Genomic DNA, 223,844 nt, shown 5'->3' on the forward strand with positions numbered 1-223,844 from the left:
GGGCGGGGGGGGTTACCGGGTGGGGGGCCTGCCCGCCGGCCAGGAGGGTGGAGAGGCAGCCCAGCAGGACCCCGGTCGCCGTCCAGTGGACGGCGACCGGGGTCCTGCCCTTGTCGACGGCCCGGGCCAGTGCCTCCGGGAAGCGAGGGGCGAGGCCCAGGGCGAGGGCGCCGGCCAGCAGTACGGCGGGTACGGCGGTCATCGTGCCCGGGATCCGCCCGAGCCGGCCCTCGGTCTCGGGCTCCTCACCGGTCCCGGTGGTCTCGTACGCGTCGCCCCTGGGCGGCTGGTCCCCGAGGCCGAGGAAGACGCGGGCGGCGACCCGCAGCACCGCCCCCGCCGTCACCGCCGACACGACGACGTACAGCACGGTCAGTGGAGCGCCCACCGCCTCCTCGGCGACCGACTTGCCGAGCGCGGTGCCGAACGGCGGCAGTCCCGCGAGGGCCAGCGCCCCGAGGGTGAACAGGACTCCCACCGTGCGCAGTTCACGGGCCCGGCCGTGCAGCGCGCGTTCGTCGACGTTGCCGTAGCGGTCCAGGAGGATCCCCGCGCAGGCGAACAGGGCGGCCTTCACTCCGGCGTGCCCGAGCAGGTACAGGGCGGTTCCGGAGTCGCCCGCCGGGGTCAGGACGCCGAGGCCGACGAGGAACAGCCCGGTGTGGGCGATCGTGGAGTTGGCCAGCAGCCGCTTGATGTGCCGCTGGTGCCAGCACATGAACGCGCCCAGCACGGCCGTGAGCGCGCCGAGCACGACCAGCGCCCGCTCCAGATCGGCGGCCGGGATGCCGCCGGGTCCGGCGAAGACCGTGCCGTAGACCCGCCACACACCGTAGGCGCCGAGTTCGACCATGACTCCGGAGAGGAGCATGCAGACCGGGGTGGGGGCGACGGCGTGGGCGTCCGGGAGCCAGAAGTGGAAGGGCACGGCTGCGGCCTTGACCAGCAGTGCGGTGAGCACCAGGACGAAGGCGGCGAGGACCAGTGCGTCGGGCCCGCCGTGTGCGTCCAGGCCGTGGCCGATCTTCGCCATGCCGAGTTCGCCGGTGCGGGCGTACAGCAGGGCGATGCCCGTCAGCATGGCGTATGCGCCGAGGGAGTTGACCACGCCGAAGGTCAGCGCCCCCTGCACCGCCTTCGCCTCGTCGATGCGGTAGCCGGTCAGCGCGTAGGCGACGACGCTCATCAGCTCGAAGAAGACGAACGCGTTGAACAGGTCGCCCGCGAGGGCGAAGCCGCACATCCCGGCCTGGAAGACCAGCATCAGGGCCGGGAAGGATCCCGCGTGCCGGTGCGGCGGCTCCGCGAAGTAGTGCCAGGAGTAGACTAGTGCGGCCAGGGTCAGCAGCGAGGCGAGGGCGGCCATGCCGAGCGCGGGACCGTCCCCGACCAGTACGATCCCGACGCTCTCCCCGCCGACCGGCCGCCAGCCGCCGACCCACTCGACCAGCGGGGGCGAGGAGTTGAGCAGCAGGATCAGCGCGAGGGCGCAGGTGCCCGCGCACACCGCGCAGGCGAAGCTCTCGGCGAGGACCCGGTGCAGCCGGCGGCCGCCGGCCACCAGCAGGGTGGCGCCGAGCAGCGGGACGGCCACGAGCAGCGGCAGCAGGTGGTGCATCAGCCGCGCAGCTCCGTCAGTTCGTCCGGGTCGACCGTGCCGTGCCGCTTGGCGATCTGCAGGACCAGCGCGAGCAGCAGCGCGGTGACGGTCGCGCCGACGACCACGTCGGTCAGGGCGAGGGCCTGCACCACCGGGTCGACCAGCGGCCGGGTGCCGGGCCTGAGATCGGAGAAGACCGGTGCGGTGCCGCCGTCGCGGTAGCCGACCGCGAGCAGCAGGACGTACGTCGACGACTGGACGACGGCCAGACAGCCGACGGCGTGGATCAGGTTCCGGCTGGTGGCAAGGCCGTAACAGCCCGTCAGGAAGATCCAGACGGCGACCAGATAGGGGAAGACGTGCATCATCGGCGGCTCAACTCCCGTTCTCGTCCTCGATCTCCACGGCCTGGTCGAGGAAGCGGGCGAGCAGGACGACGACCGCGCTCGCCACCTCCATGCCGATGGCCGCGTTCAGCAGGGGGACCAGGCCGCCGGAGGACAGCGTGTTGAACGTGCCGTACGGCAGCAGTGTGTTGGCGAGGAACGCGGTGCCGGCCAGCAGCCCGGACAGGCCCAGCACCAGGTAGGCGCAGGCGGCCAGGGAGTCGGCGACCTCGAAGACGCCGATCGGGCGCACCCGTTCCAGGGCGTCGTAGTCGGCACCGAGGTACAGCAGGTGCAGGGCGGTCGCGGCGACGACCCCGCCCTGGAAGCCGCCGCCGGGGCTGAGCTGGCCGTGCGCGATGATGTACAGGCCGGTGACCAGGGCGACCGGGAGCACCAGCAGGGCGTACCGGCGGACGGGCGGGGCGACTTCGAGGGACCGCGGGCGGGCCCGGTGCTCGTCGTGGGTCTGGCGCAGCAGCACCACACAGCCGAGGACGGCGGCGAAGAGGATGCTCATCTCGCCGAGGGTGTCGTAGGCGCGCTGGTCGAAGTTGACGGAGGAGATGACGTTGGCGGTGTGCCGGGCCAGGGAGGCCCGGACGGCGCGGTCGCCGTAGGGGTGGCTGCGGCCGCCGAAGGACGGCAGGTCGAGGCAGGCGGCGACCAGCAGCACGGCGAGCCCCGTGCCGCCGACGGCCAGCAGCCACAGCCGCAGGCGCCGGGTCACCTGTCGCCCTCCTTGCCGCGCCGTTTCACCTTGCGGACCGACAGCATGATCAGCAGCGGGGTGAGCGCGGAGCCGACGGCGAGTTGGGAGAGGCCGACGTCGGGGGCCTGGAGCACGGTGAACAGGGCGCCGAGGACCAGACCGAGCAGGGACAGGACCAGGGCCTGGCGGGCCGGGTCACGGGTCGCCACGGCCACGGTCGCCGAGGCGGCCGTCAGCAGCAGCGCGACGACGATCACCGCGTCAGCCACCGCGCACCCCCCGGAGCCCGCCGGACAGCGCGCGTGAGGCGACCACGTTCCCGCCGATCAGCAACGCCCCGATCACCAGCAGTTTCACCATCGCCCGTCCCGGTCCGGTCACCGCGCACAGCACCAGCACGACCACCGCGCCGACCCCGGCCGCCGTCCAGGTCAGGCCCCAGGCGCCGGGCCGCTCGCCCGCCAGGTCGTCCGCGAGCAGCCGGGCGAAGGCCAGGGTGCCGACCGGGCCCAGCAGCGCGAGCAGCAGCGCGAGATCGACGTAGGACGTACGGCCGTAGCCCTGGGAGAGCAGCAGCAGGCTGGGGCAGACCGCCGAGGTGGCGAGGTTCTGGGCGACCACCCGGCGGCCGAGCGGGCCGGTGGCGACCGCCCACAGGGCGGTGCCCACTCCCCCGGCCAGCAGCACGGTCGCGGCGAGGATCCAGCCGTTCACCGCCAGGTCACCGCCCGTCGGCCGGCCCGGGCCGCGAGGGCGCCGACGGCCGCCGCGCTCGCGCCGACGACGCGCTCCAGGGTGTCGACGCTGCCGATGAACACCAGCCAGAGCAGGGCCAGTCCGGCCCACCAGGAGAGCAGTTCTGCCGCGGCGACGAGCGCCGTACGTCCGGTCATACGTCGCCTCCTTGGGTCGCCTTGCGGCGCTATGCCCGTTTCGCCGCCTCCGGCATCCAAGCACCGCGTCCGTCGCGGGGAGCGACGGCACGCGGGAACGGGTCCGGAGTGCCCGGGGAGCGCGGACGAAAACCTCGGGTCCGCCCCGGCCGCCGCCCCGGCCGGGGCCGTGAGCGGGGCCGAGGGCGGGGCCGAGGGCGGGGCCGTGGGCGCGGGCATCTACGGACGGTTCCTGGGTAACTGGGCTAGCACGCGGGATAGTTCACAAGTGGAGGACCAAATGGCCAGTGCCGCCTCGCGCCTGCGCACGACCAGGGCCGAGAAGAACGAGGGGACGAACACGGACAAGGACACCGGCGAACAGACCGGGGTACTGACCAAGGTCGCCCGCGCCGTCGGCCTTCGCCGAACCGAGCCGGACGCCACCACGAAGGCCGGCACCGGAAAGGCGGCCGACACCGGGAAGAAAGGCCGCGTCGGCAAGGCAGGCCGTACCGAGAGGGCAAGCGGCGCGGGGAAGAGCAGCGGCACCGGCAGGACAGGCGGTGCGAAGAAGAGCAGCGGCTCCGGCAGGACGAGCCGCACCGCCAAGGCCACCGGCACCGAACGCCGTCCGCTCCCGCTGCCGTTGCGGGTGCTGGCCATGCTGTGCGCGTTCGCGGTGATGGTGGCGTTCGCCGTCGTACTGGCCCGGCTGACGCTGGATCCGTCGCCGGCGTCCGAGGCGATCGCGCACACCAATCTGCATCCCGGCCGCTCCCTCAAGATCTATCTGGACCAGCCCGCCTTGCGGGACGCGGTCAAGCAGATCGGCGGGAACATCGTGCTCGGCGTGCCGTTCGGGATCATCGTGCCGGTCCTCGTGCCGCGAGCCCGGGGCTTTTTCGGGGTGCTGCTGCTCACCGCGTTCGTGATGCTGATGGTCGAGACGGCTCAGGGCCTGCTGGTCGAAGGGCGCGCCTTCGACGTGGACGACGTCATCCTCAACACCTCGGGGGCGCTGATCGGCTGGGTGCTGCTGGGCCGCCGGCTCGGCCGGGCGGTCCACGCGCGCAAGCCGAAGAAGGCGAAGGCGTGACCCGCCCGCGGACGCACCGCGCGGGAGCCCGGGAGGGCCGTCACCCGGTTGTCCGACACTGGTCCGTACCAAAGTATTGACGCACCACTTATCTCATCTCTTAAATCAAGAAGCGACGCCTTCACCCCCCACCCCGGCCGGCTGCCTCCCCGCACCCGGCCGCCGTACGGAAGGACGAGCCGTGGCCTCCCCGCGCCTTATCCGCAGATGCCTGTTCGCCGCACTGTCCGCCGCCCTCGTCGGGTCGGTCGCTGTCGGTCCCGCACACCGGGCCGAGGCCGCCGACGCCGGCGCGGCCGCCGTGACCTTCTCCGACACCTTCGACGGCGCCGCCGGTTCGGCGGTCAACTCCTCGAAGTGGACCCTGGAGACCGGCGACAACGTCAACAACCACGAACGGGAGTACTACACCTCCGGCACCAACAACGCGGCCCTCGACGGCCAGGGCCACCTGGTCATCACGGCCAAGAAGGAGAACCCCGCCAACTACCAGTGCTGGTACGGCACCTGTCAGTACACCTCGGCCCGGATGAACACCTCCGGCAAGTTCAGCGCGCAGTACGGACATGTCGAGGCCCGGATGAAGATCCCGCGCGGGCAGGGCATGTGGCCGGCGTTCTGGATGCTCGGCACCGACATCGGGTCGGTCGGCTGGCCGAACTCCGGTGAGATCGACGTGATGGAGAACGTCGGTTTCGAGCCCTCGACCATCCACGGCACCATCCACGGCCCCGGCTACTCCGGCTCGGCCGGGATAGGCGCCGGCTACACGCTGCCGAACGGCCAGGCCTTCGCGGACGCCTTCCACACCTTCGCGGTCGACTGGGCGCCCAACTCGATCACCTGGTCGGTCGACGGGATCGCCTACCAGACCCGCACCCCCGCCGACGTGGGCGGCAACACCTGGGCGTTCAACAAGCCGTTCTTCCTGATCCTGAACCTGGCCGTCGGCGGCTACTGGCCGGGCGACCCCAACAGCTCCACGGCGTTCCCGGCGCAGCTGGTCGTGGACTCGGTGTCGGTGACGACGAGTGACACCGCGGCCGGCGTCGCGATCAAGGGGCTGGCCGGCAAGTGCGTGGACGTGGCCGGGGCGAACTCCGCCAACGGCACCGCCGTCCAGCTCTACGACTGCAACGGCAGCGCCGCCCAGCAGTGGACGGTCGGCAGCGACGGCACCATCCGCGCCCTCGGCAAGTGCCTGGACGTCACCAGTGGCGGCACGGCGGACGGCACGCCGGTCCAGCTCTACGACTGCAACGGCAGCGCCGCCCAGAAGTGGGCCGTCTCCTCGGCGCAGGACATCGTGAACCCGCAGGCGAACAAGTGCCTGGACGTCACCGGCAACAACTCGGCCAACGGCACCCGGCTGCAGATCTGGACCTGCTCCGGCGGCGCCAACCAGAAGTGGACCGTCGGCTGAGGGCAGGGCTCGCTGTCCAGCGCTCGCTGTCTAGTGGCGGGGAATCCAGGTGAACTTGTCCCCGCCCACCCAGCAGACCACGGCCGGGTCGTCCAGGTCGTGGACCGTGATCCCGTGGGTCGCGGCGACCGCCAGCACCTCGGTGATGTCCCTCGCCTCACCGACCACCTCGCCGTCGATCTCCACGATGCGGAAGGGCGGGGTGCCCGGCTTGCCGGTCATGACCCCGAGCACCAGGATCCGCGGCTGGGAGATGAACGGGCTCGCTATCTCGGTCATGCAATCGAGGGTAGATCTCCCCGGGCGGAAGTGACTTGCCCGAGTCACCCTGACGGCGGAGGTGGCCACGGAACCCGTCGAGGCGCCGGAACGGATCGCCTTCCTGCGGAAACGGCCCCTGGCGCCGGCCTACCGGGCGGGCGCCTTCCGTACCGCCGCACGAGTCCTGGCCGCCCTGCCCGCCGGTGAGATCGCCGAGTGGGCCCGGGCCGGCGCCCACGCGGCACCGCCGGGCGCGGGCCCGAAGACGGCCCAGGTGGTCCGGGAATCGCTCACCGGAGATTTGCCCGGATATTTGCGCACGCTTGAGGGAGATACGGGCGAATCCACGACGGAGGCCGGCTCCCGGCTGCGGGACCAGTGCGCGGGGACCGCCCTCTGCGCTCGGACCGGCCCGACGGCGGCCGGTCCGATCGAGGAGACGGGCCGCACCGCGGCCACGCTCGGCCACGCGTGGGCGGCGCTCAGGCACGACTCGCCCGGCCCTCAGGGGCCCGCGCCCTGTCCCCGGAACGGCTGCGCGAACCGCCGGGCCCGTGCGGCGGCCACCGGCCTGGACCAGGGCCGGTGACGCGCCTCACTTGCGCGATCGGAACAGTCCGGGGTGGTTGTCCGTTGAAGCAACCGTGGGTGCGGATGGGACAGTGTCCCCGGGCCTCACCTTTTGCCCACAGGGACGATCGTTCGGCTGAAGCCCTGTGGAGCCCTTCGCCGAGAGGCGACCGCCATCCGTGCCCACCACTTGGCCGCCCCGGCCGCGAATCCCCCGTCGCGGCCGGGGCTTTCCGCTGTTCGGGGGCTGTTCACGGGCCCCGGGATCTCGGCTTGACTTCGAGCGCACTCCAATTCGTAGCGTTCGGGTCATGAGCACTACGACTCCTCAGCACAAGATCGGTTCCGGATTCGGTGCGGACAGCACGGCCGACGACGTCCTGGCGGGCCTCGACCTCGACGGCCGGCTCGCGATCGTCACCGGCGGCTACTCCGGACTCGGCCTGGAGACGACCAGGGCGCTGACCAAGGCGGGCGCCCACGTCGTCGTCCCCGCGCGGCGCGCCGAGGCCGCCCGGGAGGCGCTGGCCGGCCTGGACCGGGTCGAGGTGGACGAACTGGACCTCGGCGACCTGGACAGCGTGCGCGGCTTCGCCGAGCGGTTCCTGGCTTCCGGCCGGCCCGTCGACTTCGTGATCGACAACGCGGGCATCATGGCCTGCCCCGAGACCCGGGTCGGGCCCGGCTGGGAGGCCCAGTTCGCCACCAACCACCTCGGGCACTTCGCCCTGGTCAACCGGCTCTGGCCGGCCCTCGAACCGGGCGGCGCACGGGTCGTGTCGGTCTCCTCGCGCGCCCACCACTTCGCCGGGATGCGCTGGGACGACGTCCAGTGGCGGCACGACTACGACAAGTGGCAGGCATACGGCCAGGCCAAGACCGCGAACGTGCTGTTCGCCGTGCACCTCGACCGGCTCGGCCAGAACTCCGGCGTGCGCGCCTTCGCCCTGCACCCCGGCGGCATCATGACCCCGCTCCAGCGGCACATCCCCCGCGAGGAGATGATCGAGCGCGGCTGGGTCGACGAGCAGGGCACCGTGCTGAACCCGCAGGGCTTCAAGACGCCCCCGCAGGGCGCGGCCACCCAGACCTGGGCGGCCACCTCTGCGCAGCTCGCGGACATGGGCGGGGTGTACCTGGAGGACTGCGACATCGCCGAGCCCGCCGTGGAGGGCGAGCCGACCGGCGTCAAGGACTGGGCGATCGACCCGGACCAGGCCGCCCGCCTCTGGGACCTCTCGGCGGAACTGACGGGCGTGAACGCGTTCGCCTGAGCACGGCCGCGCTCAGGCCGACGGTTCGTCCGGCAGTGGCTCCTCGGGGTTCACCACCCCCGGGCGCGGTGCGCCCCGGGGCCCCGACCCGGCCTCGTCGGTGTCGGGGAGGTCGCCGTCGTCGTGGGCGTCGGGGCCGCTGCCCTCGGCCGCGTCCCACGGGTCACGGCCGTCGGACCGGGCCTGCTGGTCCGGCATGTCCCGGGGTACGGGCCCACTGTTCTGCTGGTTACCCACGGCTGCTCCCCTCGCACGTATCGGTCCGGGCACTACCCGGGTACCTCGCCCGGGCGCCGTGAAACCGGGGGCGGCTCAGCGCGGGGTCCGCTCCTCCAGTGCCGTGCGCCAGGCGGGCAGGCGGTCCTCGGTCGCCGGTTCCGCGCGGCGCCCGCCGCGGCTGAAGAAGTCGGCGAGGGGCAGGATCGCGGCACCGACGGTGACCGCGTCCGGCCCGAGCCGGCCGAGATCGATGGTGACCTGCTCGGCGGGGTGGCGCAGCGCGTACGTGGCCGCGTACCGGCGTACGGCGGGCAGGAAGCGGGCTCCGAGCTGGAGACCGGCCCAGCCGCCGATCAGGATCCGCTCCGGCTGGAAGAGGTTGATCAGGTCGGAGAGCCCGGCGCCCAGGTACTCGGCGGTCTCCTCCAGGACGGCGAGCGCGACCGGGTCGGGCTCGGTGCCCTCGGGCGGGTAGGCGGCGGCGAGCATCGCGGTGAGCGCGGTCTCCTCGTCGGTGCCCTCGGCCGGCCGGCCGCCCTCCTCCCGCCAGCGGGCCAGCAGCGACTCGGCGCCGGCATACGCCTCCAGGCAGCCGAGCGCACCGCAGCGGCAGCGGCGGCCCCGCACCCGTACCGTCAGATGGCCCCACTCGACGGCCCGGCCGTGCTCCACCTCGGCCGTGACCAGGCAGGCGCCGACGCCGGAGCCGAACAGCACCACGACCGCGTTGTCCGCGCCGCGCCCGGCGCCGAACCACATCTCGGCCTGCCCCAGGGTCTTGGCGCCATTGTCGATGAAGTACCGGACGGATTCGGGGAGTTGGCAGCCGGTGCGGAGCAGCTCCTCCAGCGGGACGGCGTCCCAGCCGATGGTCTGGCCGTGCACCAGGGCACCCCGGTCGGCGGTGTGCTCCACGATGCCGGGGACGCCGACACCGACGCCGAGCAGCAGCTCGGGCGAGGCCCCCTCGGTCGCGAGGACCTCCGCGATGCCGTCCCGGATGTGGCCGACGATCACCTCGACGTCGTAGCCCTGCTGCTCCAGCGGACGCTCGACGCGGGCGAGTTCGGTGAGCGTGAGGTCGAACAGCTCGACCCGGACCCGGGTCTCGCCGACGTCGACGCCGATCATGTGACCGCTGTGCGGGGCGACGCGCAGCAGGGTGCGGGGGCGGCCGCCGTCGGAGTCGACGCTGCCGGCCTCCTCGACCAGGCCGTCGGCGACCAGGTCGGCGACCACGTTGCTCACCGAGCCGGAGCTCAGGCCGGTGGCCGGGCCCAGCTCGAAGCGGCTGAGGGGGCCGTCGAAATAGAGCCGCTGGAGCACGGCCGTGCGGTTGGCCCTCCTGAGGTCGCGTACCGTGCGCCCGTTCCGCCCCGCCATGTGGCTCCCTTCACGAACCCTTCCCGACCTGCAACATACTCCTTCGGGCGATGGGAAGCGATATTTTCCCAACCCTTAGTTCACGCTGTGAGTGAAGGGTTCCGGGAGGGCGGGCGGGTACGGGGAGCGCCGTGGGGGTGCGGGTTGTGCGCGGGCTGTCGGTCCGCCCTGGTCTCTCGCGCAGTGCCCCGCACCCCCGAAGGGGCTTCAGGCCCAGGGTACCGATCAGGATGCCGCGTATACATCCTCCACGTAACGGCCCTCCGCCACCAGCGAGTTCAGCCACTCGTCGGCGTCACCACCGGGCGTGCGCTCTCGGTACAGGGTGCGGAACGCCTCCCGTACGCCCGGTGCCATCCTGCTGCCGTCCCCGCAGACGTACACCCGGGCGCCGGCGGCCAGCAGGGCCCAGACCTCGTCGGCCTCGGCGGCGATGCGGTGCTGGACGAAGGTGCCCGCCGTGCTGAAGGCCGGGCGCAGCGACACGGCTCCGGCGGTCTCGGCCCGGCGGAGCTCCTCGGCGTGCAGGAAGTCGGCGTCGGCGGCGTCGCAGCCGAAGTAGCAGAGGGCGGGCGGAAGTTCGGCACCCGCCGCGAGCGCGGCCGTACGGTCGGCGACGACGCCCCGGAAGGGGGCCAGGCCGGTGCCCGCGGCGATCATGACGACCGGTGCGCCGGCGTCGACCCGGAAGGCCTGCCGGCAGGGCTGGACGCGGGCGTACAGCGTGTCGCCGGGGCGGAGCGTCGCGAGGTGGCCGGAGCCGGTACCCCGGTAGGTGCCCTTGCCGGACCGAGCGGGAGCCTCCAGCAGGGAGATCATCAGGTCGGCGTGGCGGGGGTCGGTGGCGGGCGACGAGGAGATCGAGTAGTGGCGCGGCTTCAGCGGGGTCAGGAGGTCGAGCAGATGGGGCCAGTCGAGGGCGCCGCGCAGCGCCGGGTGGTCCTCGACGATCTCGACCAGGGTGCGCGGATCGTCGCTCAGCGCGGCGAGCGCGGCCTGCTCCGGCGGGCAGGGGTTGGCGTCGGCGAGGAGGGACAGCTGGTGGGCGTTCGGCCGCTCCTGCAACTCGACGTGGTGGGTGAGGAGTTCACGCACCGTCAGCGGACGGTCGACCGCGAGGCCGTCGCGGCGCGGGCGGGTGGCACGGATGTCGAGGACGGTGTCGAGATCGACGCCGAGGGCGGTGGCCGCGCGGGTGACGAGCTCCAGGGCGTTGGCGGGGAGCACGGTCAGGTGGTCGGCGGTGCGGTAGGTGACGCCGTCGGGCAGGGCGACGCGCAGGAACCGCTTGGTGCGCGGGTGGCCGGGGGCGGTTGGACGGCGAGCGCGAGGCGCCCGCGGCGGAGCCGGCCAAGGTCACCCCGGTGGAGGGGCGGGTCCTTGCCCTGCTGGCCAGGGGCGCCGGCACCGCCCAGGCCGCCCGCGACCTGGGCGTCACCAAGGACGGCGTCACCTGCCACCTGCGCCGCCTGTCGGCCCGCTGGTCCGCCGCCAAACGCACCGAACTGGTCGCCCGCGCCTACGCCTTGGGCGTACTGACCCCCGGTACCTGGCCACCCGAGCCGACGGAGTAGGCCGCACCGGCGCCTGCCGGGGCACCGAAGCGGGCGAGGGTGTGCCAGACCATTTTGAGGTCCTGGATCCCGTACCGGCCGGTGCGGGCCGCGTCGCCGATGATCCGGGGGTCCACGACACCTTTCTCGGCGATCAGGGCACCGAGTTCGGCGTACTGCGGGCCCCGGTAGCCGGCGTGGCGGCGCAGGTCGGGCACGGTGAGCCGGTAGCCGGGGTGCCATTCGACCGGGAAGGGCAGCCGGTGGGCCGCCGTTTCGACGGGGGTGCCCCGGTAGCAGGCGTCCAGGACGAGGGCCGCCACGTCCCGGTCGAGCCGTACACCGCCGTGCACCTGTGTCTCGATGTAGTCGTTGAGGGCGTCCTGCTCGTCGGCCTCGGCGAGGGCGAGCAGGTGCGTTCCGGCGGCGACGCCGAAGTCCGTCGGCTCGGCCGCACTGTCGGGGTGGCAGAAGGTCGCGCGGTGCAGTGCCGGTCCGGTCAGCCGCAGGTGCGAGGAACCGAACCGGGGGGCCGCGCCGACCACTTGGCGGCGGAAGTTCAGCGCCCCGTACACCGGCCGTTCTGCCGGGGCCGCGTCGTCGTAGGTCCCGCCGAAGATCCGGCTCTCCCAGCGCCAGCGGTCGCCGCCGGGGTGCGCGGTGAGCCCGCCGTTGCTCGTGCCGGTGACGAACTGTGAGTGGTAGGCCCCGTCCCGGGCCAGCGCCTCCAGGATCGGCAGCCCGGCCGACAGCCGGTCGGGGTGGAAGTTCAGAGTGATGGGCAGACCGGGGTCGAGGGCCGGTCCCGAGGACAGCGCGGCCACATGGCGCAGCGCTGCCGCGGCTCGTGCCGTTGCGATGTCGGTGAGTTCCATCGGCTCCCCCTGCGGCCTGTTCCCGCTCGCTCGGCGCCGGCCGACCTTATCCGATCACGGCCGGCCCGGTCGCGGTCGTTTCGTCGGGCCGGCGTCAGCTCGTCAGGGCGATGAGTACGGCGACGCCGAGGAAGACCGCTCCGCCGAAGATCAGGAACATCAGTGGGCCCACGACGTGGCGCCACATGCGGACGCGGGCGGTCTGGGGGTTCGTCGGCAGGTAGACCACCTCCACCTCGCGTCCCGTGGCCAGGCCCATGCCGGAGCCGTGCATGCGGGGTGAGAACTCCACCCGGTAGCCGGAGCGGTCCGTGAAGGCGATGACGGGGATCCACTTCGGCCCGTCGCTGTCGCGGGTGCGCACGTTGTCCACGACGACTCCCCAGGTGCGTAGCCCGTGCCGGCGCAACCGCCGCACCACCGCGCTCTCCCGCACCGCGAACCCGAGGAGCCCGAGGCCCACCACCGTGCACAGCACCGCGCCGAAGTCCAACGTCCCAACCCTTCCGTCCCGCCCGTCCGTTCGACACCTCGGGAGCAGGAGACGCATCGGCCTGGTGTTCGGTTGCGAGTGCCGGGGCGCGGTGCTCGGAAACCCTCCGTAGTCCACCCTGGTCACCCAGCCACCGGCGCGCGACTGATCCGCGGAAAATACGTTCGACGTGACGCGTGAGTGGGAACAGGGCAAGGGATGCAAGACGTACGGGAGTGGGCGAAGGGTCTGCCGCGACTGCTGCGGCGCCATCGGGACCCGGTGGTCGTCCAGACGCTGCGGTCGGCCGCCGCGGCCACGGTCGCCTACGTCGTCGCGCTCCGGCTGAGCCCGGAACCGGCACCGCTCACCGCTCCGCTGACCGCGCTCCTGGTCGTGCAGGTGACCCTGTACGCGACCCTCACCAACGGTTTCCGCAGGGTCAACGCGGTGGTGGCCGGCGTGCTGGTCGCCATCGCCTTCAGCCAGCTGGTGGGGCTGACCTGGTGGAGCCTGGCGCTGCTGATCGTGGCCTCGCTGGCGGTGGGGCACCTGGTCAGGGTCGACGAGTACATCCCCGAGGTGGCGATCAGCGCCATGCTGGTGCTCGGGGTCACCACCATCAGCAGTACGGCGTGGGCGCGGATCGTGGAGACACTGATCGGCGCGGTCGTCGGCATGGCCTGCAATCTGCTGCTGCCTCCCCCGGTGTGGGTGGACGAGGCCGGGGAGTCGATCGAGGGCCTGGCCCGCCGGCTGCGCCAGTTGATGCTGCGCATGGGCGAGGAGGCGTCGGGGCTGACGCCCTGGCAGCGGGCGGCCGAGCGGCTGCACGAGGCCCGCCGGCTCGACCACGCCATCGTCGAGGTGGACGCGGCGCTGCGGCAGGCCGAGGACAGCCTGCGGCTCAATCCGCGGGTGAAGGAGGGCCTGCTGCACCGGGTGGTGCTGCGCACCGGCCTGGACACCCTGGAGATCTGCACGGTCGTGCTGCGCGTACTGGCCCGTACCTTCACCGACCTGGCCAAGGCCCGCGAACCCGAGGCGCTGTTCGCCTCGGACGCGGGGGCGGCCGTGGAGCAGCTGCTGTCCCAGATCGCCGACGCCGTGGTGAGCTTCGCGGTGCTGGTGACGACCAGCATCAGCGAGAGCGCCGAGTCGGCCGAGGCCCGGCTCTCCGCCGAGCTGCACACCGCGACCGGCACCCGCGACAAGCTCGCCGAGCTGCTCCGGGACGAGATCCGCCACGACGACCGGAACTGGCAGCTGCTCGGTGCCGTCCTGACCGAGGTCAACCGGCTTCTCGACGAGATGGACACCGAGAACCGCACCCGCCGGCTGCTGGAGGAGCTGGACCGCGTCTCCGGCGAGCAGCGCGCCCGGCGTCCCCGGCTGACCTGGCTGCGGGAGCGGATCGGCGTCCCGGAGCGACTGCAGCGGAACCGGACGGATGGTGCGGGGCGTTCTCAGTCCGGGACGGAGAAGGGGGCACGCCGGTGACGGACACGGCGGTACGGATCGACGGGAACACGCTGCGGCTGCCGGGCGGGGCGGCGGTGCGCTTCGTGCGCACGCTGCGGCTGCCGGAGACGGGGACGCATCCGCTGCCACCGGGGCTCGGCGAGTTCCCGGTGCGGCGGGTGAGCGACTACCCGGACACGGTCCCGGCCGGGTGGCGGGCGCGTGGCGGGGTGATGCTGCCGGTGTATCTGCGCGAGGCGATGTGGCTGAGTTTCGCGGGCACCGTGGAGCCGGCCGCCCTCCAGGTCGGCGTCGGCAAGGTGTGCGCGGTCTCCGGCGAGCCGTGGAGCGACCGGCTGTCCCGGGATCCGCAGAACTACCTGGTGCTGCCCCGGCAGCCCTGGCTGGACGGCATCAATTCCGGGAAGGGAACGATCCGCCAGTTCGTGGCGGTGCCGCTCGGTCTCGGCGCCACGGTGGAGGGACAGGTCACCGGCGAGGAGGTGTGGGGCGGGGTGCAGCTCCAGTCCTTCGCTCTCAAGGAGGGGCCGCTCGCCCGGTGGCGGCGCGAGGAGCGGCTGCGGCGGGAGCGGAAGCCCGCGCCGGGGACGCTCGGCGGCTACGGCGCGGCACTGCCGATGATGGCCTCGGCGCCCGCCGCCCCCGCGCCCGCCGCCGCCCCGCGCTCCCGCTCGGCAGGGATGGGGCTCGGGGTCGGCGGCTCGATGCGCCAGGAGGTCTACCAGGACGCCCGGCCGCCGGAGGACTGGGCCGACAGCCCTGCCGGGCGGGTCTTCGTGCACCTGGTCACGCCCCCGGAGTGGCGCCGCATCACGGGCGAGGCGCCCCCGCCGTCGCCGGTGGACCGGGCGGCGTACACCCGCGCCGAGCTGCCCTGGTACGACTACTACGACCAGGACGCCGAGGATCTCGCCCCCACGGACGCCCTGGCGGCGGTCAAGCCGGTCGGCGACTGGCTCGGCGACGACCTGGAGCCCTGGCAGCAGCCGTCCCAGGGGCAGGTGACGCCCCTGAAGGACACACCGGGCACGCCCGTGGAGGACGGCGACTGGTGACATCCGTTGCAAGATGTGCAACGGCCGTTGTCCGTCTTGCCTTTGCCCAGGGGCCCACGCCAAGGTTGCTGTGACGACCGAGGCGACCGACGACCTGAGGTGCGGGCATGGGCAGTGGTACGGAAGCGACGCGTGGCGGCTGGAGCAGGCGCCGGTTCGTCGGTGCGCTGGCGGGCGCGGCGGCGGTGGTGGCGGTCCCGGCACCGGCGGCACCGCCCGAGGGGGCCCGCCCGGCACCGCGCCCGGCCCCCGGGTCCCCGACGAAGTCACCCGCCGACCCGCGCCCGCTCTACCTCGGCACCTACACCTCCGTGGACGGCGGCGGCACCGGCATCGGCCTGGCCACCTACGCCCCCGACAGTGGCCGGATCACCGGCACCGGCACGATCGCCGGCGTCGCCGACCCGTCGTATCTGGCGGTCCACCCGGACGGCCGGACGCTGTACGCGGTGAACGAACGCACGGACGGCGGGGTGACCGCCGTGCGCCTGGCGGACCGGAAGATCCTCGGCAGCCGGAGCACGGGCGGGGCAGGGCCCTGCCATCTCTCGGTGCACCCGAGCGGCCGCTGGCTGCTGAGCGCCAACTACACCTCGGGCAGTGTGGCCGTCCATCCGATCGACGCCACCGGCGCCCTCGGCGAGCGCACGGACCTGGTCACGCACTCCAGTCCGGCGCCCGGCCCCGGTCAGCAGGGCCCGCACGCCCACCAGTTCATCACCAGCCCGGACGGCGGCCATGTCCTCGCCGTCGACCTGGGCACCGACACGGTCTACAGCTACCGTCTGGACCTCGCCACGGGCAGGCTCACCGAGGCCGCCCAGGCGCACACCAGGCCGGGGGCCGGCCCGCGCCATCTGACCTTCCATCCGGGCGGGCGGTACGCGTACCTGGCCAACGAGGTGGACGACACGATCGCGGTGTGCGGCTACGACCCGGCCGGCGGCCGGCTCTCGATCGGCGCACCCCAGTCCACCGGCAGCAGATCGGGCACCACCAACTACCCGGCCCAGATCCTGGTCACCGCCGACGGCGCCTACGCCTACCTGGCCAACCGGGGCGACAACACGCTCGCGCGGTACGCGGTCGAGGCCGACGGGGCCCGGCTGCGGCTGCTGGACACGGTGCCGGTGGATGGGGACTTCCCCCGGCAGATCGCGTTCTCGCCGGACGGCCGGCTGCTGTTCGCCGCCGACCAGCGGTCCGGTACCGTGAGCGTCTTCACCCTCGATCCACAGGGCGGTGAACTCCGGCTCGCGGGCGAGCCGTTCGCGTCACCCGTCGCCGTCTGCGCGCTGCCGCTGTAGCGTCCGCGGGCAGGAGGCGGCGGCACTGGCCTGGCTCAGCAGGACGTGCATGCGCTCGGTGAGCTGGGCGACGTCGTCGGCGGGCGCGTGGAAGGCCAGCCGTACGTCGCCGTGGGCGCGGGTGCGTTCGATGCGCAGGGTCAGTCCGTGCCGGTCCACGGCGAGGGGCTGGACACGGGTCGCGGCGTGCAGGCTCTCGGGCTCGACGAGCCTGGTGAGCCGCTCGACGGCGTCCGGGTGGGCGTCGGCGAGGTGGGTGAGCAGGTGGGCCTCGGCTCCGGCCAGTGGGTCGGGGTGCGCGGCGGCGAACTCGTCGAGGTCGACGACGACCGCGCCGGAGGGCCGGCGCAGCACCACACGGGTGGGCTGGAGGACGAGGTGCTCGTCGGAGGGCGCGAACCAGCCGGCCATCCACAGCCGGGCCCGGATCCGGTTGCGCACCGGGACCGGTGCGACGTCGGCGAACTCCAGCACCGCGGACGGCTCGCCGCGCGGGGCGCAGATCGCGGCCGCGAGCAGGGCGCTGTCCTCCGGCACGTGCAGCAGCACCCGGCCGTCGTCGGCGACGGCGTGCGCGCCGACGAACTCCTCGCGTCCGCCGTCCGCGGTCACCCTGCACGACCATGCCGTGGCCAGCAGCGACCGGGCCTGTTCGGCCGCGCCGGGGCCGGCAGCCCAGGCTGCCTGTTCGTCACCCATCCCGAAACCTCCTTAGGTAAGCCTCACCTAACTTATCGAAGATCGGGGAGTACGCCAAGCACGGAGTGCGTGGCGTACGTGAAGAACGGCGTGAGGAACAGGGCGCCGGAAGGGGCCGCGACGCTCAGGAGATGACGCCCAGCAGCGCCCGCGCGCACAGGTCCCGCACCTGCTCCCGCGTCAGCTCCTCGGTGCGCAGCCACTCCAGGCAGACGTGCGTGGTGAAGGCGAGCCAGCCGCGCACCGCCAGCCGGGTGTCGGGACGCAGTTCCAGGGCGGGGCCGAACTCGGGGTCGGCGGCGAGGGCGGCCAGGATCTGGCGCTCCTGGGCGGCCTGCGCCTGCCGGTAGACACGGCGCACGGCCTGGTCGCCGGAGGCCTCGGCGCGATGGAAGGCGCGAAAGCCGTGTGCGTGGGTGTGGACGTAGTCGAGGTAGACGTCGAGGCCCGCGGTGAGCTGCTCCCGGGCGGGCACGCCGGGCTCGGCCGCCGTCATCCGCAGCATCCGTTCACTCTCCCGCTCCACCACCGCCGCGAAGAAATCACGCTTGGTCGGAAAATAGTGGTACAGCAGGCCCCGGGAGACGCCCGCGATCTCGGCGACCTGCTCGATCCACACCTCGTCGTACGGGCTCTCGGAGAAGAGCCCGGCCCCGACCGAGAGGAGCTGCTCACGTCGTTCCGCGGTACTGAGTCTGCGGCGGCTGCGCTCACCCTGGTTCGCGACCATGCCCGCACCTTACTTGACGTGGGTTCAACAACGGGATGAGACTGAGCCCGCCTATTGAACCCACGTACAACTAGCTCAACCTGCCGCAGCATCGAGGGAGATCGCGCCATGGCGGAGACGGCCACGCAGACGGCGACAGGGGCGGACGGCCCGCTGCCGAAGGGGTTCCGGGGTGCCGAGCAGGGCTGGCCCGAGCTGCACCGCATACCGCACCCGCCGCACCGGGTGCCCTTCCTCGGCGACGTCCTCGGCGTCGACCGGCGCAAGCCGCTCCAGGACTCGATGCGCTTCGCCGGGCAGCTGGGCCCGATCTTCCGGCGCCGCGCGTTCGGCAACGAGTTCGTGTTCGTGTGGGGCGCCGAACCGGCCGCCGACATGGCCGACGAGTCGCGGTTCGCCAAGCACGTGGGCCTGGGGGTCGCCAATCTGCGCCCGATCGCCGGGGACGGCCTGTTCACGGCGTACAACCACGAGCCGAACTGGCAGCTGGCGCACGACGTCCTGGCCCCGGGTTTCAGCCGGGAGGCCATGGAGGGCTATCACGCGATGATGCTGTCGGTGGCCGGCCGGCTCACCGGCCACTGGGACCGCGAGCTGGCGGCCGGCCGCTGGGTCGACGTGCCCGGGGACATGACCAAGCTGACCCTGGAGACGATCGCCCGCACCGGGTTCGGGCACGACTTCGGCTCGTTCGAGCGGGACCGGCCGCACCCCTTCGTGACCGCGATGATCGGCACCCTCACCTACGCCCAGCGCCTCAACAGCGTGCCCTCGCCGCTGGCCCCGCTGCTGCTGCGGCAGGCCGCGCGGCGCAACGCGGCCGACATCGACCACCTCAACCGCACGGTCGACGACCTGGTCGCCGAGCGCCGCAGGACCGGCCGCGGGGACGGCGACCTGCTGGACCGGATGCTGGAGACGGCCCACCCGGAGACCGGGGAGCGGCTCTCCGCCGAGAACGTACGGCGGCAGGTGATCACCTTCCTGGTGGCCGGCCACGAGACCACCTCGGGCGCGCTCTCCTTCGCCCTGCACTACCTCGCCCTGCACCCGGAGATCGCCGCCAGGGCCGCCGCCGAGGTCGACCGCGTCTGGGGCGACACGCCCGCGCCGGACTACGACCAGGTCGCCAAGCTCCGTTATGTCCGCCGGGTCCTCGACGAGTCGCTGCGGCTGTGGCCCACGGCCCCCGCCTTCGCCCGCGAGGCCCGCAAGGACACCGTGCTCGCCGGGGACCATCCGATGCGCCGGGGCGCCTGGGCCCTGGTCCTGACCCCGATGCTGCACCGCGACCCCGCGGTGTGGGGTCCGGACGCCGAGAGCTTCGACCCGGACCGCTTCGAGGCGAAGGCGGCACGCGGCCGGGCCCCGCACACCTTCAAGCCGTTCGGCACGGGCGCCCGGGCCTGCATCGGCCGCCAGTTCGCCCTGCACGAGGCGACCCTGGTCCTCGGTCTGCTGCTGCGCCGCTACGACCTGACGGCCGACCCCGGCTACCGGTTGCGGGTGACCGAGCGGCTGACGCTGATGCCGGACGGGCTGCGGCTGCGGCTGGAGCGGCGCCGGCCCGCCCCGGCGCCGGTGACCGTGCCGGACGACTCACCCGCCTCAGAAGGCGGCGGCTGTCCAGTGCACGGGGCGGGTGACTGACGCCGGCAGCCGGGTGCCGGCACTCCCCCGGGCGGCGTCGAGCTGCGGCTGGGTCAGGAAGAACGCGCCCGTGAGGTCCGCGCCGGTGAGATCGGCGTCGCGCAAGTCGGCGCCGATCAGGTCGGTGTCCCGCAGGTCGGCTCCGGTGAGGTCGGCGGCGATCAGGTAGGCCCCGCGCAGGCTCGCGCCGCGCAGGTCGGCGCCCCTGAGCCGGGCACCCATCAGGTCCGCGCCCCGACGGTCCTTCGCCCGGCCCCGCACTCCCGCGCGAGCCAGCTCGCTGGTGCGCAGCAGCAGCACGTTGACCCGCTGCCGGTGGGCGGCCACGTCCAGGGCGCCGAGTTCCTCGGGCGTCCCCAGCGTGAGTTCCTCGGTGTCCACCAGCAGCTGCCTCAACTCACCGTGGACCGGGCGGGCGGCGGGCAGGCCGAGCGCCTCGGTGAGGTACCAGAGCAGTTCGTGCAGCTGCCGTACGACCGGGAACGTGTCGAACATCCGGCGGGCGTGCTCCGCTGTCCCGGTCCGCCAGTCCTGCCCGCCGAAGGTGTCCTGCGAGACCCGCTGACCGGCGCCGAAGCAGTCGTAGACCGTGCAGCCGGTGAACCCCCGCTGCCGCAGCTCGGTGTGGATGCCGCAGCGGTGGTCGCCGCCGAGGTTCCGGCAGGGCTTCCCGGCGGGCTTGCTGACCGCGAAGTCGGCCGAGGCGGTGAACGGCAGAGCGACACAGCACAGGCCGAAGCAACGTGTGCAGTCCCCGCGCAGCCGCGACTGTTCGGATATCTGTTCTGGCATCCGCCCAGCGTACTGACCTGGGCACCGCGCCTAGGACGCTCTCCGGGCGCTCTCCGGGCGCTGGAGGACACCCTCGGCCGTACCCGCCGACGCCGAGCGGGCCGCGGTCATCGGGCGCCACGGTCGACGGGGGGGGCCGGGTTCGGTCTCTCCGCCCCTGCCGGAAGGCACCCCGCGCTACTGAACCGGGTCCTCGTCCGGTCGTACGTGGGTCAGCTTGGCCGGGTTGGTGACGACGTAGACGCCGGAGACCTGGTCGCCGTCCGGGGTGAGGTCCATGACCATCACGGCGTACGGGGAGTCGCCCGTGAACAGCACCGCCGCGTCGTCGCCGTTGACCCGACGGTAGTGCACGTCCAGGTCCCCGGCGCGCCGGGTGGCGTAACCGGCCAGCATGCGGGCGGCCTTCTCCCGGCCGTGGACCGGACGCAGCCCGGCCGCCTGCCGTACGCCTCCGCCGTCGATCCAGACCGTCACGTCCGGGGCGAGGATCTCCATGAGTGCGTGGAGGTCACCGCCGAGGGCGGCCGAGACGAACCGCTCGGTCGCCTCCCGCCGGACCCGGGGGTGGGCGCGGTAGCGGGGGCGGCGGGCGTGGACATGGGCGCGGGCCCGGTGGGCGAGTTGACGTACCGAGGCGGGGCTGCGGTCGAGCATGCCGGCGATCTCGGTGTGGGGATAGCCGAACACCTCGTGGAGGACGAACACCGCCCGCTCCAGCGGGGTGAGGGTCTCCAGGACCACCAGCAACGCCATGGAGACCGTGTCGGAGCGGACCGTGTGGTCGGCGGTGTCCGGGGCGAGGCCGGCGGTGGCGTCGGTGACCAGGGGCTCGGGCAGCCAGGGACCGACGTATGTCTCCCGCCGGGAGGCGATGGCCGCCCGCCGGGCGAGCGCGTGGTTCACCGCGATCCGGACCAGATAGGCGCGCGGATTGCCGATCTCCCGCAGCGGCGTCCGGACGGTCTTGCCGGACCAGGACAGCCAGGTCTCCTGGAGTACGTCCTCGGTGTCGGCGACGCTGCCGAGCATGTTGTAGACGACGGAGAACAACAGCTCGCGATGGTCGACGAAGAGCCGTGTCGCGGCGTCCGGAGGGACGTCCCGCCGGTCTCCCGGCCCCACCGGGACGTCCCGGGTCGGTCCCGCTCCGCCCGTCGCCGGGCTCTCGTCGGATTCGGCTGTCATCGGTCGCCCTCCTGTCTTCCTGTCTTCCTGTCCTCCGATCCGACGTGCTCAGCTCTGTTCCTCGTAGCCGATGTGGTACTTGGCAGCGATGGGGTTGACCTTGACGGGATCCAGCCGCCCCTCGGTGAGGACGGCGGGCCCCGCCTCGATCAGGTCCTCCAGGTACCGCTCCCAGCCGCCGGGCGAGGAGATCTGCAGGACCCGGGGCGGCGGGTCGGAGGCGCCGCGGAGGGCATGCGGGACGCCACGCGGGAGCAGTGCGAAGGTTCCCTCGGGCGCCTGGTGCCTGCGGTCGTCGAACTCGATCTCCAGGACGCCCTCCAGCACGTACACGCATTCGTCCGCGTGCCGGTGGACATGGCGCGGGATGTCCTGGGCCAGGGTCACCTCCAGCACCGACAAACGCCCCTCGGTGTCGTCGGTCGTCGCCTTGACGGCGAACGCGGGCGGCAGCGGGATCCGCCCCGGCCGGACGGCACCCGGCGCCAGCAGGACGAAACGGTCTTGGGACATGTGTGTGGCCTCCTTGGGCGGCTCGGTCGGATCCGAATTCACTTCCTGCCCCCGAACGCCTCTTTGCGGATGACGTCGAGGATGCTCGGAACACCTTCCGAGGTGCGGACGTCGACGAAGGCGTGCACATGACGGTCGTCGACCGCCTCACGCAGCAGCGCGTTTGCCAGATCCGCGCGCGAGGTGAACCGGCCGGGCAGGCGCGAAGTGGCGACCCGGTAGGGGCTGACGGCGTCCGTGTCGAAGAGACCGGCGGGCCGGACGACGGTCCACCGGTGATCGCCGTCCCGCACGATCTCCTCCATGCGCCGCATGTCCTCGTACACGGTGCGCCCTACGGTGCGCGCGATGGAGGGTTCGAGCACCTTCCGGAAGAGGAAGGTCTCACCGGGTGCCGCCACACCGAAGAGCACGGTCGAACTCACACAGACCAGGCGCCGGACGCCGTGCTTCGTCATGGCCTGCGTGACGCGGGTGATGCCCTGCGAATACACGGTGACGGGCTTTCGGCTGTAGGGCACCCCGAGCGTCGAGATCACCGCGTCCTGCCCGGCCACGGCGCGTTCCACCGCGTCGGGGTCGAGCACATCCGCGCCGGCCACCCGCAGCCGCGGGTCCCTGAGCGGGAACTCCTCGGGGTGGCGGGTGACGGCGGTGACCGTGTGGCCTTCGGCGACCGCCTGCGCGGTGACCTGCCGCCCGGTCGGTCCGTTCGCCCCGAATACGACGAGATTCACGTGTCTTCCCCTCTCCTGCAGTCTCCGCGAACGACCTTGCCGGTGGCCCGGGGGGGGCGTCCGGTGCAGTCGTTCGACTGGTCCTGCATCTGGGAGGGGCCCGGCGGCGGCGAGTGTGACATCCCGCCGCCGGGTGGGACGTGGATCACATCTCCTGGGCGGGCAGGTCCAGGTGTTCGAGCCGCGCCGGGTCGGCGAGGATGTACATCTCGGTGATGCGGCCGTCGGCGACCGTGACCGCCGTGACCGAGAGCGGGCGCCCCTCGGGCATGGTGACCACGCCGACCGTGCCGTTGACGAGCACGAGCCGCGACCAGACCGAGAACTGCCGGAAGGCGAACGCCCCTTCGGCCACCGACCGGGCCCCGCGCAGCACCTTGGAGGCTGCCGCTCCGCGCACCAGTGCGCCCGAGTCCACCCGCAGCACCACATCGGGGTGGAGCACCGCGACCAGTGCCTCGAAGTCACCGCCACGGGATGCGGCGAGGAAGGCGTCCAGTGCCTGGCGCTGCCGGCCGAGGTCGGGGTCCGCCGACGGGGTGGCACCCTGCACCCGGCGGCGGGCCCGGCTGGCCAGCTGCCGGGTCGCCGCCGCACCGCGTTCCACGATCGGCGCGATGTCGTCGAAGGGCACCGCGAACATGTCGTGCAGCACGAACGCCAGCCGCTCGGCGGGCTCCAGCGTCTCCAGGACGATCAGCAGGGCGATCCCCACGGAGTCGGCCTCCACCGCCTCCTTCTCGGGGTCCACCTCCGACAACGGCCTGACCACCGGGTCCGGGACGAACGTCTCGTCGATCGGTTGCTCGCGCCGGGCCGTGCGGGAGCGCAGCATGTCCAGGCAGACCCGGCCGACCACCGTGGTCAGCCAGCCGCCGAGGTTGCGGATCTCGGCCGCGTCGGTGCGGCCGAGCTTGAACCAGGCCTCCTGGACCGCGTCCTCGGCCTCGGCGAGCGAGCCCAGCATCCGGTAGGCCACCGCGCGCAGCCGGTCGCGGTGCTCCTCGAAGCGGCGGGCCAGCAGTTCCGTGTCGTTCATCCGTCTCCCCGTTCGTCGGCCGGGGCGCGCGGCGATGGCCGGGCGTCCTCCCCACGCACTGTCTTACCAGGAGGTGCGGACACACCCTGTCCGCATTCTCCGTCGCGGCCTCAGACCTCGTCGCGGACGAGCGCGAGGAGCCGGTCCAGGACCCGCGGGGCACCGGCGCGCAGTCCGTCGTGCTCGAACTCGTCGGTGACCCAGGTACGCAGGCCCCGGACGGCCCGGGCGGTCCGCAGCGAGTGCCCGGCGTCGACGTACATGTCGTCGTGGTAGACGGCGGCGGCGACCGGGACCTCGTTCGCGGCGAGCCGGGCCGGGTCGTACAGCGGCTGCCAGTCGGTGCGGGCGGCGAGCAGTGCGGCGGTCTCGCGCAGCGGGCGCAGGGAGGGGTCGGTCTCGAACATCCAGGGGTGGACCGTCTCGCCGGTGAACAGCACCGGGGCGTCGTCGGCGAGCGCCTTGGCCGCGTCGAACTGCGGGAACTCGGCGCGCACCCGCTCGGCCGCCCAGGCGGTGGGGCGGGTGTCCTGGCCGTAGGTCGGCTCGTGGACCAGGGCGTACAGCGGGTTGCTCGCGTACGACAGCAGTCCCTGGACCTGCTCCTGGAAGGCGTCGGCGAGTTCGGGGCCGGACGCGGTGCGGACGAAGGCGTCCTCCAGGAGGAAGTGCAGGCGGTGGCTGCCGTCGCTCGTGCCCAGCATCAGGCCGAGCGACTGGAACGCCTCGACGGTGAGCCGGTAGCCGTTCGGCAGGACCACCTGGTGGTCGAGGAGGTACTCGGCGATCCGCCGGGCCCGCTCGACGTCCATCGGGTAGCGGTCGTAGTGCGCGGTGACCTTGCGTTCGACGCGCGGGTAGGCGGCCCGGTAGACGTCGTCGGCGTGCGCGTCCAGGGACGGCAGGCCACCGGTGATGAGGGAGGTCCTGAGGCCTTCCGGGAAGAACGACAGGTACGTCACCGTGCAGAAGCCGCCGAAGCTCTGGCCGAGGGTGGTCCAGGGGGCGCCGCCGGTGACCTGTGGGCGGATCGCCTCGCAGTCCCGGACGATCGAGTCGGCGCGGAAGCGGGCCAGGTGGTCGGCCTGGGCGGCCGGGCCGCCGCGCAGCGGCAGCGTCTGCCGGTTGACCGGGGTGGAGCGGCCGGTGCCGCGCTGGTCGAGGAGGAGCACGCGGTACTCCCGCAGGGCGCGGTCGAGCCAGGCCTGCCGTCCGACGAAACGATTCGCCCCGAATCCCGGTCCGCCCTGCAGATAGAGCAGCCAGGGCAGTTCCTCGTCCGCCTTGTCGCTCGCGACCGCCTCCCGGGCGTACAGCTCGATGGTCTCGCCGTCCGGGTCCGCGTGGTCCAGAGGGACGGTGAAATGGCGGTCGGTGAGGACGACGCCGGGCTGGCGGTAGCTGAGGCTCAACGATTCTCCCGGGACGGACGGACGGTCGCGACCCAGTTCAGCACACGTCCGGGGCCCGTTCGCCCCCGGGATCATGAAATCGTTACTGAATAGCCGATCAGCGGGCGGCGAGGCTGGAGCGGCGCACCACCAGTTCCGGCTGGAGCACCACCCGGCGATGCTCGTGGGCCGTCTGCCCCTCGTGTTCCTCGGTCTCCTCCAGCAGCAGGTCGGCCGCCATGGCGCCCATGGTGACGGCCGGCTGACGGACGGAGGTCAGCGGTACGGCGGCCGCGGCGGCGAACTCGATGTCGTCGTAGCCGACGATCGCCAGATCGTCCGGGACGATCACCCCGGCCGCGTACATGGCCTGGAGGACGCCGAGGGCGAGCAGGTCGTTGGCGCAGAACACGGCGGTGGGCCGGTCGGCGAGGCCGAGCAGCCGGGCCCCCGCGTCCCGTCCGGCCGACACGTCGAGCCGCTCCGTCGGCAGCTCGCGCAGCGCGTCGGGTCCAAGGCCCGCCTCGGCGAGGGCGTTCAGGGCACCGGTGCGCCGGTCGCGGACCTGGTTGAGCCCGGGCGGCCCGCTGACGTAGGCGATGGACCGGTGCCCGGCGTCGACGAGATGGCGGACCGCGAGAGCCCCGCCCGCCACGTCGTCGACGCTCACCGAGCACTCGGTGGTGCCCTCCGCGACCCGGTCGACCAGCACGAAGGGGATGCCGTGCCGGCGGAAGGCCTCGATGTTGCGGCCGGTGGCGTCCGCCGGGGTGAGCAGGACGCCGCGCACCCGCTGTTCGGCGAAGAGCGCGAGGTAGTCGGCCTCCTCACCGGCGTTCTGGGCACTGTTGCAGACCATCACACCGACCCCGGCCTGCCGCGCCGCCCGCTCGGCGCCCCGGGCCACGTCCACGAAGAAGGGGTTGCCCATGTCGAGGACGAGCAGGCCCATGATCCGGCTGCGGCCCGCGCGCAGCTGACGCGCGGACTCACTGCGGACGTAACCGAGCCGGTCGATCGCCGACTGCACCCGCGCCCGGGTCTCGCCGGCGACGGTGTCCGGGCGGTTGATGACGTTGGAGACCGTGCCCACCGAGACTCCGGCGGCGCGGGCGACGTCCTTGATACCCACCGACTGGGCCATCGGGCGAGACCTCCAGGGAACAGTGGAAGGCACCTTCACAGCGAGGAAGGGCACATCCGGAAGGGCTTCACATTACGACATGCCTCGGGCACCGGCCCGGGTCAGCCGGGCAGGGCGAAGTCGACGACATGGAGCGCCGAGGGCGTCGTACCGCTCGACTTCTCCTGGTACATGAACGACAGCACGTGGTCCGCGCCGACCCGCATCTCGTCGATCACGACCTCGCCGAAGGCGTTCAGCTCACTGCCGTCGTACAGCAGTGTCCAGTCGGTGTACCCGGAGGCCTTGGACGCACCGGCGATCCGGCCGAACGGGAACACCGCGTAGGCGTTGTCGTACCTGTCCAGGACCAGCTTGGTGCGCTGGCTGGAGTTCAGGGCGACCGGGATCTCGGTCTTCTGCCAGGTGCCGGAGGAGTTCTTGCGGACGTGGAAGGCGCGGCCGTCGGCGGTGCGGTCGCCGACGTAGTCCGTGGTGCACTGGCCGAAGCGACCGGGCACGTAGCTGATGATCGCGTGCGGGAGGCCGGCGGAGTCGGTCCACTGGCTCTCCTGGTTCATCAGGGAGTGGTCCGGGTCGAGCGGGTCGACGACGAGACCCGGGTCGGTGACGGCGACCGTGTCCGAGGTGCCGGTGGTGGCGACCAGCGCGCCGGCGTCGTCGCGCCAGGTGCGGCCGCGGTCGGTGGAGTAGACGTAGCCGGTGTCGTGGTTGGTGATGCCGCCGCTGTTGCACATCACGGCGCCGCTCTGCTCCCGCCAGGTGAAGAAGGCGTGCAGCCGCCCGTTCACGTCGTAGTCGATGCCGTGCAGATACATGTTCCGGGCGGTCGACGAGCCGTGCTCGCTCGTGTACGTCCCGCCGGCCCCGGACCACTCCCCCAGCACGGTCCACCGCGAACCGTCGTACTCGGCGAGGGCGTTGCGGCCGTTCCCGGAGATCCCCACCCGGTAGCTCAGCTGAAGCCTCCCCTCGGGCGTGGAGATGAACTGCGGGTAGGTGAACTGCGGGGTCGGCGACACCCCGTCCAGCGATGTCTGTACGGCTCCGAAGACGGCCGACGTCCACGCCGTGGAACCGGGCTTGTCCAGCAGCCCGGCGGCCGACTTCACGTAGAACAAGCCGTCGCTGTGGGAGTCCATGGTGATGTGGAGGCGGCCGTCGACCCTGGAGACGCCCATGGAGATGACGTTGTGGGAGTCGTCGGCCTTGAGCCGGTGGGCGAGGGTGACGGTCGCCCATGACGACCCGCCCGGCGCCCGGCGCCCGATCACCGCGGCGCCGGTCGAGGTGTACCAGCCGGCGTACTGGTAGCCCCGGTAGGTGAACAGGCCGTTCTTCTGGAAGGAGTTGTTGTTGACCAGGCCGTCGTAGGAGACGAAGAAGACGGCCTGGGCGTCGAGTTGGCTGGTGCTCTTCTTGGTGACGGACGGGCCGGGGTCGGCGGCCCGTGCGATGCCCGGCGTTGCCACACCGGCCAGTATGGCGGTGGTGAGCACGGTACGGCGTCTCATGAGCGGCTCCTGGGCGAGGGGACGGGTCGTCAGGCGAGGTGGAACACTTCGGTCAGCGGCTTCATCGCCTCGTCGGGCCGGGTGCCGTCCAACGACTCGAAGAACGGCCCCATCTCGGTCTGCCAGCGGGCGTTGACCTCGGTGGCCTCCATCCCGGCCCGGGCGGCCTCGAAGTCCTCGGTCTCCAGATAGCCGACCAGCAGGCCGTCGTCGCGCAGGAAGAGCGAGTAGTTGTGCCAGCCGGTGGCGGAGAGCGCCTCGCGCATCTCGGGCCACACGGCGGCATGGCGTTCGCGGTACTCGGCGACGCGGTCCTGCCGGACCTTGAGGAGGAAACAGACCCGCTGCATCAACACCCCTTTGGATCCTAGAAGTTGAACTGGTCGATGTTCTTCGCGTCGAACACGGTCGGCTTGCCGAGGTTGATCACGCCGTCCTTGCCGATGGTGTACGTGGCGGAGCCGGCCTTGAAGGTCTCGCCCTCCTTGCCGGTGATCTGGCCGGAGGCCAGGGCGACGGCGGTGCGGGCGGCGAGGTCGCCGAGCTTGGCCGGGTCCCACAGCTCGAAGCCGTCGACGGTGCCGTTCTTGACGTACTGCCGCATGTCGTTGGGCGTGCCGAGCCCGGTCAGCTTGACCTTGCTCTTGTACTTGGAGCCGGACAGGTACTGGGCGGCCGCCTTGATGCCGACGGTGGTCGGGGAGATGATCCCCTTGAGGTTCGGGTACTGCTGGAGCAGGCCCTGGGTCTGCTGGAAGGACTGCTGGGCGTCGTCGTTGCCGTAGGCGACCTTGACCAGCTTGACGTTCTTGTACTTCGGGTCCTTCAGCTCCTCCTTCATGAACCCGATCCAGGTGTTCTGGTTGGTCGCGGTCTGCGCGGCGGACAAGATCGCGATCTCGCCCTTGTACCCGATCTGCTCGGCGAGCAGCTGCACCTCGGTACGGCCGAGGTCCTCGGCGCTGGCCTGGGAGACGAAGGCGTTGCGGCAGCCGGCGTTGGTGTCGGAGTCGTAGGTGACGACCTTGATCCCGTTGCTCATGGCCTGCTTGAGGGCGGTGCACAGGGCGCCGGGGTCCTGGGCGGACACGGCCATGGCGTTGACCTGCTGCTGGGTGAGGGTGTTGACGTAGGAGACCTGCCCGGAGGTGTCGGTGGCGCTGGAGGGCCCGACCTCCTTGTACTTGGAGCCCAGCTCGGTGAGCGCCTTCTCGCCGCCCTTGTCGGCGGAGGTGAAGTAGGGGTTGTTGACCTGCTTGGGCAGGAACCCGACGGTCAGCCCCTTCTTCAGTGCGGCGTTCGGATCGGCCTTGGCGGTCGAGGTGGCCGCCGCCGACTCGTCACCGCCGGAGTTGTTCTTGGTCGTACCGCCGCAGGCGGTGGCGGCGAGAGAGAGGGCGGAGACGGCCGCGAGGGTCACACAGGCACGCCGGAGGGATGACTTACGCATGAGGGTTCCTTTTGAAGTAGGGGCGGTGGAAGCGCCCCCTCCTGGGGGCGCGGGACTGTATTTCATTTGCGGCTTCGCCGCGTGGGCGCGATCAACCACACACAACCCGCAGTGTTCAGACGGCCTTGGCAGCCTTGTGCCGTGCGAGGGAGATCTGCTTGGCAACCCTCGGGCCGAGCACCGAGACGACGAGCAACACACCGGTCACGACGATCTGGGACTGCGCGGACACATTGAGCAGGCTCATGACGTTCTGCAACGCCCCGAGCAGAAACACCCCGGCAACGGCCCCGCCGAGCGTCCCCTTGCCCCCGTCGAAGTCGATGCCGCCGAGCAACACCGCGGCCACGACGCTCAGTTCGAGCCCCGTCGCGTTGTCGTACCGCGCACTCGCGTAGTGCAGGGCCCAGAAGATCCCGGTCAAGGACGCCATCAACCCGGTGGCGACGAACAGGATCAGTTTGTTTCGCTTCACTCGGATCCCCGCGAACCGCGCCGCCTCCTCGCTCGCCCCGACCGCGAACAGCGACCGCCCGAACGGCGTGGCGTGCAGCACCACCACGGCGATCACGAGCAGCACCAGGAACGGCAGGAAAGCCCGCGGCAGGAACGTGCTGCCGAGCCGCCCGGCCGCGAAGTCGAGGTACTGCGTGGGGAAGTCGGTGACCGCGTCCGAGCCGAGCACGATCTGCGCGATGCCCCGGTAGGCCGCGAGCGTGCCGATGGTGACGGCCAGCGACGGCAGGCCCAGCCGGGTCACCAACAGCCCGTTGACCAGCCCGCAGACCACCCCCAGCAGCAGGCACAGCGGGATGATCGTCTCGATCGCCATGCCCTCGTTCCAGAGCCTGCCCATGACCGCGCCCGACAGACCGGCGGTCGAGGCGACCGACAGGTCGATCTCGCCGGCCACGACCAGCAGCGTCATCGGCAGCGCGACCAGGGCGATCGGAAGCGTGTTGCCGATCAGGAACGACAGGTTGAGCGAGTTGCCGAAGCCGTCCACGAAGCCGAAGGAGAACAGCAGCAGAACGACCAGCAGGGCGCCGACGACGGTGTCCCAGCGAATCGCACGCGTCAAGGACTCAGGCATGGCTGGTGCTCTCCTTGCTGGTCGCGGTCCTCTTGAGGGCCGACTTCTTCTTCAGCGCGGCCGCCACCCGCAGCGCCACGACCCGGTCCACGGCGATGGCGAGCAGCAGCAGGAAGCCGTTGATGGCGAGGACCCACACGGAGCTGACCCCGAGGGCCGGCAGCACGCTGTTCACCGAGGTCAGCAGCAGCGCGCCCAGCGCGGCGCCGTACACGCTCCCGGAGCCGCCCGTGAAGACCACGCCGCCGACCACCACGGCGCTCACGACGGTGAGTTCGTAGCCGGTGCCGGTGCCGGAGTCGACGTTGCCGAAGCGGGCCAGATACATCGCCCCGGCCAGTCCGGCGAGTCCGCCGCAGAAGGTGTACGCGGTGAGGATCCGCTTGCGCACCGGGATACCGGCCAGCCGGGCGGCCTCCGGGTTGGACCCGAGGGCGTACAACTCCCGTCCGCTGCCGAAGTGCTTGAGGTAGTAGGCGGTGGCCACCAGGACCGCGAGAGCGATGAGCGCGAGCCAGGGGACGGCCGACAGCCCGCCCGAGCCGAAGTCGTTGAACCCGCCGGGCAGATCCGCGGCCGTGATCTGCCGGGAGCCGACCCAGATGGAGTCGACGCCGCGGATGATGTACAGCGTGCCGAGGGTGACGACGAGTGCGGGTACCTGGCCGAGGCTGACGAGAAGGCCGTTGAGCAGTCCGCAGCCGATGCCGAGCAGCACGGCCAGCACGATCGCGACGACCGTGCTGCCGCCGCCGTGCAGGTAGTCGCCGGCGGCGAAGGCGGTGATGCCGAGCGTGGATCCGACGGACAGGTCGACGTTCCTGGTGATCACCACCAGGGACTGGCCCGTGGCGACCAGCACCAGGATGGTGGCGTTGAGCAGCAGGTCCTTGATGCCCTGCTCGGAGAGGAACTCGCTGTTGCCGGCCTGGGTGACGGCGATCATCACCAGGAAGACGACCAGGATGGCGAGTTCGCGCATCTTGAAGACACGGTCGACGAGCCGGGTCCCGCTGGACTCGGGCGTCTCGGCGACGGAGGTCTGTTCGGAGGTGGTCACCGTCATGCGGCGGCCCTCCCCATGGGGGTGGTCGTCATGCGGCGGCCCTCCCGGTCGCTGCGGCCATCACGGTTTCCTCGGTGGCGTCGGTGCGCGGGATCTCGGCGGTGATCCGGCCCTCGTGCATCACCAGCACGCGGTCGGCCATGCCGAGGATCTCGGGCAGGTCGGAGGAGATCATCAGGACGGCGACCCCGTCGGCGGCCAACTCGCCGAGGAGGCGGTGGACTTCGGCTTTCGTACCGACGTCGATGCCCCGGGTCGGTTCGTCGACGATCAGCACCTTCGGTCCGGTCGCCAGCCACTTGGCGAGGACCACCTTCTGCTGGTTGCCGCCGGAGAGCGTGTTGACGGTGTCGGCGATCCGGGCGTACTTCACCTGGAGCTTCACCGCCCAGTCGAGGGAGCGGCTGCGCTCGGCGCCCCGGTCCATCAGGCCGGCCCTGACGGTCGTCCGCAGTCCGGTCAGGCCGATGTTGCGCTCGATGGACATGTCCATCACCAGGCCCTGGGCGCGCCGGTCCTCGGGGACGAGGGCGAGCCCGGCGGCCATCGCCGTGGAGGGGGCGCCGTTGGTGAGCTTGCGGCCCCGCACCTCCACCTCCCCCGCGTCCCAGCGGTCGACGCCGAACACGGCCCGCGCGACCTCGGTGCGGCCGGCGCCGACCAGTCCGGCGAGGCCGACGATCTCCCCGGAGCGCACCTCGAAGGAGACGTCGGTGAAGACGCCCTCCCGGGTCAACCGGCGTACGGAGAGAAGGACTTCACCCGTCGGTACGTCCTGTTTGGGGTACAGCTCGTCCAGGTCGCGGCCGACCATCCGGCGGACGAGGTCGTCTTCGGTCATGCCGTCGACGGGCTCGCTGGCGATCCAGGCGCCGTCCCGGAGCGTGGTGACCCGCCGGCAGATCTGGAAGATCTCCTCGAGCCGGTGCGAGATGAACAGCACGGCGGCGCCCTGGTCGCGCAGGGTGCGGACGACACCGAAGAGGCGGGCGACCTCGCTGCCGGTGAGGGCCGCCGTCGGCTCGTCCATGATCAGGACCCGGGCGTCGAAGGAGAGCGCCTTGGCGATCTCCACGATCTGCTGGTCCGCGATGGACAGGCCGCGGGCCGGGCGGTCGGGGTCGAGAGCGACGCCGAGCCGTTTCATCAGGGCGGCCGTGGCCGCGCGGGTGGCCTTGTGGTCGATCCGGCCCAGCGTCCGCCGGGGCTGCCGGCCCATGAAGATGTTCTCGGCGATCGACAGGTCGGGGAAGAGCGTGGGTTCCTGGTAGATCACGGCGATTCCGGCGTCGCGGGCGTCGCCGGGGCCGTGGAAGACGACGGGCTCGCCGTCGAGCAGCACCTGACCGGCGTCCGGTCGGTGCACCCCGGCGAGGGTCTTGATCAGCGTCGACTTGCCCGCGCCGTTCTCCCCGGCGAGGGCGTGCACCTCGCCGGGGAACAGCTCCAGGGAGACGTCCCGCAGGGCGCGGACGGCACCGAAGGACTTGGAGACGTCCTTCAGCGCCAGCACCGGGGCCGGTCCCGTGTCGGACGGGTGGGTCATGGGGGCTCCTCGACGACACCGGCGAGACGGTCGGCCCCGGCTCCACGGCGTCGTGAAAGGTTTCAACTGGATTGCCGGGACCGTAGGCACCACGGGCATGTCACGTCAATGGGTCCGTATCGAAAAAATTTCGATAGCCTAAGGTCACGACGGAGTCACGGAGAACCAGGTTGGCCGGAGTGCTTGACACCCCTTCGGGGGGCTCATACTTTGCCGTTCTGAATCGTTTCACCGTTCATACCCCAGGAGCCCCGAAGTGACCGACCTCGCCGCGGTGAAGGCCGCGCTGAAGACCCAGGCCGTCGAGACGCCGTCGTGGGCGTACGGAAACTCGGGGACCCGTTTCAAGGTGTTCGCCCAGCAGGGCGTGCCACGCTCGGCGAAGGAGAAGCTGGACGACGCGGCACAGGTCCACGCGGTGACCGGGGTCGCTCCGACGGTGGCGTTGCACATCCCCTGGGACAAGGTGGACGACTACGCGGACCTGGCCGGGCACGCCGAGAAGCAGGGGCTGAAGCTGGGGGCGATCAACTCCAACACCTTCCAGGACGACGACTACAAGCTGGGCAGCATCTGCCATCCGGACGCGGCGGTGCGCCGCAAGGCCGTCGGCCATCTGCTGGAGTGCGTCGACATCATGGACGCGACGGGCTCCCGCGACCTGAAGCTGTGGTTCGCGGACGGCACCAACTACCCCGGGCAGGACGACATCCGGGCCCGCCAGGACCGGCTCGCGGAAGGGCTGGCCGAGGTGTACGCGCGGCTGGGCGAAGGTCAGCGGATGCTGCTGGAGTACAAGCTGTTCGAGCCGTCCTTCTACACGACCGACGTACCGGACTGGGGCACGGCCTACGCCCACTGCCTGAAGCTGGGGCCGCAGGCGCAGGTCGTGGTCGACACCGGGCATCACGCGCCGGGTACCAACATCGAGTTCATCGTCGCCACACTGCTGCGCGAGGGGAAGCTCGGGGGCTTCGACTTCAACTCGCGGTTCTACGCGGACGACGACCTCATGGTGGGAGCCGCGGATCCGTTCCAGCTGTTCCGGATCATGTGCGAGGTCGTGGGCGGGGGCGGGTTCACCTCCGAGGTGGCCTTCATGCTCGATCAGTGTCACAACATCGAGGCGAAGATCCCGGCGATCATCCGGTCGGTGATGAACGTGCAGGAGGCCACGGCGAAGGCGTTGCTGGTGGACCGGGGGGCGTTGGCCGACGCGCAGGCCGCGGGGGACGTGCTCGGTGCGAATGCCGTGCTGATGGATGCATATGACACGGATGTGCGGCCGTTGCTGCGGGAGGTGCGGGCCGAGATGGGCTTGGACCCCGACCCTCTCGCGGCGTACCGCCGGTCCGGGTGGGCCGAGACGATCGTTGCCGAACGTGTTGGTGGGGAACAGGCGGGGTGGGGGGCGTGAGCGTCAAGCGGAATCTGTGAGTCGCGGACTGCGGGTCCGTCGTGGCTGGTCGCGCCTACGCGGCGGAGCCGCACATCGATACAGCCCCGCGCCCCTGGGGAAATGCAGTCACGCTCTTTCGAGAAGTAAGGAATCTCCCATGCCCGCCCATCCCTCCGCCGCCTCCCTCCTCGACCGTTCCCATCGGCTCGGCGCCGATGCCCGTAACACCAACTACGCCGGCGGGAACGCCTCCGCCAAGGGCGCTGCCACCGATCCCGTCACCGGGGGCGATGTCGAGCTGATGTGGGTGAAGGGGTCCGGTGGGGACCTTGGCACCCTCACCGAATCCGGGCTCGCCGTGCTGCGGCTCGACCGGCTCCGGGCGCTCGCCGGTGTCTATCGGGGCGTCGAGCGCGAGGACGAGATGGTCGGTGCCTTCGACTACTGCCTGCACGGCAGGGGCGGGGCCGCTCCCTCCATCGACACCGCCATGCACGGGCTGGTCGACGCCCCGCATGTCGATCATCTGCACCCGGACTCCGGGATCGCGCTGGCCTGTGCCGCCGACGGGGAGAAGCTGACCGCCGAATGTTTCGGGGACTCGGTGGTGTGGGTGCCGTGGCGGCGGCCCGGGTTCCAGCTGGGGCTGGACATCGCGGCCGTGCAGGCCGCCAACCCGCAGGCCGTCGGGTGCGTCCTCGGCGGGCACGGGATCACCGCCTGGGGCGACACCTCCGAGGAGTGTGAACGCAACTCGCTCCACATCATCCGCACCGCCGAGGCCTTCCTCGCCGAGCGCGGCAGGGCGGAGCCCTTCGGGCCCGTCGTCGCGGGGTACGGCACGCTGCCGGAGGCCGAGCGGCGGGAACGGGCCGCCTCGCTCGCGCCGTATGTACGGGCCCTCGCCTCCCAGGACAAGGCCCAGGTCGGGCACTTCACCGACACCGAGGTCGTCCTCGACTTCCTGGCCCGGGCCGAGCATCCGCGGCTAGCGGCGCTGGGGACGTCATGCCCGGACCACTTCCTGCGGACCAAGGTACGGCCGCTGGTCCTTGACCTGCCGCCGGCCGCGCCCCTCGACGACGTCATCGCCCGGCTCAAGGAGCTGCACGCCGCGTACCGCGAGGAGTACGCCGCCTACTACCGGCGGCACGCCCTGCCCGACTCCCCCGCCATGCGGGGCGCGGACCCGGCGATCGTACTGGTGCCCGGCGTCGGCATGTTCAGCTTCGGGAAGGACAAGCAGACGGCCCGGGTCGCGGGCGAGTTCTATGTCAACGCGATCAATGTGATGCGCGGCGCCGAGGCCGTGTCGGCGTACGCGCCGATCGAGGAGTCGGAGAAGTTCCGGATCGAGTACTGGGCGCTGGAGGAGGCCAAGCTCCAGCGGATGCCGAGGCCGAAGGCCCTGGCGACCCGGGTGGCGCTGGTGACGGGGGCCGGCAGCGGGATCGGGAAGGCGATCGCACACCGGCTCGCCGCCGAGGGGGCCTGTGTCGTCGTGGCCGACCTCAACGCCGAGGGTGCCGCCGCCGTCGCGGAGGAGCTCGGCGGGCCCGACAGGGCCGTGGCCGTCACCGTCGACGTGACGGACGAGGAGCAGATCGCCGCCGCCTTCCGGGCCGCCGTGCTGGCCTTCGGCGGGGTCGACCTCGTCGTCAACAACGCCGGGATCTCCATCTCCAAGCCCCTGCTGGAGACTTCGGCCAAGGACTGGGACCTCCAGCACGACATCATGGCCCGCGGCTCCTTCCTGGTGTCGCGGGAGGCGGCCCGGGTGATGATCGCCCAGGGGCTCGGCGGTGACATCGTCTATATCGCCTCCAAGAACGCCGTGTTCGCCGGGCCCAACAACATCGCCTACTCGGCCACCAAAGCCGACCAGGCTCACCAAGTGCGGCTGCTGGCAGCCGAGTTGGGTGAGCACGGGATCCGGGTCAACGGGGTGAACCCGGACGGTGTGGTGCGCGGGTCCGGGATCTTCGCCGGCGGGTGGGGGGCGCAGCGGGCCGCCGTGTACGGGGTGGAGGAGTCGAAGCTGGGCGAGTTCTACGCGCAGCGGACCATCCTCAAGCGCGAGGTGCTGCCCGAGCATGTGGCGAACGCCGTGTTCGCGCTGACGGGCGGGGAGCTCACCCACACCACCGGGCTGCATGTACCCGTGGACGCGGGTGTGGCGGCCGCGTTCCTGCGATGACCGGTTCCAGGTCCTATGCCGCGGTCGACCTCGGCGCGTCCAGTGGGCGCGTCATGGTCGGCCGCGTCGGGCCCGACTCGCTGGAGCTGACCGAGGCACACCGGTTCGCGAACCGGCCGGTGCGGGTGCCGGAGGGGCTGCGCTGGGACGTACTCGCCCTGTACACCGGGGTGTTGGAGGGACTGCGGGCAGCGGGCCGGGTGGACTCCGTCGGGCTCGACAGCTGGGCCGTGGACTACGGGCTGCTGGACGCCGACGGGGCACTGCTCGGCAACCCGGTGCACTACCGGGACGCCCGCACGGAGGGGATCGCCGAGAAGGTGTGGGCGACCCTGCCGGCGGCGGAGCTGTACGCCCGCACCGGGCTCCAGTACGCGCCCTTCAACACCCTCTACCAGCTGGTGGCGGCACGTTCGAGCGCCCAGTACGCCCATGCCGAGCGGCTGTTGCTCATCCCCGACCTGCTGTCGTACTGGCTGACCGGCGAGCAGGGCACCGAGCTGACCAATGCCTCCACCACCCAGCTGATCGATCCCCGGACGCGCGACTGGTCGTACGAGGTGGCGGACCGAGTGGGGATCGACCTCGGGTTGTTCGCGCCGCTGCGGCGGCCCGGGGACAAGGCCGGGGTGTTGCGGCCCGAGGTCCTTGAGGAGACCGGGCTGGCCGGGCCGGTGCCGGTGACCGCCGTCGGCTCGCACGACACCGCGTCGGCGGTGGCCGCCGTACCTGCGGTCGGTGAGCGGTTCGCCTACATCTGCACCGGCACCTGGTCGCTGGCCGGGCTCGAACTGGCCGCGCCCGTGCTGACCGAGGAGAGCCGGGCCGCCAACTTCACCAATGAGCTGGGGCTGGACGGCACGGTCCGGTATCTGCGCAACATCATGGGGTTGTGGCTGCTCCAGGAGTCCGTACGGGCCTGGGGCGACCCGGATCTGGACAGGCTGCTGCGGGAGGCGGCCACCGTGCCGGCGCTGCGCTCGGTGGTGGACGCGGGGGACCCGGAGTTCCTGGCCCCCGGCCGGATGCCGGAGCGGATCGCCGAGGCGTGCCGGGCGTCCGGGCAGCCGGTGCCGCGGACTCCCGGCGAGGTCACCCGGTGCATTCTCGACTCCCTGGCGCTCGCCCACCGGCGGGCCGTCACCGACGCGCAGCGACTCGCCGATCACCCGGTGGACTCGGTGCACGTGGTGGGCGGGGGCACCCGCAACGCGCTGCTCTGCCAGCTCACCGCCGACGCCTGCGGGCTGCCTGTGGTGGCGGGTCCGACGGAGGCGGCGGCCCTCGGGAACGTGCTGGTCCAGGCCCGTGCGCACGGTCTCGTCGGTGACCTCGCCGACATACGGCGGCTGGTCACCCGCACCCAGCCGCTCACCCGGTACGCGCCGCGCGGCGACACCGCCCGCTGGGCGGCGGCCGAGGCCCGACTCGCCACGCGGTGAACCGGGGCTCCCGCCGACCGCACCGGCCCATTACTCCCCCACTACGCTAACGCGTGCGAGGGTACCCCCAGCACTCATCCGATGATCGACCCCGAGGAGCCGCGATGCGTGTCGCCCTGTTCCTGACCTGTGTCAACGACACGCTCTATCCGGACACGGGCCGTGCCGTGGTGAAACTCCTGACCAGGCTGGGCGTCGAGGTCGACTTCCCGATGGCCCAGACCTGTTGCGGGCAGGCCCACTACAACACCGGGTACCGCCATGAGACGGAACCGCTGGCCCGGCATTTCTCCGATGTCTTCGGGGAGTACGAGGCGATCGTGACACCGTCCGGGTCGTGCGGGGCGATGGTGCGGGAGCTGTATCCGAGGATGGGTGAGCGGGCCAGGGCGGAGGGACGCGGGAGCGGTCTCGCGATCGCACTGGCACCGGTGGTGCCGAAGACGTACGAGCTGACCGAGTTCCTGGTGGACATGCTCGGGGTGACGGACGTGGGGGCCTACTACCCGCACAAGGTGACCTATCACCCGACCTGTCACGGGCTGCGCAGTCTGGGGCTCGGCGAGCGGCCGCGCCGACTGCTCCAGGCCGTGAAGGGACTGGAGTTGGTGGAGCTGCCGGGGGCGGAGGAGTGCTGCGGGTTCGGGGGGACGTTCGCGGTCAAGAACGCCGACGTCTCGGCGGCGATGGGGGCCGACAAGGTGCGCAACGCCGAGTCGACGGGCGCGGAGGTGCTGTGCGCGGCCGACAACTCCTGCCTCATGCACATCGGCGGCACCATGACCCGGCTCGGCACCGGCATGCGTCCGGTGCACATCGCGGAGATCCTGGCGAGCACGGAGGAGGAGCCGACCGTATGAGCGGTACCTATGTGGGGATGCCGGCCTTTCCGAAGGCCGCGCACGAGGCCGTCAACAACCCGACGCTGCGCGGGAATCTGCGCCACGCCACGCACACCATCCGCGCCAAGCGGGCCAAGGCGGTCGCCGAGGTGTCCGACTGGGCCGCGCTGCGCGAGGCCGGCAAACAGATCAAGGACCATACGCTCCGTCATCTCGACCGCTACCTCGTCCAGTTGGAGGAGGCGGTGACGAGGGCGGGCGGTACGGTCCACTGGGCCGCCGACGCCGACGAGGCGAACCGGATCGTCACCGAACTGGTCAAGGAGACCGGCGAGTCGGAGGTCGTCAAGGTCAAGTCGATGGCCACCCAGGAGATCGGGCTGAACGAGGCCCTGGAGGCCGAGGGCATCCGGGCCTACGAGACCGATCTCGCCGAGCTGATCGTGCAGTTGGGCAAGGACCGGCCCTCGCACATCCTGGTCCCGGCGATCCACCGGAACCGGGGGGAGATCCGGGACATCTTCCGGCGCGAGATGGGTGAGTGGGGGCGCCCCGCGCCCGAGGGCCTCACCGACACCCCGGCCGAACTCGCCGAGGCGGCCCGGCTCCACCTCCGCGAGAAGTTCCTGCGCGCCAAGGTCGGCATCTCCGGCGCCAACTTCATGGTCGCCGAGACCGGCACCCTGGTCGTGGTCGAGTCCGAGGGCAACGGGCGGATGTGCCTCACCCTGCCCGAGACGCTGATCTCGGTCGTCGGCATCGAGAAGATCGTGCCGACCTGGCGGGACCTGGAGGTCTTCCTGCAGACCCTGCCCCGCTCGTCGACCGCCGAGCGGATGAACCCGTACACCTCGATGTGGACCGGCACCACCGACGGGGACGGCCCCCGGACCTTCCACCTGGTGCTCCTCGACAACGGCCGCACCGACACCCTGGCCGACGAGGTCGGCCGCCAGGCGCTGCGCTGCATCCGCTGCTCGGCCTGCCTCAACGTCTGCCCGGTGTACGAGCGGGCGGGCGGGCACGCCTACGGCTCGGTCTACCCGGGCCCGATCGGCGCGATCCTCAGCCCGCAGCTGCGGGGGACGGCGAGCGAGATCGACGCCTCGCTGCCGTACGCCTCGTCACTGTGCGGGGCCTGTTACGAGGTGTGCCCGGTCGCCATCGACATCCCCGAGGTGCTGGTGCATCTGCGGGAGCGGGTCGTGGAGGGCGGCGAGGCGGTCCGGAACGGCAACAAGGTGCTGCTCAAGCCCGCCAAGGGGCATGCGGCCGAGCGGGCGGCGATGCGTGCGGCCCGCTGGGCGTTCTCCCACCCGGGCGCCCTGCGCACCGGCCAGCGGCTCGCCTCCCGCAGCCGCCGCTTCCATCCCCGTACGCTGCCGGGTCCGGGCAGGGCCTGGAGCGAGACCCGGGACCTGCCGGCCGTACCGGCGGAGCCGTTCCGGGACTGGTGGCAGCGGACCAACGGCGGAAAGGGCGGTGCGAAGTGAGCAGCAGGGAGCGGATCCTGGGCCGGGTGAGGCGCGCGCTGGCCGAGGTGCCGGGCGAGGACGCGCCGCTCGAGCGGGCGTATCTGCGCGAGCACGGTGAGCGGAGCGTCGCGGAGACGGTGGAGCTGCTCGCCGAGAACCTGGCGGACTACCGGGCGCTCGTACATCGGTGCGCGGAGAGCGAACTGGCCGCCCTGATCGGCCGGTTGGTCGCCGAGCGTGCGGCCGGGACGGTGCTCGTACCGGCGGGGCTGGACCCGGAGTGGCTCTCGGCGGCCGATGCCGAGGTGTTCCCGGATCGCGCCGAGAGCACGCCGCACCAGCTCGATGGGGTCGGCAGTGTGGCCACCGGGTGTGCGGTGGCGATCGCCGAGACCGGGACGATCGTGCTGGACGGCGGCCCGGACCAGGGCCGCCGCCGCATCACGCTCGTCCCGGACCATCACATCTGTGTCGTCCGGGTGCCGGACCAGGTCGTCTCCTCCGTGCCGCAGGCCCTCGAACGCCTCGACCCGGCGCGCCCGCTGACCTGGATCTCCGGGCCGTCCGCGACCAGCGACATCGAGCTGGACCGGGTCGAAGGGGTGCATGGTCCGCGCACCCTGGAGGTGGTGCTGGTCAGCGCCGACCGGCCGAGCGCCGAGGTCACCTCGTAGGTGTGCCGCCGCTTCGACGCGCGGGCCGTAAGGGGCGCGGCTAGCGTGAGGGAATGATCCGGTTCGAGCAGGTCACCAAGCGGTATCCGGACGGCACGACCGCCGTGGACGGCCTCTCCTTCGAGGTGGCGGAGGGTGAACTCGTCACGCTGGTGGGCCCGTCCGGATGCGGCAAGACGACGACGATGATGATGGTCAACCGGCTCATCGAACCGACCTCCGGCCGGATCCTCGTCGACGGCGAGGACATCGCCCAGGTCGACCCCGTGCACCTGCGCCGCCGGATCGGCTATGTCATCCAGCAGGTGGGCCTGTTCCCGCACCGCACGGTCCTCGACAACACCGCGACCGTCCCGGCCCTGCTCGGCTGGAAACGGGCCAGGGCCCGCAAACGCGCCGCCGAACTGCTCGACCTGGTGGGCCTGGACCCGAAGACGTTCGGTCCGCGCTACCCGGACCAGCTCTCGGGCGGCCAGCGGCAGCGGGTCGGCGTGGCCCGCGCGCTCGCCGCCGATCCCCCTGTGCTGCTGATGGACGAGCCGTTCGGCGCGGTCGACCCGGTGGTGCGGGAGCAGTTGCAGGACGAGTTCCTCCGGATGCAGGCCGCCGTGCGCAAGACGGTGCTGCTGGTCACCCACGACATCGAGGAGGCGGTGCGGCTCGGCGACCGGATCGCGGTGTACGGGCAGGGACGCATCGAGCAGTACGACACGCCGGGTGCGGTGCTGGGGACGCCCGCCACGTCGTATGTCGCCGAGTTCGTGGGCGCGGACCGCGGGCTGAAGCGGCTGTCGGTGACCGAGATCCAGCCCGACGACCTGGAACAGCCGCCGGTCGCCCGCCCGGCCGAGTCCGCCGAGAGCGCGGCCGCACGGCTGCGGGCGGAGGGCGCCCGCTGGGCGGTGGTCCTGGACCCGGACGGCGACCTGCACGGCTGGGTGGGCCGGGACGAGTTGGCGGCCGGCGGCACCGTCGGCGACCTGGCGCACCGGATGACCGCGTGGGTGCCGGTCGGCGCCCCGCTGAAGCAGGCGTTCGGGGTGATGCTCCAGCACGACGCGGGGTGGGTCGCGGTCCTCGACGGCTCGCGCTTCCTCGGCGTGCTCACCCCGGCCAAGCTGCACGAGGCACTGCGCCGCTCGGTGGACGCGGGACGCGCGCGGCGTCTCCCGAGGCCAGGTGCCGTTCGACTCGGTCTCCGACGCCTGACGGGCGGGGTGCCGGCCGGTGTTCGTCAGCTGTACGTCATCGGGCAGCCGCGGCGCAGTGAGTGCTGCGCGGCCCGCAGGTACAGCGCAACGTAGAAGGCCGCGTCCAGGTCCTTCCCCCACGGGCCGGGGCGGGCGGCGGCGGCTTCCTCGGCCGGGCCTTCCAGGAACCACATCGTCAGATCGAGGTTGTCGCAGGCCTCCGGTATCGCGTCCACGGGAAGCCGGATCGCCGCCGCCAGCCGCTCCGCGAGGGCGAGCACCTCGGGAGCGCCGGCGATCACCGTCTCGTCGGTGTAGGCGGACTCGAGGGGCAGCCGGATCTCCCCGTCGAGGGAGACCGGCACCAGCACCGACCAGTCCAGCAGCACCTCCACTTCTCCCGGGGCCAGTTGTTCCCGGCACAGCGCGCCGAACCCGTCCATGGAGGGCACCAGCTTCTCCTCGAACGACTGCCCCGAGCCGCGCACCAGACCTGCTGCCTCGGGCACGGACTCGTACGGCGCGAGCCCGCGCCGCCGCAACTCCTCGTTCAGGGCCGAGGCGACGGCGCCCTTGCCGCCCTCTTCCGCGTCCTCGAACCACTCCTGCGCGGCGACACTCACCAGATAGATCCCCATGCCCCGGAACGTACCGCCCGCCACTGACAACGGGCACCGAACCTCACTTCACCAGGCCCTTGTCCCGCAAGTACGTGCGCGCCACGTCCTGGGCCAGCCGTCGCCAGCTGTCGACCTGCTGGTTCATGGCGGCCAGGTCGGCCGTCGTCAGGACGTCGTTGAGCTCACCGAGCGACTTGGTGACCCGGTCGCTGCCCGCCCGTGCCCGGTTGACGACCGGGACGACGTAGTCGGCGTTCTGCAGATGCTTGTCGTCGGCGAGCAGGACCAGGCCGAACTGGTCGAGGGTCGCGTCCGTGGTGGTGGTCAGCACCATCTGGTCCTGCCCGCTCTGCACGGCCCGCTTGGCCTGGGTGGTACCGACCCCCTTGGGATCGACGCCGGTGATGTCGATGCCGTAGACCTTCTTCAACCCCGGTTCGCAGTAGGGCCGTTGCACGCACTCGTCACCCGCCGCGAGCCGCACCTTCAGCCCCGAGGCGCCCAGGTCGCTGAGCGTCCTGAGGTGGTGCTGCCGGGCGTAGGCGGCGGTGACCGCGAAGGCGTTCTGGTCCACCGCCCGCCCTGGATCCAGGACCGTGAGGCCGCGCGGTGTGGCCAGACGGCGCAGCGCCTTCATCGTGGTGGCGAGGTCGGGCGACCCCACGGGCGGTGCGTCGGGGCCGTTGGCCTTGGCGTTGAGCCAGTCGGCGAAGGTGGCCGCGTACTCGGGGACGGCGTCGATCTGCCCGGATTCCAGGGCGGGTTCGTAGATCTCCCGGTTGGCCACGGTGATGAGGGAGGTCCGGTAGCCGGCCTGGTTCAGCAGCTGCGCGTACATCTGGGCGAGCAGGTCGCTCTCGGTGAATCCGGCGGATCCGATGGTCAGCTGCCGGCTGTCGCCCGGGGGCGCGGTGACCTCGCCGCGGTTCTCCAGGGAGGGGCCGGTGGTGCAGGCGGTGAGGGTGACCAGCAGCGCGGCCGGTACCGCCGTACGGCACCTCACCGCGAGCCCCGCACCCAGAACGGGGCGAGCCGCTCGGCGACCTCGAAGACGCCCTCGACGATCAGCGCGAAGACGGCGACCAGGATCGCCCCGGCGACCACCTGGGGAGTGCTGGCCAGATTGAATCCGGCGGTGATGATCCGCCCCAGCCCTCCCCCGCCCGCCAGCGCGGCGATGGTGGCCGTGGCCACGAGCTGGACGGCGGCGATCCGCACCCCGTTGAGGACCAAGGGGAGCGAAAGGGGCAGTTCCACGTGAAACAGCATCTGTCGCCCGGTCATCCCCATGCCGCGCGCCGCCTGCACGATGCTCCGGTCGACCTCACGCATCCCGACGTAGGTGTTGGTGAGCAGCGGCGGTACCGCGAACAGCACCAGGGCCACCACCGTGGGGCCCTGGCCCCACCGGCCGATCGGGGTGAGGAGCAGCAGGACCAGGACGGCGAAGGTGGGGACTGCACGGCCCACGTTGGAGATGTTCACGGCGAGTGCACCTCCCCTGCCGAGGTGGCCGAGGATCAGCGCGACCGGCAGGGCGATGGCACAGCTGACGAGAAGGCAGACGACGGTGAGGACGAGGTGCTGGAGCAGCCGGTGCCCGATCCCGTCGTCGCCCGCCCAGTGCGCGGCGTCGGCGAGCCAGTCCCAGGCGTCGGCGAGCGTCGTCATGCGCGGGCCGCCCGGGTCCACGGGGTGAGCAACCGCTGGGCACCGAGCAGCAGCAGGTCGGCGGCCACGGCGATCAGCACGCACAGCACGGAGGCGGTGAGCACCTGGGCCTTGAAGTAGGTGTTCATCCCGGCGTAGATCAGGTTGCCGAGCCCGCCGAAGCCGACGATCGCGCCGACGGTGACCAGAGAGACCGCCGAGACGGTGGCGATGCGCAGTCCGGCCATCGCGGCGGGCAGGGCGAGCGGCAGTTCGACGGTGAGCAGGAGGCGGATCGGGCCGTACCCCATGCCGCGAGCGGCCTGCCGGGTCTCCTCAGGGACGGCACGCAGGCCCGCGAGGATGTTCCGGACGAGCAGGGTGAGCGAGTAGAGCACCAGGCCGGCGACGACGAGGGTGGCGGAGAGGCCGTAGACCGGCAGGAGCAGGGAGAACATCGCCAAGGAGGGGATGGTGTAGAGGATCGTCGTGACGCCGAGGACGGGCCCGGCCGACCAGCGCCAGCGGCGGGCCAGCACGGCCAGCGGAACGGCGATGACGAGCCCGATGAGCACGGAGACCGCGGTGAGCCGGAGGTGCTGGCCGACCGCGTCGAGGAGGATCTGGCGGCGGCTGCTCAGATAGGCGCCGCAGATCCACTCGTTGCGCGCGAGACAGTCGTTCGGGGGCGCGGTCACGCGTCCATTGCATCGGGCGGCCGAGACGCCCGGCGCGTTGGGCTGACCCGTCCGGGTCGGCCAGTGCGCGGCAGGCGACGTCCGCCCTTGCAGGAGCGGCGTCCGGCTCGTTCTCCCGGCGTGCCGGACGGAAGCCCTCGTACGGGATGTACTCGGGCTTTCGCCCGGTGCGGCGAGAGGGCGTGCCGGGCATCGCGACGGGGCGGACGTTGCTGGCGCGGCGCTAGCTCATCCCCGCCGCGTCCATGAGGGCGTCCGCCGTTCCGGTGGCCAGCCCGTCGTCCAGCCGTTCGATGTGGGCGCCGGCGCGGGCGCTGGCCCCGTCGAAGATCAGCATCAGGCGGCGGGCCAGGACGGCCGGATCCGTCGCGCCGCCCTGTCCGGCCTGCTCCCGGAAGAATCCCTCCATCCGGCCCTTGGCGTCGCGGGCCACCACGCTCGCCGGATGCTCGGGGTCCTTCAGCTCGACCAGGACGGCGAGGTACGGGCAACCGAGGTACTCGGGGTTCCCGGAGCTCTTCTCCAGCCGCTCGAAGACGTGCCGGATCCGCTCGCGGGGCGTGGCCGACGCGTCCTCGGCCGGCACGAGCTGGGCCTCGTACCAGGACCTGCGGCGCTCCAGGCTGGCGGCCAGCATCTCGTCCTTGCTGTCGAAGAGCTGGTACATCGACCGCTTCGACACCCCGGCCGACCTGCACAGCGCCTCGACGCCGACGGAGACGCCGTCGCGGTAGAAGAGCTCGCCGGCGGCTTCGAGCAGCCGGTCGCGGGGGGACGCCTTGTCGGTGGCGGGGTCGGTGGTGGCCATAGGGCCGAGGTTACCTCTCGGCAGCACATTCGGAAACCGATCGGTATACAGGGTGGCAGGCTCGCTGAACAAGCGCTTAGATAGGAAGGTCAGCTGCACACCGCTCAGCCGGAGGCCCCGTTGTTCACTTCCGTCGACGACGTCTCCGCCCGCCTCGCGGAGACCGGCTACCTCGCCTCCCCCGCCGTCGCCACCACCGTCTTCCTGGCCGACCGGCTCGGCAAACCCCTCCTCGTCGAGGGTCCCGCCGGGGTCGGCAAGACCGAGCTGGCGAAGGCCGTCGCCGAGGTCGCCGGCGCCCGGCTGGTACGGCTGCAGTGCTACGAGGGCGTGGACGAGTCCCGGGCGCTGTACGAGTGGAACCACGCCAAGCAGCTGCTGCGCATCAGCGCCGGCCGGGACGAGACCTGGGACGAGGCCCGTACCGACATCTTCAGCGAGGAGTTCCTGCTCCCCCGCCCACTGCTGACCGCGATCCGGGGCGACGACCCGAAGGTGCTGCTGATCGACGAGACCGACAAGGCCGACGTCGAGGTGGAGGGCCTGCTCCTGGAGGTGCTCAGCGACTTCCAGGTGACCGTCCCCGAGCTGGGCACGGTCACCGCGACCCGCCGCCCCTTCGTGGTGCTCACCTCGAACGCGAGCCGCGAGCTGTCCGAGGCACTGCGCCGCCGCTGTCTGTTCCTGCACATCGGGTTCCCGGACGAGGAACTGGAGCGCCGGATCGTACGGCTGAAGGTGCCGGGGCTCGGCGAGGCGCTCACCGAGTCCGTGGTCCGGGTGGTCGGGGCGCTGCGGGCGATGGACCTGCGCAAGGTGCCGTCGGTGGCCGAGACCATCGACTGGGCGCGCACCCTGCTGGCACTGGGCGCCGGCACTCTGGACGAGCAAGTCGTACGGGATTCCCTGGGCGTGATCCTCAAGCACCAGGACGACATCCAGAAGGCGGCCGCCAAGCTGGACCTGGACGCGCTGTGAGCGCAGCGGCACCCGCCCCGGGCGACCTCGCCGACCGGCTCACCGGTCTGGTGGGGGCGCTGCGGGCGCACGGGCTGCGGGTCGGCACCGGGGAGACCGTGGACGCGGGCCGGGCGGTGGCGGCGCTGGGCCTGGCGGACCGGGAGCTGCTGCGCGAGGGGCTGGCCGCGACCCTGCTGCACGGCAGTGGCCAACGGGCCGTGTTCGACCAGGTCTTCGACCTCTACTTCCCGCGCGGGGTGGGCGGGCCCGGCACCGAGTACGCCGACCGGGACGAGTTGCGGGAGCGGCTCGCGGCCGCACTGGCCGACGACGACGCCGTGCTGCTGCGGCAGTTGGCGGCGCAGGCGGTGGACGGCATGGGCGGGTACGGGAGTTCGCCGGGCTCGGACGGCTGGTCGTCGTACCAGACACTGGACCGGCTGCGGCCGCAGACGCTGCTGGCGCGGGTGCGGGCGGACGTCCGGGCGCGGGGCACGGACCCGGGGTTCACGGACAGGCTGCTGGACGACGAGATCCGGCGGCGGATCGAGGCGTTCCGGGGCATGGTCGCGGCGGAGGCCCGGCGCCGGGTGGCCGAGCGGCGCGGGCGGGACGAGATCGCCCGGCGGGCGGTGGCGCCGAGCGCCGACCGGGTGGACTTCCTGTTCGCCGGGCGGGATCAACTCACCGAACTGCGCAGGGCCGTTCAGCCGCTGGCCCGCAAGCTGGCGACGCGGCTGGCCGCGCGCCGCCGGCGGGCCGCGCGGGGCACCATCGATCTGCGCCGCACGCTGCGCGGTTCGCTGTCCACGGGCGGGGTGCCGATGCGGCCGGTGCTGCGCCGGCGCCGGCCGGTCCGGCCCGAACTGGTGCTGCTGTGCGATGTGTCGGGCTCGGTGTCGGGGTTCTCGGACTTCACGATGCTGCTGGTGCAGGCGTTGCACGACCAGTTCAGCAAGGTCCGGGTGTTCGCCTTCGTCAACCGGATCGACGAGGTGACCGGCCTGCTCGAACACGGCCGGGCCGACCCGGAGGGGCTCGGCGCCCGGATCCGCACCGAGGCGACGCTCACCGGCTGGCACGGCAGCAGCGACTACGGGGTGTCGCTGGGCGAGTTCGCGGAGCGGTACGGCGCGGCGGTGGGCCCGCGCAGCACGGTGTTCGTGCTCGGCGATGCCCGCACCAACAACCTCGACCCGAACCTCGCCGCCGTCCGCCGGATCGCCGGGCAGGCGCGCCGCGTCTACTGGTTGAACCCCGAGGCGCGGTCCCTGTGGGGCACGGGCGACTCGGCGGCTCCCGACTACGCGGAACTGGTGGAGATGCACGAGTGCCGTACGGCCCGCCAGCTGAGCGCCCTGATCGCGCGCCTGCTGCCGGTCTGACGCCGGGCCGGGTCACGGCAGCGGGCACCGTCAGGTCCGTTAGATCCCCTCCCCCCCTGTCGAACTAGGGAGTTCACCTGCGCCTTCGTGCGGCCGGCGGACGGGGCGCTGCGCTGGATCAACATGGTCCGGTTCGGCTTCGACCTCGCGATCGCCTGCACCGTCGTCCGCTACGGCGGCGCCGAATTCCCTTACCTGCCGAAGAAGTTGTTCCTGCCCTCGCTGGTGGCACTGCTCGTCCTCGCCTTCCTGGGCATGAACCACGTCTCTCTCGACCCGAACCTCGCCGCCGTCCGCCGGATCGCCGGGCAGGCGCGCCGCGTCTACCTGGTTGAACCCCGAGGCGCGGTCCCTGTGGGGCACGGGCGACTCGGCGGCTCCCGACTACGCGGAACTGGTGGCGGCTCATGTCGGTGGCGAACGAGACGATCGGCATGCCGACGGTGCGGTCCCGCAGCCCGGACCGGATCAGCTGCGCATAGGCGACCGTCCAGAAGACACCGGTGCCGAGCATGGACGCGGACCGCAGCACGTCATGGACAGCCCTCCGCAGCGGATCCGTGGTCCGTCGCCCGCCGTGTCCACTCCGGCACGGCGCCTGCTTCGGACGCAGGGCCGATCGTCAGGTTCGCCGTGGTACCGGCCGGCTCACCCGGCCGGTTCGGCCTCCTCCAGCACGCTCACGGCGGGCGCGGGGACCGGGCGGCCGCGGACGGTCAGGCCGGGCAGGGCCACCAGAAAGGCGACGGCGGCCAGCGCTGCGGCGCCGAGCAGACCGGCGCGGGCCGCGGCCGGGAAGTCACCTTGGGTGGCGAGGAGTTGGCTGAAGTAGAGGGAACTCGCCAAGGCGGTGCCCAGGGAGGTGCCGATCTTCATGCCGGTCTGGTAGACGCCGGCCGCCGTGCTGCCCTCGCGGCGCGGGACCAGTTGCAGGGCGAGGGTCTGGTTGGCCGCGATGACGCACCCGGCACCGCAGCCGGCCACCAGCAGCGGCAGGGCCACCAGCAGGAACATGTTGTCGCCGGGTGCCGACCCGCCCACCACCAGGGCGGTGGCCCCGAGTCCGAGCGCGGTGAGGGCGGTGCCGACGATCACCAACGGGCGCCCGACGCGGTGCACGATGCGGCCGCTGATGACGCCGCAGACCGCGGAACCGACGGTGAACAGCACCGTGCACAGGGATGCCTTGAACGGCGCGTAGTGCATGCCCTGTTGGAGGAACTGGGAGATGACGATGAAGATGCCGGTGAATCCGCCGTAGAGAGCGGCGGCGACCAACGTGCCGACCCAGTAGGCGCGTTCACGGAAGAGATTGATGTCGACCAGGGGCTGGCGGCCCCGGCGCGCTATCCCCATCTCCCACAGCACGAAGACCTCCAGCAGGACGAGTCCGGTCCAAGCCAGCCACCACCCACGGTCCGCCCATGCTCCGCCCCGCAGCAGCGGAAGCATGACCCCCGTGACCGCGAGCCCGAGGATCAGGGCGCCCACCAGGTCCAGGCCGTTGCGCCGTTCGGCACGCCGGCCCTCGGGCAGCAGCCGCACGGCGAACGGCAGGACGGCGAGGTCGAACGGAATGAAGAGGAAGAAGATCCAGCGCCAGCCGTCGGCCGTCCCGAAGCCCTGGAGGACCGCGCCGCCGAGGAGCGGGCCGATCGCGGTGGACAGACTGACGGTGGCACCGTAGTAGCCGAAGGCACGGCCGCGTTCGCGGGGCGGGTACATCTGGTGGAGCAGGCCCACCACTTGGGGCGCGACCAGACCGGCCGCCACGCCACGGGCGAGGCGGCTCGCCACCAGGAAGCCCGCGTCGGGGGCGACCCCGCACAGCACCCCGGTGAGGGTGAACAGCGCCATCCCCACCAGGAGAACCTTCTTGCGACCGAACTCGTCGCCGAGCCGGCCGCTCGGGATCAGCGCCAGTCCGAAGGTCAGGGTGTATCCGGCGATCGACCAGGTCTGCTGCGCCGAGGACATGTCCAGGTGACGCTCCATGGAGGGCAGCGCCACGGTCACGATGCTCACGTCGAGCAGGGTCAGGAAGGCGGCGGCGACGCACACGGCCAGGGCCCAGGCGCGGCGGCGGCCGGTCGGTTCGGCGGGTGCGGGTGCGGGTGCGGGTGCGGGTGCGGGTGTCGTGCTGAGGTCTTCCGGCGTCTTTGCCATGGCGTACCTCTGTTTCCCATCGGCTGTCCGTACAGGGAGTTCGATGCCGTGGGGGCCACCTGGGTGTCCCCCTGGGGAATGCGGCTCGTGGGAGGGGGGAGCTACATCCGATTCCGGTGCTGGCCGGGACCGTCCCTGGTCCCGGCCAGGTGGTGGTCGGTGGCCGTCAGCCGACGTCAGCGACGAGGCCGGCCTTCTGCACACCGTGGACCGCGACGGTCTCGTCGTTGTCGGGCCGGTCACCGCTCACGCCGACCGCGCCGAGCAGCGTGCCGTTCTCGTCCCGGACCAGCGCGCCGCCCTTGGAGGAGGCGATCCGGCCCTCGGAGATCGCCGCGAGGGCGGCGAAGAACGCGGGGTCGCGCTCGGCGTGCCGGGCGCCGGCGGCACCGCCGTGGCCGGTGCCGAGACAGCCCCAGGCTTTGGCGTGGGCGATCTGCGGGCGCAGGATGCCGGCGGTCTCCTCGCGCTTGACGACCAGGGGATGGCCGCCGGGGTCGAGGACGGTGACGGTCAGCGGGCGCAGGCCCAGTTCACGGGCGTGGCTCAGGGCCGCGTCCACGATCTCGGAGGCCTGCTGGAGCGTGAGTGCACTCATGGTTGTGACTCCTCTTGGCTTCTTTTACGGGGGTTGTTACCGGGGCTCTTGCCGCGGCTCTTGTCCGGGTTCTCGTCGGGGCTCTTTCGTGGAGGGGGGATCGTGCTCACCGCCTCGCGGTCGCTGACGCGGCCGGCCGCGTACAGGCCGAGCAGGTTGACGGCGGCGAGAGTGAGGAAGGCGGCCCGGTAGCCGCCGGTACCGGCCCCGGGGACTTTGGCTCCGGCGGTGACCAGGACGCTGGTGGCTACCGCGACCCCGACCGCGCCGCCGAGCCTGCGGCCGACGTTGAACAGGGTCGAGGCGCGCCCCGAGGACGAGTCGGAGACGGTGGCGAAGGACGCGGACTGGGTGCCCACGAAGACCTGGCCGACGGCGAGCCCCATGCCGAACAGCAGGATCACGACCAGCCAGAGGCCTGGGTCCGTCGGCAGCACCAGGCCCAGCACGGCGATGACGGCACTGGTCCCGCCCGCGCCGAGCATCAGATGCCGGCGTGGCCGGAGCCTGCGGTAGAGCACCCGGCCGGCCAGCTGGGAGCCGGTGACCACGCCGACGGCCTCGGGGAAGGTGGTGAGGCCGGCGCCGAGCGCGGTCATGCCCCGCGCGTCCTGGAGATAGAGGGTCAGGGTGAACAGGGTGCCGAGGAACGTCACCGACTCGACGGTCATCACGGTGGTACCGGAGGCGAACAGCCGGTTCCGCAGCAGCCGTACGTCGATCATCGGGGTACGGCTGCGGAGTTCCACGGCGGCCGTCGCCGCGACCAGTACGGAACCGCAGGCGAGGGCGGCGACCACCGCGGCGGTACGCCAGCCCCGCTCGGGCCCGGCCGAGAGACCGTACATCACCAGACCGAGCCCGCAGGCGGCGAGCAGAAACCCACCGAGGTCGAAGCGTTCGGCCGGCCGCGCGGGCCGATCGTGCAGGAACAACGCCCCGAAGGCCACGGCGAAGACCCCGACCGGCACATTGACGTAGAAGATCGCCCGCCAGGAGACCTGGGTGACCAGGATGCCCCCGAGCACCGGGCCCAGCGTCGGGGCGAGGCCGTTGGCGATGCTGAGCACCGCCGAGGTCCGCACCCTCTCCTGCGGCGCGAAGGCGCGCAGCAGCATGGCCATGCCGACGGAGGCGAGCATCCCGCCGCCCGCTCCCTGCACCACCCGGAACACGACGAGCTGGCCGAGGCTCGTCGCGGTACCGCACAGGGCCGAACCGACGGTGAAGACGGCGACGGCGGTGAGCAGGGTCCGCTTCCCGCCGAACCGGTCGCCGAGCCAGCCGGAGGCCGGCACCGAGACGGCGAGACTCACCAGGTACGAGATCGACACGGTGTCGACGGCCGTGGCGGGGACGTTGAAGGCGCGGCCGATGGTGGGCAGGGCGACATTGACGATCGTCATGTCGAGGGTGCTCAGGAACAGCCCGGCCACGTAGACGACACAGACGGCCACCTTGTGGCTGACGCCGCGCCCGCCGTGCCGTGCCGCGTCGGCGGGTTCCGTGGCCGGGGGCGCGCTCATGCGACCGGGGCGGTGCGGCGGAGCAGTTCGTCGAGGACGCCGGTGGCGCTCTCGTCCAGCCCCGGAGCGGGCTCGAACCCGCCCTCCACTGTGAACGACAGCCGTACGAACGGGATGTGCACGGAGCCGGCCACCGGCACCATGCCGAGCGCGGTGACGACCGGCAGCAGCGCCTGTACGGCCCGCGCTCCGGCCGCGACCCCGCCGTAGCCGACGAAGGCGACCGGCTTGCCGGCCCATTCCCTGGCCAGGTAGTCGAGGGCGTTCTTGGTGGCCGCGTTGAAGCTGTGGTTGTACTCCGGCACCACGAACACATAGGCGTCGGCGGCGCTCACGGTCTCACTCCAGCGCCGGGTGTGGTCGTGCTCGTACCGGCCGCGCTGCGGCGGACGCGGCTCGTCCAGCAGCGGCAGTCCGACCTCGGCGAGGTCGACGAGTTCGGTGTCGAAGCCGGGGTGCTTCAGCGCCAGGGCGTGGAACCACTCGGCGACGGCGGGGCCGCGCCGGCCGGGACGCGTGCTGCCGATGATGATCTGCAACCGGGGTCGGTGCATGTCTGACCTTTCGTCGCTCAGTCGTCCAGGACGACCGTGTTCTCGATGACTCCGAGCCCCTCGACCTCGCCCCGGACGACGTCACCGGGCCGTACGGCTCCCTGTCCGGCCGGTGCCCCGGTGGACAGCACATCGCCGGGCGCCAGGGTGAGCGCGGCGGTGAGCCAGGCCAGTTGCTCGGGAACGGGGTGGAACATCTCTGCGGTACTGCCGTCCCGGCGCACCTCGCCGTTGACCCACTGACGGATCCGCAGCGCGTGCGGGTCCGGGATCTCATCGGCGGTGACGAACCAGGGCCCGCAGATGCCGTAGGTGTCGAAGCCCTTGGCACGGTCCATGCGGTGGTTGTCCAGCTCCGCGACGTCGCGCGAGGTGACATCGCAGAAGCCGACGTAACCGGCCACCGCGGCCATGGCGTCGTCCGGGGTGAGGAGACGGGAGCGGGGGCCGATGACGACGGCCAGCTCCATCTCGGAGTCGACCCGCTCGCTGATCACGGGAGACCGCAGCTCGTCGTACGGCCCGGTGAGGGCCCCGCCGGCCTTGAGTCCGCCCCCGGGCCCGCGCCGGGGCGGCGGCTCCTCGCCGGGTGCGAGCCGCCGCCGCAGGTAGTTCCCTCCCATGCACCAGACGGTGCGCGGACGGCCGACGACGGCCCCGAGCCGCTCCGGCTCGTCGGACCACAGACAGTCCTCGTCGAGAACGCCGCTGTCGAGGCACGAGACGACCCAGTCGAACAGCCGTCGCACGATGGTGAGTTGCGGATCCAGCTGGAGCAGTGCGGGAAGGCCGCCGTCCGGTACGACGAGCCGGGACCGAGCGAGAGCGTCCTCCCGATGAACGCCGTCCACTTCCAGCTGCCGCACGAAGGCACCCTGGATGTCGACGAGTTGGCGCGGAACCAGACCGGCGAAACAGAGCCGGTCCCCGAAGGGGGACCGCCGCGAGGCGATTTTCACTGATGGGTGCTTTCTTCCTTGTCCGAGGGCGGTGGAACGCGCGCCCTTCAGGGGCGCGGGGAACTGCGCGACAGAGCCACCCGTAACCGGTCGGCAACCGGCGGCCAACCGATACCCGGACCACCCCGCCGCGGCCTACTTGCCGTCCGCGTCCTTGGGATCCTCGAACCGAATCCCCCCGTCCGTCACCACGGTCACGAACTTGTCCTCGTCCGGCTCCACCGGCAACTGGATCGGCGGCAGCCCGATGACGAACAGCACCAGCTCCTCGGCGGCCACGAACCTCGCCTTCTCGCCGGGGTCCGCCTCCACCGCCCCCAGCCGGCCGACCTCGGTGCCCTCGACCGTGCCCGTCCCGGACAGCACCACGCTCAGCCGCTTGGCGTCGGCGCTCTCGGAGAGCCACTCGGCGCCCGTCTCGACCTTGACGAACTCGACCCAGAACTGCCGCTCTGTGTACGTGCCGATGTGCTTCCGCTTCACCCCCGGCCAGGCCGGCACCGGCAGCCAGTTGAAGTGGTTCGGGTTGCTGATGACGACCCCGTTGTAGCGGGGCTTGGGGAACCGCTGCTCGCGTTGGGCGCGCCGCTCGGCCTGGGCCTCCTTGTTGGCCGGGCCGCGGCCGCGGCCGGCGCCCATGCCGAGCGCCGACGCCCCGCCGAACTGCAGCACCAGCTGGAGTTGCTTGGGATCGGTGAGCTTGTCGTCCTGAGGACCATAGGTCTGGCCCTCGGGGAAGTAGCCGACCTCGCCCTCGCGCAGGATGCCCTGCTCGCCGAGGTTCATGTCGCCGACGAGGGGCAGCCGGATCTGCTCGAAGGTGTGGCAGTGCCGGGGCATGACGAAGTCGCCTTCCTGGCGGCCCAGGATGTAGCGGTAGTTCTCCAGCGGCTTGTCCCGGTCGCCCATGAGCAGGTAGTTGAACGCGACCGTCCCCTTGGGGTGGTCCATCTTGTACGCGTTCGGGTCGAACGGCGCGATCTTCATCGCTGTCCTCCGTTGTGGGGTGTGGTGTGCGCCCGCGGAATGCCGCACGGCCTGGGGGCTCGCGCGGACGGGCGGTGTGTCCGAAGGCGGGCGACCGGTCGACGGGCGGGTCGGCTCAGCCGTGCCGCGCCTCTTCGATGACCTCCGGTCGTCGCTGCCCTCCACGAAACCTTCCTAGTAGGTTTGTGTCAAGGTAGGTGGCGAGCTCTCATTGAGCTCTCATGCACAGCAGCAGTAGGGCGATGAACAATCGCCAAGCGTGGACATTGATCCCGACCTACTAGGTAGGTTAGCCTGGGTACAGAAATCACAGGAGCCCGGGCGCCCTACGTCCGGATCACGCCCGGGAGTGACATGTCCGTGCCCCAGAAGCCCGCGAAGATCTTCCGCGGCCGGGTGGCCGACCAGATCGTCGAGGACCTGCGCACACAGATCCTCAGCGGCACCCTGCCCGACGGCTCACGCCTGCCGTCCGAGCGGGAGCTGGCCGCCTACTACGACGTGAGCGGCCCCACCGTCCGTGAGGCGATCCGGGTACTGACCGCGATGGGCCTGGTCAACACCCGCAACGGCAGCCGGGCGACGGTCACCGCGCAGGGCGACACCATGCTCGCGGTGTCCATCGCCTCCGTGGTGCAGGTCGAGAAGGTCGGCGGCCGAGAGGTCCTCGGCCTGCTCGGCGCCCTCAACGCCTACGCCGCGGAACTCGCCGCCGAGCACGCCACCGACGAGGAGATCGACCGGCTACGGACCGCGGCACAGGCCGTCCCGGCCGCCGAGGGCGTGGAGCGGACCGCTGCGGCCCTGCGCGGCTTCTTCGACACGCTCGCCGGGATCTCGCACAACCCGTTGCTCGCCGCCCTGTGTCGGTTCATCACCGAAATGCAGATCGGCCTCGCCGTACGGCTGTCCGCCGGCGAGGGCCGCGACTTCGGCCGGGTCGCCGGCGCGCTGCACACGGAGCGGATGCGGATCGTGGCCGCGGTCGCCTCCCGGGACCCCCGGCACGCGGCGGCCGTGGTCCGCGACTACCACCGGACGGCCGTCGAGCGGATCGTCGAGGCCCGGGAGACCGACGGGGACTCCGCGCTCTCCGAGGCCGGTCTCACCGAGGCGCTCACCGCCTGGCTGCGGTCGAACGTCACCCTGGGCGGCCAGGTCGCGAGCCCGCGGAGCACCCTGTCGTGACGGCACGGTCCGCTGCGCTCCGCACCGTCCGCGAGGCCGCCTTCGACGTGCTCCGCCGGCACGGCCTGACGACCCTTTTCTCCAACCCCGGCTCGACCGAGGTCTCGGTACTCGCCGACCTCCCCGAGGACCTGGAGTTCGTACTCGCCCTGCACGAGGGGTCGGTGGTCGGCGCGGCCACCGGCTGGGCGCTGGCCCGCGACGAACCCGCGCTGGTCCTGCTGCACACCACCGCCGGGCTCGGAAACGCGGTGGGCGCGCTGGCCACCGCCCGTGTCAACCGGGCGCCCCTGGTCGTCCTGGTCGGCCAGCAGGACCGCCGGCATCTCGCCCAACAACCTTTCCTGACTGGCCGGTTGGAGGGGTTGGCAGGGGACTACCCGGTGCGGGTGGAGTCGCCGGCCCGCGCCCAGGACGTGCCGGGGGCGATCGGCCGGGCCGTGCACGCGGCCCGCGAGTCCCGGGGCCCCGCGCTGGTGCTGGTCCCGATGGACGACTGGGCACAGCCGGCCGAGGATCTGCCGGTGCCCGCCCCGGACGCGGTACGGCGGTCGGCCGCCGCCGATCCGCAGGACGTGGCCGCCGTCGCCCACCTGCTCGCCCGGGCCGCCGACCCCGTCCTGGTCGTGGGTGCGGGCGCGGACAGCGCGGCCACCTGGACCGCGCTCGCGGCTCTGGCCGAACGGCTCGACTGCCCTGTCTGGCAGGAGCCGTTCGGCGCCCGCGCCGGGTTCCCGCAGGACCACCGGCTGTTCGCCGGGCATCTGCCCGCGGACCGTCCCCGGCTGCGCACCACGCTCGCCCCACACGACCTGGTGCTGTGCGTGGGTGCCCCTTTCCTGCGGCAATACCCCTACGAGCCAGGCAAGTTGACCGAGGCCCGGGTGGTCGTGGTCACCGACGACCCGGCGGAGGCCCACCACTCCCCCGCCGAACTGGCCGTCGTCACACCTCTCCCCGACTTCTGCGACCGGCTCGCCCGCCGCACCCCACCGCGCGAGTCCCAGCGGACCGCCTCCCCCCGTCGGCCCGCGCCGACTCCCGACGGCTCGTTGACCCCGGCGCACGTCCTGGCGGCGCTCGCCGACCGGCTGCCCGCGGACACCGTGGTGGTGGAGGAGACCCCGTCCTCACGTCCCGACCTGCACGCCCTGCTCCCCGCCCGCGCCCCGCTCGGCTTCCTCAGCGCCGCGATGGGCGGCCTCGGCTTCGCGCTGCCCGCCGCCGTCGGCATCCGGATGGCCCGCCCCCGGCGCCCTGTCGTCGCCGTCGTCGGCGACGGCTCCTCCCTCTACCAGATCCAGGCGGTGTGGACGGCCGCCCACTACGGCGTCGGAGCGCTCTTCGTGGTGCTCGCCAACGGCCGCTACGCCGTCATGGACAAGCTCGCCGAGCAGCACGGCGGCAAGCCGCCGTGGCCCGCGTTCGATGAAGTCAGCGTCGCCGGACTCGCCGAGTCCCTCGGCTGCCCGGCCCGCCGGATCGGCACCCACGACGACCTGCGCGCGACGCTCGACGAACTCTGCCCCGAACTGGCCCACAGGACCCAGCCATTGGTCCTCGAAGTCGCCGTCACGGCCGACGGCGACTTCCGGACCTGACCGCACCCGCACCCCCCTTCTACGGAGGCCGCCATGTCCCTGCTCGATCCCGCGCTCTGGTCCGGAAAGGCCTCCATAGGCACCTGGACGCCCCCCACAGGCGGCACGGCCCCGGTCGTCGAGCCCGCCACCGGTGACGTCCTCGACGTCATCGGCGTGGCCACCGCCGAGGACGTCCCGGTCGCCGCCGGGCGGGCGGCGCGCGCCCAACCCGCCTGGGCCCGGCTGCCGTACACCGAACGCGCCGCCGTGCTGCGGCGTGCGGGCGACCTGTTCACCGAGCACGCCGAGGAGATCCAGCGGTGGCTCATCCGCGAGGCCGGCAGCATCCCGGGCAAGGCGGCCTTCGAGACGGTGACCGCCGCCCAGGAGTGCTACGAGGCGGCGGCGCTCGTCTCCCGCCCGCTCGGGGAGGTGCTGCCCTCGGCCGAACCGCGGCTGAGTCTCGCGCGCCGGGTACCGGCGGGCGTGGTCGGCGTCATCGCACCGTTCAACGTGCCGCTCGTGCTGGGCATCCGCTCGGTCGCCCCGGCCCTGGCGCTCGGCAACGCCGTGCTGCTCAAGCCGGATCTGCGTACCGCCGTCTCCGGTGGGGTCACGATCATGCGGGTGTTCGAGGAGGCCGGGCTGCCCGAGGACGTGCTGCACCTGCTCCCCGGCGGCGCGGACACGGGCGCTGCGCTGGTGTCGGCCCCGCAGGTGCGGGTGATCTCCTTCACCGGCTCCACCGCCGCAGGCCGCAAGGTCGGCGCGGCCGCCGCCGAGCACCTCAAGCGCGCCCACCTCGAACTGGGCGGCAACTCGGCGCTGATCGTCCTGCCGGACGCGGACCTCGACCGTGCCGCCGCCACCGCCGCCTGGGGTTCGTTCTTCCACCAGGGCCAGGTCTGCATGACCACCGGCCGCCACCTGGTGCACACCTCGATCGCCGACGAATACGTCGAGCGGCTCACGCACAAGGCCGAGCACCTGCCGGTCGGCAACCCGGACAAGGAGGAGGTCGCGCTCGGCCCGGTCATCGACGCGGGCCAGCGGGACAAGATCCATGCCCTGGTCACCGCCAGCGTCGACGGCGGCGCCCGGCTGGCGGCCGGGGGCACCTACCGGGACCTCTTCTACCGGCCCACCGTCCTCACCGATGTCACCGACACCTCACCGGCCTACGCGGAGGAGGTCTTCGGACCGGTGGCCCCGGTACGCACCTTCACCGACCTCGACGAGGCGGTCGCCCTGGCCACCGCCACCCCCTACGGGCTGTCCCTCGGCATTCTCACGTCGGACGTGATGCGCGGCCTCGACCTCGCCGAGCGCATCCCCACCGGCCTGGTCCACATCAACGACCAGACCGTCAACGACGAGGCCGTTGCCCCCTTCGGGGGAGTCGCCTCCTCCGGCACCGGCGCCCGCTTCGGCGGCGCCGCCAACATCGAGGCGTTCACGGAGACCCGCTGGATCACGGCCCGGTCAGCTCAGGCGGCCTACCCGTTCTGACCCGTCTGGACCGTTCTGGACAGATCGGACCGGTTCCGGCGGAACGGCGAGCGCGTCAGCGGGCACCCCGGCGGCCGCCTTCGCACCGGCCGAACCGGCGGACGGGAGCAAGTCGCTCCCGATACCGCCCGCCGGACGGTATCGGCCCGGCGCCGCCCGTCGGTCTCGGGTGGACCGTGGACTACGCCCCGGGATGGGCGAGTTCGATGTCGTGGTCGTGGATGTCGCCGCCGGAGACCAGCACCCCGGCGGCGTGCGGCGGGTAGCCGGTCGCGATGACGGTGTACGGGCCGGTGTCGAGGTCGGAGAAGGCGTACGCGCCGTCGTCCCCGGTGGTGGTCGTGGCGACGACGTTGCCGGCCACGTCCACCAGCGTGACCCGGGCGTCGCCCAGCGGGCCCCCGACGCCGCGTACCGTGCCGCGCACATGGGCGCCCGGTCGCAGCTCGACCTCGATGCGGGAGATGCCGGTGCCGGCGATCTCGACGGGCAGGGCGAGCGGCCGGTGCTTGGGCGAGCTGACGGCGAGGGTCACGGTGCCGGGCACCAGGTCGCCGACCGCGAACTCGCCGAACCCGTCGGTCTGCTGGGTGGCGAGCACGTCCCCGCGCACATCGGTGACGACCACCACGGCCCCGGCGACCGGCGCTCCGCTGTCGGCGGCACGCACCAGTCCGGCCAGACCGCTGGTACCGCTGAGCAGCACGTCGTAGGCGACCGGTTCGGTGCTGACGACCAGGGTGGTGGCCTGCGGCCGGCGGCCGTCGGCGGAGGCTATGAGGACGTACGTCCCCTCGCCGGGCGCCGCCACGGAGTAGCGGCCCTCGGCGTCCGCGACCGCGCGGCCGAGCTGGCGGCCGCCGAGGGAGATCAGGGTGACGGCCGCCCAGCCGACACCGGTTCCGTCGGCGCCGCGCACCCGTCCGTGCACCTGGACGCCGTCGTCGGCGAGGGAGACGGTCACCGGAGCTCCTTGCGCACCCACCGGTGACTCGGGCGCCGGTTCAGGCGTCGCACCGGCCGCCGGGGCCGGCTTGCGGCGCGGGATGAACGCGGCCACCAGCAGTGCGAGGACCGCCGCGCCGGAGCCGACCGCCATGACCACCTTGAAGCCGTTCTCGGAGGGCACGGTGACCCCGCCGAAGACATTCGTCATCTGGGCCAGGATCACCCCGGCGACCGCGCTCGCGGTCGACGTACCGATGGACCGCATCAGGGTGTTGAGGCTGTTCGCGGCGGCCGTCTCGTGCGGGTCGACGGCGCCCATGATGAGCGCGGGCATCGCACCGTAGGCGAAGCCGATACCGGCGCCGACGACGCAGGAGGCCAGCACGAGCTGCCAGACGGCGTCCATCAGCACGATGTTGAGCCCGTACCCGGCGGCCACGATCACCGCGCCGCACATCAGGGTGGTCTTCGGGCCGAAGGTCTTGGAGACGAGGGCCGACACGGGCGCCGTCGCCATCATCACCAGGCCGGTCGGGGCCATCACCAGGCCCGCGTCCAGCAGCGACTTGCCCAGCCCGTAGCCGGTCGCCTGAGGCAACTGCAGGAGCTGCGGAAGCACCAGGGACATCGCGAACATGGAGAACCCGAAGGCGATCGAGGCGAGGTTCGTCACCAGGACCTGACGGCGGGCGGTGGTGCGCAGGTCGACCAGCGGTTCACGGGTGCGCAGCTCGTAGAAGCCCCAGGCGAGCAGGACCACCACGGCCGCCCCGAACAGACCGAGCGTGGTGCGACTGCCCCAACCCCAGTCGGCACCCTTGGAGATGCCGAGCAGCAGACAGACCAGGCCGGCCGCCATCCCGAGGGCGCCGAGCAGGTCGAAACGGCCGCCGGTACGCACCTTGGACTCCGGCACCAGCAGCATGACCAGCGCGGCGGCGACGACGCCGAGCGCGGCCGAGGTCCAGAACAGCACATGCCAGTCGAAGTGGTCGGCGATCAGCGCGGCGGCGGGCAGGCCGAGCGCGCCGCCCACGCCGAGGGAGGCGCTCATCAGGGCGGTGGCTGAGCCGAGCCGTTCGGCGGGGAGTTCGTCGCGCATGATGCTGATGCCGAGCGGGATCACACCCGAGGCCAGACCTTGCAGCGCGCGGCCGACGATCATCGGCACGAGGGTGTCGCTGAGCGCGGCGGTGACCGAGCCGACGACCAGCATGCCCAGGCTGGTCAGCAGCATCAGCCGCTTGCCGTACATGTCGCCGAGCCGACCCATGACGGGCGTGGCGACTGCTGCCGCGAGCAGGGTGGCGGTGACGGCCCAGACCGCGTCGGACGCCGACGCGTCGAGCAGCTTCGGCAGCTCGGGCACGATGGGGATCACGAGGGTCTGCATCAGCGAGACCACGATCCCGCCGAAGGCCAGCACCGCGACGACTCCGTTGGTCCGCGGGGCGGACTCCCCTGCCTCTACCGGCCGGGGCTGTGCATAGGACATGGTCGAGCCTCCGTAGGGCCACTCGAGTCTGCACGACCCTCCCGAATGTAAGTCACTTGATTTACTTAAGCAAGGACAGTCGGGTTCGGTGCGACGGACGTGAAGGTCGCTCAGCTGGACTCGCGCACCACCAGCCGGCACGGCACCGTGTGCACCCCTGGCACCGGTTCGGCGTCGATCGCCTGGAGCAGCCGCAGCGCGGCGATGCGCCCGATCTCGGCCAGGTTCATGTCGACGGTGGTGAGCGGCGGGCGGCAGGCGAGGGCCATCGTGTCCCAGTTGTCGTAGCCGACGACGGCGATGTCCCCCGGCACGTCCTTGCCGCGCTCGCGCAGTGCGTCCGCCATCCCGCGGGCGATCTGGTCGTTGCCGCAGAAGACGGCGTCCGTGTCGGGCGCCGTCCGCAGTACCGCGTCGGCGGCCCGCCGCCCCCAGGCCTCGCTCCACTCCCCGAAGTGCACCCGGCCGGCGGCGAGTCGGAGGTCGGACCCGGCCAGGTGCCGGACGGCGTGCGCGGCGCGGTCCCGGGCGGCCTGGTGGTGCTCGGGCCCGGTGACATGGGCGATCCGGGTACGACCGGTGGCCAGCAGGTGTTCCACGGCGAGCCGGGCGCCGCCCCGGTCGTCGGTGACGACGGAGGTGTCGGCGGGATCGGTCGACGGCGAGAGGGCGTAGACGACCGGGATCGCCGGGTCGATGCCGGACAGGGGCGGGCGAGGGTCGGTGCGGCGGCCGGTGACGATGACGCCGTCGACCCTCCGGTCGGTGAGGTTGCGCAGATGGTGCCGTTCACGGATGGCGTCGCCGCGGGTGTCGCAGAGCAGCACGGAGATCTTCCCGGCGCCGAGCGCGTCCTCGGCGCCGAGCAGCACCGGCGTGCTGAAGCGGCCGATGCCGTCCGTCGTCATCAGGCCGACCGTCCAGCTGCGGCCGCTGTGCAGGCTCTGCGCCTGCTGGTTGGGCCGGAACCCGAGCGCCTGCACCGCGTCCAGCACCCGTTGCCGGGTCTCCGGGCGCATCCGGCCGGCGCCGTTCAGCGCCTTGGAGGCCGTGCCCACGCTGACGCCGGCGAGCGCGGCGACATCGGCGAGCCTGGCCCGGCCGACGGGCGGGGAGTCTGGAGCAGAGGTCACGGGCAAACCTTTTCCTGGACGATTACTCGGCGATGCCGTCGGCCTTCCGGCGACATAGCCGCCCCACATCGTCGCAGGCACCGACAGGAAGGGACAGACCCGCAGGGCAACTTGAAAAAACTGCGCCGGGCGGCTTGACCCCTCTCCTCGACTGCCCTGTACTTCTCGGCGAGAAAACGGTTGCGCACAGTGGTTCCGAACCACACCGCGCCTCAAGTCCCGGACGGCGTTCGGCATTTCGAATCCGCATCCGTCAGCGCCCGGGCACCCAGCCCCTCCCCACCCTCGGAGAGCCATGCCCCGCACCCGCTCCGCCCCGATCGGCCCCGTCCGTCTCACGCCCGATGCCCGCACCGCGCTGCACCCGGCGACCGTCGCCATCGAAAGCGGCTTCTGGCACGACCGCCGCACCACCAACGCCCGGGTCTCCCTCCCCCAGGGCCCGGACCTGCTGGAGTCCGCCGGCAACCTGCACAACCTGCGGCTGGCGGCCGCCGCGCGGGAGGCGGCTTCGGACACCGTGACCGAGGGCGAGTTCCAGGGCGCGTATCCGTTCGTCGACACGGACGTCTACAAGTGGCTGGAGGCGGCGTCCTGGCAACTCGCCGAGGGGGAGGACACATCACTGGCCGCCGACGTGGCGCGGATCGTCGCCCTGGTGGCCGCCGCGCAGCAGCCCGACGGCTATCTCAACACGTGGTTCCAGCTGGTCAAGGGCGGCGAGCGGTACCAGGACCTGCGCTGGGGCCATGAGTTGTACTGCGCGGGCCATCTGATCCAGGCGGCCGTGGCCCACCACCGCGCCACCGGCCGCCTCGAACTCCTCGACGTGGCACGGAAGTTCGCCGACCACATCGACTCGGTCTTCGGCCTCCCGGGCAGCGGCAGGCCCATCGACGGCATCGACGGTCACCCGGAGGTCGAGACCGCCCTGGTGGAGCTGTACCGGGAGACCGGCGAGCGCCGCTATCTGGACCTGGCCGGCTACTTCGTGGACCGGCACGGCCATGGCCTGCTCGGCGGCGAGGCCTACTGCCAGGACCGGGTCCCGCTGCGCGAGGCCACGAACGTCGAGGGCCATGCCGTACGGCAGTTGTATCTGCTGGCGGCCGCCGCGGACCTGGCGGCGGAGACCGGGGACGCCGAACTACGCGCGGCGGGCGAGCGGTTGTGGCACGCCATGACGACCACCAAGACGCATCTCACCGGCGGTCTCGGCGCCCACCACGACGAGGAGGACTTCGGCGACCCCTACGAGCTCCCCACCGAGCGGGCCTACTGCGAGACCTGTGCCGCGATCGCCTCGGTGCAGTGGAGCTGGCGGCTGGCCCTCCTCACCGGCGAGGCCCGCTACTCCGACCTGATCGAGCGCACCCTCTTCAACGGCTTCCTGGCCGGGGTCTCGCTGGACGGCGAGCGGTGGCTGTACGTCAACCCGCTCCAGGTCCGCGACGGCCACACCGACACCGGTGGCGACCAGTCGGCCCGCCGCACCCGCTGGTTCCGCTGCGCCTGCTGCCCGCCCAACGTGATGCGGCTACTGGCCGGACTGACGCACTATCTGGCGTCGGGCGACGAACAGGGCCTGCAGATCCACCAGTTCGTGACCGGGACGTACGAGACCGACCGGATCCGGGTGCGCGCCGAGACGGACTATCCCTGGCACGGCACGATCGGGTTCACCGTCGAGCAGACCCCGGCCGACGCCCCCTGGACGCTGTCCCTGCGCATCCCGCAGTGGTGCCGGGACTTCCGGGTGCGGTGCGGCACGGAGACCTACGACCGGTCCGACGCCCCGGTGGAACGGGGCTGGCTGCGGCTGACGCGCACCTGGGAGCCGGGCGACCGGGTGCACCTAGAACTCGGCCTCGAACCCCGGCTCACCGCGGCCGACCCGCGGGTGGACGCCGTACGCGGCTGTGTGGCGATCGAGCGCGGGCCGCTCGTGTACTGCCTGGAGCAGGCCGACCATCCGGGCGGCGGGCTGGACGACATCGTCCTCGACCCGTCCCGTCCGCCGGCCGTGAAGCACCGCCCGGACCTGCTCGGCGGTGTCACCACCGTGGTGGCCGCCGGACACCGGCGGCGCATCCCCGACCGGGGCTGGTGGCCGTACCCCGCCGCGGACGACACCGGTCCCGAACCCGACGGCGAGCCGGTCGAGTTGACCGCGATCCCGTACCACGTCTGGGCCAACCGCGAGGACGGCAGCATGCGCGTCTGGCTCCCCACCTCCTAAAGACACCCCGTCCTACGACAACGAGGTCACCCCGTGATACCCACCCGCCGTACCCTCATGGTCACCGCCGTCGCCCTCGGCACCCTCGCCTCCCTCACCGCCTGCGGTGGCGGTTCCGGCTCCTCGGGATCGTCGTCCTCGGCCGGCGGCACGTACACCTTCTGGGACCCGTATCCGCAGTTCGACGCCTCCTCGGACTGGGGCAGGCGGATCACCGCGTGCGGCACCGCGGCCGGGGTGAAGCTCAAGCGAACGGCGTACGACACCACCGACCTGGGCAACAAGGCGCTGCTGGCCGCCCAGCAGGGCAACGCGCCGGACGTGATGCTGGTCGACAACCCGGTCGTCTCCACGCTGGTGGAGGCGGGGATCCTCAACAAGACCGGCGACCTGGGTCTGGACACCTCGTCGATCCAGAAGAACATCATGGGGGCCGGCACGATCGACAACGCCTCCTACGGCGTGCCGATCGGCGCCAACACCCTCGCGCTCTACTACAACAAGAAGATCCTCTCCGCCGCCGGTGTCGACCCGGCCTCGGTCAAGGACTGGTCGTCGCTCACGGCCGCGCTGAAGAAGGTGAAGGCGGCCGGGAAGAAGGGGATCACCTTCTCGGCGATCAACACGGAGGAGGGCAGCTTCCAGTTCCTGCCGTGGTTCTGGGGAGCGGGCGGCGACCTCACCCGGCTCGACTCGGCCAAGGGAGTCGCGGCGCTGGCGCTGTGGAAGCAGTGGGTGGACGCGGGGTACGCACCGAAGGACGTACTGCAGAACACCCAGACCACCAGCTGGCAGGAGTTCGCGACCGGGGAGTACGCGTTCAGCGAGAACGGTACCTGGCAGCTCGGCAACGCCGACAAGGCCGGATTCCCGTACGGGGTCGTCAACATCCCCGGCCAGAACGGTGGTTCGGCGCCGGTGCCGACCGGGGGCGAGTTCGTGACCGTGCCCGTGCAGCAGGACACCTCCCGCTACGACGTGAGCAAGAAGATCGTCACCTGCCTGACCAGCGACTCCAGTCTGCTGGCCACCGACACCACGCTCATGTACGTGGCGCCCACCTCCGCCGTACAGGCCGAACAGGTCAAGAAGAATGCGGAGTTGAAGCCCTGGGTGGCGGCGGTCGCGGCGGCCCGGGGCCGCACCAGCGGCGGTCTCGGCACCAAGTACCCGACCATCTCCCAGCCCCTGTGGACGGCCGTCCAGGCGGCGCTCTCGGGCGGCAGGAGTCCACAGGACGCGCTGAACACGGCCCAGTCCAGCGCGCAGAAGGGCTAGGCCCCATATGACCGTCGCCCGGATCGACCAGCGGCGGCGCGCACCGGCCGCCACGGCGGAGGCGAGCGAGGCCGGTGCCCGGTCCCTGCGCCGCAGGCGGCGGCTGACCGCGCTCGCCTTCGTGACCCCGCTGCTCGCCTACCTCTGCGCCTTCTACGTCTATCCGCTCTACCGCAACCTCGACCTGAGTCTGCGCGACTACACCGTCCGGTCCTTCGTGGCGGGCGACGCACCCTTCTCCGGCTGGGACAACTTCCGCAAGGTGCTGGACGATCCGACGTTCGGACCGGCGATGCGGCACACGATGGTCTTCACCCTGGTGTCGATCGTCTTCCAGTACGCGATCGGGCTCGCCCTCGCGGGCTTCTTCAACCGGCACTTCAGGCTGTCGACCGTGCTGCGGGCACTGTTCCTGGTCCCCTGGCTGCTGCCGCTGATCGTGTCGGCGTCGACATGGTCGTGGATGTTCAACAGCGAGTCGGGAGTGGTGAACTACTTCCTGCACCTCTTCGGCGTGGCCCCCGTCGGCTGGCTGACCTCGCCGGACTGGGCGCTGACGTCGGTGATCGTCGCCAACATCTGGATCGGCATCCCCTTCAACCTGGTCATCCTGCACAGCGGCCTGCAGAACATCCCCGGCGAGCTGTACGAGGCGGCGGCGCTGGACGGGGCGGGCGCCTGGCAGCAGTTCCGCCGGATCACCTTCCCGCTCCTGCGTCCGGTGTCGGCGATCACGCTGCTGCTCGGGCTCGTCTACACGCTCAAGGTGTTCGACCTGATCTGGATCATGACCAAGGGCGGTCCGGGAGACGCCTCCTCCACCCTGGCCACCTGGTCGTACCAGCTCGGCTTCGGCACGCTGCTGCCCAGGTTCGGTCCCGGCGCGGCCGTCGGCGACATCCTGATCCTCATCGCCCTGGCCTTCGGCCTGCTGTACATCCGCGTACAGAGGAGGCAGGAGGCATGAAGTCCCGTACCAAGAAGCGCCGTTACACCGTCCTCGGGCTGCTCCTCACCGCGCTGATGCTGTTCCCGGTGTACTGGATGGTCAACGTCTCCCTCACCCCGCAGCGGGACATGCGCAAGAGCCCGCCGGATCTGCTTCCGCTGCACCCCACCTTCGAGGGCTACCGGGCCGTCCTGGACGACCAGTTGCCCTACCTCGGCACCAGCCTGCTCATCGGCCTCGGCACGGTCGCCCTCACCCTCGTCCTCGCCGCCCCGGCCGGCTACGCACTGGCGAAGCTGCGCCCGCGCGGGGCCGGCGCCCTGGGCCTGGCCCTCCTCATCGCGCAGATGGTCCCCGGGATCGTCATGGCGATGGGCTTCTACGGCATCTTCCTGGACCTCGGTCTGCTCAACTCCTGGTGGGGCCTGATCGTGGCGGACTCCACCATCGCCGTCCCGTTCGGCGTCATGATCTTCACCGCGTTCATGTCGGGCATCCCCGGCGAGCTGATCTCGGCCGCCCGGATCGACGGCGCCGGCACCTGGCGCACCTTCCGGTCGGTCGTTCTCCCGTTGAGCCGCAACGCGATCGTCACCGTCTCGCTGTTCGGCTTCCTGTGGGCCTGGTCCGACTTCGTCTTCGCCAACACCCTCGACGGCGGAGGCAGTTGGAAGCCGATCACGCTCGGCATCTACAAGTACATCGGCAACAACAACCAGGAGTGGAACGCGATCATGGCCACCGCCGTGGTCGCGTCGGTCCCCACGGCCGTCCTCCTGGTCCTCGCCCAGCGCTATGTGGCCGCGGGCGTGACCGCGGGCGCGGTGAAGGACTGAACCCTCCGACTCCCTTACTCCTCGAGGAGATCCATGCCATGAGCCGCATCCCCCTCAGAGCCGCCCTCGGCGCCGTGGTGCTGGCCGCCGCCCTCGGCACCGCGGCCCCCGTCCAGGCTGCCCCCACCTCCGCCACCACCCTCGTGGTGAGTGCCGACCAGACCCTTCGCCCGGTCACGCACGTGGCCTCGGGCAGCCTGTACGGCCTGGACACCGCGAGCGTCCCGGCCGACGGCCTGGTCTCGCCGCTCAAGCCCAACACCTTCGTGCAGATGGCCCCCGGCGGCAGCCAGCTGCCCAACGGCGAGCCCAGCCCCGGCGGTGACGCCCTGGTGGTCGCCCCCGAGGCGGCCAGGGCCGGTGCCGAGGTCGTCGTACGCATGCCGGACTGGTATCCGAACTTTCCCTACAAGTGGGTGAGTTGGAGCGACTGGCTGTCCGCCGTGGACAAACAGGTCGCCTCGGTGAAGTCCTCCGGCGCCACCAACATCGCCGCCTACGAGCTGTGGAACGAGCCGGACTGGACCTGGAGCACCTCGTCGGCCGGCAGTTTCGACTCCGGGTGGGCCACGACGTACCGGGAGGTTCGGGCCAAGGACGCCAACACGCCGATCCAGGGACCGAGTTACTCGGCGTGGAACCAGAGCTGGATGAGCACGTTCCTCACCGACGCGAAGTCGAGCGGCACCGTCCCCGACATCATCGCCTGGCACGAGCTGCAGGGCTCGCAGAACATCGCCGCCCATGTCGCCGCCTACCGCGCCCTGGAGACCAGCCTCGGCATCAGCCCCCGCCCGATCGCCATCGAGGAGTACGGCACCACGAGCGAGGTCGGTGTCCCCGGACCGCTCGCCAGCTATGTCGCCAAGTTCGAGCGGGCCGGTGTGCACGACGCCGAACTCGCCTTCTGGAACCACTACGGCACCCTCGGCGACACCCTCACCGACACCGGCGGCTCACCGAACGGGGCGTACTGGCTGTACAAGTGGTACGGCGACATGTCCGGGACCATGCTCGTCACCACACCCCCGGCGCAGACGGGCATCGACGGCTTCGCCTCCCGCAACGGCGCGGGCAACCAGATCAGCGTGGTCACCGGCGGCTGCACCGGTTCGTGTGCCGTCACCGTCAACGGACTCTCGTCGCTCTCCGCCTTCGGCAGCACCGTGCACGTCAAGCTGGAGTACACGCCCTCCAAGGGCCGTACGACCGCGGTCTCCGGCCCGGTCACGATCTCGGACACGGACTATCCGGTCAGCGGCGGCTCGATCACCGTGCCGGTGACCATGAACGCCTCCGACGGCTACCACCTGACCGTCACCCCGAGCGGCACCGCCACCTCGCTGGCCGGGCGCTACCAGATCACCAACCGGAACAGCGGCCTCGCCCTGGACACCAGCGGCGCGGGCACCGCCCAGGGCACCGCGGTCGTCCAGGCCACCGCCACCACGGGCACCGACCAGAACTGGACCCTGGTGGCCGCCGGCAACGGCCTCTACAAGATCCGGCAGCAGGCGAGCGGGCTCCTGCTCGGCATCACCAACGCGGGCACCAGCGCCGGCGGCACCGCCCTGATCTGGGGTGACAACGGCACCGCCGACCACCTCTGGCAGCTGATCCCGTCGGGCGACGGCTACTACAAGATCGCCAACTACAACAGCGGACTGCTGCTCGGCGTCACCGGCATGAGCACCTCGTCCGGCGCGCAGGTCCTCCAGTGGGACGACAACGGCACCGCCGACCATCTGTGGAGGCTGACAGCGCGCTGACGTACGCGCCAGTGAACCACCGCGCACCCGGGAGAGGCCGGTGCCTGGAATCGTCACCGCGCAACGGCCTCCCCTGCCCATTCGCAGCAGAAACGGCCCAGCCAGCCATGCCTTCGCAGGCCGGCCGTCCGGGCCGCCGGAACATCCCCACAGGTGATCAGGAACGGGCGGTTGTCGTGACGGGGCCGATCGAGTACGCCCCCGCGACCACCCTCGCCGACCTCCTCGACGACCTCCTCGACGACGGCCGGACGCTCGCGCCCGAGGAGGCCGCCCGGATCGGGCTCGGCATGGTCGCCGCTGCGGGCCGCGCACACCGTCGGCGTTCTGCACCGGGACGTAATACCCGGCCACGTGCTGCTCGGCCCGGGCGACCGGGCCGTCCTCACCGACTTCGGTATCGCCCTGACCGCCGGGTCGTCGACGCTCGCCCAGACCGGGCAGCTGGTCGGTTCGATCCCCTGTATGGCCCCGGAGCGGCTGCCCGGGCTGACGCCCCGGCCCGCCTCGGACCTGTGGTCGCCGGGGACCACGCTGTACCAAGCGGTTGAGGGCCGGCCGCCGTTCAGGCGCGAGACCGCGTGGAGACGGCGTACGCCATCGTCGCCGACGCCGTCGAGCCGATGAAGCAGGCGGCCCTGCTGGAGCCGCTCGTCCGGCTCCCGCTGTCCAAGGACCCGGCGGACCGGCCCTCGGCCGAGCAGACGAAACGGGCGCCGTCGGCCACCTGGCCGGGAGCGGTGACGGAGGTGGTGCCACCCCCGGCCTCCGCGGCCTGGACGACCTCCGCACCCCCGACGCCCCCCGTACCCCAGACCACCTCCGCTCCCCTACCGGCCTCCGCTCCCCCAGCTGCTCCCGGCGCCCGGCACGGACGGCGCGCCCGGTGCGGATGGCGCGCCCCTGCGCGGACAGCGCGCCCTGGTCGCCGGTGCCGTCGCCCTGGCGGCGACGGCGGCCGGGAACGCGTCTTCCGCACCGTCGGCCTGGGCTACGGCAGGGAGGGCAGCCGGGAGTACGACATCCGCCTCTCCGCGCCGGATGCCAGTGGGCGACGTACCGCCCGGTCTTCGACAACGTGAGGGACGGGTTCCGCACGACCCGCTGACCGCTCGGCAACCGGAACGTTCGACCGCTAAGTTGGGCAGCATGAGCAACCTTGACCGTGCGCCCGTACCCAGCGTGTGCGGTGGCCGCGGATTCGTCGTCGCCGAACCCGTCCGCGAGCTGCTGAGTCCCCGCCACGTGCAACTCGGCGAGTCGACCGAGGTGCGCCGACTGCTGCCGAACCTCGGCCGCCGCATGATCGGCGCCTGGGCGTTCGTCGACCACTACGGCCCCGACGACATCGCCGACGAGCCCGGGATGCAGGTCCCGCCACACCCGCACATGGGGCTGCAGACGGTCAGCTGGCTGCACCAGGGCGAGGTACTGCACCGCGACTCGACCGGCAGTCTGCAGACGATCCGCCCGCGCGAGCTCGGGCTGATGACCTCGGGCCGGGCGATCAGCCACTCCGAGGAGAGCCCCAAGTCGCACGCCCGGTATCTGCACGGCGCCCAGCTGTGGGTCGCGCTGCCGGACTCCGACCGGCACGTCGAACCGAAGTTCGAGCACCATCCCGACCTGCCGAAGGTCACCGCGCCCGGCCTCACCGCGACCGTGATCCTCGGCTCCCTCGACGGCGCGGTCTCGCCCGGTACGACGTTCACCCCGATCGTCGGGGCCGACCTGGCGCTGACGCAGGGTTCGGATCTGCGCCTGCCCCTGGAACCGGACTTCGAGTACGGCGTGCTGGCGATGTCCGGCGAGGTGCGTGTCGACGGCGTACCGGTGCTCCCGGGCTCGATGCTCTACCTCGGCTGCGGCCGCACCGAACTGCCGCTGCGCGCCGAGTCTGACGCGGCGATCATGCTCCTGGGCGGCGAGCCGTTCGAGGAGGAGCTCATCATGTGGTGGAACTTTGTCGGGCGCACTCAGGACGACATCAAGCAGGCCCGCGAGGACTGGATGAGTGGGACGAGATTCGGGGAAGTGAAGGGTTACGACGGATCGCCTCTCCCTGCCCCCGAACTGCCGCCGACGCCACTGAAACCACGGGGTCGAGTGCGCTGACCTGGCTCCTTTCAACACGGCAGCCATATCACCGGGCGCGGCGAAACAAACCACGCCCGGTTCACTCGGACCGCCCGAGCAAACCACCTTCACACCCCTCGTTCCACTCCACCCCGAGGTGCGGGTCTCGCCAGCCGCAGTCAGCTTTGCTCGGACTGATGCTGACCCAGTGCTGACTTCACTGACAGGTGGTCAGGTCTCCGGGGAGGGCTCCGCTCGCACTTCTCGCGCCACACTCACCTCCGCGTCCTTGGACCCGCACCGCGAGTCGTCGGCGGACTGCTCCCCCTACGGAGAGCGAGAGTTCTCACCCCCTCCAGAACCATGCTGACCGCAGCCCCGGTGATGAGGTCTCCACAAACGGAGCGCGTGACACATCCTGCCCCCGTGACACCGTGCAACCTGTGCAATTCCGTCGCGGCCGGTGCCGACACCGCGCGCAGCGTCCGCGCACGCCCTGAGTAACGCTCGCCACCCCGAAGGCCCAGCTGCGCCCCAGAGCCAGCATGAGCCAGCACGGCACGCCACGCAGCCCCGAAACTCTGCCGTCTCATCTGACAACAAGCCCAGCAAGCTGCTCGCCTCAGACGTCGACATGTACGTCAAGTACAAGGAGACGGCCCGGGGCGGGCTGGCGGTGACCATCATCGAGCGCTAGGGAATGGCCCCCGTTTTCCCTGATCGCCGGTTTGCCCACTGGAGCCGGGACCGGGTGTGGGCCCGGTTGCACCGAGTCATCCTTGACGAGCTTGGTGCTCAGGGCGGGCTGGACTGGTCCCCGTGCGCCATTGACTCGGTGAGCGTCCGCGCCGTCAAGGGGGGCCACTGACGGGACCGAATCCGACCGACAGGGGTAAAAACGGGTCGAAGATTCATCTGATCTGCGACCGCAACGGCCTGCCGATCTCGGTCGCAGTCTCGGGCGCCAACCTGCACGACAGCCAGACCCTGGAGCCCTTGGTGATGGGCATCCCGCCCATTCGATCCCGCCGGGGACCGCGCCGTCTGCGGCCAGCCAAACTGCATGGGGACAAGAGCTATGACTACGACCACCTGCGGAAATGGCTGCGGAAACGCGGCATCGTCCCGCGAATCGCGCGACGCGGGGTCGAGATCTCAGCCCACCTCGGCCGTCATCGCCGGGTGGTCGAGCGGACCATGTCTTGGCTGTCCGGATGCCGTCGGCTCCATCGGCGCTACGAGCGCCAGCCCGAACACTTCATCGGCTTCACTGCGATCGCGGTCATGCTCATCTGCCTGCGGCGTCTGGGCGTCAGCGCCGGCCGGTAGCGTCTACCAGGTGACCGACGACGCCGTCATCTGGAACCGGCTCGCCGCCTTGCTACCGGAGGCCGAAGCCCAGGAAGTCAAAGACCGCTGGGACATCGGAGAACAGGAGGCGGGACTTGGCCTGCTCATCTCCGGCATCCTCAGCCACCAGCTGCCGATCAGCGAGACCATCAGGGCCCAGATCTCCGTACTCGCGGAGACCTGGGGCGAGCGGGTGGCCCTCACACCCCAGATCCTTCAGTGCCGCGACGAAGGAACACCTGGTCCTCTGAAGCTGATCGAAAGCGACGGAAGCACCGTCCCCGAGGCAATAGGCGTGGCCGAACAGGACCTGGCCGGTCTCGTCCTCGTTCCCTGGATCGCCTGCACGAGATGCGGCCAGGTCCTGATGCGCGCCCATGCCCGAGAAAGCTGGGGAGATCTCTCCTACCTGGCGCGGCACTACGTCATCACGACGCCGAACCGGGCCACCGCCCTGCGACTGTTCCCTGCCGACTCCGCCGGCGCGGCCTTCGCCGGCCTCCAGCGCGCGTGTTCAGACACACCATAAGAAACGGTGTCTTTAGATAAGAGCTCGTAACACGATCATGTGGCTCAGTCCCAGGTGTCGTGGTGGAGCGTGGGAGCGTGGCCCTGGATCGTGGGCGATGACCTGTGCGGGGAAGGGGAGTTGGACGAGTGTGGTCTGGGCGGCGACGTCGCCGGAATCGGGACTGGTCCATCCGGTTGAAAGACGCTCAGAGGTGAAGGGTCTGTCGGACCGTTTCAACGACCTGCGTTCCCGTGGTCAGGGGTACGTCGAGGTTCGGTCGCCGGACAGGGAGTTCCCGGTGCTGACGCTGGCGTTCCGAGATGATCACGCGGTCGTCCATCTGATGAGTGACACCGAGCGGGTGTCTCTGCTCGTAGGAGACGGCACTGTGTCCTCAGGTACCGAGGTCGACGTCCCGATCATGGACGACCTCGCTGCGTTCACGGGCGACTTTGTCCTGGATGTCGATCGGGCGTGGGACCTGGTGCACGACTTCACCCAGACGCGGGCGGCCGGCCCTCTGGGTGAGTGGTGCGAGATGTAGCGAAAAGCTGGTGACACGATCATGATCGATGCTTCTTCAGTCGCCTCCAGCAGATGAGGCCGCAGGCCAATGCGACGAAGGCGTTGTGGAGTTCGGTGCGGTGTTCCCAGCGGACGGCGAGGCCTTTGAACTGATGGAGCAGGGCGAAGGTCTGCTCGACGACGTAGCGGAGTTTGCCCAGGCCCTTGATGTTCGGGGCGCCTTTGCGGGAGATGACCGGTAGGAAACTGCGTCTGCGCAGCTCACGCCGGTTGGGGTTGGAGTCGTAGCCCTTGTCACCGAGAAGAGAGGCGGGGCGGCGGCGCGGGCACCCAGGACGTCCGGCCACCGGCGGGATGCCGTCGACGAGGGCGAGGGTCTGAGTGACGTCATTGACGTTCGCCGCGGTGGTGATGACCTTGAGCGGGGTACCGCGTCCGTCGCAGATCAAATGGTGCTTGCTGCCCGTCTTCCGCCGGTCGACCGGCGACGGACCGGTGTCGGCTCCCCCCCCTTTTTCGCACGGATGTGGGAGCCGTCCACACACGCCCTGGACCAGTCGAGTTCGCCGGCCGCATACAGCTCGGTGAGCAGAATGCGGTGCAACTGGTCGTAGACGTCGGCCTGCTGCCAGCGATCCAGACGCCGCCAGCAAGTCTGTCCCGAGCCGAATCCCAGCTCCAGGGGCGGGAGTTGCCAGGCTATGTCGTTGTGGAGGACGTACAGGATGCCCTGCAGACACAGCCGGTCCGCTACCGGCTGTGGGCCCGGCGACTTCTCCGGCCAGGGCGGCAGCAGCGGTTCGATCAGCGCCCACAAGTCGTCGTCCACGATCCACGGCCGAGTATTCTCACATCACGAACGGCCGAATCATCACACCAGTCACGCCCCACCAGGACGCTTCAACAAGATCGTGTTGCGAGCTCTAAGCCTCGCAATCGAACTTCGCGATGACTCTCGGCGACTGCTCCCCAAGGTCTGTGCCAGAACCAGTTTTGAAGGCAGCAGCCGGTTGCTGTGTCTGTCACCTCCGGGCGTTGTCAGTGCCTGCTGGCAGGATCACCGGTATGACACCGTTGCTTCTCACCGACATCGAACGAGCCGTTCGCAGCAGTTGGAGTGCCGAGACGTGCACGCCTGCATTCCGATCGCGCTGGACCAAGGACAATCCGGCCCGGGACCAGTGCGGGGTGACCGCCATGGTCCTCAATGACTTGCTGGGAGGCGAGTTGATCCGGGGCGAGGTCCACGTCAACGGAGAGCGTGTGGACTACCACTGGTGGAACCGCCTGGGCATGGGCATCGAGATCGACCTCACCCGCGAGCAGTTCATGCCGGAGGAGATCGTCACTGGCGGCATCGTGATTCCCCGCCCGCCCGTGACCGAATGGCGCAGGCTCCGCGAGGAGTACGAGCTTCTCCGCGACCGCGTCTTGGAGAAGCTCAACGGGCAGCAGCGGGCGGCCTCTGCGGCCGTGTCTCCTCAGCTGGCTTGAACCTGTTCGGCTCGTGCGCGGGTGGAAACGGGGAGGTGTAGGAGTCGGTGCCGGTCTCGATCGTGCCGTTGGAGGTGAGGCGGTCGACGATGGCCGCGCAGAGGAGGGGGGGCGGTGAAGGTCTTCGTCCAGCCGTCGAAGGACTCGTTCAAGGACCGGTGCGTCTGGGCGTCACCCCGGCGCTGTGAGCCAGCACCTCGACGTCCTGCACCGCGCCGGACTGGTCACCCGGGCCGGCACGGACACCTCGTGCTCTCCCTACGCAGCCCTCTCGGCGACCAACTACTGACGTGACGTGGCAAGCCCCACGGGACCACGGGACAGCGGGACAGTCTGCGGGCCCTGGCTTCCCGGGATCACCTACGGCGACGGGCGGCGGGGCGCCCTCGGTGACGTGCTGGGCGACAGCATCGACGCCGGGCCGGGCGTACCGCTCCAGGGCCTTTACATGGCGTCGGTCAGCGGATTTTGTGGGGCAACCGGTGCGAGTTTCAAGGTTCCCGCGGCGGCCTGCTCCGCCAGCTGGGCAAGCTGCGCGGCGCTGGGCTCGACGTAGAGGTCCCAACTCGTGATGCCTCGTTCCTCCGCAGGCGCGTCCGAGGTCAGGGAGCACAGTCGGCCGCCGTCCCGCACCAAAGGCAGGGCGGCGTCCGCCGTGCCGGTGGCGATGATGAGGGCGGCGTCGAACCCGCCGCGTACCTTGGCCGGCCAGTTCGGGCCGTGGTAGTCGACGACCTCCATCGCTCCCAGACCGAGCAGGCGCTCCGCGGCGGCAGCAGACGCGGTCGCGGTCACCTCGATGCCCTTGGCCGCGGCGAGCTGGATGGCCAGGGCTCCGGTGGCCCCGCCTCCGTTGGTGATCAGGAGCCGCTGTCCTCGGCTGAGGTCCAGCCTCTCCAGGGCCTGCAACGCGGTGAGTCCGTTGACCGGCAGCGCCGCCGCGTGCACGGCGTCCAGTCCGGGTGGGCAGGCTGCCGCGTGATCCGCGTTGATCAGAACGCGTTCGGCCCAGAAGCCGCTTCCCCCCGGGCAGCGGGGCCTCGTGTGCAAGCACCCGGTCGCCTGGGGCGAACCCGGAGACACCCGCGCCGACGGCCAGCACCTTGCCCGCGCCCTCCACTCCCAGCGCCGCCGGGGGGCGCAGCCCCACGTCCCAGCCGGCGCCGTTCAGCAGTTCGACGCGAAATCTGTGTGGTCGCACCGGTCCGGCCGAACAGCACCCCGCAACAGATCAGGTCCGCCGGGTTCGGCAAGTCCGCCTTCACCATCAACTGGCAGGAAAGGACTGCCACTTGTCCGTCCGGCCGGACCAGCCGCTACTGGACAGTCGGCCTCGACAACAACGGCCGCGACGCGATCAGAATCCGCTTCGCGACCACGACCTGCTCTCCCTGCCCCGTCCGGGACCAGTGCACCCGCTCCACCCAGTACGGCCGACAGCTCACCGTCCGGCCTCAAGGGCAAGACGCCCTGCTCGAACGCGTCCGCGCCGAGCAGACCACCAAGGCGTGGAAGGAACGCCACGCCGCCAGGGCCGGTGTTGAGGGATCCATCCACCAAGCCGTCGCCGTCGGCGGTATGCGTCGCACCCGCTGTCGCGGCCTAGCCAAAACACACCTCGGCCATGTTCTGACAGCCACTGCAGTCAACTTGATCCGGCTCGACGCCTGGTGGACCGGCACCCCGCTCGCCCAGACCAGAACCTCCCGGCTCGCGGCCCTCGAACTCGCCACATGAACCAATTGGGCAACAGGGTCCTCGAAATCTTCTACAACCGCAAGCGGCTGCGGAGGCATCCAGTCTGGGGCTACCTCACCCCGCTGGAGACCCGGCAGCGACACGAGCAAGAACACGCCCTCGCAGCGTAAGCATCGAGTGTCCAGCATCACGGGGAAACTTCAGGGCGCCAGGACCTGGCCCACCGCATCGCCCAAGAGGCCCTCAAGGGGACACAGATCCGCACGCTCGCAAAGCGCCACAACCTCCGCTGCTGGGACGTCCGCTTCGCCCTGGAGGTTCCACGCCTGATCACCGCAGAGACGAGTCCGCTGACCGACCCCATCACAGGGGAACTCGCCGACCTGGTCGAGGGCATGATCGGCAGAAAGCTCAACGGAAGGCAGATCTGGACAGAACTCATGGACCACCACGACTACTTGGTCACATACGACAGCATCCGCCACTACATCCGATGCACACGATCCCCAACAGCGCCAGCACGAGCAGAACCGTGTCCCGGGTGCGGGTAAGCCGGTGCTCGTTGCCGTACGCGGCCCGGTTGGGGTTCCCGCCGCAGCGGGTCAGGCCGCGAAGCCGCCGTCGATGTCGATGCTGGCTCCCGTCACGAAGGCGGCCTCGGGCCCGGCGAGGTAGGAGGCCAGGGCTGCGATCTCGTCGGTGGTGCCGAAGCGGCCCAGGGCGGTCCAGCGGAGCATGTTCCCCGCGTTCGGGCCGTCGGCCGAGTTGCTGTCGGTGTCGGTGGGGCCGGGCTGGATGTTGTTGACCGTGATGCCGCGGGGGCCGAGCTCGCGAGCCAGGCCGCGGGTCAGGCCGGCGACGGCGGCCTTGGTCATGCCGTAGACGGATCCGCCGGGGAAGGGGAGGCGATCGGCGTTGATACTGCCGATGTTGATGATCCGGCCGTTGTCGGCCAGGTGCCTGAGGGCTTCGCGGGTGCCTGCCACCACACCACGGATGTTGACGTCGATCATCCGGTCGATGTCCTCCAGGGGCAGCTGGTCCAGGGGGCCGAACGCGCCGGTGCCCGCGTTGTTCACCAGGATGTCGAGTCGGCCGAAGGCGCGGACCGTCTCCTCGACGGCCGAGCCGATCTGCGCCGGGTCGGCGCTGTCGGCCTGCAAGGCCAGGGCGCGGCCGCCCGCGGCCTCGATGGCGGCGACGACGCCGTCCGCGCGGTCCTTGGAGTGGGCATAGGTGAGGGCGACGTGGGCGCCATCGGCGGTCAGCCGCTGGGCGACGGCTGCGCCGATACCGCGGGAACCTCCGGTGACGAGGGCGACCTTGTGGGTGAGGGTGCTCATGGGGTGTGGTCCTTGATCTCGGGTGGTCCGGTGCGATGCGTGTACGTGTGCCGAGCGTCTTGAGGTATCGGCGCTGGGGTTTCAGGCGCGGGGCTGCATGTACTCGAAGACAGAGCCGTCCGGGTGGCGGGCGACGATCCTGGTGCCGTTGGGCACCTCGTTGGGTGCTTCGAGGATCTCGGCGCCGGCCTCGTTGAGGGTGTCGAGTACGGAGTCCACGGACTCGACGATGACGGTCGCGGTCTGGGAGACGTACTTCTCCAGCGGGCCGGCGTACAGCAGGAACGGCCCTACCAGCGCCAACTCCAGTTCGCGGTACGGGAAGCGCCTGACGTCGACGTCTCCGGCCAGTTCGCGGTAGAGGGGGATCGCGTCATCAAGGCTCTCGACCTCGACGTTCGCGATCATTGCTCGGATGTTGCTGCTCACGGGAATCTCCGTTGTCTGGTGCGAGGCGCGGTCAGTTGTGGTCGGCCGCGGTGAAGGCGGGGTAGTCGGTGTAGCCCTCGGCCTGGCCGGCGTAGTAGGTGTCCCGGTCACTCTCGGCCAGCGGGTGGCCCTGGGCGAAGCGCTCGACGAGGTCGGGGTTGGCGATGAAGGGGGCACCGAAGGAGACCGCGTTGACAATTCCGGCGTCGAGGATCTCGTTGCCGAGGGCTAGGGTGAAGCCGAGGTTGGCGACGACGTTGCCCTGGTAGTGGGCGCGGTAGCGGGAGAAGAGGGCGGTGCGCTCCTCGATGGTGCCGGGGGTGCCCAGGAGGTGGAGGTAGGCCAGGTTGGTGTCGCCCAGCTTCTTGAGCAGCTGGTCGTAGTCGGCGAGTGTCTCCTCGTCCGCGGTGAACGCGGTTCCGCTGGTCCAGCCCGGGGACATCTTCACGGCTATGCGGTCGCTGCCCCACACGTCGCTGACGGCGTCGAGGATGTCGAGGAGGAACTGCGCCCGCTTCTCGCTGCTGCCTCCGTAGGCGTCGGTGCGCTGGTTGAGGCGGGGGTTGAGGAACTGCGGGATCAGGTGGGATCCCTGGGCGTGGAGTTCCACGCCGTCGAAGCCGGCGCGGCGGGCGTTCTCGGCCGCACGGCGGTAGTCGGCGATCGTGTCGGCGATCTCAGCGGCGGTGTAGGCGCGCGGGGTGAGGGTGTCCTTCGGGCCGGTCGGGGTGAAGGACTTCTCGCCGGGGTTGATGGCCGAGGGCCCGGCGGGCAGGCGACCGCCGAGGTGGTCGGGGTGGGAGGCCGCGCCGACGTGGCCGAACTGGGAGACGATCCGTCCGCCCGCCTCGTGGACGGCTTCGGTGACCTTCGCCCAGCCGGCGGTCTGCGTGTCGGTGTAGATGCCGGGGACGTTGATGAAGCCGATCGCGTCGGCGCTGATCCAGGTGCCTTCGGTGACGATCAGGCCGGCGCCGGCGCGCTGCGCGTAGTAGGTCGCCATCAGGTCGGTGGGGGCCAGTTCAGGGTTCCGGGCGCGGGCCCGGGTCATGGGGGCCATGACGACGCTGTTGGGGAGCTGAAGTGCGCCGAGGCGGACGGGCTGCAGCAGAGGCTGAGTGGTGGCGGTTCGGGTCTGGCTGGGCATGAGGATCCTTCTTCTCTGCGGGTCTGGTAGGTCTGGGCGAGAGCGGCGCATGGCCGGAGGGGGCCTGGCTCAGTCCTGTTTGAGGGCATGGAGGCCGGAGAGAGGGCCGCCGAGCTGCATGAGGCGTCCGCCCTGGCGCAAGGAGCCGAGGTCGACGGGAGCGAACCCGAACTCGGCGGTCAGGTCCTTGACGGTGGTCTTGGCGTCGGCATCGTCGCCTGCGAGGAACAGCACCTGGCGTCCGGCCTGGTGGCGGGGGTCGGCGGCGATGTACTGGCCGTAGAGGGTGTTGAACGCCTTGACAACGCGGGCTCCGGGCAGCAGTGAGGCGACGTATTCGCTGCCGGTCAGCTCCCCCAGATCGGCGATCTTCGTGTGCGGGGGCGGGGAGGCGAACTGGTTGGTGGCGTCGATGACGATGCGCCCGTCGAAGGGCGGCAGGCCGGCTACCGCGTCCGGGATCTGGGGCCAGCCGATGGCGAGCACGACGAGCTCCGCCGCGGCGGCTTCCTTCGGGGTGCCGGCGTGGGCGAGCGGTCCGAGTTCGTCGGCGAGGCCGGCCAGGGAGGCGGGGCCGCGGCTGTTGCTCAGTACGACCTGGTGGCCGTGAGCCACGGCGTGGCGGGCGATGGCCTGGGCGACGGTTCCGGCGCCGAGGGTTCCGATCTTCATGGCAATGCCCTTCGTAAGGTTCAGGAGGCGGGGCTGGTGAGCAGGACGGTTCCGCTCTTGCCGGGGCGGCGGACATGGTCGATGGCCTTCGCGAAGTCGGCGAGGTCGTAGCCAGCTGCGACCTCGAAGAGGTCCGGGGCGCTCTCGGCCAGACGGGCGGCGAAGGAGACGTCCTCGGCCCGTTCCTCAGGCGTGCGGGTCATCCACCGGCCGATGGACGCGCCCCGCACAGTCAGGGCCCGCGGGGTCAGCGCCAGGGACTCCAGCGGCGTGCTGCCGGAACCGAGCTGTCCGTAGGTGATCAGCGTGCCGCCATCGGCGAGCAGCCCGGCCAGCTCACCGGTCAGGGATCCGCCCACCGCGTCCAGTACGACCTGGGCGCCCCGGCCGCCGGTCGCGTCCTGGACCTGAGTGCGCCAGTCCGCGTCGGCCGTCGAGATGGTCGGCAGTCCGGGGAAGCGCTGCCGCAAGGTCTGCGCCCCCGTGGCGCTGCGTACCAGGTTGACCAGCGGGATGCCGTGCTTGAGTGCGGCGACGCTGACCAGCTTGCCGATCGACGAACCGGCGGCCGTCTGCACCACCGGACCTGCCTGGCTGTGCTGGGCGTCCTCGACCGCCCGCAGCAAGGTGAGCAGGGTGAGTGGGTTGACCAGCATCAGCGCGGCACTCTTGTCGCTGACGCCGTCGGGAACCGGCACCGCAAGATCGGCCGGTACCGTGACGAACTCACTCCACGCGCCCGGTACCGGGAAGAACGCCACCCGCTGACCGGGCCGCAGGTCCGGCACGCCCCCGCCGACGGCCTTGATGACGCCCATCCCCTCCACGCCGGGAATCCGCGGGGTGGCGAACCGCTGCCGTGGCCCGCCCGGGACGCCCTCCACTCCCGCGAGATCGCCCGGGTGGATGGGCCGGGCCAGCACCCGCACGACCAGCTGCCCGGCAGCCGGCGCGGGTGGCTCCGGCTGCTCATGCATGCGTAGTACCCGGGCGGCATCGCCCTGCTGGTGGTAGGTGATGGTGCGCATGACGCTCTCCTTCACGAGCTATTAATGACGGCCATCATCAGAACTACTGCTATGATGAGAGGCATCATTAAAAAGGTCAAGTCGAGAGAGTTGTGAGAGGACGGTCATGCCGCGGATCACCAAGGAGGACAAGGCCCGCAACCGGCAGAACATCGTCGAGGCGGCAGGCCGCATGTTCCGCTCTCAGGGCATCGACGCGGTCGGTATCGCCGAGCTGATGAAGGAAGTCGGGCTCACCCACGGCGGCTTCTACAACCACTTCGCGTCCAAGGACGCCCTGGCGGTGGAGGTGTGCGGTGCTTCCTTCGCCGCTTCGCTCGGGGGCCTGGCCCATGCCATCGAGGACGGCGCGGGCGAGGCCGGCACGCCGCTTGAGCGGGTGGTCGCCGGGTATCTGTCACCTGCGCACCGTGACGCCGGCGACGGTGGCTGCCCGTCCGCCTCCTTGGTCGTGGACGCCGGACGGCACAGCGAAGCCGTGCAGCGCGCGTACGCCGACGGAGTCGAGGGCTACCTCACCGGCTTCACCGCCGAGTTCCAGCGCGAAGCCGAAGAGAGCGGGCAGGAACTCGCCCCAGAGAAGGCCCGTCAACGCGCCATCCGGCTGCTCAGCGAACTGGTCGGCGCGGTAGTGATCTCACGCGCCGTTCGCAACGTCGAGCCCGAGCTCTCCGACGAGATCCTCCAGGCCGGACGCAGCCACGGCCTCGACTGACGCCACACCCAGGCCGGCGCACCACCCGCAGGCCAACGTGGAAGCGGTCTGTTAGGGAGCTGCGGCGTTCGAAACGTCCCTGGTCAGACAGTCTGAGGGCAACATCCCGCGCTCCTGGGCACGGCGGATGATGCGGGCCGCGATACCGACGGTGTGGCCGCGGCTTCGATCCGGTGACCGGTGGAGCCCTGCGCAGGTCGTCACGTTGTCGAGGGCCACCACCTTGGTGATGCGGACGCGCACGAGGAACACCACCTCAACCGCGTTGCGCTGTCCGAACTCCTCACCGCGTTTGGCACCCACTCCCAGCCGGGTCGACCACGGCAACGTCTCCTCCAGGTCCGCCGACAGCATGGCCTCGCCCTCGCCGATCACGAACGCGTACGGCGAGAACGCCCCACCGACCCTACTCGGAGCCATTCCCTGGGGAGAATCTGGGGAGTATGAACGGCGCTGGGGAGCGCGTGGGGAGAATCGACTGCGTAACCGGGCACGAGCGTGAAAGGTCCCGAAAGAGGTATCAGCCCAGGCCAGAGACGCTCCCAGCAACATCACCGCAGGTCAGCGCCACCAGGTAGACGACTTCAAGAAGATCTCCTCGCTCACCAACGCCGCTCATCAAGGGCCCGGCCAGCCCAGACACTACATCTGACACCCCATCAGGGCGAGCGTCAGATGAACGTCACGAGCGTCGTTTCAGCATCAAGATACCGCCTGTAAGGCCCACACCGTACATAACGCACACCACCCGAACCTGCAGGTCAGGCGGCATTTGCGGCCAGGTGGCCGTTCCCGGCGGGGCCGACGCCGCCCGGGACACTCTGGCCCGAGCCGACTGCTGTGCCGTGTGTCGCGTTCCGCGCCGGCGCGGTCGTGGCCGTGGTCTCGGCGGTCGTGGGGTGGTTCGTGGTGCTGCGGCGGCAGACGTTCGCCGCGCACACCGTCTCCGCCGTCGCCTTCCCCGGCGCCGCCGGGGCGCTCCTGCTCGGGTTCAGCGCGGTCTACGGCTACTTCGCCCTGTGCGTGGCCTCTGCACTGGTCATCGCTGCCCTGCGGGGCGGCGGTGAGCACGAGGAGTCGGCGCTGACCGGGACCGTGCAGGCGTTCCTGCTCGCGTCCGGGTTCCTGTTCACCGCCCTGTACAGAGGGCTGCTGGAGGGGCCGCAGACCATCCTCTTCGGCACCTTCCTGGGGATCACCTCCTCCCAGGTGACCGTGCTGACGGTGGTCGGTGCGGTGGTGCTCGCGATGCTGGCGCTGATCGGGCGGCCACTGCTGTTCGCCTCCGTCGACCCGCAGGTCGCCGCCGGGCGCGGGGTGCCGGTGCGCGCCCTGTCGGTGGTCTTCCTCGTCCTGCTCGGTGCGGCCACCGCCGAGGCGAGCCAGATCACCGGGACCCTCCTGGTCTTCGCCCTCATGGTGATCCCGGCCGCCACCGCTCAAGTCCTCACCGCCCGCCCGGCGTTGAGCCTGGCCCTGGCCGTCCTGCTGGCCTTCGCCGCGACCTGGCTGGGGCTGACCGCCGCCTACTACTCGCCCTACCCCCTGGGCTTCTTCGTAACGACCATCGCCTTCGCCGGCTACCTGCTCGCCCTGGGCCGGCGCTCACTGCGCGAGGCACTCGCCCGCACCCGGGCCGGCGCCGCGCCCACTGCCAAGGAGGTGGTCGCATGACCACCCTGCTCGCCGCCTCCCCGTTGTCCCACCCGTTCTTCCTTCACGCCTTCCTCGCCGGTACCGCCATCGCCGCGGCCTGCGGACTGGTCGGCTACTTCCTGGTGCTGCGGGCCCAGGTCTTCACCGCCGACGCGCTCAGCCACGTCGCCTTCACCGGTGCGATGGCGGCTCTCGCCTTCGGTGCCGACCTTCGCCTCGGGCTGTTCGCCGCCACCATCGCCATGGCGCTGCTCTTCGGCACCCTCGGCCGCAAGGCCCGGCCCGACGACGTGGTCATCGGGAGCGTCTTCTCCTGGGTCCTTGGCCTGGGCGCCTTCTTCATCACCCTCTACACGACCTCGCGCAGCACCACCAACGGCACCGCCGGCGTCAGCGTCCTGTTCGGCTCCGTCTTCGGCATCTCCGCCGGCAGCGCCGTCGTCGCCGCCCTGGTGGCCGCCGCGGTCGGCCTGCTGGTGGTCCTCATCGCCCGGCCGCTGCTGTTCGCCACGCTCGACGAGGCCGTGGCCGCCGCCCGCGGGGTACCGGTACGGCCGCTCGGGTACGGCTTCCTCGCCCTGGCCGGGATCAGCGCCGGCGAGGCCACCCAAGCGGTCGGCTCCCTCCTCCTGCTCGGCCTGCTCGCCGCCCCCGCCGGTGCCGCGATCAGGCTCACCGACCGCCCCTACCGTGCCCTCGCCCTCTCCGCCGGCCTGGCGGTGCTGGAGATGTGGGCGGGGCTGTTCGCCTCGTACTCGGTGCCGAAGATGCCGCCGAGCTTCGCCATCATGGCCGCCGCCACAGCTGTCTACGCCGCGACGTTCCTGATACGACGGCCCGCCTCCGATCCTCGTACGCCAACCGCCGTCCCCACCGGCACATGAGCGAAGGCACCCGATGGCACCCGACCGCCAGCGCACCCCCACCCCGTCGCACGACGTCACGCTGATCGGCCGCCTCACCCAGCAACGCACCATCGTGGTCGAGGCACTCATCCGGGCCGACGGCTTCGTCGGCGCCCAAGCCCTCCACAACCAGCTCGCCGCCGCCGGCTCACCGGTCGGCCTCTCCACGGTCTACCGCACGCTGACCGCCCTGGCCTCCGTCGGCCGGGCCGACATGGTGCGCGACACCAGCGGCGAACGCCTCTTCCGCTACCGCCCGGGACCCGAACACCGCCACTACCTCATCTGCACCGACTGCGGCCTGAGCCGGCCCGTCGACTCCGGCCCGGTGGAGGAATGGGCGGACACCATCGCGCAGACCTCCGGGTTCGCGAACGTCCGTCACACGGTGGAGTTGTCCGGGGTGTGCCCGGACTGCGGCCGACGGCAGGCTGCGGACGAGCGCCGGTGAATGCCGGTGCCCTCCCTTTCCCGGAGTCTGCGTCAGGGGCAGCAGTCGCACCCCGGAGCACAGCCGCAGGCATCCGCCTCCGTCCGGCCGGCGCCCGGCGTGACGGCCGACGGCGTTGCGCAGCACCCCTGCCCACGCCACGCGTCGCGCCCCTCCTTCACCGCGACCGCGGCGATGACCAGGGCAGCGAGCGGATCGGCCCACGACCAGCCGAACACGGCGTTGACGAGGAGGCCCACCAGCAGGACCGCCGACAAATAGGTGCACAGCAGGGTCTGCTTGGAGTCGGCCACGGCCGATGCGGAGCCGAGTTCCCGTCCAGCGCGGCGCTGGGCCGCCGACAGGACCGGCATGACCACGAGTGAGAGAGCAGCCAGCACGATCCCGGCCAGGGAGCGCGTGGCCTCACCTGTGCCGGTCAGGGCCCGTACGGCATCGACGGTGACATAGGCGGCGAGCGCCAAGAACGACAGCGCGATGATCCGCAACGCGGTCTTCTCGCGGGCCTCGCGCACCGCGTGCTCACGGGCGGAGAACTGCCAGGCGACGGTGGCGGCGGAGGAGACCTCGATGACGGAGTCGAGACCGAAACCGATCAGCGCGGTGGACGAAGCCAGGGTCCCGGCCGTGAGGGCGACGGCCGCCTCGACGACGTTATAGGTGATGGTCGCGGCGACCAGCAGCCGTATCCGCCGGGCAAGCACACCGCGCCTGGCCGGGTCGGGGCCGAGGGACAGGGACATCTCTGCGCTCACGGTCAGCAGCACCCTTCGTCGTCGGCGCACGTCCGGTCGCCCTCGACGGCGACCACGGCGGTGCGCAGGTCGTCGAGCGCGTGGCCGAGGCGTTCGTCGGCGAGTTCGTAGCGGGTGCGGCGGCCGTCGGGGACGGTGACGACCAGGCCGCAGTCGCGCAGGCAGGCGAGGTGGTTGGACAGCCTGGTGCGCGAGATGTCCAGCGCGTCGGCGAGGTCCGCGGGATAGGCGGGTGCTTCCCGCAGGGCGAGCAGGATGCGGCAGCGGATCGGATCGGCGAGCGCCCGGCCGAACCGGACCAGGACCTCGATGTCGGAGGCAACAGTCAGCACACCGTCAACGGTACACAGATTCCTGAATTCAAGGAACCATGAACTATAGCCATTTCGTAATGGTGTTCCTTTTCACGTAGCCTTTACTTGCCATCCCAACCAGGGCGACGTGCTGGGCACCCGGCTGTTCGACCTGGAACGCGCCCAACAGGCCCCCGGCTGGGTGAGGGCACTCAACGGCGACCACGTACCCGAGATGGAGGAGTACGGCATCCCCTCCTCCGTCTTCCGCTCCGAACTTCCCTTCCGTCCGGGCAGGTTGTGGACGTTCGTGACGGAGGAACTCGACAGCGGCGCATACGGACAGATCCTGCGCTCCAAGGGCTTCTTCACCCTCTCCAGCCGCCCGCACGTGACGGGCCTGTGGTCGCAGGCCGGCTCCGTCGCACGCTTCGAACCGTCCGCCGCACGCGACACCGAGAGCCCCGAGTGCCAGGAACTGGTCTTCATCGGCACGCATTCTGCACACGGATGCGCTGCACGCGACCCCTGACCGACTGCCTCATGGCCGACGGCGAGAGCCTGCCGCCCACGGACCCGTTTCCCACCTGGGACACCTACGGCATCGACGACACCTGTGAGGATGAGCATCCCGAACTCGTCGCGGGCCCCTGAGGACGCCGAGCCGGGCGGCGAACACAGCCACGCCGCCCGGCCCGGTATGGACACCAAGAGCTCCGGATAAATGCGTTGGGCTGACCGGCCCCCGCTGATAGCGTCTGGGCAGCCGTGAGAGAACGCGAGGAGCTGAGACCCATGAAGGCTGTATCCCTGTGGGTGCTCTCCCATGTCGTCACGGTGGGCGATTGACGTAGGTGTCGCCGGGAGCGCCTCCAACAAGGTACTCCTGAGAGGCATCACCTATGAACTTTGTGCATTCCGCTGCGGGCACGGACAACCATCCGGTTGTGGTCACGCGGGTCTCGGAAACGCAGTGGCACGCTGTGGAGGACGACTTGACGGTCGGCCGCGGCGTCGCTTCGCGTCGGCCCGACGGGCGGCTTTTCGTATGCATCGACGCGTGGCACGGCGCGGTCTTCGACCGCATCGCCGACGCGATGCTGGCGGACCTGCCGACACCGCTGTACACGGTCGTCGACGAGGCCGACCACGACTCGAGGTCCGCCTGGGAGCGGGCCGGCTTCGCCACCGCACGCCGCGAGTGGGGCTACCTCGTGCCCACCGATCCGCAGGTCACCGGGCTCGGCTCGGTGCGGCCGCCGACGGGCGTGGTGATCGTGCCCGCCGGTGAGGCAGAGGAGGGCCCGCTGCGCGCCCTGGACCGCCTCATCCGCAACGAGGTCGAGGCCACCGTCGGATGGCAGACGATGCCGGCCGAGGTGCTGCCACGCCCGGCGGGGACCACTGTGCTCGACCCGTCGAAATACGAGGTGGCCAGGCACGTGGACCAGTACGTGGGACTGGTCAGGGTGGCCCCGCTGACCCGGCAGCCACGGATCGGGCTGATCGCCGTCCGGACCGACAGGCACCGCCGCGGCATCGCCCGGGCGCTGCTGGCCCACGCCCTGGGGTCGCTGCACCACTCCGGGACCGCTTCGGCATGGGCCGAGGTGAACGAGTGCAACGCGGCGGCCGCCGCCCTGTTCGAGAGCATCGGTGCCCGGCGCGCGGCCAGCACCCTGGAACTCGTCAGCCACTGACGCGCCGCCACATCAAACGGAGCGACCGTTTCCTACCGAATTCGCCGTCACAGAACGGGAGAAGTGAGAGACCATGACAAAGGCAGCAGGGGGCGTAGAAGCCGAAGGCACCGTCGTCGAGTGCCTGCGCAAAGCCACCTTCAAGGTGGAGCTCCAGAACGGGCACACGGTGCTCGCCCACATCAGCGGGAAGATCCGGAAGAACCGCATCAAGATCCTCCCCTACGACCGAGTGCTCGTGGAACTCAGCCCCTACGACCTCACCCGCGGCCGGATCCGCTACCGGTACAGGGCGTAACGGAAGGTGCCGGCGCCTCCGAGACCACTCGGTAGGATAATCAGAAGCCGCGGTCGTTCTGCTGCCTCCCGCACGGGGCCATCGCCCTATCGGGAGCCGTAGGGCAGGAGCGCCATCTCGCGTGCGTTCTTGATGGCCTGCGCTATCTGCCGCTGCTGCTGACGCGTCACGTGGGTCACCCGACGGCTGCGGATCTTTCCGCGGTCGGAGATGAACTTCCGCAGCAAGTCGGTGTCCTTGTAGTCGATGTAGGTGATGCCGGCGGCGTCCAGCGGGTTGGTGCGCTGACGCTTGGCAGTCTGCCGCCGGATGCTTGTGCGTCGGGTCATGGGGAGGTCGGTCCTCTCTTTCAGGTCACGAGGTCGAGCAAGCCGTCAAAGGCGTGCGGGAGTTGCTTCCAGCGGTCCCTGCCCGCCGCGTACTCGTCGTCGGTGAGCAGGCATGAGTCGAGCAGGGCCGACAGGCCGTCGCAGTCCAGGCCGGGCGAGGTGAAGGTGAGGTACTGGCAGCGGTCACCGTGTTCGGGATGCCAGTCCACGGACGCGGCGAGGCGGCGCTCGGCGGGCACCATCTCCCAGGCGGCGTCGGGCAGGGCGGCCAGCCAGGGCCCGGCCGACTCCACGCACAGCGCGCCGCCGGCGGCGTCCCAGGACAGCAGGGTGTCGGGGCGGTCCGCCAGCCAGAACCGCCCCCGGCTGCGGGCGGCCGCACAGGTCCAGTCCTCCAGTGCCGCGTACAGGCGCTGCGGATGGAAGGGCCGTTCGCGCCGCCAGACGAAGGTGCTTACCCCGTGCTCGTCGCACGACTGCGGCAGCAGCGCGCACGCAGGATGCACACGGGCGGCGGCCGCTGCCACGTCGAAGCCCGCCAACAGCGCTGCCACCAGGGCGCCGTCGCTCTCCACCCGTACGCTTCGTGCGCCTGGTGTGAGCTGGGCGAGCAGCGCGTGGTCGGTGTCGTCGGCCGCCTCGTCGCAAGAATCGTCGTCGCCGCGGGCGATCACCGTGGGGTACTCCAGCTGCCGGGCGAAGGTGTCGGCGACCGTGCGCTGGTCGGTCGGCGCGGCGGCGAGGCCGACGTCGGCCAGGTCGTCGCCGTTGGACAGGTACGGCAGGACGAGTGCGGGGTCGACCGCGGTGGCGACCCCGGTCAGGACCAGCGGTGCGCCCGCGGCGGCGACGACTCCGGCCATGGCCTGGGGCTCGACGGAGTCCCACAGTTCCACGACGGCCAGCCGGCACGTTCCCTCCGCTGCGAGCCGCAGCAGTTCGGGGACGAGATCCTCGCGAAGGGCGCAGCACGCGCAGTCATTCACCAGGGGTGCGTCGCCACTGCCCAGCAGACCGTCGGCGTCGCGCACCGTCCGGCGCACCGCGCTGTCGACGGCGGACGTCAGGTCGTGGTGCAGCGCGACCGAGCCGGGGACCGAACGCAGGATCTCCTCGACGGCGGCCCGGCGGGCGTCGGCGTGCAATCCGCCGACGATCGCCACCGGCAGCCGCGCGTCGTCCCGGTTCACGGCTCGCTCCGTCCGCGTCCGTACCGCCGTTCGAAGCGCTCGACCCGCCCCGCGGTGTCCAGGAGAGGGCGGACGCCTTCGTCGCGCGGCTCGGCTCCGACGTACGGCGTCCGGGATTCACCGCCGCACTCGCCTTCGACGGACGGAACGTCGTGGGTTTCGCCACCGCCTGGGCCACGCCCACCCCCTTCCCGGTCGACCGTTGCTATCCGCAGGCGGCCGCCGGTCTCGGTGCGAGCCGTACCGAGGAGTGGTTATGCGGGGCCCGCGAGATCGACGAGCTCGCCGTCCGCGCCACCGCTCGCGGCACCGGGACCGCAGCCGCCTCCTGCGAGCGGTGACCGAGGACGCCCCCCACGGCCGCGCCTGGCTGCTCGCCTCGGTGATCTCGACCTGGGATGCCGCGCCGCCCCTGCACCTACGCAGGCTTCCTTCGACTGACAACCACCGCCGATCAGCCACGGTGGGGCCCGGCAGCCCTGATTGCCTCACCGCCCGAAAGAACACGAACTGGTCAGCGCTGCTCGCCGCGTCCCTCGAAGTCCCGTCGTACGGTCGCGCCTTGGTCTTCGACCAACCCTGTGTCTTCCGGAACGTCCAGGACGGTCGCGCAGTGCTCGCACAGTCTCCCGTCTCCGGCTGGTGTCCCGCACACCTTGCAGAACCGGTGGACCTGCATGTCTTCGGTCTTCTCCGTCATGACCTCTCCCGGACGGGCGAACAGCGTCCGCTGCCGGGTGCCCCCGAGCAGCAGCGAAGATCTACTGGTGTCGTGGCGGCGCCGGCGCGTCCACGTCGTGCGTCGTGGCGTCGGGCGCGCGGAAACATGCGCTGACCGACTTCCCGTGGGGACAGGGGTGCGACTCCCATGTGTCGGCCATGGCGTCCACCAGGAGCATGCCGCGCCCGCCGAGGCTTTCCGTGCCGGCCTCCCGCGGGACTGGCAGGTCACCGGACTTGTCGTGCACGGAGACATGCAGGCAGTGGTCGTCACAGGTCATCACCAATTGGGCGCTGCTGTGGGCGTGCCGGTGCGCATTGGTCACCAACTCGGAAACGGTGAGCAGTATCGCGTCCACCGTCTGCGGAGCAGCGGTGGTCCAGCCCAGCGCGTCCAAATGCTCACGTGCCCAGTCACGGGCGGTCTTCACTTCGCTGTTCAAGGGCAGGGTGCGCGCCCAGCCCACTGCCCGGAGCGACGAACCTTCCACGGCGATCCTTCCTGGTTGAGGCGAGTGCGGTCAGCGACGGCATCAAACTTCCCCAGCGGGCGCCGAACTTGGGCCCGGCGACGCGGGTCGGCAGCGGCTCTACATGCCTGTTCGGCCGGCCGTCGCCCCTGAGGGCTCCCGCCGAGCTGCCTGATGCGTTGCGTCGTGCCTGGCATGACACCCCTTCTCAGGACACCGTGCCTTGACCTGCTTCGAATACCCCCCAAATCGTGGCCTCAGCCCTGTCGCGCGGCTCCCCAGCGCACGCGCCCTCACATCGGGCACGCGGCAGCCCTGACGGGCGGTCCGCGCGCAGACCGATGACGGCGTTCAGGTACGTGTGGGCGGTGTCGACGGCGCTGCCGAAACCAGTCGCTGGTCGCGCGAGGGCGTCGTGCCAACGGAGGCGCACCCGAAACCGAACTCGGCCACGCGCAGCGCCCAGCCGCCGCCCTCGCGCTCCACGCAGTCCTTGCTTCGGTGCAGATCCCCCTTCCCCCGCCGGTCGATCACGCCCCGCGCGTCCGCGCCTTCTCGGCGGCACCGGTGGGTTCGACGTCCATGGTGAGCTCGACCGGGGTGTGCGTGTCGTCCAGCCGCTCGAACCGGACCGATCCGCTCTGCCAGGTGTCGCCTCCCACAGATCGCCAGGTGATCCGGTCGTCCAGCAGCTGGTCGACGATCTCGGTGTCGAACTCGCGCCGGACCCCGCTGACCTTGGTGGTCCAGTGGTTGTGCCGGCGGTTGTGCCGGCCGTCGAGTTTGCCTGACCTCCTCGACGCCTTCCATGAACTGCGGGAACTCCGCTGCGGCGGGTGCGAGGCACCGGGTACCCGGGGAAGCGGCCCGAGGAATCCCGACCCGGCCGCTGGGAGGCGTCGGTCGGCTCCTGCGGGGAACCCGTCCGGTCACCAGTACGCAGGACGCCCCTGCCGAACAGGCGGAGTGGTCCTGTGCCACAGGCCGGGACGAATGAGGCGCTCACCGTGGAAAACCGCAATGACCCCGATGGCATCGCACTGACGTCGCACGAACGCGTCGCCCTGTGGCGTATCGAAGCGGAGCTCAGTGAGGACCGCCGTCTCGTGCGGTGTATGCGCCACCCGGGCGGCCGACCGTGGCTGCCCCTGTCGGTGGCCGCCCTGACGTGTACCTCACTGCTCCTCCTCGTCATGGGAATCCTGACCTCCGACCTCGCCGTCCTGTGGTGCTTCGCCGCCCTGTGGCCCGTCACCCTCCTGTTGGCTTTCCGGCTGCTGCGCCGTCCGACCGGCACCGAGGACCGCGGCCGGCCATGATCGTGAACTCCGCGCCGTGGCCCGGCGGTTCACGGCGGCGGGTCCGGTTGCTCGACAGCGATATCTACCGGCCGGAGCACCCGGATCCGCTGCGGTCGAGGGTTCCGCTACGTCGATCTCAGCGGCCGGAGTCTCGTACAGGAAGCGGTGCTGCGGCTCCTGGCGTGGCTTCCCTTTCCGGCGCTCAAGGATTCGGGCCGTAGCGACCAGGTACGAAGAGCGGGCGTACGTCTCTCACGGCGCTGTCACCGTCGGCCGATACGCTGCGAGCGATCTACGACCACCGGACCGGAAAGCATGATGACCCGCACCCCCAGACCGACGCTCGAAGCGATACTCACCGTGCTTCCCGAACTTGCTCCCCACGCGCGCGACGCAGTCATACTCCATCCCGAGCGGGCGGAACCGGACTACCGGAACAGTTCGATCGGCGGGCCACTGCTGTGGCCGAGTGACGAACCGTGGCCCGAGTGCTCCCTGCCCGACGGGACCGACCCTGTCGGCGCGCCTGCCACGGCCATGGTGCCGGTCGCACAGATCTTCCGGCGCGACGCGCCGGGACCCTGGTGGCCCGTCGGCATCGACCTCTTGCAGATTCTTTGGTGCCCCAATGAGCACTGGGATCCTCCGGTCCAGCAGGCCGACGTCAGCCCCGTGCTTGAGGTGCGCTGGCGTCGGGCCGCTGACGTGACCAGCCCGTTGACGACTCCGCCGTCGCCCTCGCGGTATCACGAGGACGGCTACCTGCCCCGCGCGTGTGCCCTCACGACCGAGCCCGTGACCGACTTCCCTTTCCGTGAGGAACTGCCCGCGGAACTCCGGCCGCGACTCGAGGAACTGGTCCGCGAGACCGGCGACGGCGGTGATGCCATCACCCGCCTCGCGGGCTGGAAACTCGGCGGCTGGCCGACCTGGCACCTGGCGCACCCCACAGCCTTTCGCTGCGGTGACTGTGGCACGGCCATGACGCTCCTGTTCACCGTGGCCAGCGACGACGAGACAGGGGTCATCGTCGGCCGCTATGGAGACCTGCGCATCTTCACCTGCCCCGCCGACCACCGTCACGCGTTCCAGGTTGACCTGCACTGACCTGGGGCTCAGCGCCCGCACCACGACCCATCAGACAGGCTCTGCACGCCTCCCAGGGCACGTCTCCGTTTTCGTCCTGGGAAGTTCCTGTGGGGCCGTCCGCGTAGCTCTCATGTGAGCCGTTGTGGGGCTTCTCGAGGCCGTGCAGATCATCCGCGAAAGTGCGAACCAGCCCCGGGCATTACGACGCCGTCCGCTCCCCCTCGGGTCAGGAACCGGCATGAGCGACCCGGACGGGACGTTTGTTCGAGCCCGATCGGTGCACACGATGAGCTGACACAGCCTTTATCCGAGGAAGCGGAGACGCACCATGGGCATCATCGCGTGGATCATCATCGGCCTGCTCGCCGGCGCCATCGCCAAGGCCCTGATACCGGGCAAGGACCCCGGCGGCATCATCGTCACCATGCTCATCGGCATCGTCGGCGGTCTGCTCGGCGGCTGGCTCGGCAAGGTGATCTTCGGCGTCGACTCCATCGACGGGTTCTTCGACCTGTCCACCTGGATCGCCGCGATCGTCGGCTCCCTCATCCTGCTCCTCCTCTACCGCCTCGTCACCGGCAACCGGCACTCGCACCGCCACGCATGACCCGCTGAAGGCACAACGGCTACGCAGCCGCAGTGCGCGAGGGCTTCACGCTGGGATGACCTGCGCCCCCGTGCCCCAACGGACGCGAACGGCCACCTGCCGTACCGCGACCCCGCAGACTCCACTGATCCTGCGTAGCCACACCGGCGGCGGGTACCCGAGGTCGGAACCACACCTGGCCGCGAGAGGGAGAGCACCGTGAGCGACCGCCGTCCGAAGGATCCCGGGAACGACAGAGCGGGGCGGATCGGACCGGTGTTCACGAACATGCCCGACCAGCGGACGGGCGGCGGCGAGAAACCCTGGAAGTCCGGCTGTGACGCGCCGCGGAAGGCCGAGGACGAGCAGCCGGACCCCGGGAGGCCCCACGGGGACACATCCGGAACGGGCCGACCTGGATCCCCTGGCTGCGGAGATCCCGATCCGACCATCCCGTGTCCGAGGGACCGTCCGGCTGACACCCCGCGCGCCGTACCCGTCCCGGTGGGCCAGTCTGGGAGTGACACCCACCAACGCCGCCGGGCATCCCGGCCGCCGAAAGGACACACCATGGGTGTGCGTACGTGGATCAGCGACTGGCCCGCCTTCCGTCAGCTGACCGGATCCGACCCGCTGGGCCGGGGACGGGCCGCCATGTCGGCGCGCACCGAACACCTCAGGCCGCGCACGGACACCGCCGACAGGGTGGTGCGTTCTGTATGTCCCTACTGCGCGGTGGGCTGCGGCCAGCAGGTCTACGTCAAGGACGACAAGGTCGTCCAGATCGAGGGCGACCCGGACTCGCCCATCAGCCGGGGCCGCCTGTGTCCCAAGGGTTCGGCCACACTCCAGCTCACCACCGGCTCGGCCCGCCGCCACGAGGTGCTGTACCGGCGGCCGTACGCCACCGACTGGGAGCCCCTGGACCTGGAGACCGCCATGGACATGGTGGCCGACCGGGTGATCGAGACACGGCGCCGGACCTGGGAGTGGGAGTCCGAGGGACTGCGCACCGCGCGCACCCTCGGCATCGCCAGTCTCGGCGGCGCGACCCTCGACAACGAGGAGAACTACCTCATCAAGAAGCTGCTGACCGGCCTCGGCGTGGTCCAGGTGGAGAACCAGGCCCGGGTCTGCCACAGCTCCACGGTCGCCGGGCTCGGCACCTCCTTCGGGCGGGGCGGTGCCACCACCTTCATGCAGGACCTCCAGCACTCCGACTGCATCGTCATCCAGGGCTCCAACTTCGCCGAGGCCCACCCCGTCGGCTTCCAGTGGGTGATGGAGGCCAAGGCGCGCGGCGCCCGGGTCATCCACGTGGACCCGCGGTTCACCCGCACCAGCGCGCTGGCCGACCTGCATGTCCCGATCCGGGCCGGCAGCGACATCGCGTTCCTCGGCGCGATCATCAACCACGTCCTGACCGAGGAGAAGGACTTCCGCGAGTACGTCCTCGCCTACACCAACGCCGCCACCCTGGTGAGCGAGGACTTCCGCGACACCGAGGACCTCGACGGCGTCTTCTCCGGGCTGGACGAGGACAAGCACCACTACGACCCCTCCAGCTGGCAGTACGAGGGCGTCGAGGTGCAGCAGCCCACCGGCGAGGTCGACGAGCAGTACGAGGAGCGCGTTCACGGCTCCGGCGGTCCGGAGGCGCACGGCTCGGGCGGGGCCCGCACCGCCGGCCGGCCGCCCCGGGACGAGACGCTGCGACATCCGCGCTGCGTCTACCAGATCCTCAGGCGCCACTACGCCCGCTACACCCCGGAGTTGGTGGAGGAGGTCTGCGGAGTGCCGCGCGCGAAGTTCCTCCAGGTGTGCGAGGACCTGACCGCCAACTCGGGCCGCGAGCGGACGAGCGCGTTCGTGTACGCGGTCGGCTGGACCCAGCACTCGGTCGGCGCCCAGTACATCCGCGCCGCGAGCGTGCTCCAGCTGCTGCTCGGCAACATCGGCCGCCCCGGCGGCGGCATCCAGGCCCTGCGCGGCCACGCCTCCATCCAGGGCTCCAGCGACATCCCCACCCTGTTCAACCTGCTGCCCGGCTACCTGCCCATGCCGCACGCCCACGCCCACGAGGACCTGGACGCCTTCATCGAGGCCAGCCGCACCGACAAGGGCTTCTGGAGCACGATGCGGGCCTACTTCGTGAGCCTCCTGAAGGCGTACTACGGCGACGCGGCCACCGCCGCCAACGACTTCTGCTTCGACCACCTGCCCCGCCTGACCGGCTCCCACTCCACCTACGACACGGTGATGGCCCAGCTGGACGGAGTGTGCAAGGGCTACTTCCTGATGGGCGAGAACCCCGCGGTCGGCTCCGCCAACACACGACTCCAACGGCTCGGGATGGCCAACCTGGAATGGCTCGTCGTACGCGACTTCTCCCTCATCGAGTCGGCGACCTGGTGGCAGGACGGCCCGGAGATCGAGACCGGGGAACTGCGCGCCGAGGACATCGGCACCGAGGTGTTCTTCTTCCCCGCGGCCGCCCACACCGAGAAGAACGGCTCGTTCACCAACACCAACCGATGGCTGCAGTGGCACCACGCGGCCGTCGAGCCCGACGGCGACGCCCGCAGCGACCTGTGGTTCATGTACCACCTGGGGCGCCGCATCAAGGAACGGCTGGCCGCGTCGACCGACCCGATGGACCGGCCCGTACAGGATCTGACCTGGGACTACCCCGTCGAGGGCCCGCTGGCCGAACCGGATGCCGCCGCCGTGCTCGCCGAGATCAACGGCCACGGCCCGGGCGGGGCGCCGCTCTCGGCGTACACCGAACTCAAGGACGACGGCTCGACGAGGTGCGGTTGCTGGATCTACTGCGGGGTGTACGCGGACGGTGTCAACCAGGCCGCCCGCCGCCGGCCCGGAAGCGAGCAGGACTGGGTGGCCGCCGAATGGGCCTGGGCGTGGCCCGCCAACCGCCGCGTCCTCTACAACCGGGCGTCGGCCGCCCCGGACGGCACTCCGTGGAGCGAGCGCAAGGCGTACGTCTGGTGGGACGAGGCCGAGGGGAAGTGGACCGGGTACGACGTCCCGGACTTCGTACCCGACCGCGCCCCCGGCTTCGTACCGGACGAGGACGCGACCGGACCCGATGCGCTGCGCGGCGACGACCCGTTCATCATGCAGGCCGACGGCAAGGGCTGGCTGTACGCGCCCGCCGGCTTGGAGGACGGGCCGCTCCCGACCCACTACGAACCGCAGGACTCCCCCTTCGCCAACGCCCTCCATCCCTCCACACCGCGCTCCCCCGTACGCCAGTTGCTGCCCCGGGAGGGCAACCGCTATCACCCGAGCGGTGACGACAAAGGCGCCGAGGTCTTCCCTTACGTCATCACCACGCACCGCCTCACCGAGCACTTCACGGCGGGCGGTATGAGCCGCTGGTCGCCGTATCTCTCCGAACTCCAGCCGGAGTTCTTCTGCGAGGTCTCCCCCCAACTGGCCGCCGAGCGCGGCCTTGAGCACCTGGGATGGGCCACCATCGTCACGGCCCGCAACGCCGTCGAGGCCCGCGTCATGGTCACCGCCCGGATCACCCCCCTCACGGTGCACGGCCGGACGATCCACCAGATCGGGCTGCCGTTCCACTGGGGACCCAACGGCGTGGCCACCGGCGACGCGGCCAACGAACTCGTCGCGATCGCCCTCGACCCCAACGCCCATATCCAGGAGGACAAGGCGCTCACCGCCGACATCCGCCCGGGCCGCCGACCCCGCGGGCCCGACCTGCCGAAGCTGGTCGCCGAATACCGCAGCCGGGCGGGCATCACCGCCGACACAGGGACGGAGACCAGGAAATGACCGACCGTCACCTGCTCAGCGGCATCGAGCCCGACCCCGCACGCGATGCAGGACATCCCGAACCCCCGCCCCGTGTCGGCTTCTTCACCGACACCTCCGTCTGCATCGGCTGCAAGGCCTGCGAGGTCGCCTGCAAAGAGTGGAACGCCATCCCGGAGGACGGCCTTTCCCTCACCGGCATGAGCTACGACAACACCCAGGGACTCGGCGCCTCCAGCTGGCGCCATGTCGCCTTCATCGAACAGCAGGTCCCGGCGCCGGACGGACGTACCCGACTTCCCCTGGCCGAAGCCGAGTCCGAGCCTTCCGCCGAGCCCGGGGAAATGCGCTGGCTGATGTCGTCCGACGTGTGCAAACACTGCACCCACGCCGCCTGCCTCGACGTCTGCCCCACCGGCTCCCTCTTCCGGACCGAGTTCGGCACGGTCGTCGTCCAGGAAGACGTCTGCAACGGCTGCGGCTACTGCGTACCCGCCTGCCCGTACGGCGTCATCGAACAACGCCCCGAGGACGGGCGGGCGTTCAAGTGCACCATGTGCTACGACCGGCTCGGCGCCGGCCAGGAGCCCGCCTGCGCCAAAGCCTGTCCGACCGAGTCCATCCAGTTCGGCCCACTGGACGAACTGCGCGAACGAGCCGCGCTGCGCGTGGACCAACTGCACGCGGCGGGCGTGGACGGCGCACGGCTGTACGGGCACGAGCCCGATGACGGCGTCGGCGGCGACGGTGCGTTCTTCCTGCTCCTCGACGAGCCCGAGGTCTACGGGCTGCCCCCGAACCCGGTCGTCACCACCCGCGACCTCCCCACGATGTGGAAGCACGCCGGTGCGGCGGCCCTCTCCCTGGCCGGAGCCTTCGCCGTCTCCTTCGCGCTGCCCGAACTACTGCGCAGGAAGGCGACCCGATGAGCGACTCCGCGAACGGCTCCGGGCAGGACGTGCGCCGGGAGCCCCGAAAGCGCCGTGGGGAACAACTCATGGTCCCGCGCGCCGAGTTCGAGTCGTACTACGGACGTCCAGTCATCAAGGCACCGTCCTGGGGCGCCCGGGACATCGCCGGGTACTTCTTCCTGGGCGGGCTCGCCGGTGCAGGCTCCGTGATCGCGGCGGGCGCCCAGCTCACGGGACGTACGACCACCGCCACGGCGATGAAGGTGTCCTCGCTTGCCGCGGTCTCCTTGTCCGCCGCCGCGCTCGTGCACGACCTCGGGGTGCCGAGCCGGTTCCCGAACATGCTCCGCGTCTTCAAGCCGACCTCCCCCATGAGTGTGGGCTCCTGGTTCCTGGCCGGTTACGGACCGGCGGCCGGCACAGCCGCTGTCACCGCCGTCACCGGGCGGCTGCCCAGGGCCGGGGCGGCGGCGACCGCGGCGGCGGCGCTGCTCGGACCGGCCGTCGCCTCGTACACGGCCGTCCTGGCGGCGGACACCGCCGTCCCCGCCTGGCACGGCGCGCACCGCGAACTGCCCTACGTGTTCGCCGCCTCCGCGACGGCCGCCGCCTCCGGCATGGCCCTGCTCCTCGGTCCGGTGCACGAGTCGGCACCCGCGCGCTGCGCCGCGGTGCTCGCCGCCGGCGCCGAGGAGGTCGCGACCCGGGCGGCCGAGCGGCGCCTCGGCATGGTCGCGGAGACCTACCGCCAGGGCCAGGCCGGAACCCTGCTGCGCACCGCCCGTCTGCTCACCGCGACAGGAGCCGCCACCGGCCTGCTGCTCGGCCACCGCAGCCGCCCGGCGGCCGTCCTCGCGGGCCTCGCCCTCCTCGCGGGCTCGGCCTGCACCCGCTTCGGCATCTTCGCGGCAGGAGTGGCCTCGGCCGAGGACCCGAAGTACACGGTCGCACCCCAACTCGCCGCCGCGAAACCGTCCGACGAGGCTGAGAGCTGAGGGGGCTGGTGGCGTCACGCCGGGCGCGGGGAGCTGAGGGGCGGGTGGGACGCCACAGCCGCCGCCGGGGGCTCACCGTGAGTGGGGCGGCGTGGCCCTGCTCACCGGGTCGTGATCCGTGTGCGAGGCAGTGCCGTCAGCACTCGGGCTGAAATGTCATCGACAGCCGCCCCGGGCGCCCCTGGAGTGACTGTCATGCGAAGACGGACAGCAGGAGCGCCATGCCCAGGCCAAGGACACTGACCAGCGTCTGCACCACGGTCTGTGTCTTCGCGGCCTGGGCGAGGTCCATGCCGAAGGACTCCTTGACCAGCCAGAATCCGGCGTGGTTGACGTAGTTCAGTCCGAGGGAACCTGCCCCGATGGCCACCACGAGCAGCGACGCCTCAAGGCCTCCCCCGGCGATCAGAGGGGCGACAATGCCGGTGGCGGAGACGATGCCGACGGTGGCGGAGCCGGTGGTCAGCGACAGCAGCAGGGCGATCAGCCAGCCGAGCAGGATGACGTTGAGATGCGCCCCCTTGGCGGCGGAGGCGATCGCGTCGCCGATGCCGGAGTCCTGGAGAACCTGTTTGAACGCGCCTCCGCCACCGATGATGAGCAGGATCACGGCGACGGACTTGAGGCTGTCCGTCAGAGACTCACGGACCTCCTCGCCGGGCCGCCCGGTGCCGAGGGCGGTCAGGGCAAGGGCGAAGAGGAGTCCCGCGAGCATGGCGACGACGGGTTCGCCGCCGAAAGTCAGCACGGAGCGCGCCGGGTCGGTCTCGTCGAGCACCGTTTCGGCGAGGGTGCGCAGCAGCATGAGGGCGACGGGGACGAGCACCGCGGTGACGGCCAGGGTGGTCGGCACGTGGGGCCGCGCTTCGATGTCGTTACGCAGTTGTGCTCCAGGGCCGCCGGCCGTCGTGGTGGCCGCCGGCTCCTTCTCGGGACGCCGCCCGGTGCCGGTGAACTGCGCGACGAGCGCGGCGTCCGGGCGGACGTCGGGGAGACGGGGAGCGATCCACCGGGCGTAGACGGGACCGGCCAGGATCACGGTCGGGACGGCGCAGACGAAGCCGACGACCATGGTGAGGCCGAGGTCGGCGTGCAGACCCGTCACAGCGGTGAGCGGTCCGGGGTGCGGCGGCAGCATGCCGTGCAGCGTCGACAGGGCGGCGATGGCCGGCACGCCGAGCAGCACGTACGGGGAACCCTTCGTACCGCCCTGGGCCTCCAGCCTGCGCGCCACACTGAAGATCAGCGGCAACATCACGATCAGGCCGACCTCGAAGAACATCGGGACACCGATGACGAACGCGGCGGCCGCGACCAGCCAGGGCAACCTGCGGGTGCTGGAACGGTCGACCAGAGCACGGGCGATGGCGTCGGTGGCGCCGGAGTCGGACAGCAGACGGCCGAGCATGGCGCCCAGGGCGAGGGTGATCCCCACGTCGCCGAGGGTGCCGCCGGCGCCGTCCTCGATGGATCCGGTCAGTTTGTCGACAGGCTCACCGGCCGCCAGACCGGTACCCACGGTGACGACGATCAGCGCGACGAACGGGTGGACGCGCAGGCGGGAGTTGATGAGGTAGATCAAGGCAGCGATCGCTACGGTCAGGATGAGCAGCAGCCACCAGGTGTGCGAGGTCATGCGGATGCCTTTCGACGGGGAAGGTGAGGGGCACGGCGAGTTGAGGTGCGGGGCAGGGGTGATCGCGTGGCGGCGCGCCCTGCGGCCGGCGGTCAGGGACGACCGGTCAGTGGACCGGTCGGTTCAGTCCGAGATCCGTGACGAGACGACCGACCGACGTGTCCTGTTGGGACAGGAACGTTCCGAAGGCGCCGCCGACGGCGAACGCGTCGGTCCAGCCGTGCCGGCGGACGGCCGCTTTCCACTGCTTGGACGCGTGCATCGAGGTCAGCGCGTCGATCCAACGCTTCCTGTCGGCGGCGGTGATGCCGGGCGGGGCCACGATTCCGCGCCAGTTGCTGAAAACCACGTCGATGCCCTTGGCTTTCAGCGTCGGAACTCCGGGCAGGGCGTCGATCGGTTTCTCGCTCGTCACCGCGAGGACCCTGAGCTGGCCGGCGTCGATCTGGTCGAGGAACTCACCGATCCCAGTGGTGGCGAAGTCGACCTTCCCGTCGAGGAGAGCGGGCAGCAGGTCACCTCCGCCGCCTTGGTGGGCGACGTAGTCGACCCGCTGTGGGCTGACGCCGACGGCCCTCGCCAGCTCCAGGGACAGCAGGTCGTCCGGTCCTCCGGGCGAGGATCCGCCGCCGACGGTCAGCCGTGCCGGGCTCCTCTTCCAGGTGGTGACCAGGTCGTCGATCGACCGGTAGGGCGAGTCCCCGCGCACGACGACCGCACCGGGCTCGTCGACCAGCCGGGCGAGAGGCGTGGTCTGCGTGACGGTCACCCTCGCATGCGCCACGTGCGACGCGCCGACCACGCCCAGGCCCATCTGCAGGGCGAGCCGACCGTTGCCCCGCTCGTTCACGACGCGTTGCAGGCCGACCGTGCCGCCGGCCCCCGGCAGGTTGAAGACCTGCACGTCGGAGTCCACACCGATCTCCTGCATCACCTTGGCCGCCGTGCGAGCAGTGGTGTCGTATCCACCACCGGGAGTGTTCGGGACCATGATCCGCAGTCCGGTGTCGGTCGGCTCCCCGCCGCCGGGCAGCGCCTGGCACGCGGTGCTGAGGAACAGCGACAACGCGAGGAGGGTGCCTCGGTGGGCGTGCGAGCGACCTCTCATGGCACCTCTCTTTCGCAGCCGTCGGGATGGACGTCATGATTGTGCGGCCCGTGGTGCGAGCCGCACAGTTTGTGTCAGCAGTAGAGATTGAGTTCGTTGTGGTCACCAGTTTTCGTCGCCATACCCTCGCGGGCGAGATGCTTGTGCTGCAGCTCGCCATCGTCGTGGTGGTGCTGCTGGCGGTCGCGGCGGTCTCGCTCGCCCAGTCGGAGGCCACCTTCAACCGGGTCGAGGGCCGGCGTGTCGGCGCGCTGGCCGAGCAGCTGGCCGCCAATCCGCTGGTACGCAACGAGCTCCCCCGGCCGGCGTCGGGAGAAGCACTGGCTCCGTTGACGCATTCCACTCTGGTGCAGTCCGGGGTCACCTCCGTGACCGTCGCCGACGGCTCCGGGCGCATCGTCAGCTCCACCAATCCCACGGTCATAGGCGACCGGCTGGCCCAGGGACCGGGTGTGGCCCGTGGCCGCGGCTGGTCCGGTTCCCTCACCTGGGACGGCAGTCACGAGTTGGTGGCCCAGGTGCCGGTGCTCGGTGCGGCGAGCGGCGATCTGGGGCAGACACTGGGCACGGTCATGATCGGGGAGGCGTCTCCGACCGTGTGGCAGCGGCTCAGCGGGGCGTCCTCGTATCTTCTCGCCTACCTCGGCATCGCCAGCGGGCTCGGCCTGGCCGGCTCCTGGCTGCTGGCTCGCCGGGTCAAGCGGCAGACGCTGGGGCTGGAGCCGCGTGAGATCACCGGGCTCGCCGAACACCGCGAGGCCATGCTGTACGGGATCGCCGAAGGCGTCGTCGCTCTGGACCCGCAGCAGCGTCTCACCCTCGTGAACGAGGTGGGCAGACAACTGCTCGACCTGCCCGAGGAGTGCGTGGGCAGGACGCTGGACGAGCTGGGCATCGACGGCCGCCTGCGGGACGTGCTCTCCGGTGCAGGGTCCGCACCGGAGAACAGACCCGACGAAGTAGTCATACGACGCGAACGCGTGCTCGTGATGAACAGGATGACCGTCACGAAGAACGACCGCCTGCTCGGCTCGGTCACCACACTGCGGGACCGCACCGAGCTGGCCCGGCTGGAGCGCGAGATCGGCTCCTTCCGCAGCACGTCGGAGTCGCTGAGGGCCCAGGCCCACGAATTCGCGAACCAGCTGCACACCATCTCCGGCCTGATCCAGATCGGCGAGCAGGACGAAGTCGTGCATTACGTTCGCGCGCTCACCCGCCGCCGCCAGTCCCTGGACATGACGCTCAGCCGCCGCGTGCACGAACCCACGGTCGCCGCCCTCCTCATGGCGAAGTACTCCCTCGCAGCCGAACGGAAGATCACGCTCAGAATCTCGGACCACACGTCTCTCGGCCGGCTTGACCCCGAGGACTCCGCCGACGTGGCGACCGTGGTCGGCAACCTTCTCGACAACGCCATCGACGCGGCCGCCGGGAGCGACTCCGGCGCCCAGGAGCCCTGGGTCGAGGTCGAGCTCAGGCAGGACACGTCCAGCGTGGAGATCGTGGTGTGCGACTCCGGCCCCGGGATCGCCCCCGCTCTGGCCCAGGAGGTCTTCCGCCACGGCTTCACGACCAAAGCCGCCGCCGAAGGCGAGCGGGGCATCGGCCTCGCTCTCACCCAGCTCGTCTGCGAGCGGCGCGGCGGGGAGATCACCGTGACCAACACCGCCGACGGCGCCCGGTTCACGGCCCGCATGTCAGTGAGCCGACCCGCCGAAGCAATGCAGCAAGGAGCAACCCGATGACCGGCACGATCGACGTTCTCGTCGTCGACGACGACTTCATGGTGGCCAGGGTCCACCGGACCTTCGTCGAACGGGTGCCGCCTTTCAGAGTCGTCGGCACGGCAGGCACCGGCGAGCAGGCCGTCACCGCGGTCGACGAGTTGCGCCCGGACCTCGTCCTCCTCGACCTCTATCTGCCCGACCTCTTCGGCCTGGACGTCATCCCGAGGCTGCGCACCGCCGGCCACGACTGCGACGTCATCGTCATCAGCGCCGCCCGCGAGGCCGACACGGTGCGCGGCGCCCTCCGCCACGGCGTGGTCGACTACCTGCTCAAACCCTTCGACTACGAGGACCTGCAGCCCCGCCTGGAGCGGTACGCCGCCCGACGCGGCCGCCTGCTCACCACGGTGGTTCGCGGCCAGGCCGACATCGACCGCCTGTTGTCGGGCGGGCCTGCCCCCACGGCGGGCACCACGCTCCCTAAAGGCCTGAGTGTGGAGACCGCCGACCTAGTCAGAGGCGCCCTGCGCGACTCGGACGGCACCCTGTCGGCCGCCGAGTGCGCGACCGCCACCGGCATCTCCCGGGTCAGCGCCCGCCGCTACCTGGAGCACTTCCACACCACCGGCGCCGCCGACGTCTCCCTGCGCTACGGCACGGCCGGCCGGCCCGAGCGCCGCTACGGCTGGCAAGGAGAGTGAGAGAGCTGAATCCCCCGCGATCGCGCGGTCGGGTGACGGTTCTGGTGACGGCCCTGGTGACGGCTCTGGTCACGGCTCTGGTCACGGCTCTGGTCACGGCTCTGGTCACGGTAGACAAAGAGGTGCAAGACAACTGACGATGAGTGATCAGTTGGAAATCTCCTGTGGGAGGAACTCGCGTGACCCCGGCCCCGCCTCTGTCCCTTGCGGTTCCGCGGTGCGGGACCGGCTCCGTATCCGCGCGGACCAGGTAGGTTCCGGCTACGGCCGACTCACCGAGTCCACCGCCGCGGCTCTGAAACTCGTGGCCCGCACCGAAGGCATCGCACTCGATCCTGTCTACACAGGACGGGCCATGGCCGGACTCCTGGCCGCGGTCAAGGACGGCACCATCACACCCGGCCAGACGACCGTCTTCTGGCACACCGGCGGCCTCGCCGGACTCTTCGGCCATGCCGAGGCCGTCGAACGCTTCGACGGTGAGCTGTCGGTGTTCCCGGCATAGACGGGGTGACGGTGTTCGACGACGACAGCGAGGCCCACTCGATCGATCGGGACGAGCTCCGCCGAGTCCCGAGCGCAGCCGCCCCGGGAAGGAACGGGACCTGCCCCGCCGCTCCCGCCGCTCATCGCCCCGGACTCCGGTTCGCCCAAGTCCAAGCCAAAGCCTCGCCGGGCGGAGAACCCGCGTTCAGTGGTGGGTAAGCCACTCAAGGCTTCAAGATCACCCCGAGGCCCCTTGTGTGCATCACCGTCGGCATCGACGTCGTCACCGTCCCGGAACCCGGACGACAACAAAGAGCCGTACACACCTCGGTCTTGCTGCCACCTCTGCCGCCCATCAGGCGGAGCTGGCTCGCGCGCCTCCAGGCCCTCGGCGCGACGCCCGCCGACGCGGGCCAGGGCGACGTGCCGTGGACGGTCCGCGCCGACCCCGAGGACAACGAGTTCTGCGTCCCCGCCCGGTCCTGACACTCCGGCACATGAGCCCTGTCCGCTCATGTGCCGGTCCCCGGAGTGGCCTGTCCCCGCGCCTGGCCGGTGACGCCCCTGCGGCGCGGCCATTCTCCGTCCAGGTGAATGGCCGGCCGCAGCCGGGCGATCAACACCCGCGGGAATCGCCTGGCGGGGCAGGTCATCTTCCGACCCTGAACCACGAGGAGTTCGGAATGAGACGCTTTCGAACCACCGCACTGACGACCGGAGCGTTGCTCGCCGCCGCGCTGCCCGTCACCGCTCCGTCCGCCCGGGCAGACGGCGTGCCCTCAACCACCGCGCCACCGTCACCCAGTATCCGGGCCACCCCACCATCCTGAACCCCGGCCGGGAAGGAACGGCAGCGGCGTACTGCCCGCAGGGAACGGCGCCCACAGGAGGTGGCGCGACGGTCCAGTCCGACCCGGTCAGCGCCGTCTACCTCAGTGAATCGGCCCCGGTGGGGAACAGTTGGCGGGTGCGGGCCTACAACAGCGCGAACAAGGTGCAGACACTGCATCCCCGGGTGATCTGCACGACGGACATCACCATCACCCATCGCGCGGGACCGGATGTGGCCCTTCAGCCAGGAGAGAGCGCCGAGTACAGCACTGCGGGCTGCGGCTCTCAGTTCACGGTGGGTGGCGGTGGCCAGGCCGGCACCATGGCATTCCTCAGCATGCTGGATGTCCCCGCCTGGCCGATGGTCAGATAGTGGCAGGCACGGGCGAAGTACGCGGTGTACGACCCGGACGCCCCGCTGTCGTACGTGCGGGCGCTCGTCAGCTGCTCCGACACACAGCCCACCTACGGCTCCAGCAGCACCCTGAGGCCGGCAGCCGGAGCCGTGGCCACGGCTCACGCGGAGTGTCCCGCCGGTCAGGTACCCACCGGCGGCGGCGCGTCCGGCGGCCCCGCGGTCCTCTTCAACGAATCGAGCCCGACGGCGACCGGCTGGACCGTTCGGGCCACGAACACGGGGTATGCCGAAGGAGCGCTCTTCGCCACAGTGATGTGTACCGCGCTCTGATCGGCGACCATAACCACCGCCGGCGCCGACGGAACTCGGCTGCCGGCGGCGCGACTGCGCCGGGCTCGACCCGACGTGCCGAGGCCGGCATCACGCTCGTGCGGGCGCGGCCTGGCCTGACACTTCGAGAGACGCCCGACCGTCTCAACACCGGCTTCGCTCCCGATGCATCCCTGCGACAAGAGGAGCGGCATCATCACCGTCTTCTGCGAAGCCACCCCGGCACTCGGTGGCGATCCAAAGCGGGCGACGATCTGGTGCGCGTAGTGATCGTCCGGACCGAGGTGCTGGACGGCGCGATCGGCTTCTCGAGCCCGGCCCGTCCCGCCCAGCAGCCGAACCGGGACGTACAGGGCGTCCCAGTTCGTCCTGATGAACCTCGAAGGAGCCCGCTGACAGATGATCTACACCCGAGACATGCCCAACACCAGCATGACCACCCCGAACGACCCTCACGCCACCACCCTGACCAGCTACTTCAAGAGGGCGCGGCTACACAGAAGGTCGCAGCCACGGAGCGTCACGGAGTCCACGTAGTTTTCCGAAGCTCGATCGCCGATGACCGGAAAGTCATATTCGGCGCGGTACGGCTCCGTCCTGCCAGCGGTAGAGGTCGCGCAGCAGGGAAATCTCGGCGCCGTGATGGATCAGCTCCCTGTTGACGTGCAGGACCCTGTTCTCCATGGGAAACCGCTCGGGACCCACCGCGGGCGGATTCTCCAGGTCGGCGTCCGAGAGTTCGCGGACCCCCGCGTTCCATCTCCCATACATCTCATCGAGCTGTTTCAGCGCCTCGTCAGCGGTCCCCGCGTAGGCGAATGTCTGGGAGTCGACGTCCTGGCCGCCGAAGTGCCATCCGACCCGATAGCCCAGGCAGGAGACGATGATGTGCGCCAGCCGCCAGGCGATCGTGGTCACCGGCGCCGGCACCGGAGCAGGGGACGCGCAGTCCATCGTCCACTCTCCCGAACCTGCCGACATCGGTGCGGCCGACGTGCCACGTGGGCGGATGCTCCAGCAGCCGCGCACCGGCTCCCAGAAGTACTCCTCATCGGTAAGACCGTGCAGCCGCGGCCGCAGGTTCTTGTGCCAGTACCAGTCCAGCTGCTCCGCGAGCCGCTCGCTTCTTTTCATTTCCGCACACTACATACAACGGAGACCTGGCTGCGGCCCTCGCGGACGCCGTCGCCGACCACGAGCCACGAGCCACGAGAACGTACCGCACCGGAGATGACGCTGGGGGCTGATGTGCCCTTCGGGCCGCGCCGCCGCGAACGGCTGTTTGACATGAACAACCCGGCTGGCCGGGTTGGGTTCAATGACCCAGATGCGACAGCATCGACCGATGACATGACGGGTGATCAAGACCGCAGCCTCCCGCCCGAGATCAGGACCGTTCTCCGCCGCCGGGAAGCGTGTTGACCCATGCACCTGGCATGTAGATGCTTCATACCGATCAACCACCGAATACGGAGGCACATCCATGAGACCGACCCGCGCCGCGATGCTGGTCGCCGCGACCGTTCTGACGCCCGCCCTTCTCTTCACCGCACCGGCCTTCGCCGCCGACACGTCCACGCCGACCACGCCCGTCACCACCACGCCTGCCACGGCCTGCCCGGACGTCTCGACCGGCACCGGGACCCCGGTCGACGAGCTGACGGACGACCAAGTCAGGGCCGAGATCCAGGACATCCTCACGGACGACGACGCCGGGGCGGGCGTGCTGCGCGAGGCCAACAAGGCGCTGAGCGGTACGGCGGAGGACATGCGTGCCTTCCTGGAGACGGGATGCCGCCTCGCCCAGGCCGAGGACGACTCCGTCGCGGTCGCCCATGTCCTCGCCGTGGCGACCCAGAACGGTGACAAGCGAGTGATCAAGGCGGCCAACGCCGCCCTCGACGCCAACACCCCCGAAGCGCTGCGTGCCTTCCTGGAGACGGGGTACGCCCAGGCCCAGGTCGAGGACGACTCCGTGGCCGTGGCACACATCCTGTATGTGGCCACGCAGAGCGGTGACAAGAGGGTGATAGCGGAGGCCAACGCCGCCCTCGACGCCGGTACCGCCGAAGCCCTGAGCCACTTCCGGTGGACCGGATACCGGCTCGCGCAGGCCGAGGACGACCGCGTGTACATCACCCACATGCTCACGGACCCGAACATCAGCGACGCCATGTACGACGCGATCCAGGCGGTCCTCGACGACGGCAGCCCAGAAGCCCTCCGCTACTTCCGCACCGTCGGCCAGTACGAGATCGGCAGCTGAGCACAGCACAGCCGCGGAAACCCAACCGACCGGGCCAGGCCTGCGTCCGCACGCAGCCCGGCCCGGCAACGCGGCATACGCGGGTTCGCGCAGCCCCGCATCTGCGGCCTGGAAGTTCCCCGGATCTTCGTCGACTGGGACGCCGCCGCCAATGCCACCGTCGCGCTGCTGCGGGCAGAGGCCGGACGTGAGCCCCACGACCGGGCCCTGCGCGAACTCGTCGGGGAGCTGTCCACGCTCAGCCCCGAGTTCCGCACGATGTGGGCCGCGCACGACGTCCGCGTCCGGGTCGACGGGGTCAAGCGCCTGGAACACCCGGACGTCGGCCGCCTGGAACTGACCTCTCAGTCCCTGGACCTGCCCACACCGAACCGGACCGTGCACGACCTGCCCTCTGCACCGCCGAACCCGGCACCCCGTCCGAAGAGCGCCTCAAGCTCCTGGCAAGCCTGGCGGCCACCCGGTCCCAGGAGTCTGAGCCCACCGAGCAGCTGCGCTGACCGCCTGCCTCGTCTCCCAGGGCTGTGACCAACCGCTCGGCCCTCTCAGCCTGCGGACGGGACCGGCCCTGGGGCGTCTTGGCCGTCGGCGCGGTGTCCGCGAGGGGTCCGGTGGTCAGAACAGGGAGGGTCCGGCGTTGATGTACGGCTCCTTCACGCCATGCGGACGCCCCGGCCGCCGGCGACCTGCTGCACCGCCGACGCCCCGGCCGTCGGCGACCTGCTGGACCGCCTCGATGACCGGTTCGTCGTGCGGGCTGTCGAAGGACTGCACGACGTGATCGCTACGGGAACGGAGGCTCTGCTCGCCCGCGGGGCGCGCCAGGCGGCCCTTCCCGTTCGGCGAGTAGGGCACCAGTCCCGCGCCCATGTCGCCGCACGTGGCCATCAGCTCCAGCTCGTCCTGGCGGCGCAGGAGGTTGTACTGGTTCTGCATGACCCTGTTGCCCACTGCATGGTCACGAAGCGGTGCAGCCGGAGGGGTCGGCGGCGTGCTGGAGCTTGGCGAACTGCCAGGGGCTTGTCCCCCCGCCACTGTCCGCCTCGCTCTGCGTAACGCCGGTGTCCCCCTCCGCCCCGCCGGGTCCTGTCCCGGCCGCCCCCGGCGTTCGCTGAGATGAAGAACTCGGTTCCGGTCCGGCCGGGACTCACGGAACACCGGTGAACGACCACCTCCCCGCCAGGGGCGGAACCGGGTAATCCTCTGGGCTCTCAGGCCCCGACGACTACGTCGACCTGGTCGGTGTAGAAGGCGACGTGGCCGGCGATGTCCGCGACGGCGTCGTACGGCGCGGGGTAGAACCACACGGCGTCGGTCCGCGCGCCGTCGGCGAGGGCGAGGCCGTAGTAGGACGCGTCGCCCTTGTAGGGGCAGTACGTCTGGGTGTCGCTGGGGGTGAGCAGCGACTGGTCGACGTTGTCGAGCGGGATGTACTGGACGGGCGGGTAGCCGGCCTCGCGCAGGGTCAGGGCCCGGGTGGTGTCGGCGATGATCTGTCCGCCGATACGGGCCACGACGCGGGCGCCGGTGGGCTCGACGGTGATCGGATGGTCGGGGCCGGGGATCCTGGGCTGCCTTGTCGTCGTCATGGTCTTCTCCTCGATTCCTGGTGGCGGGTGCTCTAGCCGGCGATGAGGTCGAACTCGTTGCCCTCGACGTCGGCGAACGTGGTCCACCGGGCGCCGTCGCGCACGACTTCGTGGAGCCTGGTCGCCCCGAGCGCGAGCAGCCGTCCTCTCTCGCCCTCGTAGTCGCTGGTGATCAGATCCGGGTGGAAGCGGTTCTTGGTGGTTTTGGCCTCGGGGACCCGGTGGAACGCCAGCCGTGGCCCGCTGCCGGGATCGCCGGCCTCCACCACGGCGTCGTGTTCGTCGGCCCCGTCGGCGACCCGGCGGCCAAGGACGGCGGCCCAGAACGCCGCGGCACGTGCGGCGTCGGTGGCGTCGAACGAGGCGCCGAAGAAGGTGGTGCTCATGCGCTGTCTCCCGTTCCGAATACTGGCCAGACCAGTCTGTCTAAATTGTTCTTCAACCGTAGATCCCGCATCTAGGGCTGTCAAACACCAGGTAGAGCGCCTAATGTCGGCCTCCGTTTGACGAGACCAGGTCCCGGTGTTTAGCTGGATAGCAAGACCAGACAGACCAGTCTGGTCAATCGGAAGGAGGCGTGCCATGTCCGAGGCGCACACAGCCCTGGTGACAGGCGCGACGTCCGGGATCGGCCGGGCGACTGCGGAGAAGCTCGCCCGGGACGGGTTCAAGGTCCTGGTGCACGGGCGCGACGCCGGCCGCGGAGCCGCAGTGGTCAAGGGAATCGAGGGCCTCGGCGGCCGGGCGGAGTTCATCGCCGCCGACCTCACCGACATCACCGCCCTCAAGCAGCTCGCAGAAGCGGCCAAGAACGTCGACGTCCTCGTCAACAACGCCGGGTTCTCCTGGTTCGGCCCCACCGCCGACCTGGAGCCCGACACCTACGACGCACTGTTCGACGCCAACGTGCGCAGCGCCTACTACCTCACGGCCGTCATCGCGCCGGCGATGGCCGAGCGAGGCGAGGGCGTCGTCATCAACCTGGGCAGCATGGCCGGGCAGATCGGACTTGCGGGCGGCGCCGCCTACAGCGCCACCAAGGCCGCGCTCACCTCGCTGACCCGGTCCTGGGCCGCCGAGTACAGCCCGCGGGGCGTGCGAGTGAACACGATCGCCCCCGGACCGGTCTACACCGGCGGCTCCTCCAGGGAGCGCCTCACGGCCCTGGGCGAGACCACGCTCCTGGCCCGTGCGGCGGAGGCCGAGGAGATCGCCGACGTCGTCGCGTTCCTCGCCTCGCGCGCCGCCCGGTACATCACCGGCGCCGTCATCCCCGCCGACGGCGGACGCACCGCCGTCTGACCGCCACCACACCTACAGAAACCGAGCACAGCAATGGATACCCCCGTCGTACTGATCACCGGTGCGCTGACCGGCATCGGCCGCGCCGCCGCCGTCGCCTTCGCCAAGCAGGGCGCGAACGTGGTCGTCACCGGACGCCGTGACGAGGCCGGCAAGGCCCTGGTCGAGGAACTGCGCGGGCTCGGCTCGTGGGCCGAGTTCATCAACGCCGACGTCCGTAACGAGGACGAGGTGCGTGCCATGGTCGACGAGACCGTCACCCGCTTCGGCCGTCTCGATGTCGCGGTGAACAACGCCGGCACCGAGGGCCGTCCCAGTCCGATCACCGACCAGAGTGCGCAGACCTACAACGCGACGTTCGACACGAACGTCCTCGGTGTGCTCCTGAGCATGAAGCACCAGGTCCGCGTCATGCAGGAACAGGGCAGCGGCAGCATCGTCAACATCTCCTCGACCTACGGCCACGAGGGCGCCGCCGGAGCCTCCGTCTACGTCGGCAGCAAGCACGCCGTCGAAGGCATCACCAAGTCGGTGGCCCTGGAGGTCGCCGCCTCGGGTATCCGCGTGAACGGCGTGGCCCCCGGCCCCACGGACACCGGCATGCTGACCCGCTTCACCGGCACACCGCAGAACAAGGCGGCCCTGGTGAGCGAGGTTCCGCTGGCCCGCCTCGGCCTCTCGGAGGAGGTCGCCGACGCGATCGTGTTCATCGCATCGGACCAGGCGTCGTTCATCACCGGCCACATCCTCAACGCCGACGGCGGCCACAGCGCCAACTGACCTGCACCGGGCACGCAGCTCGCCCGGCCGGGCAGTCGACGTGCGGCTGCCCCACCATCTCAAGACGCTGATTCAAGGAGAAGCGCCACCGTGACCGACCACACCCACGACACCGCCCCGACCCGGTTCATCGAGGCCGACGGCATCCGCTTCGCCTACCGCCGCTTCGGCAACGCGGCCGCCGACCGGACGCCGGTCGTGTTCTTCCAGCACTTCATCGGCAACCTCGACGACCACGACCCGGCGATCAGCGACGGGCTCGCCGCCGACCGCGAGGTCATCCTGTTCAACAACACCGGGGTGGCCTCCACCAGCGGCGTCGTCCCGGACACCATCGAGCAGATGGCCACCGACGCGGGCAGCTTCATCGACGCCCTCGGGCTGACGAGCGTGGACCTGGTCGGCCATTCCATGGGCGGCCTCGTCGCCCAGCAGGTCGCCATCCAGCGCCCCGACCTGGCCCGCAAACTGGTCCTGGTGGGCACCGGCCCGCGCGGCGGCGTGGGCATCGGCGAGACACCGGCACAGACCGCCGCACTGTTCACCGTCAAGCTGCCCCGGCAGGAAGACATGTGGCTGCCGGTCCTCTTCGCCCCGACCGAGACCAGCCAGCAGGCGGGCCGCGCATACGTCGAGAGGATCGTGGCCCGCAAGGACCGCGACGACTCCGCGTTCGGCGAGCAGGTCTACGCCGGCCAGGGCACTGCCATCCACACCTACGGCGCCACGAAGGACCCCGCGTACGCGGTCCTGAAGAACATCAGGATCCCGGTCCTGGTGGTCAACGGCACCGACGACATCATCATCCCCACGATCAACTCCTACATCCTGCAGCAGTTCCTCCCCAACGCCGAGCTGATCCTCTACCCGGACGCCAACCACGGCGCCCACTTCCAGTACCCCGAGCGGTTCGTCACCCACACCACGTTCTTCCTCGACCGCTGAACCACGAGCGGCCGACGCCACCCGGCAGCCGACGCGCAGCAAAACGGAGGTGGTCACCGCATCGCGGTGCCCACCTCCGTTCGCAGATTGGGAAGACAGGTCGGTCTAACCTTGTCAGCCATGGACAGCAGCCGAAGAAGCCCTGAGCGGAGCTGTAAACTGAACCACTAGTCTGAAAGAAGGAAAGCGCCATGCCCAGCAAGGTCAACGCCTCGAAACCGACCGTACGTGAGCGTCTCCTGGCCGCCGCCGACGAGCTGTTCTACCAGGAAGGCGTACAGACCGTCGGCATCGAGCGCATCGTGCAGAAGGCAGGTGTTGCCAAGGCATCGCTCTACAACCTCTTCGGCAGCAAAGAACAACTGGTCGAGGCGTATCTCGACGCCCGCCACGCCGACACCCGTGAGCAGGTCGAACGCGCCCTGACCCGGTTCCGCACACCCCGCGAGCGACTGCTGGGCGTCTTCGACGCACAGGGCCAGCTGTTCACCGAACCCGACTTCAACGGCTGCGCACACATGACGGCCAGCGCAGAAGCACTACCAGGCAGCCCCGTCGAAGGCGCCACAGACCGGTACCGGCTCTGGGTAAGGGCGCTCTTCACAGAACTGGCCCGGCAGGCCGGCACCACCGACCCCGAAGAACTGGCACGCCAACTGCACCTCCTGTACGACGGCGCCGGAATATCGGCCCGCATGGACCGGGACCCCTCTGCAGCGACCACCGCCCGCACTGCAGCTGCAGCACTGTTCGATGCGGCACCCAAGGACGGAACAGCGGCCGACCCCGGGCAGTAAGAAGCAGCGGCGGTTCCCGAGCCGAGAGCTGGGACCGTCGGAGGGAGATCGCCCGTCTCGCGGCGTTCGGCGCGGGGTCTGACCGCCTTTGACGTCGTGCCCCGACCAACCCAAGCAGTACGCCGACCAGCGCCGATAGAAACAGGTCGCCAACAGCCACCTCGGCTGCTTCGCCCTCGCCGCCGCCCTGCACCGGGCTCTGGCCGCCGACCACGACGCCCGGCACACGGTCGAATCGCGTGACGGGCGCTCAGCGCCTCGTCTCGTACCTGGTCAGGATCACGCCGCAGGGAAGCGTGCGCGTCTCCACCAGGTTCAGGTTCACCCAGCTGTCCAGCGCGGTGAAGAACGGCGTGCCGCCGCCCACCAGGACCGGCGCGGTGGCCAGCACGTACTCGTCAATCAGCCCGGCCCGCATGGCCGCCCCGGCGAGCGTCGCGCCGCCGATGTCCATCGGGCCGTCGTCCTCGGCCTTGAGCCGGGTGATCTCGGCGACCGCGTCGCCGGTGACCAGGCGGGTGTTCCAGTCGACCTTGTCGATCGTCGAGGAGAACACCACCTTCGACATGTCCCGCCAGCGGCGCGCGAACTCGATCCCCGCCGGGGTGGCGCCCGGCTGCTGGTCGCCGGTCGGCCAGTGGGAGCTCATCGTCTCCCACAGCTTGCGCCCGTACAGCGACAGGTCGGTCGCCTGCAACTGGTCGGACCAGAACTGGAACAGCTCGTCGCTCGGCACGCTCCAGCCGATGTCGTCACCGGGCGCGGCGATGTAGCCGTCCAGGCTCAGGTTCATGCCGTAGATCAGTTTCCGCATGGCGCCAGCTTTCCGTGAGTCGGTCTCACGCGTACAGACCGGCGCGGCGCGGGAAACTCATCGGTGCGCGGTCTGAGCTCGCATGTAGTCCTCGTGCTCGGTGGCTCAGCCGCATACTCATCGTTCCGCCGAGGAAACGGCATCGATCTGAGACTGATCTCGGGTGACATCGCGGTGAGACAACAGAGAACCAGCAAGTCACAGAAGATCGACATGTCATCGGCGGCGACACTCCCCACGCATCCTGTGGGATCTCAGAAACCGCGCCATGTTCTCAGCACCAGCTGCATACCAGCACCATGATGACGTGGTCCTGAGACCTGCTGCACTTCAGTGGTTCACTCCTTCGTCTTCGTCCTTCTCCAGGGCCGTCAAGCGCGAACGTCTCGTCTTCCAGCATCCGCACGGCGCATCACGTCACGACAGGGGTAGAGGTTCTCGCGGCACTATGCGCTGGGGTCGCGGAGGCCGACTGCGTCGTGCCGCCAGAACGGCTCCGCGTAGACCAGTGTCCCCGTCATCCATGGCTCGTACTCCGGGAGTCTGAGGGCCTGGAAGGCGCCATCTGGAATGCGCAGGGATGGCTTTCGGAAGCCCTGGTCGTCACCGGGCGCGAAGCCGAAGCGGGAGTAGTAGCCCGGATCGCCCTCCAGGAAGACCAGGGGAACGGCCCGCTCAGCGAGAGTCTTCAGCCCGTGTCGGACCAGAGCCGAGCCGATACCGTGCTTGTGATGCTCGGGCATGACGGCCAACGGGCTGAGCACATGCACCTCAACCAGTCGCCGAGGGGCATCGAGCAGACTGCGGGTGAACATGATGTGCCCGACGATCTGCCTGTCGAGCTCAGCGACCAGTGAGAGACCGTCCGCGGGCGTGATCGTGCCCCGCAGCGTATCGACCAGGTCGGCCACGACAAGGCCGTGGTCACCGAACGCCCGCAGGTGGATTTCCCGCACAGACTCTCTGTCGCTCGGAAGTTCTTCGCGAAGATCCATGACCGGAGGGTAAGGACCAGTCCCGGTCGCTCGCACACGGTTTTGAAGCCCGAAGGATGCGCGGTGAGTGACACCGAGTTGTACACCACGTGCAGCGTCCGAACTGCACGTCACATGACCACAGGGCAAAGGTTCTCTGATGCGGCGCTAGTGCGGCCGCCGACTGGTACCGAATCCGGTATGGATGGGGGCACTTCGCCACCGCGACTGCGGATGTCCGCACTCCTTGAAGATCGACCCCATGCCCCTGGGCAACGAGCTCTGCGCCATGCCGAACGACTTCCCACGACCGATGCCGACCTTTTGCTGACCAGCAGGGGGCTCGATCCGCGCTGACCAGCAGGAAGAGCGATGGGGCTCGATATGTGGTGGGACCTCGGCGCCCGGTCTCAATGAGTGTCGTCGGCAGCGGAAGCTATCCAGCTGTGTGCCGCAGTCCGGCCAGGACGACGTCCGCGATCCTTTCCGCCTCGGCGCGGGTGAAGGGGTGCAGGCCGCGGCTGACGTACAGGTGAACCGGGCCGGTCAGCATCTCGGCGAGGAAGCAGCCGTCGACCGGGGGCAGTTCACCGCGTACCACGGCATGGTCCACGACCTGCTGGAGGGCGGCCACACGCTGCTCGAAGATCCGGTTGACGGGCAGCGCGACCTCGGGGTGCTCCCGTGCGGACTGGATGGCGCGCTGCATGGCACGGCCGGTCGTGGTGGACAGCAGGTCGGCCAGCGCCACCAGGTAGTTGACCAGATCGTGGCGCAGGTCTCCGGTGTCTTCCAGTTCCACCGTGCCGGAGTACCGGAGCAGTGCCGCGGTCACGAGCTCGTCGCGGTCGGGCCAGTTGCGGTAGACGCTCGTCTTGTGCACTCCGGCCAGCTCGGCGACTTCCTCGTAGCGCAGGGCGGCGATGCCGTCCCGCGCGACGAGGTGCAACGTGGCCTCCAGGATCCGGGCACGAGTGCGGGCCGTGCGGCCCCCTGGCCGCCGCGCGGTCACCGGCCGAGGTGCGCCTTCTGTGTCCTGCTGTTCGCGCCGTGCGTCAGTCGCGGCCCGAGTCCGGGGAACTGGGCACCGAAGGCGTTCGACCCCTGGCGGAGCAAACGGTTCGCTGGCCGAGGACCGGTCGCCGGCTCGTGAACAGGGCCTGTCCGCGGTCCGCGGATGGGCCCTCGCCTGCCCCGAGGCCTTCGACTCCCCGTTCTCCGTGACGGAAGGGTGACGGGCCGTTGGGCAAGCTGAGCCGGACCGACGACAGCTGAGGCGAACCGACTTGACGCGACTCGACGGAGGCGGACGTGGGCAGTGAGCATTCCCCTGAGCCCGGGTCGGAGAAGACCTGGGGCCGGACCGACGACGCCGGTTGCGGGCTTCGCGCCGCGCCACGGGCAGGCACGGCCCACAGCGGGGCAGACGGGGCAGACGGGGCAGGACGGACGATCCCGCTGTGGGCCGTGCCTGACGGCGCGGGCGACGCGGGCGATGCGCGGGGCGGTCGTACGGCCACGATCAAGGCCGTCGCGGACGTCGTCGCCCGGCAGCCGGGACAGCCGCTCGACCCTGTGGTCCGGACACGGCTGGAGGCCGACTTCGACCGGGGTCTGGGTGACGTACGCGTGCATACGGACGCCGAGGCGGCGGCGTCCGCCCGGTCCGTCGACGCGAGCGCGTGGACGGTGGGGAACCACATAGCCTTCGCCGCGGGCCACTACGCGCCGGGCACCGGAACGGGATTGCGGCTGCTCCGGCACGAGTTGAGCCATGTCGTCCAGCAGGGCGGCCGGACACCGACGGCGCCGACCAGGCTCAGCTCCCCCGGTGAGGCCGCCGAACGGGCCGCCGACGCCGTCGCGGCGGGGGCCGCGCCCGGGGCCGCGCTCGTGGAGACGGGGGAGGCGGGGGTTGTCCATCGGCAGGTCGTCGGGGTGGAGGACCGTGCGACGCACGGGGATTCGCGTGATCCGCAGAACCCGCACAACACACTGACCGCCCGCGAGATGTTCCGGATCTGGCAGCGCTACTGGAACACGCGGCTCACCAGAGCAGTCACACACGAGGACGAGGTCAGAACCAGGATCTGGAGCAAGGACAACGTCAAATACGCGGATGACATGGACAAGTTCACCCTTGGGCTCCGGTCCGCACTCGGACCGGAGTACCAGGCGGCAGCCGACGAGTTGGACGCGTGTCAAGCGATCACGTCTCAGATGGACAAGGTCCTCGACTGGCTCGAAGCCCGTCAGGTGATGCACGAGCCGGTGACCTTCGACCAGGTGAACGCCAAGGCGCTGGAATCGGCTCGTGCCCAAGCGTGGTTCCAGACGTGGATGGAGCCCCTCGTCATGGGGGTCCTGGCGATGGGGAGCGGCCCGCGAACAGGACCCGCTCGTGTCCCCGAAGTCCTCGCCGCCGAGCCGCTCACGGCCGGTGGTCCGCCTGCCGGTCCGCAAGGCGGAACAGGCTTCGCCGGGTTCATCCGGAACGTACTGACCGCCCAGATGATCGGAATGGCCAGGGCGGAACCCGTGACCCAGGGGCCGGCGGCCGGGGGTCCCCCGCGGGCCGCCGTCACCGAACCGCTGCGGCCGGCGGGGCTGAGCCCGTCGCCGGCGGGCGGACCGTCGGCCGTCGCCGAACGGCCGACCGCGACCGTACGCCCGCAGCAGAGCACCGTCGCACCGCCCACCGCCGTTGCGAGGCCCACCGCCGAAACGACCGCGCGCACCGCCCCGCCCGAGGCCCCCGCCAAAGCCTCCCCGACCACGTCGACGACGGCCCCGAAGGTGGCCGCAGCCGGTTTCGACGCCGCGGGCCGGCAGCGGGCCGCCGAGAAGCTGGAGGCCAGACAGCAGGCGGTCGCCGCCGCCGACGCGTCGGTCCCGTCACACCGGGCGGACCAGCGGAGCGCCCAGGGCAGACTGCTGAAACAGGCGGGAGAGCGACCGGCGAAGCCCGCCTCGCTGAAGGCCCGCCTCGATCGGATCAACCGGTTGCCGACCTACGACGACAAGGTCGAGGCGGTCCGGAAACTGCGCCGGGAGGCCGGGCGGACGGCCGAGGAGAGGGCGTACCTGGACTGGCTGAGCCGCAACTACGCCCTGCAGCACGAGGTCCAGGACGCCGGGGGCGCGGCCACGGCGGTCACGGACATCCAGTTGCCCGCCGTGACCCGGGAACGGGACGCCGCGCAGAAGGCTCTGAACCAGGCGAGCAAGAACCTGAACGACCTCATGCGGAGCAACGGCCCGAACTACACCGCCGCCGGCGAGATCCAGGTCGACCAGGTGATGTCCCTCGCCGCGTGGAACGCCCAGGCCACCAAGCCGGAGCTCGCCACGGATCACCTCGTGTCGCTGGACCGCATCACCAAACTGCCCGAACTCCACAGGCTGCTGGCGTTCTACGCGCAGGCGCCCGCGGAGGTGCAGGCGGTGCTCAGGAACGAGCTGGCCGCTCTCGGCGACCTGCCGGACAACCTCCTGCGCATGCGGGCGGACGCCAACGGCAGCAGCCTGAAGTCCAACAAGAGCTGGGCGGACATCCCCTACGCAAAGGCGCAGAAGTTCGGGTACAGCGCGTCCGACGTCGACGCCGTACGGGCACGCGAGGCGCGGGCGTATGCCGAGGTCCTCCGGAGGATCGAGGAGCTGACCGCCAAGTACACCAAGCAGGGAACGGGACGGCGGTGACGGCCGGGCCGTCCGTCCGGGGTGCCGGAGCGGACGGCCCGGCCGCTCAGGTCCACGGGGTGCGGTAGAAGTCGAGGTCCGGGCCGAGCAGCGCCCGGACCTCGTTCATCGTCGCGGGCGAGGCATGGACGTTGCGGCTCGACTTCGCGACCGTGTTGGCCGGGTGCACCAGGGCCACGAGGGCGTCGCCGGGGGTGGTCCGGGTGGGAGTCCGGTTGATCAGGCGGCGGACGAACACCGAGTCCTCCGCCACCGCCTGGTCCGGGAAGGGTGAGCGGACCCAGAGGTCGCGGCGGAAGCAGAGGCTCTGGCCCGCGAGCCAGCGGGGCAGCCGGGACGGCCGGGTGAAGCGCCAGGCTACGTCGGCGGCGGGATCGTAGTAGAGCACGCTTGTCATGCCGCACAGGTCGGCCCGTCCCGATGTCAGCTGCCGCACCTGCCGGCTCAGCCGGTCGGGGGCCTGCCAGTCGTCGTCGTCCCAGTGCGCGATGACGCTGCCCGTGGCCGCCTCGCAGGCGAGATTGCGCGCGGCGCCCAGTGTGACGCGCCGGGTGAGCCGGTGGTAGCGGATGCTCGGCAGTTCCGGCACCAGGTCTTCGACGGGGTCCGTTCCGTCGTCGACGATCACCAGTTCTTTGCGGGGGTGGTCCTGGCGCAGGAAGTAGGCGATCGCACGGGGTACGAATCGTCGCCGGTTGTGCGTCGGCATGACGCAGCTCACGAGCGGGAGCGTGTTCACACTCGGGAGCGTGCTCATGCGCGGGCCGGGGTGTGGTTCGGCAGCGGGCAGGAGGCCCCGGTGCGGCGGTACTCCCGCCGTACCGCCGCAATGAGGTCCTCGTCGCCGACGGGCGCGCCGCTCTCCAGGCCGCGGAGGACCGCGTGCAGCGCGGCGTTGCGGATCTGGCCGCCGGTCAGGTCGCACCGGCGGGCGGTGTCGGCCAGCACCTCGGGGCTGACCCGGTGGTCGTCGGGCAGGTGTGCGGACCACAGTCGGCGGCGCAGACCGGCGTCGGGCGGCACGAAGTCGACGGTCACGTCCATCCGGCGCAGGAAGGCCGGATCGATGCGGTTGCCCGCGTTCGTGGTGACCACGACGATGCCCTCGAAGGTCTCCAGCCGTTGCAGCAGGAAGTTGGTCTCCAGGTTCGCGTACCGGTCGTTGGCGTTCGCGACGTCGGTGCGCCGGGTCATCAGCGCGTCCCCCTCGTCGAGCAGCAGCATGACGTCCAACTCCTCGGCACGGCCCAGGAGTTGGTCGAGGTTGCGTTCGGTCTCCCCGATGTACTTGTTGACGACCGCGGCGAGGTCCACCCGGAACACGTCAAGACCGAGCGTCGCGGCGAGGTGCCGCGCCGCCAGGGTCTTGCCGGTGCCGCTCGGCCCGCCGAACAGGGCGCGTACGCCGCGGTTGAGACCACCGCGCCCGCCCCCGGTGGCCGTCGTCAGGCGCTCCCGGTGGCGGCACCGCATGGCCAGGGTGCGCAGTTCCGCCGCGGCGGCGGGGGTGAGCACCGGCGGGCCGCCGACCGGCAACGGGTCCAGGGGGCGGGCCAGCACCTCCAGGCTCTGCCGGTCGAGCGTCCGGGTGGCGGCGGCGACATCGGCCGGCGTGACCGCCGTACGACCCGCCGTGCGCGCTCCCGCGACGGCCAGCGGAGCCGCCCGGTGGATGCTGCCCGGGGTCAGCAGGAACCGCTCCACGATGGTGTCGAGGTCGGCCGCGTCACCCGTCACACCGAGGGCGGTCCACAGTCCGCGGCGGTCCGCCGGGCCGCACGCGCCGAGGGTCACGGTCAGCGCCGGATCCACGGCCTCGCCGGTCACCCCGCCGGTGCGGCCGATCACGACGCCGAGCGGCTGGTCGACGCCGGGCGGGCGGGGCAGCGTCAGGGTCTCGCCCGGCCCGAGTGCGCACCGAACGACAGGGAACACCTCGCCGATCGAGGCGAGGGCGCCGAACAGCCGCCAGGCGTCGCCGCCGGGCTGTCCCTCGTACACCAGCAGATCCCGGTCCAGCGTGGCGGCCAGCGAACCGAGCAGGGTGCTCCGGCCGGAGCCTGCCATTCCGCGGACGATCAGGGCGGAGACCCATCCGTCCCGCAGCAGCGCGGGCAGCCTCGGGACCACCGCGGCCGCGTCGGCGGAGAGCACGACCGCTTCCGGCCGCGGAAACTCCGCCCGCGGCCGGTGGGTCAGCCCGGCCGGCAGCGTGTCGGGACCGATCCGGCCGGTCCGCAGCAGATCCCACACCGGCACCGGCACCCGCACCACCCACTCCGAGCGCGGGTCGGCCGGATTGTCGACCTCCAGCAATCCACGGCGTACGAGGCTCTGCACCCGGCCGGTGAGGCCGTACGCGGTGTGGGAGGCGTCGGCGAGCAGCCAGCCGAGCAGGCCGACGCAGGGCCGGCGCGACGGGAGCGGAGCCTGGAGATGAGCGAAGAGCGCGCCGAACCTGACGTCTTCCTCGATCAGCCCGGCCGCCATGATGAGCAGCCGGTCGGGGGCGTCGAGTCGATGCGGCGACGGCGGCTGTACGGGGGGTGTCGTGAGGGCGTCGGAATGCGCCGCGGTCCGGTACTCGTCGAGCCACGGCGGGTTCGCCAGGGGGTCGGACGCCGTGTGCGGCGCCTCGGCCAGCCTGCGCAGGATCCGGTCGAGCAGATCACGGCCGGTAAGGTCGGTCGTCGCAGTGATGGTCGGCATCTCAGTTCCCGCCGTCGAAGCCGTCGTGGGCGAACCCGTCGTGGTCTAACCCGCCGTGGTCTAACCCGCCGTGGTCTAACCCGCCGTGGTCTAACCCGTGGTCGAAACCTTCGTGGTCGAAACCTTCGTAGTGGAAGGCGATGATCCGGCCGAGGGCCGGGACCCAGCCCGGATCCTGGTCCAGGCCGCTGGACCGGGCGGCGAGGTCGATCTGGTGCAGGCCGAGGACCACGTCGACATGGGTCCGGCCGATCACGAGGGTTCCGGGCCGCGCGAACACCTCCGGGGTGAGCCGGTGCCGGTCCAGGAGGTCCCGCAGCCGGTCGGTGATCCCGTCGAGCCGCAGCGGTGTGGGGGCGTGCGGGTCCCGGCCGTCGAGTTCGGCGAGGATCCGCCAGATCGGGTCCCGGCCCTCCCGGTCTCCGGTTCGAGGTCCGGTGGCGGACGCGTCGGGGAGCAGCCAGGCGCCGAGCGCTTCGAGGGTCGCCCAGCCGGAGACGGGCTCGTGGGCGTCGGTTCGCGGCAGGTCCAGCCAGGTCATGAGGTTGACCGCGTAGAAGAGGGTGGCGAAGCGGGTCTCGACGACCTCCCCGGCGGCCGGGCGGGCGGGAGTCGGCGTTCCCGTCGCATCGGGTGGGCCGGCAGCGCCGGCCGGGTACGAGTCCGGCCGGTCGTCGGCGGGCGTCTCCACCGGTCGCCGCGCGGTGCCGGTCGTGGGACGCGTTCCGGCCGGGTCCGGACGACGCACGGCATGGGCCGCCGACCGGGCGCTCGGCGGCCGGTCGGCCGCGGTGGGCCCGAAGTCGGCCGGCACGTCCGCCCGTTGACGGGCGCAGGGGCTCGTCGCACGGGCTCCGGCCCGGTCCGGCGTGGCGTACGCGTACGGTCCGGCGGGGTCCGGGGCCGCCGGGTCCACAGGCCGCAGCAGGTCGCCGATCTCCCCGGCGAGGCGGCCGTCGCGGGCCACCCACGGCGTGGCCGCGAGGGTCAGTCCGAGGGACAGCAGCGCCCGTCCGGCGGGCCGGAGCGCGGCGCCGGCCTCCGGCCGGTACGACGCCAGGGCGAGCGGCCGATCCGGTGCGGGGGCGGGCAGCCGATCCGCCGCGGTCATGACCCCGGCCGAGGCCGTCCCTGCCCTTGCCCCGGCCCCGGCCCCGGCCCCGGCCCCGGTCGACACCGCCCCCGCCCCTGCCTCGACCGGCTCCGCCGAGGCCCCGATTCGCCCCCGCGCAGGCCCAGTTCGCGCCTGGGTCGCGTGAAATGCCGTCAGGACCGCGCCGATCACAGCCCGCGCCTGGGCGTCCGACAACAGGCTGATCGCGCGTATGGCGCCCTCCGGTAAACCCGTGGAGGACCGCACCAGTCGGGCCAGCGTCGCGGGTACCCAGGCCGGCCGGTCCAGCCAGATCCGGGCCAGTGTCGTGCCCGTGCCCGCCGAGCGAACCTCCCTGCGGACCTCCGCCGGCCAGTACCAGCGGTCCGCGGCGCGGCCCGCGACCAGATCGGCCGTCAGGCAGGTCATGGCCTCGACCTCGTCGCTGAACACCACCGCCGTGCAGTCGGACGGCGTCGGGCCCAGCGCGGGCCGCGCCGCGCTCCCGCGCAGGGCGGCGACCCGGTCCCGTACCGTGCGGGGCTGTGCGGCGGGCACGCTCAGCCGCCGGATCACCAGCACGGACCGGTCCGGTGCGGGCGGGGCGAGGTCGAGCGCGCGGACGGCGGCGTACGCGTCGGACGTGCCGTGCCGGGGCCGGTGCAGGCGCATCCTGGCGATGCGTACGGCGTCGCTCACGTGGCGGTGTCCTTGGGCGTGTCCGCGGCCTCGGGGGCCTTGGTGACCGTCCCGCCGTAGCCCTGCCGCCAGGGCAGGTCGGTCATGAACACCACGTAGGTCGGGATGGTTTCGGGGGCGTCGAGGTTCTCCCGGACCCAGTAGAACGTCAGCCGGATGCCCCGCTCGTCGGAGTTGAACGAGGTGAGTTCCGGCGGCAGTTGCCAGGACTGACGGAGCGCGAAGTCGGCCACCGACCAGTCGATGACACCGCCGAAGGTCGCCGCACCGCCGAAGAAGGTCCACGGGTCGAACAAGGACCCGGTGAAAGAGGCCGACAGCTTCCTGCCCGCCGATGCGGCCGAGGCGACGTCCTTGCTCGCGGCGATGGTCCCGTTCTGGAAGGCGGCGGGCAGGAACCCCACCGGTGGCAGCAGCCCGAAGTGCTGCGTGGCCTCCGTGTGGCGGGCGTTCCCGCCGGCGGCGATCAGGTCGATCTGCTCCTGGAACTGCAGGAACCGCGCCTGACCGTCGGCGTCGCGCCGGTCGGCCACCGTCGCCGACCAGCCCGAGGTGACTGGATCGGGGGTGGTGATCCGGCGCCGGGCCGACCAGTTGTCGAGGTCGGCCACGCTCTGGCCGTCCCAGCGGAAGACCGCCAGGGGCAGATCCAGGTCGGTGAGGTCCGCGGGGGCCAGACGGTCGAATCCCGAGTACGCCGGATCGAAGGTGAAGGGGTAGCTGGGCAGGTTCACCAACTGCTCGGCTCCGAAGCACCAGTGGGCCGTCAGATTGCGCAGGTTGTCCGTGGTGGTGTCGACTCCGAAGACCGTGGTGAGGGCGGGTAGCGCGATCGCCCGGATCTCCACCCCTTCCGCGGTCCAGCGGGCCGCGCACCCCGGTGACAGGGTGCTGTCCGGCGACGTGGCCAGCGGCACCTGCCCCTGTCGCTGCTGGACCGGGCGGGCCGTGAGCAGGTACGCGCCCGCGGCGACGCCGGAGCCCGTGCCGCCGCCCGAGCAACGCGAGAAGACCGCGGTGTCGACGGTGGTGGTGGCCGACAGGGCCAGCGGCAGCGTGATCGTCCGCGCGGCGGCGACCGGCTGCCCGGACGGGGTGATGCCGGTGCCCGCGGCCACCGTGAGGGTGGTGGCGCCCGAGGTCACCCAGAGACCCTGGACGACCCCGGCACCGGCCGCCCGGCCGATGCGGGTGTCCCGGGCGAGCAGGCTCGCCTGGCCGGTCGCCAGGTCCTCGGCGGCGAGCAGCCGCCCGTTGACGTAGTTCGGCAGCAGCGCGCCGCCGGTGAAGTCCGACCCGATCGTCTGGCTGCTCATCGCTTCTGTCCCCGCCCGCTGGTCGTCTTCGGCGTGGCGGTCCTGGCCCGGGTGGTCCTGCCGACGGCCGGGGCGGGGTCCGGATTCTCGCCGCCAGGCGCCGAGACCCGGTGGAAGACCACGATGCTCGCCGCACCCCGGTCCCAGCCGGTGAACTCGACGGCACCGCTGTCGATCCAGCTCGCCAGCGCGGTGCTGCCGGAGGCGGCACCGGTGAGGGTGAAGTCCTCGGCGGGGAAGACGAAGCGCACGTAGGCCGGGAACGGGCTCTTGCCGGCAGGCGCGTTCGTCGTGACGTGCCAGACGTTGCCGTGCCGCGGGTCCTGGGTCGGGCCGGTGACCGTCAGCGGGTCGCCGGTGGTCTCGTCGTACGCCCGCACCTGCGGGGTCTGGACGACCATGTCGTGCCGGGTGCCCCAGGGTTCGGGGTGGAACCACAGCTCGAAGTCCAGCTGTTCCGCCGTCGCACCGGTGTCAGTGATCGTCACGAAGGGAGTGGGGGTGGCGTTGGTGGCGGCCGACGGGGCGACCTCGGCCGCGGCGGTCGGCGGGTCCTGTGCGGTCTGCTCGTTCTGTGCGTCGTCGGACAGCAGGGTGCTCGTCGTCCCGTTCGCCGTCGTGTAGGCCAGAACGGCTCCCCCGCTCGCGGCCGTGTTGAGGAAGCGGACGCCCCGCTGGTCGCGCCATTGGTTCAGCGTCCAACCGCCCCCGACGACCACCGCGTCGGACGCGAACCGGGCGCTCAGTTGCTGACCGGCGGTGGGCTTGAACCCGGTCGGAGGGGTCAGCGTCCATACGTTCGCGTAGGTCGAGGATTCCCCCTGGGCGAACGGCTTGCCGGTCGCCGTGAACGCGAAGGTGGCGCCGGCCTCCGTGGTGACCTGGATCGGACCGGTCAGGGTGACCGCGTAGTCCACCAGGTGGAACCAGGCGTCGATGGTGAAGGCACCGGCCGTGGGCGGAGAGGGGACCAGCGTCACCAGCTCGACCGGTTCCCTGTCGATCCGCTCCGGCGGGGGCAGCTCCTGGATCAGCTGGGTGTTCAGGACACTGGGCCGGCCGGGGTCTTCGGCATGCATGTCGTAGATGGTGTTGACGTCTGCGCTGAGCCCGTACATCTGGAGGGCCCCGAGGAGGATCGCGGGGTCCGAGGACCGCGACGGGGTGATCAGGTCCGGTTCGAGCCGGGGCCTGACCTCGCTGACCCAGATGGCGAAGATCTCGTCCCAGATGCGCGCCGCCCGCCATCTGGCGATCTCGTAGGCCACGAGCGGCGTACCGAACTCGTCCATGTCACCGGGACCGTTCGGCGCGATGTCGGCAAGGCCACGGACCGCGGCGAACAGCGCGTTCTCGTCCGGGAAGGTCCCCTGCGGCTGCTCGACGACCGCGACCGAGGCGAGGAGCCGTCCCAGCCGTCGGTCGCTGTCCCAGCGCGGCATCTCCGGGGGGTCCCAGCGCAGTTCGATGGTCCAGGAGTCGCGGATACGGGACGCCACCTGGGTCTGCTCGCCGGTGCCGCACGGCCGGCCGGGCAGCGGCACCAGGCCGTCCAGGCACTCGGCATAGCTCGCGACGACATAGATCGTCCCGGCCCCGGAGCCATCGCTGTGCTCCCCGACGATGCCCGGATATGCCTGTTCCTGCGCCGTCAGCCAGTCCTGGAGCCGCAGGCACTGGGACTCGGGGACGGTGAACTCCCGCCCCCACTGGTCGATGCCCGATCCGCGGCTGACGGCGATGACGTAGTCCCCGCCGCTGTCGGGGGCCGGGTCGACGGACACCTGCAAGCCGTAACTGGTGCCGTATCCGTGCAGCAGGCGCCGGTGCCGGTAGGTCTTCTCCTGCTGGTACAGCTGTTCCTGGACGAACTCGTCGAGGCCGAGCACCATCCCGTACGAATAGTTGACCCGCAGGTCGGGGCTCAGCGTTCCCATGGACAGGGAGACGCAGGGCCCGGTGGTGGGCTCCGTGGTGGTCATCGCGGACTTCTCCTGATCTCAAGAAGGCATCGTGCGGCGTCTACAGGGCGTGCAGGGCGCCGAGCCGGTCGCGGTCGCTCACGACGCGGTCGGTGATGTCGAAGGGGTGGGCGTAGCCGAGGTAGCCGGAGGCGAGCACGCCGCTGCCGGTCACGATCGGCGCGAACGCCGGGCCGGCCACGACCTGGGTGTCGATGCCGAGCCGGGCCCGGCCGATCACGAACAGGTCCTCGAAGCGGCTGACCTCGAACGCGGTGTGGCCCGGCTTCGCCGCATCCACGATGCGCGTCACCATGGCGGCGGCGTCCGCCGACAGGTCACCGGGTACCAGCACGTCGAACCGGTGGGCGAAGCGGCGGGCCCGGGTCCGCGGGTCGTCGTCGGCGGTGCCCGGTGCCGGGGCGGCGGCGTCCCGGGTCAGGAACCGCTCCACGACCCGGATCCCCGTCGTGGCCGCCGCCCAGCCGCACTCCCCCACCGGGTCGAAGACGCGTTCGTCCACGACCGGATCGAGGAACACCCGCAGCGTCGCGACGAGACCGGGGACCGTGCCCCGGCGGCGGTAGAACGTGTCGACGTGCCGGATCAGGAAGCGCCGCCGTTCGGTGTCCCACAGCGGGTCGAGGGCGAGCCCGAACCAGGCCGCCAGCCACGGCAGATCGGCGGTCGGCGCGGTACGCGCGTCGAGCAGCAGGTGCGTGTGCTCGATGCGTTCCTCGATCGCGGTGTAGAGGCCCTCGGGGTTGGCGAGGAACCGCTCCAGGAAGCGGTCGGGGCCCTGGGTGCCCGTGTAGACCTCGGGCAGGTAGTGCTCTGGGTAGGAGAACCGCGGGTACCAGGCGCGCAGCGAGCGCAGCAGCGGCGAGGACCGGCCGGTGCCGGTGAGGGTGATCTCCAGTTGGACGTAGCGACCGGTGACCCCCTGGAACAGCAGCTCCCAGGTGCCGGTGGCGTCGGGGAGGGCGCCGCCCTGCTGCCGGCGGTCGGCCCAGACGTCGGTCCACGGCAGTTCCGGGCCGTCGGAGCGCCGGTACGGGACCGGCTGGTCGAGCCATGGCCGCAGCGACAGCAGGGCGGGGTCGTCGTCGGCGCGCGCCCGGATCGTCACGCCGGTGCCGGTCGGCACCTGGGCGTCCAGGAAGAGCCGGTGCCATACGCATCCCGGCAGCCTGCTGTCGAAGGTGTCGCCCGGTACCGTGCCGGCGGTGTCGACGGCGGTGACGAGTGTCGCCGTGGTGGCGAACCGGCACTCGGTGAACACCTCCAGGGAGATCCAGCGTTCCCCGAAGTCGTACCAGGCGCCCGCTCCGGAGCGGACCAGCGCCCGCCCGGCCCACCGGCGCATCGGCAGGAAGTCGTCGTGCGCCCGCACCACGCCGGTGTCGGGGTCCAGGTCGAAGGCGATCACCTGGGCACCCTCGGCGTCGGCCACGTACAGGACCGGTGGTGTCAGCGGGCCCGTCGCGGGCGGCCCCGCCAGGTAGCAGAAGTCGTGGCCGAGCAGCGAGTACAGGGTCGGGGTGTTCGTCGGGTCGCGGGGGTCGACGACCTCGACGACGTCCTGGAGAGGCGTCGTCCAGCGCAGTTGCCTGCCGTCGAAGCGGTACAGCGTGGAGTGGCCGCGGCCGGGGTCGGCGTCCAGGACCAGCACGCTGCCGTCGGGCCCGGGTTCGATGGCGACGGCGTGCAGGGGGTTGCCCTCCGCGTCGGCCAGCGGCCAGGGCTCGGGCATGGCGGGACCGGTCGTCGGCGGTGCCGGGGTGCCGTCGGCGGGCCCGAACAGCGCGGCAGGGGCGGCCTGTTGAGCCTGTCGGCCGCGGAGCCGGAAGTGCTCGTCGAGCCGCCAGTACGCGGAGTGGGTGGCGTCGAGGACGAGAACGCCGCCGTCTGCGGTGTCGGCGAGGTCCCACGGGTCGAACGCGTCGCCGTCCGGCCACGGCAGCCGCAGGGGTGCGCCGCCGCCGCGCAGGTCGAACACGAGCAGCCCGGCCTCGCACGGCGTCTGCCGGCCGCGGTAGCCGACGAGCAGGTACTGGTGGGTGGTGACCGCGAGCCCCTGGAGCAGGATGTCCACCGGCGGGCAGGCCCCCGTGTGCGTGAACGTGCCCGGTTCGGCGCTCCGGCAGGCGCAGCTGTCCGCCAGGTCGCCGACGGTCCACCAGGTGGACGCCGCCCGGGCGGACCCGGCACGGCCGCCAATGGTGCGCCGGTCGGCGTCGATCCAGTACCAGTTGCCGTAGGCGTCGCGGCCGGAGCCGCGGCGGATGTCCGGGGCGAGGGGCGGCGTGCGGCCCGCCCGGCGGAACAGCGGTGTGTCCCGGCGCAGCCGGAGCACGCCGAGGTCCGGGTCGTACTCCCAGGCGGTGCCGTCGGTCGCGGGTGCGGTGTCGGACCACGCGTCGCTGAGGGTGCGTCCCGAGGCCGCGTCGGTGCAACGGCCCCAGTCGTCCATCCCGTTGACGACGTGGTACTGGGAACCCTGTACGTCCATCGTTCACAGCTCCTTGGCGTGGTGATCCCCGGGCGGCGGTCGCCGGTCAGCAGGTGTCGGGTACGACCGGGACCGGCACCTGGGTCGGCGGTGCGGGCTGGCTGCCTCCGGTCAGGGCGGCCGGGTCGGGCGCGGGCCCGGAGACGACGGTCACGGTCGCGGCCGGCAGGCGCAGGCCGCTGATCGGCACCGCGTCCACCGGTGAGACCACGCTTCCGTCGGCGTCTGTCATGGCGATCAGGACGGAGTCGACGTAGCGCACCCCCGGGACGCGGGTGGCGATCGCCTCGATGTCCTGCGGCCGGACGTCGACGCCCAGGGGCCAGCCGGTGCCGGTCGCCGCAGGTGCGATCAGGCCGTCGCCGTCGGCTGCCGTGGCCGGCAGTCCGCCGGTCAGCGGGGAGAGGTAGGTATCCACGGCCCGGGTGACGGCCTGTTCGACGATCGACGGCACCTGGCCGGGCAGCGCGACGATCCCGACGGAGACCCGGATCGGCTGGTACTCCGGTCCGCGCACGTGCAGTTCGGTGGTGATCAGCCGGCGCGGGTCCAGCCAGCCGCAGACCGCGCCCAGGAACTGCCGGTCCGGCAGCGGGGCCGTGGGGCGCAGCGGGTCGGAGCGGGGAATGACCAGGACGGTCACCATCCCGGCCCAGTCCCGCGGTTCGCCGGGCCGGTCGGGGTTGAACAGGGGCAGCGCCTCCACCCGGCCGAGGTCGACGCCCGGGGTGCGCCGGGTGAGGTCGCGGAAGTCGTCGGCGGTGACGAGCCGGTCGCGGTGGCGCAGCCAGCGGGTCACGGCGCTTTCGCCGTCGGCGGTGGACTCCCCGTCGCCCGCGCCCCATGTCGGCACCGGGTTGGTGAGGCCGAAGCCGCCGGGCAGGGCGGCGCTGCGGTTGATCCCGCCGATCGCGACCTGTCCCTGGAGTCCGCCGCCGGAGGAGTAGGAGGCGCGGATCGCCGCCCCGCGCGGGGGGCGGCGCCCGGACAGACCATTGCCGAACAGGAGCTTGCCGGTGGCGCGTTCGAGGGTGAAGACGGTGTCGTCGGGGCCCGCGGCGTAGATGTCGTCGATCTCGGACCAGGCGTGCCAGGTGTCGTCGGTGTCCTGGACCTCGACGGTGAGGCCGCCCGGCGCGTCGTCGCCCAGGACCGGGGTGCGGGCCAGGGTGAAGGCCTGGAAGGGGGTGCCGGTGCCGGTGCCGACGCGCTCGGCCGGGATGGTCACGGACTGCACCGCACGAGTGGCGTTGACTCCGGCCCAGGTGATCCGGCCGGTGGGCCCGCCGGTCGCGGCCGACAGTGCCGCCAGGGTCGTGGTGGAAGAGGTCGTGGTGGAGGCGCCGGTGGCCGAACTCCCGCAGCCGCACCCGCAGTCCGAGCCGGTGCCCGTGCCGGTACCGGTGCCGGTACCGGCCGCCGTGGGCTCGTACCGCAGTCGGACCCAGGTCACCAGGCGGGCGGCGACCGCCGCGTCGTCGACCCGGGGCGGGAAGTCGCCGGTGCCCTCCTCCTCGGGGTCGAAGTCCCACAGCAGCAGTTGTTCGTAGGGCGGCAGGGTGACCTGGACCAGGCCGGGCCGGTCGAGGACCGGCTCGGCGTAGGTCACCGGCAGCCGGGTGTAGCGGGCCGGGCCGACCCCGAAGCCGGGGCCGGACCGGCCGGACGGGTCGGGTTCCGGTGCGGCGATCTCGAACACCAGCCCGGGGTCGACGGCCTGGGTGCCGGTCTGTCGCGGCGGCAGCACCTGACCGGCGACCCGGGTCGCCGGGTAGACACCGATCGACAGGCTCTGGCCGGCGATCGCCCGCCGTACCGCGTCGAGGTCGGCGTTCTTCGGCGCGAGCAGCGCGACCCAGAGCGAGCGGTCGACGGTGCCGTTCACCGGGTCGCCGAGGTCGACGACCGGATCCGGCTTGCCGGTGGCCGGCGGGTCGAGCGCCACCGGCTTGTAGAAGGTGAGGACGTCGGAGTCGGTCTCCAGGAACGTCTGGTAGATGAGCTGGTAGCGGCTGCGGGTGGCGGCGTCCAGGGCGCTCTGCGGCTGCTTGTAGTACAGCGCCGACGTCACGGGCAGTACGGCCAGCGGGGTGCTCGTGGTGAACGGGACCTGCCCGGCCCGCAGTTCGGTGCCGGCCGGCAGTGGCAGCGGTGGGGCGAGCGGCCCCTTGTCGTTGCCGATCGTGACCAGGCCGGTACCGGGGCTGGGCGGCCGGAGGGCGATGCCCAGCATGCTGAGGAACTTGAGCCGGTTGGCCTCGGGGATCCGGTTGCTGCGGTAGAGCAGGTTCTCGGTGAGGAACGCGAACAGTTCGAGGAGAGTGACACCGGGGTCGGACTCGTTGAGGTTGGACCACTCCGGTGTGTGCACCGGTACGCGGGCCAGCGCCTCCTGGACGAGCTGGTCGAAGGAACGGTCGTCGAGGACCGGAATCGGCAGGGTCACGGCTGGTCCTGGCCTTCCGCGCCGAGGGTCATCCGCAGTCGTTCGCGGACTCCGGTGGCGATCAGGGAGTAGACGAGGGTGAGGTCCACGTCGCGCGGGTCGGTGCCGTTGACGTCGGCGCTGACGTCCTCCAGCCGGATGCGCGGCTCCCACCGGGTCACCGCGCGCTGGACGTCCTCGACGATCAGCCGGAGCGTGGCCACCGTGTTGGGTTCGAACAGGTACCGGTCCAGGCCACAGCCGAAGGCCGGGCGTTCGACGCGTTCCCCGGGGCGGGTGCGCAGGATCGTGACGACGGACTCGCGCACGTTGGTCTCGCCCGCGGACCGGACGATGCCGCCGTCGGGGCCGACGCGGGGCGGGAACGAGATGCCCTGTCCGTAGAGCACTGCCGGCGATGTCATGGTGTCGGTCCTTTCGGGGAGCCCGTTGGGAGGAGGCCGGGTCGCAGGCCGATGGGGGGCGGGAGCGGACCGGCGAAGGTGAAGGGGTGGCTCGGCGCGCCGAGCACCGGCGGGCAGGGGTCGCAGGCGAGCACGGTCCGGATGGCGTGGGCGGTGGGGTCGCGCACGTCGGGGTCCCCGTCGGACACCGGGACGAACCCGTAGAAGAGGGTGCGGGTCGACCGGCCGCCGGCCGCCATGCCGAGCGTGGCCGCCGTGGATCCGGGCGGTGCGAAGGCGGCGACCGGGGTGGCGTGCAGCGGCAGTCGGCGCTCGCCGGGCAGCAGCGCGTCGTCGGGTCCGGCCGCCGCGGCCGGGCGTATGACGAAGAACGGCCGTTCGCCGAGCGCCGGTTGTACGGCGTGGTCGGGGATGCCCGGCCGGCGGCAGACGAGGCTCGCCGCGACGAGGTAGTACCGGTGGGCCGTCGGCCAGTACAACGGATACGTGCCGTCGGGGGCCTGGTCCGGCGGGAGGCCGGTGAGGTCCGAGGGCGATCGGCCGCCGGTGCCGCCGACCATCGCCAGGAACACGTCGAGGAAGGCGTCGGTGTCCAGTTCGGCGATCAGCGGGCGCAGGAACGCCGGGCTCGCGGTGCCGACGGTGTCCGCGGTCCACAGTGGTGCGGGGGCGGTCCACTGGAGCCGCTCCGGTCCGGCGCTCACTGGAGGTTCCCGGGGCCGCCGGTGTAGATCTTGCCCAACACGTTGTTGGCGATGAGTGTGTCGCACTGGAGCGCTCCGTCGTGGGCCCACATCGCCGGGCTCGACCTGGCCGAACCCGCGTCGATCTGGAGGGCCTGGGCCTTGATCGTGAGGGTGCTCGCGGCCGTGAGGGTGATGCCGGCCGGTGCCATCTCCAGCGAGTTGCCGCCGGAGTCGGCGAGCCGGATCGTGCTGCCGCCGTCCTCCAGGGTCAGCTGCTGGCCGCCCGGGGTGCGCAGCGACAGCGTGACGGCTCCGTCGGTGTCGTCGAGGGTGATGCGGATCCCGGTCCGGGAGACGATCGACCTGAGGTTGTTGCCGTCGTCCATCGACTCCGGCGGCTCGTCCTGCCCGTTCCACAACGCGCCGATGACATAGGGCCAGTTGGGGTCGCCGCCGCCGAAGCCGATCAGCACCTCGTCGCCGGTCTCCGGCACGAACCAGGTGCCCCGGCCGCCGCCGGCCATCGTGGTCGCCAGGCGGGCCCATACGGCGTACTCGTCGCCGCCGGAGTCGGGCGACCAGGGCAGCCGCACCTTCACCCGGCCCTGCCGTTCGGGGTCCTGGTTGTCGCAGACCACCGCGGGATACATCCCGAAGTACGGTGCGCGCGGCGTGGTCGTCATCGGGCACTCTCCAGTCCGGGCCGCTCGACGTCGAACTCGGTGCGGTATCCCTGTGCGAGGTCGTAGCTGTGCCGGACCCGGCAGACGTAGTACTCGCCGTCGAAGACGGTGCCGAGGCCGGTCAGGCGCACCCGGGTGCCGACGCGCAGGGCGGGGTTGCCCGCGGTGAGGCCCGTACCGGACACGAAGCGGCGGGCCCGCTCCAGGTAGGCGGCCCTCGCCAGGGCCCGCGCGTCGTCACCGGCGAGCGGGGTGGACCGGACGATCCGTTCCCGGCGGTCGGCGAACGCGGCCGCCAGGAGCGACGATCCGCCGCGCTGGCCGGGTGCCAGCTCGGCGGCCAGGTCGGCGGCGTCCGCGGTCTCCAGGACGGCCGCCTTGTCCGCGACCGACCAGCCGGTCACCGCGATCTCCGTGACCTGGTGCGCCAGGTCCGCGCGGACGGAGAACGACAGCAGGTCGCCGCCGTAGTCCAGGCTCAGCGTGTCCCCGTCCCGGTCGGGGCGGCGCCGGACGCGCAGCGTGTCGCCGTCGAGCTGGACCTCGCCGTCGTCGCTGCGGGCGAGGCCGCGCAGGAAGGCGAGGTCGCTCTGGTTGAGCTGGGCGGTGACCTTGCGGGCCGGGCCGTCGAGGCTCACGTCCGCGGTCAGGCCGTGGTCCCGGGCGAGCCGGTCGGCGATGTCGGCGGTGGTGGCGTCGTCGAAGGTGCGGGTGCGCCGGGTGAGCCGGAGGTCCTGGAGCCGGTCCTCGGCGAACACCAGCGCCCGCGCCGGACGGTCGGCGGGGTAGTCGGCCTGGAGGGCGCTGATCTTTCCGTCGAAGACCGGGCTGTCCGTTCCGTCGGTCGCGAAGGACACGCCCAGCCGGGTGCCGAGGTCGATCGGGTCGCCGCTGAGGTAGCGGTAGCCGGGGACCGCGGCGCGGGCTCCCCAGTTGCTGAAGGTGGCCTCGCACCAGGACAGGCCGACAGTCGTCTCCTCGACCGTCAGCGCCATCAGGTCGCCGGCCGCGCCGCGGTCGACCGTCCCGTTCAGGGCGATGGCCGGAGTGGACACGTAGGCCGCGAGCAGGGGGCTCATGGCTCAGTCCGCCAGCAGCCGCTGTTCGCGGGTGCGGGTCTCGCGCTCCCAGCGGCGCAGTTGCTCGCCCAGGTCCGTGGCCGGCCGGCGCGACGGGCCCCCGTCCGCGGCGGTGTCCGCGTCCGGTCCCGCCGGGGTGTCCGGTTCGAGGATCTCCAGCTCGTTGATGTCGATGCGCACGGGTGATTCAGTCCTTCCGGGTCACGAGATGCGGGCACTGGGGTCCAGGACGGTGCCCGGTGGCAGCAGCCTCGGGTTGTCGATGCCGTTCGCGGCGGCGATGGTCTTCCACGAGACCCCGGCGCCGGACCGTGCCGCGATCGACTGCACGGTGTCCCCGGACTGGCTGAGCGTCAGCGGTGTGGTCCCGACCGGGGCGGCGAGGCCGGTGGCCGCGCCGGTTCCCGCGCCGAAGCTCACGGGCGGAGCGGGCGGCGGCGGGGCCGCGCTCTGGTCGGGCGGCCGCACCTCGGTGAGCGTCATCTCCACGGTGGCCCGCAGCGGGATCCCGGTGTCGGAGAAGAAGTCGATGGTCTGGCCGAGGCTCTGCACCACACCCTCGAACAGGAACGAGCCCCAGGCGAACCGCATCCCGCGCCGTGCCGGGGCGCTCGGGTTGGAGGTGTCCGGCTTGGTGAACTGGACGATCTGCTCGGTCTTGGCCTGGACCGTGGTGTTCTCCGCGCTGGTGTCGAAGAGCAGTTCGACGCTCAGCGTGGTCGACTGGCCGGTCTGCTGGGACGCGAACTTGCTCAGGGCGCCCGACTTGGTGGCCGCGTCGGCGCCGGTGACGCCCGTCGGGCTGTAGGTGAGCCGCAGACTCTTCGGATCGAAGTCGACGACGAGGAGGACGCCCGGGTCGACCTGGGTGTGCTTGACCAGGTCCCATTCGGTGATGGTCGCCGTGCCCATCAGAGGGACCCCCCGCCCAGTGAGGCCGTGGCCGGGGCGCCGGGCGCGGCGGAGGGCGTGGTGTCGTCGGGCAGGGCGATGTCGAGGTGCTCGTAGACGAGCCCGAGTTCCTCGACGGCGATCAGCCCGTCACGGGCGTGCAGGGCCGGTGCGCGCATGCGTACCGGCAGACAGCGGGTCAGGGTGAACCGCAGCGTGGGGGTGCCGTCGGCCGACCGCAGGGTGATCGTGCCGTGCGCCGTGCGGACACTGCCGGGCCGGGTCCCCCGGGTGAACCACTGCCAGAGCTGGAGGTTGCCGGTCATGCCGCGCCGCAGGGTGAGCTGTCCGTGGGTGACCGGTCCGACGAGGTGGACCTGGCCGTCGTTGAGCCCGCCGACCACGACGGTCCTGGGCTGCATCGTCATCTCCAGGCCCTCGCACTCGGCGAAGGCCGCGTCGCACAGCGGGCCGGTGAAACCGGGGGTGGCGATGTCCAGGTCGAGGGTCACGTCGAAGCGGAATGCGGTGAAGGGCGGATCGTTGGCCGGCATCGTCAGCCCTCCCGTACGTCGAGCAGGCCCTCGCCGGAGCGGACCAGGCTGATGGTGATGAACTCGACCGGACTGGTCGGGGCGACCTGAAGTGTGATGATCACAGTGCCGTCGTCCCCCTCGGCGGTGGTCACCCGGTAGTCCGCGAACGCGCCCTGGGCGGCCAGCGCGGCGAGGACCCGCTCGAACCGTGCCCGCACCAGCTGCCGGAAGCGGTCGTTGTCGGTCTCGAAGGTGTAGCGGGCGCCCTGTGCCAGCGCGGTCCTGCGCAGCAGGATCAGCAGCCGTCGTACGGAGAGCTGGAGCAGTACCGGATCGGCCGACAGGGTGTGCGCGCTGAGTGCGGTGATGGTGCCGGGGCGCCGGCACAGCAGGTTGGCGTGCGCGTCGAACAGCTTGGCGGTCTCGGCGTCGGTCAGTGCCGGGACCAGCTGTACGGGGCCGCGCAGCGGCAGGTTGGCCGGGGCGATCCAGGCCCCGCGGGCCCGTTCGCGGGCGGCGATCGTGCCGGCCACCATGCCGTCGGGCGGCACGGTGCGCAGCGGCGCCGTGGAACGGGGATCGTTCTCCAGGACCCGCAGCCACGGGTGCCAGTAGGCGGCGTAGCTCAGCGGCGACGTACCGGAGGTGCCGGCGTCGGACAGCGGCCCGCGGGCGGTGAGCCGTTGCTGCCAGCCGAGTACCAGCTCGGCGTCGTAGTGCGCCGGGACGCCGAGCAGCGCCACCAGGTCGCCGCGAGCCGCGCACATCGTCACCAGCGCGCTCTGCACGTCGATCAGCGCGGCCTCGTCGTAACCGGCCGGGTCGTCGAGGACCGGCGGCCCGGGAGCCGTGTCCGGGCCCGCGGGCGCCGGGAACCAGCCGAGGTGAGTGGCGTCGGGGACGGCCACCAGGGCGACCTCGTCGACGGCCAGCAGGCAGTGGACGCCGGTGAGCCGGCCGGGGGGCCGGGCCAGCCCGGTCAGTTGGGCCGCGTCCTCGGTCAGGGTGTACACGGTCGAAGTGGCCAGCGCCGGGTCGGTGAAGGACCGTACGGGGAAGGTGCCGAGGTCGTCGGAGCCGGTGACGTCGGGGTCGGCGGCGTCGGTGGCGGCGCCGGGCGGGCTCATGCCGACCGGCACCACGAGGCCGGCCGTGGCGGCCGACAGGGAGTCGGGGTCCGCGCGTAGCACCATCGACCGGCCGCCGTCGGGCACCTGGTCGTCGGCGGGTTGCAGGACCTCCGTCCAGACCGGCCGGACCGTCGGGACCGGCCGGGCCGTCGCCGAACCGGCCGGGGACACGGCGGCGTTGAAGGCGAGGTCCGTCTGCCGGTCGAGCAACCGGGAACCGTCGGGCCCGAGTTGCCGGATCACCAGGTCCATCCGCAGCAACTCCGCCGAGATCACCGGGAGTTCGGCGGGGAGCCCCGCCAGAGCGCCCGGATCGGGGCGGTCCTCGCCCACCGTGTCCGACGCGGCCGCGTACGGCATCTCGGCGTCCATGGCCACCGTGGCGGTGCCCGGCAGGAGGCCCCGCACCCGGGTGTACAGGGCGGGCCGGGCCGGGCCGAAGGTGAACCGCAGCAGGTCGCCCGGCTGGACCGGGACCGGGGCGCCCGTCGCGGGCAGGAACTGTCCCGGGGTTGTCGCGGTGGACCGTCGGTAGCTGCCCGCGAGGGCCAGCGGCCGGGGCAGCAGCTGGGTGGCCAGCTGGATGCCCGCGGACCAGGCGCCCGGCCAGGCCGCCTCGACGACGGCCCCGGTCACGGTGCCGTCCGGCTGCCAGATCCGCAGCCCCGGCACCGTCCACCGGGCCGGGCGGGCGCCGGGACCGGCCACCCGCACCACGTGGCAGCGCCGCCCGCCGTTGTCGAAGAACGCCCTGACCGCCCCGGCCAGGCGCGCGTACACCGGCACGCCGGCGTCGGTGGCCAGCACCAGTTCGCCCCCGAAGACGGCGGCGAACTGGTTGACGTCCTCGACCGCGACCGGCAGGTCGAGCGGACCGAGCGGGGCGAATCCCACGAAGGCCGCGACGTCCAGCCGTAGCGGCAGGTCGGCCGCGGGCGGTGCGGCGGCGACGTCGACGCCCGGCAGGCGTCCCGAGAACGTGAGGGTCGAGGCGGCCATGGGGGCTACTCCACGCTCATGTCTTCGACGGACAGGACGAGTTCCTCGATCGCGACCTCGGAGCCCGCCTTGGCGTTGAGCGACGGCGCGGTGTAGCGCAGCGGCCGTGCGTTCAGCAGGGTCCAGGTCATCACGGGGCCGCTGTGCGCCTCGTCCTGCAGCGACACGTGCACGGTGCGCAGCGCGGACTGGTCGCCGGTGCGGATCGCGTCCACCCACTGGAAGAGGTCGAGCGCGCCGATCAGCCCGCGTTTGAAGGTCACGTCGCCGATCTTGTAGACGCCGTTCACCTTGACCGGATGGTTGACCGGCGAGTTCCCGGCGCGGTAGTCCGCCGAGGTCACCTCGATGTTCATGCCGCTGACCTCCTGGAAACCGCCGCGCACCGTGCTCGCGTCGCCGGTCGCGAAGTCGACCAGGAAGTTGAAACCGCCGTAGGGGTTGTCACGTTGGGTTGCCATTGCCGCTCCTCATCGGTTGGCCGCTGTCAGCCGTAGGTGTCGCCGTCTCTCAGGCCGTCTGCGTGGCCGTCCACTGGCTGATCCGGAAGACGACGAACTCGGCGGGCTTGGCCGCCGCGACGCCGACGACGCAGATCAGCCGGCCGTTGTCGAGGTCGTCGGCGGTCATCGTGGAGGCGTCGCAGCGCACGAAGTACGCCTGCTCGGGCTTGGCGCCCAGCAGGGCACCGCTCTTCCACTCGTTGAACAGGAACCCCTCGACCGTGTGCCGTACGGCGTCCCACAGGGCGGGCCCGTTGACCTCGAAGACGACCCACTGGGTGCCCTGGTCGATCGACTTCTCCAGGAAGTTGAAGTACCGGCGGATGCTGAGGTACTTCCACTCCGGGTCGTCGGAGATCGTGCGGGCACCCCAGACGAGGAACCCGGGACCGGGGAAGAAGCGCAGGCAGTTGACGCCCTGCGGGTTGAGCAGTTCCTGCTGGGCCTTGTTCAGCCGGGTCTCGAAGTCGAGCGCGGAGCGGACGACCTCGTTGGCCGGTGCCTTGATCACGCCGCGGGCGGTGTCGCTGCGCGCCCAGATCCCGGCCATGTAGGCGGCGGGCGGAACGTCGACCCGGGTCCCGTCGAGCGGGCTGCTGACGGTGATCCACGGGTAGTACAGCGCGGCGTGTGTCGAGGACCGCTGGTTACGGTGGTCCAGCGCCTCGTCGGGCAGGAAGCCCGGCGGCGTGTCCAGCGCGGCCACCCGGTAGACCATCCGCTCGCTGTGGTTGATCACCGCGTTGGCGATCGCCCGCGCCTTGCCCTGGGCGGCGGGCGTACGGTTCCAGCCGGTGGAGGAGCCGGGCGCGGCGACGATCGAGATGTCGTCGACCGACTCGAAGGCCGGCAGCCCGTTGAACGGCAGCGCGGTGGGGTTGTTCTGGTAGTCGGCGAAGCCGGTCGGGTCGCCCTCGTACTCGGTGACGTCGGGGGCGTTGCCGTCCGAGCCGCCGGTGAGGGTGACCACGCGCTGCCGCAGTTGCAGTGGGGTCGTCGTCACGGGGCTGGTCCCCAGGATGGTGGTGTCGAAGAGCGCCGAGGCGATCACCCGGGGCAGGTCGTCGGGCAACACCTGGCCCAGCCCGGCCACGCCCTCCACCGCGATCGGAACACTGAGCGCGGCGCGGCGGGTGGGCGGATTCGCCGTGAGGACGGTGGTGATGCCGGTGCCGACCGCCCGGGGGTCGAACCCGAACTCGCCGACCGACTGGGGCGGGCCGAAGGCGGGCAGGCCCTGGGCGTCGACGGTCGGGTGCTGTACCTCGACCAGGGCGGTGAGCGGATAGACGCCACTGGCCTCGTCCAGCGCCAGCCCGAACGCGCCACCGGTCAGGGTCCAGGCCCCGGTGGTGGTGTCCCGGCGCACGGTGAACACCCCCTTGTCGTCGGACGCGGTCCTGGTGGCCCAGACGGTGTCGAACTCCCGTACCCGGGTCAGGTCCCCGGCGGCGGTGAGCGCGTTGGTGCCGGCGCGGAGCGTGAGGGTGACGCGCAGGTTCCCGGCCTGTCCGGGGAAGCGCGCCCGCAGGCTCAGCCGGACCGCGTCGGTGTCGCGGGGCACGGAACCGACACCGTGGTCGTCCTCGGGGGCGTCCGCGTCGGTGCGGGCGAACGTCCGCATCACGTACAGGCTGCTGCCGCCCTCGTCGAAGAAGCCCTTGACGCCGAGCCCGAGGTAGTTGGGGAAGCGGCCGGCGTCCTCGAACTCGAGATCGACCGCGTCGCCATAGACACGGGTGAAGTCGGCGTAGGAGGTGAGCAGTTCGGGCCGGCCGCTGGTGGGGCCGGAACGGGTGGGCCCGATGAAGGCCGCCGTGCTGGTGCTGACTCCCTGGATCGTTCGGGGGCCAGCGACCTCTTCGACATAGACACCGGGTGCTAGGTATTGGGGCATCGTCGGGTCGCCTCCGCGGCTCGTTCGACTGGGCTGGGGCTGGGCTTGGTCGGGGTGGGATTCGCTCGGGTGGGCTTCGCTCGGGTGGGCTTCGCCGGGCCGGGCCGGGGCTCGGGAAGTGAGCCGGGGTTCACGAGGGCACCACCGTGAGCGGCAGTACCAGGGGGGTACCGAAGGTGAGCGTCTCGGTGACGGCCGGCTGGGGTCCGCCGCCGAGGTCGATCGGCGCGGGCGCCTGCCCGAGGATCGAGTCCAGGTACGGCGGGTCCTGCGGGGCCGAACCCACCGGCCGGCGCAGGGCACCGGGCTGGCAGCGGGTCGCGACGGTGACCGGCCAGGTGAGGGAGGCAAGGCCCCCGAGTCCGGGTGCGGGGTCTGCCTCCGATACGCCGGGCAGCTCCGGCAGGGCCTCGGGGTAGGGAAGACAGAGCAGGAAGCGGCCGTCGGCGTCGCTCACGGTGGTGTAGCGGCCGGCGTCGGTCGTCACCTCGACCACCCCCCACCCGAGGGGGCCCCCGTCCGGGGCGCCGTGGAGTTCACCCCGGACGACCGCCCAGCCGGACGGCCCCTGCCGCCCGGGGGCCGGGTACAGCGGTACGGCGACGGGCCTGCCGACCGGTACCTCGGCCAGGAGCGTCGTCGGCAGATACCGGCGAGCGCGGTCGGTCACCCGGACCGCGAACGGCTCGGGAGCCACCGGGACCGGCCAGTTCAGCTGCTCGCCGTCGGTGGAACGGGCCCGCTGGTGGGCGCGTCGGCCCGGCAGGCTGCCGAAGCCCAGCAGGTCCGAGAACGGTGACGGGGTCGCGCGGACCGTCGTCGCCGGATCGCTCTCGGGCCAGGCGACGGCGCTCAGGCCGTCCCGGGCGAACGCGGCACCGGCCGCGTCGAAGCAGCGCACCGCCAGCGGGGCCCGGTACCCGATCCGCTCGCGCTCTCCGGGGACGCCCATCAGCCGGCCGCCGTTCCCACGGCCAGTTCGCGCACCTGGACCGGAGCACCCTGCGGCACGGTGAGGTCGGACTCGACGCGCACGACGCGGGCGATGTACGGCACCGACAGCTGGAGGCTGCCCGGGAGTACCTGCCAGAGCTGGAAGACGTCGTTGTCGCTCATTTCCATGGGTACCAGCTCGACGGTCTCCTCGGGCCGGAACACCCCCGGTACGGCGGCGTTGAGGAAGCCGGACGACAGCACCGGGGTGTCGGCGATCGTGCGCATCGCCCAGCCGAGCAGGTCGTGCTCGGTGGACGCGTCCTGCCCCCAGGCCGTGAGGAGGAACGAGATCCGCACCGGCAGCGGGCGACGGTGGTCGGACACCGCCGGTGGCAGAGTGCGCTGTACCTGGTCGACGTTCACCTGGTAGACGAAGACCGAGACGCCCTGGGCCATCGGGGTGGAGAAGTCCTTGCCCTGGTACACGTCGAACTGCGGCTCGATCCCGCCGAGCAGCGCCGGCTGCCACGCCTGCCGAAGCAGCCGGGCAACGGCCTCGGCCACCGATCCGATCGACTGGTAGTTCGCCACCGCGTCGTCCCTCCGTTCTCTCGTCCCACGGACCGTGACAGACCCCCCGTGACCACGCCGTCACGAGCGCGTCACCGTCAACTGGCATTCGCTTTCCGGGTGTGGTGCGTCGCTCAAGACACCGTCAGTCCTGCGCCGACCCGTCCCACGGGTTCTCCCCCTCGGCCGACGGCTCGGCAGCGGCGTCGTAGACCGCCTCGCCGAGCTGCCCGCCGCGCTTGCTGAACCACCAGGCGCCGATCAGACCGCCGAGAACCCCGAGGACGGTCGCCATCACCCATGCGACGGGGCCGCCGATGATTCCGAGGGCGAGCAGGAACGCGGAGAGGAACGTCGCGACCGCGACGCCGGCGCTCGTGCCCAGGGACGCGCCGATCGCTCCCCCGGCGAAGGCACCGACCTCCCGTGCGGCGACCCGGCCCCGCTGTCCCTCCGGCGCCTGGACAACGGCCCGGACCCCCAGCACCACACCCACGGCGATCATGATCGGGCCGATCACGCGGCCCACCTTGGCCAGTGTCTTGATCGTCGCCTGGGTCTCCCCCGCGCCGACCGCGATCCGTCGGGCGAGCTCGATCTCGGATTCCGGGGGAATCCTGGCTCCGCCTTCGGCCGAGGGCAGCCGGCCGCGGTACTTCTCGGCCGACTTCGCGAAGTCCTGTTTGGTGTCGACCGCTTCCGACAGGGCGCGACCCCCCGGGCTGAGCTTCTTCTGGGTCGCGGTACGCGCCCGGGCCCGCTCGGTGGAGACCTCCTCGGCGATCTTCATCGCCTTGGCCGCGTCCTTCTCCCCGGCCGCCTGCGCGATGGCCTCCACAGCCTGCTTGGACATGGCCTTGTTCTGCTCGACGTACCGGCCGCGGTGGCGGGAGTCCCACGTCGTGACGGCTCCCCCGCCCTCACTCCGGCTCGGGGCATCCGTGGACGCGCGGTCCCTCACGAGGACACGCCAGGAGCCGCCCTCGCCCTGGACTCCAGGGCCGGGCCGGTACCGACTTTGGTAGTTCTGCGGCGTGACGGCCGGGTCGAAGTGCCACCCGGGCGTCTCCCTGGCCTTCTTCACGAGAGTCTCGTAGCTCTCCCGGCCGGTGAAGTGCTCCTTCTTGACGAGGACGACTCGCGGATCCGGCCTGTCGGCGGCCACGCGGCCGCCGTTCGTCGTGTCGGCCGTCGCGTGGTCCTGCGCGTCGTCGGCCGCCGCGTGGCCCTCCGTGCTGTCGGCCGCCACGTGGTTCTCGGCCGAACGCGCCTGCCGGTGTACGACATGCGGGTCCGCCGTACCGGCGAGCGACGCGCCCGAGTGGGTACCCGCCGCGATCGCGTCCGCCACCCGCTCGGTGGGCTCGTAGGGCGCGCTGACCCTCGTCGGTGTGGCCGGCGGGCGGCCCCGCTGCTGCACGACATGGGTCAACTCGTGTCTGAGCAGCCGATTTCCCGCGTCCGAGCCGGGCGCGTACTGGCCGCGCGCGAACGAGATGTCGTCGCCGCTGGTCCAGGCGTTCGCGTCCAGGGCACGGGCGGAGTCGTCGGCCTGCGCGTCGGTGTGCACGCGCACGCCGCCGAGGTCGGTGGCGAAGAGGGACTCCATCTCCGTACGCGTCACAGGATCGAGTGGCCGGCCCGGTCGCCGGTCCGCGGGTTGACCGACGGCCGCGATCGGCGCGGCGCGGTCCTCCGCGTCCGCGGAACCGCCCGCAGACCGGCTCGCCTCGGTTCCGGCGAGGCTCCAGAGGGGGATCCGGTTCACCCACCCGGAATCCGGCGGTCGATCCGGCAGACGGTCCGGCACGTCCGCGGCCTGTGCCGGCCGAGTCGTGGGCGCAGGCTCGTGGGAACGTTCAGGTGTCATGGTCACCGCCCGGGTCGGTGCGCCCTCGTCCGCGTGGGGCGCGACACCGCGCAGCGTGGCGAACCGCCCGTCACGATCACGTCACACCGATGCTCGACGCAACGAGCCGGTCCCGTATCCGGCCGGCGATGCGCCGGTCCGCCGAGCGGAACGGGGCGAGACACGCGGTGGTCACGGACGCACCCTGTCAACCGGCAGTCGGCAGACCGCGGGATGCCGATGCCCATGGGGGTTCCGCCGGGTCAAGCTCCTCACGTGGCGCGGTCAGAGCGGGACGGGTCGTCCGTCCGAGCACCGGCACCGGCACCGGCACCGGCCCACCGCCCTGCCCGCGCAGAGGAGTTCAGGGCCAGGCGGGTTACCTTCTCGCCATGGTCCCGCCGGGTGCCCGATCGGTCGTCGGCGCAGGTCGGCGTCGGCGCCCGCGGGTACGTGCGTACTCCCCCGCGCGGTAAGGCGGCTGTCCGTCAGCCGACCGCCTCACCGGTGCGGAAGAGCCGGTTCAGATGGTGGTCCAGGACCGCTGCGGCGGACTCCGGGCTGCGTTGGCCGACCAGAACGCCGGTGCCGAGTCCCGCAGACATGGCGAGCAGGCCGGCTGCCTCCAACTGCGCATCCACGCCCGGCTCAAGCAGCCCCGCGTCCTGCGCCTGCCGGAGGAGTTCGGTGAGGGCCGCTTCGGCGGCATCAGGGTTCCTGATGAAGGGCTGGGCTGCGAGAGCCCGGTCACTCACGGCCAGAACGGCGTACGAAGTGTAGATGTAGTGGAAGGTGCGGCTCTCGTCGTCCGTCGGCAGCGCCGCCGTCAGCAGCGCCTCGACCATCGCCCGCGGCCCCGACCCGTCCCCGGCGGCTCGTACGCGGGCGGAGACCCGCTCCCCGAATCCCTTCGCCAGATACTCCAGCCCGAAGAGCAGCAACTTCTCCTTGGTCTGGAAGTAGTACTGCACCAGTCGCAGTGATACGCCCGCCTCCGCTGCCACGTCGCGCATCCCCACGGCATGCAGCCCACGTCGTCCAGCGACCCGGACCAGCGCCTCCGCGATCTCGGTGCGCCGTTCTGCGTGGTCCACGCGTCTGGGCATCGGCCGGTTCTCCGCTCGTCGTTGCCGCCCTGGTTCCCTCTGGACCTTTGATGATACGGCCGTACCAACATCGTGGTACGTTCGTATCACAAAAACCGAGATCGGAGGGGCCATGCCCGAGACCGTTGCCCGACCTCAGGCCGACGTCGGCCGCTATGTGAGCGAAGCCTGGCGGGCGCGCTACTTCGCTGCCTGCGATGCGGTCTACGCGCTGGGAGCGCCCGCGTGCGCCGAAGAGGACGTGGAGACGTCCTTCGGTACCACGCACGTCTTTCGCCACGGCCCCACGGACGAAGCCGCCCGGTCCCGCACTCCCGTGGTTCTGGTGCACGGGGCGGGCTCCTGCTCCGCCATGTGGTATCCGAACACCCCCGCCCTCAGCGCGGACCGCCCGGTCTACGCGATCGACACCCTGGGGGATCCCGGCCGCAGTGTGCAGGGCGAGCCGATCCACCAACCCGAACGCGCCGCGCAGTGGCTGGACGAGACTCTCGCCGGACTAGGCCTCGACCGCGTACATCTCGTGGGCACCTCGTACGGCGGATGGCTCGCCCTGAACCTGGTACACCGCAGGCCCGGTCGCCTCGCCTCGGTCACGCTGCTCGACCCCGGCGGCCTGGAGAAAGTGGGGTTGCGCTTCTTCGTCTGGATCTTCGCCAGCCTCTTCGCGACCTTCGCGCCCAAGGCACTCCGCCCGCGGCTGGCGGCCTGGCTGGAACAGCCGGTCCTCGTCGTGCCGGAACTGCGCACGATGATCAGAACGGCCACCCGCGCCTACCGCATACGCCGCCCCGTTCCGCTCCCCCTGTCCGAGGAGGAACTGTCCACCATCCGGACTCCGCTCTATCTGGTACTCGGCAAGCGAAGCCTCCTCGTGCACCCGCAGCGGCAGGCCGAGCGTGTACCGCGCCTGGTTCCCGGCGCCCGAGCCGACATCATCTCCGGCACGGGCCACGGGCCGCAGATCGACCACGCGGAGGAGATCAACCGCAGGATGCTGGACTTCATGGCCTCGATCGGCTGACCACCACCCACGCGGCGCGAACCGGCGCACGATTGTGCTGGTTGCCGCGCCGGCGTGCGCGGCTCTGCCGAGCGGCGTCGGCCTGCTGCTGACATGAGCCTCCCGGCGCGGCCCTCGGACGCTGCCGGTGCGGTGGCGTCCGAGGGACTGCCCGGGCGGGTGTCAGGTGTCAGGTGCTGCGACGGCGGGCCGGTGCACGTGACGCGGACTTGGGTTCCCTGGGTGGGGTGTTCGTCTGTACGGCGTCGTCGGTGACTTCGGTGACGTCGGTGACCTTGGTGACGTCGGTGTCGAGCACCTGATCGCCGTACAGATCCTGCAGCCAGTTGGTCTGGTAGATGGTGTCGAGGTAGCGCTCGCCCAGGTCCGGGGCGATGGCCACCGTGGTGAGGTCACGGGCGTCGTGCCGGGACAGCCAGTCCGTCGCACCGCTGACCACGGTGCCGGTGGAGCCGCCGAACAGGAAGCCGTTTCTGGCCATGCGGTGACACATCCGGATGGTGTCCGGCTCGTCCACCCGGATCACCTCGTCGACGAGGGACTCGTCGAGCAACGGCGGCCGCATGCTCATGCCGAGGCCCGGGATCATCCGGCGGCCCGGCTCGCCGCCGAACGCCACCGAGCCGGCCGCGTCCACGGCGACGATCCGCACCGGCCGGGGCCACTCGCGGAAGTAGCGCGCACAGCCCATCAGGGTTCCGGTGGTGCCGGCCCCGACGAAGAGCACGTCCAGCTCCGGGAACCGGCGGGCGATCTCCGGGGCCGTCGTACGGTAGTGGGCCAGCCAGTTGCCGGCGTTGGTGTACTGGCTGAGCCAGACGTATCGGTCGTCGGAGGCGCACAGCGAGCGGACGTAGTCGATCCGCTTGCCCAGGAACCCGCCGTTGGAGTCCTGGTCGGCCACGATGTGCACCTCGCTGCCGAGCGCCTCCATGAGGAGTCTGGTCGACAGGTTGCACCGGGAGTCCGTCACACACAGAAACCGGTAGCCCTTGCTTGCGGCGATCATGCTGAGCGCGACGCCGAGGTTTCCGGAGGAGGACTCCACGAGGACGGAATCCGCTGTCAGGATTCCGTCCCGCTCGGCACTCTCCACCATCTCGTTCGCGGCCTTCAACTTGATGGAACCAGCGAAGTTGAAGGCCTCGCACTTCAGGTAGAGCGGGTATCCGCAGATCGATGCGAGATCGACGAAGAGGTCGCCCTCGTTGAAGGCGTGGGGAGCGGATATGACGGGCACGGCGGGCCTCCTGGTGCCGGGCCGAGGACCACGGCCTCAGCCGTACCGACGCAGTTCGTGGAAGAAGTCATCGATGAGACGCAGGTCTCCCACCCGGGACACCTCGTCGTAGACGTGCTTGCCGACGGCGAGGTCGAGGACGCCGAGTCCGAAGGGCGAGAAGATCACCGGTCGGTCGGCCGGCGGCGCGGCCCGTCCGGCCATGACGTCGCCGAGGGTTCCGTTCAGGAAGTCACGGTTGCCGCTGAGCTGTTCGGCCAGGTGGGGCGACGTGTCGGCCTTGAGGCAGTGTTCGACGTCGTCGACGAAGTTGGCCGAACCCAGCAGGATCTCCGGGGCGAGGTCGCGCAGGGAGACGTGCAGGACCAGCGGGTTGTGGGCGAACAGGGCCTGGTCGGTCACGTGCGGCCGGCCGGCGATGGTGGCGAAGACCACGAGGTCGCTGGCGCGGACCAGGTCCTCGGCGGTGTCGTGGACGGTGATGTGCGCGGTGCTGCCGGTCTCCCGCAGGTAACCGCAGAACCCGGCGGAGCTGTCGGCGGACACGTCGTGCACGCCGATCTCGTCGAAGTCCCAGCCCGTGCCGGCCAGGAAGGTGTGGATGTAACGGGCGATCAGACCCGTACCGAAGAATCCGACCCGGGTGGGGCGGGTCCGGTTGCGGCTGAGCCAGTCGGCGGCCAACGCCGCGGAGGCCGCCGTCCTGGTGGCGCTGATGATCGAGCTCTCCAGGCAGGCGAACGGGTAGCCGGTGGCCGGGTCGTTGAGGATGAGCACCGCGGACGCCCGCGGCAGCCCGGCACTCACGTTCTCCGGGAAGCTGGAGACCCACTTCAGGCCGTCCACCTGGACCGGCCCGCCGAGGGAGGCCGGCAGCGCGATGATCCGCGAGGTGGGGCGGTCGGCGAAGCGCAGGAAGTACGACGGCGGGTTGACCGAGTCCCCTGCGTCGTGCAGCCGGTAGACGGTCTCGACCAGCTCCACGAGCTGTTTCTCGCGCCCGCTCAGCGCCTGCTGCACCTGCTCGCCGGTGATCACCGCGAAGGTCGGCACGGCGGGCCCGTCGGGCACGGCGGCCCGGGTGGCGGTCGACAGGGTGTCGGTCATCGCTCGCTCGCCTCCAGGGCCGGGCAGTCGTCGGTGGGCCGCAGCGGGTCGCTCAGGCCGACCAGCACCTGGCGCTCTCCGGTGAACGCCTCTCTGCTGTGCGCGGTGCTGATGTTGTCCACGAGCAGCAGGTCACCGGCCTGCCAGGGTTCGCGCCTGGTGTGCGCCTCGTAGGTGCTGTTGATGATCCGGACGACGTCCTCGTCGATCGGGGTGCCGTCGCCATGGCGGGTGTTGAACGGCAGTCCCTCCGGGCCGTAGACGTCGAGCAGGTACTCGCGTACCTCCGGGTCCAGCGTCCACTCGTTGAGGAAGGCGATCTGGTTGAACCAGCAGCGCCGGCCGGTGACCGGGTGCCGGACGATGGCGGGGCGGCGCTGCTCGGTGCGCAGGGTCCCGTCGGGCTGCCAGGTGCAACTGATGGCGTTCGTCCGGCAGTAGTGCTCGATCTCGGCGCGGTCGGCGGTGCCGAACGACTCCGCGAGGCTCGCCCCGATCTCGTCGTTGTAGCTGCGGGTCAGGATCCAGCCCTCCCGCTCGAACCGTTCGGTGAGCCCGGTGGGCAGCGCCCGCAGTACCTCTTCGGCGTCGGCCACCGCCGTCGCTCCGCCCTGCTGGGGCGCGGTGAGACAGGCGAACAACATGAGGCCGGGCACCTGCTGTTGGTAACTCAGCTCGTGGTGCATGCACATCGGTTGGTTGTCCGGCCAGGGCGTGGAGGAGTAGAGCCCCCGGCCGTGGGCCTCGCGGGGGGCGAAGGCCTCCCGCTCCGTCATGAGGTCACCGGCCAGCCGGGCGAAGACGGCACCGGTCTGGCCGGCGTCGCGCAGTCCGAGGCCTCGCACGACCAGTGCCCCGTGCTCGGTGACCTGTGCGCGCAGCGCCTCGCGGTGCTCGGCCGTCCACCTCGGGGCGTCGTCGGGGGGATCGACGCACAGCAGTGCCGGTTTGTCCGGCCGCAGCTCCACGTCGAGGGGTGATGCCAGGGATGAGAACGGCATCTCGGTTTCCTTTCGGTCGACCGCCTGGGGTGTGACGGGGGTCAGGAGGAGGCGAGGGGGAGGACGGTGTTCAGGACGGCCTGAGCCGTCTGAGCCGGACGGGTGCGCAGGAAGTGGTGGCCCCCGTCGGCGAGTTCGTGGAGATCGACATGGTCGGCCAGGAGCCGCCAGTCCCGGTGGCGCTGGGCGTGGCCGGCGGTGTGCGGGTCGTCGGCGGCGACGACCACCGAGACCGGCGCGGTCAGTTTGACCGGCGGCGGGGCCTCGAGGGCTTGGTGGAAGTAGCGGTGCGCGGCGACGCAGTCGTGCCGGTAGGCGGCGGCGATGTGTTCGGCGTGCGGCGCGTTGAGTTCCACGAGTTCCGCGTAGCCGCCGTCCGCGGTCAGCCGCTCGGCGATCTCGGCGTCGCCGGCGGCGGTCAGTTCGACGATGGCGGTGAACCGGTCGGCGGCGGTGCCGAGCAGTTGGGCGGCGAGGAAGACCCGGGCCACGTGCACGCCCCGCTGCTGGAGCCTTCGGGCGGTCTCGACGGCCGCCGCGGTCCCCGAGGAGTGGCCCCACAGTACGACCCGGGTCAGACCGCGGGCCGTGATCTCAGCGACGGTCCGCTCGGCCACCTGCTCGATCGACGCGAACGGCTCGGGGGGCGCGGCCAGGTTGTGGCCGGGCAGGTCCACGGCGAGGACCGGCAGGCCGCTGCCCGCCAGCGCGCTCGCCATCGGCTGGTAGTTGACGGCGTTGCCGCCCGCGTACGGGAAGCAGACCAGCGCACACTCCGAGGCGCGGCTCCCGCCCGTCAGGGGCAGCAGCAGCTCGGGGCGCTGCCGGGCGGTGCCGTCGAGGAGGGCGGCCAGGTCGGCCAGGACCGGGTGCCGGGTGATGTCCTTCAGGGACACCGCACGGTCGAGGGCGAGGCTGAGCTTGACCGCGGTGAGGGAGGTGCCGCCGGCGTCGAAGAAGTGGTCCGCGCGGCCGATCCGCCGCTCGGGCACCCCCAGCAGTTCGGCCCAGGCCGCGGCCAGCCGCCGTTCGGTCGGGCTGAGCGGGGCGGCGTCCGCGGTCTCCGTGTCCGGTGCCGACTGCTCGGCCAGGGCGGTCAGGGCCTTTCGGTCGATCTTGCCGTTGGCGGTCAGCGGCAGACCGGCCTGCCAGTGGAAGGCAGACGGCACCATGTAGCCGGGCAGGGCCGCGCCGAGTGCCTTGCGCAGGATCTCCGGTTCCTGCTCGGCGCCGGAGTAGTAGGCGATCAACTGCTTGCCGCCGCCGGTCCGTTCGGCGACGACCACCGCGCCGTCCCGTACCCCGTCCACCCGCAGCAGGGAGTTCTCGATCTCGCCGATCTCGATCCGGAAGCCGCGGATCTTGACCTGGTTGTCCCGGCGGCCGAGGAACTCCAGCTTGCCGCCGGGGTGCCAGCGGCCCCAGTCCCCGCCCAGGTAGAGCCGTTCACCGGCCCGGTACGGGTCGGTCCGGTACGCCTCCCGGGTGCGTTCGGGATCGTTGACGTACCCACGGCCCACGCAGACACCGGAGAACGCGATCAGTCCGGGGGCGCCCAGCGGTACCAACGCCAGGTGCTCGTCCACGACATGGACGCGTACGTTGTTGACGGGCCGCCCCAGCAGCACCCGTTCGGGTACCTCCCGGAGGACCTCGTGGTTGGTGTCGTCCGAAGTCTCGGTCAGGCCGTAGGCGTTGAGCAGCTCGATGCCGGGCTGGACCGCGAACCAGCGCTGGACCAGCTCCCGTTTGAGCGCCTCGCCGGTCACCGACACACAGCGCAGGTCCGGGAGCATCCGCGGGTGCCGCTCCAGACAGGAGACGACGACCTCCAGATACGACGGCACGAGCTGCGCCACCGCGACCCGGCCGCGCTCCAGGGTGCCGACGAACCGCTCCACGTCGGTGATCACGTCCTGCTCGACGAGCAGGGTCCGCCCGCCCACCAGCAGCGGGGCCAGCAGCTGCCACAGGGAGATGTCGAAGCACTGCGGGGCGGTCTGCGCGACCACCGATCCCTCGCCGATCGCCAGGTCGTCGATCTTGGCGTGGAGATGGTTGAGCATGCCCGCGTGCTCGCACATCGCGCCCTTGGGCTCGCCGGTGGAGCCGGACGTGAAGTAGATGTAGGCGAGTTGACCGGCGTCGACCCGGATGCCGAGGTCGTCGTCGGCGTGCGACTCGGCGTAGGCCGTCTCCACCAGGAGCTTCCCGACGCCCTCCAGGGTGGCCAGCGCCTCGTCGAGGGTGCGGGTGCTGCCGGACTCGGTCAGGACCAGCCGGCATTCCGCCCGGGAGAGCGTCGCGGCGATCCGGCCGGCCGGGAAGTGCGGTTCGATCGGCAGATACCCGCCGCCCGCCTTGAACACCGCCAGCACGGCCGCCAGCCAGTCGAGGTTGCGTTCGGTGACGACGGCGACGACGTCCTCCCGGCCCAGGCCCCTGGCCAGCAGGGCGCGCGCCAGCCGGTTGGCACGCCGGTCGAGTTCGCCGTACGTCCACTGCTGCTCGCCGTGTACGGCGGCCACCGCCTGTGGATGCGTCCGGGCGCGCTGCTCGAACAGTTCGTGTGCCCGCGCGTCCGGCAGCGGACGGTCGGGCCCGGCCAGGCCGTCCAGCTGCTCGCGTTCCTCCTCGGCGGACAGCAGGTTCTGCCGGGAGTGGTCGGCGTCCGGCTCCGCGGTCATCAGCCGCAGCGCGGTCAGGTGGTAGCCGCCGACACGGGCGGCAGCCCGGGCGTCGAGGACGTCCGTGCGGTACCGCAGGAGCAGCGTCAGCCGTCCGTCCCGGTCGGACCAGCGCACGTGCAGGACACCGTCGTCGGCATGGGTCCGGTCGGCTTCCGCCGGCCCGAAGACGACCTCGTACTGCGGCTCTGTCAGCCCGAGTTCCCGCCTAAGCTCGGCCACCGGGAAATCGCGGTGGGCGAGCACCTCCGCCTCGGCGTCGCGAGCGGCCGTGAACAGGGCCGGCCAGGGGCCGGAGGGGACGGACGCCCGGCACGGCAGCGGCTCGCCGTCCGCGCCGGTGGTGTAGCCCGTGACCACCTCGGGTTCGCCGGAGAGCGCGGCCAGCACCTTGAGGTGCGCGGCCAGCATCAGCACGCCGACCGGCAGGCGCCGTTGCCCAGCCAGTTCCCGCACCGCCTCCGTCGTGTCGTCCGGCACGGGTATCTCGTGCTCGGCCGCACCCTGGACCGGTTGCGGAGCCCACCGCGGCACGGCGGTGGCACCGCCGGCGGTCAGTACCCGGCTCCAGAACTCCCGGTCCGATTCCACGCGCGTTCCCATCGAATGGCCTTCCTCAACTCACGTTCGCCGTGGTGGCGTTGGCTGCTGACGTGGTCCGGCCGGTGGCACCGGGCCGGCTGCCGCTCTCCGGCATGTCGACCGCGGGATTGCCGCCCCACTGTGCGTTCGGAGGGACTTCCTCGCCCTTCATGAGGAAGGAGTCGGGCGCCAGCACCGAGCCGTCGCCCATGGTCACGCCGTAGTGCACGTGGGCGGCCACGCCGAGGGTGCAGCCGGTGCCGAGCGTGGTGACGTCGGACTTGAAGGTGCCGTCCTCCTGCGAGTGGCACTGGATCTTGCTGCCGGCGTTGAGGGTGCAGTCGTCGCCGATGGTGGTGAGCGTCCGCTCGGTCATGTAGACGCCGTCGTCGAACACCCTGCTGCCGATGCGGACCCCCAGCAGCCGCCAGACCAGGGTCTTGAACGGGGTGCCGTTGAAGAGGTTGAGGTAGTGGTCCGGAACCTTCCACAGCCGCTCGTGCCACCAGAAGTACGGGTCGTAGATCGAGCACAACCGGGGGCGCAGCGCTCGGAACGATGCGATGCAGCGCTCCACCAGGACGAAGTACGCGGTGGAGAAGACGAGCGTGAAGGCCAGGTATCCGCCGATCACCACGTGTCCGGCCGCGCCGTACAGGTCCACGGAGGCGAGTCCGAACAGGGTGAGCGCGAAGGTGTGCAGCCATCGCACGAGCAGCATGCCCGCCATGGAGCGGAGGTTGTAGCGGTTCTTCGCGGCGAGCCGGCGGCGCAGTGTGTCGCCCGTTCTGAGGTGGTCGAACCGGGTGTCGCGGTCCACCGTGCGGGGGATCTCGAAGCACGGTGAGCCGAGGAGGCCCACGCCTTGCCGGATCTCGCCGTCGAGGGGAACCATCACCTTCGTCGCCAGCAGGCAGTTTTCGCCCGTCCTGCCGCCCGCCGGATAGGCGATGTTGTTGCCCAGGAAGTTGTGCGGCCCGATCGCCACCCTGGACAGCCGGAAGGAGGTGCTGGAGAAGTCCGCGTTGAGGACGGAGAGGCCGTCGGCGACCATCGTGCCGCTGCCGACGGTGACCAGCAGGGGCGACTCATGCTGCACTTCGGTGCCGAAGTTCGAGCCGGTCTGCTCGACGCGTGACAGGTCGTATCCGATGCCGCGGAGATAGTGGACGATGTACGAGCTGTCGCCGAAGAGCCACGCGAAGAACTTGATGTTCGTCATCCGGGCCGTGGCCCGTTGCAGCACGTAGTGGAATCCGTAGAGCGGATAGACCTTGTCGGGCTTGAGGACCAGACCCACCAGGCGCGGAACGGTGCACAGGACCAGCAGTCCCAGGACGACGAACCCGAAGAACAGGACGAGGGAGAGCACAAGGGCGTCGGGGAGCAGTTCCGAGGGGCTGAGCGCGGCCGACTGCGGGTCGAGCCGCCTGCCGATCGCCGGTACCTCGGTGAAGAGCATGTACACACCGCCGACGGCCAGCGGGATGTACACGAGGAACATCTGCGTCAGCGTGCCGAGGCCGAACCAGGCCCGGCGCAGGGAGCCGCACCGGGCAGGAGCGACCCTGGCGTAGTCGACCCGGGTGGGTTCCGCCGGGGATCCGTGCCAGTGCTCGCCGTCCGGGACCGCCTGGCCGCGGTACAGGGCGGACGAGTGGCCGAGCTGGGCACCGTCGCCCATGGCGGTGTCGATGTCCACGACGGTCTTCTCGCCGACGAGGACGTCGTCGCCGAGGGTGATCCGGCCGGTCTGGATGTGTCCCGCGCTGGCCCGGTAGCAGAGGAGGAAGGCGTCCTTGCGGATCACCGTGCCCGCGCCGATCGTCAGGAGGTCGGTGCAGACCGGGACGGTGCGGGAGAAGATCGTGACCCCCTTGCCGATCCGGGCGCCGAGGGCCCGCAGGTACAGCACGTACAGCGGGGTCCCGGCGAGGAAGACCATCGGATTGGCGTGGATCAGCACCTTGACGAACCAGAAGCGCAGATACGCCAGGCCCCAGACGGGGAACTCGCCGGGCCGCCAGCGGCCGACGAGCAGCCATTTGGCGACGATCGGGAAGGCGCACAGCGCCACGAACGCGATGCCTCCGAACAGCACCGACCGCAGATAGATCTCGGCCAGGCCCGAACCGGCGGCGACCCACTCGTAACCCGCGGCGGTGACGAATCCGGAGACCAGTGAGTAGCCCAGGAAGACCAGCAGCTGGACGGTTCCGCAGAGCAGGTGAGTGCGCCGCTTTCCGCGCGTCACCGGGGCCGGCGGAGGCGGGGGCGCCGCCGGGGACGGTGCGTCCGCCGGACCGGCGGGGGCGGGCGTGGCATCCCCGAGCGCCGTGGCCAGACTCTGGATCGTGGGGTGCCGGTAGATGTCCTTCATGGACGGGGAGGGCAGATCCGCCGTCTTGCGTATTCGTGCGCAGAACTGGGCCATGACCAGGGAGTTGGCGCCGAGGTCGGTGAAGAAGTGGCCGTCGACCGGAACGCTCTCGGCGCCCAGGAGGTCGGCCAGTGCCCGCGCGAGCCGCCGCTCGGTCTCCGCCCCCCTGCGGCCGGTGTCGCTCAGCGCGACGACGGATTCATCCGGCTCCGAAACGACCTCGGAGGACTGTTCCACCATGCGATCTCCTGGAGAACGTGGATGTTCCTGATCACGAACCGGCGGATTCAGTTTGTCCAGAGAGATCTATGTCTGCCACTTTTGCCATGGATTTAACTGCTCGGAAAGAATGATTCGCCAGGCCGTATCACCGGGGATTCAGGCCGCGACGGGCCCTACGCGGTTCACCCACATGGCGGTCCCCCAACCGGCAGCGCACACCACTCGAACCGGGACCGCATCGGGAAACGGGTCACAGCGGCCGTGCGGCCACGTCGGCGCGCCGGGCCACGGCTGCGCGCACGCCACTTACCGGCACCGGGCCACTTCCCGGCACCGGGCCACGCCCCGGATCAGCCGGCGGCCGTCCAGGCCTTCGGCCCGATGCCGCGCCACTCGATCAGGTCCGGGTCGTCGACCGTCGTATTGGCCTCGGGCAGCCCGGCCCGGCGCAGGAACTCGACCACGTCGAGCAGGTGATACGCGGTACCGACGTACTCTCCGCGGATGGTCACCCGCCTGCCACCGTCGGGGCCCGGCGGCTGCACCACCACAGGCGCGTCTTTCATGATTGCCGAATGCCCCGTACCGGGCCGGGTCATGCGGGCGCGACTCTTGCGTGTACACATCGTTTCGGCATCGATCCGGCCGGTCGCGACGGCTGACGCGCCCCAGTCCGGCTCCCGCGCCGGACTTTCGGGCGGTGCACCACCGGCGCGAGGGCGGGCGGGGCCGGAAATCGGCGAATGGCCGAGATTCCCCAGGAGGCGGAGGGACGGGAGGGTCGTTCGGTGCGTCCGGTACACGCCAATAACAACCGCCCGGAGGGCACGGACGGTGCTCGGCGCCGGACCGGGCGGCAGCTCCGGCGCACGCCGGTCACGTGCCCGTTCGATCCGACGCCGACGCTTTCACGCACCGGGCACATGTTCTTCACGATGTGCACGCTTTCAGTCACCTAGCGTGCTTGTTCGATCGCCGGAAGGAGACGTCCCGCGTTCCGCCTGCCTAGCCTCCCGCCCATGCGATCACCACTGATGAGACGCTTCGGCCTCGGCGCCGTCCTCGCCCTCGCCCTCGCCGTCTTCGGGCTGGCCCCCAGCGCGAGCGCCGACCCGGCACCGGCCGAGCTCACCTTCGCCGCGAACGCCGCGACCACCACGCCCGGCGGCACGGTGAACCTGTCGATGACGATCACCAACAACAACACGTACGACATCTGGTTCGTGTACCAGACGATCGACCCGACCTATCTGACCACGCAGCGCCCCGACCTGAAGTACAGCTTCACCGGCTGCAGCCTTGCCGCGACCGACGGCACCAGCACCGCCTGCTCCGGCACCGGGCCCACCAACCTCGGCACCGACTACGGCGCCACCGTCCCGCCCGGGCAGAGCCGCACCGTCACGCTGACACTGAGCGTCGCCGCCGACTCCGGCTGCAACGGCAACATCGGCTTCTACTCGTACTTCTACGCCGAGTTCAGCGACTCCACGAACACGAGCGGCGGCCCGGTCTACACGCCCGAGACGCGCGTCCTGTGCGCCTGACGACCTGTCGCGGATGACCTGAAAAGCTCTGCGATCAGCCAAAGGTCCGTGGCCGGGCGCGCTCTCCCACACAGAGGTCCCGGCCTGCACCGCGGACGGAAAATCGGGCAACTCGGTTCCATCGGTGGCCTGTTGGTCGCCTGCTCTTTTCCGTCACGTTTCGCAACGCGACCACGAAAGCTACACACAGACACCACTATGTGACGCGACGGATGCGTCGACGAACTGGCCTCTCAGAAGGAGGCCGGCGTCGGCGCAGGGGGTGCGTCCGCTCTACGGAGCCGTACTCACCCCTGCCCGGGGAGGGGACATTCACCGCATGAAGCGGACCATACGCACGGCCGCGCTCACGGTCGGTGCGCTCATAGCCACGCTCGGCCTGCCGACCGGCGCGGCCCATGCCGACGACGCACCCAGAATCGACCTGCGGGTGTTGGTGGTCAGCGACGGCGGACCGTCGACCGCCGCCATCGCTGCCGAACTGACCGACGCCGGAACGCCGTTCACCGAAATCGACCTGACGCAGTCCGGACGGCAGGTCATCGACGCGGGCTTTCTCGCGGACACCGTCGACGGACAGGCGCGCGCGAAGTTCCAGGCCGTGGTGCTGCCCAACGACAACCCGTTCGCGACCGGTTCGAGCGAGATGGCGGCACTCACAGCGTACGAACAGGTTTATCAGATACCCCAGGTCGATGCCTATACTTACGCACGTCCAGAAGCCGGCTTGCAGTATCCGGTCGGCAGCACCGGCTACTCGGGCAGCATCGACGGCACCCAGGCCGACGTGACCGCCGCGGGCACGTCGGGCCCCTTCGGCTACCTCGACGGCACGGTCCCCTTCGAGGACAACGACCCCTCCGTCGCCGAGAGTTACGCCTACCTCGCGCCGCCGGCGGCCGGCGCCGACTTCACGCCCTACGTCGAGGCGACGATCCCGGGAACCTCCACCAAGGGCTCCCTGGTCGGCGAGTACCGGCACGACAACCGCCGTGAACTCGTCGTGACCTTCGTCTACAACGAGTACCAGGAGCAGTTCCGGCTGCTGGCCCGCGGCATCGTCGAGTGGATGACCGGCGGAGTGCACCTCGGCGCCTCCCGCAACTACTTCGCCGTGCACGTGGACGACGTGTTCGCCGCCGACGACCGCTGGAACAGCGAGCTCAACTGCACGCCCGGCGACGTCGACTGCACCGACTCGGACGCCACGCCCGATCCGATCCGGATGACCCCCGACGACGTCGACTACGCGGTGGCCTGGGAACAGAGCAGGAACTTCACCTTCGACCTCGCCTTCAACGGCTCCGGCAGCGTCGACCAGCGCGAGGACAACGACGGCGTCGACCAGCTCGCCGACAAACTGGTCGCGGACAGGAGCGACTTCCGCTGGATCAACCACACCTACACGCACGCCTTCCTCGGCTGCGTGCAGGACACCACCGTGGTGCCCTGGACGTGCGAGACCAACGCCGACGGCGGCACCCAGTGGGTGAGCGAGAGCGACATCTCCGACGAGATCGCCACCAACCGGGTCTGGGCCGAGACCAATGGACTTCCCCTGGAGAACGACGAGTTGGTCACCGGCGAGCACTCCGGGATGCGGATCCTGCCGCAGCAGCCCGACGACAACCCGAACCTGGCGGCCGCCCTCACCGCCAACGGCATCGACTGGCTCGGCTCCGACAACTCCCGTGACCCGCAGCAGCGTCAGGTCGGAGCGGCCGAGACCGTGCCCCGCTACCCGATGAACGTCTTCTACAACGCGGGCAAGGCCTCCGAGGAGGTCGACGAGTACAACTGGCTGTACACCAGCCGCGCCCAGGGCGGCAGCGGCATCTGCGAGGACAACCCGGCCACCACCAGCTGTCTGTCGGAGCCACTGGACACCAGCACCGGCTACACCGACCAGATCGTGCCGCTGGAGACCCGGATCGACCTCGGACATGTGCTGTCCAACGACCCCAGACCGCACTACATCCACCAGTCGAACCTGGCCGAGGACCGCATCGCCTACCCGGTGCTGAACGGCGTACTCGACGGCTACCAGGCCCTCTTCGCGGACAACACGCCCGTCGTGAACCTGCGGATGAAGGACATCGGGACCGAGCTGGAGCGCCGGGCCGACTGGCAGACCGCGCTCCAGGCCGGCCAGGTCACCGCCTACCGCATCGGCGACGCCGTGACCGTCCAGGCGCCCGCCGGCCTGGAGGTCACCGCGACCCTGCCCACCGGCACCACCGTCGCCGGCAGCGCGTTCGGTTCGGCGTACGCGGGCGCCGTCTCCGGCTGGACCCCCTCGGCGGGCGACCCGCTCAGCATCACCCTGCCCGCCACCACCGCCGCCGCGGCGGTGACGGCGGACGGCTCCCCCGCCCCGGCAACGGATCCCGCGCCCGACACCCGGGCCCCGGCAGGGGTGACAGATCCGGTCCCCGTCACCAACTGAACAGCGCTCCGCCGCACCGACGACCGAAGCAAGAACAGATCCGCGGTTCCGGCCGCCCGCCGGCGGCCGGAACCGGCACGACCACCCCACAACTCGGCCGTGGAGCACACGATGCCCCTTCCCCATGGCGCGCCCCCCACTCGAACTACGCGCGTCACCCTGCTCACCGAAGGCACCTACCCGCACAGTCACGGCGGCGTCAGCGTCTGGTGCGACCAACTCGTGCAGGGCATGACCGACATCGACTTCGACATCGTCGCCGTCACCGGCACCGGACGCGAACCCGTCGTGTGGGACCTGCCCGCGCATGTCTCCAACGTGCGGTCCGTGCCGATGTGGGGCGACCCGCCGGCGGGCCGCGCGCCCCGCGGCCGGGCCCGCCGTGAACTCGCCGACGCCTACGGCCGGTTCCTCACCGCACTCCTCGACCCAGGGGCGGAGGACGGCTTCCCGCCCGCCCTGTACGCCATGGCGGAGGCCGCGGCGGACGGCACGCTCAGCCCGTTCCTGCGCGCCGACACCGCGATCACCGTGCTGACCTCGCTGTGGAACCGGCCGGGGCTGGCCGTGCGCGAGGCCCGGCCCACCCTGCACGACGCGCTCACCGCGACCGCGCTCCTGGAACACGCCCTGCGCCCGCTGACCGCGCCCCTGCCCGAGAGTGGGGTCGCGCACGCGGTGAGCGGTGGCGTCGCCGCGCTGCCCGGCCTGGCCGCACTGGAACGGCACGGGGTGCCGCTGCTGCTGACCGAGCACGGCGTCTATCTGCGGGAACGCTATCTCGGGTATCGGACCGCGCCCTACCGCTGGCCGGTGAAGGCGGTCGTGCTCGGGTTCTTCCGGCTGCTGGCCCGCGAGTCCTACCGCAAGGCGGCCCTGATCACCCCGGGCAACCGCTACAACCGGCTCTGGGAGGAGGAGGGCGGCGCCGATCCGGAGGCCATCCGTACCGTCTACAACGGCGTGGACCCGGCGGCGTTCCCGGCGGCCGGACCGGAGCCGGAGGTGCCCACCCTCAGCTGGGCCGGACGGGTCGACCCCATCAAGGACCTGGAGACGCTGATCCGGGCCTTCGTCCTGGTCCGTGCCCAGGTCCCCGAGGTGCGGCTGCGGCTGTTCGGCGGGACACCACGGGGCGGCGAGGCCTACCGGGAGCGCTGCGAGGCCCTGGCCGCCGAACTGGGCCATGGCGAGGCCGTGACCTTCGAGGGCCGCGTCGACGACATCAAGGACGCGTACGCGGCAGGGAACGTGGTGATGCTCTCCAGCATCAGCGAGGGCTTCCCGTTCACCCTGATCGAGGCCATGTCCTGCGGGCGCGCCACGGTCTCCACGGACGTCGGCGGGGTCCGGGAGGCGGTCGGCGACACCGGGCTGGTCGTCGCGCCCCGCGACCCGGCGGCGATGGCCGCGGCCGCCCTCGAGCTGCTCGGCGACCCGGCGCGCCGCCGGGCGATGGGCGAGGCGGCCCGGCTGCGGGTGATCGAGCAGTTCACACTCCGGCAGACCATCGACACCTTCCGCGCCATCTACGTCGAACTCCCCGAGCGCGCACGACGGTCGGTGCCCGGGCCGGCGGCCCCGGCCGAGCTGCCGGCGGCGTCCGTCACCGAGGGCGTGGCCCTGTGAGCGGACCGATGTCCCTCGAACCCGGCGGCTCGGAACAGGACACCCTGGCCCTGCGGCTGGCCGAGCCCCGGCCGGCGCCCCGCCGCCGGCCGCGCTGGGCCCTCGACGACACCACGCTGACCATACGGCTGCCCCGGCGCGGCCCGGACGAGGACGCGGTCAGCGAACTCGCCGCCGAACTCGCCGACCGGATAGGCCCCGCCGTTCACCCCTACGAGGTGGCCGCGCTGCTGGAGTCGGAGGGCCTGTCCGCCGCCCTGATCAACGAGCGGTACGGCCACCCGAACCTGTTCTCGCTCGCCGCGGCGCTCTACGAACGGGTGCCCAGGACCTTCCCTGAACCCGCGCCCGCGGCCGACCCGTGGCGCCCGGACACCGTGCGCTGTCTGCTGCGGGGCGTGCTGTTCGCCCTGCCCGGACTGGCGTATCTGCTCACCGCTCCGCTGTGGAACGCGGCCGGGGAGGCGGCCGCGCTGATCGTGGCCGGACTGGTCTCCTGGGCGTGGGGGCAGGCCCTCGGCCACCGCGCCCATCTGCGATTGGCGACCGGACGGCACGAGACGGGCCGCACCCTGCTGCTGGGCGCGCCGGTCGGGGCGGTGCTGGCCACGGGTGCTGCCGCCCTGGTCTCCGGGGGCGGCCGGGTCGTCCTGGCCGCCGCGGCCCAGTCGCTGTACCTGGCGGCGGCGGGCGTACTGCTGGTGCTGGCCCGGGAACGGCTGCTGCTGGCCGCGCTCAGCCCGCTGATCGCGGGTGCGGCCGTGCTGCCCTGGTGGGAGCCGGGACGTCCGCTGCGGACCGGGCTGCCGCTGCTGGCCCTCACCGCGACGCTCGCGGTCACCGGGTGGGTCCTGTGGAGGACCCTTTCCGCCCCGGCCGTCACCGGCGGCCACCGGCCCAGGGCGCTGTGGTCCCTGCCGTACGGCCTGTTCGGGCTGGCCGCCGGGGTCCTGGTGCTCCTCGAGGGACGCCAGGAACCGAACGCGCCGTACGCGGTGATCGTGCTCACCGTGAGCATGGGGCCCGCGGAGTGGCTGCTGTACCGCTACCGGGGGCTGTCGGTCGGCGCGCTGCGCGCCACCGCCACGCCCGCCGCGTTCCTGCTGCGTTCCGCCGGCATCCTCGCCCTCTGTCTGCTGCTCTACCTGGCGCCGCTGCTGCCCGCCGCCCTGCTCACGGGCGCCGCTCCGGCCGCCCTGCTGCTGCTCGCGGCCACCCTGTGGACCGCGCTGCTGCTACAGGCGTTCGGCGCGGCCTGGCCGTCGGCCGCGCTCTGTCTCACCGCCGCCACCGTCGCCGGCGCGTTCTCCCTGTTCCACCTCCCCGGGGCCGGTCTCGCGCTGCCGCTGTGCTGTGGCGCCGCCGCGCTGTGTCTCGCGGCCGGCGCGCTGGTGCTGCTCGGCCGCCCCGCCCCGCACGGATGAGTCACCACTTCCCCCCATGCACAACCGACCGGAAGGACACCGCAGTTGACCTCCGTACCGCTCGCCGCCGTCACCGGGGCCGAGGGTTTCATCGGCTCGCACCTCACCGAGGCGCTGGTCGCCTCCGGGCACCGGGTGCGGGCCATGGCCCAGTACAACTCCTTCTCCTCCTACGGGTGGCTGGAGACCCTCTCCCCCGACGTCCTGGACCAGGTGGAGATCGTCCTCGGCGACGTCCGGGATCCCGGATCCGTCCGCGGCCTCCTCGAAGGCGCCGACACCGCCTACCACCTGGCCGCGCTGATCGCGATCCCGTACTCCTACCGGGCCCCGCACAGCTACGTGGACACCAACGTCACCGGCACGCTCAACGTGCTGGAGGCGGTCCGCGCGCTCGGCACGCCCCGGCTGGTGCACACCTCGACCAGTGAGACGTACGGCACCGCCCAGACCGTGCCGATCACCGAGGACCATCCGATCAACACCCAGTCCCCGTACGCCGCTTCGAAGGCCGGCGGGGACCGGCTCGCCGACAGCTACCACGCCAGCTTCGACACCCCGGTGGTGACGCTGCGGCCGTTCAACACCTTCGGGCCGCGCCAGTCGATGCGTGCGGTGATCCCCACCGTGATCGGTCAGCTGGCGGCCGGGGAGCGCACCATCACGCTCGGCGACCTGCGTCCCACCCGGGACTTCATGTTCGTCAAGGACACCGCCCAGGCGTTCCTGACGGTCGGCACCGCGCCCGCCGAGCAGGTGGTGGGCCGTACCTTCAACGCCGGCACCGGCGGGGAGATCTCGATCGGCGACCTGGTCGCGCTGATCGGCAAGGTCATGGACACCGCCGTCGACGTCCGCGAGGACGAGGCCCGGATCCGGCCCGCGGGCTCCGAGGTGATGCGGCTGGTCGCCGACGCGAGCCGGCTCACCGCGGCGACCGGCTGGCGGCCCGGCCACTCCCTGGAGGAAGGCCTCGCGCACACCGTGGAGTTCTTCCGCGAGCCGGCCAACCTCGCCCGGTACAAGACCGGCATCTACAACATCTGACCTCGTCCGGCACGTCTGCGCACGTACACGAAGGAGGAGCCCCATGCACGCAGTGATCCTGGCCGGAGGCAAGGGCGTCCGGCTGCGGCCCTACACGACCGCGCTGCCCAAGCCGCTCGTCCCCATCGGCGACCAGCACGCGATCCTGGAGATCGTGCTGCGCCAGCTCGCCACCGCCGGCTTCACCAGCGTCACCCTGGCCATCGGCCACCTCGGCGAGATCATCCGCGCCTATGTCGGCGACGGCTCCCAGTGGGGCGTGACCGTCGACTACGCCACCGAGGAGAGCCCGCTGGGCACCATGGGCCCACTGCTCAACCTGCGTCACCGGCTGCCCGAGACGTTCCTGGTGATGAACGGCGACATCCTCACCGACCTCGACTACGCCGACGTCCTGGAGCGGCACAGAGGCTCCGGCGCGCCGCTGACCATCGCCACCTACGCCCGCAAGGTGCACATCGACTTCGGGGTGCTGACCACCGATGACAGCAAGGTCGTGGCGTTCACCGAGAAACCGAGCATGGACTACCACGTCTCCATGGGCGTGTACGGGCTGTCCCGTGCGACGCTGGACGAGTACACGCCCGGACTCCCGCTCGGCTTCGACGAGTTGGTGCTGGATCTGCTCAGGGCGGAAACTCCCCCGCACGCCTACGAGTTCGAGGGGTACTGGCTGGACATCGGACGCCCGGACGACTACGACCGGGCCAACGCCGAGTTCACCACCCGCAAGTCGCTGCTGCTCAAGGGAGCCTGAGCTCGTCATGCGCATTCTCGTCCTGGGCCACTCCGGCTATCTGGGCACCCATGTCGCCGCGGGACTGCGGGCCGTGCCCGGCGCGCAGGTCCTCGGCGGCGGCCGCTCGGCCGGCGCGGACCACCGCGTCGACCTCGCCTCCGTCCGTCCGGAGCAGCTGGCCAAGACCCTGGCGGCCGTCGCGCCCGACACCGTGGTCAACTGCGCGGGCGCGACCGGCGGCGACGCGGTGGGGCTCGCCGAGGTCAACGCCCGCGGCCCGGCGGTGCTCTGTGCCGCGCTGCGCGACGCGGCCCCGGCGGCCCGTCTGGTGCACCTCGGTTCGGCCGCCGAGTACGGCCCCGGCACCCCGGACGCCCCGGTCACCGAGTCGGCGCCGACCAGCCCGGCGGCCCCGTACGGCGCGACCAAGCTGGCGGGCACGGTCGCGGTGACCGCGTCCGGCCTGGACGCGGTGGTGCTGCGGGTCGGCAATCCGGTGGGGCCCGGGGCGCCGGCCGCCTCGCTGCCCGGCCGGATCACCGCGCTGCTGTGCGAGGCGGGTCCGGACCCGGAGGCCGTGCTGCGGCTCGGCGACCTGTCGGCGTACCGCGACTTCGTGGACGTCCGGGACGTGGCCCGTGCGGTGGTCCTCGCGGCCACCGCTGCCGGTCCGCCGCCGCCCGTCCTCAACGTCGGCGGCGGCCGGGCCGTCCCGGTGCGTGAGCTGGTGCACGCGCTGGCCGCCCGGGCCGGCTTCCGTGGCCGGATCGAGGAGAGCGCGGGCGGCTCGGCGCGGTCGGCGCGGGTGTCGTGGCAGTGCTCCGACATCTCCGCCGCCGAGCGGGCCCTGGGCTGGCGCCCGGCGCACACGCTTCAGGACGCGCTGGCCGCGCTGTGGGAGAGCGACGGTACGCGGTGAGCCTGCTGATTCCGCTGTATGTGCACCCGGCCGAGGATCCGGGTGCCTGGCACCGCCTGATCACCGCCGCGAAGGGCACCTACGGTGTGGTCCTCAACCCGGCGAACGGCCCCGGCGCACGCCCCGACCCGGCGTTCGCCGCCGCGGCCGACGCCCTGCGGTCGGCCGGGGCGCTCCTGCTGGGGTACGTCGACACCGACTACGGGATGCGCGGACCGGCCGAGGTCACCGAGGACGTGCGCCGGCACGAGGAGTGGTATGCGGCCGACGGCTGCTTTCTCGACCGGGTGACGGCGACTGCGGAGGCGCTGCCGGCCTGCCGCCGGCTGGTGCGTGCCGTACGGAGGTCGGGCGCCGGGACGGTCGTGCTCAACCCGGGCGTCCATCCGGCGCCGGGCTATGTCCGTCTCGCCGACCTGACCGTCACCTTCGAGGGGCACTGGTCGACGTACGTCTCGGCGTTCAGCAGACCGGCGTGGGCCGCCCGGCAGCCGCCCGAGCGGCTCTGCCATCTCGTCTACGGTGTGCCCGAGGCCCTCGTCCCGCTCGCGGTACGCACCGCGCACGAGCGGGGCGCTGCGGTGTGCGGCCCGGTGACGGGCGCACCACCCAATCCCTGGGCCCAGTTGACTCCGGCTCTGACATGGGCGCAGTGATGAGGGCACGGGCGGTGCTGACCGCGGCCGTCATGGCGGGGCTCCTGGCGGCCTGCTCCGCACACCGGGACTCGCCCTCCGCGCACTCGCAGGACCCCTCCAGACCCGAGGACTCCCCGACCGCGCGCGGGAGCTTCCCCGCCACGCCGACCTGGTCCCCCACCCCCGCGCCGTCCGAGTCCGCCACCGCCCACCCGGCCTCGCCGACGAGCTCCTCCACGGCACTCCCCGCCAGGGCCCTGTGGAAACCCAAGCCCGGCCTGTCCTGGCAGTGGCAACTGGACGGAGAGGTCAAGCCGACGGTGGACGTGCCCGTCTACGACATCGACGGCTTCGAGAACTCCATGGCGGACGTGGCCCGGCTGCACGCCGCCGGCCGGAAGGTCATCTGTTACGTCAACGTCGGCGCCTGGGAGAACTTCCGGCCCGACAAGGACGACTTCCCGCGCTCGGTGCTCGGCAGTACCAACGGCTGGGCGGGCGAACGCTGGCTCGACATCCGCAAGCTGTCCGTGCTGCGCCCGATCATGGAGCGGCGCTTCGACATGTGCCGTGCCAAGGGCTTCGACGCGGTCGAGCCCGATCTGGTGGAGGGGTACGGCAACGACACCGGGTTCCGCCTCACCGCCGCCGACCAGCTCCGCTACAACCGCATGATCGCGGACATCGCCCATGAACGCGGCCTGTCCGTGGGCCTGAAGAACGACCTCCCGCAGATCCCGCACCTGCTCGCCGACTTCGACTTCGCGGTCAACGAGGAGTGCGCCCAGTACGACGAGTGCGCGCGGCTCACCCCGTTCGTCAAGGCGGGCAAGGCGGTCTTCCATGTGGAATACGAGGAACCGCCCAGCGCCTTCTGCGCCGAGTCCCGGCGGCTGGGCCTGTCGTCGATGCAGAAGAAGCTGGAGCTGGGGGTGTGGCGCAGGCCCTGCTGACAACGGCGGAGCCGGATCGCAGCCGGCCGCTTCCGTAGCCGGCGGATGTGGAAGTGCCCCGGTGAGCACGGTCGCCCTCCCCCTACAAGAGGCGAGCGTGCTCACCGGGGCCGGCGCCGGCTCTGCCGGTTCTCCGCAGAGTCGGATCGGGCGAGTCCCCCCTGGCCCACCCGGCACCCGCCCGTCCCCCCTGGGTGCCCGGCGCCTGTGTCAGGGCGTCAGTGTGGCCCACACGGCGTGGCCGCTGGTGAGCCGGGACCGGTCGACGCCCCAGGAGTCGGCGAGTTCCCCGACGAGCAGCAGTCCCCGGCCGCCCTCGTCGTCGGGCCCCGGCTCGCGCCGGAGCAGACCTCGCCGCGAGTAGTCGTGATCGTGCACCTCCAGCCGCACACATCCGTCGGTGATCATGCCCATGCCACACAGGATGCGGACGCTGAACGTGTGGCGGATGGCGTTGGTGACCAGCTCGGACACGAGCAGCACCGCGTCCTCGCACAGCTCGCCGGGCATCCCCCACGCGCTCAGGCGCTCTCTCATGGAGCGGCGGGCGACTCTGACGCTGGAGCGGTGCGCGGGCAGCTCGATCCAGTGCGCCTGGTCGGGGTCGACGACGTCTAACAGGTCGAGCGGGGAGGTCGTGTGGGGGGACACGTGGTTGCCTTCCGTGAGGCGACTGCGGCGGGAAGCAGGCAGAGCTGAGCAACGTCCGCACGGGAGCCGTACGTTGCCCGTGAGCGTGACCGCGATTTACCCAAGTAACTATGCGCGCAGTCGGGTTCACCCTGCAACCGACTCCCTGATAATTTCAGTATGTCGATGTCGGTGTGGTCGCCTCATCAAGTGCCTGTCAGACTCGTACCGGTGACGTTCCCTCAGGAGGTAGGGCGTGAGCGAAGGCCGGTCGAACGCGAGCAGCGCCAGTGCGCCCACCGTGCTGCGCATGATCCTGGGCCGCAGGCTCCAGGACCGGCGCCAGGAAGCGGGCGTGTCACTGGACGAAGCGGCGCGGGCGCTGCGGGTCGCTCCCCTGACCATCCGCCGCCTGGAGAAGGCGGAGGTGGCGCTGAAGCCTCTCTACGTCGAGAAACTCCTCGAGACCTACGGCGCCGACCGACAGGAGACCGACGAGTTCGTCGCCTTCGCCGAGCGGGCCAACGAGCCCGGCTGGTGGCACACCTACCGTGATGTGCTGCCCACCTGGTTCAGCGCCTACGTGAGCCTGGAGACGGGCGCGAAGACCCTGCGCACCTACGAGCCGCACTACGCCACGGGGCTGCTGCAGACTCCCGAGTACGCGCGTTCGGTGCTGAGCGGCGGCTTCCCGAACGACCGCGACGAGGACCTGGAACGGCGCGTGAACCTCCGGCTGCGCCGGCAGGGCCTGCTGGAGCGGGCCGACGCGCCCACCCTGTGGGTGGTCATGGAGGAGGCCGTCCTGCACCGGGTGGTCGGCAGTCCCCAGGTGATGCGGACGCAGATCGAACGGCTCCTGGAGGTCTCGGAGCTGGAGCACGTCAGCGTCGACGTCGTGCCGTTCACCGCCGGCGCCCATGTGGGCGCGTGCGCCCCGTTCACCTACTTCCGTTTCGAGGAGCCCGAGCTTCCCGACGTCGTCTACAGCGAGATCCTCTCCGGCGCGATGTACCTGGACCAGCGCTCCGACGTCGTCGCCCACCTGGAGGCGCACAACCGCATGTCCCTGCTGACCTCCGACGCGCAGAGCAGGGCGCTCCTGAACCGCATGCGCAAGGAGTACGCATGACCATCATCGACGGCAGTGCCCGCGACGTGTACAACGGCATGCCCGCCTCGGACCTCGGTGAGCAGGGCTGGGAGTCGCCCTGGAGCGGTCCCAACGGAGGCCAGTGCGTGCAGACGAAGCAACTCGCCGACGGCCGGGTGGCGCTGCGCCAGTCGACCGACCCCGCCGGCCCCGCGCTGATCTACACCCCCGAAGAGATCACGGCGTTCGTCGCCGGGGTCAAACGGGGCCTCGCCGACCATCTGACCACTGGCTGACCTCCCCCTCCCCCCAGGCACCCCCTCCGAAAGGTTCAGGATGACCAACTCGCAAGCGGCGCGGGACATCGACACCAGCAGGCCCCACTCCGCCCGTATGTACGACTACTACCTCGGCGGCAAGGACCACTTCGACGTCGACAAGCAGGCGGCCGAGACCGTGGCGTCCGCCTACCCCGGCATCTTCGTCTGCGCCCGTGAGAACCGCGCCTTCATGCACCGCGCCACCCGGGTGCTCGCCCGGGAGCACGGCATCCGGCAGTGGCTCGACATCGGCACCGGCATTCCCACCGAGCCGAATCTGCACCAGGTGGCCCAGTCCGTGGTCCCCGAGGCACGGGTGGTGTACGCGGACAACGACCCGCTCGTGCTCAAGTACGCCGAGCGCCTGATGCGCAGTACCGCGGAGGGCCGCACCACCTACATCGAGGCCGACGTCAACGACCCGCAGACGCTGCTCGACGCCCCCGAGTTGTCCAACGTCCTGGACCTGGGCCAGCCGGTGGCACTGTCCCTGAACGCCCTGATGCACTTCGTCACGGACGCCCAGGACCCGTACGGCATCGTCAGCCGCCTGCTGGACGTGGTCCCCTCGGGCAGCGCACTCGCCCTGAGTCACTGCACGCCCGACTTCGACCCGGCCACCTGGCAGAAGGTCACGGACATCTACAACGGTGCCGGCACGCCGGTGCAGTTCCGCTCACGCGAGGACGTGGCGCGCTTCTTCGACGGGCTCGAACTGCTCGACCCCGGGGTCACGGTCGGCCACCACTGGCGCCCGGACTCCGATTCGACCGCCACCGACGCGGAGGTCAGCCTGTGGACCGGGGTGGGCATCAAGCCGTAGCACGGACGGGCTGTCGTACCGCACGGTGACATGGCGGTACGACAGCCCGGAACAGCCCCGGGAACAGGTCAGCCGATGTGGTAGCTGTCCCCGTACACCTTCCAGTCCAGCGGGGTGTTCAGGCACAGGTTGCCGTTGCGCAGGAAGACCCGCTGCTCGGTGTCGACCCGGGTGGTGTCGCTGTGGGCCTCCTCCTGCTTCATGGCCCAGACCCGCGCGTCGAGGAAGGCGTTGAGGTACGTCACCTCGTTACCGCCCTGCGCCGGCGGCTTGGCGTTGCCGAGGGCGCGCTTGCGTATGTTGCGGAAGCTGGTGGAGTCGTCGCCGTCGCCGTGCATGACGATGGCGTCGTAGTAGGCGAACTGCCCCAGCGTGCCGAGCCCGTCCGTCTTGCCCTGCTGTACGGCGGGGTTGAAGTACACCCGGTCGCGCTCGTCGTTCTGCGCCTGCTGGAAGGCGGTGTCCTGGGCGGCCTTGCGCCAGTCCGCGGGGAAGTTCGGGTCGAGGCCGGAGTGCGAGTCGGTTCCGTTGACCCGGCGCAGCGCCGGGAGGTACTTGGCGAGGACGTTGCCGGGCTTGCGGTCGGTGTAGAGCTGCACGAGGTCGAGCATGTCGCCGGTGCCGGAGCAGAACCCGATGATCCCGGCGGTGTAGCCGCGGCCGTCGCCGATGTCCTCGATGTACTTGTACTGCGCCTTCCAGTCGAGCGAAGAGTTCTCCGCGCTCGACACCAGCTTCATGGCGATCTCCTTCTTCGCCGGGTCGTCGAGGCCCACACAGCTCGCGGCGGCGGAGGCGGCCGAGGCGTGTGCGGGACGCAGCAGTACGACGCCGGCCGCGGACGCGCCGAGCAGGGCGAGCAGGGTGCGCCGGGAGGTCGGGGCAGGGGTGGTCGTGGGGTTGTTCGGGTGCCTCACGTGGGCTCCAGAAGGTGGTGGGGGGTGGACTGGGATCCACTGATAGGAAGGTTTCCTATCAGAGCCAGTCGGTGATGTGTACCCGTCACGCAGAAAGTTCGTAGGGTCGAACAAGACAGGTACGGACCACGGCACGGGCGGCCGGATCCGATCGACCAAGTGGTGGAATATTCAACTACCAGGGTTCGTTGACGGCCTCGAAGGAGGTCACGAGTGGACACCACGTACTACGACCAGGGAACTCTCGCCGAACGCTGGGACCGCGCCCAGCTGTTCTTCGACGCCAAGGACTACGCGGGCGCCGCGCGGGTGCTCGCCGGGCTGGTCGAGGAGGTGCCGGAGCAGACCGGACCCCGGCTGCTGCTGGCACGCGCCTACTACCACTCGGCCCAACTGGGCCGCGCCGAGGCCGAGTTGCGCGAGATCGTGGACCGCGACCCGGTGGAGCACTACGCCCGGCTGATGCTGGGCCGCACGCTCCAGCGGCAGGCCCGGCACGACGAGGCGGAGCCGCATCTGCGCCTCGCGTCGGCGCTGGCGGGGGATTTCCCGCAGGAGTGAGGAACGGCGGTCGGGCCCTGGGTCTCCCCAGGGCCCTTCGCGTGGTCAGAGCGGGGTGGCCGCGTGCAGGATCAGGAACAGGCTGACCGCCGAGTTCGCGGAGGACATCGCCGACACGAGGGTGCCCGCGGCCGCGCCCCAGACGGCGAGACCGGCCCCGGTGAACGCCGATGGCCAGCCGCGGGCCGACGGGGCGGGACCGAGCAACGCGGCGACCCGGCGCGGCACCGGCCCGGTGGCGGCCAGCGCGGCCAGGGTGGGGGCCGGGGTGCCCCGCGACAGCAGTGCCGCCCTGCCGATGGCCCGGGCGACCGTCCGCCGGTCCCCCACCGAGCCGGCCGCCGTCTCGTCCGCCCAGCGCTCCGCGGTGTAGGCGACCGCGGTGCGCAGGGGCCGCAGGAAGGGGTTGGCCTGTGCCGCCAGGTGCACGGCGAGCAGGCAACGGTGGTACCGGGCGGCGACGTGGGCGCGTTCATGGGCGAACAGGGCCCGACGCTCACCAGCGGCGAGGCCGTCGAGGAGCGCGGTGGTGACGACGATCCGATCGGGCAGCGCGTAGGCGTAGGGGGTGCGGTCGGGCAGGACGGCCACCTCTCGGCCGGGCAGTCCGGTCAGCGCCCGCCGGGCCGGCCGGGTGACCCGGTGGTGCCGGTGGAGGGAGCGACCGCACAGCACGGCGACCACACCGAGCGCGGGGATGGCGGCGCGGCCCGCGATGTCGTCGTGCGGGACCGCGGCCCGTACCTCCGGGTCGGACCAGCCGTCCGGGTGGGGGTCCCCCCGGACGGAGTCTGGGGGAGGGTTGCCGGGGAGCTGGGCGGTGCCGACCACCATCAGCAGGGCCAGGCACAGCGTGCTGCACACGGCCGTCACCACGGCCACCGCGGTGAGCAGCCGGGTGGCGGTGCGCGGATGCAGCCGCCCCTCGGCCAGCCGGGCGACGGGCCAGGCGGTCAGCGGCAGAACCAGCGGCAGGAGGACGAAGACTCCCATGGGCGGTCAGTCTTCCGTACCGCCGTGGTCGGTGTGCGAGGTGTTCCGGCTGTTCACCCGGCCCGGCCCGGCGGCCTCCAGGAGCGTCCGCAGCACCTGCTCGTCGCCGGGCGGCAGCGCGGTGACGAAGCTCGCCAGGACCGCCTCGCGGTCCCGTTCCCCGTCGAGGAGCCGGCGCATCCGCAGGGCGGCGAGCCGGGCCACGTCGGCGGTCGGCGTCCACAGGAAGGCGCGGCCCTGCCGTTCACGGGCGACGACGTCCTTGGCGAGCAGCCGGGTCAGGATGGTCACCACGGTGGTGTAGGCGAGGTCGCCGCCGAGCCGCTCCTGCACCCAGGCGGCGGTGACGGGACCGCCGGCCTCACGCAGCGCACCGAGCACCTGGCCCTCCAGCTCCCCCTGCCCGCGCCGGGCCCGCGCCATAGTCCCGTCTCCCTCCGGCCTCGGCGTGTGGTGACACGCGCGTCGGCGTGTCTGACCACGCTACTTCACGCCGCCCCTGCTCCCGTACGTCCGCCGTCCGCGGCGGTGCGCGACCTCGCCGAGCGCGATGTCCACGGCGATGAACGCGGCGAGCGGGATCCCGAGCAGGGGCACGAAGTAGCCCACCACCGCGATCACCGCCATCGCCGGGACGAGCAGGTACGGCGGGACCTCCGCCCAGGCTCCGCGCGGGATCGGCCGGCCGAAGGAGGAGCCGCGGCCGCGCTGCCACCACATGCGGTAGCCCCACAGGATCAGCAGGATCAGGGAGAGCGCGAGCAGCGCCAGGGCGAGCTGGTTGACGATGCCGAAGAGGATGCCGGTGTGCAGGTCGATGCCCCAGCGGGTGAGTTTGGCGAGCACCGGATAGTCGGCGAACCGCAGGGCGTCCGTCACCTCGCCGGTGGCCGGGTCGACGGCGACGGAGTCCTGCTTCTCGGGCCAGCTGCGCTGGACCTGCCGGACGACGTAGGCGCTGTTCGCGTCCGCCGGCGGGACGATCTCGACGGGGTTGCCGAGGCCCTCGGCGCGGGCGGCCGCGAGCACCTTGTCCAGGCCCACCCCGTGGTCGGCGGCGCCGCCGGTCATGGACGCCATGCCGTGCCCGGCGTGTTCGCCGCCGCTCGCGGCCGCCGAGACGGACGGGGTGGCCTGGCCGAGCGAGGTGCGCAGCTCGTCGATGTTGGCACCGGCGTAGGTGGACCAGGTCAGGCCGGTCGCCGACAGGAAGACGAACCCGGCGGCGGCCCAGACGCCGACGCTGCCGTGCAGGCCGAGGGTGCGCCGCCGCCCGCTGGTGCCGCGCACCTTGCGCAGCGCCCGCCGCCGCGAGAACCACAGCACAAGGCCGCCGCCCGCGATCACCCACAGCCAGCTCGCCGCGAACTCGCTGTAGAGCCGCCCGGTGTCACCCAGGTGCAGATCGCGGTGGAGCTCGTCGATCCAGGTGCGCAGCGGCAGCGCGCCGGTCGAGCCGTACTGTTCGAGCGCGCCGCGCACCTTCCCGGTGTACGGGTCGACGAACACGGCGAGGGTGTGGTCCGCGCCGACGCCCTTCACCCCCGACAGCAGCACCCTGGTGGTCGCGTCCGCCTCGGGGGCGGGCCGTATCGCGGAGACGGTGCCCTCGGGGTGGGCCTTGCGGGCCGCGGCGACCTGCTCGGAGATCGGCAGCTCGGTGCTGCCCACCGGGACGGTCAGCTCATGGGCGTACACCAGCTTCTCGACCTGGAAGGAACAGGCGTACAGCAGGCCGGTGGTGGCGGCGACGAGCAGGAAGGGGGCGACCAGGACACCGGCGTAGAAGTGCAGGCGCAGGACGAGGGGGCGCAACGGGGCCCAGCGGCTCGGGGAGGCGGCCGGGACGGTCGGTTGCGGGGCCTCGTCCGATGGGGGTCCCCCCGATCGAGCGGAGCCGGGATTGGGGGAGGGCGAGGGGGCGATGGACATCGGGGGCTTCTCCGGGGACTCGTGCGAGAGCGGTGACGGTCCAGTAGTCGGGGGATGAAGAGGCCGAGTTCCCGGAGGGTAAAGTGACCCGCGTCACATTCCCTGTCATGGCATGCTGGCTCGATGGCATCTCCCAGTGATCGCGCACCTCTTGCCGAGCAGGTCGAGGAACTCCTCGCCGTCGGCGGCCCGTTGCCCATCGTCGCGGCCGGCGACCCGGTCCTGCGGCGCGCAACCGTGCCGTACGACGGCCAGTTGGGCCCCGAGCTGCTGGCCCGGTTCGTCGGGGCGCTGCGCGACACCATGCACGCCGCACCGGGCGTGGGCCTGGCCGCGCCGCAGGTCGGCGTCCCGCTGCGGCTCGCGGTGATCGAGGACCCGGCGCCGGTACCCGAGGAGGTCGCCGTCGCCCGCGGCCGGGTCCCGCAGCCGTTCCGCGTCCTGGTCAACCCGGTCTACGAGCCCGTCGGCGGCGCCCGCGCCGCCTTCTTCGAGGGCTGCCTGAGCGTGCCGGGCTACCAGGCGGTGGTGGCCCGGCACGCCGAGGTACGACTGCGCGGCCAGGACGAGCACGGCCGCGCGGTCGACGAGGTGTTCACGGGGTGGCCGGCCCGGATCGTCCAGCACGAGACCGACCACCTCGACGGCACGCTCTACCTGGACCGGGCTGAGCTGCGCTCACTGTCGTCGACGGAGGCGATGACGGAACGCTGGGCTCAGCCGGCCCCGACGACGGCAGCGGCGGAGCTGGACTTCAAGTTGCCCTGAGCTGTACGGGCCCCGTCCTTGTCCTCAGGGCGCGGGGCTGGATCCAGGTGCGGCTGCCGCCGCGCGGGCGGGACCGGCCCCCGGGCACCCGCGGACGGCCGCCGGCAGGACCCGACCTCTTCGGCCCTCACCCCCGGTAGGCCTCAAGCAACCGCAGCCACACCTCGCTCAACGTCGGGTACGACGGCACCGCATGCCACAGCCGGCTGATCGGCACCTGCCCGGCGACGGCGATCGTCGCCGAGTGGATCAGCTCGCCCACACCCGGCCCCACGAAGGTGACCCCGCGCAGGATCTCCGCCTCCAGGTCGACGACCATGCGGGCGCGGCCCTTGTAGTCGTCGGCGTACAGCCCCGCACCGGCCACCGAGGAGAACTCGACGTCGACGGCACGCACCCGGTATCCGGCCTGCTCCGCCTCCGCGAGGGAGAGGCCGACCGCCGCCGCCTCCGGGGCGGTGAAGACGACCTGCGGTACGGCCTCGTGGTCGGCGGTGGCCGCATGGGCACCCCAGGCGCCGTCCAGGAGGGGTGTGTCGGAGACGCGCGCGGCGATGGTGTCGCCCGCGATCCGGGCCTGGTACTTGCCCTGGTGGGTCAGGAGCGCCCGGTGGTTGACGTCCCCGACGGCGTAGAGCCAGTCGGTGCCCTCGACCAGGAGGGTGTCGTCGACGGTGAGCCAGGAGCCGGGTTCCAGGCCGACGGTGTCCAGGCCGATGTCGTCGGTGTGCGGGACACGCCCGGTGGCGAAGAGGATCTCGTCGCCTTCGATGCGGTCGCCGGCGTCGGTCACGGCCACGACCGTGCCGTTCTCGCGGGTCACCGACGTGACGGAGGTGCCGGTGCGGACATCGACGCCGGCTTCCTTGAGCGCCTCGGCGACGAGTTCGCCGGCGAACGGCTCCATGCGGTTGAGCAGCCCCTTGCCGCGGACCAGCAGGGTGACCCGGGAGCCGAGGGCCTGCCAGGCGGTGGCCATCTCGGTGGCGACGACACCGCCGCCGACGACGATCAGCCGGCCGGGCGCCTCCTGGGCGCTGGTGGCCTCGCGACTGGTCCAGGGCTTGACCTCGGCGAGTCCGGGCAGGTGGGGCAGCTGGGCGCGGGTGCCGGTGGCGACGGCGACCGCGTGCCGGGCGGTGAGGGTGGTGAGGGTGCCGTCCGGACCGGTCACGGTGACCGTGCGGGGTCCGGCCAGGCGGCCGTGGCCGCGGTACAGGTCGGCGCTGATGCCGTCGAGCCAGCCGACCTGGCCGTCGTCCTTCCAGTTCGAGGTGAAGTAGTTGCGGCGGGCCAGGACCGCGGCGGTGTCGAGGGGGCCCTGGACCGCCTGGGCGAGGCCGGGCAGGCGGCGGGCGTCGGCCTGGGCGATGACCGGGCGCAGGAGGGCCTTGCTGGGCATGCACGCCCAGTACGAGCATTCGCCGCCGACGAGCTCGCTCTCCACGACCGCGGTGGTGAGGCCGGCCGCACGGGTGCGGTCGGCGACGTTCTCCCCCACGGGCCCGGCACCGAGCACCACGACGTCGTAAGCGATGGATTCCGTTTCCGTCATGGGGTCAGTCTTGCGGGTGGTGTGCGCTGGGGCCACACGGGTACGTGGCCGGAATACCCACCCGGTCGGACGTGTTGTGCGGACGGTTCGTCCCGGAGCGGGGCGCCCCCCACATCAGGAAGAGGGAAACACGCATGAGCAGCACCGTGGAACTCACCAAGGAGAACTTCGACCAGATGGTCACCGAGAACGAGTTCGTTCTCATCGACTTCTGGGCGTCCTGGTGCGGCCCGTGCCGTATGTTCGCCCCGGTCTACGAGAAGGCCGCGCAGGACAACCCGGACCTGGTCTTCGCCAAGGTCGACACCGAGGCGCAGCCGGAGCTGGCCGCGGCCTTCGACATCCAGTCGATCCCGACGCTGATGATCGTCCGCGACCAGGTCGCCGTCTTCGCCCAGCCGGGTGCCCTCCCCGAGGCCGCCCTGACGGACGTCATCGGCCAGGCCCGCAAGCTGGACATGGACGACGTACGCAAGAGCATCGCCGCGCAGCAGGGCAGCGCACAGGGCGAGTGACGGCCTACCGTCCGGGTGACAAGCCACCGCCTGAGCAACACCGCATAGCCGCAGTTAGACCCCCTAACTGCGGCTATATCTTTGAGCGGCTTCCCTGCGCGACGGCCGGCCGCGGCGAGGTGAGGCGTGCCATCTCCTCCTCCGAGAGTCTCAGCGCGCCGGCCGCCATGTTCTGCGCGAGGTGGTCCGGATCACTGGTCCCCGGGATCGCCAGCACGTGCGGCCCCTGCTGCAAGGTCCAGGCCAGCCTGACCTGCGCTGTGGACACACCGTGCGCGCGGGCGACGGCGCACACCGCCTCGCTGTCGGCGGCGACCGGACCCGCCTCACGCCCGGCACCGGCGATCGCGAAGAACGGGACGAAGGCGATGCCGAGTTCACCGCAGAGCCGCAGAAGTGCCCGCTCCTCGCTCGCCGCACCGATCCCGTACGGGTTCTGCACGCAGACGACGGGGGCGATGGCCCGGGCCTCGGTCAGCTGCTCGGACGTGACGTTGGAGATGCCCAGGTGGCGGATCAGCCCGGCATCGCGCAGCTCGGCCAGCGCGCCGAAGTGCTCGCCGATCGAGCCGGTCCGCTCACTCGGTGGCACGCGCAGGTTCACCACGTCCAGGTGATCGCGGCCGAGTTGGCGCAGGTTCTCCTCGACCTGGCCGCGCAGTTGGGCCGGTGAGGCCCACCACCACGCGCCCGAGGGATCGCGGCCCGGCCACACCTTGGTGGTGATGACCAGTTCCTCCGGGTACGGCGCCAGCGCCCGGTTGATCAGCTCGTTGGCGGAGCGCGTCGCCGAGAAGTAGAACGCGGCGGTGTCGATGTGGTTCACGCCGAGCTCGACCGCCCGCCGGAGCACGCCGATCGACCGATCGCGGTCCCGCGGCACGCCGTCGCCGAAGGGCGTGGTCCCCGTCAGGCGCATCGCCCCGAACCCGACGCGGTTGACGGTCAGGTCGCCGAGTCGCCAAGTACCCGCGGGTGCCGGGGTGTTCGTGCGTGAGCCCATGACATGGATCTCCTCTTGCGGATGGGGAACGGGGACCCGGTGGGTGGGCCCGGCGCGTTCGGGTCGCTCGGCGGGGCGCGCACCTCGAAGCGGGTCGACCGGCGCCGGGGCGGCGGCATGGAAAAAGCCTCCCTGGGGGATCGGGATCGGCACCAGGAAGGCTCACGTGATGATCGGCAGTCTAGCAGCAGGGCGGCCCGAGGCCGGTCAGGCGGTCGTAGGCGGCGACAAGGAGCGGCCTCGTCGTCTCCTCGATCCGGCCTGGCTCAGAAGGGGTAAGGCGCCACGTCCCCGCGCACGGTCGTCCACCGCACGTCCGTGAACGCCTCCAGGTTGGACTCGCCGCCGAACCGTGCCCCGGTACCGGAGCCGGCGACTCCGCCGAAGGGGGCCACGGCCTCGTCGTTCACCGTCTGGTCGTTGATGTGGACGATGCCGGTCGGGATGCGTTCGGCGAGGTCCAGGCCGCGTGCCGCGTCCCGGGTGACAATGCCGAGGGAGAGGCCGTAGGAACTGTCGGCCGCGAGAGCGGCGGCCTCGTCGGCGTCGGCGAAGGCGCGGACGGGCGCGACCGGCCCGAAGACCTCCTCGGCGTAGGCGGGGGTGCGGTCGTCGACGCCGGTGATGACCGTGGGCCGGTAGAAGAGGTTCTCGTGGGTGCCGCCGGCCGCGATACTCGCGCCCCGGGCGGTGCTCGCCTCCACCAGGCCGTGGATCTTGGCGAGTTGACCGTCGTCGATGATCGGGCCGAGGTGGACCTGCTCGCGGTGCGGGTCGCCGACGGCGAGGGAGTCGGCCTTGACGGCGAGGCGTTCGACGTACTCCTCGACCAGGGAGCTGTGGACCAGGTGCCGTCCGGTGGTCATGCAGATCTGGCCCTGGTGGAAGAAGGATCCCCAGGCGGCGATGGAGATCACCGCGTCGAGGTCGGCGTCCTCCAGGACGATCAGGGCGGAGTTGCCGCCGAGTTCGAGGTGGGCGCGCTTCAGATGGCGGCCGGCGGCCTCGCCGACCGCGCGGCCGGCGGCCGTCGATCCGGTGAAGGAGATGACCGGCACCCGCGGGTCCTCGACCAACGCCGCGCCGACGTCGGCCCCGCCGGGCAGCACGTGCAGCAGCCCTTCCGGCAGCCCGGCCTCCGCGAACACCGCGGCGAGCGCGAGCCCGCCACAGACGGCGGTGCGCGGATCGGGCTTCAGGACGACCCCGTTGCCCAGCGCGAGGGCGGGCGCCACCGACCGGATGGACAGGATCAGCGGCGCGTTGAACGGCGCGATCACCCCGACCACACCGACCGGGACCCGGCGGGTGTACGACAGCCGGGGCGCCTCGCTGGGCAGCACCTGGCCCGCGGGGCGGGAGGTCAGGGCGGCGGCCTCGTAGCACTCCTGGGCGGCGACGTGCAGCTCGAAGTCCGCCTTGCCGGGTATGGAGCCGGACTCGCGGACGATCCACTCGCGCAGTTCGTCGGCGTGCTCCGTGAACAAGTCGCCTGCGCGGCGCAGGACTTGGGCCCGCACGAAGTGCGGTGCGCGGGCCCAGTCGCGTTGCGCGGCGCGGGCTGCCGTGGCGGCCGGAGAGACGTCCGCGGGAGCAGCCAGGGTGACCGTGCCGAGCGTGTCGCCGGTGGCGGGCTCGGTGACGGCGTACTGCGGGCCGGACAGGGCGCTCGCCTGCCAGGTCTTCGGGTCGAGCAGCGACATGACGGCTCTCCGATCGATCACCGGGATTGCGCGGCCCACGGCGCCCGTGAGCCATTTTGTTGAGCGCGCAACATCCTAGTCGGGGGGCCCGGAAAAGCACCGTCCCGCACGACCAGGGTGGCCCATCAGCTGGACTCGCGCCGCACCACCGAGGCGCCGAGCACCTTGTGCGTCTCCGGCGCGCCGCCCGGGTCGCGCACCACGCGGTCGACCAGTTCGGCGAGGTCCCGGCCGGAGGGCAGTTCGATGCGGATCGTGGAGAGCCTGGGCCGCAGCAGCCGGCCGAGCATCAGGTCGTCGGCGCCGACCACGGCGGTGTCCTCGGGAACGCGTACGCCCTCGTCCTGGAGGGCGCGCATTAACAGCATCGCGTACTCGTCGTTGTACGCGAACACCGAGTCGATCTCCAACTCCCGCCAGCGCGCCGCGAGTCGGGCGGCCGACTCCTCCGTGTAGCCGAGGGACAGCTCGGCCACCGTGGCGTCGGTGCCGTACAAGGCCCGGCGGACACCTTCGAGGCGGGGCCGGGAGTAGGTCTCCAGGCCGCTCTCCTCGGGGACGACCACGCCGATACGGCGCCGGCCGCGGGCGTAGAGGTGCGCACCGGCGCAGCGGCCGACGGTGTCGTGATCCATCAGCAGGGCGTGCGCGCCGTCGACTCGCTCGGGGCCGAGGGTGACCACGGCGCGGGCGCCGGCCCGCTTGAGGACGGCGACGCCCTCGGTACCGAGTCCGGCCCCCGGGACCAGTACGGCGACCGGCCTCAACTCGGCCCAGGCGCGGGCGGCTTCGTCACCGCGCAGGCCCGCGGTGCCGTACTGCACGACCGTGTAGTCGAGGCGGCTGAGGGCCCACTGGAGGTCGGTGATGAACTGGCCGTACAGCGGACCCATCGGGATGGCCGGGGCCGGCATCAGGACCATCCGGCTGTGGCCGGCGCGCAGGCTGCGGGCGGCCGCGTGGGGCACGTACCCGAGTTCCCTCGCGGCCTCGTGGACCCGGCGGCGGGTGGGCTCGCTGATCCGTACGGCACTGGTGTTGTTGAGGACGTAGGAGACGGTCGCGCGGGAGACGCCGGCCAGTCGGGCCACATCGGCGCTCGTGGGGACCGAGCGCGGAGTCGGCGACGCTGCCGAGGGCGTTTTCGGTATCTGCACCATGACGTACGGCATCTTGGCAGAAGGCCGGGGAGGGGGGACCGGCGGGGCAAGGTGGTTCACCGTTGGACGAATTGAGGCCGCCGCACCGTTCGCCGCACCGCCCACCGCAGGGTCGTACGAACACGTTCGTCACGTACCTGTTCGCGCGATCGGCGACGGCCGCCACCAGGTGCCCCTTGGTCCGCGGCGGAGTCCGCGCAGAACAGTGCCCTGCTGTTCCGTGCCGACGCGCCGCAGGGCCCGGTCGACATGTTCACCGCCCACGGGGGCGGACGTCAGCGGGGCGGCTCCGTCCGCGTGACCCGGGCGACCAGGTCGATCCAGCCCGCCTCCAAGCGCTCCATCGGCATCCCGCACTGCCTGGTCAGATGGTGGACCAGGGCCGGGTCGAGGTACGCCAGCAGCGTCTGGGCGAGGAGTTCGCAGTCGGACTCCGGCTGGATCAGCCGCAGCAGCATCGTGACATGCGTGCGCAGCGCCTGCATCGGCGGATTGGCATAGCGCCGGGTGGGCTCGGGCTGCGCGGCCAGCTGGAGGTCGAGCTGCTCGGACGCGCGGTACAGCACCGCGACACCGAACGCGCGCAGCCGCTCGACCGGCGGGGCGCCGGGGCCCAGCGGCGGCGGTCCGCCGAGGAAGTCCGCCTGGAGGCGGCGCGAGGAGTGGTCGAGCAGCGCCATCAGCAGTCCGGTGCGGTCGCCGAAGCGGCGGAAGACGGTGCCCTTGCCCACCTCGGCCGCCGCGGCCACCGCCTCCATGGTGACGCCGGCCACGCCGTGTTCCGCGATCAGCCTGGCGGCGGCCTCCAGCAGCCGGGCGCGGTTGCGGGCCGCGTCGGCGCGCAGGCACAGCTCTTCGGGGGCGGGCCCGACCTCGAGCAACTGAGGGGTGTCGAAGGGCTCCTGGGGCTGCGGGAAGGGCGGCAGGACGCTGGACATGAAGACAGCGTAAAGCATCGGGAACAGAACTGGACCGCGGTCCGTTTGAGGTGTTAGAAATTAACCGGACCTCGGTCCGGATTCGTAACAGCAGTGTTTCAGCCCCCTTGGAGTTCCCCCATGTCTGTCCGCATCCTTGCGCTCGTCGGCAGCCTTCGCGCCGGTTCGCACAACCGCCAGCTCGCCGAGGCGGCCGTCAAGCTCGCCCCCGAGGGTGCCGAGGTCGAGGTCTTCGAGGGCCTGGCCGACATCCCCTTCTACAACGAGGACATCGACGTCGAGGGCAGCGTCCCGGCCGCCGCCGCGAAGCTGCGCGAGGCCGCCCAGGCCGCCGACGCGTTCCTGCTCTTCTCCCCCGAGTACAACGGCACGATCCCGGCCGTCCTGAAGAACGCCATCGACTGGCTGTCCCGCCCCTACGGCGCCAGCGGCTTCGGCGGCAAGCCCGTCGCCGTCGTCGGCACCGCCTTCGGCCAGTACGGCGGCGTGTGGGCGCAGGACGAGGCCCGCAAGTCCGTGGGCATCGCCGGCGGCAAGGTGATCGAGGACATCAAGCTGTCGATCCCCGGCTCTGTGACCCGCTTCGCCGAGACCCACCCGGCCGACGACACCGAGGTCGCCGCCCAGCTGACCGAGGTCGTCGCGCGTCTGCACGGCAACGTGGGCGTCGCCGCCTGAGGCACTGCCTGACGGCTGCCCGAGGTACGCCCGAACGGGGCCGGAGCCCAGCTCCGGCCCCTTTCGCGTGCCGTTTCGCCCGCGCCGTGGTCTCTTCGGGCCCCTCGTCCTGCGTCAGTCGACAGCGGCGAGGCGCTGGACGGCCGGAGCCACGAAGCTCTCCATCCACCCCGAGGTCTCGCCCAGGCGCGGGCCGACGATGACGGTGTCGACGCCGAGCTTGGCGTACCCCTCGATGTCCCGGGTGAAGGCGTCCAGGTCTCCGTCGGTGGCCGAGTCCCCGGTGTACGCGATGGTCTTGCGGATGGTGTCGTAGTCGCGCCCGACGGTGTCGCAGTGCCCGCGCAGCACCTCCAGCTTGTGCCGCAGCTCCTCGGGGGAGGCCGGGATGAGGTTGCAGGCGTCCGCGTACTGGGCGACCAGCCGCAGGGTCTTCTTCTCTCCCCCGCCGCCGATCATGATCTCCGGGCGCGGCGAGCTGACCGGCGCCGGATTGCAGAGTGTCTCCGCGAGCCGGTAGTGCTTGCCCTCGAAGGGGCCGTTGTTCTCCGGGTCCCACATCTGCAGGCAGATCCGCAGGGTCTCCTCCAGCCGCTCGAAGCGCTCCGCGAGGGGCGGGTACGGTACGCCGAGACCATGGTGCTCACGGTCGTACCAGGCGGCCCCGATGCCCAGCGTGGCCCGGCCGCCCGACACCACGTCGAGGGTGGTGGCGATCTTGGCGAGAAGTCCGGGGTGCCGGTAGGTCACGCCGGTCACCAGGGCTCCGAGCTGGACGGTGGAGGTGCGGCCGGCGAGGTAGCCGAGCGTGGTGTAGGCCTCCAGCATGGGGTCCTCGGCGCCGCCGTTGAACTCCATCTGGAAGTAGTGGTCCATCACCGAGACCCAGCTGACGCCCGCCGCCTCGGCCGCGGCACCGGCGGCGGCGAGTTCGGCGCCCAGTGCGGGGCCGCCGCCAGGATGGTTGAACCGGTTGATGTGCACGCCCACGCGCATGGCCGTTCTCCGTTCCGCCCGGATCGTCTTCTGTCCGTCCGACGCTAGAACTTCGAGCGCTCTCGAAGTCAAGGGTCAGACGTCGTCGGACGGCCGTGTCCTCGACGCGCGCGGGCCAGTGATGATGATCACCGCGTCGGCCGCGACGAAGCCGGCGCGGAGCACGAGGGCGACGAGCCCCCCATTCGCACCCGCTGCTGGTACGGCGAGGGCGCCCGGCGAAGCCCCCCGGCCCCGCTCCCGTCCCAGACGGCCGACCGGCCGCGCACATAGACGCACAAAAGGGGCATGAGAGGGTAGACAGGCGGACCCATACGCCGGACCACCCGCCGGGTGGCGGGGAGCTTCCGCCGTCCGGCGGCCCCGGTGGCCGGCGGGGCACGCGGACCATGGCCGTACGAGCGCAGTTCACCACCCGCCGCGAGGAGCAGCCATGACCTCCGTACCGCCCCCGTTCGACCCCGAACTCGCCGCCGCTCTGGAGCTGATCGGGGAGATGGTCTCCCCGGGGTTCACGCTGGACGAGATACCCGCGGTCAGGCAGAACGAGGGGATACAGCAGCTCGCCGGGATCGACCTCACCCTGGACGGGGCGTTCGAGGTGGCCGACCGCACGGTGCCCGGCCCGGCGGACGCCCCCGAGATCTCCCTGCTGATCTGCCGGCCCACCGCACCCACCGGCCCCACCCCGCTGCCGGTGATCTACCACGTGCACGGCGGCGGCATGGTGATCGGCGACAACCGGGTGGGTGTGGACCTCCCGCTGGCCTGGGCGCGGGAACTGGGCGCGGTGGTCGTGTCGGTGGAGTACCGGCTGGCGCCCGAGCATCCGCATCCGGCGCCGGTCGAGGACGTGTACGCCGGGCTGCTGTGGACGGCGGAGCACGCGAAGGAGATCGGCGGCGACCCCGAGCGGATCGTGATCGCCGGGGCGAGTGCGGGCGGCGGCCTCACCGCGGCCCTGGCCCTCCTCCTGAGAGACCGTCAGGGCCCTTCGGTCATCGGCCAGATGCTGATGTGCCCGATGCTCGACGACCGCAACGACACCCCGTCCAGCCACCAGATGAAGGGCCTCGGCGTCTGGGACCGCACGGCCAACGAGACCGGCTGGACCGCCCTCCTCGGCGAGGCCCGCGGCGGCCCCGACGTCTCCCCCTACGCGGCCCCGGCCCGCGCCACCGATCTCACCGGCCTCCCCCCGGCCTTCCTCGACGTCGGCTCCGCCGAGACCTTCCGCGACGAGACGGTCGCCTACGCCTCCCGCATCTGGCAGTCGGGCGGCATCGCCGAACTCCACGTCTGGCCGGGCGGCTTCCACGGCTTCGACGGCCTCGCCCCCCAGGCCGCCCTGTCCCAGTCGGCGAGGACGGCCCATCTGGACTGGCTGCGACGCCTGCTGGCACGCTGACCGGACATCAGCCGACGGGCACCGGCTGACGCACCGGCGCCCGCCGGGCCGCCGCCCGGTCGAGCTGGACCGCCACGGTGCCGTAGAACCGCTGCACGGCGTCGTCGACGCTGCGGATGAACCCGGTCTCGGCGTTGCCCCGCCCACTGCCCATGCCCTTGAGGAGGGAGAGCCGGAAGCCGGTGATCGGGGCGCCGTCCGCCTTCGGCAGCAGGTCGGCAGGCTCGGGCCGCAGCCGTTCCAGCGTGCCGCGCGGCCCGGCCGTGTCGCCTTCCAGCATGGTCTCGATGTGCAGATCGGCCGGCGCCTCCGCCAGCGACCGCACCAGTCGCTTGGCCCAGCTCAGGGGATAGCCCTGCTCGGGGGCCGGGATGTCCATGGACGTACGGAGTCTTCCGGTACGCAGATCGGCGACGACCGCGAGCACTCCGGGCGTGCCCTCAATGCGCAGCTCGGCCTGGAGCCGCCCCTGGAGGCACAGCTGGTCGGCGAGGAGGCTCCGGCGCTCCCGGGGGTCCCTGCCGCCCCTGGAGCCCCGGACCGGGAGCACCTTCTGCCCGAGTTCGCCGCCCAGGCCCAGGCAGACCTGCCGGATGAGCCGCTCCCAGCTCTCGACCACGTCGAGGGCGCGCGGGTCGCCCTGGCACAGGGTCTCGTCGTCGATGCCGTTGCGTACCGGAACCCAGGCGGGGCCCATGTTCTGGAATCCGTGGCAGCCGGAGTTCTCGTGCTGGAGGTAGTGCAGCAGCTCCTGGAGAAGCCAGGCGTGCGCCTTGTCGCCGACGCCCTCGTGCCGGATCAGCATCTGGGCCTGCTGGGCGACTTCGGCCCAGGACAGGTGCCGTAGCGCCACCTTGTGCTTGCGCCGTCCGTCGATCTTGACGTCGACGAGCGGGCTGCCTTCGAGGGCGACGTCGTTCGACAGCGTGATCACGGCCTCGTAGCCACGGCGGGCCGCGATGTCCATGTACGCCTGCACCTGGTCGGACTTCAGGGCGTTGCCGTTGGTCTTCGTCTCGACCAGCGCCGTCCACAGCTTGCCGGCCCGCTCGACGCGGATGACCCCGTCGGGACGCCGAGGGGTGTCGCCGTGCGGCAGGGACACCTCGGTGAACGTCTCCATGCGTCCGGCCGGTGCGCCGAAGCCCGCCGTGAGCCGCCTGCCGAACTCGGGGACCTGTGCCATCACCGAGAGGAGGACCGAGGTGGCGCGTGTCTCGCGGTCCCGGTCGCTCTTCAGGGCCGAGACGGGGAAGAGCCGGGCTTCCCGCCAGGACTCGTTCTCCGCCAGGGACTTCCTGGCCGCCTTCGGCAGGGTGACCTTCTTCTTGGCCGTACGGGGCCGGGCGGCCGACTTCTTCGCCGCGTCGTCGTCCGCGGGCGGGCGCGGCGCCGGAACACCGTCCAGGTTCGGCGCCGCAGCCTGCTCGCCGACCGGCTCGGGGTCGCCCGCGGCGGCCGGTTCCTCGCCCGCCGGACCGTCGAGCGCCTCCTGCGGCTCGGCGTCGTCGTCGATGTCGACACCGAAGTCGGTCGCCAGACCGGCCAGACCGTCGGCGTACCCCTGACCGACGGCCCGGAACTTCCACTCCCCCGCCCTCCGGTACAGCTCGCCGAAGATGACCGCGCTCACCGCGTCGGCGTCCTCGATCGTGAACCGGAGCAGCGGGTCGCCCGCCGCATCGGCCAGCGTGACCGTGAGGTTCTCCAGTTCGCCGAAGTGTGCGTCCCGGTACCGGCTCGCCGCCACGACCATCCTGTCCACGTCCTGCGGTACGGCGGTCAGGTCGAAGCCGATCCGGTCCTCGTCCCCGGCCTCCGTCGGCGTCTTGCCGAGCAACTGCACACTGCCGTCGGCCGCCACCGGGTTGTTGTAGAAGTAGAAGTCGGAGTCACCGCGCACCGTGCCGCCGGGGCCGACCAGCAGAACGGACACATCCGCGTCTCCCTCGCCGCTCGGGCTCACCCACCCCAGGCTGACGACCACCGAGCCGACGTTCTCACTCAGGGCCGACAACGTGACGTTGGACCCCTTCACCATCTCCTGCATGAATCCCCCCAGGATCCCCACCATCGAGCAGACCAACTGTAGTACCCACCGACCTCGGCGGTACCGCAGGCCCGAAATCGACCGGCCTTGCGCGTTCTTGACCGGCCGGGAGGAAATGCCTCGTCAGCGCAGCCCCAGCGCCCGGCGGTACGGCGGCCTGGGGCCGGCGTGGGCTGTGATGGTGGTGCATGGGGGGAGCGATGCGCAGGTGTGGGTCGGGGTGAGGAGTGTGTTGCGGGTGAAGTGGAGGTGCCGGGGGTCGCCGCAGTCGGGGGCGGGGGGCCAGGCGCCGGGGTAGGAGCGGCGGGGGAGCCAGGTGGGGACCTTGTCGTCCCAGTAGTTTTTCAGATAGCGGATGTTGCTGACCGGGCGGTTGCCCCAGTTCTCGCTGCAGCCGCCGATCGAGGCGACGTAGTCGTGGACGACGTTGTCGCGGACGGTGATGCGGTTGCTGGAGTCGTCGGTGTAGATGCCGACGTTCCAGACGCCGTGGGCGCTGTCGGTGACCGCGTTGCGGGCCACCAGGGCGCCGTCCGGGTAGGAGGGGCCCTGTTCGCCGCGCAGATAGATGCCGCCGCCGTCGGCCAGCAGGCGGTTCGTGGCGAAGACCCGGTTGCCGAGGATGCGGTTGCGGCGGGTCAGGCCGCGCAGGTCCTCGCTGGGGCCGGAGAGGATGCCGGTGTAGGGGACGTGGTCGACCTGGTTGTGGGCGATGAGGGTGTCCTGGGTGGCGCTGTTCCAGATGCCGGAGGCCGCGCGGTACTCGGCGCCGACGTGGTGGATCCAGTTGTCCGTGACACGGTTGCCCGTGTTCGTGCCCCGGGTCGCCGGGGGCAGGACGCCCAGGGCGATGCCGCCGTCGGAGATGTCCGTGAAGACGTTGCCGGTGACCGTGTTGTGCGAGCTGTCGGCGGCGAAGTCGACGCCCTGGGCGCCCAGATGGGTGAAGTGGTTTCCGGTGAGGGTGATGTGCTCGGCGTGCCGGAAGGCGACGTTGCCGGGCACGGTGAGGGCTGTGATGTCACCACCCTTGCCGGGGCGCATGTACATGCTCCAGGCGGCGGCGAAACCGGCCGGCTCGTTCGGCGCCAGCCAGGTGGCGTGGGCGAAGGCCAGACCGCGCAGGGTGAGGTCGTGCACGGGGTGGGCGGCCGAGCTGCCCGTCCCGCTGAGCAGGGTCTGGAGGGTGGGGGCCGTGACCACGGTTCGGGTCACGTCCTCGCCCGGGCGGGGGCGGTAGAGGATGGTGTGGTGGGCGGGGCTGGAGCGGTCCAGGTACCAACTTCCCTTCCTGCCGAGGAAGTTCGGGGCGTTCTCCACGTCATGCGTCTGTGTGAGGGCGTCCGCTCCGTACAGGGCCCGGGCCATCCTCCAGCACGGCTGGTCCATGGTGATCGTGGTCTGGCCGGCGGCGTTCGCGGAGACCGCGGCCACACCGCACCGGCCCTCCACGTAGTCGTATCGGTAGACGACTTCGAGGTCGGCGGGGTGACGCCAGGTGAGCGGGGTCCTGCCGGTGGTGGTGTAGCCGGTGGCCGTGAGTTTCAGCTTTCCGGGCAGGGGCGCGCCCCGGGCCGCGCGCGGCGCCCGGCGGTCGTCGACATAGAGCTGACGGGTCTCCAGGGCTCCGACGTCGGCCCGCCAGACGCCGGGCTGTCCGGGGGCCGGGCGCCAGCCGGTGACCGGGCGGCCGCCGCTGAGAGTGACCGGCTCCTGGTGCGCGGTGCCGTAGCCGTACGCCTGGTAGACGACCCGGTGGCCGTGCCGGCCCGAGTCGGCCGGGGTCAGGCGCAGGGGGACGGTCAAGCGGTAGGTGCCGCCGCGCAGGTTGACCGTGATGTCCGAGGTCATGCGCGGGGCCATGGCCCGTACCGCCTGCTGGGCGCGGGCCGGTGTGGCGAAGGGGTGGTCGAGTGTGCCGGGCCCCTGGTCGTCACCCCAGGGGGCCACGTAGAGCTGGGTGGTGGGTGGGTGATGCGGGGCCGGTGCGCCGGCCGTCGATGCCAGTACGCCCGCCAGGGCCAGGGCGGCGACCGCGCTCCCCCGTGCTGTCCTCACGTGATGCCTCCCGCTCGTCGGATGGGTCCATCGTGGAGCGGGCGTGGTCGCCGGGGCGTCGGCCGATCGTCCATGCCTGGGTCTCTTTGGTCGCTGCTCGGGCGACCGGAGGAGGAGTCACCGGCGCTACCGCCGCCGATGACCGGTCACCCGCGGCGCCGGCCGCCGGGTCCTGGCGCGGGCCTCGCCCTGGGCCGGCGCGCTCTCAGCCCCGGTTCGCCGACGCCTTCTTGATCGCCTCCCTGATCCTGGAGTAGGTGCCGCAGCGGCAGACGTTCTCGATGCCGTCGATGTCGGCGTCCGTCGGGTGCGGGGTGCGTTTCAGGAGCGCGGCGGCCGCCATGATCTGGCCGGGCTGGCAGAAGCCGCACTGGGCCACGTCGCAGTCCAGCCAGGCCTGTTGGACGGGGTGCAGGGTGTCGCCGTCGGCGAGGCCCTCGATGGTGGTGACCTTGCGGCCCGCGCAGTCGGCGACCGGGACCGTGCACGGCTGGATCTCCTCGCCGTCGAGGTGACTGGTGCAGGCGCGGCAGACGCCCACCCCGCAGCCGTACTTGGGGCCGGTGACGCCGAGCAGGTCGCGCAGCACCCAGAGCAGGGACATGTCGGCGGGTGCCTCGACGGTGACCGGTTCGCCGTTGAGGACGAAGGAGTACGAACGCATCGGTGCCTTCTGGGAGTCGGGAGGCGGTGGGTCAGAAGTCGAGGGGGAAGCTGCGGGGTTTGGTGCCGGTGGCACGGGCGTAGGCGTTGGCGACCGCGCCGGCCGCCGCGGGGACGCCGAGTTCACCGGCGCCGCCCGGTTCCCCGCCCGAAGGGAGGATGTGTGCCTCGAAGACGAGGGGGGCGTGCCGCTGGCGGGCGTAGTGGAAGTCGGCGAAGCTGCCCTCGCGGACCGCGCCCCGGTCGATGTGCAGCCCGGCCCGCAGCACCGTGGAGATGCCGTCGACGGCAGTGCCCATCAGCTGTGCCTCCAGGCCGCGCGGGTTGACGGCCGTACCGACGTCGGCGGCCATCACCACCTTGGTGACCCGGGGGTTCTTCGGGTCGGTGGCGTCGATCTCGGCCAGGCAGGCGACGGCGGATCCGTACTCCTCGTGGACGGCGACCCCCTGGGCGGTGCCCGCGGGCATCGCACGGCCCCAGTGGCCGGCGGCCGCCGCCTTGGCGAGCACGGCCCGCACCGCCTTGCTCCGCAGGGTGCTGCGGCGGAAGGCGACCGGGTCCCGGCCCAGCGCGCGGGCGATGTCGTCGACGACGATCTCCTCGGCCGTGCGCATCGTCCCGGAGTCCACCGAGCGCCAGGCGCCCAGCGGCATCGGCAGCTCGATGCCGCCCGAATCGCCGCCCACGCGGCCGAAGTTGTACAGTCCGCTGTCGCTGGGCAGCGGCCGTGACCCGGCGGCCTGTGCGGTCAGGCCGCTCTCGTCGGAGGATTCCCCCACCGAGGCCGTCAGGTGCTGGAAGGCCACCACCCGGCCGCCGGCGACACTGGCCCGGATCCGGTGGTGGCTCGCGGGGCGCATCCTGCCGTGCCGGGTGTCGTCGTTGCGGCTCCACATCAGCTTCACGGGCCTGCGGGCCGCCTTCGAGATGAGCGCGGCCTCGATCGCCGCGTCGAAGTTGAGCCGGCGCCCGAACGATCCGCCGCCGCGCACCACATGGACCCGTACGGCAGCCGTCGCCAACCCCAGCAGGTCGGCGATGGTCTCCCGGGCGTCCGTCGGCGTCTGCGAGGAGAACCACAGCTCGGCCCGGTCGGAGCGGACGTCGGCGACCGCGGTGAGCACCTCCATCGGGGCGTGGCTGACGAAGGCGAACGCGAACTCGCCCTCGATCTGCGCCGATCCGCGCGGCGGAGTGCCGGGCCGGGGCACCGCGGCCCGCAGCCGGGCACGGATGTCCTTGTCCGACAGGGGCGCGAGCGGGCCGGCGGCCCAGGTGATCCGCAGTGCGTCCCGGCCCTGGAAGGCGTGGTGGAAGGTGTCCGCCACCACGGCGACGCCGCCGGGAATCCGCACCACCGCGTGGACGCCGGGCAGGGCGCGGGCCGCGGTGTCGTCCAGGGAGAGCAGCTTGCCGCGCAGGGTCGGCGGCCGGGCCACCACGGTCGGTTTCGCCCCGGCGACCGACAGGTCCCCCGCGTACTTCGCGGCACCGGTGACGATGTCCCGGGCGTCGATCCTGGTCGTCGGCTTCCCGATCACCCGGTGCCGGGAGGCCGGCTTGGGCTTGCTGGACACGTCCGGGACGCGGATCCGGGCGGCGCTCGCGGTGAGGGAGCCGAAGGTGGCCGTCCGGCCGTCCGGGGCGACGACCAGGGTGTTCCAGGTGCGCAGGGCGTGCGCGGGAAGCCGCCAGCGGCGGGCGGCCGCGGTCACCAGCCGGGCGCGCGCGGTGGCGGCCAGCCGCCGGGCCGGGTCGTACAGCGAGCTGACCGAACTGGAGCCGCCGGTGTACTGGTTGCCCCTGGCGCGCGCGTCCGCGAGCGGGATCCGCACGTCGGCGAGGCGGGCGTCCAGTTCCTCGGCGATCATCATCGCGACGGCGGTGGTGATGCCCTGGCCGACCTCGACCCGGGGCAGCCGTACGACGACCTGGTTGGCCGCGGTGACCTCCAGGACGAGCATCTCCTCGTCGGTGCCGGTCACCACGACATCGGAGGCCGGGGTGGCGCCGTCGGCCTGTGAGGTGTCGCAGCCGAGTGGGGCGGCGACCGTGAGGGTTCCCGCGGCCACCGTGTAGACCATGAATCTTCGGCGGGACGGTCCGGCGGCGGTCCGCACGGGCTCGTTGCGGTCCAAGCGGGGGCTCCTGTCGGTCGGTGCCTGTGTCGACGCTGTGTCTCGACAGCTAGGAGGGGTGGGCGTCCGTAACGGTTGCCTGTCGCGCCCGGCTCTCCTCGCCGTACCGCCGGATGGCGCATCATGGCGGTATGAAGGAGCTGGCGGGGCGGCTGGCCGCGGTGGACCCGGATGCCGGGGCCGCCGTCGCGGTGATCGCCTACTTCGACCGGCTGGCCGAGACCCGGGCCGGCCTGGAGGCGCTGGTGCGCGGGGCCGCCGTGCTCGCCGGCTGTCCGGCGCGGCTGGTCGACGAGGAACGGCGGGTCCGGCTGCGGGTGGAGCCGGACGGACGGCGCAAGGACAGCACCGGCGCCCCCGATCCCGGCTGGCCGTGCGCGCCGCTGATGCCGGGCGGGCCGTCGGCGCTCTGGCTGGAGCGGGCAGGCTCCGAGGGGCCGAGCGTCGTCGACGCGGTGATCCTGGAGCGGGCCTCGGCGGCCGCACGGTCCGTGCTCGACCGTACCCGGGGCCGGGCGCCGGCGTCGCCGGTGGACGATCCGGCGCTGGTCGAGACGGTCCTGGACGGCGGCGCCCCGCTGTCGGCCCGACTGCACGCGGCGCGGCGGCTCGGCCTGGACACCGCCGACCCGTCCGTGGGGGTCCGTGCGGTGGCGGCGGCCGGCGGTCCGCCGCGGATCGTGGCGGACGGGCAACCGGTCCCGGCGGCGGGGCGCGCGGGCGTGGGCCCGGCGGTGGCCGTGCCGGATCTCCCCCGCTCCTGGGCGGCGGCCCGCACCGCGCTGCGGTTCGCCTCAGACGGCCCTGCGCGGCAGCCGGGGCCGTCCGTCGTGCACGCCGACGAGCTGGGCGGTGTCGCGCTGCTCGCCGATCTCGTCGTACCCGGCGCCGAACCCGCGCCGGACGTCCGGGCCGTGGAGGCCGCGGCAGCGGACGCGCCCTGGATGCTGCGCACGCTGCACGCGGTCGCGTCGACGGCCAGCCTGCGGGCGGCGGCCGCCGAGGTCAGCGTCCACCACTCCACGCTCCAGGACCGATTGACGCACGCGGAGCATCTGCTGGGCTGGTCGGTGCGCACCCCGCAGGGCCGGTTCCGGCTGCAACTGGCCCTCACCATGCGACAGCTGATGAGGAATCAGTAGACGTCCCGGACGTAACGCCGGTCCGTGGCCAGCTGTTTGACGTACGCGGCCGCCTCGTCCTCGGTCAGTCCGCCGTGCACGGTGGCGATGTCCTTCAGGGCGCGGTCGACGTCCTTGGCCATCCGGGAGGCGTCGCCGCAGACGTAGAAGTGGGCGCCGTCCTGGAGCCAGGACCACAGCAGCGGGCCGTGTTCGCGCATCCGGTCCTGGACGTAGACCTTGGCCCGCTGGTCACGGGAGAAGGCGGTGTCGAGGCGGCTCAGGGTGCCCTCGGCGAGCAGGGCGGTGAGTTCCTGCTCGTAGTAGAAGTCGGTCGCCCGGTGCTGCTCGCCGAAGAACAGCCAGTTCGGGGCGCGGTGGCCACGGGCGCGGCGCTCCTGGAGGAAGCCGACGAACGGCGCCACACCGGTGCCGGGGCCGACCATCACCATGGGCGTCGCCGGGTCGGCGGGCGGCCGGAAGTGCGGGGAGCGCTGGACGTGCACCGGGACCGGCGTGCCGGGCTCGGCGTCGGCGAGGAACGGCGAGCAGACGCCCTGCCGGGGCCTGCCGTGCAGGTTCTCGTAGCGGACGACGGAGACGGTGGTCGAGACCAGGTGGGGGTCGGTGAGCGGGCTGGACGAGATGGAGTACAGGCGCGGTTGCAGCCTGCCGAGGACACCCGCCCACTCCCTGGCATCGGCGCGGATCCCGAACTCGGCGACGACGTCGACGGCTTGCCGCCCCCAGGACCACTTGGCCAGCTCGTCCTTGTTGTCGGGGCGCAGCAGTTTGCGCAGCTCGCGCGGGTCCCGGATGCGTTCGGTGGCGAAGCGGAGCAGGTCCGGGGTGATCCGGGTGATGTCGAGGTGCCGCAACAGGGCCTCGGAGAGCGGGACTTCACCGACTCCGTCGACGCTCACGCCGGTCGCGCCGTCGAGGCCGGTGACGGTCAGCCACTCCGCCACCAGATCAGGGGAGTTGAGAGGGCGGACCGCGAGCGCGTCGCCCGCCTCGTAGACCAGCGGGGTCTCGCTGTCGCGGGTGTCGAAGGTGAAACGACGGACCTCCTTGCCGGCGCCGGGCAGGCTGAGCAGCTGGTTGCCGACGAGCCGGGCGGTGGTGGGTGCGGGGCGCCGGGAGGACCGGGCGGGTGCCGGGGCGGAGGCGGGGGCGGCCTCGGCAGCCCCGTTCTTGAGGGCCGCCAGCACCTGGTCCAGCCAGGACTCCGCCTGTGTCTCGTAGTCGGGTTCACAGTCGGTGCGCGGGGCGAGCCGGACCGCGCCGAGTTCGTCCATACGACGGTCCAGGCGCCGTCCGTGCCCGCAGAAGTCGTCGTAGGAGGAGTCACCGAAGGCCAGGACGGCGTACCGGCGCCCGGCCAGGCGCCCGGCGTCGAGGGCGGCGAGGCCGTCCCAGAAGCCGGCGCCGTTGTCGGGGGCGTCACCGTCGCCGAAGGTGCTGGTGATCAGCAGCAGGTCGGCGCCCGTGGGCAGGGCGGCCGGGTCGGCCTCGTCCATGGCGACCAGGGAGGCCGGGTGGCCGCCCGCGGTGAGGCGCTCGGCGGTGGCGGCGGCGAAGTCCTCGGCGTTGCCGGTCTGCGAGGCCCACAGGATCACCACCTGACGGGTGGCCGGCGCCGCCTGGGGGGCCACCGGCGCCGGTGCACGGGAGTACATGCCGGCGAGGGTGCCGTTGACCCAGCGCGCGTGCTCGGGGCTGAAGGGGGCGTCCGGGGGCAGGACGGGGACGCCGGGCGCACCGGCCGGGATGCCGGCGAGGAAGCCGACCAGGTACTGCCGTTCGAATTCGGTGAGGACCGGCGGCGGGGCGGGGTCGAGTCCGAAGACGGAGGCGGCAGCGGTGGAGGCGGCGGGCAGCAGCACGGCCGGCGTCTCCTCGATACCCGGCACCTGCACGCTCACCGGTGTGGAGACCTTGGCCAGCGACACCGCGCACACCTTCAGCTCGGGCTGGAAGGACAGGGGATCGACCGCGTCGCTGGTCACGGCGTTGACGCTGAGGTACTCGCCGAACAGGTCGTTCCAGTGGAAGGGCGCGAAGCAGGAGCCGGGCAGCACCCGGTCGGTGACGACGGCCGGCAGCACGGCCCGGCCGCGCCGTGAGGCGACCTCCACGGAGTCGTCGTCGGCGATGCCGAGCGCGGCCGCGTCCTCGGGGTGGACCTCGACGAACGGGCCGGGGTTGAGTTTGTTGAGCTTGGCGACCTTCGCGGTCTTGGTGAGGGTGTGCCACTGGTGCTGGAGGCGGCCGGTGTTCAGCACGAACGGGTAGTCGTCATCCGGCATCTCGGCGGGGTCCAGGTGCGGGCGGGCGTGGAACACGGCGCGGCCGGAGGCGGTGGCGAAGGTGAGGGTGCCGTCGGGGTTGACGTACCGGATCGGGTTGCGGTCGGGTCCCTCGGCGGTGGCCGCGGGCCACTGCACCGGAGTGGCCCGCAGCCGGCCGTAGCTGACTCCGCGCAGGTCGTAGCCGGTCCCCGGGTTGTGGAAGCGTTTGATCTCCTCGAAGATCTGCTCCGCGCTGTCGTAGGAGAAGCCGTCCTCGAAGCCCATCGCGCGGGCGACGGCGGCGATCAGCCGCCAGTCGGCGGTTGCCTCGCCGGGCGGGTCGGCGGCGGGGCGGGCGAGGGTGAGGTTGCGCTCGCTGTTGATGAGGACGCCCTCGGACTCGGTCCACAGGGCGGCGGGCAGGACGATGTCGGCGTAGGCGTTGGTCTCGGTGTCGGTGAAGACGTCCTGGGTGACGACGAGCTCGGCGGCCTCCAGGCCCTCGATGACGGTCCGCCGGTTGCCGACGGAGGCGACCGGGTTGGTGCAGATGATCCAGCAGGCCTTGATCTCGCCGTCGGCCATCTTCCGGAACATCTCGACGGTGCCCTTGCCCACCCCGTCGGCGCGGATCGTGCCGGGCTCCAGCCCCCACACCTCCTCGGCGAAAGTCCGGTCGGCGTCGACCAGGACCGACCGCTGGCCGGGCAGGCCCGGTCCCATGTACCCCATCTCCCGCCCGCCCATGGCGTTGGGCTGGCCGGTGAGGGAGAAGGGGCCGCTGCCGGGGCGGCAGATCCTGCCGGTGGCGAGGTGCAGGTTGACCAGGGCGTTGGTGTTCCAGGTGCCGTGGGTGGACTGGTTGAGGCCCATGGTCCAGCAGCTGGTCCACTCCCCCGCCTCGCCGATCAGCCGGGCGGCCGTGCGCAGGTCGGCCTCGGGGATGCCGGTGATCGCGGCGACGGCGGCGGGCGGGTAGTCGGCGAGGAGCTCCGGCATCGCCTCCCAGCCCTCGGTGTACGCGGCGATGAACTCGGGATCGGTCTGCCCGTTCTCGTACAGGAGGTGGAGCAGGCCGTTGAGCAGGGCGAGGTCGGTGCCCGGTTTCACCTGGAGGAAGAGGTCGGCCTTCGCGGCCGTGGCGGTGCGGCGCGGGTCGACGACGATCAGTTTCGCGCCCGCCTTCACCCGGTCCATCAGACGCAGGAAGAGGATGGGGTGGCAGTCGGCCATGTTGGCGCCGATGACCAGGAAGACGTCGGCCTTGTCGAGGTCCTCGTACGAGCCGGGCGGGCCGTCGGCGCCGAGGGACAGCTTGTAGCCGGTGCCGGCGCCGGCCATGCACAGCCGCGAGTTGGACTCGATGTTGTTGGTGCGCAGAAAACCCTTGGTGAGCTTGTTCGCCAGGTACTGGGCCTCCAGGCTCATCTGGCCGGAGACATAGAGGGCGACCGCGTCCGGTCCGTGCTCGTCGACGATCGCGCGCAGCCGTCGCGCGGTCTCGGCGACCGCGGTGTCCACGGCCGTGGGGACGGCCTCCTCGCCCCGTGCGGGCCGCAGCAGGGCGGTGGTCAGCCGGCCGGGCGCGGCCAGCATGTCGGCGGTGGTGGCGCCCTTGGTGCACAGCCGCCCGAAGTTCGCCGGGTGCTGCTTGTCGCCGGAGGCCTTCAGCACGGTACGGCGGCCGTCAGGGCCGCTGCCGATGTCCAGGACCATGCCGCAGCCGACCCCGCAGTACGAGCAGACAGTCCGCACCCTGCCGGTGTCGGTGCTGCGCGAGTCCGGCGCGGCCACGGGCACCCCCTGTTCCTGCTGGTCAGCCTCTGCTCTCCGGCCCCGACCGTATGCACGGCTGATTACGCCGGCGTCACCGCTCCTGATCAACGGGGGTTAAGGCCCCCGCACAGACCGGCACCCGGCGATGTGAGCGGGCTGGTACCGGCTGCCCCGGGATGCGCGGTACCGGGACCTGGTGGAGGATGAGGGCGGCCGTGGGCGGGGGCAGGCGAGGAGGACCGGGTGGACAGGGACACCTCCTCGCGACGACCGGCCTCCGCGGGCGTGCCGCCCGTCGACATCGGCTACATCGATCTGCTGCGCGGCATCGTCGAGGACTCGGCCGTCGGTTTCGCGGTCCTCGACACCGATCTGCGCTATCTGTACGTCAACCCGCACATGGCCCGGATGACCGGCCTGCCCGCCGCCGCGTACCTCGGGCACACCCTGCACGAGGTGCTGCCGCACATCCAGCGGTCGGAGCAGCTGCTGCGGGACATCCTGCACGACGGACGGCCCCGGGAGACCATCGTCACCGGGCGGACCTGGGTGGACTCGCCGTACCAGGTGCGGGAGTGGCGGTGTGTGTACCACCGGCTGGTGGGCAGCACGGGCAAGGTGGTGGGCGTCGCCGGGGTGGGACTGGAGATCAGTGAGCCGCAGCAGTACGTGTACGAGCTGGAGCGTGCCCACCGGCGGCTCGCGCTGCTGGACGCGGCCGCGTCCCGGATCGGCACCGGCACCGATGTCGCCGGGACCTGCCGGGAGCTGGCGGAGTTCGTCGTACCGGAGCTGGCGGACGCGGCCGGGGTGGAGCTCAATCCGCCGGACACGGCGTCGGGGCGGCGTGCGCCTACCCGGCTCACCGCGTACGCGACCCGGCCGGGTCTGGTCACCGGTCTCGCGGCGCTGGACGCGCGCGGTGAGCTGGTCGGCTGGCCGCGCGGCATCGGAACCCGGCGGAACCTGGCGAAGGGCCGGGTCCTGCGGCGCAACGCGATCACCCCCGCACAGTGGCGGGCGCTGGTCCCCAGCTGGCCGCCGGCCCGCGCGTGTCTGACCGCCGGTGTGCACTCGGTGCTCCTGGCGCCCCTGGTCTCGGACGGCCGCTACCTGGGCAGCCTGCAGCTGGCCCGGGCCGGGGACTCCGGGCCGTTCTCGAGCGAGGACGCCACGGTGGCCCGCGAACTCGCCGCCCGCGCCGCGCGCGCCCTGGACCGGGCGGTCCGCTTCCAGCGTGAGCACACCATGGCCCTGGAGTTGCAGCGGGCGCTGCTGACCGAGCCGGGCCAGTTGCAGCAGCACGCCGGTGTGGAGACCACCGGGCGCTACCGGCCCGCCGACGACGGCTCGCTGATCGGCGGCGACTGGTACGACGTCCTGGCCCTGCCCGACGGCCGTACGATGCTGGTCATCGGGGATGTGATGGGCCACGGCGTGGACGCGGCGGTGGCCATGAGCCACTACCGTTCGACGCTGCGCGCCCTGGCCCTCGCGGGGCTCTCGCCGCGCCGGATCCTGGAGCACGCGGACCGGATGGTCGCCGACTCCGGTTTCGAGCGGGTGGCCACCTGTTTCCTCGCGCTCGGTGACGCGGACGTCGCCACGCTCACCTATGCCAGCGCCGGGCATCTGCCGCCGGTCTGGCTGTCCCCCGAGGGCGGGATCGAGCTGGTGCCGGTACCGGTCGGCCCGCCGCTGGGCAGCGGGCTCGGCCGGTACGAGCAGCGCGTCACCCCGGAACGCGGCGGTGTGCTGCTGCTGTACACCGACGGGCTGGTGGAGCGGCGCGGTGAGGACATCGACCGGGGCCTGGCCCGTCTGACGGGTCTGTCCCTGTCCCCCACCGACCGGCTGGACAAGATCGTCGACACCGTCCTCGACCGCCTCGCCGTCGGCTCCGAGGACGACATCGCGCTCCTCGCGGCCCGTGCCGTACGGCCGTGATCCGGTGGGTCAGTCGTAGGTCAGCACCATCCGGAAGCGCGCGGCCCCGTCCATCATCTTCTGGTAGGCCGTGCCCGCCTCCTCCAGCGGTACGGTCTCGATCGTCGGGCGGATCCCGTGCAGGGCGCTGAACTCCATGGTGTCCTGCACGTCCTGGGCGGTGCCGGACGGATGGCCGCGGACCTCCCGGGCGTTCGTGAGCAGTTGGAACGGGCTGATCCCGAGAGGCTCCGGGTCGATGCCGATCACCACCAGCTCACCCCGGGGTCCCAGACCGTCCACGGCCGCCGAGATCGCCTGGGAGTTGCCCGCGGTGGCGAGCACGGCCTTGGCCCCGCCGAGCGACTGGAGGGCCTCCGCCACGGGGGTCGAGGTCGTGGAGTCGACGTAATGATGGGCGCCGAGCTGTTTGGCGAAGTCGGCCTTCTCCGCGCCGCGGGCGATGGCCACCGTCTCGAAGCCCATGGCCACCGCGTACTTCACGCCGAGGTGGCCGAGTCCGCCGAGGCCGACGACGGCGACCAGGTCACCGGGCTCGGCCGGGCTGCGCCTGAGCCCGTTGAAGGTGGTCACGCCCGCGCAGCCCAGGGGCGCGGCGTCGGCCGAGGTCAGCCCTTCGGGGATGCGGGCCAGGGCGTCGACCGGCGCGATCACCTGCGCGCCGAAGCCGCCGTCGTAGGTCCAGCCGGGCGTCTTGCCGTTCTCGCAGACGATGAAGTCGCCCTGCCGGCAGGGCTTGCAGTGGCCGCAGCTGCCGCCGAACCAGCCGACACCCACCCGGTCGCCGACCCGCCAGCCCCAGTCCTCGATGCCCTCCCCGATCTCCTCGATCCGCCCGGCGATCTCGTGTCCGGGCACCACGGGGAACGTGATGCCCGGCAGGCCGGCGGTCACGAAGAAGCTGTCGCTGTGGCAGATTCCGCAGGCCTCGACGGCGATCCGCACGTGCCGGGGACCCGGCCGGGGCACCTCACGCTCGACGATCTCGAACGGTCCGCCCGCGGCGGTCACCTGCGCGACTCGGTAGGTACTCATACGTCTCTCCCGGAACGGGTCGACGGGAACACGGTCGAAGCCCCCTCCCCCAGGACACCAGCTCCGGGCCGATCGCGCGCGTCGAGCCCGGCAAGCGGCCTGCTGGGCGACGCCGAAGATGCCGCGAGCCCCGCTCTGCGCCTCGCCCGGGCGGTGTCCGGGCGTCCAGCCGGTCCCTGCGGCGGGCGACCAGGGCGACCCGGAAGCCCTCCCTGCCGAAGCGTGGGACGCCGGACACGCCCAGACCGGCGGCGGCGCCGGCGCCGCCGCTGTCGCTGTCGCTGTCGCCGCCGCTGTCGCTGTCGCCGCCGCTGTCGCTGTCGCCGCCGCTGTGGCTGTCGCCGCCGCTGTGGCTGTCGCCGCCGCTGTCGCTGGAGCAGGCGTACCGGTTGATGGAGCACCTCACCGGTACGCCCTGACCGCTCACAGCGGAGTGACGCGGCCCCTGTTCACGAAGTGATGCCGTTGTACTGGTCCCAGGTGTAGGCGAGGTCGGGCGAGGAGGGCTTGCCGGACCAGTTGAAGTAGTCCCAGACGAGTTCGGCGGGGTTGGTGGCGAGGTAGCCGCGGCCGGGCAGGTCGTTGGCGTCGTCCCAGGCCCAGGGCGGGTTGGCGGCGTCGGTGTCGCAGGCGCCGTTGGCCGGGCCGAGGACGCCGCCGGCGCCGCACTTGGCACCGTAGGGGTTGGAGCTGTCGTCGCCGGCGAAGTTGTCGGTGGTCGCGAACAGCGTGGTCAGGGTGCGGTTCGCCCACATGCCGTTCGAGGCGAAGACGTCGGTCAGCGTGTACTGCACGTCACGGTCGTTGGAGCCGGACGGCACCTCGGCGGCGGTGCCGGGGTAGTAGACGATGCCGTCGCCGCTCGCGTACTGGTCGCGCTCCTTGGACAGGTAGCCCTCGGCCCACGCGGCATGGGTGTTGGGCTGCTGGGTCGTGAACGGACGTCCATGGCCGTCGTCGTGCGGGTCGCCCTGGAGCTTCAGGGCGCCGTCGACGCTCTCCTGCCCGCTGGTGAAGTCGCTGCCCGCGGGCACCCAGGAGTAGAAGTTGCTGTGCGCGACGGTGATGGCGGCCTTCAACTGACCGTGCAGGGAACCGTCGTTGGCCACGACTACGAGGACGCCCTCGGCGTCGTTCTCGTGCTCGGTCAGGTCCTCCTGGTAGTTGTCGAGGACTCCGTCCGACCAGTCGCGCGGGTGGAAGTACGTGTACAGCAGGTACGAGAAGGACCGGGTCTGGACGACCGAGTAGTAGACATGCGCCGCGAGCGGGGACTGGCTGGTGTTCTCCCAGTTGTCGCGGCCGTTGAGGTCGCCGTCGTAGTCGTACGACGTGATGTAGTCGGACTTGCCGCCGAGCGCGGTCTCGCCGGTGGAGTCGACGTCCTGGAAGTTGACGGGGGCCCACCACTGGGCGAGGGCGGCGCGGTCGGCGGCGGAGTCGGCGCGGGCCGGGGTGGGGTGGGTGAGGGTGGCGCAGCAGACGGCGGCGAGGGCCGCCGTCAGGGCGAGGGATCTGCGTCGGGTCAGAGGCACACGAGAAAGGCGGGGGCGGCTGGTGGCCACGGTTCCTCCGGGAGCGGCGAAAGGAACCGGCACGTCGGTGAACTCGACGTGCCGGTAAGGGAGTTGATGCTGTGTTCCGGGTGGTGCGCGAGGTGCCGCGCGTACGATACAGCGGGGTACCGGCGCGCCGGCAGGGTCAGCAGGTGATCGCGCCCCTGCGCAGGGCGTGGCCGCTGTCGTTGCTGTCGTCGGACCAGTACACGGGCTTGGTGCCGCTGCTGCACGCGTCCGAGCCGGAGACCGCGGAGCCCTCGTTGTTGAGGTTGTCCATGCCGGACGGTCGGTTGTAGATCGCCGTGGTGGCGAGGACACCGGCCGTGTTGATCTTCAGGGTCCGGTGCTGGCCGTCACAGGTGTCGTCGCAGACCGCCCAGAGGCGGGCGGCCTGCGGCTCCCACTGGAGTTCCATCACGCCGGCCATGCCGCTGCTGAGGGAGGCGATGCGGGTGAAGGTGCCACCGTCCTTGAGGACATAGCCGTAGATCATGCCGGTGCCCTCGACGCCGACGAAGAACACCCCGCCGGAGTGCGAGCCGTAGTTCGCCGGGTTGTAGGCCGCGCCCGTGGAGGCGTCCTTGAACCCGGCGGCGGTCAGGGAGGCGTCCGGAACCCAGGTGATGGCCTCCAGGCCGAGGTTGGAGCCCACGGACGGCAGGTCCGAGGTCAGGTTCCACTCGGTGGCGGCGGTGAGCGTGGTGGCGGTGCCGCTCACGTCGTACTTCAGAACGGACAGGCGGCTGGTGCCGGACGAGTCCGCGTTGCGCTCACTCGCCACGTACACGCCCCCGGCGGCTCCGGAGCCGGTCAGCGTGACGCCCTCGTCGTCGGGCGTGCCGGATCCGCCGGGGAACTTGAGGGTCTTCCCGGAGGTCCAGCCGTTGCCGGTGTCTGCCTTCCAGGCGGTGGAGCCGTTCGGGACCAGCCGCCACAGCTTGCCGCTGTTCTGAGCCGCCCACATCACGCTCCCCTCCTGGTAGAGGCCGCTCAGGTCGGAGCCGAAGGCGTTCTTGGTGTCGGCGGTCGCCACCGAGCTGCCGCCCGGCCAGGCCGTCGCCGAAACGCCGCCGGAGCCACAGTCGTTGGCGGCACCCAGCGTCAGGTCGGCCGAGCCGAAGGCACCGGTGCCGTCGGGGCAGCGCGACCACGACGGGTCGGAGTGCTCGCTCCAGCCGAAGCTGTCCACGAGGGTGGTGCCGTCGGCGAGGTAGAGGCGCGCCTCGTCGTCGGAGCCCAGACCGAAGGCGTTGTGCACGTCGAAGGCCACGAAGCCGCCGGGGGCGAGCGTGGTCCCGGCGGCTATCGCGTACTTGGAGCTGTTGTCGTCGTCCTTGAGGATCCAGCCGGAGAGGTCCACCGTGGCGGTGCCCTTGTTGTACAGCTCCACCGAGTCGTTGACGTCCCCGGTGGTCACCACCTCGTTGATACGGATGTCGTCGGCCGCGGCCGCGTGGGCGGGGGACGCCGTCAGGGCACCGACGGCGAGCGTCGGGCCGGCGACGGCGACGAGCAGAACACGGAGGCTACGACGCCACCGGCGAACGCGTGATTCGGTCACGAAATCCGTCCTGGGGTTCCGTTGTGACAGGCCGCCAGGACCTTTCCGACCTGGCCCGAACGGCCGCCTTCGCCTGGGTGAGGCCGTCATGAACGGTGAGCGAACCACCAAGATCGCCCCGGGCGTCCGCGCCGACCGGCATGGCTCGACAGGGCCCACGGGGGAACCGGCAGCGCAGCCGACAGGCCGTACTCGACGGGCTCGGCTCCGCAAGCCGTGCGGCAAGCAGGACTTTTGCCGACCAATCATTCCCTTTAGGATAAGAAGCTCGACACGTGTTTCCCGAGGGCCGCGCAAGGAGGAACAGCGATCATGCCGCCGGCGTCCGAATCGGTCCAGGGCAAGGACGACACGGTCCCGACCGTCGCCGACGCCCCGATGAGCGAGGCCCTCTTCCGTGCCGCCCGGGTGCACCGGATCACGGCGGGCAACCTGCTGCGCGAGACCGGCCTGTACCCCGGGCAGGAACTGCTGATGATGCGGCTCTGGGAACAGGGCGAACAGCGCCAGGCCGACCTCGTCAAGACGCTGGGGCTCGATCCGTCCACCGTCACCAAGATGCTGCAACGCCTTGAGCAGTCCGGATTCGTCAGCCGCAGCCCCGCCCCCGACGACCGCCGGGCCGTCCTCGTGACCACCACCCGCGCCGGCCGGGCACTGCGTGACCGGGTGCTGCGGGCCTGGCGCGACCTGGAGGCGGTCACCGCCGCGGGGTTCACGGACGAGGAGTACCGGCAGGCGATGCGGGTCCTGACACATATCGAGGAGAACCTCACCGGCACGCACGCCGACACCGACGACTCCTCGTCCGCCGGCTGACGGCCGGCACCGGAGGCCTCACTCACCCGGGTGATGAGCCCCACGTCGATGGTCAAGACTGCGTCATCTCGTGTCAGCGGCTGAGCGGGCGGGAGTCCGTCGACGTACTGAGGGAGCAAGTAGAAGCGACTCCTGACGAAGGGTAACTCGTTGTTCCTGCGACGCATCGTCCTGGGCCTCGCCGTAGGGCTCGCCTCCCCCCTCCTGCTGGGGGCATGCAGCTCCTCGAACGGCACCGGCTCCGACAGCGCCGCCCCGGTGGCCCCGGCCGCGTCGGATCCCGGGGCCTCCGCAGCGCCGGCCACCTCGGCGGCGGCCGACGGCGGCAGCGCCGGGACCGGGCAAGCGGCCACGACCACCGGTGTGACGGCCGAGGCCCTGAACGGCATCGGCAGCGTGGTCGCCGACGACCAGGGGATGACCCTCTACCGCTACGACAAGGACCAGTCGGACCCCTCCAAGTGGACGTGCTCCGGTGCGTGCACGAAGACATGGGTGCCGGTCATCGTGGGCGACTCCGTACAGACGACGGGGGTTGAGAAGAGCCTCCTCGGCACGGTCCACCGGAACGGCCTGAAGCAACTCACCCTCGCCGGCTGGCCGCTCTACCGGTACAGCGGCGACACAGCGGCCGAACAGGCCAACGGCCAGGGCAAGGACGAGGAGTGGTACGCCGTCGCCCCGTCCGGGCAGAAGGCCGCCGAGACCGGCTGACGCCCGCGGCGGCCGCGCTGTTGGCCTCCCCAGCGGCCTCGCACAGTGGCCTCGCACAGCGGCCTCGCACAGGCGAGATGAGGAAGTCGCGGCTCCTCCGCTGAACCTCTGAGCCGGATGCCACGTACCAAGTCTCTGTGGCGGCACTGTGCCGCCCGGCGCACCGCCAGGGAAACAGGTCGGCGGCGAACGCGCTGCCAGGAGAAGGGGTTGAACCATTTCCGCGGACTTGGGCCGTCCGGCCAGCAGCACTCTCGACCTGGCCGCCCCAGCCCCAGCAGTACAGGCAGAGACGGCGAGCAGAGCACGCCCCCAGTCGCAGGTGGAGGGCCTGGACGGCCTCCGGGGCCTGGCGGCGTTGTACGTGGTGCTGTTCCACTGCTGGCTGTACACCTTCCCCGGCTACCCCGACAGTTCGGCGCCTCCGTGGCTGAAGGGGCTGATGTTCGGGCGCCTCGCCGTCGTCTTCTTCCTGGTGCTGTCCGGCTTCTCCCTGGCCATCTCCCCGGCCCGGCACGGCTGGCGGTCGGTCGGCGTCGCGCGGTTCCTGCGGCGGCGCGCCTGGCGGATCCTGCCCCCGTACTGGGCGGCGCTGGCCATGAGCGTGATCATCTCCCTGTTCGTGGTGCCGGCCTCGCACTTCGGACCGCCTACCGGCAAGTCCGTTCTGGTGTTCGGTCTCGTCGCCCAGGACATGATCACCGCGCCCACGCCGAACGGCGCGTTCTGGTCGATCGGCGTGGAGGCCGAGCTCTATCTCCTCTTCCCCCTTCTCCTTTTTGTCCGGCGGCGGTGGAACGCGGCGGTCCTGGCCGCGTGCGTGACACTTCCGGTGATCGCCCTCGGCCTGACAGCACCCGGCGCGACTCCGGTGGAGGGCGACAACTGGCTTGCCCCCCACCTCGCGCCCGTGTTCGTCGCGGGCGTGATCGGTGCGGGAGTCGTCGCCGCGCGGGACCGGATTCGGCGCCTGCCATGGGGATGGTTCGCCGCCCTGGCCGCCCTGCCCGTCCTGGCCGTCGGCGTCATCAAGGGTTCCGTGTGGACGGTGAACCACTATTTCTGGGTCGACCTCGCCATCGCTCCCGCCATGACGATGCTGCTCGCCGCGGTGGCCACCGGCAGGCCCGCCCTGCTTCTACGGCTCCTGACCACGCGACCGATCCGAAAGCTCGGTGACTTCTCCTACAGCCTCTATCTGATTCACTTGCCGATCGTCATGGTCGTGATTCGCCGCGTCGCCCCGCATTTCGTCTCTCCCGGCCTGCCGACGTTCTGGTTCACGCTGGCCCTGGCACTGCCGGTTTCGGTGCTCGGGGCTTGGCTGTTCTCGCAGATGTTCGAGATGCCCTTCAAGCGGAACAGGTCCTGGAAAACCCTGATCGCGCTGGGCCGTTCCCACCGGACCAGTGGGAGCACACAACTCGGGCAACGGCCCTGACCTGTTCGATATGGGCCGCCGCTGTCTCCGCCGCCGACGGGCTCGGCTCCCTCGCGGGGACGCACTCCTGGAAAGGGCCGGACCGGATCCGCGTGGCGATCGCGACGACGCGGACCACGCCGGGCCGGCCGCTCGGAGTCGCGTGAGGCGACGCCGGACCGCACGGAGCGGTTCGCGCCCTGGGGGCCGTCGGCGTTCTTCGCCGACGCCGTCCGCCCCGCGGCGGACGCGGTCCGGACCACCGGCGACCGGGCCGAGGCGAATCCTGTCCGCACGACCTCGGTCCCTGCTGCGCCGGCCGAGGAGGCTACGGCGCCGCCATCGGTTGCATGCCGGCATCCCACTCGCCCACCACTGCGGGTCCCGGCTGTCCGTGTACGAACGTTTCCGTCCCGCCGCTGACCTGCCTGCCGGCTCTCTGGACCCTTGTGCCCAGGCCAAAAGTGGCGGCGGGTGAGGCGCGGGCGTGGAATGGAGGAGCGGGGGTGGGTGAAGACGTGGAGGCTTCGTGGGTGTGACACCGCTGACCGAGATCCTCGCCAGGCCGTTCGCGGAGCGCTACGCCGTACCGGCCATCAACGTGTTCAACGACCTCACCCTGGAGGCCGTGCTGGCGGCCGCGGTGGAGAACGCGTCGCCGCTCATCGTCCAGACCTCGGTGAAGACGGTCAGGTCCATCGGCAGCGGCGTGCTCCATGCCATGTGGAACGCGATGACCGCCGGCATCGAGGTACCCGTCACCCTGCACCTGGATCACTGTCCGGAGCGCGAGGTCATCACCGAGTGCCTGCGGCAGGGATGGAACTCGGTGCTCTTCGACGCCTCCAAGCTGCCCGTCGAGGAGAACATGCGGCAGACCGTCGAGGTCGTCGCGGAGGCTCGTGCGTTCGGCGCCGCGGTCGAGGGCGAGATCGAGTCGATCACCGGTGTGGAGGACGGGGTCGGCAGCGACGTCGCCGCCGAGCGGCAGGACCTGGCGGTCGCACTGGAGTTCCTGAGGACCACGCAGGTCGATGTCTTCGCACCGGCGATCGGGAACGCGCACGGGTCGTACAAGCAGGCGCCGGTGCTCGACGCGCAGCGCGTGTCCGACATCGTGGCGGCCCATCCCGTGCCCATCGCACTGCACGGCGGCAGCGGGCTCTCCGACGAGCAGTTCCGCGACCTGATCTCCCGGGGCTGCGCGAAGGTCAACATCTCCACGGCCCTCAAGGAGACCTACATGAAGTCGAACCTGGCCTTCCTGCGGACGGCGGAGGAGCGGCAGAAGTGGGACCCGCCGTCGCTCTTCCGGGACGTCCGCCAGGACGTCATCGACATGGCCGGTTCGCTGATGAGGCTCTTCGGCAGCGCCGGGCAGGCGAGGTAGTCGTGCCCGCGCTCGTCTTCGACTGCGACGGGGTGCTCGCCGACACCGAACGCGACGGTCATCTGCCCGCCTTCAACAGGACGTTCGAGGAGTTCGGTCTGCCGGTGCGGTGGAGCGACGAGGAGTACGCGGAGAAGGTGAGGATCGGCGGCGGCAAGGAGCGGATGCGCACGCTGCTGACCCCGGACTTCGTGGCCGCCGCCGGCCTGCCCTCCGATCCGGCCGCGCTCGACGAGCAGGTCGCGGCCTGGCACCGGCGCAAGACCGAGATCTACACGGCCATCATCGGCAGCGGAAGCATTCCGCCCCGGCCCGGCGTGCGGCGGGTCGCCACGGCGGCACATGAGGCCGGATGGACACTCGCGGTGGCCTCCACCTCCGCGGAGGCGTCCGTCCGCAGCGTGCTCGAACTCGCCATGGGCCGGGAACTGACTCCGCACTTCAGCGTCTTCGCCGGGGACGTGGTCCAGCGGAAGAAGCCGGCCCCGGACATCTACGCCTTCGCCCTGCACCGGCTCGGCCTGGATCCCGCGAACGCCGTCGTGATCGAGGACAGCCGCAACGGCCTGCTGTCCGCGCTCGGCGCCGGGCTCGCCTGCGCGGTCACGACCAGCGCCTACACCGGCGAGGAGGACTTCACCGGGGCCTCCTTGGTGGTCACCTCGCTCGGCGATCCGCCCCCGCAGGAGACCGTCGCCCGGGTGCTGAGCGATCCGCTCGGTACCGACCCGGGACCGTACGTCGAACTCGCGGACCTCGCCGGCCTGCTCACCGCCGCCAGCGGCGACACGGACCCCGCCCCATCCGATCCCCGACCCCACTGACGTCGCGGCAGTCAGGAGAGACATGTCAGCGCCATCGCCATCGTCATCGCCGTCGTCGTCGGCGCCCGGCGGCGACCTCACCTTCGTCGTACGGACGATCGCCCGGACCGCGGTGGACAACGAACGGGCCTTCAGCGACCTCGACGCCGTCGCGGGGGACGGGGACTTCGGGTACTCGCTCGCCCGCGGCTTCGAGATCGTGCTGGCCGACTGGGACGACCTCGCCTCGGAAGCGCCGGCCGAGCTCCTGAAGAAGGTCGCCATGGTGATCTCCAAGCGGGTCGGCGGCACGTCGGGTCCGTTGTGGGGTACCGCCTTCCTGCGGGCCGCCGGTGCCGTGAAGGACCGGCCGGAACCGGACGCCGGGGACGCGGTCGCCATGCTGCGGGCCGCCGCGGAGGGGATCAAGGCGCGAGGAAAGTCCGACGTCGGCGACAAGACCCTGCTGGACGCCCTGATCCCGATGACCGACGCCCTGGAGCAGCGGCTGGCACCGGGCGAACCGGCGGCCGCAGGCGCGGAACTGGCCGCCCTGGCCGCCACGACCGCCCGGGCCGCGGCCGACGCGACGGCACCCATGCAGGCCCGACGCGGACGGCAGAGCTACACCGGTGAGCGCAGCATCGGCTCGCCGGACCCGGGCGCGGTGGCGATCGCGGTCATGGCGGAGCGCATCGCCGCCGAGTGGGGCACACGCGACTGACCGCGGGCACCGGACCCGGGCAGCCCGGACCGCCGCCCGGCACCCGGGACCGGCAGGACCAGGAGGAGTTACGGCATGAAGAAGTTCGTCAACGACCCGAAGGACTACGTCGCGGAGATGCTGGAGGGACTGGCCCTGGCCAACCCCGGCACGCTCACGTACGTGCCCGAGTACAACCTGATCATGCGTGCCGATGCCCCGCAGGAGAACAAGGTCTCGATCGTGCAGGGCTCCGGATCGGGTCACGAGCCGGCGCACGTGATGACCGTCGGCAAGGGGATGCTCGACGCCGCCTGTCCGGGCGACGTGTTCGCCGCGCCGCCCGCCGACTTCGTGTACGAGACGGTCAAGCGGGTCGCCTCCCCGAAGGGTGTGCTGCTGCTTGTCAACAACTACACCGGGGACCGTATGGCGTTCGAGATGGCCGAGGAACTGTCCCAGGCCGACGGAGTGACCGTCCGTACTCTCTTCATCAACGACGACGTGGCCGTACAGGACTCGACGTACACCGTCGGCCGGCGAGGGGTGGCCGGCAACTTCTTCGTGATGAAGGCCGTCGGCGCGGCCGCCGAGCGGGGTGCCGACCTCGACGAGGTGTACCGGATCGGGGAGAAGGTCAACTCCGTCGCCCGCACCATGGGCATGGCGCTCACCGCCTGCACACCGCCGGCGAAGGGCTCACCGCTGTTCGAACTGCCCGACGACGCCGTCGAGATGGGCGTGGGCATCCACGGCGAACCGGGCCGCAAGCGCGAGAAGCTGCGGTCGGCGGACGCGATGGTGCGCGAACTGGTCAGCGCGGTCGTGGACGACCTGCCGTTCTCCTCCGGTGACCGCGTCGCGCTGATGGTCAACGGCCTCGGTGGCACACCGATCGGCGAGCTGTACCTGGTGTACGGCCTGGCTCACAAGCAACTGGCCGAGCGCGGCATCGAGGTCGGGCGCAGCTACGTGGGCGAGTACTGCACCTCGCTCGACATGGCCGGCGCCTCCGTCACCCTGGTCCGGTTGGACGACGAGATCTTCGACCTGCTCACCGACCCCGCCGAGATCCCGATCCGGGTCTTCTGACGGACCGGAGACACCGCTGCCCCGATCGCGCTCTCGACGGGGGCGGTGCGCTTGCCATGAGCTCCGCGGTGCCTGGAAGTCGTCGGCCAGGCACCGAACTCCTGCGCCCTCTCCCGCCACTGCCCCAGCTTCAGGCCGGTCACGTCAGCCGACGACCGCGCCGCCCTGCCGTTCTACGGCGGCCGCGCCCTGCGCGTGGGCCTGGGCCGCCGGTACGGGGTGCACGGCCAGGTGGGCGTCGATGCCGGGGGCCACCCACAGGGCGTGCACGGAGAGGTCGGTCAGGTAGGTGAAGGCCGGAACCGTCAGCAGGCCGCGCCGACGGAGCGCGCCGAGGACCTGGCTGGCCCCCGGGTAGGTGGAGACGACGGCGCGGGTGTCCGGCGCGAGCGCCCGCACTGTGCGCCGCTCGGCGGCACGGAACAGCGCCCGCCACACCGCGCCGGGGCGTGCGGCCCGGTCGGTGGCCGCGTAAGGGCGCTGATAGCCGGACGGCGCCGCGGGCAGGCCGAGGCCACGCCGGTCGCGCGAGCCCGGGCCACGACTCGATCGCGGTGGCGCCGAACACCGAAGCTACTACATGATGTAGAACTTAGGAGACGGCCACCAGGGCGAGCGGTTCGGGTGCGCCCGCGTTCGACATTCAGGGGGTGCCAGTGAACCTACTACAAGACGTAGAGGTCATTGGTGTGCAGGAGGACTCGGAGGGGGCGGGCCCTCGACGGCAGCAGGTCCCACGACCAGCGCCGCCGGGGCTGCGGACGCTCATCTTTCCGGCGGCCGGAATGCGCCGCGCGGGCAGTCACAGGCCGCAAGGGGCGATCCGGTGCGGTTCTTCGTGCGTGGTCACACGGGCACGGGCACGGGGCCGGGAACGGGCATCGGGCTCGCCCCTGCCCGCGGTCCGGCCCTCACATTCGGCGGCCGGTTCTGCCTGACCAGCCGTGGACCGGTCAGGATCACCCTGCCGCCCCCGGGCCGCCCCCGACGACCGCGAGGACAACGTCCCGGCAGCCGGGTGAAGGCACGTTCCGTGCCGATCAGAAAGGCCGCTCCCCGTGCTCCGTACGATCGGGGCCCACACAGCAGGTGTCCGGTCGATGCCCATGGTCCGTCGGGGCTGTGGCGGCGCCACCGGTGTGTTCCGTACACAGCGCCCACTGTGCGCCGTCGAGCATCTGGTCGCTGTCGGACGCGGCGTTGGCCAGGCTCGCGCAGCAGACGGCCAGCAGCAGTCCGCCGGCCAGCAAGGGCAGGCTTCGGCGCGCGGGCGGCGGGGCCAGCAGGGCTCGTACCCGCTGGGGCACCACCCCGCCGGTCGCGGCCAGCGCCGCTGGACGGGACGCACCGGCGGAAGCCAGGGCGGCACGCCCGACGGCATGGGCGACGACTCTGCGGTCACCGACCCGCTCGGCGGCCTCCTCGTCGGCCCAGCGCTCCAGGACGAACTCCCCCGCGACGGTCACCGGCCGCAGCAACGGATTCAGGGCGGCGGTGAGCCGCCACAGGCCCTGGAAGAGGTGGTGGCGCCCCCGCAGATGCGCCCGCTCGTGGGCGAGCAGCGCCTCACGCTCGTCGTCGCCGAGGCAGCACAGCATTCCCCGTGAGACCACGATCCGCCCCGGCGCCCCGGGCAGCGCGAAGGCCAGCGGAACGTCGTCGTCGATCACCGCCAGCTCCGTCCGCCCCGGCAGATGGGCACACTCCCGTCGCGCCCGGACCAGGTGACGCACCTGCCGTACGGCGGCCACACCCATCGAGACGACGCACGTGCCCAGCACCAGGGCGCTGCCGGCCGCGACGACCAGGTACACCGGGTCCTCGGCGCGCAGCGCCGCCACCGACCAGCGGCCCTCCTCCGCGATCTCCGGGATCTGTGCCACGCCGGAGAAGGCCAGCAGGGCGAGTGATCCCGCCCAGCCTGCCGCTGTCACCAGCGCGGCGCAGGCCAGCGCCAGGGCCGCCGGGCGCGGGGGCAGTCGACGCGCCACAGGGGCGGCGAGGACCGCGAGTGCGGCGGTGACGAGGAACGGGATGTAGACGCTGATCCGCACTCGTTCACCGCTTCCCGCGGGGGCGCTTGCTCTCGGGGAGTGTGTCGTCGTGCCCGGACAGGATCTGGTGCAGCAGGTGCTCGTCCTGTTCGGACAGTTCCGAGACGAAGCGGGCCAGCACCGCCTCACGGTCGGAGCCGCCCTTCAGCAGGGAGTGCATGCGCTGGGCGGTGTGGGACGCCTCGTCGCGGACCGGTTCGTAGGCGTAGCCACGGCCCTCGCGGTGCCGTGCCAGCATGCCCTTGTCGTACAGCCGGGACAGGATGGTCAGTACGGTCGTGTAGGCGAGGTCGCCCGGCAGCCGTCCCTGGACATCCCGCGCGGTCAGCGGCCCGTTGGCCGCCCAGAGCGCGGCGAGCACATCGCTCTCCAGTTCGCCGCGCGCCCGCCTGCCGGATGCCTCGTGGGCTTCCTCGTCTCCTTGGCCCGCCACCTCACCGTCCGCCTTCCCTCGCCGTCGTTGCGCACAGGCTACCCGTCCGCCTCCTACTTGTCGTAGGACGTGTCCTTGCGGGAGACCGCCAGGTAGCCGACGAAGCAGGCGATGGCGACCGTCCAGGCGAGGGTGACCGGGCCGAGGCCGAACCCGAGGCCGCCACGGGCGTGCCCGAGTGCCATCCAGTCGGCGAGGGACGCGCCGAGGGGGCGGGTGATGACGTACGCCGCCCAGAACGCGGGCACGGCGGCCAGGGCGTCGAAACGGTGGGCGAGTGCGGGAACACAGATCGCCACCGCGAAGAGGACGACCGAGCCGAGATAGCCCAATCCTGCGGTCGCGGTGAGGTCGCCCGCGGCGGTGCCGAGGGCGAAGGTGGCCAGGACGGCCGCCCAGTAGAAGGACTCGCGGCTGCGGGTGGTGATGCTGTGGATGGACAGGGTGCGCTCGACGGCGTACCAGAGGGCGAAAACCGCCGCCAGTGCGACGAGGAAGAGCGGGGTGGACACGGTGTAGGGCACGCCGAGACCGACATGCAGCACGTCGGCGGCCATCGTGCCGAACACGCTGACCATGACGACGGCCGTCCAGTACACCCAGGCGATGTACCGGCGCACCGCGAACTGCACGGCCAGGGAGACCGCCAGGGCGATCCCACCGAGCCCGACCGCCGGCACCGGGCCCAGCACCCGCGCCAGAAGGTCGGATGCGGTCTCTCCCATCCCGGTGGTGAGCACCTTGATGATCCAGAAGTAGGCAGTCACTTCCGGCACCTTGGTCGCCATGGTGCGCAGGGGGGTGAGGGGGCGGTCGGCGAGGAGACTCTCTGTGGTCCTGGCCCGCACGATGGCACGATCAACTCTCGGCGCCACAGATGCCTTTGCCATTGTTTTGGGGCTTCTGGTGCATGAGTTTCACAACGGCACCGCCCACCTGACAGCAACCTGAACGCCTCCACAAAGACCTGGTCAGGGCGGCTGAGCGGTGATACGCGGGGGCTTTCACAGGTGCGGCCGTCGAGGTGCGGGACGAGTCGCGCCACAAGCTCCTACTACATCATGTAGCGGGAACGAACACCCCCGATGAGCGTCTAGAGTTCCAGACGGCGTCTACAAAGCTGTAGTCATTTGATCGTTCGCATGAATTCGCATGAAATCGTCCGCCCGAAAGGAACCTGCACATGACCGCACCGATCCCCGTGGCGTCCCAGCTGGCTGTGAACGTGCTCGACGCCCATTCACTGCTGGCGGCCTTCGGCGTGCTGGGCGTCGCGGTGGTGATGTTCGCCGAGACAGGACTGCTGATCGGGTTCTTCCTGCCGGGTGACTCCCTGCTGTTCACCGCCGGACTGCTGTGCACGGGGTCGGCGCACGGGAGCCTGCACCTGTCTCTCGGCCCCTTGCTCGTGGCGGCGGCGGCAGGCGCGCTGGTCGGAGCTCAGTGCGGATACCTGCTCGGCCGGAAGGCCGGCGGAGCCCTGTTGGCGCGCAGCCGCTCTCGGCGTCTGCACGAAGGAGTGAAACACGCCGAGGAACTCCTTGAGCGGTACGGGTACGCGAAGGCCATCGTGCTGGCCCGCTTCGTACCCGTGGTGCGCACGGTCCTCAATCCGATGGCGGGCGCGCTGGAGGTGCCGGTGCGGACCTTCACCCTGTGGCAGGTCGTCGGCGGCCTCCTGTGGAGCGTGGGCCTCACCCTCGCGGGATACGCGCTCGGCTCCTCGATCCCGAACGTCGACCATTACCTCCTGCCGCTGGTGGCGCTGATCGTGGCGGTGTCGCTGATCCCCCTGGCCGCCGAGGTGTACCGAGGCCGCCGGGCCGCCAGGTCCGCACAGGAACGCGGGTGACTGTCGCCCGGCCGGCGCACGAACCAGCGCTGCTCGCCGCCCCCGCGAGGGGGAGCCGGTGGTCCGGGCGGCACGTCCGGCCCGGCGACGTCATCGGGTGGCGGACTCAACGGACCGGTCGCTCCCGCGTCCGGACCGGCGCACAACCGCCCGCCCGCCGGCAGAGCGTGAGCGCGCGGGCGACGGCCCGGTGGCCGCACGCGGAGTTCGTCCCAGGCACGGCCGGTACGGCCGACGACCCTACGGAGGGCCATGCGGCACAAGATCCTGGTCGTTGAGGACGATCACGGCCTGCGGGACGTGCTGCGCCGCGGACTGGCGGACGAGGGCTTCGAACCCGTGCCCGCCGCCGACGGCGCCACCGCCCTGCGGCTGGCCGCGGACGGCATCGCCGCGGTCGTCCTGGACGTCGGGCTGCCCGACGCGGACGGCCGGGACGTATGCCAGGCGCTGCGCGGCAATGGCTTCAGCGCGCCGGTCATCTTCCTGACGGCCCGCCATCACCTCGCCGACCGGTTGTCCGGGTTCTCGGCCGGGGGCGACGACTACCTCCCCAAGCCGTTCCATCTCGCCGAACTCGTCGCCCGGCTGAGGGCCGCGCTCAAGCGCTCCGCCCCAGCGGCCGTGGCCGTGGCCGGCGACCTGGTCCTGGACGCGACCCGGCACAGCGTGCGGGTCGGCGACGGCCACGTCGACCTCTCCCCGACGGAATTCCGGCTGCTCGCCCCGCTCGTGGCCGCGGGCGGCGCCATCGTGGGCCGCCGTGACCTGGTCCGGGCCGCCTGGCCTGACGGAGCCCAGGTCAGTGACAACACTCTGGACCAGTACCTGAGCCGACTGCGTCGCAAGCTGCGCGAGGCGGGCAGCGACCTGAGCCTGCGTACGGTGCGAGGGATCGGGCACCGGCTGTCATGATCCGTCTTCCTCGCCGCCTCGCGCCCCGTACGCTGCGCGCACGGCTCTCGTTCGTGGCCCTGACCACCGCCGCACTGCTGATGGCCGTGCTGACCGTGGTGTTCAACGTGGTGGAGGAACGGCACCTGCAGCATCAGGCGGACGACGAGTTGCGCAACCGCGCGGCCGCCGTCGCCACCACCGTCGACACCAGCCACCGACCGGTGCGCGTCGTGGACACCGTCAACGACGGTCTCCTCGACGCGAACGTGTGGATCTACGCCGGAACGCACCTGCTGGAGAAGCCGCCGTCGGCCGCGGCCGACGGCATACCGACCCGGGCCGCGGAACGGCTCGCCGGGCAAGGACGCGCACTCTGCGCGACCGTCGAGGCGGAGAACCCGCACCTGGTCCGCATGTGTTCCCGACCCGTGTCCGGTCACCCGGACTCCGCCACAGTCGTCACGGCCCTGGACCTGGCGCCGTACCGCGCTTCGGCGGACACCTTGCTGCTGGGTTCCCTGGTCCTGGACGCGGTCATGCTCGCCTGCACCTACGCGTTGACCCGCCTGGCCGTGGGGCGGGCCCTGCGTCCGGTGGGCACCATGACCGACCAGGCCACCGAGTGGAGCGCCGTCGGTTCCGACAAACGCTTCGGCGCCGCCGACCACCCGGCCGAACTCGCCCGTCTGGGCGCCTCGTTGGACGCGCTGCTGGACCGCATCCGGACCGTGCTGCGCCACGAACGGCAACTGACCGGGGAGCTGTCCCACGAACTGCGCACCCCACTCACCCGGATCATCATCGAGCTCGACTGGTGGCGGGCCCGGCCACGCTCCGCCGCCGAGACGCGGGCCACCCAGGAGGTGATCGCCGAGGCGGCCCGGTCCATGCGCACCATCTGCGACACCCTGTTGAGCGACGCCCGTGAGAGCGCGTTGAGCGCCTCCCCGGTCCCCGGCGCCACAGCCGTCGCCCCCGTCCTGAGGCGGATGGTCGACAGCCTCGGCGCCCAGGACCGGGTGAAGGCCATCGTCGAGGTCACGGATCCGGCGCTGGAGGCAGGGGTCACCCCGGCTCTCCTAGAACGCATTGTCAGCCCGCTCCTGGCCAACGCGGTCCGCCACGCCCGGGCCACGGTGACCGTGACCGCACGGCCGATGCCCGGCGGCGTACGGATCGGCGTCACCGACGACGGTCCCGGGGTGCCCGAGGCGTTCGTGGGCGAGCTCTTCCAGCCCGGCCGCCGCGGCGATCCCGACGACGGCCACGACGGCGCGGGCCTCGGACTGCCGCTCGCGCGGCGCCTGGCCCGTGCCGTCGGCGGTGAGGTGTCCCACGATCCCGTGTACACCTCGGGGGCACGCTTCCTGGCCGACCTGCCCGCGGGATGAATCGGCCCCGCCCCATGCCGTCCCGGCGACGCACGCCCGACCGAGGAGCAGGGGGCGGTCAGCCTTTCCGCTCCGTCGGCTACGAGGTGGCAGCCCTGCGCTCGCGGACCTGCGCGTAGGCCATGAGGGCGAGCAGAACGGCCAGCAGGACGGCCGAGGAGCCTGCGGTACCGAGATTCAGCCCGCCCTTGGCGACCGGCTTGGTCAGGAGGTCGCCCGCGGTCGCACCGAGCGGGCGGGTGAGGACGAACGCGATCCAGAACAGCAGGACGTTCGGCACCGTCGGCACCTTCATCAGTACGGCCAGTACGGCGAGCGCGCCGGTCACCAGCAGCGCGCCACCGGCATAGCCGAGGCCGGAGCTGTCGGACAGGAAGTCGCCCATGGAGGTGCCGAGCGTGTTGGAGACGAGGATCGCCGACCAGAACAGGGCCTCGCCGCGGAAGGTGACGATGTCCCGGATCTGGAAGGTCATCCCGCTCAGCCGCCAGACCGCGAAGACTACCAGCAGGATCGAGATGAGGATCGCCGCGCCGGCCGGGTAGCCGAGACCGAGGCCCTGCGGTCCCCAGCCGAGCGAAGTGGTGCCGCCCGACAGGTACTTGGCGCTGGCGTCGCGGTTCATGAAGTCGGACATCGTGGTGCCGGCCATGCTGGTCGACAGGATGACCGTCCAGTAGAAGAACGGGTTGTAGCGGCGGGAGCGGAGCTGGACGACGAGCGTCACCACGAAGATCAGGAACAGCGCGATCGTGGTGAGGAAGTAACCGAGCTTCAGGGTCTGCGCGAAGAGGTCCCCGGCGGTCTCGCCCAGCGTCGTCGCCGCGATCTTCATGATCCAGAAGGCGAGGGTGACTTCGGGCAGTTTCTTCATCACCGATTTCGTCGTGCTCGCGACGTCGAGATCGGTGAGGGCTTCGGGCTGCTGCAAGGTGGGGGGCTCCTTGTGGGGGTCGTACGGCAGGGCGCGCCCCACGAAGGGGGCGAGCGCCTGCCGATGGGCGACCGCGACGGCGCGATCGCACCTACCGACCCTGGCAGCGGCGGCCTGAAAGGTGCCTGAATGCCTGTCAGATGCCTGGTCAGACCGCGTGGCGGGCGGTCTGCTGAGGCTGCGCCACGTCCTTCCGGGTCACCGCCGAACACACCACGAGGCCGAGGATGACCGCAGGGAAGAGCGCACTGGTGACAACGGTGCCCAGGCCCAGACCTCCGTCGCCGGTGGGCTGGGAGAGGTAGTCGCCGATGGAGGCTCCGAGCGGGCGGGTGAGGATGGAGGCGATCCAGAAGCTCCACACGTCGTCGAGCCCGAGCGCGAAGTGGGCGACGGCGGCGATGGCCAGGGCGAACAGGACCGCGGCGAGCCAGTAGCCGAAGTCCACCCGCTCGGAGACCAGGTCACCGGCGGCGGTGCCGAGGGCGAAGGTGAACAGGACGGCGAGCCACTAGAAGGACTCACGGCCACCGTCCCCTTGGAGCATGGCTTCGTCGCTGGCCCGGCGGTGCCGGTGTGCTGGCGATGGACCCGGAGCGCTAGGCGGTTTCGAGGAGTCGCTTCCGCAGCAGGGCGGCGCCGGATTCGGCGAGCCAGTCCGCGAGCGTACGCAGTCCGGGGTGGATGACGCGCAGCGCCTCGATGTCGGCGTGCCAGCGCGATCCGGCTGCCCAGCTCTCCCGGACCCGGGCGATCTCGGGGTTGAGTGCGGCGGCCTCGGCGTGGGTGATCCGCTCGTAGCGCACCGCGGCACCCGTGGCTTCGCTGATTGCGGCAACCGCCTCGGCCGGGGTGGGGGCGTCTCCGGCCAGCTCCAGACTCCGCCCCGCGAACCGGTCCGGCTGGTCGAAGGCCAGCACGGCGAATTCGGCGATGTCCTCCACCGCGATGAGCTGGACAGGTTCGTCCGGCGGGAAGATGTGCCGGTGCACGCCGTCGACGATTCCGTCGAGACCGATGGGCGTCGAACCGAGATAGTTCGACATGAAGCGCACCGGACGCAGCACGGTCACCGCCCGGATCCGCTCATGCAGGTGGTCCTCGATGCGTTTCTTCCCCTCGGAACCACCTGGGCGCCCCGGCGTGGACGCGACGCCCGTGAACACGACGTGCTCGAGCCCCACGGCGACCGCGGCATCGACCAGTGCCCGGCCCCGGGCGAACTCCCGCTCCGTATCGGGGCCTTCCGGTCCGAATGCCACGGGCGGTACGGCGAACAGCGCCGAGGCTCCCTCCAGCGCCGCGGGCAGACTCGACGGGTCGTCGAATTCGCCGTGCACGAGTTCGGCCCCGGCGGTTTCGAGTGCCTTGGCGGCGGGAGCGGTCGTGTCCCGCACGAGTGCCCGCACCGGCCTGCCGGCCGCCAGGAGCCGACGCGCGGTGGCGCCGCCCTGCCGACCGGTCGCACCGGTCACGACGACCAAGCGGTCAGTGGTCATGTCGTCCTCCGCCCCGGGATTGTCGGTGGGCACGGTGGGTTGGGCCCGGGGTCGATATGGAAGGCTGCACCCGGTTGAGTCCGACGGACAAGGGATTACGTGACATGACCTCAACTCCCCAGGACGTCGGCCGGGCCGATGCCCGCCGTAACCGCGCGAAGGTGCTCGCCGCCGCCTCGCGGGCATTCGACGAGCACGGCCTGGACGTCTCCCTCGGCGCGATCGCGCGGCAGGCGGGGGTCGGCGCCGGCACCGTGTATCGGCATTTCCCCGGCAAGGAGATCCTGCTGGAGGCCGTACTCGTCCAGCAGATCGACAACCGGGTGGACGCCGCTCGACGATGGGCGGCCCGGGCCGACCCTGTCGCGGCGTTCTTCGGCTTCCTCCTGGAGGTCGTCGACACGTCCCAGGGGCGCAAGCACGCGTGCGACGCGTTGACCACGGAAACGAGCTGGCCACGTCCCAGACTGGCCGCGTCGGCGCGACGGTTCCGCCAGACACTCGACGAACTGCTCCGCGCGGCCCAGCGGGCCGGCGGGGTCCGCACCGACGTCAGCGCGGACGATGTCGCCGCGCTCGCCGTCGGGTGCACGACCATCCGAGCCACACACCGCGACCGGGACGGCGGCACCCGCATGGTACGTCTGGCGCTGGACAGCCTGCGGAATCCGGCATCTGTCACGGAAGGGCGAGTGTTTCGTGACGTACCCGGCACGCTGCGCTCGGCGCCGCGGTGCGAGGAGTGCGGGGCCCGGCTCCAGGCCCGGTCCACCGGACGCCCGGCCCGCTACTGCGGGGCGACCTGCCGACAGCGAGCACGTCGCCGCCGCCTCGGCGCGGCAACGGTTTCCTAGGGCCTGTCTGACAATTGCCGTCGCCCGGAGGGCGGCCTCGCGGCGTACGGCGCGTTCTCCCGGCGTGCCGGACGGGAGGTCGGCCGAGGCCCGCTCCAGCAGCGTGACCTTCTTGTCCACGCCGATGACTTCGGACCGGCCCTCGCCCAGAACCCGGGTGACGCCGGCCACGAATGCAGACAAGGCGGCCTCCCGGAACGCGGCACGGGAGGCCGCCTCATCGCAAGGGTGTCGACCCAAGTGCGGTGTGATTCCGCCACCGCTAAGAGGCCAGGGTGTCCCCGAAGCGCGCGTCGGGCACGGGGGCGCTCAGGGCGCCGCCGTTGAAGGACCAGGATCCGCTTCCGGCGGGGCCGTTGCTCGTGCCGGGGAAGACCCAGGCGGCGCCGTCGTCGGTGTCCTCGCCGGGTGCGGAGGCGATCAGCTCGGCCTTGCCGTCCTTGTCGGCGTCGATGAGCCGAAGGGCGCCGCCGAACCAGTCGCCGTCCTCGTTGTCGCCGGGAACGGACGGCGTGCTCTGGCTGTAGCTGACGAGGCCCCGCGGGGTGAGTCCGTGGGAGGTACCACGTACCACCCACGCCGTGCCCGGGTCGGTGAGGCTGTTGATGTCGTTGCCCGGTGCGCCGATCGCGGCGTCCGCGTAGCCGTCGCCGTTCACGTCCGCCACCGTGACGGCACCACCGAAGCGGTCACCGATCTTGTCGTCTCCGGAGGCGCCGATGGTCGTCTGGTCGAAGTGCTGGTCGGCGTCCGGGCCACTCAGGCCGCCGGGCCCGCCGAGGAACACGTCGACGGTGCCGCCGTCGACCAGGACTTCGTTGAGGTCGTCGCTGTCGGTCGGGGAACCGAAGACCACGTCGGGGTATCCGTCGTTGTTGATGTCGCCTGTGGCGCCCACCGGGCCGCCGCGCAGTCCGCGGCCGTACGTCAGCCCGTCGGGGCCGCCGCGAAGGTAGCTGGCCGCACCGAACGTCGCCACGGGATTCACCGATTCGTAGTCGGTGAAGGTGCCCAGCAGGACCACGTCGTCGGAGCCGCTCTTGTCGTAGTCGCCGGAGGTGAGGCCGGTGGGGGTGAAGTCCTCCGCCCACTTCCAGTCCATGGGAGTGGCCTGGAAGGTGTGTGTGCCGCCGGCGCCGGCCTCGAAGTCGTAGGTCTGCAGAGCCTTGCCGGTCAGGAGGGCGAGTTCGGTGCGGGAGCCGTGGAAGCGGCCGGTGGCCAGGCCCAGTCCGAAGTGTCCGCGCACCGTCGGTGCGCTGTCCTGCAGGAGAAGAGCGCCGGTGGCCTGCAGCCCGTTCGCGGAGCCCCACAGTACGACCGCGGCTCCCGCGTCGGTGGTGGTCCCGATGTCCCTGCCGGGCATGCCGACGACGAGATCGGCGTAGCCGTCGCCGTCCAGGTCTCCGGAGGTGGTGGTCCGTCCGAAGCCGTCGTCGGTCTGGGCGAGACCCGGTATGCCGGGAGTGCTCAGGCTGAACGTCGCCCGGCGGGAGGTGGACAGGCCGCTCGCGGACCCGTACATCACGGCTACGTAGCCGGCCCCCTTCTGGGCACTGACGGTGCCGCCGGGGGCGGAGATCACGGCATCGGGGTAGCCGTCGCCGTTGAAGTCGTCATGGGCCGCCTCCGCGGCCGCGGAGGCGGCCGGCGCCGGAGCGGCTGTCGCGGTGATCGTGGCGCCGATCGTCAGTAGTACGGTCGCCGCGGCCGGCCCGGACAGCAGGTTCGCTCGGCTGCGGAAAGTTCTGGACGTTCTCGTGGTGGAACGCGTACTGCGCACTTCGTGGCTCCTGAGATCTCGGCAATGGCCGGTCGGGACGGAGTCGCGGGGGTACGGCGGGGACCCGTTCCCCACCGCCGCGATGTTGGACCGGAGACCGGGCCCAAGGGTTGCGCCCGCTCATGCCCGAGAATCTGGAACCGGAGCCTCACCCGACTCTTGCTTCGGCGGACAAGCGGCGCCTCCGGCTGGCCGGTGGGCACGGTCCGCGCGGGCGGCGTGACCTTCGGCGGCAGCGGGGATGCTGAGGGCGCCGGTCGCCGTACGCCCCGTGTTCTCCGGGGCCCGCTTCACACGCCTTTAACTCCAGGGACACGAGAGGGAATCGGGAGCCACTGAGCATGTTTTTGGATCCAATCCAGCGCAGATTTAATCCATTCTCAGGATCGGTGCCCAAGGAGTCTCAATGACGAAGTCAAGCCGCCTGCGTGACCGGTGGGGCGGAGGTGAAGACCCGTCCGTCACGCAGCAGCGCCCACAGCACGCTGGCC

The 223,844-nt window shown here is 71.4% G+C and carries 201 protein-coding genes and 12 pseudogenes; 91 read left to right on the forward strand and 122 right to left on the reverse strand.

Translation table 11 applies throughout. The features are described from left to right. The 6 genes from AB0D59_RS29280 to AB0D59_RS29305 form a co-directional block, all read right to left on the reverse strand. Positions 1 to 1,618, reverse strand: a 1,618-nt coding sequence (locus tag AB0D59_RS29280) for a proton-conducting transporter membrane subunit (RefSeq protein ID WP_362571485.1), incomplete at its 3' end; no start/stop codon positions are given. Next, on the reverse strand, positions 1,618 to 1,968 hold the full coding sequence (locus AB0D59_RS29285) for a sodium:proton antiporter (RefSeq protein WP_351747717.1): 351 nt from the start codon (positions 1,966 to 1,968) through the stop codon (positions 1,618 to 1,620). The genes AB0D59_RS29285 and AB0D59_RS29280, both read right to left, overlap by 1 nt. A gap of 7 nt (positions 1,969 to 1,975) precedes the next feature. After that, positions 1,976 to 2,716, reverse strand: coding sequence for an MnhB domain-containing protein (locus tag AB0D59_RS29290; protein ID WP_362571488.1), 741 nt, complete (start codon positions 2,714 to 2,716; stop codon positions 1,976 to 1,978). After that, positions 2,713 to 2,967 (reverse strand): hydrogenase subunit MbhD domain-containing protein, encoded by a 255-nt coding sequence (locus AB0D59_RS29295; protein WP_362571490.1) that lies wholly within the window; start codon positions 2,965 to 2,967, stop codon positions 2,713 to 2,715. Before AB0D59_RS29295 ends, AB0D59_RS29290 begins: the two co-directional genes overlap by 4 nt. Beyond that, positions 2,960 to 3,412, reverse strand: a complete 453-nt coding sequence (locus tag AB0D59_RS29300) for a monovalent cation/H+ antiporter complex subunit F (RefSeq protein WP_362571493.1) — start codon at positions 3,410 to 3,412, stop codon at positions 2,960 to 2,962. Before AB0D59_RS29300 ends, AB0D59_RS29295 begins: the two co-directional genes overlap by 8 nt. Continuing rightward, a complete protein-coding gene (locus AB0D59_RS29305) occupies positions 3,409 to 3,591 on the reverse strand; it encodes a hypothetical protein (RefSeq protein ID WP_362571496.1) in 183 nt (60 codons plus the stop codon). Before AB0D59_RS29305 ends, AB0D59_RS29300 begins: the two co-directional genes overlap by 4 nt. A gap of 643 nt (positions 3,592 to 4,234) precedes the next feature. Here AB0D59_RS29305 and AB0D59_RS29310 point away from each other — a divergent pair. After that, on the forward strand, positions 4,235 to 4,669 hold the full coding sequence (locus tag AB0D59_RS29310; RefSeq protein ID WP_362572010.1) for a VanZ family protein: 435 nt from the start codon (positions 4,235 to 4,237) through the stop codon (positions 4,667 to 4,669). A 181-nt stretch (positions 4,670 to 4,850) separates the two neighbouring features. After that, the gene (locus AB0D59_RS29315) at positions 4,851 to 6,092 is read left to right on the forward strand and encodes a family 16 glycosylhydrolase (protein ID WP_362571499.1); all 1,242 of its coding nucleotides are present in this window, start codon (positions 4,851 to 4,853) and stop codon (positions 6,090 to 6,092) included. Positions 6,093 to 6,122: 30 nt separating this feature from the next. Here AB0D59_RS29315 and AB0D59_RS29320 read toward each other — a convergent pair whose 3' ends face one another. Next, positions 6,123 to 6,371, reverse strand: a complete 249-nt coding sequence (locus tag AB0D59_RS29320) for a hypothetical protein (protein ID WP_351703860.1) — start codon at positions 6,369 to 6,371, stop codon at positions 6,123 to 6,125. Positions 6,372 to 6,432: 61 nt separating this feature from the next. Between AB0D59_RS29320 and AB0D59_RS29325 the strand changes: the two genes are divergently transcribed. Together AB0D59_RS29325 and AB0D59_RS29330 are read left to right on the forward strand one after the other, a co-directional pair. Next, the gene (locus AB0D59_RS29325; protein ID WP_362571502.1) at positions 6,433 to 6,942 is read left to right on the forward strand and encodes a hypothetical protein; all 510 of its coding nucleotides are present in this window, start codon (positions 6,433 to 6,435) and stop codon (positions 6,940 to 6,942) included. Positions 6,943 to 7,234: 292 nt separating this feature from the next. Then, positions 7,235 to 8,197, forward strand: coding sequence for an SDR family NAD(P)-dependent oxidoreductase (locus AB0D59_RS29330; protein WP_362571504.1), 963 nt, complete (start codon positions 7,235 to 7,237; stop codon positions 8,195 to 8,197). 12 nt (positions 8,198 to 8,209) lie between these two features. Here the strand turns inward: AB0D59_RS29330 and AB0D59_RS29335 are convergent, their stop codons facing one another. The 3 genes and pseudogenes from AB0D59_RS29335 to AB0D59_RS29345 all read right to left on the reverse strand — a co-directional run. Continuing rightward, positions 8,210 to 8,434, reverse strand: a complete 225-nt coding sequence (locus AB0D59_RS29335; RefSeq protein WP_362571507.1) for a hypothetical protein — start codon at positions 8,432 to 8,434, stop codon at positions 8,210 to 8,212. Positions 8,435 to 8,509: 75 nt separating this feature from the next. Then, positions 8,510 to 9,799, reverse strand: coding sequence for an ROK family transcriptional regulator (locus tag AB0D59_RS29340; protein ID WP_362571510.1), 1,290 nt, complete (start codon positions 9,797 to 9,799; stop codon positions 8,510 to 8,512). Between the two features lie 225 nt (positions 9,800 to 10,024). Beyond that, positions 10,025 to 11,113 (reverse strand): annotated as a pseudogene (locus tag AB0D59_RS29345) (reductase); the annotation flags it as partial. Here AB0D59_RS29345 and AB0D59_RS29350 point away from each other — a divergent pair. Beyond that, positions 11,110 to 11,373 (forward strand): annotated as a pseudogene (locus AB0D59_RS29350) (LuxR C-terminal-related transcriptional regulator); the annotation flags it as partial. The pseudogenes AB0D59_RS29345 and AB0D59_RS29350 sit on opposite strands and share 4 nt — an antisense overlap. Here the strand turns inward: AB0D59_RS29350 and AB0D59_RS29355 are convergent. Next, on the reverse strand, positions 11,319 to 12,227 hold the full coding sequence (locus tag AB0D59_RS29355; protein WP_362571513.1) for a DUF3626 domain-containing protein: 909 nt from the start codon (positions 12,225 to 12,227) through the stop codon (positions 11,319 to 11,321). The pseudogene AB0D59_RS29350 and the gene AB0D59_RS29355 overlap by 55 nt on opposite strands. Positions 12,228 to 12,321: 94 nt before the next feature. Continuing rightward, entirely contained in the window at positions 12,322 to 12,720 is a 399-nt protein-coding gene (locus AB0D59_RS29360; protein WP_362571516.1) for a DUF3592 domain-containing protein, read from the reverse strand. 198 nt (positions 12,721 to 12,918) lie between these two features. Here AB0D59_RS29360 and AB0D59_RS29365 point away from each other — a divergent pair, with 198 nt between their 5' ends. From AB0D59_RS29365 to AB0D59_RS29375, 3 genes are all read left to right on the forward strand, one after another. Further along, the gene (locus AB0D59_RS29365) at positions 12,919 to 14,199 is read left to right on the forward strand and encodes an FUSC family protein (RefSeq protein WP_362571519.1); all 1,281 of its coding nucleotides are present in this window, start codon (positions 12,919 to 12,921) and stop codon (positions 14,197 to 14,199) included. Further along, positions 14,196 to 15,236, forward strand: coding sequence for a hypothetical protein (locus AB0D59_RS29370; protein ID WP_362571521.1), 1,041 nt, complete (start codon positions 14,196 to 14,198; stop codon positions 15,234 to 15,236). The genes AB0D59_RS29365 and AB0D59_RS29370 overlap by 4 nt, the downstream gene beginning before the upstream one ends. Before the next feature lie 107 nt (positions 15,237 to 15,343). Then, positions 15,344 to 16,543, forward strand: coding sequence for a lactonase family protein (locus AB0D59_RS29375; RefSeq protein ID WP_362571524.1), 1,200 nt, complete (start codon positions 15,344 to 15,346; stop codon positions 16,541 to 16,543). On the opposite strand, the gene AB0D59_RS29380 is transcribed toward AB0D59_RS29375, so the two are convergent. Both AB0D59_RS29380 and AB0D59_RS29385 read right to left on the reverse strand, forming a co-directional pair. Beyond that, positions 16,511 to 17,242, reverse strand: coding sequence for a DUF2470 domain-containing protein (locus AB0D59_RS29380; protein WP_362571527.1), 732 nt, complete (start codon positions 17,240 to 17,242; stop codon positions 16,511 to 16,513). The genes AB0D59_RS29375 and AB0D59_RS29380 overlap by 33 nt on opposite strands. Positions 17,243 to 17,366: 124 nt before the next feature. Further along, a complete protein-coding gene (locus AB0D59_RS29385; protein ID WP_362571530.1) occupies positions 17,367 to 17,972 on the reverse strand; it encodes a TetR/AcrR family transcriptional regulator in 606 nt (201 codons plus the stop codon). 108 nt (positions 17,973 to 18,080) lie between these two features. On the opposite strand from AB0D59_RS29385, the gene AB0D59_RS29390 reads away from it, so the two are divergent. Further along, the gene (locus tag AB0D59_RS29390) at positions 18,081 to 19,622 is read left to right on the forward strand and encodes a cytochrome P450 (RefSeq protein ID WP_362571533.1); all 1,542 of its coding nucleotides are present in this window, start codon (positions 18,081 to 18,083) and stop codon (positions 19,620 to 19,622) included. On the opposite strand, the gene AB0D59_RS29395 is transcribed toward AB0D59_RS29390, so the two are convergent. The 13 genes from AB0D59_RS29395 to AB0D59_RS29455 all read right to left on the reverse strand — a co-directional run bounded on the left by AB0D59_RS29395 (position 19,581) and on the right by AB0D59_RS29455 (position 33,095). Further along, positions 19,581 to 20,414: a pentapeptide repeat-containing protein gene (locus tag AB0D59_RS29395; RefSeq protein ID WP_362571536.1), complete on the reverse strand. Its 834-nt coding sequence runs from the start codon at positions 20,412 to 20,414 to the stop codon at positions 19,581 to 19,583. The genes AB0D59_RS29390 and AB0D59_RS29395 overlap by 42 nt on opposite strands. A gap of 177 nt (positions 20,415 to 20,591) precedes the next feature. Beyond that, positions 20,592 to 21,602, reverse strand: a complete 1,011-nt coding sequence (gene sigJ / locus AB0D59_RS29400) for an RNA polymerase sigma factor SigJ (RefSeq protein ID WP_362571538.1) — start codon at positions 21,600 to 21,602, stop codon at positions 20,592 to 20,594. Positions 21,603 to 21,650: 48 nt separating this feature from the next. Beyond that, positions 21,651 to 22,115 carry a cupin domain-containing protein gene (locus AB0D59_RS29405; RefSeq protein WP_362571541.1) on the reverse strand — a complete coding sequence of 155 codons (465 nt, stop codon included), beginning with the start codon at positions 22,113 to 22,115 and terminating at the stop codon, positions 21,651 to 21,653. 38 nt (positions 22,116 to 22,153) lie between these two features. Next, the gene (locus AB0D59_RS29410) at positions 22,154 to 22,852 is read right to left on the reverse strand and encodes an NAD(P)H-binding protein (RefSeq protein WP_362571544.1); all 699 of its coding nucleotides are present in this window, start codon (positions 22,850 to 22,852) and stop codon (positions 22,154 to 22,156) included. A gap of 145 nt (positions 22,853 to 22,997) precedes the next feature. Further along, entirely contained in the window at positions 22,998 to 23,891 is an 894-nt protein-coding gene (sigJ, locus tag AB0D59_RS29415; protein WP_362571547.1) for an RNA polymerase sigma factor SigJ, read from the reverse strand. A gap of 110 nt (positions 23,892 to 24,001) precedes the next feature. Next, entirely contained in the window at positions 24,002 to 25,303 is a 1,302-nt protein-coding gene (locus AB0D59_RS29420) for an alpha/beta fold hydrolase (protein ID WP_362571549.1), read from the reverse strand. Between the two features lie 97 nt (positions 25,304 to 25,400). Then, entirely contained in the window at positions 25,401 to 26,426 is a 1,026-nt protein-coding gene (locus tag AB0D59_RS29425) for a LacI family DNA-binding transcriptional regulator (protein ID WP_362571552.1), read from the reverse strand. A 101-nt stretch (positions 26,427 to 26,527) separates the two neighbouring features. Further along, positions 26,528 to 27,940 carry a BNR repeat-containing protein gene (locus AB0D59_RS29430; protein WP_362571555.1) on the reverse strand — a complete coding sequence of 471 codons (1,413 nt, stop codon included), beginning with the start codon at positions 27,938 to 27,940 and terminating at the stop codon, positions 26,528 to 26,530. A gap of 29 nt (positions 27,941 to 27,969) precedes the next feature. After that, positions 27,970 to 28,290: an L-rhamnose mutarotase gene (locus tag AB0D59_RS29435; RefSeq protein WP_362571558.1), complete on the reverse strand. Its 321-nt coding sequence runs from the start codon at positions 28,288 to 28,290 to the stop codon at positions 27,970 to 27,972. A gap of 17 nt (positions 28,291 to 28,307) precedes the next feature. Next, positions 28,308 to 29,390: a rhamnose ABC transporter substrate-binding protein gene (gene rhaS, locus AB0D59_RS29440; RefSeq protein ID WP_362571560.1), complete on the reverse strand. Its 1,083-nt coding sequence runs from the start codon at positions 29,388 to 29,390 to the stop codon at positions 28,308 to 28,310. A gap of 115 nt (positions 29,391 to 29,505) precedes the next feature. Next, the gene (locus AB0D59_RS29445; protein ID WP_362571563.1) at positions 29,506 to 30,483 is read right to left on the reverse strand and encodes an ABC transporter permease; all 978 of its coding nucleotides are present in this window, start codon (positions 30,481 to 30,483) and stop codon (positions 29,506 to 29,508) included. Beyond that, on the reverse strand, positions 30,476 to 31,549 hold the full coding sequence (locus AB0D59_RS29450; RefSeq protein ID WP_362571566.1) for an ABC transporter permease: 1,074 nt from the start codon (positions 31,547 to 31,549) through the stop codon (positions 30,476 to 30,478). Before AB0D59_RS29450 ends, AB0D59_RS29445 begins: the two co-directional genes overlap by 8 nt. 28 nt (positions 31,550 to 31,577) lie before the next feature. Further along, positions 31,578 to 33,095: a sugar ABC transporter ATP-binding protein gene (locus AB0D59_RS29455; protein WP_362571568.1), complete on the reverse strand. Its 1,518-nt coding sequence runs from the start codon at positions 33,093 to 33,095 to the stop codon at positions 31,578 to 31,580. A gap of 256 nt (positions 33,096 to 33,351) precedes the next feature. Between AB0D59_RS29455 and rhaI the strand changes: the two genes are divergently transcribed. The 7 genes and pseudogenes from rhaI (at position 33,352) to AB0D59_RS29490 (ending at position 42,333) form a co-directional block, all read left to right on the forward strand. Continuing rightward, the gene (gene rhaI / locus AB0D59_RS29460; RefSeq protein WP_362571570.1) at positions 33,352 to 34,512 is read left to right on the forward strand and encodes an L-rhamnose isomerase; all 1,161 of its coding nucleotides are present in this window, start codon (positions 33,352 to 33,354) and stop codon (positions 34,510 to 34,512) included. A gap of 139 nt (positions 34,513 to 34,651) precedes the next feature. After that, on the forward strand, positions 34,652 to 36,691 hold the full coding sequence (locus tag AB0D59_RS29465) for a bifunctional aldolase/short-chain dehydrogenase (protein ID WP_362571572.1): 2,040 nt from the start codon (positions 34,652 to 34,654) through the stop codon (positions 36,689 to 36,691). Continuing rightward, a complete protein-coding gene (locus tag AB0D59_RS29470) occupies positions 36,688 to 38,133 on the forward strand; it encodes a rhamnulokinase family protein (protein WP_362571575.1) in 1,446 nt (481 codons plus the stop codon). The genes AB0D59_RS29465 and AB0D59_RS29470 overlap by 4 nt, the downstream gene beginning before the upstream one ends. 104 nt (positions 38,134 to 38,237) lie before the next feature. Further along, positions 38,238 to 38,993, forward strand: coding sequence for a (Fe-S)-binding protein (locus tag AB0D59_RS29475; protein WP_362571578.1), 756 nt, complete (start codon positions 38,238 to 38,240; stop codon positions 38,991 to 38,993). Further along, on the forward strand, positions 38,990 to 40,468 hold the full coding sequence (locus AB0D59_RS29480; protein WP_362571580.1) for a LutB/LldF family L-lactate oxidation iron-sulfur protein: 1,479 nt from the start codon (positions 38,990 to 38,992) through the stop codon (positions 40,466 to 40,468). Before AB0D59_RS29475 ends, AB0D59_RS29480 begins: the two co-directional genes overlap by 4 nt. Further along, positions 40,465 to 41,124 (forward strand): LUD domain-containing protein, encoded by a 660-nt coding sequence (locus tag AB0D59_RS29485; RefSeq protein WP_362571583.1) that lies wholly within the window; start codon positions 40,465 to 40,467, stop codon positions 41,122 to 41,124. The genes AB0D59_RS29480 and AB0D59_RS29485 overlap by 4 nt, the downstream gene beginning before the upstream one ends. Before the next feature lie 53 nt (positions 41,125 to 41,177). Beyond that, a pseudogene (locus tag AB0D59_RS29490) lies at positions 41,178 to 42,333 on the forward strand (betaine/proline/choline family ABC transporter ATP-binding protein). 25 nt (positions 42,334 to 42,358) lie between these two features. On the opposite strand, the gene AB0D59_RS29495 reads toward AB0D59_RS29490, so the two are convergent. From AB0D59_RS29495 to AB0D59_RS29515, 5 genes are all read right to left on the reverse strand, one after another. Then, positions 42,359 to 42,952, reverse strand: a complete 594-nt coding sequence (locus AB0D59_RS29495) for a hypothetical protein (RefSeq protein ID WP_362571586.1) — start codon at positions 42,950 to 42,952, stop codon at positions 42,359 to 42,361. A 43-nt stretch (positions 42,953 to 42,995) separates the two neighbouring features. Beyond that, the gene (locus AB0D59_RS29500) at positions 42,996 to 43,937 is read right to left on the reverse strand and encodes an ABC transporter substrate-binding protein (RefSeq protein ID WP_362571589.1); all 942 of its coding nucleotides are present in this window, start codon (positions 43,935 to 43,937) and stop codon (positions 42,996 to 42,998) included. After that, positions 43,934 to 44,605 carry an ABC transporter permease gene (locus AB0D59_RS29505; RefSeq protein WP_362571592.1) on the reverse strand — a complete coding sequence of 224 codons (672 nt, stop codon included), beginning with the start codon at positions 44,603 to 44,605 and terminating at the stop codon, positions 43,934 to 43,936. Before AB0D59_RS29505 ends, AB0D59_RS29500 begins: the two co-directional genes overlap by 4 nt. Beyond that, positions 44,602 to 45,282 (reverse strand): ABC transporter permease, encoded by a 681-nt coding sequence (locus AB0D59_RS29510; RefSeq protein WP_362571595.1) that lies wholly within the window; start codon positions 45,280 to 45,282, stop codon positions 44,602 to 44,604. The genes AB0D59_RS29505 and AB0D59_RS29510 overlap by 4 nt, the downstream gene beginning before the upstream one ends. Before the next feature lie 223 nt (positions 45,283 to 45,505). Continuing rightward, entirely contained in the window at positions 45,506 to 46,090 is a 585-nt protein-coding gene (locus AB0D59_RS29515; RefSeq protein WP_362571598.1) for a TetR/AcrR family transcriptional regulator, read from the reverse strand. Positions 46,091 to 46,210: 120 nt separating this feature from the next. On the opposite strand from AB0D59_RS29515, the gene AB0D59_RS29520 reads away from it, so the two are divergent. Beyond that, the gene (locus tag AB0D59_RS29520; protein WP_362571601.1) at positions 46,211 to 47,068 is read left to right on the forward strand and encodes a MoxR family ATPase; all 858 of its coding nucleotides are present in this window, start codon (positions 46,211 to 46,213) and stop codon (positions 47,066 to 47,068) included. Then, positions 47,065 to 48,435, forward strand: a complete 1,371-nt coding sequence (locus tag AB0D59_RS29525; protein WP_362571604.1) for a VWA domain-containing protein — start codon at positions 47,065 to 47,067, stop codon at positions 48,433 to 48,435. Before AB0D59_RS29520 ends, AB0D59_RS29525 begins: the two co-directional genes overlap by 4 nt. A gap of 648 nt (positions 48,436 to 49,083) precedes the next feature. Here AB0D59_RS29525 and AB0D59_RS29530 read toward each other — a convergent pair. From AB0D59_RS29530 to AB0D59_RS29555, 6 genes are all read right to left on the reverse strand, one after another. Beyond that, positions 49,084 to 50,601 carry an MFS transporter gene (locus AB0D59_RS29530; RefSeq protein WP_362571607.1) on the reverse strand — a complete coding sequence of 506 codons (1,518 nt, stop codon included), beginning with the start codon at positions 50,599 to 50,601 and terminating at the stop codon, positions 49,084 to 49,086. 166 nt (positions 50,602 to 50,767) lie between these two features. Next, on the reverse strand, positions 50,768 to 51,199 hold the full coding sequence (locus AB0D59_RS29535) for a heme-binding protein (protein ID WP_362571610.1): 432 nt from the start codon (positions 51,197 to 51,199) through the stop codon (positions 50,768 to 50,770). Then, a complete protein-coding gene (locus AB0D59_RS29540; RefSeq protein WP_362571613.1) occupies positions 51,196 to 52,725 on the reverse strand; it encodes an MDR family MFS transporter in 1,530 nt (509 codons plus the stop codon). Before AB0D59_RS29540 ends, AB0D59_RS29535 begins: the two co-directional genes overlap by 4 nt. After that, the gene (locus AB0D59_RS29545) at positions 52,722 to 53,279 is read right to left on the reverse strand and encodes an NAD(P)H-dependent oxidoreductase (RefSeq protein WP_362571616.1); all 558 of its coding nucleotides are present in this window, start codon (positions 53,277 to 53,279) and stop codon (positions 52,722 to 52,724) included. The genes AB0D59_RS29540 and AB0D59_RS29545 overlap by 4 nt, the downstream gene beginning before the upstream one ends. 17 nt (positions 53,280 to 53,296) lie before the next feature. Continuing rightward, complete coding sequence (locus AB0D59_RS29550) at positions 53,297 to 54,238, reverse strand: fumarylacetoacetate hydrolase family protein (protein ID WP_362571619.1); 942 nt, start codon at positions 54,236 to 54,238, stop codon at positions 53,297 to 53,299. Positions 54,239 to 54,373: 135 nt separating this feature from the next. After that, positions 54,374 to 55,225, reverse strand: a complete 852-nt coding sequence (locus AB0D59_RS29555) for a hypothetical protein (RefSeq protein ID WP_362571622.1) — start codon at positions 55,223 to 55,225, stop codon at positions 54,374 to 54,376. Between the two features lie 354 nt (positions 55,226 to 55,579). Here AB0D59_RS29555 and AB0D59_RS29560 point away from each other — a divergent pair, with 354 nt between their 5' ends. From AB0D59_RS29560 to AB0D59_RS29570, 3 genes are read left to right on the forward strand one after another with little or no spacing between them, the layout of a single operon-like run. Further along, positions 55,580 to 56,413, forward strand: a complete 834-nt coding sequence (locus AB0D59_RS29560) for a GntR family transcriptional regulator (protein ID WP_362571625.1) — start codon at positions 55,580 to 55,582, stop codon at positions 56,411 to 56,413. Next, complete coding sequence (locus AB0D59_RS29565) at positions 56,410 to 58,014, forward strand: thiamine pyrophosphate-dependent enzyme (protein ID WP_362571628.1); 1,605 nt, start codon at positions 56,410 to 56,412, stop codon at positions 58,012 to 58,014. The genes AB0D59_RS29560 and AB0D59_RS29565 overlap by 4 nt, the downstream gene beginning before the upstream one ends. 33 nt (positions 58,015 to 58,047) lie before the next feature. After that, on the forward strand, positions 58,048 to 59,505 hold the full coding sequence (locus AB0D59_RS29570) for a benzaldehyde dehydrogenase (RefSeq protein ID WP_362571631.1): 1,458 nt from the start codon (positions 58,048 to 58,050) through the stop codon (positions 59,503 to 59,505). 181 nt (positions 59,506 to 59,686) lie between these two features. Here AB0D59_RS29570 and AB0D59_RS29575 read toward each other — a convergent pair whose 3' ends face one another. Then, complete coding sequence (locus tag AB0D59_RS29575; protein ID WP_362571634.1) at positions 59,687 to 61,948, reverse strand: MFS transporter; 2,262 nt, start codon at positions 61,946 to 61,948, stop codon at positions 59,687 to 59,689. Positions 61,949 to 62,058: 110 nt separating this feature from the next. Next, complete coding sequence (locus AB0D59_RS29580; RefSeq protein ID WP_362571637.1) at positions 62,059 to 63,081, reverse strand: LacI family DNA-binding transcriptional regulator; 1,023 nt, start codon at positions 63,079 to 63,081, stop codon at positions 62,059 to 62,061. A 295-nt stretch (positions 63,082 to 63,376) separates the two neighbouring features. On the opposite strand from AB0D59_RS29580, the gene AB0D59_RS29585 reads away from it, so the two are divergent. From AB0D59_RS29585 to AB0D59_RS29630, 10 genes and pseudogenes are all read left to right on the forward strand, one after another. Beyond that, positions 63,377 to 65,320, forward strand: coding sequence for a beta-L-arabinofuranosidase domain-containing protein (locus AB0D59_RS29585; RefSeq protein ID WP_362571640.1), 1,944 nt, complete (start codon positions 63,377 to 63,379; stop codon positions 65,318 to 65,320). A gap of 57 nt (positions 65,321 to 65,377) precedes the next feature. After that, entirely contained in the window at positions 65,378 to 66,598 is a 1,221-nt protein-coding gene (locus AB0D59_RS29590) for an extracellular solute-binding protein (protein ID WP_362572012.1), read from the forward strand. A 7-nt stretch (positions 66,599 to 66,605) separates the two neighbouring features. Beyond that, positions 66,606 to 67,565 carry a sugar ABC transporter permease gene (locus AB0D59_RS29595; RefSeq protein WP_362571643.1) on the forward strand — a complete coding sequence of 320 codons (960 nt, stop codon included), beginning with the start codon at positions 66,606 to 66,608 and terminating at the stop codon, positions 67,563 to 67,565. Further along, the gene (locus AB0D59_RS29600; RefSeq protein WP_362571646.1) at positions 67,562 to 68,383 is read left to right on the forward strand and encodes a carbohydrate ABC transporter permease; all 822 of its coding nucleotides are present in this window, start codon (positions 67,562 to 67,564) and stop codon (positions 68,381 to 68,383) included. Before AB0D59_RS29595 ends, AB0D59_RS29600 begins: the two co-directional genes overlap by 4 nt. A gap of 38 nt (positions 68,384 to 68,421) precedes the next feature. After that, positions 68,422 to 70,152 carry an RICIN domain-containing protein gene (locus AB0D59_RS29605; RefSeq protein ID WP_362571649.1) on the forward strand — a complete coding sequence of 577 codons (1,731 nt, stop codon included), beginning with the start codon at positions 68,422 to 68,424 and terminating at the stop codon, positions 70,150 to 70,152. Between the two features lie 188 nt (positions 70,153 to 70,340). Then, positions 70,341 to 70,868 (forward strand): annotated as a pseudogene (locus AB0D59_RS29610) (serine/threonine-protein kinase); the annotation flags it as partial. A gap of 433 nt (positions 70,869 to 71,301) precedes the next feature. Next, positions 71,302 to 72,267, forward strand: coding sequence for a pirin family protein (locus AB0D59_RS29615; RefSeq protein ID WP_362571651.1), 966 nt, complete (start codon positions 71,302 to 71,304; stop codon positions 72,265 to 72,267). Positions 72,268 to 72,979: 712 nt separating this feature from the next. Beyond that, positions 72,980 to 73,557 (forward strand): annotated as a pseudogene (locus tag AB0D59_RS29620) (IS5 family transposase); the annotation flags it as partial. 10 nt (positions 73,558 to 73,567) lie between these two features. Next, on the forward strand, positions 73,568 to 74,107 hold the full coding sequence (locus tag AB0D59_RS29625) for a hypothetical protein (RefSeq protein ID WP_362571654.1): 540 nt from the start codon (positions 73,568 to 73,570) through the stop codon (positions 74,105 to 74,107). Between the two features lie 193 nt (positions 74,108 to 74,300). Further along, positions 74,301 to 74,633, forward strand: coding sequence for a hypothetical protein (locus AB0D59_RS29630; protein ID WP_362571657.1), 333 nt, complete (start codon positions 74,301 to 74,303; stop codon positions 74,631 to 74,633). A gap of 19 nt (positions 74,634 to 74,652) precedes the next feature. Here the strand turns inward: AB0D59_RS29630 and AB0D59_RS29635 are convergent. Further along, a protein-coding gene (locus AB0D59_RS29635; protein WP_362572015.1) for an IS5 family transposase occupies positions 74,653 to 75,446 on the reverse strand; the annotation gives its coding sequence in 2 pieces (ribosomal slippage) (positions 74,653 to 75,123 and positions 75,126 to 75,446; 792 coding nt in all). Between the two features lie 233 nt (positions 75,447 to 75,679). On the opposite strand from AB0D59_RS29635, the gene AB0D59_RS29640 reads away from it, so the two are divergent. Next, on the forward strand, positions 75,680 to 76,108 hold the full coding sequence (locus AB0D59_RS29640) for a hypothetical protein (protein ID WP_362571660.1): 429 nt from the start codon (positions 75,680 to 75,682) through the stop codon (positions 76,106 to 76,108). Here the strand turns inward: AB0D59_RS29640 and AB0D59_RS29645 are convergent. The 3 genes and pseudogenes from AB0D59_RS29645 to AB0D59_RS29655 all read right to left on the reverse strand — a co-directional run. Next, positions 76,096 to 76,263 (reverse strand): annotated as a pseudogene (locus tag AB0D59_RS29645) (AAA family ATPase); the annotation flags it as partial. The gene AB0D59_RS29640 and the pseudogene AB0D59_RS29645 sit on opposite strands and share 13 nt — an antisense overlap. A gap of 289 nt (positions 76,264 to 76,552) precedes the next feature. Further along, the gene (locus AB0D59_RS29650; protein WP_362571663.1) at positions 76,553 to 77,158 is read right to left on the reverse strand and encodes a zinc-binding dehydrogenase; all 606 of its coding nucleotides are present in this window, start codon (positions 77,156 to 77,158) and stop codon (positions 76,553 to 76,555) included. Between the two features lie 46 nt (positions 77,159 to 77,204). Beyond that, a pseudogene (locus AB0D59_RS29655) lies at positions 77,205 to 77,309 on the reverse strand (hypothetical protein); the annotation flags it as partial. Here AB0D59_RS29655 and AB0D59_RS29660 point away from each other — a divergent pair. Both AB0D59_RS29660 and AB0D59_RS29665 read left to right on the forward strand, forming a co-directional pair. Further along, positions 77,300 to 77,845: a transposase gene (locus AB0D59_RS29660; RefSeq protein WP_362571666.1), complete on the forward strand. Its 546-nt coding sequence runs from the start codon at positions 77,300 to 77,302 to the stop codon at positions 77,843 to 77,845. The pseudogene AB0D59_RS29655 and the gene AB0D59_RS29660 sit on opposite strands and share 10 nt — an antisense overlap. Beyond that, the gene (locus tag AB0D59_RS29665; protein ID WP_362571668.1) at positions 77,842 to 77,976 is read left to right on the forward strand and encodes a hypothetical protein; all 135 of its coding nucleotides are present in this window, start codon (positions 77,842 to 77,844) and stop codon (positions 77,974 to 77,976) included. Before AB0D59_RS29660 ends, AB0D59_RS29665 begins: the two co-directional genes overlap by 4 nt. A 432-nt stretch (positions 77,977 to 78,408) precedes the next feature. Here AB0D59_RS29665 and AB0D59_RS29670 read toward each other — a convergent pair whose 3' ends face one another. From AB0D59_RS29670 to AB0D59_RS29690, 5 genes are all read right to left on the reverse strand, one after another. Continuing rightward, complete coding sequence (locus tag AB0D59_RS29670) at positions 78,409 to 79,149, reverse strand: 3-oxoacyl-ACP reductase family protein (protein WP_362571671.1); 741 nt, start codon at positions 79,147 to 79,149, stop codon at positions 78,409 to 78,411. An 81-nt stretch (positions 79,150 to 79,230) separates the two neighbouring features. Next, complete coding sequence (locus AB0D59_RS29675) at positions 79,231 to 79,578, reverse strand: VOC family protein (RefSeq protein WP_362571674.1); 348 nt, start codon at positions 79,576 to 79,578, stop codon at positions 79,231 to 79,233. 31 nt (positions 79,579 to 79,609) lie between these two features. After that, positions 79,610 to 80,725, reverse strand: a complete 1,116-nt coding sequence (locus tag AB0D59_RS29680) for an alkene reductase (RefSeq protein WP_362571677.1) — start codon at positions 80,723 to 80,725, stop codon at positions 79,610 to 79,612. Between the two features lie 69 nt (positions 80,726 to 80,794). Continuing rightward, complete coding sequence (locus tag AB0D59_RS29685) at positions 80,795 to 81,397, reverse strand: NAD(P)-binding domain-containing protein (RefSeq protein WP_362571680.1); 603 nt, start codon at positions 81,395 to 81,397, stop codon at positions 80,795 to 80,797. A gap of 20 nt (positions 81,398 to 81,417) precedes the next feature. Continuing rightward, the gene (locus tag AB0D59_RS29690) at positions 81,418 to 82,425 is read right to left on the reverse strand and encodes a zinc-binding dehydrogenase (protein ID WP_362571683.1); all 1,008 of its coding nucleotides are present in this window, start codon (positions 82,423 to 82,425) and stop codon (positions 81,418 to 81,420) included. Between the two features lie 106 nt (positions 82,426 to 82,531). Between AB0D59_RS29690 and AB0D59_RS29695 the strand changes: the two genes are divergently transcribed. Continuing rightward, positions 82,532 to 83,140, forward strand: coding sequence for a TetR/AcrR family transcriptional regulator (locus tag AB0D59_RS29695; RefSeq protein WP_362571685.1), 609 nt, complete (start codon positions 82,532 to 82,534; stop codon positions 83,138 to 83,140). A 51-nt stretch (positions 83,141 to 83,191) separates the two neighbouring features. Here AB0D59_RS29695 and AB0D59_RS29700 read toward each other — a convergent pair whose 3' ends face one another. After that, complete coding sequence (locus AB0D59_RS29700) at positions 83,192 to 83,560, reverse strand: hypothetical protein (RefSeq protein ID WP_362571688.1); 369 nt, start codon at positions 83,558 to 83,560, stop codon at positions 83,192 to 83,194. A 420-nt stretch (positions 83,561 to 83,980) separates the two neighbouring features. Here AB0D59_RS29700 and AB0D59_RS29705 point away from each other — a divergent pair, with 420 nt between their 5' ends. Genes AB0D59_RS29705 through AB0D59_RS29715 form a run of 3 tightly spaced genes read left to right on the forward strand, consistent with a single transcriptional unit; the run spans position 83,981 to position 86,152 of the window. After that, positions 83,981 to 84,814, forward strand: coding sequence for a metal ABC transporter permease (locus AB0D59_RS29705; protein WP_362571691.1), 834 nt, complete (start codon positions 83,981 to 83,983; stop codon positions 84,812 to 84,814). After that, positions 84,811 to 85,680, forward strand: coding sequence for a metal ABC transporter permease (locus AB0D59_RS29710; RefSeq protein WP_362571694.1), 870 nt, complete (start codon positions 84,811 to 84,813; stop codon positions 85,678 to 85,680). The genes AB0D59_RS29705 and AB0D59_RS29710 overlap by 4 nt, the downstream gene beginning before the upstream one ends. Positions 85,681 to 85,693: 13 nt before the next feature. Beyond that, a complete protein-coding gene (locus AB0D59_RS29715) occupies positions 85,694 to 86,152 on the forward strand; it encodes a Fur family transcriptional regulator (protein WP_362571697.1) in 459 nt (152 codons plus the stop codon). A 32-nt stretch (positions 86,153 to 86,184) separates the two neighbouring features. On the opposite strand, the gene AB0D59_RS29720 is transcribed toward AB0D59_RS29715, so the two are convergent. Together AB0D59_RS29720 and AB0D59_RS29725 are read right to left on the reverse strand one after the other, a co-directional pair. Further along, a complete protein-coding gene (locus AB0D59_RS29720; protein ID WP_362572018.1) occupies positions 86,185 to 86,895 on the reverse strand; it encodes a cation transporter in 711 nt (236 codons plus the stop codon). Positions 86,896 to 86,909: 14 nt separating this feature from the next. Then, entirely contained in the window at positions 86,910 to 87,239 is a 330-nt protein-coding gene (locus tag AB0D59_RS29725) for a metalloregulator ArsR/SmtB family transcription factor (RefSeq protein ID WP_361985659.1), read from the reverse strand. 103 nt (positions 87,240 to 87,342) lie between these two features. Between AB0D59_RS29725 and AB0D59_RS29730 the strand changes: the two are divergent. The 3 genes and pseudogenes from AB0D59_RS29730 to infA form a co-directional block, all read left to right on the forward strand. Further along, positions 87,343 to 87,854 (forward strand): annotated as a pseudogene (locus AB0D59_RS29730) (GTP-binding protein); the annotation flags it as partial. Between the two features lie 248 nt (positions 87,855 to 88,102). Continuing rightward, the gene (locus tag AB0D59_RS29735; protein WP_362571700.1) at positions 88,103 to 88,900 is read left to right on the forward strand and encodes a GNAT family N-acetyltransferase; all 798 of its coding nucleotides are present in this window, start codon (positions 88,103 to 88,105) and stop codon (positions 88,898 to 88,900) included. A gap of 73 nt (positions 88,901 to 88,973) precedes the next feature. After that, the gene (infA, locus tag AB0D59_RS29740; RefSeq protein ID WP_362571703.1) at positions 88,974 to 89,198 is read left to right on the forward strand and encodes a translation initiation factor IF-1; all 225 of its coding nucleotides are present in this window, start codon (positions 88,974 to 88,976) and stop codon (positions 89,196 to 89,198) included. An 86-nt stretch (positions 89,199 to 89,284) separates the two neighbouring features. Here infA and rpsR read toward each other — a convergent pair whose 3' ends face one another. Then, positions 89,285 to 89,527 carry a 30S ribosomal protein S18 gene (gene rpsR, locus AB0D59_RS29745; RefSeq protein ID WP_055709033.1) on the reverse strand — a complete coding sequence of 81 codons (243 nt, stop codon included), beginning with the start codon at positions 89,525 to 89,527 and terminating at the stop codon, positions 89,285 to 89,287. A gap of 20 nt (positions 89,528 to 89,547) precedes the next feature. Continuing rightward, positions 89,548 to 90,717, reverse strand: coding sequence for a GTP-binding protein (locus tag AB0D59_RS29750; RefSeq protein ID WP_362571706.1), 1,170 nt, complete (start codon positions 90,715 to 90,717; stop codon positions 89,548 to 89,550). A gap of 62 nt (positions 90,718 to 90,779) precedes the next feature. Between AB0D59_RS29750 and AB0D59_RS29755 the strand changes: the two are divergent. After that, positions 90,780 to 91,102 (forward strand): annotated as a pseudogene (locus AB0D59_RS29755) (GNAT family N-acetyltransferase); the annotation flags it as partial. Positions 91,103 to 91,231: 129 nt separating this feature from the next. On the opposite strand, the gene AB0D59_RS29760 reads toward AB0D59_RS29755, so the two are convergent. The 4 genes and pseudogenes from AB0D59_RS29760 to AB0D59_RS29775 form a co-directional block, all read right to left on the reverse strand. Next, complete coding sequence (locus AB0D59_RS29760) at positions 91,232 to 91,417, reverse strand: hypothetical protein (RefSeq protein WP_362571708.1); 186 nt, start codon at positions 91,415 to 91,417, stop codon at positions 91,232 to 91,234. A gap of 61 nt (positions 91,418 to 91,478) precedes the next feature. Beyond that, the gene (locus AB0D59_RS29765; RefSeq protein WP_362571711.1) at positions 91,479 to 91,928 is read right to left on the reverse strand and encodes an ATP-binding protein; all 450 of its coding nucleotides are present in this window, start codon (positions 91,926 to 91,928) and stop codon (positions 91,479 to 91,481) included. A 283-nt stretch (positions 91,929 to 92,211) separates the two neighbouring features. Next, positions 92,212 to 92,340, reverse strand: a pseudogene (locus AB0D59_RS29770) (IS5/IS1182 family transposase); the annotation flags it as partial. A gap of 97 nt (positions 92,341 to 92,437) precedes the next feature. Continuing rightward, positions 92,438 to 92,623: pseudogene (locus AB0D59_RS29775) on the reverse strand (cyclase); the annotation flags it as partial. 291 nt (positions 92,624 to 92,914) lie between these two features. Between AB0D59_RS29775 and AB0D59_RS29780 the strand changes: the two are divergent. The 6 genes from AB0D59_RS29780 (at position 92,915) to nrfD (ending at position 100,584) form a co-directional block, all read left to right on the forward strand. Continuing rightward, positions 92,915 to 93,226 carry a DUF3040 domain-containing protein gene (locus AB0D59_RS29780; RefSeq protein ID WP_362571713.1) on the forward strand — a complete coding sequence of 104 codons (312 nt, stop codon included), beginning with the start codon at positions 92,915 to 92,917 and terminating at the stop codon, positions 93,224 to 93,226. A gap of 297 nt (positions 93,227 to 93,523) precedes the next feature. Beyond that, on the forward strand, positions 93,524 to 94,315 hold the full coding sequence (locus AB0D59_RS29785; protein ID WP_362571715.1) for a hypothetical protein: 792 nt from the start codon (positions 93,524 to 93,526) through the stop codon (positions 94,313 to 94,315). Positions 94,316 to 94,625: 310 nt separating this feature from the next. Beyond that, the gene (locus AB0D59_RS29790; RefSeq protein ID WP_362571718.1) at positions 94,626 to 94,904 is read left to right on the forward strand and encodes a GlsB/YeaQ/YmgE family stress response membrane protein; all 279 of its coding nucleotides are present in this window, start codon (positions 94,626 to 94,628) and stop codon (positions 94,902 to 94,904) included. Positions 94,905 to 95,453: 549 nt separating this feature from the next. Beyond that, positions 95,454 to 98,699: a formate dehydrogenase gene (gene fdh, locus AB0D59_RS29795; RefSeq protein WP_362571721.1), complete on the forward strand. Its 3,246-nt coding sequence runs from the start codon at positions 95,454 to 95,456 to the stop codon at positions 98,697 to 98,699. Then, on the forward strand, positions 98,696 to 99,607 hold the full coding sequence (locus AB0D59_RS29800) for a 4Fe-4S dicluster domain-containing protein (protein ID WP_362571724.1): 912 nt from the start codon (positions 98,696 to 98,698) through the stop codon (positions 99,605 to 99,607). The genes fdh and AB0D59_RS29800 overlap by 4 nt, the downstream gene beginning before the upstream one ends. Further along, complete coding sequence (nrfD, locus tag AB0D59_RS29805; RefSeq protein WP_362571726.1) at positions 99,604 to 100,584, forward strand: NrfD/PsrC family molybdoenzyme membrane anchor subunit; 981 nt, start codon at positions 99,604 to 99,606, stop codon at positions 100,582 to 100,584. The genes AB0D59_RS29800 and nrfD overlap by 4 nt, the downstream gene beginning before the upstream one ends. A gap of 193 nt (positions 100,585 to 100,777) precedes the next feature. Here the strand turns inward: nrfD and AB0D59_RS29810 are convergent, their stop codons facing one another. Beyond that, complete coding sequence (locus AB0D59_RS29810) at positions 100,778 to 102,220, reverse strand: gluconate:H+ symporter (protein WP_362571729.1); 1,443 nt, start codon at positions 102,218 to 102,220, stop codon at positions 100,778 to 100,780. Between the two features lie 106 nt (positions 102,221 to 102,326). Continuing rightward, complete coding sequence (locus AB0D59_RS29815; RefSeq protein WP_362571731.1) at positions 102,327 to 103,328, reverse strand: tripartite tricarboxylate transporter substrate binding protein; 1,002 nt, start codon at positions 103,326 to 103,328, stop codon at positions 102,327 to 102,329. Between the two features lie 98 nt (positions 103,329 to 103,426). On the opposite strand from AB0D59_RS29815, the gene AB0D59_RS29820 reads away from it, so the two are divergent. The 4 genes from AB0D59_RS29820 (at position 103,427) to AB0D59_RS29835 (ending at position 106,731) form a co-directional block, all read left to right on the forward strand. Then, a complete protein-coding gene (locus AB0D59_RS29820; protein WP_362571733.1) occupies positions 103,427 to 105,076 on the forward strand; it encodes an ATP-binding protein in 1,650 nt (549 codons plus the stop codon). Further along, positions 105,073 to 105,759: a response regulator gene (locus AB0D59_RS29825; protein ID WP_362571736.1), complete on the forward strand. Its 687-nt coding sequence runs from the start codon at positions 105,073 to 105,075 to the stop codon at positions 105,757 to 105,759. The genes AB0D59_RS29820 and AB0D59_RS29825 overlap by 4 nt, the downstream gene beginning before the upstream one ends. 217 nt (positions 105,760 to 105,976) lie before the next feature. Then, entirely contained in the window at positions 105,977 to 106,264 is a 288-nt protein-coding gene (locus AB0D59_RS29830; protein ID WP_362571739.1) for a pyridoxal-phosphate dependent enzyme, read from the forward strand. Between the two features lie 236 nt (positions 106,265 to 106,500). Further along, the gene (locus tag AB0D59_RS29835; RefSeq protein ID WP_362571742.1) at positions 106,501 to 106,731 is read left to right on the forward strand and encodes a VOC family protein; all 231 of its coding nucleotides are present in this window, start codon (positions 106,501 to 106,503) and stop codon (positions 106,729 to 106,731) included. Between the two features lie 630 nt (positions 106,732 to 107,361). Here AB0D59_RS29835 and AB0D59_RS29840 read toward each other — a convergent pair. Beyond that, a complete protein-coding gene (locus AB0D59_RS29840) occupies positions 107,362 to 107,532 on the reverse strand; it encodes a hypothetical protein (RefSeq protein WP_362571745.1) in 171 nt (56 codons plus the stop codon). Between the two features lie 631 nt (positions 107,533 to 108,163). Between AB0D59_RS29840 and AB0D59_RS29845 the strand changes: the two genes are divergently transcribed. After that, positions 108,164 to 108,301, forward strand: a complete 138-nt coding sequence (locus AB0D59_RS29845; protein WP_362571748.1) for a hypothetical protein — start codon at positions 108,164 to 108,166, stop codon at positions 108,299 to 108,301. 33 nt (positions 108,302 to 108,334) lie between these two features. On the opposite strand, the gene AB0D59_RS29850 is transcribed toward AB0D59_RS29845, so the two are convergent. Beyond that, positions 108,335 to 108,898, reverse strand: a complete 564-nt coding sequence (locus tag AB0D59_RS29850; protein ID WP_362571750.1) for a DinB family protein — start codon at positions 108,896 to 108,898, stop codon at positions 108,335 to 108,337. 349 nt (positions 108,899 to 109,247) lie between these two features. On the opposite strand from AB0D59_RS29850, the gene AB0D59_RS29855 reads away from it, so the two are divergent. After that, positions 109,248 to 110,030 carry an ALF repeat-containing protein gene (locus AB0D59_RS29855; RefSeq protein WP_362571753.1) on the forward strand — a complete coding sequence of 261 codons (783 nt, stop codon included), beginning with the start codon at positions 109,248 to 109,250 and terminating at the stop codon, positions 110,028 to 110,030. Between the two features lie 168 nt (positions 110,031 to 110,198). Beyond that, positions 110,199 to 110,558, forward strand: coding sequence for a hypothetical protein (locus tag AB0D59_RS29860; RefSeq protein WP_362572021.1), 360 nt, complete (start codon positions 110,199 to 110,201; stop codon positions 110,556 to 110,558). A gap of 87 nt (positions 110,559 to 110,645) precedes the next feature. Here the strand turns inward: AB0D59_RS29860 and AB0D59_RS29865 are convergent, their stop codons facing one another. The 3 genes from AB0D59_RS29865 to AB0D59_RS29875 form a co-directional block, all read right to left on the reverse strand. After that, a complete protein-coding gene (locus tag AB0D59_RS29865; protein ID WP_362571756.1) occupies positions 110,646 to 110,966 on the reverse strand; it encodes an aldo/keto reductase in 321 nt (106 codons plus the stop codon). 275 nt (positions 110,967 to 111,241) lie between these two features. Next, complete coding sequence (locus AB0D59_RS29870; protein WP_362571758.1) at positions 111,242 to 111,619, reverse strand: DUF427 domain-containing protein; 378 nt, start codon at positions 111,617 to 111,619, stop codon at positions 111,242 to 111,244. A gap of 32 nt (positions 111,620 to 111,651) precedes the next feature. Then, entirely contained in the window at positions 111,652 to 112,005 is a 354-nt protein-coding gene (locus AB0D59_RS29875; protein ID WP_362571761.1) for a VOC family protein, read from the reverse strand. Between the two features lie 196 nt (positions 112,006 to 112,201). Here AB0D59_RS29875 and AB0D59_RS29880 point away from each other — a divergent pair, with 196 nt between their 5' ends. The 4 genes from AB0D59_RS29880 (at position 112,202) to AB0D59_RS29895 (ending at position 115,443) form a co-directional block, all read left to right on the forward strand. Further along, a complete protein-coding gene (locus tag AB0D59_RS29880; RefSeq protein WP_362571764.1) occupies positions 112,202 to 112,921 on the forward strand; it encodes an SDR family oxidoreductase in 720 nt (239 codons plus the stop codon). A 33-nt stretch (positions 112,922 to 112,954) separates the two neighbouring features. Then, the gene (locus tag AB0D59_RS29885; protein ID WP_362571767.1) at positions 112,955 to 113,701 is read left to right on the forward strand and encodes a glucose 1-dehydrogenase; all 747 of its coding nucleotides are present in this window, start codon (positions 112,955 to 112,957) and stop codon (positions 113,699 to 113,701) included. Positions 113,702 to 113,791: 90 nt separating this feature from the next. After that, positions 113,792 to 114,646, forward strand: a complete 855-nt coding sequence (locus AB0D59_RS29890) for an alpha/beta hydrolase (RefSeq protein ID WP_362571770.1) — start codon at positions 113,792 to 113,794, stop codon at positions 114,644 to 114,646. A 191-nt stretch (positions 114,647 to 114,837) separates the two neighbouring features. After that, positions 114,838 to 115,443 carry a TetR/AcrR family transcriptional regulator gene (locus tag AB0D59_RS29895; RefSeq protein ID WP_362571773.1) on the forward strand — a complete coding sequence of 202 codons (606 nt, stop codon included), beginning with the start codon at positions 114,838 to 114,840 and terminating at the stop codon, positions 115,441 to 115,443. Between the two features lie 250 nt (positions 115,444 to 115,693). On the opposite strand, the gene AB0D59_RS29900 is transcribed toward AB0D59_RS29895, so the two are convergent. The 3 genes from AB0D59_RS29900 to AB0D59_RS29910 all read right to left on the reverse strand — a co-directional run bounded on the left by AB0D59_RS29900 (position 115,694) and on the right by AB0D59_RS29910 (position 118,243). Continuing rightward, positions 115,694 to 116,257 carry a dihydrofolate reductase family protein gene (locus AB0D59_RS29900; protein ID WP_362571776.1) on the reverse strand — a complete coding sequence of 188 codons (564 nt, stop codon included), beginning with the start codon at positions 116,255 to 116,257 and terminating at the stop codon, positions 115,694 to 115,696. A 446-nt stretch (positions 116,258 to 116,703) separates the two neighbouring features. After that, on the reverse strand, positions 116,704 to 117,252 hold the full coding sequence (locus AB0D59_RS29905) for an N-acetyltransferase (RefSeq protein ID WP_362571779.1): 549 nt from the start codon (positions 117,250 to 117,252) through the stop codon (positions 116,704 to 116,706). Positions 117,253 to 117,667: 415 nt separating this feature from the next. After that, complete coding sequence (locus AB0D59_RS29910; protein WP_362571782.1) at positions 117,668 to 118,243, reverse strand: TetR/AcrR family transcriptional regulator; 576 nt, start codon at positions 118,241 to 118,243, stop codon at positions 117,668 to 117,670. A 455-nt stretch (positions 118,244 to 118,698) separates the two neighbouring features. Between AB0D59_RS29910 and AB0D59_RS29915 the strand changes: the two genes are divergently transcribed. Continuing rightward, a complete protein-coding gene (locus tag AB0D59_RS29915; RefSeq protein ID WP_362571785.1) occupies positions 118,699 to 120,933 on the forward strand; it encodes a DUF4157 domain-containing protein in 2,235 nt (744 codons plus the stop codon). Between the two features lie 46 nt (positions 120,934 to 120,979). Here the strand turns inward: AB0D59_RS29915 and AB0D59_RS29920 are convergent, their stop codons facing one another. From AB0D59_RS29920 to AB0D59_RS30020, 21 genes are all read right to left on the reverse strand, one after another. Then, entirely contained in the window at positions 120,980 to 121,642 is a 663-nt protein-coding gene (locus AB0D59_RS29920) for a glycosyltransferase family 2 protein (RefSeq protein ID WP_362571787.1), read from the reverse strand. Between the two features lie 44 nt (positions 121,643 to 121,686). After that, entirely contained in the window at positions 121,687 to 123,642 is a 1,956-nt protein-coding gene (locus tag AB0D59_RS29925; protein ID WP_362571790.1) for an ATP-binding protein, read from the reverse strand. Between the two features lies 1 nt (position 123,643). Further along, on the reverse strand, positions 123,644 to 125,434 hold the full coding sequence (locus AB0D59_RS29930) for a hypothetical protein (protein ID WP_362571793.1): 1,791 nt from the start codon (positions 125,432 to 125,434) through the stop codon (positions 123,644 to 123,646). Next, entirely contained in the window at positions 125,431 to 126,750 is a 1,320-nt protein-coding gene (locus AB0D59_RS29935) for a hypothetical protein (RefSeq protein WP_362571796.1), read from the reverse strand. The genes AB0D59_RS29930 and AB0D59_RS29935 overlap by 4 nt, the downstream gene beginning before the upstream one ends. Continuing rightward, complete coding sequence (locus AB0D59_RS29940; protein WP_362571799.1) at positions 126,747 to 128,732, reverse strand: hypothetical protein; 1,986 nt, start codon at positions 128,730 to 128,732, stop codon at positions 126,747 to 126,749. Before AB0D59_RS29940 ends, AB0D59_RS29935 begins: the two co-directional genes overlap by 4 nt. 40 nt (positions 128,733 to 128,772) lie before the next feature. Then, positions 128,773 to 131,223 carry a phage tail protein gene (locus AB0D59_RS29945; protein WP_362571802.1) on the reverse strand — a complete coding sequence of 817 codons (2,451 nt, stop codon included), beginning with the start codon at positions 131,221 to 131,223 and terminating at the stop codon, positions 128,773 to 128,775. 46 nt (positions 131,224 to 131,269) lie between these two features. Then, positions 131,270 to 133,669 (reverse strand): putative baseplate assembly protein, encoded by a 2,400-nt coding sequence (locus AB0D59_RS29950; protein ID WP_362571804.1) that lies wholly within the window; start codon positions 133,667 to 133,669, stop codon positions 131,270 to 131,272. Then, entirely contained in the window at positions 133,666 to 134,073 is a 408-nt protein-coding gene (locus AB0D59_RS29955) for a GPW/gp25 family protein (protein WP_362571807.1), read from the reverse strand. Before AB0D59_RS29955 ends, AB0D59_RS29950 begins: the two co-directional genes overlap by 4 nt. Beyond that, positions 134,070 to 134,777 (reverse strand): hypothetical protein, encoded by a 708-nt coding sequence (locus AB0D59_RS29960; RefSeq protein ID WP_362571809.1) that lies wholly within the window; start codon positions 134,775 to 134,777, stop codon positions 134,070 to 134,072. Before AB0D59_RS29960 ends, AB0D59_RS29955 begins: the two co-directional genes overlap by 4 nt. Then, positions 134,774 to 135,442, reverse strand: a complete 669-nt coding sequence (locus AB0D59_RS29965; protein ID WP_362571812.1) for a phage baseplate assembly protein V — start codon at positions 135,440 to 135,442, stop codon at positions 134,774 to 134,776. Before AB0D59_RS29965 ends, AB0D59_RS29960 begins: the two co-directional genes overlap by 4 nt. After that, on the reverse strand, positions 135,439 to 136,521 hold the full coding sequence (locus AB0D59_RS29970) for a contractile injection system protein, VgrG/Pvc8 family (protein ID WP_362571815.1): 1,083 nt from the start codon (positions 136,519 to 136,521) through the stop codon (positions 135,439 to 135,441). Before AB0D59_RS29970 ends, AB0D59_RS29965 begins: the two co-directional genes overlap by 4 nt. 3 nt (positions 136,522 to 136,524) lie before the next feature. Beyond that, the gene (locus AB0D59_RS29975) at positions 136,525 to 136,701 is read right to left on the reverse strand and encodes a hypothetical protein (RefSeq protein ID WP_362571818.1); all 177 of its coding nucleotides are present in this window, start codon (positions 136,699 to 136,701) and stop codon (positions 136,525 to 136,527) included. A gap of 21 nt (positions 136,702 to 136,722) precedes the next feature. Continuing rightward, a complete protein-coding gene (locus AB0D59_RS29980; RefSeq protein ID WP_362571821.1) occupies positions 136,723 to 137,433 on the reverse strand; it encodes a LysM peptidoglycan-binding domain-containing protein in 711 nt (236 codons plus the stop codon). Continuing rightward, positions 137,433 to 137,966, reverse strand: a complete 534-nt coding sequence (locus tag AB0D59_RS29985) for a phage tail protein (protein ID WP_362571824.1) — start codon at positions 137,964 to 137,966, stop codon at positions 137,433 to 137,435. Before AB0D59_RS29985 ends, AB0D59_RS29980 begins: the two co-directional genes overlap by 1 nt. 2 nt (positions 137,967 to 137,968) lie before the next feature. Beyond that, positions 137,969 to 140,077 carry a hypothetical protein gene (locus AB0D59_RS29990; protein WP_362571827.1) on the reverse strand — a complete coding sequence of 703 codons (2,109 nt, stop codon included), beginning with the start codon at positions 140,075 to 140,077 and terminating at the stop codon, positions 137,969 to 137,971. A gap of 5 nt (positions 140,078 to 140,082) precedes the next feature. After that, on the reverse strand, positions 140,083 to 140,538 hold the full coding sequence (locus AB0D59_RS29995; RefSeq protein WP_362571830.1) for a phage tail protein: 456 nt from the start codon (positions 140,536 to 140,538) through the stop codon (positions 140,083 to 140,085). 49 nt (positions 140,539 to 140,587) lie between these two features. Next, positions 140,588 to 142,477: a phage tail sheath subtilisin-like domain-containing protein gene (locus tag AB0D59_RS30000; RefSeq protein ID WP_362571833.1), complete on the reverse strand. Its 1,890-nt coding sequence runs from the start codon at positions 142,475 to 142,477 to the stop codon at positions 140,588 to 140,590. 130 nt (positions 142,478 to 142,607) lie between these two features. Continuing rightward, complete coding sequence (locus AB0D59_RS30005; protein ID WP_362571836.1) at positions 142,608 to 143,429, reverse strand: hypothetical protein; 822 nt, start codon at positions 143,427 to 143,429, stop codon at positions 142,608 to 142,610. Next, positions 143,429 to 144,004 carry a DUF4255 domain-containing protein gene (locus tag AB0D59_RS30010; protein ID WP_362571839.1) on the reverse strand — a complete coding sequence of 192 codons (576 nt, stop codon included), beginning with the start codon at positions 144,002 to 144,004 and terminating at the stop codon, positions 143,429 to 143,431. The genes AB0D59_RS30005 and AB0D59_RS30010 overlap by 1 nt, the downstream gene beginning before the upstream one ends. A 124-nt stretch (positions 144,005 to 144,128) precedes the next feature. Continuing rightward, positions 144,129 to 145,607: a DUF4157 domain-containing protein gene (locus AB0D59_RS30015; RefSeq protein WP_362571842.1), complete on the reverse strand. Its 1,479-nt coding sequence runs from the start codon at positions 145,605 to 145,607 to the stop codon at positions 144,129 to 144,131. Between the two features lie 713 nt (positions 145,608 to 146,320). After that, the gene (locus AB0D59_RS30020; protein ID WP_362571845.1) at positions 146,321 to 146,938 is read right to left on the reverse strand and encodes a TetR/AcrR family transcriptional regulator; all 618 of its coding nucleotides are present in this window, start codon (positions 146,936 to 146,938) and stop codon (positions 146,321 to 146,323) included. Between the two features lie 112 nt (positions 146,939 to 147,050). Between AB0D59_RS30020 and AB0D59_RS30025 the strand changes: the two genes are divergently transcribed. Next, positions 147,051 to 147,962, forward strand: coding sequence for an alpha/beta fold hydrolase (locus AB0D59_RS30025; RefSeq protein ID WP_362571848.1), 912 nt, complete (start codon positions 147,051 to 147,053; stop codon positions 147,960 to 147,962). Between the two features lie 169 nt (positions 147,963 to 148,131). On the opposite strand, the gene sbnA is transcribed toward AB0D59_RS30025, so the two are convergent. From sbnA to AB0D59_RS30055, 6 genes are all read right to left on the reverse strand, one after another. After that, positions 148,132 to 149,202 carry a 2,3-diaminopropionate biosynthesis protein SbnA gene (gene sbnA / locus AB0D59_RS30030; protein ID WP_362571851.1) on the reverse strand — a complete coding sequence of 357 codons (1,071 nt, stop codon included), beginning with the start codon at positions 149,200 to 149,202 and terminating at the stop codon, positions 148,132 to 148,134. A gap of 36 nt (positions 149,203 to 149,238) precedes the next feature. After that, positions 149,239 to 150,309 carry a 2,3-diaminopropionate biosynthesis protein SbnB gene (gene sbnB / locus AB0D59_RS30035; protein ID WP_362571853.1) on the reverse strand — a complete coding sequence of 357 codons (1,071 nt, stop codon included), beginning with the start codon at positions 150,307 to 150,309 and terminating at the stop codon, positions 149,239 to 149,241. Beyond that, positions 150,306 to 151,310 (reverse strand): TauD/TfdA family dioxygenase, encoded by a 1,005-nt coding sequence (locus tag AB0D59_RS30040; RefSeq protein ID WP_362571856.1) that lies wholly within the window; start codon positions 151,308 to 151,310, stop codon positions 150,306 to 150,308. Before AB0D59_RS30040 ends, sbnB begins: the two co-directional genes overlap by 4 nt. Positions 151,311 to 151,351: 41 nt before the next feature. Further along, positions 151,352 to 154,600, reverse strand: coding sequence for an amino acid adenylation domain-containing protein (locus AB0D59_RS30045; protein ID WP_362571858.1), 3,249 nt, complete (start codon positions 154,598 to 154,600; stop codon positions 151,352 to 151,354). 13 nt (positions 154,601 to 154,613) lie between these two features. Then, positions 154,614 to 157,199 (reverse strand): Pls/PosA family non-ribosomal peptide synthetase, encoded by a 2,586-nt coding sequence (locus AB0D59_RS30050; RefSeq protein ID WP_362571860.1) that lies wholly within the window; start codon positions 157,197 to 157,199, stop codon positions 154,614 to 154,616. 332 nt (positions 157,200 to 157,531) lie between these two features. After that, a complete protein-coding gene (locus AB0D59_RS30055; protein WP_351704557.1) occupies positions 157,532 to 157,747 on the reverse strand; it encodes a hypothetical protein in 216 nt (71 codons plus the stop codon). A 453-nt stretch (positions 157,748 to 158,200) separates the two neighbouring features. Between AB0D59_RS30055 and AB0D59_RS30060 the strand changes: the two genes are divergently transcribed. From AB0D59_RS30060 to AB0D59_RS30100, 9 genes are all read left to right on the forward strand, one after another. Next, on the forward strand, positions 158,201 to 158,728 hold the full coding sequence (locus tag AB0D59_RS30060; RefSeq protein ID WP_362571863.1) for a hypothetical protein: 528 nt from the start codon (positions 158,201 to 158,203) through the stop codon (positions 158,726 to 158,728). A 319-nt stretch (positions 158,729 to 159,047) separates the two neighbouring features. After that, complete coding sequence (locus AB0D59_RS30065) at positions 159,048 to 161,174, forward strand: hypothetical protein (protein WP_362571866.1); 2,127 nt, start codon at positions 159,048 to 159,050, stop codon at positions 161,172 to 161,174. A gap of 111 nt (positions 161,175 to 161,285) precedes the next feature. Further along, on the forward strand, positions 161,286 to 162,803 hold the full coding sequence (gene pelF / locus AB0D59_RS30070; protein WP_362571869.1) for a GT4 family glycosyltransferase PelF: 1,518 nt from the start codon (positions 161,286 to 161,288) through the stop codon (positions 162,801 to 162,803). Continuing rightward, positions 162,800 to 164,227, forward strand: a complete 1,428-nt coding sequence (locus AB0D59_RS30075) for a hypothetical protein (protein ID WP_362571872.1) — start codon at positions 162,800 to 162,802, stop codon at positions 164,225 to 164,227. The genes pelF and AB0D59_RS30075 overlap by 4 nt, the downstream gene beginning before the upstream one ends. 45 nt (positions 164,228 to 164,272) lie before the next feature. Further along, positions 164,273 to 165,274, forward strand: coding sequence for a GDP-mannose 4,6-dehydratase (locus AB0D59_RS30080; protein WP_362571875.1), 1,002 nt, complete (start codon positions 164,273 to 164,275; stop codon positions 165,272 to 165,274). Between the two features lie 43 nt (positions 165,275 to 165,317). Continuing rightward, the gene (locus AB0D59_RS30085; RefSeq protein WP_362571877.1) at positions 165,318 to 166,031 is read left to right on the forward strand and encodes a sugar phosphate nucleotidyltransferase; all 714 of its coding nucleotides are present in this window, start codon (positions 165,318 to 165,320) and stop codon (positions 166,029 to 166,031) included. A 7-nt stretch (positions 166,032 to 166,038) separates the two neighbouring features. Beyond that, positions 166,039 to 166,932: an NAD(P)-dependent oxidoreductase gene (locus tag AB0D59_RS30090; RefSeq protein ID WP_362571879.1), complete on the forward strand. Its 894-nt coding sequence runs from the start codon at positions 166,039 to 166,041 to the stop codon at positions 166,930 to 166,932. Further along, positions 166,929 to 167,588, forward strand: coding sequence for a spherulation-specific family 4 protein (locus tag AB0D59_RS30095; protein ID WP_362571881.1), 660 nt, complete (start codon positions 166,929 to 166,931; stop codon positions 167,586 to 167,588). The genes AB0D59_RS30090 and AB0D59_RS30095 overlap by 4 nt, the downstream gene beginning before the upstream one ends. Continuing rightward, positions 167,576 to 168,523: an endo alpha-1,4 polygalactosaminidase gene (locus tag AB0D59_RS30100; RefSeq protein ID WP_362571884.1), complete on the forward strand. Its 948-nt coding sequence runs from the start codon at positions 167,576 to 167,578 to the stop codon at positions 168,521 to 168,523. The genes AB0D59_RS30095 and AB0D59_RS30100 overlap by 13 nt, the downstream gene beginning before the upstream one ends. Positions 168,524 to 168,733: 210 nt before the next feature. Here AB0D59_RS30100 and AB0D59_RS30105 read toward each other — a convergent pair whose 3' ends face one another. Further along, positions 168,734 to 169,174, reverse strand: coding sequence for an ATP-binding protein (locus AB0D59_RS30105; RefSeq protein ID WP_362571887.1), 441 nt, complete (start codon positions 169,172 to 169,174; stop codon positions 168,734 to 168,736). Between the two features lie 235 nt (positions 169,175 to 169,409). On the opposite strand from AB0D59_RS30105, the gene AB0D59_RS30110 reads away from it, so the two are divergent. Genes AB0D59_RS30110 through AB0D59_RS30120 form a run of 3 tightly spaced genes read left to right on the forward strand, consistent with a single transcriptional unit; the run spans position 169,410 to position 171,389 of the window. Further along, positions 169,410 to 170,285: a helix-turn-helix transcriptional regulator gene (locus tag AB0D59_RS30110; protein ID WP_362571890.1), complete on the forward strand. Its 876-nt coding sequence runs from the start codon at positions 169,410 to 169,412 to the stop codon at positions 170,283 to 170,285. After that, entirely contained in the window at positions 170,282 to 170,542 is a 261-nt protein-coding gene (locus tag AB0D59_RS30115) for a DUF397 domain-containing protein (RefSeq protein ID WP_362571892.1), read from the forward strand. Before AB0D59_RS30110 ends, AB0D59_RS30115 begins: the two co-directional genes overlap by 4 nt. Positions 170,543 to 170,582: 40 nt before the next feature. Continuing rightward, positions 170,583 to 171,389, forward strand: coding sequence for an SAM-dependent methyltransferase (locus AB0D59_RS30120; RefSeq protein WP_362571895.1), 807 nt, complete (start codon positions 170,583 to 170,585; stop codon positions 171,387 to 171,389). A 68-nt stretch (positions 171,390 to 171,457) separates the two neighbouring features. Here AB0D59_RS30120 and AB0D59_RS30125 read toward each other — a convergent pair whose 3' ends face one another. After that, positions 171,458 to 172,306, reverse strand: a complete 849-nt coding sequence (locus AB0D59_RS30125; RefSeq protein WP_362571897.1) for a chitosanase — start codon at positions 172,304 to 172,306, stop codon at positions 171,458 to 171,460. A 213-nt stretch (positions 172,307 to 172,519) separates the two neighbouring features. On the opposite strand from AB0D59_RS30125, the gene AB0D59_RS30130 reads away from it, so the two are divergent. Beyond that, on the forward strand, positions 172,520 to 172,867 hold the full coding sequence (locus tag AB0D59_RS30130; protein ID WP_362571900.1) for a tetratricopeptide repeat protein: 348 nt from the start codon (positions 172,520 to 172,522) through the stop codon (positions 172,865 to 172,867). A 45-nt stretch (positions 172,868 to 172,912) separates the two neighbouring features. On the opposite strand, the gene AB0D59_RS30135 is transcribed toward AB0D59_RS30130, so the two are convergent. Genes AB0D59_RS30135 through AB0D59_RS30145 form a run of 3 tightly spaced genes read right to left on the reverse strand, consistent with a single transcriptional unit; the run spans position 172,913 to position 175,792 of the window. Further along, the gene (locus AB0D59_RS30135; protein ID WP_362571902.1) at positions 172,913 to 173,860 is read right to left on the reverse strand and encodes a M56 family metallopeptidase; all 948 of its coding nucleotides are present in this window, start codon (positions 173,858 to 173,860) and stop codon (positions 172,913 to 172,915) included. A gap of 6 nt (positions 173,861 to 173,866) precedes the next feature. Beyond that, a complete protein-coding gene (locus AB0D59_RS30140) occupies positions 173,867 to 174,283 on the reverse strand; it encodes a BlaI/MecI/CopY family transcriptional regulator (protein WP_362571905.1) in 417 nt (138 codons plus the stop codon). Between the two features lie 60 nt (positions 174,284 to 174,343). Then, complete coding sequence (locus tag AB0D59_RS30145) at positions 174,344 to 175,792, reverse strand: PepSY-associated TM helix domain-containing protein (RefSeq protein WP_362571908.1); 1,449 nt, start codon at positions 175,790 to 175,792, stop codon at positions 174,344 to 174,346. A gap of 123 nt (positions 175,793 to 175,915) precedes the next feature. Between AB0D59_RS30145 and AB0D59_RS30150 the strand changes: the two genes are divergently transcribed. Next, positions 175,916 to 176,560, forward strand: coding sequence for a peptide deformylase (locus AB0D59_RS30150; protein WP_362571911.1), 645 nt, complete (start codon positions 175,916 to 175,918; stop codon positions 176,558 to 176,560). 127 nt (positions 176,561 to 176,687) lie between these two features. Here the strand turns inward: AB0D59_RS30150 and AB0D59_RS30155 are convergent, their stop codons facing one another. After that, positions 176,688 to 178,115, reverse strand: coding sequence for an NAD(P)/FAD-dependent oxidoreductase (locus tag AB0D59_RS30155; protein WP_362571914.1), 1,428 nt, complete (start codon positions 178,113 to 178,115; stop codon positions 176,688 to 176,690). 134 nt (positions 178,116 to 178,249) lie between these two features. On the opposite strand from AB0D59_RS30155, the gene trxA reads away from it, so the two are divergent. Beyond that, a complete protein-coding gene (gene trxA, locus AB0D59_RS30160; RefSeq protein ID WP_362571917.1) occupies positions 178,250 to 178,630 on the forward strand; it encodes a thioredoxin in 381 nt (126 codons plus the stop codon). 73 nt (positions 178,631 to 178,703) lie between these two features. On the opposite strand, the gene AB0D59_RS30165 is transcribed toward trxA, so the two are convergent. The 4 genes from AB0D59_RS30165 to AB0D59_RS30180 all read right to left on the reverse strand — a co-directional run bounded on the left by AB0D59_RS30165 (position 178,704) and on the right by AB0D59_RS30180 (position 183,452). Beyond that, positions 178,704 to 179,633 (reverse strand): oxidoreductase, encoded by a 930-nt coding sequence (locus AB0D59_RS30165; RefSeq protein ID WP_362571919.1) that lies wholly within the window; start codon positions 179,631 to 179,633, stop codon positions 178,704 to 178,706. Positions 179,634 to 179,899: 266 nt separating this feature from the next. Then, entirely contained in the window at positions 179,900 to 181,336 is a 1,437-nt protein-coding gene (locus AB0D59_RS30170) for an aldehyde dehydrogenase family protein (protein ID WP_362571922.1), read from the reverse strand. Between the two features lie 125 nt (positions 181,337 to 181,461). Beyond that, a complete protein-coding gene (locus tag AB0D59_RS30175) occupies positions 181,462 to 182,508 on the reverse strand; it encodes a LacI family DNA-binding transcriptional regulator (protein WP_362571924.1) in 1,047 nt (348 codons plus the stop codon). 263 nt (positions 182,509 to 182,771) lie between these two features. Then, complete coding sequence (locus AB0D59_RS30180; protein WP_362571927.1) at positions 182,772 to 183,452, reverse strand: helix-turn-helix domain-containing protein; 681 nt, start codon at positions 183,450 to 183,452, stop codon at positions 182,772 to 182,774. A gap of 102 nt (positions 183,453 to 183,554) precedes the next feature. Between AB0D59_RS30180 and AB0D59_RS30185 the strand changes: the two genes are divergently transcribed. Next, positions 183,555 to 184,112 (forward strand): NAD(P)H-dependent oxidoreductase, encoded by a 558-nt coding sequence (locus tag AB0D59_RS30185; RefSeq protein ID WP_362571930.1) that lies wholly within the window; start codon positions 183,555 to 183,557, stop codon positions 184,110 to 184,112. Positions 184,113 to 184,226: 114 nt separating this feature from the next. On the opposite strand, the gene AB0D59_RS30190 is transcribed toward AB0D59_RS30185, so the two are convergent. Next, positions 184,227 to 185,108 carry an LLM class F420-dependent oxidoreductase gene (locus tag AB0D59_RS30190; protein WP_362571933.1) on the reverse strand — a complete coding sequence of 294 codons (882 nt, stop codon included), beginning with the start codon at positions 185,106 to 185,108 and terminating at the stop codon, positions 184,227 to 184,229. Positions 185,109 to 185,541: 433 nt separating this feature from the next. On the opposite strand from AB0D59_RS30190, the gene AB0D59_RS30195 reads away from it, so the two are divergent. Then, positions 185,542 to 186,516, forward strand: coding sequence for an alpha/beta hydrolase (locus tag AB0D59_RS30195; RefSeq protein ID WP_362571936.1), 975 nt, complete (start codon positions 185,542 to 185,544; stop codon positions 186,514 to 186,516). 7 nt (positions 186,517 to 186,523) lie between these two features. On the opposite strand, the gene AB0D59_RS30200 is transcribed toward AB0D59_RS30195, so the two are convergent. The 4 genes from AB0D59_RS30200 to AB0D59_RS30215 form a co-directional block, all read right to left on the reverse strand. Next, positions 186,524 to 188,566 (reverse strand): TerD family protein, encoded by a 2,043-nt coding sequence (locus AB0D59_RS30200; protein WP_362571939.1) that lies wholly within the window; start codon positions 188,564 to 188,566, stop codon positions 186,524 to 186,526. A gap of 123 nt (positions 188,567 to 188,689) precedes the next feature. Further along, positions 188,690 to 190,624, reverse strand: coding sequence for a right-handed parallel beta-helix repeat-containing protein (locus tag AB0D59_RS30205; protein ID WP_362571942.1), 1,935 nt, complete (start codon positions 190,622 to 190,624; stop codon positions 188,690 to 188,692). Between the two features lie 205 nt (positions 190,625 to 190,829). Continuing rightward, complete coding sequence (locus AB0D59_RS30210; RefSeq protein ID WP_362571945.1) at positions 190,830 to 191,288, reverse strand: (2Fe-2S)-binding protein; 459 nt, start codon at positions 191,286 to 191,288, stop codon at positions 190,830 to 190,832. 31 nt (positions 191,289 to 191,319) lie between these two features. Next, positions 191,320 to 193,374, reverse strand: coding sequence for a molybdopterin cofactor-binding domain-containing protein (locus AB0D59_RS30215; RefSeq protein WP_362572024.1), 2,055 nt, complete (start codon positions 193,372 to 193,374; stop codon positions 191,320 to 191,322). Between the two features lie 185 nt (positions 193,375 to 193,559). Between AB0D59_RS30215 and AB0D59_RS30220 the strand changes: the two genes are divergently transcribed. Then, entirely contained in the window at positions 193,560 to 194,570 is a 1,011-nt protein-coding gene (locus AB0D59_RS30220; RefSeq protein ID WP_362571948.1) for a helix-turn-helix domain-containing protein, read from the forward strand. Here the strand turns inward: AB0D59_RS30220 and AB0D59_RS30225 are convergent. After that, complete coding sequence (locus tag AB0D59_RS30225; protein ID WP_362572027.1) at positions 194,564 to 198,634, reverse strand: bifunctional nitrate reductase/sulfite reductase flavoprotein subunit alpha; 4,071 nt, start codon at positions 198,632 to 198,634, stop codon at positions 194,564 to 194,566. The two genes, AB0D59_RS30220 and AB0D59_RS30225, sit on opposite strands and share 7 nt — an antisense overlap. Positions 198,635 to 198,859: 225 nt before the next feature. Here AB0D59_RS30225 and AB0D59_RS30230 point away from each other — a divergent pair, with 225 nt between their 5' ends. Continuing rightward, positions 198,860 to 200,563: a SpoIIE family protein phosphatase gene (locus AB0D59_RS30230; RefSeq protein ID WP_362571951.1), complete on the forward strand. Its 1,704-nt coding sequence runs from the start codon at positions 198,860 to 198,862 to the stop codon at positions 200,561 to 200,563. Positions 200,564 to 200,572: 9 nt separating this feature from the next. Here AB0D59_RS30230 and AB0D59_RS30235 read toward each other — a convergent pair whose 3' ends face one another. The 3 genes from AB0D59_RS30235 to AB0D59_RS30245 all read right to left on the reverse strand — a co-directional run bounded on the left by AB0D59_RS30235 (position 200,573) and on the right by AB0D59_RS30245 (position 204,718). Beyond that, positions 200,573 to 201,598, reverse strand: coding sequence for an alcohol dehydrogenase (locus AB0D59_RS30235; protein WP_362571953.1), 1,026 nt, complete (start codon positions 201,596 to 201,598; stop codon positions 200,573 to 200,575). Between the two features lie 449 nt (positions 201,599 to 202,047). Further along, entirely contained in the window at positions 202,048 to 203,133 is a 1,086-nt protein-coding gene (locus AB0D59_RS30240; protein ID WP_362571956.1) for a hypothetical protein, read from the reverse strand. A gap of 166 nt (positions 203,134 to 203,299) precedes the next feature. Beyond that, a complete protein-coding gene (locus AB0D59_RS30245; protein WP_362571959.1) occupies positions 203,300 to 204,718 on the reverse strand; it encodes a lamin tail domain-containing protein in 1,419 nt (472 codons plus the stop codon). 312 nt (positions 204,719 to 205,030) lie between these two features. Here AB0D59_RS30245 and AB0D59_RS30250 point away from each other — a divergent pair, with 312 nt between their 5' ends. The 7 genes from AB0D59_RS30250 to dhaK all read left to right on the forward strand — a co-directional run bounded on the left by AB0D59_RS30250 (position 205,031) and on the right by dhaK (position 211,659). Further along, positions 205,031 to 205,537, forward strand: coding sequence for a MarR family winged helix-turn-helix transcriptional regulator (locus AB0D59_RS30250; RefSeq protein ID WP_362571962.1), 507 nt, complete (start codon positions 205,031 to 205,033; stop codon positions 205,535 to 205,537). A 150-nt stretch (positions 205,538 to 205,687) separates the two neighbouring features. Beyond that, positions 205,688 to 206,251: a hypothetical protein gene (locus AB0D59_RS30255; RefSeq protein ID WP_362571964.1), complete on the forward strand. Its 564-nt coding sequence runs from the start codon at positions 205,688 to 205,690 to the stop codon at positions 206,249 to 206,251. Positions 206,252 to 206,480: 229 nt separating this feature from the next. Then, positions 206,481 to 207,692: an acyltransferase gene (locus AB0D59_RS30260; protein ID WP_362571967.1), complete on the forward strand. Its 1,212-nt coding sequence runs from the start codon at positions 206,481 to 206,483 to the stop codon at positions 207,690 to 207,692. Between the two features lie 508 nt (positions 207,693 to 208,200). Then, a complete protein-coding gene (locus AB0D59_RS30265; RefSeq protein ID WP_362571969.1) occupies positions 208,201 to 209,061 on the forward strand; it encodes a class II fructose-bisphosphate aldolase in 861 nt (286 codons plus the stop codon). A gap of 2 nt (positions 209,062 to 209,063) precedes the next feature. Further along, entirely contained in the window at positions 209,064 to 209,885 is an 822-nt protein-coding gene (locus tag AB0D59_RS30270) for an HAD-IA family hydrolase (protein WP_362571972.1), read from the forward strand. A gap of 22 nt (positions 209,886 to 209,907) precedes the next feature. Further along, positions 209,908 to 210,588 carry a dihydroxyacetone kinase subunit DhaL gene (gene dhaL / locus AB0D59_RS30275; protein WP_362571974.1) on the forward strand — a complete coding sequence of 227 codons (681 nt, stop codon included), beginning with the start codon at positions 209,908 to 209,910 and terminating at the stop codon, positions 210,586 to 210,588. Between the two features lie 75 nt (positions 210,589 to 210,663). Next, positions 210,664 to 211,659, forward strand: coding sequence for a dihydroxyacetone kinase subunit DhaK (dhaK, locus tag AB0D59_RS30280; RefSeq protein ID WP_362571977.1), 996 nt, complete (start codon positions 210,664 to 210,666; stop codon positions 211,657 to 211,659). Between the two features lie 144 nt (positions 211,660 to 211,803). Here dhaK and AB0D59_RS30285 read toward each other — a convergent pair whose 3' ends face one another. The 4 genes from AB0D59_RS30285 to AB0D59_RS30300 all read right to left on the reverse strand — a co-directional run bounded on the left by AB0D59_RS30285 (position 211,804) and on the right by AB0D59_RS30300 (position 214,934). Beyond that, entirely contained in the window at positions 211,804 to 212,097 is a 294-nt protein-coding gene (locus AB0D59_RS30285) for a hypothetical protein (RefSeq protein WP_362571980.1), read from the reverse strand. Positions 212,098 to 212,699: 602 nt separating this feature from the next. Continuing rightward, complete coding sequence (locus AB0D59_RS30290; protein ID WP_362571983.1) at positions 212,700 to 213,713, reverse strand: M56 family metallopeptidase; 1,014 nt, start codon at positions 213,711 to 213,713, stop codon at positions 212,700 to 212,702. Between the two features lie 4 nt (positions 213,714 to 213,717). Further along, positions 213,718 to 214,146 carry a BlaI/MecI/CopY family transcriptional regulator gene (locus AB0D59_RS30295; protein ID WP_362571986.1) on the reverse strand — a complete coding sequence of 143 codons (429 nt, stop codon included), beginning with the start codon at positions 214,144 to 214,146 and terminating at the stop codon, positions 213,718 to 213,720. Between the two features lie 53 nt (positions 214,147 to 214,199). Continuing rightward, positions 214,200 to 214,934, reverse strand: a complete 735-nt coding sequence (locus AB0D59_RS30300) for a hypothetical protein (protein WP_362572030.1) — start codon at positions 214,932 to 214,934, stop codon at positions 214,200 to 214,202. Positions 214,935 to 215,329: 395 nt separating this feature from the next. On the opposite strand from AB0D59_RS30300, the gene AB0D59_RS30305 reads away from it, so the two are divergent. From AB0D59_RS30305 to AB0D59_RS30315, 3 genes are all read left to right on the forward strand, one after another. Beyond that, positions 215,330 to 215,998 carry a DedA family protein gene (locus tag AB0D59_RS30305; RefSeq protein WP_362571989.1) on the forward strand — a complete coding sequence of 223 codons (669 nt, stop codon included), beginning with the start codon at positions 215,330 to 215,332 and terminating at the stop codon, positions 215,996 to 215,998. Between the two features lie 252 nt (positions 215,999 to 216,250). Beyond that, positions 216,251 to 216,913, forward strand: coding sequence for a response regulator transcription factor (locus AB0D59_RS30310; protein ID WP_362571992.1), 663 nt, complete (start codon positions 216,251 to 216,253; stop codon positions 216,911 to 216,913). Next, positions 216,910 to 218,286, forward strand: a complete 1,377-nt coding sequence (locus AB0D59_RS30315) for a HAMP domain-containing sensor histidine kinase (RefSeq protein ID WP_362571995.1) — start codon at positions 216,910 to 216,912, stop codon at positions 218,284 to 218,286. The genes AB0D59_RS30310 and AB0D59_RS30315 overlap by 4 nt, the downstream gene beginning before the upstream one ends. A 79-nt stretch (positions 218,287 to 218,365) precedes the next feature. On the opposite strand, the gene AB0D59_RS30320 is transcribed toward AB0D59_RS30315, so the two are convergent. The 3 genes and pseudogenes from AB0D59_RS30320 to AB0D59_RS30330 form a co-directional block, all read right to left on the reverse strand. Further along, a complete protein-coding gene (locus tag AB0D59_RS30320; protein WP_362571998.1) occupies positions 218,366 to 219,217 on the reverse strand; it encodes a hypothetical protein in 852 nt (283 codons plus the stop codon). Positions 219,218 to 219,368: 151 nt separating this feature from the next. Then, positions 219,369 to 219,746 (reverse strand): annotated as a pseudogene (locus AB0D59_RS30325) (hypothetical protein); the annotation flags it as partial. A 73-nt stretch (positions 219,747 to 219,819) separates the two neighbouring features. Next, the gene (locus tag AB0D59_RS30330; protein ID WP_362572001.1) at positions 219,820 to 220,719 is read right to left on the reverse strand and encodes an NmrA/HSCARG family protein; all 900 of its coding nucleotides are present in this window, start codon (positions 220,717 to 220,719) and stop codon (positions 219,820 to 219,822) included. Positions 220,720 to 220,823: 104 nt separating this feature from the next. On the opposite strand from AB0D59_RS30330, the gene AB0D59_RS30335 reads away from it, so the two are divergent. Beyond that, positions 220,824 to 221,573: a helix-turn-helix domain-containing protein gene (locus tag AB0D59_RS30335; RefSeq protein ID WP_362572004.1), complete on the forward strand. Its 750-nt coding sequence runs from the start codon at positions 220,824 to 220,826 to the stop codon at positions 221,571 to 221,573. Positions 221,574 to 221,835: 262 nt separating this feature from the next. On the opposite strand, the gene AB0D59_RS30340 is transcribed toward AB0D59_RS30335, so the two are convergent. Continuing rightward, positions 221,836 to 223,353: an FG-GAP repeat protein gene (locus AB0D59_RS30340; RefSeq protein WP_362572007.1), complete on the reverse strand. Its 1,518-nt coding sequence runs from the start codon at positions 223,351 to 223,353 to the stop codon at positions 221,836 to 221,838. Positions 223,354 to 223,844 lie beyond the last annotated feature (491 nt).

Source organism: Streptomyces sp. NPDC048417 (assembly GCF_040651615.1).
Taxonomy (GTDB): Bacteria; Actinomycetota; Actinomycetes; order Streptomycetales; family Streptomycetaceae; genus Streptomyces.

Bases quoted from the DNA above. Each gene is read 5' to 3' on its own strand.
- AB0D59_RS29535 (WP_362571610.1), bottom strand. From the start codon at position 51,199: ATGAGTGCACTCACGCTCCAGCAGGCCTCCGAGATCGTGGACGCGGCC.
- AB0D59_RS29395 (WP_362571536.1), bottom strand. From the start codon at position 20,414: ATGCCAGAACAGATATCCGAACAGTCGCGGCTGCGCGGGGACTGCACA.
- AB0D59_RS29405 (WP_362571541.1), bottom strand. From the start codon at position 22,115: ATGTCCCAAGACCGTTTCGTCCTGCTGGCGCCGGGTGCCGTCCGGCCG.
- AB0D59_RS30215 (WP_362572024.1), bottom strand. From the start codon at position 193,374: ATGGTCTACACGGTGGCCGCGGGAACCCTCACGGTCGCCGCCCCACTC.
- AB0D59_RS30315 (WP_362571995.1), top strand. From the start codon at position 216,910: ATGATCCGTCTTCCTCGCCGCCTCGCGCCCCGTACGCTGCGCGCACGG.
- AB0D59_RS30065 (WP_362571866.1), top strand. From the start codon at position 159,048: ATGAAGCGGACCATACGCACGGCCGCGCTCACGGTCGGTGCGCTCATA.
- AB0D59_RS29980 (WP_362571821.1), bottom strand. From the start codon at position 137,433: ATGGGCACGGCGACCATCACCGAATGGGACCTGGTCAAGCACACCCAG.
- AB0D59_RS29540 (WP_362571613.1), bottom strand. From the start codon at position 52,725: ATGAGCGCGCCCCCGGCCACGGAACCCGCCGACGCGGCACGGCACGGC.
- AB0D59_RS29870 (WP_362571758.1), bottom strand. From the start codon at position 111,619: ATGACGACGACAAGGCAGCCCAGGATCCCCGGCCCCGACCATCCGATC.
- AB0D59_RS29375 (WP_362571524.1), top strand. From the start codon at position 15,344: ATGGGCAGTGGTACGGAAGCGACGCGTGGCGGCTGGAGCAGGCGCCGG.
- AB0D59_RS30005 (WP_362571836.1), bottom strand. From the start codon at position 143,429: ATGGGCGTCCCCGGAGAGCGCGAGCGGATCGGGTACCGGGCCCCGCTG.
- AB0D59_RS30195 (WP_362571936.1), top strand. From the start codon at position 185,542: ATGACCTCCGTACCGCCCCCGTTCGACCCCGAACTCGCCGCCGCTCTG.
- AB0D59_RS30170 (WP_362571922.1), bottom strand. From the start codon at position 181,336: ATGTCGCTGCTCGACCCGAAGACCTGGCAGGCGAGCGCCCTGTCCGGC.
- AB0D59_RS29900 (WP_362571776.1), bottom strand. From the start codon at position 116,257: ATGCGGAAACTGATCTACGGCATGAACCTGAGCCTGGACGGCTACATC.
- AB0D59_RS30310 (WP_362571992.1), top strand. From the start codon at position 216,251: ATGCGGCACAAGATCCTGGTCGTTGAGGACGATCACGGCCTGCGGGAC.
- pelF (WP_362571869.1), top strand. From the start codon at position 161,286: ATGCCCCTTCCCCATGGCGCGCCCCCCACTCGAACTACGCGCGTCACC.
- AB0D59_RS29465 (WP_362571572.1), top strand. From the start codon at position 34,652: ATGCCCGCCCATCCCTCCGCCGCCTCCCTCCTCGACCGTTCCCATCGG.
- AB0D59_RS29700 (WP_362571688.1), bottom strand. From the start codon at position 83,560: ATGGCTCCGAGTAGGGTCGGTGGGGCGTTCTCGCCGTACGCGTTCGTG.
- rpsR (WP_055709033.1), bottom strand. From the start codon at position 89,527: ATGACCCGACGCACAAGCATCCGGCGGCAGACTGCCAAGCGTCAGCGC.
- AB0D59_RS29965 (WP_362571812.1), bottom strand. From the start codon at position 135,442: ATGACGACCACGCCGCGCGCACCGTACTTCGGGATGTATCCCGCGGTG.
- AB0D59_RS29825 (WP_362571736.1), top strand. From the start codon at position 105,073: ATGACCGGCACGATCGACGTTCTCGTCGTCGACGACGACTTCATGGTG.
- AB0D59_RS29455 (WP_362571568.1), bottom strand. From the start codon at position 33,095: ATGACCCACCCGTCCGACACGGGACCGGCCCCGGTGCTGGCGCTGAAG.
- AB0D59_RS29515 (WP_362571598.1), bottom strand. From the start codon at position 46,090: ATGGCCACCACCGACCCCGCCACCGACAAGGCGTCCCCCCGCGACCGG.
- AB0D59_RS29920 (WP_362571787.1), bottom strand. From the start codon at position 121,642: ATGCCGACGCACAACCGGCGACGATTCGTACCCCGTGCGATCGCCTAC.
- AB0D59_RS29480 (WP_362571580.1), top strand. From the start codon at position 38,990: ATGAGCGGTACCTATGTGGGGATGCCGGCCTTTCCGAAGGCCGCGCAC.
- AB0D59_RS29545 (WP_362571616.1), bottom strand. From the start codon at position 53,279: ATGCACCGACCCCGGTTGCAGATCATCATCGGCAGCACGCGTCCCGGC.
- AB0D59_RS29560 (WP_362571625.1), top strand. From the start codon at position 55,580: ATGTCCGTGCCCCAGAAGCCCGCGAAGATCTTCCGCGGCCGGGTGGCC.
- AB0D59_RS30025 (WP_362571848.1), top strand. From the start codon at position 147,051: ATGCCCGAGACCGTTGCCCGACCTCAGGCCGACGTCGGCCGCTATGTG.
- AB0D59_RS29810 (WP_362571729.1), bottom strand. From the start codon at position 102,220: ATGACCTCGCACACCTGGTGGCTGCTGCTCATCCTGACCGTAGCGATC.
- AB0D59_RS29590 (WP_362572012.1), top strand. From the start codon at position 65,378: ATGGTCACCGCCGTCGCCCTCGGCACCCTCGCCTCCCTCACCGCCTGC.
- AB0D59_RS29985 (WP_362571824.1), bottom strand. From the start codon at position 137,966: ATGCCGGCCAACGATCCGCCCTTCACCGCATTCCGCTTCGACGTGACC.
- AB0D59_RS29875 (WP_362571761.1), bottom strand. From the start codon at position 112,005: ATGAGCACCACCTTCTTCGGCGCCTCGTTCGACGCCACCGACGCCGCA.
- AB0D59_RS29475 (WP_362571578.1), top strand. From the start codon at position 38,238: ATGCGTGTCGCCCTGTTCCTGACCTGTGTCAACGACACGCTCTATCCG.
- AB0D59_RS30135 (WP_362571902.1), bottom strand. From the start codon at position 173,860: ATGGGAGTCTTCGTCCTCCTGCCGCTGGTTCTGCCGCTGACCGCCTGG.
- AB0D59_RS30085 (WP_362571877.1), top strand. From the start codon at position 165,318: ATGCACGCAGTGATCCTGGCCGGAGGCAAGGGCGTCCGGCTGCGGCCC.
- AB0D59_RS29800 (WP_362571724.1), top strand. From the start codon at position 98,696: ATGACCGACCGTCACCTGCTCAGCGGCATCGAGCCCGACCCCGCACGC.
- AB0D59_RS29670 (WP_362571671.1), bottom strand. From the start codon at position 79,149: ATGAGCACCCTCACCCACAAGGTCGCCCTCGTCACCGGAGGTTCCCGC.
- nrfD (WP_362571726.1), top strand. From the start codon at position 99,604: ATGAGCGACTCCGCGAACGGCTCCGGGCAGGACGTGCGCCGGGAGCCC.
- fdh (WP_362571721.1), top strand. From the start codon at position 95,454: ATGGGTGTGCGTACGTGGATCAGCGACTGGCCCGCCTTCCGTCAGCTG.
- AB0D59_RS30305 (WP_362571989.1), top strand. From the start codon at position 215,330: ATGACCGCACCGATCCCCGTGGCGTCCCAGCTGGCTGTGAACGTGCTC.
- AB0D59_RS30150 (WP_362571911.1), top strand. From the start codon at position 175,916: ATGGCATCTCCCAGTGATCGCGCACCTCTTGCCGAGCAGGTCGAGGAA.
- AB0D59_RS29925 (WP_362571790.1), bottom strand. From the start codon at position 123,642: ATGCCGACCATCACTGCGACGACCGACCTTACCGGCCGTGATCTGCTC.
- AB0D59_RS29880 (WP_362571764.1), top strand. From the start codon at position 112,202: ATGTCCGAGGCGCACACAGCCCTGGTGACAGGCGCGACGTCCGGGATC.
- AB0D59_RS29570 (WP_362571631.1), top strand. From the start codon at position 58,048: ATGTCCCTGCTCGATCCCGCGCTCTGGTCCGGAAAGGCCTCCATAGGC.
- AB0D59_RS29425 (WP_362571552.1), bottom strand. From the start codon at position 26,426: ATGGCCCAGTCGGTGGGTATCAAGGACGTCGCCCGCGCCGCCGGAGTC.
- AB0D59_RS29685 (WP_362571680.1), bottom strand. From the start codon at position 81,397: ATGAAGATCGGAACCCTCGGCGCCGGAACCGTCGCCCAGGCCATCGCC.
- AB0D59_RS30115 (WP_362571892.1), top strand. From the start codon at position 170,282: ATGACCATCATCGACGGCAGTGCCCGCGACGTGTACAACGGCATGCCC.
- AB0D59_RS29505 (WP_362571592.1), bottom strand. From the start codon at position 44,605: ATGACGACGCTCGCCGACGCCTGGGACTGGCTCGCCGACGCCGCGCAC.
- AB0D59_RS29495 (WP_362571586.1), bottom strand. From the start codon at position 42,952: ATGGGGATCTATCTGGTGAGTGTCGCCGCGCAGGAGTGGTTCGAGGAC.
- AB0D59_RS29865 (WP_362571756.1), bottom strand. From the start codon at position 110,966: ATGCAGAACCAGTACAACCTCCTGCGCCGCCAGGACGAGCTGGAGCTG.
- AB0D59_RS29885 (WP_362571767.1), top strand. From the start codon at position 112,955: ATGGATACCCCCGTCGTACTGATCACCGGTGCGCTGACCGGCATCGGC.
- AB0D59_RS29310 (WP_362572010.1), top strand. From the start codon at position 4,235: ATGCTGTGCGCGTTCGCGGTGATGGTGGCGTTCGCCGTCGTACTGGCC.
- AB0D59_RS29615 (WP_362571651.1), top strand. From the start codon at position 71,302: ATGAGCAACCTTGACCGTGCGCCCGTACCCAGCGTGTGCGGTGGCCGC.
- rhaS (WP_362571560.1), bottom strand. From the start codon at position 29,390: ATGCGTAAGTCATCCCTCCGGCGTGCCTGTGTGACCCTCGCGGCCGTC.
- AB0D59_RS30220 (WP_362571948.1), top strand. From the start codon at position 193,560: ATGAAGGAGCTGGCGGGGCGGCTGGCCGCGGTGGACCCGGATGCCGGG.
- AB0D59_RS29445 (WP_362571563.1), bottom strand. From the start codon at position 30,483: ATGCCTGAGTCCTTGACGCGTGCGATTCGCTGGGACACCGTCGTCGGC.
- AB0D59_RS29955 (WP_362571807.1), bottom strand. From the start codon at position 134,073: ATGACATCGCCGGCAGTGCTCTACGGACAGGGCATCTCGTTCCCGCCC.
- AB0D59_RS29710 (WP_362571694.1), top strand. From the start codon at position 84,811: ATGACCACCCTGCTCGCCGCCTCCCCGTTGTCCCACCCGTTCTTCCTT.
- AB0D59_RS29695 (WP_362571685.1), top strand. From the start codon at position 82,532: ATGCCGCGGATCACCAAGGAGGACAAGGCCCGCAACCGGCAGAACATC.
- infA (WP_362571703.1), top strand. From the start codon at position 88,974: ATGACAAAGGCAGCAGGGGGCGTAGAAGCCGAAGGCACCGTCGTCGAG.
- AB0D59_RS30120 (WP_362571895.1), top strand. From the start codon at position 170,583: ATGACCAACTCGCAAGCGGCGCGGGACATCGACACCAGCAGGCCCCAC.
- AB0D59_RS30040 (WP_362571856.1), bottom strand. From the start codon at position 151,310: ATGCCGTTCTCATCCCTGGCATCACCCCTCGACGTGGAGCTGCGGCCG.
- AB0D59_RS30055 (WP_351704557.1), bottom strand. From the start codon at position 157,747: ATGAAAGACGCGCCTGTGGTGGTGCAGCCGCCGGGCCCCGACGGTGGC.
- AB0D59_RS30155 (WP_362571914.1), bottom strand. From the start codon at position 178,115: ATGACGGAAACGGAATCCATCGCTTACGACGTCGTGGTGCTCGGTGCC.
- AB0D59_RS29365 (WP_362571519.1), top strand. From the start codon at position 12,919: ATGCAAGACGTACGGGAGTGGGCGAAGGGTCTGCCGCGACTGCTGCGG.
- AB0D59_RS29935 (WP_362571796.1), bottom strand. From the start codon at position 126,750: ATGAGCAGCCAGACGATCGGGTCGGACTTCACCGGCGGCGCGCTGCTG.
- AB0D59_RS30180 (WP_362571927.1), bottom strand. From the start codon at position 183,452: ATGCTTTACGCTGTCTTCATGTCCAGCGTCCTGCCGCCCTTCCCGCAG.
- AB0D59_RS29285 (WP_351747717.1), bottom strand. From the start codon at position 1,968: ATGATGCACGTCTTCCCCTATCTGGTCGCCGTCTGGATCTTCCTGACG.
- AB0D59_RS29640 (WP_362571660.1), top strand. From the start codon at position 75,680: ATGACACCGTTGCTTCTCACCGACATCGAACGAGCCGTTCGCAGCAGT.
- AB0D59_RS30190 (WP_362571933.1), bottom strand. From the start codon at position 185,108: ATGCGCGTGGGCGTGCACATCAACCGGTTCAACCATCCTGGCGGCGGC.
- AB0D59_RS29815 (WP_362571731.1), bottom strand. From the start codon at position 103,328: ATGAGAGGTCGCTCGCACGCCCACCGAGGCACCCTCCTCGCGTTGTCG.
- AB0D59_RS29895 (WP_362571773.1), top strand. From the start codon at position 114,838: ATGCCCAGCAAGGTCAACGCCTCGAAACCGACCGTACGTGAGCGTCTC.
- AB0D59_RS29790 (WP_362571718.1), top strand. From the start codon at position 94,626: ATGGGCATCATCGCGTGGATCATCATCGGCCTGCTCGCCGGCGCCATC.
- AB0D59_RS30330 (WP_362572001.1), bottom strand. From the start codon at position 220,719: ATGACCACTGACCGCTTGGTCGTCGTGACCGGTGCGACCGGTCGGCAG.
- AB0D59_RS29555 (WP_362571622.1), bottom strand. From the start codon at position 55,225: ATGAAGATCGCGCCGTTCGACCCGAACGCGTACAAGATGGACCACCCC.
- AB0D59_RS29845 (WP_362571748.1), top strand. From the start codon at position 108,164: ATGATCTACACCCGAGACATGCCCAACACCAGCATGACCACCCCGAAC.
- AB0D59_RS29450 (WP_362571566.1), bottom strand. From the start codon at position 31,549: ATGACGGTGACCACCTCCGAACAGACCTCCGTCGCCGAGACGCCCGAG.
- AB0D59_RS29380 (WP_362571527.1), bottom strand. From the start codon at position 17,242: ATGGGTGACGAACAGGCAGCCTGGGCTGCCGGCCCCGGCGCGGCCGAA.
- AB0D59_RS29530 (WP_362571607.1), bottom strand. From the start codon at position 50,601: ATGGCAAAGACGCCGGAAGACCTCAGCACGACACCCGCACCCGCACCC.
- AB0D59_RS29760 (WP_362571708.1), bottom strand. From the start codon at position 91,417: ATGACGGAGAAGACCGAAGACATGCAGGTCCACCGGTTCTGCAAGGTG.
- AB0D59_RS30335 (WP_362572004.1), top strand. From the start codon at position 220,824: ATGACCTCAACTCCCCAGGACGTCGGCCGGGCCGATGCCCGCCGTAAC.
- AB0D59_RS29905 (WP_362571779.1), bottom strand. From the start codon at position 117,252: ATGGATCTTCGCGAAGAACTTCCGAGCGACAGAGAGTCTGTGCGGGAA.
- dhaK (WP_362571977.1), top strand. From the start codon at position 210,664: ATGAAGAAGTTCGTCAACGACCCGAAGGACTACGTCGCGGAGATGCTG.
- AB0D59_RS30090 (WP_362571879.1), top strand. From the start codon at position 166,039: ATGCGCATTCTCGTCCTGGGCCACTCCGGCTATCTGGGCACCCATGTC.
- AB0D59_RS29970 (WP_362571815.1), bottom strand. From the start codon at position 136,521: ATGAGCCCCCTGCTCGCGGCCTACGTGTCCACTCCGGCCATCGCCCTG.
- AB0D59_RS29435 (WP_362571558.1), bottom strand. From the start codon at position 28,290: ATGCAGCGGGTCTGTTTCCTCCTCAAGGTCCGGCAGGACCGCGTCGCC.
- AB0D59_RS29585 (WP_362571640.1), top strand. From the start codon at position 63,377: ATGCCCCGCACCCGCTCCGCCCCGATCGGCCCCGTCCGTCTCACGCCC.
- AB0D59_RS30210 (WP_362571945.1), bottom strand. From the start codon at position 191,288: ATGCGTTCGTACTCCTTCGTCCTCAACGGCGAACCGGTCACCGTCGAG.
- AB0D59_RS29330 (WP_362571504.1), top strand. From the start codon at position 7,235: ATGAGCACTACGACTCCTCAGCACAAGATCGGTTCCGGATTCGGTGCG.
- AB0D59_RS29595 (WP_362571643.1), top strand. From the start codon at position 66,606: ATGACCGTCGCCCGGATCGACCAGCGGCGGCGCGCACCGGCCGCCACG.
- AB0D59_RS29720 (WP_362572018.1), bottom strand. From the start codon at position 86,895: ATGTCCCTGTCCCTCGGCCCCGACCCGGCCAGGCGCGGTGTGCTTGCC.
- AB0D59_RS29305 (WP_362571496.1), bottom strand. From the start codon at position 3,591: ATGACCGGACGTACGGCGCTCGTCGCCGCGGCAGAACTGCTCTCCTGG.
- AB0D59_RS29940 (WP_362571799.1), bottom strand. From the start codon at position 128,732: ATGACCACCACGGAGCCCACCACCGGGCCCTGCGTCTCCCTGTCCATG.
- AB0D59_RS30140 (WP_362571905.1), bottom strand. From the start codon at position 174,283: ATGGCGCGGGCCCGGCGCGGGCAGGGGGAGCTGGAGGGCCAGGTGCTC.
- AB0D59_RS29945 (WP_362571802.1), bottom strand. From the start codon at position 131,223: ATGGACGTACAGGGTTCCCAGTACCACGTCGTCAACGGGATGGACGAC.
- AB0D59_RS30060 (WP_362571863.1), top strand. From the start codon at position 158,201: ATGCGATCACCACTGATGAGACGCTTCGGCCTCGGCGCCGTCCTCGCC.
- sbnB (WP_362571853.1), bottom strand. From the start codon at position 150,309: ATGACCGACACCCTGTCGACCGCCACCCGGGCCGCCGTGCCCGACGGG.
- AB0D59_RS29995 (WP_362571830.1), bottom strand. From the start codon at position 140,538: ATGGCAACCCAACGTGACAACCCCTACGGCGGTTTCAACTTCCTGGTC.
- AB0D59_RS29665 (WP_362571668.1), top strand. From the start codon at position 77,842: ATGAACCAATTGGGCAACAGGGTCCTCGAAATCTTCTACAACCGCAAG.
- AB0D59_RS30045 (WP_362571858.1), bottom strand. From the start codon at position 154,600: ATGGGAACGCGCGTGGAATCGGACCGGGAGTTCTGGAGCCGGGTACTG.
- AB0D59_RS29690 (WP_362571683.1), bottom strand. From the start codon at position 82,425: ATGCGCACCATCACCTACCACCAGCAGGGCGATGCCGCCCGGGTACTA.
- AB0D59_RS29715 (WP_362571697.1), top strand. From the start codon at position 85,694: ATGGCACCCGACCGCCAGCGCACCCCCACCCCGTCGCACGACGTCACG.
- AB0D59_RS30250 (WP_362571962.1), top strand. From the start codon at position 205,031: ATGCCGCCGGCGTCCGAATCGGTCCAGGGCAAGGACGACACGGTCCCG.
- AB0D59_RS30020 (WP_362571845.1), bottom strand. From the start codon at position 146,938: ATGCCCAGACGCGTGGACCACGCAGAACGGCGCACCGAGATCGCGGAG.
- AB0D59_RS29850 (WP_362571750.1), bottom strand. From the start codon at position 108,898: ATGAAAAGAAGCGAGCGGCTCGCGGAGCAGCTGGACTGGTACTGGCAC.
- AB0D59_RS29735 (WP_362571700.1), top strand. From the start codon at position 88,103: ATGAACTTTGTGCATTCCGCTGCGGGCACGGACAACCATCCGGTTGTG.
- AB0D59_RS29600 (WP_362571646.1), top strand. From the start codon at position 67,562: ATGAAGTCCCGTACCAAGAAGCGCCGTTACACCGTCCTCGGGCTGCTC.
- AB0D59_RS29320 (WP_351703860.1), bottom strand. From the start codon at position 6,371: ATGACCGAGATAGCGAGCCCGTTCATCTCCCAGCCGCGGATCCTGGTG.
- AB0D59_RS30000 (WP_362571833.1), bottom strand. From the start codon at position 142,477: ATGCCCCAATACCTAGCACCCGGTGTCTATGTCGAAGAGGTCGCTGGC.
- AB0D59_RS29785 (WP_362571715.1), top strand. From the start codon at position 93,524: ATGATGACCCGCACCCCCAGACCGACGCTCGAAGCGATACTCACCGTG.
- sigJ (WP_362571547.1), bottom strand. From the start codon at position 23,891: ATGAACGACACGGAACTGCTGGCCCGCCGCTTCGAGGAGCACCGCGAC.
- trxA (WP_362571917.1), top strand. From the start codon at position 178,250: ATGAGCAGCACCGTGGAACTCACCAAGGAGAACTTCGACCAGATGGTC.
- AB0D59_RS30185 (WP_362571930.1), top strand. From the start codon at position 183,555: ATGTCTGTCCGCATCCTTGCGCTCGTCGGCAGCCTTCGCGCCGGTTCG.
- sigJ (WP_362571538.1), bottom strand. From the start codon at position 21,602: ATGACAGCCGAATCCGACGAGAGCCCGGCGACGGGCGGAGCGGGACCG.
- AB0D59_RS29355 (WP_362571513.1), bottom strand. From the start codon at position 12,227: ATGGAACTCACCGACATCGCAACGGCACGAGCCGCGGCAGCGCTGCGC.
- AB0D59_RS30235 (WP_362571953.1), bottom strand. From the start codon at position 201,598: ATGAGTACCTACCGAGTCGCGCAGGTGACCGCCGCGGGCGGACCGTTC.
- AB0D59_RS30175 (WP_362571924.1), bottom strand. From the start codon at position 182,508: ATGCCGTACGTCATGGTGCAGATACCGAAAACGCCCTCGGCAGCGTCG.
- dhaL (WP_362571974.1), top strand. From the start codon at position 209,908: ATGTCAGCGCCATCGCCATCGTCATCGCCGTCGTCGTCGGCGCCCGGC.
- AB0D59_RS29605 (WP_362571649.1), top strand. From the start codon at position 68,422: ATGAGCCGCATCCCCCTCAGAGCCGCCCTCGGCGCCGTGGTGCTGGCC.
- AB0D59_RS29430 (WP_362571555.1), bottom strand. From the start codon at position 27,940: ATGAGACGCCGTACCGTGCTCACCACCGCCATACTGGCCGGTGTGGCA.
- AB0D59_RS30145 (WP_362571908.1), bottom strand. From the start codon at position 175,792: ATGTCCATCGCCCCCTCGCCCTCCCCCAATCCCGGCTCCGCTCGATCG.
- AB0D59_RS29855 (WP_362571753.1), top strand. From the start codon at position 109,248: ATGAGACCGACCCGCGCCGCGATGCTGGTCGCCGCGACCGTTCTGACG.
- AB0D59_RS30300 (WP_362572030.1), bottom strand. From the start codon at position 214,934: ATGGCGACCAAGGTGCCGGAAGTGACTGCCTACTTCTGGATCATCAAG.
- AB0D59_RS29680 (WP_362571677.1), bottom strand. From the start codon at position 80,725: ATGCCCAGCCAGACCCGAACCGCCACCACTCAGCCTCTGCTGCAGCCC.
- AB0D59_RS30200 (WP_362571939.1), bottom strand. From the start codon at position 188,566: ATGCAGGAGATGGTGAAGGGGTCCAACGTCACGTTGTCGGCCCTGAGT.
- AB0D59_RS30165 (WP_362571919.1), bottom strand. From the start codon at position 179,633: ATGGGCTCACGCACGAACACCCCGGCACCCGCGGGTACTTGGCGACTC.
- AB0D59_RS29575 (WP_362571634.1), bottom strand. From the start codon at position 61,948: ATGTCCTATGCACAGCCCCGGCCGGTAGAGGCAGGGGAGTCCGCCCCG.
- AB0D59_RS29340 (WP_362571510.1), bottom strand. From the start codon at position 9,799: ATGGCGGGGCGGAACGGGCGCACGGTACGCGACCTCAGGAGGGCCAAC.
- AB0D59_RS29990 (WP_362571827.1), bottom strand. From the start codon at position 140,077: ATGGCCGCCTCGACCCTCACGTTCTCGGGACGCCTGCCGGGCGTCGAC.
- AB0D59_RS30050 (WP_362571860.1), bottom strand. From the start codon at position 157,199: ATGGTGGAACAGTCCTCCGAGGTCGTTTCGGAGCCGGATGAATCCGTC.
- AB0D59_RS29470 (WP_362571575.1), top strand. From the start codon at position 36,688: ATGACCGGTTCCAGGTCCTATGCCGCGGTCGACCTCGGCGCGTCCAGT.
- AB0D59_RS30100 (WP_362571884.1), top strand. From the start codon at position 167,576: ATGGGCGCAGTGATGAGGGCACGGGCGGTGCTGACCGCGGCCGTCATG.
- AB0D59_RS29390 (WP_362571533.1), top strand. From the start codon at position 18,081: ATGGCGGAGACGGCCACGCAGACGGCGACAGGGGCGGACGGCCCGCTG.
- AB0D59_RS29385 (WP_362571530.1), bottom strand. From the start codon at position 17,972: ATGGTCGCGAACCAGGGTGAGCGCAGCCGCCGCAGACTCAGTACCGCG.